Genomic DNA, 228,543 nt, shown 5'->3' with positions numbered 1-228,543 from the left:
GGGCAGCTCACGGCCGAAGTGGCCGTACGCGGCGGTCTGGGCGTAGATCGGACGCAGCAGGTCGAGGTCGCGGATGATCGCGGCCGGGCGGAGGTCGAAGACCTCGTCGATGGCCTTCTCGATCTTCTCGGCGTCGACCTTGGCGGTGCCGAAGGTCTCCACGAAGAGACCGACCGGCTCGGCCTTGCCGATCGCGTAGGCGACCTGGACCTCGCAGCGCGCGGCGAGACCCGCGGCCACCACGTTCTTCGCGACCCAGCGCATCGCGTACGCCGCGGAGCGGTCGACCTTCGACGGGTCCTTGCCCGAGAAGGCGCCGCCACCGTGCCGGGCGAAGCCGCCGTAGGTGTCGATGATGATCTTGCGACCGGTGAGGCCGGCGTCGCCCATCGGGCCGCCGATCTCGAAGCGGCCGGTCGGGTTGACCAGCAGGCGGTAGTTGTCGGTGTCGAGCTTGATGCCCTCGTCCAGAAGCGCCTTCAGCTCCGGCTCCACCACGAACTCGCGGATGTCCGGGGCCAGCAGGGAGTCCAGGTCGATGTCGCTGGCGTGCTGCGAGGAGACGACGACCGTGTCGAGACGGAGGGCCTTGTCGCCGTCGTACTCGATGGTGACCTGGGTCTTGCCGTCGGGACGCAGGTAGGGGATGGTCCCGTTCTTGCGGACGTCCGACAGGCGCTTCGACAGCCGGTGCGCCAGGAAGATCGGCAGCGGCATCAGGGTCGGCGTCTCGTCCGACGCGTAGCCGAACATCAGGCCCTGGTCGCCGGCACCCTGGCGGTCCAGCTCGTCCTCGTCGCCCTCGACGCGGTTCTCGTACGCCGTGTCGACACCCTGGGCGATGTCCGGGGACTGCGCGCCGATGGACACCGAGACACCGCAGGAGGCGCCGTCGAAGCCCTTCTTCGAGGAGTCGTAGCCGATCTCGAGGATCTTGTCACGCACGAGCTGGGGGATCGGCGCGTAGGCCTTGGTCGTGACCTCGCCGGCCACATGCACCAGACCGGTCGTGATCAGGGTCTCCACGGCGACCCGGGAGGCCGGGTCCTCGCGCAGCAGGGCATCGAGAATGGTGTCGCTGATCTGGTCAGCGATCTTGTCGGGGTGACCCTCGGTCACAGACTCCGAGGTGAACAGGCGACGGGACACAACGCTCCCTGGGGTTGCAGCGGCTGCTGGCTGATCATTGGCGGACGCGACAGGAGCTGCGCCCGGCGTCGTCCGAGAACAGTTTATCGGTCGTGCCCCTCCGCCGGGCCACCCGTCTCGCCTCTCGGGAAGCGCTGTGACCTGCGGCACGGGCATTCTGCCGAATGCCGAGCACCGTTGGCCAGGGGCGCCACACCCGAATCGACCGAGCGGGAGGACGACGGGGAAGCGCATCAAACAGTCAGGCCAGGCGCCGCGTCACCAGGTCCCACACGGTTTCGGCCAGGGCCTCCTTGGGCCCGTGCGGCACGGGAGTTTCACTGCCGTCGGCGCCCAGCACGACCGCTTCGTTCTCCTCGGAGCCGAAGGTCTTGCGCTCCCCCACCTCGTTCACCACCAGCAGATCGCAGCCCTTGCGCCGGAGCTTCGACCGGCCGTTGGCCAGGACGTCGTCGGTCTCGGCCGCGAAGCCCACAACCACCTGGTTGGAGCGCGCCCGGTCGGCGGAGACCTCCGCGAGGATGTCCGGATTCCGTACGAGAACGATGGGGTCCGGTTCCCGGCCGTCCTGCTTCTTGATCTTTCCGGCCGCGTACGTCTCCGGCCGGAAATCGGCCACGGCGGCCGCCATGACGACCGCGTCGGCGTCCGCGGCCGCCTTCAGGACCGCCTCGCGCAGCTGCACGGCCGTGCCGACCTGGACGACGTCGACCCCGGCCGGGTCGGGCAGGCCGGTGTTCGCCGCGATCAGCGTGACGCGGGCGCCACGGGCGGCGGCGGTGCGGGCGAGGGCGTAGCCCTGCTTGCCGGAGGAGCGGTTGCCGAGGAAGCGGACCGGGTCGAGGGGCTCGCGGGTGCCGCCTGCGCTGACCACGACATGCCGGCCGGCGAGGTCGGGTTCGCGCACTCCCCTGGCCAGGACCCGGCGGCAGACCTCGAAGATCTCGGCCGGGTCGGGCAGCCGCCCCTTGCCGGTGTCGACGCCGGTGAGTCGGCCGACGGCCGGCTCGATGACGACGGCGCCCCGGCGGCGCAGTGTCGCCACGTTCTCCTGGGTGGCCGGGTGCTCCCACATCTCGGTGTGCATCGCGGGGGCGAAGACGACCGGACAGCGGGCCGTCAGGAGGGTGTTGGTGAGGAGGTCGTCGGCGAGGCCGTGGGCGGCCTTGGCGAGCATGTCCGCGGTGGCCGGGGCGACGACCACCAGGTCGGCGTGCTGGCCGATGCGGACGTGCGGGACCTCGTGGACGTCGTCCCAGACCTCCGTGGAGACGGGGTGGCCGGAGAGGGCGGACCAGGTGGCGGCGCCGACGAAGTGCAGCGCGGAGGCGGTGGGCACCACCCGGACGTCATGGCCCGACTCGGTCAGTCTGCGCAGCAGCTCACAGGCCTTGTAGGCGGCGATGCCCCCACTGACCCCCAGAACGACCTTCGGCTTGTCCACCGTCTCTCCCCGGACCTCGGAAAACGTACGCCGCGGCTCCCGGCGTACGAGTCCATCAGACACCACAGGCCCGGCAGCCGTGCTGCCGGGCCTGTGGAAAAACCCACTGTGAGCCGAAAATACTACTGAGCGGGGCCCTCTACGGCCTCGGACGTCAGCAGACCGGCGTTGATCTCGCGGAGGGCGATCGAGAGCGGCTTCTCGTGGACGTGGGTGTCCACGAGCGGACCGACGTACTCGAGGAGGCCCTCGCCGAGCTGCGAGTAGTACGCGTTGATCTGGCGGGCCCGCTTGGCCGCGTAGATCACGAGGCTGTACTTCGAGTCGGTGGCCTCGAGGAGCTCGTCGATCGGCGGGTTGATGATGCCCTCGGGCGCGGAGATGGAAGAGGACACGCTCTACCTTCCGATGGATGGGAAAAGACCGGTCGTGATCACAGGCTCGTAATCACACAACATCGACCAAGGCTAGCAGCTCACGCGCGACGTCCTCGACGGAGGTGTTGACCAGGGTCACGTCGAACTCCGGCTCGGCCGCCAGTTCGATCTTCGCCGCCGCCAGGCGGCGCTCGATCACCTCGGGCGGTTCGGTGCCCCGCCCGGTGAGCCTGCGCACCAGTTCCTCCCAGGAGGGAGGGGCCAGGAACACCAGTTGGGCCTCGGGCATGGACTCGCGGACCTGCCGGGCACCCTGGAGGTCGATCTCCAGGAGGACCGGCTCACCCGACTCCAGGCGCTCCAGCACCGCGGCGCGCGGAGTGCCGTAGCGGTTGCCCGCGAACTCGGCCCACTCCAGCAGCTCGCCGTTGGCGATCAGCTTGTCCATCTCCTCGTCGGTGACGAAGAAATAGTGGACTCCGTGCTTCTCGCCGGGTCGCGGCCTGCGGGTCGTCGCCGACACCGAGAGCCAGGCCTCGGGGTGTTCTTTGCGCATATGAGCGACGACCGTGCTCTTGCCGACCCCGGAGGGGCCGGAGAGCACGGTCAGCCGCGGACGTGCGTCCGGGGTTTCGGGGGTCGTCCCCCGGAGTTTTACTGCCATGCAGCGATTATTCCAGCAATCTCGGAGTGCCCGGGACTCCCTCCCCGCGGCACCCGGGAATCAGGAGCCGGTGCTGCCGAACTCACGCTCCAGGGACGCGATCTGGTTGGAACCGAGGCCGCGCACGCGGCGGCTCTCGGAGATGCCGAGTCGCTCCATGATCTGCTTGGCGCGGACCTTGCCCACGCCCGGGAGCGACTCCAGGAGGGCAGAGACCTTCATCTTGCCGATGACGTCGTTTTCCTGACCCTGCTTGATGACCTCGTGAAGCGAGGCGCCGGAGTGCTTGAGTCGATTCTTGACCTCGGCCCGCTCCCGGCGAGCCGCGGCGGCCTTTTCGAGCGCGGCTGCGCGCTGTTCGGGGGTAAGGGGCGGAAGAGCCACGCCTACGTCACCTCGGATGTCGAACTGTCGGATACGGACCGGTGAGGAACCTAGTCGCCCCACACCTGGTGAGTTACGAGCAACACGCGCTGCCCGTTCACTCTCCGTCGGAGACTAGCGGCCAACTCCGCCAGAGTCAGCGAGAACCAAGGAAAAGTCCTGGTCAGCCTCCGTCAGGCCGGACATTTAGGACATAGTGCCCCGGATTTGAGGATGTATCCAGACTCAAGTCGCCCCCGAGCCGCCCGACCGAGCCCCCGGTCGGACGGCCGAGGCCCGTCAGGCGGCGTCCACGGCCGCCCTGACCTCTCGCGCGAATCGATCCACCGCGTCACGCAGAGCGACGAGGTCGGGACCGTGACGCAACACACCCCGACTCACGTTCGGTACGACATTGCGCACCGCGGACCCGAAGACCCGCGGAAGGTCGGCCGGGGTCGCGCCCTGAGCGCCGACGCCGGGCGCGAGGAGCGGACCGTTGATGTCGAGGTCGTACGTCGAGAGGTCGCCCAGGGTGGCACCGACGACCGCCCCGAAGGAGCCCAGCGGCTCCTCCCCCGCGTTCTCCGCGGCCAGGTGCGCCAGCATCGTCGCGCCCACGTCCCGTCCGTCGGCCCGCACCGCGTGCTGGACCTCGCCGCCCTCCGGGTTCGAGGTCAGCGCCAGCACGAACAGCCCGGCGCCGCTCTCGCGCGCCGACGCCACCGCCGGGGAGAGGGATCCGTAACCGAGATACGGCGACACGGTGAGGGCGTCGGAGAACAGCGGGGCGTCCTTGTGCAGGAAGGACTCGGCGTACGCGGCCATGGTCGAGCCGATGTCACCGCGCTTGGCGTCCATCACGACCAGGGCGCCGGCCGCCCGGGCCTCCTGCACCGTCTTCTCCAGGACGGCGACGCCGCGCGAGCCGAACCGCTCGAAGAAGGCGCTCTGCGGCTTCAGCAGGGCGACCCGGTCGGCCGTCGCCTCGACGACCGTGCGGCTGAACCGCTCCAGGCCGGCGACATCGTCGTTCAGGCCCCACTCGGCGAGCAGGGAGGCGTGCGGGTCGATGCCGACGCAGAGCGGGCCACGCTCGTCCATGGCCCGGCGCAGCCGCGCGCCGAAGGGCTCCAGGGTCATGCCGTCTTCCTCACGTCGGCGCCGACCGCGTCGGCGATAGTGGCGTAGGGGCTCGTCCGCAGGCGGGCGGCCAGGCCCTTGTGGATCGCACGGCCCCAGAAGGGCCCCTCGTAGATGAAGGCGCTGTACCCCTGGACCAGCGTGGCACCGGCCAGGATGCGCTGCCAGGCGTCCTCGGCGTCCTCCACGCCACCGACGCCCACGAGGGTGACGCGGTCGCCCACGCGCGCGTAGAGGCGGCGCAGCACCTCCAGGGAGCGTGCCTTGAGGGGCGCCCCGGACAGTCCGCCGGTCTCCTTCACCAGCGAGGGGTCGGAGGTCAGCCCGAGGCCCTCGCGCGCGATGGTGGTGTTGGTGGCGATGATCCCGTCCAGGCCGAGTTCCACGGCCAGGTCGGCGACCGCGTCGACGTCCTCGTCGGCCAGGTCCGGGGCGATCTTGACCAGCAGCGGGACCCGCCGCGAGGTCACCACCCGGTCGGCGGCCTCGCGGACGGCGCTCAGCAGCGGCCGCAGCGCCTCGGTGGCCTGGAGGTTGCGCAGCCCCGGGGTGTTCGGCGAGGACACGTTGACGACCAGGTAGTCGGCGTACGGCGCGAGCCGCTCGGTCGACTTCACGTAGTCGCCGACGGCCTCCTCCTCCGGTACGACCTTGGTCTTGCCGATGTTGACGCCGACCACGGGCTTGAAGACGGGCGTGCGGGAGGCCAGGCGCGCGGCGACGGCCAGCGAGCCCTCGTTGTTGAAGCCCATGCGGTTGATGAGCCCCCGGTCCTTCACGAGCCGGAACAGCCGCTGGGCGGGGTTGCCGGGCTGCGGCTCACCGGTGACCGTGCCGATCTCGACGTGGTCGAAGCCCAGCATCGACATCCCGTCGATCGCGACGGCGTTCTTGTCGAAGCCCGCGGCGAGTCCGAAGGGGCCGTGCATGCGCAGCCCGAAGGCCTCGGTGCGCAGTTCCTTGTAGCGCGGGGCCAGCGCGGCCGCGACGAACGTGCGCAGCACCGGGATCCGCGCGGCGAGCCGGATCCAGCGGAAGGCCAGGTGGTGGGCGCGCTCGGGGTCCATCCGCTGGAAGACCAGCCGGAAGAATAGTTTGTACATGATCATGTCCTCCAAGGAGCCTCGCGAAGAGGTGTCATGAAGAGGGGGACACCGTTTCCGGTGTCCCCCTGAGTTGCTAGTCGCGGGCCGCGGTCAGGTGTTCCGCGTGTTCCTGGAGTGAGCGCACGCCCACGTCCCCGTGGTTGAGGGCGTCGATGCCCTGGACGGCCGCGGCGAGCGCCTGGACCGTCGTCAGGCACGGCACGGACCGCGCCACGGCCGCCGTACGGATCTCGTAGCCGTCGAGGCGGCCACCGGTGCCGTACGGGGTGTTGACGATGAGGTCGACCTCGCCGTCGTGGATGAGCTGGACGATGGTCTTCTCGCCGTTCGGGCCGGTGCCCTCGGACTGCTTGCGCACGACCTTCGCGTTGAGGCCGTTGCGCCGGAGCACCTCGGCCGTGCCGGAGGTGGCGAGCAGCTCGAAGCCGTGGGCGACCAGCTCACGGGCCGGGAAGATCATCGAGCGCTTGTCGCGGTTGGCGACCGAGATGAACGCGCGGCCCTTGGTGGGCAGCGGGCCGTAGGCGCCCGCCTGCGACTTGGCGTACGCCGTGCCGAAGACGGAGTCGATGCCCATGACCTCGCCGGTGGAGCGCATCTCCGGGCCGAGCACGGTGTCGACACCGCGGCCGGAGGTGTCCCGGAAGCGGGTCCACGGCATCACGGCCTCCTTGACGGAGATCGGCGCGTCCAGCGGCAGCTCACCGCCGTCGCCGGTCGCCGGGAGCAGCCCCTCGGCGCGCAGCTCGGCGACGGTCGCGCCCAGCGAGATCCGGGCGGCGGCCTTCGCGAGCGGCACCGCGGTCGCCTTCGAGGTGAAGGGGACCGTGCGGGACGCGCGCGGGTTGGCCTCCAGGACGTAGAGGATGTCGCCGGCCATCGCGAACTGGATGTTGATCAGACCGCGCACACCGACGCCCTTGGCGATCGCCTCGGTGGAGGCCCGCAGGCGCTTGATGTCGAACCCGCCGAGGGTGATCGGGGGCAGGGCGCACGCCGAGTCGCCGGAGTGGATGCCGGCCTCCTCGATGTGCTCCATGACGCCGCCGAGGTACAGCTCCTCGCCGTCGTAGAGCGCGTCGACGTCGATCTCGATGGCGTCGTCGAGGAAGCGGTCGACGAGTACCGGCCGGGTGGGGCTGATCTCGGTCGACTCGGCGATGTAGGAGGACAGCCGGGTCTCGTCGTAGACGATCTCCATGCCGCGGCCGCCGAGCACGTACGACGGCCGCACCAGGACCGGGTAGCCGATCTCGTCCGCGATGGCCTTGGCCTCGGCGAAGGTGGTGGCCGTGCCGTGCTTCGGGGCCGGCAGACCGGCCTCGGCGAGCACCCTGCCGAAGGCACCCCGGTCCTCGGCCGCGTGGATGGCCTCGGGCGACGTGCCGACGATCGGCACGCCGTTGTCCTTCAGCGCCTGCGCCAGGCCCAGCGGGGTCTGACCGCCGAGCTGGACGATCACACCGGCGATCGGTCCTGCCAGCGACTCCGCGTGGACGATCTCCAGCACGTCTTCCAGCGTCAGCGGCTCGAAGTACAGGCGGTCGGAGGTGTCGTAGTCCGTGGAGACGGTCTCCGGGTTGCAGTTGACCATCACGGTCTCGTAGCCCGCGTCGCTGAGCGCGAAGGAGGCGTGGACACAGGAGTAGTCGAACTCGATGCCCTGGCCGATGCGGTTAGGGCCGGAGCCCAGGATGATCACCGCGGGCTTCTCGCGGGGCGCGACCTCGCTCTCCTCGTCGTAGGAGGAGTAGAAGTACGGCGTCTTCGCGGCGAACTCGGCGGCGCAGGTGTCGACCGTCTTGTAGACCGGGCGGATGCCCAGGGCGTGCCGGACCTCACGGACGACGTCCTCGCGCAGCCCGCGGATCTCGGCGATCTGCTGGTCCGAGAAGCCGTGCCGCTTGGCCTCGGCGAGCAGCTCGACGTCCAGGCGCTCGGCGGCGGCCAGCTCGTCGGCGGTCTCCTTGATGAGGAAGAGCTGGTCGACGAACCACGGGTCGATCTTCGTGAACTCGAAGACCTCCTCGGGGGTGGCGCCCGCGCGGATGGCCTGCATGACGGTGTTGATACGGCCGTCGGTGGGCCGCACGGCCTCGCGCAGCAGCTCGTCCTTGTCTCCGGGCTCGCCGACGAACGTGAACTGGCTGCCCTTCTTCTCCAGCGAGCGCAGCGCCTTCTGGAAGGCCTCGGTGAAGTTGCGGCCGATGGCCATGGCCTCGCCGACCGACTTCATGGTCGTGGTCAGCGTGGAGTCGGCGCTCGGGAACTTCTCGAAGGCGAAGCGCGGGGCCTTCACGACCACGTAGTCGAGCGTCGGCTCGAAGGAGGCCGGGGTCTCCAGCGTGATGTCGTTCGGGATCTCGTCGAGGGTGTAGCCGACGGCGAGCTTGGCCGCGATCTTGGCGATCGGGAAGCCGGTGGCCTTGGAGGCGAGGGCCGAGGACCGCGACACGCGCGGGTTCATCTCGATGACGATGATCCGGCCGTCCTCGGGGTTCACCGCGAACTGGATGTTGCAGCCGCCGGTGTCGACGCCGACCTCGCGGATGATCGCGATGCCGATGTCGCGCAGCCGCTGGTACTCGCGGTCGGTCAGCGTCATCGCCGGGGCGACGGTGATCGAGTCACCGGTGTGCACGCCCATGGGGTCGAAGTTCTCGATGGAGCAGACGACCACGACGTTGTCGTTCTTGTCGCGCATCAGCTCCAGCTCGTACTCCTTCCAGCCGAGAATTGACTCCTCCAGGAGCACCTCGGTGGTCGGCGAGAGCGTCAGGCCCTGGCCGGCGATGCGGCGCAGCTCCTCCTCGTCGTGGGCGAAGCCGGAGCCGGCGCCGCCCATGGTGAAGGAGGGACGGACGACGACGGGGTAGCCGCCGAGCGTCTCGACGCCCGCGATCACGTCGTCCATGGAGTGGCAGATCACGGACCGGGCGGACTCGCCGTGCCCGATCTTCTCGCGGACGGCCTCGACGACACCCTTGAAGAGGTCGCGGTCCTCGCCCTTGTTGATCGCCTCGACGTTGGCGCCGATCAGCTCGACGCCGTACTTCTCCAGCACACCCTGCTCGTGCATGGAGATCGCGGTGTTGAGGGCCGTCTGACCGCCCAGGGTGGGCAGCAGGACGTCGGGGCGCTCCTTGGCGATGATCTTCTCGACGAACTCCGGGGTGATCGGCTCGACGTAGGTGGCGTCGGCGATCTCCGGGTCGGTCATGATCGTCGCCGGGTTGGAGTTGACCAGGATGACCCGCAGGCCCTCGGCGCGCAGGATGCGGCACGCCTGGGTGCCGGAGTAGTCGAACTCGGCGGCCTGGCCGATGACGATCGGGCCGGAGCCGATGACCAGGACGGACTGGATATCGGTGCGCTTAGGCACGCTGGCCCTCCATCAGGGATACGAAGCGGTCGAACAGGTAGGCGGCGTCGTGGGGGCCCGCTGCCGCTTCGGGGTGGTACTGGACGGAGAAGGCCGGCTGGTCGAGCAGCTGGAGCCCCTCCACGACGTCGTCGTTGAGGCAGACGTGCGAGACCTCGGCGCGGCCGAACTTGGTCTCGCTGACCCGGTCGAGCGGCGCGTCCACGGCGAACCCGTGGTTGTGCGCGGTGACCTCGACCTTGCCGGTCGTACGGTCCTGGACCGGCTGGTTGATGCCGCGGTGGCCGTACTTCAGCTTGTAGGTGCCGAAGCCGAGGGCGCGGCCGAGGATCTGGTTGCCGAAGCAGATGCCGAAGAGCGGCGTCCTGCGCTGCAGCACCTCGGTCATCAGCGCGACCGGACCGTCGGCGGTGGCCGGGTCGCCCGGGCCGTTGGAGAAGAACACGCCGTCGGGGTCGACGGCGTACACCTCCGCCGCCGAGGCCGTCGCCGGGAGCACGTGCACCTCGATGCCGCGCTCGGCCATGCGGTGCGGGGTCATGCCCTTGATGCCGAGGTCGATGGCGGCGACGGTGAACCGCTTCTCGCCGACCGCCGGGACGACGTAGGCCTCCTTGGTGGTGACCGCCTCGTAGAGGCTCGCGCCCTTCATCTGCGGCTGGGCCTGCACGCGCGCGAGGAGCTCGGTCTGAGGGCCGACCGCCTCGCCGGAGAAGATGCCGGCGCGCATCGAGCCGCTCTCGCGGAGGTGGCGGGTGAGCGCGCGGGTGTCGATGCCGGAGATGCCGACGACGTTCTGCGCGACGAGCTCGTCGTCCAGCGAGCGCTTGGCGCGCCAGTTGGAGGGCACGCGCGCGGGGTCGCGCACGACGTAGCCGGAGACCCAGATGCGGTCCGACTCGTCGTCCTCGTCGTTCCAGCCGGTGTTGCCGATCTGCGGGGCGGTCGCGACGACGATCTGGCGGTCGTACGACGGGTCGGTCAGGGTCTCCTGGTAGCCGGTCATGCCGGTGGAGAACACCGCTTCGCCGAAGGTCTCCCCCACGGCCCCGTAGGCACGGCCGCGGAAGATCCGGCCGTCCTCCAGGACGAGTACGGCGGGAACCTTGGTGGTTCCCCTGGTGGAGGTCGTCATCGTGCGCCTTCCGTTTCCGTCGGGTTTTCCGTCTTGTCGATCATGGAGTTGATGGCGTCGACCCAGTCGCCGTGCTCGGCCGCGTGGTCCGAGCGGAAGCCGGAGTCGAGCAGTTTGTCGCCGTGTGCCCAGGTCACCACCAGCAGTCCGCCCTCGGTGAGGACCTTGCCGGCGATGCCCTTGTCGAGCCGGGCCTCACGCAGTGCCGCGACCGGGACGAAGAAGTCGGTCGCGCCGGGGCGTACGACGTCCAGTCCCGCGGCCGTCAGGGTGAGCTCGACCCGGCTGCGGGTGCCCAGGCCGTGCGCCACGATGCGGTCGAGCCACTGCCCGGCGGTGGTGGAGCCGTGGTAGCGGCCGCTCATGCCCAGTCTCACCGGGCCGGGGTCGTCCGGCGCGGTGGGCAGCTCGGGCAGGTCGCCCTGGAGCGTGCCGCGCCACTTCCAGCCCTCGCGCATCAGCCAGTAGACGAGCGCGACGAAGAGGCCGAGGCCGACCACCCAGCCGATCCGCGCGGCCCAGTCGGTCACTTCGGCCGATTCCTTCTCGGCCGCGAGCAGTAGTGCAGCAGATGTCACGTGAGCTTCCCGTCGACGAGCGTGGCCTTGCCCCGGAGCCACGTGTGCGTGACACGGCCCGGCAGCTCACGCCCCTCGTACGGGGTGTTCCGGCTGCGCGAGGCGAAGCCCGCGGGGTCCACCGACCCACGGTATTCCGTGTCGACGAGCGTGAGGTTGGCGGGCTCACCTGCCGAGACGGGACGCCCGTGGCCCTTGGCCTGCCCGATCAGGGCGGGCTTGAACGACATCCGGCTCGCGACCCCGGCCCAGTCCAGCAGGCCCGTCTCCACCATCGTCTCCTGGACCACCGACAGCGCGGTCTCCAGGCCGACCATGCCCATGGCGGCCGCGGCCCACTCGCAGTCCTTGTCCTCGTGCGGGTGCGGGGCGTGGTCGGTGGCGACGATGTCGATGGTGCCGTCGGCGAGCGCCTCGCGCAGGGCGAGCACGTCCCGCTCGGTGCGCAGCGGCGGGTTCACCTTGTAGACCGGGTTGTAGCTGCGCACCAGCTCGTCGGTGAGCAGCAGGTGGTGCGGGGTGACCTCGGCGGTCACGTCGATGCCGCGGGACTTGGCCCAGCGGACGATCTCGACCGACCCGGCGGTGGACAGGTGGCAGATGTGGACCCGGGAGCCGACGTGCTCGGCGAGCAGGACGTCCCGGGCGATGATCGACTCCTCGGCCACCGCCGGCCAGCCCCCGAGCCCCAGCTCGGCGGAGACGACGCCCTCGTTCATCTGGGCGCCCTCGGTCAACCGCGGCTCCTGCGCGTGCTGGGCGACGACCCCGCCGAAGGCCTTCACGTATTCCAGGGCCCGGCGCATGATCACCGCGTCGTCGACGCACTTGCCGTCGTCGGAGAAGACGGTGACGCCGGCCGCCGACTCGTGCATGGCACCCAGCTCGGCGAGCTTGCGGCCCTCCAGGCCGACCGTGACCGCGCCGATCGGCTGTACGTCGCAGTAGCCGTGCTCCTGGCCGAGCCGGTAGACCTGCTCGACCACGCCGGCGGTGTCGGCCACGGGGAAGGTGTTGGCCATGGCGAACACGGCGGTGTACCCGCCGGAGGCGGCGGCACGGGTGCCGGTCAGCACCGTCTCGGAGTCCTCGCGGCCCGGCTCGCGCAGATGGGTGTGCAGGTCGACCAGGCCCGGCAGCAGCACCTTGCCTGCGGCCTCGACGACCTCGGCGCCCTCGGCGGACAGCCCCGCGCCGACGGCCTCGATGACCGCGCCGTCGACCAGGACGTCCTGCGGCTCACCGCCGAGCACCTTCGCACCACGGATCAGGATCTTGCTCATGGTTCTTACTTCTCCTCGGTGGTGCGGGCGTGGCTGACGGCGGGCTCGTTGCCGCCCAGGAGCAGGTAGAGGACGGCCATCCGGATGGACACGCCGTTGGCGACCTGTTCGACGACGGTGCAGCGCTCGGAGTCGGCGACCTCGGCGGTGATCTCCATACCGCGGACCATCGGGCCGGGGTGCATGACGATGGAGTGCTCGGGCATCCGCGCCATGCGGTCGCCGTCGAGCCCGTAGCGCCGCGAGTACTCGCGCTCGGTGGGGAAGAACGCGGCGTTCATCCGCTCGCGCTGCACCCGCAGCATCATCACCGCGTCGGACTTGGGCAGCGTGCGGTCGAGGTCGTACGACACCTCGCACGGCCAGGTCTCGATGCCGACCGGCACCAGGGTGGGCGGGGCGACCAGGGTCACCTCGGCGCCGAGCGTGTGCAGCAGGTCGACGTTGGAGCGGGCGACCCGGCTGTGCAGCACGTCGCCGACGATCGTGATGCGCTTGCCGGCCAGGTCCTGGCCGATCCCGGCGTCCCGGCCGACCAGTCGGCGGCGCATGGTGAAGGCGTCCAGGAGGGCCTGGGTGGGGTGCTGGTGGGTGCCGTCGCCCGCGTTGACGACGACCGCGTCGATCCAGCCGGAGGTGGCCAGGCGGTAGGGCGCCCCGGAGGCGCCGTGCCGGATGACGACGGCGTCGACGCCCATGGCCTCCAGCGTCTGCGCGGTGTCCTTGAGGGACTCGCCCTTCGACACCGACGACCCCTTGGCGGAGAAGTTGATGACGTCCGCGGAGAGGCGCTTCTCGGCGGCCTCGAAGGAGATACGCGTGCGCGTGGAGTCCTCGAAGAAGAGGTTGACGATCGTGCGGCCGCGCAGGGTCGGCAGTTTCTTGATGGGCCGGTCCGCGACCCGGGCCATCTCCTCGGCGGTGTCGAGGATCAGGACGGCGTCGTCGCGGGTGAGATCGGCGGCCGAGATGAGATGACGCTGCATCTGTCAGGCTCCGTAAGGCAGTTCAGACAAGGGAGATCACGGACGTGCAGGGCACGGCTGTGAGGCGCACGGCACCGAGGGCCGCACGCGCGCGTGCTACTGCTGGGCGGCCGGCTTCACACCGAGCAGCACGGTGTCGCGACCGTCCTCCTCGGCGAGCTGGACCTTGACCGTCTCCCGCAACGACGTGGGGAGGTTCTTGCCGACGTAGTCGGCGCGGATGGGCAGTTCCCGGTGGCCGCGGTCGACGAGGACCGCGAGCTGGACCGCGCGCGGGCGCCCGAGGTCGTTCAGGGCGTCGAGGGCGGCACGGATGGTGCGTCCGGAGAAGAGCACGTCGTCGACCAGGACGACCAGCTTCCCGTCCAGGCCGTCACCGGGGATCTCGGTGCGGGCCAGCGCACGCGGCGGGTGCATGCGCAGGTCGTCGCGGTACATGGTGATGTCGAGGGAGCCGACCGGAATCCTGCGGTCGGTGATCTGCTCGAGCTTGGCGGCGAGCCGCTGGGCGAGGAAGACGCCGCGGGTCGGGATGCCCAGCAGCACCACGTCGTCGGCGCCCTTGGCGCGTTCGACGATCTCGTGGGCGATACGGGTCAGCACCCGCGCGATGTCGGGGCCTTCGAGAACGGGCCGCGCATCGGCTTGCCGGGAGTCCTGCTGAATGTCCTGCTTGTCCATATGAAACGGACCTCCTTCTCCGCCTCACGGGACGGACCTTAAAGGACGTCGGATTTGCGCCATCCACGGTAGCAGGCCGGGACACCGGCCCGATCACCCCCTTGGAGTAATCGGCCACCGATACCACGGAAGCGTCGGTGTGGACCATTCGGCTTGACTCAGAAGAATCACGCTGCGTAACCTCACAGTGAGTTACCAGCACGCGGCTCGTGCCGCGTCGACCCAGTGCCGGGGAGCTATATGTCCAGCGAATACGCCAAACAGCTCGGGGCCAAGCTCCGGGCGATCCGCACCCAGCAGGGCCTTTCCCTCCACGGTGTCGAGGAGAAGTCCCAGGGACGGTGGAAGGCGGTCGTGGTCGGTTCGTACGAGCGCGGCGACCGCGCCGTGACCGTGCAGCGCCTTGCCGAGCTGGCGGACTTCTACGGCGTTCCCGTGCAGGAACTGCTGCCGGGCACCACTCCGGGCGGCGCCGCCGAGCCGCCGCCGAAGCTGGTCCTGGACCTGGAGCGACTGGCCCACGTGCCGGTCGAGAAGGCGGGTCCCCTTCAGCGGTACGCGGCCACGATCCAGTCGCAGCGCGGTGACTACAACGGCAAGGTGCTGTCGATCCGCCAGGACGACCTGCGCACGCTCGCCGTCATCTACGACCAGTCCCCCTCGGTCCTGACCGAGCAGCTGATCAGCTGGGGCGTCCTGGACGCGGACGCCCGTCGCGCCGTCTCCCACGAGGAGGGCTGAGGCCCCAGCGGCCCGGCAGAGCTCAGCAGAAACGTGCCGCCGGGGTGGCCGGAACCTGATGGTTCCGGCCACCCCGGCTTTTTGTCGGTACATGCCGGAGGGCCCACAGCGTGTGCTGTGGGCCCTCCGGCGTGTTCGCGCCCCGAGGGGCGCGGGGAACCGCACGAGGAGCCACAGGGGGCTCGCAGGCCTCCTACGGCCCTCGTTCCCCGGCTCTCCCTGCGGAACTGTTCGCTATTCGCGACGCAGAGACGGCTTGAGCTCCTTGAACCGGCCGAGCAGGCCGTTGACGAACGACGGCGACTCGTCCGTCGAGAACTCCTTCGCCAGCTGCACCATCTCGTCGAGGACGACCGCGTCCGGGGTCTCGTCGGCCCAGATCAGCTCGTAGGCGCCGAGACGCAGGATGTTGCGGTCGACGACCGGCATCCGGTCCAGCGTCCAGCCGACCGAGTACTGCGAGATCAGCTCGTCGATGCGACGCGCGTACCCGGCGTAGCCCTCGACCAGCTGCATCGTGTACTCGCTCACCGGCGGCTGCCGGGTGTCGGCCCGGGAGAGCCGGATCCAGTCCGCGAGGACTGTCAGGACGTCGACTCCGCGCTGGTCGCCCTCGAAAAGGATCTGGAAGGCGCGCTTGCGGGCCGTGTTGCGGGCAGCCACGGTTAGCTGTTCACCCGGCCGAGGTAGTCGCTGGTGCGGGTGTCGACCTTGATCTTCTCACCGGTGGTGATGAAGAGCGGGACGTTGATCTGGTGACCGGTCTCCAGGGTGGCGGGCTTGGTGCCACCGGTGGAGCGGTCGCCCTGGAGGCCCGGCTCGGTCTCCTGCACGACGAGCTCGACGGCGGCCGGCAGCTCGACGAAGAGCACCTCGCCCTCGTGCTGCGCCACGGTGGCCGTGAAGCCCTCGATCAGGAAGTTGGCGGCGTCGCCGACGGCCTTGCGGTCGACCATCAGCTGGTCATAGGTCTCCATGTCCATGAAGACGAAGTACTCGCCGTCCATGTACGAGAACTGCATGTCGCGCTTGTCGACAGTGGCCGTCTCGACCTTGACGCCGGCGTTGAACGTCTTGTCGACGACCTTGCCGGAAAGCACGTTCTTCAGCTTGGTGCGCACGAAGGCCGGGCCCTTGCCGGGCTTGACGTGCTGGAACTCGACGACGGACCAGAGCTGGCCGCCTTCGAGCTTGAGCACCAGGCCGTTCTTGAGGTCGTTCGTGGAAGCCACGGTTGCGGAATCTCCTGGACTGACGTGGACGACCCCGGTGCACGCACCTGCCTAGAGGGCGAGCAGCTCCTTGGTCGTGATGGTGAGTAGCTCGGGTCCGCCGTCCGCCTCGGGGCGCACGACGAGCGTGTCATCGATCCGGACACCGCCCCGGCCCGGGATGTGGACCCCCGGTTCGACGGTGACCGGCACGCAAGCGTCCAGTTTACCCATGGCCGCGGGAGACAACTGCGGGTCCTCTTCGATTTCGAGTCCGACACCGTGCCCGGTGAGTGCCGCGAGGCCCTCGGAGTGCCCTGCGGAGTCCAGGATCTGGCGGGCCGCGCGGTCCACGTCCCGGAAGGCGGCGCCGGGTGCCAGAGCCTCCCGTCCGGCCCGCTGGGCAGCGAAGACGAGGTCGTACAGCTCGATCTGCCAGTCGGCGGGGGACGTGCCGATCACGAAGGTACGGCCGATCTCGCAGCGGTATCCGCGGTAACTCGCCCCCAGGCAGACGGAAAGGAAGTCACCCTCCTCGACCCGCCGGTCGGTGGGCCGGTGGCCGCGCCGGCCGGAGTTCGGGCCGGTGGCGACCGAGGTGGCGAAGGCGGGGCCGTCGGCACCGTGATCGACCAGGCGCCGTTCCAGTTCGAGGGCGAGATGCCGTTCCGTACGGCCCACCAGGATGGACTCCAGCAGCTCCCCCAGGGCCTGGTCGGCGATCTCGGCGCCGATCCGCAGACAGGAGATCTCCTCCTCGTCCTTCACCACCCGCAGCTGTTCGACCGCGGCGCCCAGATCGGCGAGGCGCAGCCCGGGCGCGACGGAACGCAGTTCGCGGTGGCGGGCCACCGTGAGGTGGTGCTCCTCCACCGCGAGGGAGTCGCCGCCCTCGCCGACGAGGAGATCGGCGGCGGCGACCGCCGGATCGCCTCCGGGGAGGCGGAGGGAGTGGACACGCAGGGCCTCGTCCGGCCGGCCCTCGCTCGGGCGGTCGTCGGGCGGGTCCAGGCAGACGAGAAGATCCTCACGTCTGCCCAGCAGCAGCACGGCGCCGCGCGGGGCCGCACCCGCGAGGTATCTCACGTTGGCGGGGCGGGAGATCAGCGCGGTGGCGCTGCCGCTGGCGTTGCAGCGTTCTCTCAGCCGATTGCGGCGGGACGCGTAGACCTCTGACATGACACGAGCGTAGGAGGAGTGGCCGGATTGTGCCGGTTGGGAGGGCGTTCGGGGGAACGGTCCGGGTCGGACCGGAGCGCTCGGGAGCGCTCTACCACTTCGGGGGACTCGCGATCGCCCTCGCCAGCACGTCGTCCAGGACCCTCGCCGTCGTCGGGACGTCCAGTTGGGAGTTGTCGATGATGGGGAGGCCGGAGCCGTACCAGCCGGCCATGCGGCCGTGGATACGGGCCACCTCCTCGTCGGTGAGGCGGCGGTTGCCCGCACGTTCCGCGTTGCGCTCCAGGACGACCTCCAGGCCGGGCAGGAGGACGACAGGCAGCAGGCCCGGGCCCACATGCCGTTTCCAGCCACCGAGGCCCACGGCCGGCCGGTCGGGGAAGATCGCGTCGTCCAGGATGCACGAGATGCCGTTGGCCAGGAAGTTGCGCGCGGCGAAGCCGCAGGTGCGGCGGGCCAGACGGTACTGGGCCTCGGAATGGTCGTTCCACCCCGACTGCGGGTCGGCGAAGCCCGAGCGGACCCATTCCCGTACGTCGTCGAGGCTGACGTGAGCCGTGGGCACCCGGCGGTGGTCGGCCCAGAACTTGGCGACGCTCGTCTTCCCGGCGCCCGCCGGGCCGATCAGCAGCACCGCCAGTGTCGTGGCCGTCGGGTCGGGGACGACGGGGGCGGGCGGCGCGCTGGGCATGGGGACCGGGCCGCCCGGTGGCAGCGGGACGTGCCCGGTGGTGTCGGTGCCCTGCGGGACCGGGGCGTGCTGCGGGGCGGGCGGAGGCGGCACGGGCGGCACCGGCGGCTGGGGCGCGGGCGGGACCGGGCCCGAGGGGGCGCCGAGGTACCCCGGCTGCTGCTGGGGGGCGCCGCCCGGCTGGTGGGGCGGCGGCAGCGGAGAACCCACTGCGTGCTGCATCCGGTGCCACTCCGTCTCGTACAGGCAATGGGCGCTGGTTGTGAGGGGTGCGGACCCCCTGTTCGCTACTGAACGGTACCGCCCCCGGCCGTCCTTTGGTGAACGGCCGGGGGCGGTCCGAAGTGCCCGGTGTGGAAAGCGAATCGGGCGGAAGGGAAGCGGGCGGACCACTCGGCCGTCCCGCGCTCCTACTCGCCCACCTCCCCGTACGCGGCCAGCAGGACCGCCGGGTCGGGACCCTCGAGGACGTTCGGCTTGGCGAGGCCGTCCAGGACGATGAACCGCAGCAGGTCGCCGCGGGACTTCTTGTCGACCTTCATGTTCTCCAGCAGCTTGGGCCACTGGTCGTAGCGGTAGTGCAGCGGCAGCCCCACCGCTTCCAGGACCGTACGGTGGCGGTCGGCCGTCGCGTCGTCCAGCCGGCCCGCCAGGCGGCCCAGTTCGGCGGCGAAGTGCATGCCCACGGACACGGCCGCGCCGTGCCGCCACTGGTAGCGCTCGTTCTTCTCGATGGCGTGCGCCAGGGTGTGACCGTAGTTGAGGATCTCCCGCAGGCCCGACTCCTTCAGGTCGGACGACACCACGTCCGCCTTGACCCGGATGGAGCGCTCGATGAGCTCGGCGGTGTGCGGGCCCGCCGGGGTGCGGGCGGCCTCGGGGTCGGACTCGACCAGGTCGAGGATCGCCGGGTCGGCGATGAAGCCGGCCTTGATGATCTCGGCGAGCCCGGAGACGTAGTCGTTGACCGGCAGGGAGTCCAGCGCGGCCAGGTCGCACAGCACACCGGCCGGCGGATGGAAGGCGCCGACGAGGTTCTTGCCCTCGGCGGTGTTGATGCCGGTCTTGCCGCCGACGGCCGCGTCGACCATGGCCAGCACGGTCGTCGGGACGGCGATCCAGCGCACCCCGCGCAGCCAGGTCGCGGCGACGAACCCGGCCAGGTCGGTGGTGGAGCCCCCGCCGACGCCCACGACGACGTCGGTGCGGGTGAACCCGGACTGGCCGAGCGCCTTCCAGCAGTAGGCGGCGACCTCGGCGGTCTTGGCCTCCTCCGCGTTGGGCACCTGGATGGCGACGGCCTCGTAGCCCTGTCCGGCCAGGTCTGCGCGGAGGGCGTCGCCGGTGTCGGCGAGCGCCTCGGGGTGGATCACGGCGACCCGCTTGACCCGGTCGCCGATCAGCCCGCCGAGCTCGCCCAGCAGCTGACGGCCGACCAGGACCTCGTACGGCTCCGAGCCCGCGCTGCCGCCGACCCGGATCCGCGTTACGGACTCGCTGCTCATGCTTCCTTCAACTCCAAAGCGTCCAAGGCCACTTGGCTGACCTCTTCGGGCGTACGGCCGTCCGTGGTCACGACCGCGGTGGCGACACCCTCGTAGAGAGGGCGACGGGCCTCCATCAGCTCGCGCCACTGCTTGCGCGGATTGACGGCGAGCAGCGGGCGCGCCGTGTTCAGGCCGGTGCGCTTGACGGCTTCCTCGACGTCCATGGCCAGGTAGACCACGCGCTGCCCGGCCAGCAGCGCGCGGGTGTCCGGGTCCAGGACCGAGCCGCCGCCGAGCGCCAGTACGCCGTCGTGCTCGGCGAGCGCGCGCCGTACGGCCCGCTTCTCGATCGCGCGGAAGGTCTCCTCGCCCTCGTCGACGAAGATCTCCGCGATGCTGCGGCCCGCCTCGGCGACGATGTCGTCGTCGGTGTCCCGGTAGCCGACGCCGAGCCGCTCGGCCAGCAACTGCCCGACGGTGGACTTGCCCACGCCCATCGGGCCGACGAGGACGACCAGTGGCCCGCTCATCGGATGTGCAGGCTGTCGAGGTACGACCGCACGTTGCGGCGGGTCTCGGTGACGCTGTCGCCGCCGAACTTCTCCGCCACCGCGTCCGCGAGCACCAGGGCGACCATCGCCTCGGCGACGATGCCCGCGGCCGGGACCGCGCACACGTCGGAGCGTTGGTGGTGCGCCTGGGTGGCCTCGCCGGTGGCGACGTCCACCGTCTTCAGAGCCCGCGGCACGGTCGCGATCGGCTTCATCGCGGCGCGCACGCGCAGCAGCTCGCCGGTGGTGAGTCCGCCCTCGGTGCCGCCGGAACGGCCGCTCGCGCGCCTGATGCCCTCGGGCGTGGTGATGATCTCGTCGTGCGCCTTCGAGCCCGGCACGCGCGCGAGGTCGAAGCCGTCGCCGACCTCGACACCCTTGATCGCCTGGATGCCCATCAGGGCCGCCGCGAGGCGGGCGTCGAGCCGGCGGTCCCAGTGCACGTGCGAGCCCAGGCCGACCGGTACGTCGTACGCCAGCACCTCGACGACGCCGCCGAGGGTGTCGCCGTCCTTGTGGGCCTGGTCGATCTCCGCGACCATCGCCTTCGAGGCGTCCGCGTCGAGGCAGCGGACCGGATCCGCGTCCAGCTTCTCGACGTCCGCGGGGGTCGGCAGTACGCCGTAGGGCGCCTTGGCGGCGGCCAGCTCGACGACGTGGCTGACGATCTCGATGCCGGCCGTCTCCTTCAGGTACGACCGGGCCACCGCGCCCAGCGCGACGCGGGCGGCCGTCTCACGCGCGGAGGCGCGCTCCAGGATCGGCCGGGCCTCGTCGAAGCCGTACTTCTGCATCCCGGCGAGGTCGGCGTGGCCGGGGCGCGGGCGGGTGAGCGGGGCGTTGCGGGCGAGGCCCGCGAGGATCTCCGGGTCGACCGGGTCGGCCGACATGACCTGCTCCCACTTCGGCCACTCCGTGTTGCCCACCATGACGGCGACCGGGGAGCCCATCGTCAGGCCGTGCCGGACACCGCCGAGGAAGGTGACCTCGTCGCGCTCGAACTTCATGCGCGCACCACGCCCATAGCCGAGCCGTCGCCGCGCGAGGTGGTCGGCGACCATCTCCGTGGTGATCGGCACGCCGGCGGGAAGGCCCTCCAGCGTCGCGACAAGTGCGGGTCCGTGGGACTCCCCCGCGGTCAGCCAACGCAGCCTGCTCAACGATGCTCCTCAGTGCTCGCGCTCTGCTAGCGCTCTGCGCACGCGCGTCCTTCGCGTACGTCGGTGGCGTGACCGGGTGCGCGGCCCTGGCCCGCCACCTCCGATCCTCCCACGTCCCGGCTCCGGAACCGGTCGAGGGTCCAGCCTGCGGACGGGGGAACATCCGGGGACGGGGTCACGGGTGGTGCGAGTCCCGGCGGGAGGCGAGGGCGTGCTCGCCCGCCCTGCGCATGGCCTCCACCGGCGCCGGGACACGGCCGGTCATCTGCTCCACCTGGAGGACCGCCTGGTGCACCAGCAGGTCGAGGCCGCTGACGACGGCGCCGCCGAACATGGACCAGCGGGCGGCCAGCTCGGTCGGCCACGGGTCGTAGAGCACGTCGAACAGGGTTGCGGGGCGCTCCGGCACCGAGGCGGCGAGGGCGTCCGTGGCCCCGGCCGGGGTGGTCGCGACGACCAGCGGGAAGCGCAGCGCCTCGGCGGCGTCCGCCCAGTCGGCGATCCGGACCTCGACGTCGAGCCGCTCGCCCCACTGCCGCATCTCGGCGGCGCGGGCCGCGCTGCGGGCGTAGGCGACGATCTCGCCGGTGCAGACCCTGGTCAGGGCGGCCAGGGCGGAGGACGCGGTGGCGCCGGCGCCGAGGATCGCGGCCGAGCCGACCTGTTCGACACCACGCTCACGCAGGGCGGCGACCATGCCGGGGATGTCCGTGTTGTCGCCGAGCCGACGGCCGTCCTCGGTGAACACGAGGGTGTTGACCGCCTCGACGGAGGCGGCCGTCTCGCTGATCTCGTCGAGCAGTGGGATGACCGCGCGCTTCAGCGGCATGGTCAGCGAGAGACCGGCCCATTCGGCGCCGAGCCCGGCGACGAACGACGGCAGGGCCTCCTCGTCGACGTCGAAACGGTCGTAGGTCCAGCCGGTGAGTTCCAGTGCCTCGTACGCGGCGCGGTGCAGCACCGGGGAGAGGGAGTGGACGATCGGGCTGCCGAGTACCGCGGCCCGGCGGGCGTCAGTTGCCCGTGCTGGCATCGAACTTGTCCTTGAGTTTCTGGAAATCCGCGTAGGTCTTGGCGAATTCGGTGTTGCTCTCACCGTCGGTCGCCACGAAGTAGATCCAGCCGTCGGTGGTCGGATTCATCGTGGCCTTCAGCGCGTCCTCACCGGGGTTGCCGATCGGTCCCGGCGTCAGGCCCTTGTTGGTGTAGGTGTTGTACGGGTCCTTGTTGCTGTTGATCTCGGACTCGCTGATGTTGATCTTGCTCTCGCCCTTCAGGTAGTTGAAGGTCGAGTCGAACTGGAGCAACTGGTTGGTCTGGTCGTTCGTCGGCTTGAGCCGGTTGTAGACGACCTCCGCCATCTTGCGGTAGTCGTCGTGCGTCTTGCCCTCGGCCTGGACGAGGCTGGCGACCGTGATGACCTGCAACGGGCTTTCCAGCTTGAGCGTCTTGGCCTTGGCCTCGAGGTCGTACTCGCCGTACACCTCGTTGGCGTGCGCGACCATCGACTTCAGGATCGCCTCGGGCTTCATGCCCTTGGCGGCGCCGTACGTCCCCGGGAAGAGGAAACCCTCCAGCGGGTCCTTGATGTCCTCGTTGTCGTTCGCCCAGGCGGGCAGACCGAGTGTCTTGTACTTGGTCTCCGCCAATTTCCTGGTGGTACCGGAGGCAAGCCCGAGTTTCGTGTCGATGTTCTTGTAGACGGAAACGTTCCGCTGGCCCGGCGTGACCATCACATTGGCCTGGCTGGCCGGGTCCAGCATCATCTCCACGGCGCTCTTCGCGGACATCTCCTTCTTCAGGATGTACGCGCCCGCCTGGATGCCGCCCGCTTCGGGGTTGTTCGTGACCGCGGAGACGAACGCGTCCACGCTCTTGACGACGCCGGCGTCCTTGAGCAGTCTGCCGATGGCGGCGCCGCCGGAGCCCTTGGGCACCTCGATGCTCACGGTCTGCTTCGTGCCGTCACCCGTGTAGTCCGGAGCCGCGGCGTAACGATTCTTGTAGTAGTCGTAGCCGAAATATCCGACACCTGCGACACCGCCGCCGAACACCAGCACGACGACCAGACAGGCGCAGCCGCTGCGGCTCTTCTTGCTCTTCGCGCCCTTGCCGCCCCGGCCCCGCCGGTCGCCGCGGCCCTCCGGCTCGTCGTCGTCCTCGTCGTCCTCGGCCCCGCCCCCCGCGAAGAAGGCGTGCTCACCCTGATCGGGCCCGGGGTCCCAGTCGGTCTTCCGCTCGGCTTCGGATTCCGGCACCGGCTCCGGTTCGGGCTCGGCACGGCGCCGGGCGGGCGGCTCCGGCGGCGGGTACGCCTCAGGAGTGCCGTAGAAGTCGGGCTGTTCGGCGCCGTAGGCCGCGGCCTGCTGACCGTAGGGGTCGCCGGGATCGGCGGCGAAGGGGACCTGGGCATGGGTGCCCGTGCCGTCCCAGCCGCCCTCCTGGTACCCCTCGTGGTAGGCCTGCTGGTTCTGGTGGGCGTACTGCTGGTCCTGACCGCCGTATTGCTGCTGGTCGTAGCCCTGGTGCTGCGGGTCGTACTGCGGTTGGCCGTACTGCTGCTGGCCGTACTGCTGCTGGTCGTACTGCTGCGCCTGTCCCTGGCCCCAGTCGCCGTACTCCTGCTGCTGCGGCTGCTGCGGGTAGTGGTGGTGCTGTGGCTGGCCGCCGTAGGCAGGCTGATGACCCGTGGGGGCCTCCTGCCCTTCCCATCCGCCGTCCCCGTACAACGGGTCCTCCGGATGCCACGGTTCGGAGCCAGGGCCCCGGCCATACTCAGTCATCGATCCCCTAGAGCCGCGAGGCGGCGATCACGCGGCTTTTTCCGGCCCGTCACCGTTCCGTCTCTCTCTGTGCGGCAGCTGTTCGAACACCGCCACATCGCGCGGAACGTTACCGTATCGCGATCAGATGACCACTTCGACGCCCTCGCCCGGTGCTTTGCCTGACACCCGTTCGGATTCCAGGGCCTGCTGAAGGATGATCACAGCGGCTGCCTGGTCGATCACCGAGCGGCCCTTCTTCGCCTTCACGCCCGAGGCACGCAGTCCCTGACTGGCCGTCACGGTCGTCATCCTCTCGTCCACCAGACGTACGGATACGGGCGCGATTTTGTTCGCCAGCTGCTGTGCGAAGCCGCGGACCTTCACCGCGGCCGGGCCCTCGCCCCCCTTGAGGGAGCGAGGCAGACCCACGACGACCTCGATCGGCTCGTACTCCTCGACCAGTTGTCCGAGTCGGCGGTAGGCCGCGGGGACATCCCGGCCGGGAACCGTCTCCACCGGAGTGGCGAGGATCCCGTCGGGGTCGCACGAGGCGACCCCGATCCGGGCGTCCCCGACGTCGATCGCGAGTCGACGGCCCTTCCTCATCGGCTCGCTCACTTGGCCGTTTCCGCCACGAGCCGCTCGACGGCGTCGACGGCGTCGCCTACGGCGGCCGGGTTCTGGCCGCCGCCCTGGGCGACGTCCGGCTTGCCGCCGCCGCCACCACCGAGGGTCTTGGCAGCCGTGCGGACCAGGTCGCCCGCCTTGAGACCGCGCTCGCGGGCGGCCTCGTTGGTGGCGATGACCGTCAGCGGCTTGCCGTTGTTGACCGTGAACAGGGCGACCACGGCGGCCCGGCCGCCCTGGATGCGACCGCGCACGTCGAGGACGAGCCTGCGCAGGTCGTCGGGGCTCGTGCCGTCCGGGACCTGACCGGTGACGAGGGCGACACCGCGGACGTCCTTGGCGGACTCCGCGAGACCGGCGGCGGCCTGCAGCACCTTCTCCGCGCGGAACTTCTCGATCTCCTTCTCGGCGTCCTTCAGCTTGCCGAGCATGGCGGAGACCTTCTCCGGGAGCTCCTCCGGACGGCCCTTGATCAGCTCCTGGAGCTGGGCGACGACCGTGTGCTCACGGGCCAGGAAGTTGTAGGCGTCGACGCCGACGAGGGCCTCGATGCGGCGGACACCCGAGCCGATCGACGACTCGCCGAGCAGCTTCACCAGGCCCAGCTGGGAGGTGTTGTGCACATGAGTGCCACCGCACAGCTCCTTGGAGAAGTCGCCGATGGTCACGACCCGGACCCGCTCGCCGTACTTCTCGCCGAACTCGGCGATGGCGCCCTGCCTCTTGGCCTCGTCGATGCCCATGACCTCGGCCTGGACGTCCAGGTCGCGGGCGAGGATCTCGTTGATCTTCTGCTCGACGTCGGTCATCACGGCCGTCGGAACGGCGGACGGGGAACCGAAGTCGAAGCGGAAGCGGCCGGGCTGGTTCTCGGAACCGGCCTGGGCGGCCGTCGGGCCGAGGGCGTCACGCAGCGCCTGGTGCGTGAGGTGGGTGGCCGAGTGGGCGCGGGCGATGGCCGTGCGGCGGCGCTGGTCGATCGAGGCGTGGGCCTTGGCGCCGAGCGTGACCTCGCCTACCTGGACGACACCCTTGTGCACGTACACGCCGGGAACCGGCTTCTGGGTGTCGCGGATCTCGATGACGGCGCCGGTGTCCACCCTGATACGGCCGGTGTCGCCGATCTGGCCGCCGCCCTCGGCGTAGAACGGGGTGCGGTCGAGGACGATCTCGACCTCGTCGCCCTCGGTGGCGGCCGGCGAGGAGGCGCCGTCGACGAGGATGCCGACGATCGTCGACTCGCCCTCGGTGTCGGAGTAGCCGATGAAGTCGGTCGCACCGGCCCGGTCGGCGATCTCGCGGTAGGCGCCCACGCCGGCGTGCCCGGTCTTCTTGGCCTGGGCGTCGGCCTTGGCGCGTTCCCGCTGCTCCTTCATCAGGCGGCGGAAGCCGTCCTCGTCCACGGACAGCCCCTGCTCGGCGGCCATCTCGAGGGTGAGGTCGATCGGGAAGCCCCAGGTGTCGTGGAGCAGGAAGGCCTTGTCGCCGGCCAGCACCGAACCACCGGACTGCTTGGTCTCGGTGACGGCGGTGTCGAGGATGTTGGTGCCGGCCTTGAGCGTCTTGAGGAAGGCGTTCTCCTCGGCGAGGGCGACCTTCTCGATGCGCTCGCGGTCGGTGACCAGCTCCGGGTACTGCTGTCCCATCATCTCGATGACGGTGTCGATGAGGTCCTTGACGACCGGGCCGCCGGCACCGAGGAGACGCATGTTGCGGATGGCGCGGCGCATGATGCGGCGCAGCACATAACCGCGGCCCTCGTTGCCGGGGGTGACGCCGTCACCGATGAGCATCACGGAGGTGCGCATGTGGTCGGTGACCACGCGCAGCGAGACGTCCGACTCGTGGGCCTCGCCGTACTCGACGCCGGTCAGTTCGGTGGCCTTCTTGATGACGGCCATCGAGGTGTCGATCTCGTACATGTTCTGCACGCCCTGCAGAATCATGGCGAGGCGTTCCAGGCCGAGGCCCGTGTCGATGTTCTTGCTCGGCAGGTCGCCCAGGATCTCGAAGTTGTCCTTGCCGATGCCCTCGCCACGCTCGTACTGCATGAAGACGAGGTTCCAGATCTCCACGTACCGCTCGTCGTTGACGGCGGGGCCGCCCTCGACGCCGAACTCGGGGCCGCGGTCGTAGTTGATCTCGGAACAGGGGCCGCAGGGTCCGGGGACGCCCATGGACCAGTAGTTGTCCTTCATGCCGAGGCGCTGGATGCGCTCCTTGGGCACGCCGACGACGTCGTGCCAGATGCGCTCCGCCTCGTCGTCGTCCTTGTAGACCGTGATCCAGAGCTTCTCCGGCTCCAGGCCGTAACCGCCCTTGTCCTGGGGCGTGGTGAGCAGCTCCCAGGCGTACTTGATGGCGCCTTCCTTGAAGTAGTCGCCGAAGGAGAAGTTGCCGCACATCTGGAAGAAGGTGCCGTGGCGGGTGGTCTTGCCGACCTCTTCGATGTCGGGCGTGCGCACGCACTTCTGCACGCTGGTGGCGCGTGACCACGGCGGCTTGACGTCGCCGAGGAAGTACGGCTTGAAGGGGACCATGCCGGCGGGGACCAGGAGCAGAGTCGGGTCGTCCGCGATGAGCGACGCCGAAGGGACGACGGTGTGCCCGCGCTCCTCGTAGAAGCTCAGCCAGCGGCGGCGGATCTCGGCCGACTCCATCAGTGGTCCTCATTCCGGTTGTGCGAGTACGTCGTGTTCTCGATGTGCTCGGGGTACTTGGGGGTGCTGCGGTTGCTCTCGATGGCGTTGTACCGCCGGGGCGCGGGGAGTTCGGGGTCGTCGTGGATCCCCAGCGCCTCCCCCAGCTCGGCCTCCCGCTGGGCCATGTTGTCGCGGACGTCGAGCGCGAAGCCCACCGCGCGGTCCTTGAGGCGCGCTCCCGTCTCGAGCGCCTTGTTGGCCGCGGTCGCGGCGAGGCTCTCGGGGGTCAGCTGCTTCAGCTTGCGATTGACCTTGGTGGTGGCCCAGACACCGGCGGCGACGCCCGTGGTGAACCAGAAGGTACGGCGGAACATCGCTGGTCTCAGTCCCTCTTTCCACGGGGCTTGCGCTTCTCCCGCCGGGAGACCGTTCGGCCCACGATCACGGTCCGCCGGGGCTCCCCGGCGGGCACGTCGTCCTTACGGCCGCCGAGGGCCCGGCGGACGCCGTAGCCGAAGGCGGCGACCTTCACCAGGGGGCCGCCGAAGGTGGAGGCGACCGTGGTGGACAGCGCCGAGGCGTTCGACGTGACTTCCTGGACGTCGGTGGCGATCGCGTCGACCCGGTCGATCTGGGTCTGCGCGGAACGCACCGCCGCGGAGGCGTCGGCCAGCAGCGGCACGGCCTGCTCGGTCACGTCGGCGACGAGTCTGGTGGTCGCCCTGAGCGTCTGGGCCAGCCTCGCCAGCGCGACGGCGAGGAAGGAGACCAGGATCGCCCAGAACACGGCCACCAGGATGCCGGCCACCTCTCCACCGGACACTGCGCACCCGCTCCCTGTCTGACGAACACCTATCTCTGGAGGCGAGCCTATCGCGCCGACGCCGGCGTTCCGTACCGGATTAGGCGTGCGAAAGCCCGCCGTCCCACCTGCCCCGAAGGGCAGGGAGACGACGGGCCTTGGCGCAGAAGTCCTACGACCGCCGCAGACCGATCCGGAAGGGGATCAGCGGGCGTAGTACTCGACGACGAGCTGCTCGTCGCAGATCACCGGGATCTCCTTGCGGTTCGGCTCACGGTCCAGGCGGAAGGCCAGGGCGCGGAGGTTCACCTGGAGGTAGCGCGGGGTCTCGCCGTCGGGGGCGAAGCCACCCTCGCGGGAGATCGAGAACAGCGTCTTCTCACGGCTGCGCTCGCGCACCATGACGACGTCGTCCGGCTTGACGCGGAAGGACGGCTTGTCGACCTTCTGGCCGTTGACCTCGATGTGGCCGTGGACGACCATCTGGCGGGCCTGGTAGATCGTGCGGGCGATGCCCGAACGCAGGACCAGCGCGTCGAGACGGCGCTCGAGCTCGATGATCAGGGCCTCACCGGTCTTGCCCTGGACCTTGGAGGCACGCTCGTAGGCGCGGACGAGCTGGCGCTCGGACACGTCGTACTGCGCGCGCAGACGCTGCTTCTCGAGCAGACGGACCTTGTAGTCCGAGTTCTGCTTGCGGCCACGGCCGTGCTCACCCGGCGGGTAGGGGCGGGCCTCGAAGTACTTGACGGCCTTCGGGGTCAGCGCGATGCCGAGGGCACGCGACTTCTTGACCTTGGGACGGGGCTGGTTCGCCACGATCTCTCTCTTTCCAGAATTTCCGGCTTGTCAGGGTTAAGGGAGGTCGCATCCGCAGCCGGGGAAACCCGTCGGGTCCGCGTGGAACCTGTCGGGCAGCCGCTCCCCTGGTCTGGGCACATACATGCAGCACGCGAGTTGCCCACCGACCGGTCCCGGGATTCCGGGTGGTGATGGGCTGCCCGCGACACCGTTCGACGGTGCGCGACGCTCCTGGAGCGAGGTCCGAGGACCGGTGCTCCGGCCGACTGTCCTGTTCTGACTGCACGGGACGCGGCACTTCGGGCGAGTCTACAGGGTGCTCAGGACCCGTTGCGACCGAGGTGCTGCCGGGTCCACTCGACCGCGTCCGCGTAGCGGGCCTCGGCGCCGTGCCGGGTGGGCTCGTAGTACTCACGGTCCTTGATGGCGTCCGGCGCGTACTGCTGGGCGGCGATGCCCTCGGGCAGGTCGTGCGGATACACGTACCCCTGCGCGTGCCCCAGCTTGGCGGCGCCCTTGTAGTGCCCGTCGCGCAGATGCGGCGGCACCGGGCCGGCCAGCCCCTTGCGTACGTCCTCCAGGGCGGCGCCGATCGCGGTCGTCGCGGCGTTGGACTTGGGTGCCAGGGCGAGGGCGATGGTGGTGTGGCTGAGCGTGAGGGCGGCCTCGGGGAAGCCGATCATGGCGACGGCCTGGGCGGCGGCGACCGCGAGGGGCAGCGCGCCAGGATCGGCGAGACCGATGTCCTCGCTGGCGGAGATCATCAGACGGCGGGCGATGAAGCGGGGGTCCTCGCCCGCCTCGATCATGCGGGCCAGGTAGTGCAGGGCCGCGTCGACGTCCGAACCGCGGATGGACTTGATGAGGGCGCTGGCGACGTCGTAGTGCTGGTCGCCGTCACGGTCGTACTTCACGGCCGCGCGGTCGACGGTCTGCTCCAGGGTCTGGAGGCTGATCCCGGTCTCGTCCTGGTCCAGGGCGGCCCCGGCGGCGGCCTCCAGGGCGGTGAGGGCGCGGCGGGCGTCGCCGCCGGCGATGCGCAGCAGATGGGCCTCGGTGTCCTCGGGGAGGGTGAGCGAGCCCTTGAGGCCGCGGTCGTCGGTCAGGGCGCGCCGGACGAGGTCGCGGAGGTCGTCGTCCGTGAGGGGCTCGAGGGTCAGCAGGAGGGAGCGGGAGAGCAGGGGCGAGATGATCGAGAAGTACGGGTTCTCGGTGGTCGCCGCGATCAGCGTCACCCAGCGGTTCTCGACGGCCGGCAGGAGGGAGTCCTGCTGGGCCTTGCTGAAGCGGTGGATCTCGTCGAGGAAGAGGACGGTCTCCTTGCCGTAGCCGCCGATGGCGCGGCGGGCGCCGTCGATGACGGCGCGGACCTCCTTGACGCCCGCGGTGATGGCCGACAACTCGACGAACCGCTTGTTGGTGGCCTTGGAGACGACGTACGCCAGGGTCGTCTTCCCGGTGCCGGGCGGCCCCCAGAGGATCACCGAGGAGGGCCCGGCCGGGCCCGTGGCGCCCTCGCCGACCAGTCGGCGCAGGGGTGAGCCCGGCTTCAGCAGATGCTGCTGGCCCACCACCTCGTCGAGGGTGCGCGGGCGCATCCGGACCGCCAGGGGGCTCCCTGCGGGGTCCTTCTCCTGGCGGTCTTCCGCTGCTGCGGTGAACAGGTCGGGCTCCACACGTCGGAGCCTACGTCAGAGGTCTGACAGTCCTGTCCCGCGCCTGGTGAGCGACCTGCTCCGACGCCTGTCCGGTGCCGGGCTCAGGCCCAGAGGTCCGCGCCCCAGCGGGTCAGGATCAGCATCGCGATGATGCCGACGTGGGTGACCGGCAGGACCCAGGTGAACTCGCCGAGGAAGCGCTTCAGCCAGCCCGGGGCGGGCAGCAGGTCGTTGCGCACGTTGAACGAGGTGACGTACCAGAACATGGTGATCGTCGCGACCCAGGCCAGCGAGCACCACAGACACAGGGCGTTGATCTCGTACAGGGACTGGTACTGGAGCCAGGTGCAGAACCCCACGCCGAAGAGCGTGCCGAAGTTGAAGGTCAGCCAGTACCAGCGCGGGAACGCGACCCGGGTCAGCAGGCTCATGCCGACACAGATCACGATGCCGTAGGCGACGAGACCGAGCATCGGGTTGGGGAAGCCGAAGGCGGCGGCCTGCTTGCTCTCCATGACGCTGCCGCAGCTGATGATCGGGCTGATGCTGCAACTGGGCGTGAAGGTCTCGCCGGCGACCTTGGCCTCGAGGATCTTGAACTTGTCGAGCGTGATGACCCAGGCGGCCAGCAGACCGGCGGCACCGGTGATCAGCAGCAGGATCGCGAACGCACGGCTGCCGCCCACGGTCCGGCTTCCGGTCGCGGTGACACGCCCGGGCTCGGACTCCGTGGAGACGTCTTTGACTGTCGTCTTGCTCATCACGCCGATCCGTCACTTGAGAGTTGGACCATCTTCGGGCAGGGGCCATTGTGCCGCACCGGGCCGGGTGCGCACCGTTCGCTGCGCATAAGGAAGTACGTACGGCCGTCCCGTGGCGTTCGGTTCCGGCCAAGGCCAGGCGCACACCGGCACGCGTGCGTGGCGCTCGGACAAGGCACCCTCCGAAGGAGGAACGGGCGGCCGCCAGGTTGACGTTGCGGCGCACGACGAAGGCGCCGGGTCACCCGCCCCGGCGCCTTCCTCGGGCTCGTGAGCCCGTCAGCCCAGCTTCGACTCCAGTTCCGCCACGATCTCGTTGACGCCGATGGCCGTCTGCTCACCGGACTCCATGTCCTTGAGCTGGACGACACCCTCGGCGAGATCGCGTTCGCCGGCGACGATCGTGTAGCGGGCCCCGCTGCGGTTGGCGCTCTTCATGGCGCCCTTGAGCCCCCTGGAGCCGTAGGAGAAGTCCGCCGCGACACCGAGCTTGCGCAGTTCGGTGACCTTCGCGAACAGGACCCTGCGGGCCTCCTCGCCGAGCGGGACGGCGAACACCGAGGTCGCGGCGGGCAGCTCCAGCTCCACGCCCTCCGCCTCCAGCGCCAGCACCGTACGGTCGACGCCCAGCGCCCAGCCCACCGACGGCAGCGCGGGGCCGCCGATCATCTCGGAGAGACCGTCGTAGCGACCGCCACCGCCCACCGCGGACTGGGAGCCCAGTCCGTCGTGGACGAACTCGAAGGTCGTGCGGGTGTAGTAGTCGAGGCCGCGGACCAGCTTCGGGTCGTCCTCGAAGACCACGCCCGCCGCCGTGATCAGCTCACGGACCTCCTCGTGGTACGCCTTGCACGCGTCGCAGAGGTAGTCCCGCAGGAGCGGCGCTCCCCCGAGCTGCTTCTGGACCGCCTCGCGCTTGTCGTCCAGGACCCGCAGCGGGTTGATCTCCGCGCGGCGCAGCGTGTCCTCGTCGAGGTCCAGGCCCCGCAGGAAGGTCTGGAGTGCCTCCCGGTACACCGGGCGGCACTCCTTGTCGCCGAGGCTGTTCAGGAGGATGCGGAAGTCGCGCAGCCCCAGCGACCGGTACGCCTGGTCGGCCAGGATGATCAGCTCGGCGTCCAGCGCCGGGTCCTCCGCGCCGATCGCCTCGGCACCGACCTGGGAGAAGTGCCGGTACCTGCCCGCCTGCGGCTTCTCGTACCGGTAGTACGAGCCCGAGTACCAGAGCTTGACCGGCAGGTTGCCCTGCTTGTGCAGATTCGCCTCCAGGGCGGCGCGCAGCACGGACGCCGTGCCCTCCGGGCGCAGGGCCAGCCGGTCGCCTCCCTTGGTCTCGAAGGCGTACATCTCCTTGCTGACGATGTCGGTGGACTCACCCACACCGCGCGCGAACAGGTTGACGTCCTCGAAGCCGGGCGTCTCGACGTAGCCGTAGCCGGAGTTGCGCAGCGGGGCGGCGATCGCCTCGCGCACCGCGAGGAACTTCGCGGAACGCGGCGGAATCAGGTCGTACGTGCCCTTGGGGGCCTGAAAGGTGCTCACGGAAGGTCTCTCGTCACATTCCTCGTCGGGGAGGGGCGTGCGTACCCGCTCCCTGGCCGCCGGCCGCCACCTGCCGCAGATACGGGTTGGTGGCGCGCTCCTGGCCGATGGTCGTCTGGGGACCGTGGCCGGACAGCACCACGGTCGAGTCCTCGAGCGGCAGGCACACGCGGGCCAGCGAGTCGAGCATCTCGGCCATGTCGCCGCCGGGCAGGTCGGTGCGTCCGATGGAGCCGGCGAACAGCAGATCCCCGGAGAAGAAGACCGACGGGACGTCGGCCGCCTCGGGCATCCGGAAGGTCACCGACCCCTTGGTATGGCCCGGCGCATGGGCGACGGAGAACTCCAGACCGGCCAGGTCCAGTCCCGCGCCGTCGGTCAGCTCACGGACGTCGTCCGGCTCCCCCACGGTCAGCTCTCCCATCAGCGGCATCCCGATGGACCGGCCGAGCGCCTTCTCGGGGTCGCTCATCATGTAGCGGTCCTCGGGGTGGATCCAGGCCGGTACGTCGTGCGCTCCGCACACCGGGACGACCGAGGCCACGTGGTCGATGTGGCCGTGGGTGAGGACGACGGCGACGGGCTTGAGCCGATGCTTCCTGATCGCTTCCTCGACTCCTGGGGCCGCCTGGTGGCCCGGGTCGATGATCACGCACTCCTCACCGGCGGCGGGGGCGACGAGATAACAGTTCGTCCCCCAGGCCCCGGCGGGGAACCCGGCAATGAGCACGATCGTCCTTCGTTTGTGTCGATACGCGTGGGCTTCTGGGCGGCTGCGCCAGTGGTCAGAGCCTACCGGCGCTGCCGATTCCTCAGCGAACCCATATACGGTACGGGGCACACGCAGGCGGTCGGCTCACAAGACGCACGCGTCCCAGTCGACGTACGAGACTCACGAGGAGAGAACTCGGTGGTCACCCAGGAACAGCGGAAGCGTCAGCTCGCCCGGGAGAAGTTCTTGCGGCAGCAGCAGCGGCGCACCTCCGCGCGACGCAAGGCGCGTGCGCGCAACTCGGTGATCGCGTCGGTGCTCGGCGTGATCATCATCGGCAGCGTCGCGCTGTACGCGACCGGCGTCATGAAGGACGACGACAAGGCGAACGCGAGCTCGGAGACGACGCCGTCCGCGACGCCCAGCGCCGTCAAGGACCCGTGCGAGAAGGCGGCCGCGGGCTCGGTCAAGACGCAGACCTGGAAGAAGGAGCCGGCGGTCACGATCGACAAGTCGGCGAAGTACACGATGACCCTCGCGACGACGTGCGGGGACATCGGCATAGCGCTCAAGGCGAAGGCCGCGCCGCACACGGTGAACTCGTTCAGCTTCCTCGCCGGCAAGGGCTACTTCGACCACACCAAGTGCCACCGTCTCACCACCAACGGCATCTACGTGCTGCAGTGCGGTGACCCGACGGGCAGTGGCAGCGGCGGTCCCGGCTACACCATTCCGGACGAGAACCTGAAGGACACCAGCCTCAAGAACAACATCTACCCGGCGGGCACGATCGCGATGGCCAACACGGGTCAGGCGCACACCGGCGGCAGCCAGTTCTTCCTCGTCTACCAGGACAGTCAGCTCCCGCCGAGCTACACGCCGTTCGGTACCGTGTCGGCCGACGGCATGAAGGTGCTGACGAAGATCGCCGCCGCCGGTGAGAACACGGGCGCGGGTGACGGAGCCCCGAACGCGACGGTCGTGATCAACAAGGCGACGGTCACGAAATCCTGACGGCGATCTGACGACTAAGGGGCGGTCAACTGCGCAATTTCGGTCGCGCTGGATGCGGACAGGCGGCCCGCCGGTCGCCTATGTTGGCCGTGACGAAACTGTGGACGATGCCCAGGGGCGCTGAAGCCCCTCGGAGGCATCATGTGGAGGAGGCGCTGTGAGCAGCGACCCGTGGGGCCGCGTCGACGAGACGGGGACCGTGTACGTGCGTACGGCCGACGGCGAGCAGGTGGTCGGTTCCTGGCAGGCAGGCTCCCCCGAGGAGGCGCTGGCCTATTTCGAGCGCAAGTACGAGGGCCTGGTTGTCGAGATCGGCCTCCTCGAGAAGCGAGTGAAGACCACCGATCTGTCGACGAAGGACGCCCAGGTCGCGATCGACCACATCCGCGACCAGGTCGACGCGCACCACGCGGTCGGTGACCTCCAGGCACTGCGGGACCGGCTGGACAAGCTGGTGGCGACCGTCGAGTCGCGGCGCGAGGAGCGCAAGCAGCAGCGGGCCAAGCAGTCCGACGAGGCCCGCAAGGCCAAGGAGGACCTGGTCACCGAGGCGGAGCAGCTGGCGCAGTCCGACCAGTGGCGGGCCGCCGGCGAGCGGCTGCGGTCGCTGGTGGACACCTGGAAGGGCCTGCCGCGTCTCGACCGCAAGTCGGACGACGAGCTGTGGCACCGGTTCTCGCACGCGCGCTCGGCGTTCTCCAAGCGCCGCAAGGCGCACTTCGCGCAGCTGGACGCGCAGCGCGAGGAGGCCCGCCGGACCAAGGAGCGGCTGGTCTCCGAGGCCGAGGCACTGTCCGGTTCGTCGGACTGGGGTCCGACGGCTGCCCGCTACCGCGAGCTGATGGCGGAGTGGAAGGCGGCGGGCCGCGCCCAGCGCGAGCACGAGGACGACCTCTGGAACCGCTTCCGCGGCGCCCAGGACGTCTTCTTCGCCGCCCGCAGCTCGGTGTTCGCCGAGCGGGACGCGGAGCAGACGGAGAACCTCAAGCTCAAGGAGGAGCTGGCCGAGGAGGCCGAGAAGCTCCTTCCGATCGGCGACCTGAAGGCGGCGCGTGCCGCGTTCCGCTCGATCAACGAGCGCTGGGAGGCCATCGGCCATGTGCCGCGCGACGCCCGGCCGAAGGTCGAGGGCCGCATGCACGCCGTGGAGCGGGCGATGCAGGAGTCCGAGGAGGCCGAGTGGCGCCGGACGAACCCGGAGGCACGCGCGCGTGCCGCGGGTCTGACCGGTCAGCTCCAGGCCGCCGTGGACAAGCTGCGGACGCAGATCGACCAGGCTCGTGCCCAGGGCAACTCCGCGAGGGCCGACAAGCTGGAGCGCGAGCTGGAAGGCCGTCAGGCGCTGCTGGACCAGGCCCTGAAGGGCCTGCAGGAGTTCGGCGGCTGATCCCCGGCTCCCGACCCGTCCGGTCGACAAGCGACGGAGAGGCCCCCGTACATCGCGTACGGGGGCCTCTCGTGTGCTCGGCTACGGCCTGCGCGCCGATGTCACCCGGTAGACGTCGTAGACGCCCTCCACGCCGCGTACGGCCTTCAGGACGTGCCCCAGGTGCTTGGGGTCGCCCATCTCGAAGGTGAAGCGGGAGGTGGCCACCCGGTCACGGGAGGTCTGGACGGCCGCGGACAGGATGTTGACGTGCTGGTCGGACAGCACCCGCGTGACGTCCGAGAGGAGGCGGGACCGGTCCAGGGCCTCGACCTGGATGGCGACCAGGAAGACCGAGGACTGGGTGGGTGCCCACTCGACCTCGAGGATCCGCTCCGGCTCCCGGGAGAGTGACTCCACGTTGACGCAGTCGCTGCGGTGAACCGATACACCACTACCGCGCGTGACGAAGCCGATGATCGGGTCGCCGGGTACGGGCGTACAGCAGCGGGCCAGCTTGACCCAGACGTCGTCGACGCCCTTGACGACCACACCGGGGTCCTGGTTGCTGCGCCGCTTGCGGCCACGGCTGCGGGACGGAACCGTCTCGTCGATCTCCTCGGTGGCCGCCTCCTCGCCGCCGAGGGCCTGCACCAGCTTCTGCACGACGTTCTGCGCGGCCACATGGCCTTCGCCGATCGCCGCGTACAGCGAGGAGATGTCCGGGTAGCGCATCTCGTGCGCCAGCGTGACCAGCGAGTCACCGGTGAGGATCCGCTGGATCGGCAGGTTCTGCTTGCGCATCGCGCGCGCGATGGCGTCCTTGCCCTGCTCGATGGCCTCGTCGCGGCGCTCCTTGGAGAACCAGGCCCGGATCTTGTTGCGGGCACGCGGCGACTTCACGAAGTTCAGCCAGTCCCGGGACGGCCCGGCCCCGGCCGCCTTGGAGGTGAAGACCTCCACCAGGTCGCCGTTGTCCAGGGTCGATTCCAGCGGGACCAGGCGTCCGTTGACACGGGCTCCTATGGTGCGGTGGCCCACCTCGGTATGCACCGCGTACGAGAAGTCCACGGGCGTGGCGCCGGCCGGCAGCGCTATCACGTCGCCCTTCGGCGTGAAGACGAAGACCTCGTTGCGCGACAGGTCGAAGCGCAGGGACTCCAGGAACTCGCCGGGGTCCTCGGTCTCCTTCTGCCAGTCGAGGAGCTGGCGCAGCCACGCCATGTCGTTGAGGTGGTCGTCCTTGCCGGTGGTCCTCGGCTGGTCCGAGCGCACCTTGGAGGCGCCGGCGACGGCCTCCTGCTTGTACTTCCAGTGCGCGGCGATGCCGTACTCGGCGCGGCGGTGCATGTCGAACGTGCGGATCTGGAGTTCGACCGGCTTGCCGTTGGGGCCGATGACCGTCGTGTGCAGCGACTGGTACATGTTGAACTTGGGCATCGCGATGTAGTCCTTGAACCGGCCGGGGACCGGGTTCCATCGCGCGTGCACCGTGCCGAGCGCCGCGTAGCAGTCCCTGACCGTGTCCACGAGGACGCGGATGCCCACCAGGTCGTAGATCTCCGCGAAGTCGCGGCCGCGGACGATCATCTTCTGGTAGACGCTGTAGTAGTGCTTGGGGCGGCCGGTCACGGTCGCCTTGATCCGGGCGGCGCGCAGATCGGCCTGGACCTCGTCGGTCACTATGGCCAGATACTCGTCACGCTTCGGTGCCCGCTCGGCCACCAGCCGTACGATCTCGTCGTACATCTTGGGGTAGAGGATCGCGAAGGCGAGGTCCTCCAGCTCCCACTTGATGGTGTTCATGCCCAGGCGATGGGCGAGCGGCGCGTAGATCTCGAGGGTCTCGCGCGCCTTCTTCTCCTGCTTCTCGCGCTTGAGGTAACGCATGGTGCGCATGTTGTGCAGCCGGTCGGCGAGCTTGATGACCAGGACACGCGGGTCCTTGGCCATCGCGACGACCATCTTGCGCACGGTCTCGGCCTGCGCGGCCTCGCCGAACTTGACCTTGTCCAGCTTGGTGACGCCGTCGACGAGCAGGGCGACCTGGTCGCCGAAATCGCGGCGCAGGTCCTCCAGGCCGTACTCGGTGTCCTCGACGGTGTCGTGCAGCAGGCCCGCCATGAGCGTGGCCGGATCCATGCCCAGCTCGGCGAGGATCGTGGTCACCGCGAGCGGGTGCGTGATGTACGGGTCGCCGCTCTTGCGCTTCTGACCTCGGTGCCAGCGCTCGGCGACCTGGTAGGACTTCTCGATCTGGCGCAGCGTCGCCGTCTCGATCTTGGGGTCGTTGCTGCGCACTATCCGCAGCAGCGGTTCCAGGACCGGGTTGTAGGGGTTCTGGCGCTGGACGCCGAGCCGGGCGAGGCGGGCGCGGACGCGGTTGGAGGAGCCGGAACGGGCCGAAGGCTGCGCGGCGGCCGGCCGGCCCGCGGGCACCACCGAGGAGCCGTCGGGCAGGTCCGGCTTGGGCCGGGGCTGCTCGGCCGGCTTGTCGACCGGCGCGGACCGGTCGTGCTCGACCGCCCCACGGCCGTCGTCCTTCGCCTGCGACGCGGGCGTGGCCGCGGGACCCGAGGCGGACTCGGGCTTGGCGGCGGTCAGGTGCTGGGCCTCGTCTGGCAAGAGGACTCCTCGTGCGCGATCCGGGTCCCCGGTCAGGCTCCGGAGCACCCATCGTAGCGATCCTGAGCTCCAGGATCGCCTTCAGGCCGATGTGAGGGCCGTCTACCGGAGAAACACAAGGGGCGGGCTCCGGATTCCTCCGGGCCCGCCCACTTGGCGTACGACGGTTCTGGCGCCGCGCTCAGATCGTGAGCAGCGCCTCCAGGGGCGCTCCGCCGAGGGCCGCCTCCAGGCGGGGACGGCCGTCGAGGAAGCCCAGCTCCATCAGGACGGCGACGCCCGCGACCTGGGCGCCCGCCCGGTGGATGAGCTGGATCGACGCCTCGGCGGTGCCGCCGGTGGCGAGGACGTCGTCGACGATCAGCACTCGGTCGTCGGCGGACAGGTCCTCGGCGTGCACCTCGATCTCGGCCGAGCCGTACTCCAGGTCGTAGGCCTGGCCGAGGGTGGCTCCGGGAAGCTTGCCCGCCTTGCGTACGGGGATGAAGCCGAGACCGGCCCGGACGGCGACCGGGGCGCCCAGGATGAAGCCCCGGGCCTCCAGGCCGACGACCTTGGTGGCGCCGGTGCGCTCCGCGATCCCGGCGAACGCGTCGGTGAGCGCGGTGAACGCCACCGGGTCCGCCAGGAGCGGGGTGATGTCCTTGAACATCACGCCCGGCTCCGGGTAGTCGGCCACGTCACGGATGCGGCTGTGGAGCAGCGCCGTGATGTCGGTGAGCTCCGTCATCGGCGCTTCCCCGACGGACGGCCCCGGCCCCGGCCCCGGGACGCGGGCTGGTTGCGCGGCCCGACGACCGCGGCTTCGGCGTCCTCCGGCTCGTCGCCGTAGGTGTCGTCGCCACGGTGCTGTGCGGGCGCGTCCTCGGCCGACGCCTGGGCGCGCTTGGCCAGGACACGCTTCTTCAGCGCCTTGATCTGCGGCTCCTGCTCCTTGAGGTCGGCGACGAGCGGCGTGGCGATGAAGATCGAGGAGTACGCGCCGGCCGCGAGGCCGACGAACAGCGACAGCGAGATGTCGTTGAGCGTGCCCGCCCCGAGGAAGCCGCCGCCGATGAACAGCAGTCCGGCCACCGGCAGCAGGGCGACGACCGTGGTGTTGATGGAACGGACCAGGGTGCCGTTGATCGACCGGTTGGCGATCTCGCTGTAGGTGAAGCGGGTCTGCTTGGTGAGGTCCTTCGTCTGTTCCTTGAGGGAGTCGAAGACGACGACCGTGTCGTACAGCGAGTAACCGAGGATCGTCAGCAGACCGATCACCGTGCCGGGCGTCACCTCGAAGCCGACGAGGGCGTAGATGCCGACCGTGATGGTGATGTCGTGGATCAGGGCGACGAGGGCCGCGATGGCCATGCGCCACTCGAAGGCGATCGCCAGGTAGATCACGACCAGGACCATGAAGATCGCCAGGCCCTGCCAGGCCTTGCTGGCGATCTGATCGCCCCAGCTGGGACCGACCAGTTCGGCGGTGATCGACTCCGGGTCGGCCTTGAAGTCCTTGGCCAGGTCGGTCTTGATCTCGTTGGACTGCTTGATGTCCATGCCGGCGATCTGGATGCGCAGTGTGCCGTTGCCCAGCTTCTGCACGACCGCGTCATGGCCCGATGCCGACTTCGCGTACTCCTCGGCCTGGGAGACGGAGACGCTGGTCTTCTCGGTGGTGAAGACGGCGCCGCCCTGGAAGTCGATGCCCATGTTGAGGCCGCGCACCGCCAGGCCGACGATGGCCGTGATGGTGATCAGGATCGAGATGCTGTACCAGAGCTTGCGGTGGCCGATGAAGTCGTAGCTGATCTCGCCACGATGCAGCCGGGCGCCGAGGTTACCGAGTTTCGACATCGCTCAGGCCTCCTTCGTCTCGACGGGGCCGGCGGCAGGACCGCCGGGACGGCGGGTGCGGCGCAGCGGCGGCTGGGCACCCAGGCTCTTCGGGTCGAGGCCGGACCACTTGTGGCCGCTCGCGAAGAACTTCCGCCGAGCGATGAGCGTCATCAGCGGCTTGGTGAAGAAGAAGACCACGACCACGTCCAGGACGGTGGTCAGGCCCAGTGTGAACGCGAAGCCCTGGACCTTGCCGACCGTGACGATGAAGAGCACCGCGGCGGCGAGGAACGACACGAAGTCGGAGACCAGGATGGTGCGCCGGGCACGCGGCCAGGCCCGCTCGACGGCGGGGCGCAGGGTACGGCCCTCGCGGATCTCGTCCCGGACGCGTTCGAAGTACACGATGAACGAGTCCGCCGTGATGCCGATGGCGACGATGGCGCCACAGACGGCGGGCAGGTTCAGCGCGAAGCCGATGGCCGGGCCCAGCAGCGCCATGAGCACGTAGGTGAGGGCCGCGGAGACCAGCAGCGACGCGAGCGCGATGAGCGCCAGGCCGCGGTAGTAGGCCACCAGGTAGATCACGACCAGCAGGAGGCCGATGGCGCCGGCCAGCAGACCGGCGTGCAGCTGGTCGCCGCCGAGCGCCGCCGTCACCGTGGTCACGCTCTGCTCCTGGAAGGAGAGCGGGAGCGCACCGTAGGACAGCATGTTGGCGAGGCCCTGGGCCTCCTCCTGCGTGAAGCTGCCCGAGATCTGGGCCTGGCCGCCGGTGATGGAGGAGCTCACGTACGGGCTGGAGACGACGTTGCCGTCGAGCACGATGCCGAACTCGTTCTGCGGCTGGGTGTTCTGCGCGAGCTGGCCGGTGATCGTGGCGAACTTCTTGGCGCCGGACTTGTTGAAGTCCATGGTGACCTGCCAGCCGGCGGCGGTCTGCGTGTCGTAGACGGCCTGGGCCTTGTCGACCTCGGTGCCGTCGACGGCGGCCGGGCCGAGCAGGTACTTGTACCAGACCTTGTCGATCTCACCGCAGGCCACGGTCGTGTCCTCGGGCTTGACGCCTTCGCCGGTCTTGGCCCGGACCGACTCCTTGGAGCAGTCCAGTGCGGCGTACTTGGCCTGGAGCGCGGCGTCGTCCGCGGTGACGGCGGCGCCGCTGCTCGCGGAGGCCGACGGGCTGGCGGAGGAGCTCGCCTTGGCGCCGGCGGAGGCCGACGGGGTCGAGTCGGCCTTCAGCGCGTCGGTGACGGCGCGGCCCTGCGAGGTGGCGGAGGCCGACGGGGAGGACGAGGAGGTCGCCTTCTCACCGGTGCCGGAGGCGCTCGCCGAGGGGCTCGGAGAGGCGCTGGAGGAGCCGCTCGGGGACGCGCTCGGCGAGGCGGCGGCGGAGCCGGTGGCCTCCTGGGCCAGGACCGGACGGAAGTACAGCTTGGCGGTGGTGCCGACCTGCTCCCGGGCCTTCTCCGAGTTGGTGCCCTTGGGGATGTTCACGATGATGTTGCGACTGCCCTGGGTCTGCACCTCCGCCTCGGAGACGCCCAGCCCGTTGACACGGCGGTTCATGATCTCGACCGCGGTGTCCATGTTGGCCTTGTTGATCGCTGATCCCTGGTCCGACTTCGCCTCCAGCGTGATGCTGGTACCGCCGGCAAGGTCGATGCCGAGACGCGGAGTGGTGTGACCGGAGGCGAACATGCCTGCGGTGAGCCCCACGATGGCGATCAGGATCAGGGCCAGCGAGCGCCCTGGCTTGCTCTGGGCACTCGCGCTCCGGCCCTTCTTAGGTGCTGCCACCTTCTCGTACTCCCTCTCGGGCCACCTCGCGCCGGGTCAGCGCGGCGGCGGCCATGACATGGTGTCGGGATCCCCTGGCGAGATGCGCGCGCCCCGGCGCGGACGGGTGGAACCCGTGCACGCCGGGGACGGGGCTACTTCTTCGCGTCGGAGTCGCCGTCGGTCTTCTTCGGCTCTTCGGCGGCCTCGGCCGGCTCGGCGTCGGCGGCCTTCTCCTGCACCTCGTCGGTCGCGTCCTTCTTGCCGAGGTCGACGGCCTTGTCGTCGGAGGCGGCGGCAGCGTCGTCGACGGAGTCGTCGGTCTCGGTGAGGGAGGAGGCGTCGTCCGGGACGACGTCGGAGTCGGACTTCAGGTCGTGCTCGATGCCGTGGACGATGCGGTTGTACTCGTCGTCGGTCAGGACGGCACCGATGGAGTTCTTCGCGAAGAGCAGGTCGACGCCCGGACCGGCGTCGAGGAGGACCGTGTCCTCGTTGACCTCCTTCACCGTCGCGTACATGCCCCCGATGGTGCGGACACCACTGCCGGGCTGCATGTCGTTACGCATGGCGGCGGCCTGCTGCTGCTTCTTCTTGGCCGACCGGGTCATCAGGAACATGGCCCCGATGAGCACGATGAACGGGAGGAGGGTCACAGGACTCACGGGACGGACTTCCTTCGGACGACCGCGATGGTGGAGCGGCCTGTTGGATGGGGGTTGTGTGCTGCCGACAACGGCGGCATCGGCGGAGTCTAAGCGAGTCCGCGCGCATGGAACAACGCTCAGCATGGCACCTGGGTTCCTGACCCGGCCAACACCTCCGCCGCAGTCCTCCGCCTCACGCCCCGAAGAGGTCCTGTTGTCCACTTCCCTGAGCCGGGGCGAGGCCGAGATGCGCCCACGCGGCCGGGGTCGCCACCCGCCCCCGCGGGGTGCGGGCGAGCAGTCCCTCCCTCACCAGGAAGGGCTCGGCCACCTCCTCCACGGTCTCACGCTCCTCCCCCACCGCCACGGCGAGCGTGGACAGACCGACCGGGCCGCCGCCGAACAGCTTCAGCAGGGCCTCCAGGACCCCGCGGTCGAGACGGTCCAGGCCGCGGCCGTCCACCTCGTAGACCTTCAGCGCGGCCTCCGCGATCGCGCGGGTGATCCTCCCGTCGGCCTTGACCTGCGCGTAGTCGCGTACGCGGCGCAGCAGGCGGTTGGCGATCCGGGGGGTTCCGCGGGAGCGGCCGGCGATCTCGGCGGCGCCGTCGGTGTCGATCTCCACGTCGAGGAGGTCGGCGGAGCGGTGGATGACGCGCTGCAGTTCGGCGGGCTCGTAGAACTCCATGTGCGCCGTGAAACCGAAGCGGTCGCGCAGCGGGGGCGGCAGCAGGCCCGCGCGCGTGGTGGCGCCGACCAGCGTGAACGGGGGCAGCTCGAGCGGGATGGCGGTGGCGCCGGGGCCCTTGCCGACGATGACGTCGACGCGGAAGTCCTCCATCGCCATGTAGAGCATCTCCTCGGCGGGCCGCGACATGCGGTGGATCTCGTCGAGGAAGAGGACCTCGCCCTCCTGGAGGGAGGAGAGGATCGCCGCGAGGTCGCCCGCGTGCTGGATGGCCGGGCCGCTGGTGATGCGGATCGGGGCGCCCATCTCGGCGGCGATGATCATCGAGAGGGTGGTCTTGCCGAGGCCCGGGGCGCCGGAGAGCAGCACATGGTCGGCGGTGGCGCCACGCGCGCGTGCGGCGCGCAGTACGAGGTCGAGCTGCTCGCGGACCTTCTCCTGGCCGATGAACTCGCCCAGGTCCTTGGGGCGCAGCGCGGCCTCGACGGCCTGGTCCTCACGGTCGGCGACCGAGCCGACCAACCGCTCCGGGGCGGTGTCTTCGGTCGTGTCGTCCCAGTTCACTGACGTCTCCTAGCGGGCGCGGTTCAGGGTCTGAAGGGCGGCCTTCAGGAGGTGGCCCACCTGGGGTGCGCCGTCCGCGGCCTCGGCCTGCGGGGTCACGGCGGCGACCGCCTCGTCGGCCTCGCGGGTCGCGTAGCCGAGGCCGATCAGGGCGGCGTGCAGCTGGTCGCGCCAGCCGCTGGTGACCGGGGCGCCGACCACGGGGGCGCCGAGCGGCTCGCCCAGGCGGTCCTTCAGTTCCAGCAGCAGCTTCTGGGCACCCTTCTTGCCGATGCCCGGCACCGCGATGAGGGCCTTCTCGTCGCCCGTGGCCACCGCGCGGCGCAGGGCGTCCGGGGCGTGCACCGCCAGCATGGCCTGGGCCAGCCGGGGGCCGACCCCGCTCGCCGTCTGGAGCAGCTCGAAGACCTGGCGCTCGTCGTCGTCCACGAAGCCGTACAGGGTCAGCGAGTCCTCCCGTACGACGAGGGAGGTGGCGAGCTTGGCCGGCCGGCCGAGCCGGAGCGTGGACAGCGTGTTCGGCGAGCACTGGATGGCCATGCCCACGCCACCCACCTCGACCACGGCGGTGTCGGGAGCGAGGGCGGCGACGGTGCCGCTGACGAAGGCGATCATGCCGTACGGCCTTTCGGAGTCGTCTGTGCTGTGGCCGTGTGCAGGGCGACGGCCCGCTGGAGCCGGTTCTGCGCGGGGCCGCGCCAGATGTGGCAGATGGCGAGCGCGAGGGCGTCGGCGGCGTCGGCGGGCTTGGGCGGCGCGTCGAGCCGCAGCAGGCGCGTGACCATCGCGCCGATCTGGGCCTTGTCCGCGCGTCCGCTGCCGGTGACGGCGGCCTTGACCTCGCTCGGGGTGTGCAGGGCGACGGGGATGCCGCGGCGGGCGGCGCAGAGCATCGCGACGGCGCTGGCCTGGGCGGTGCCCATGACCGTGCTGACGTTGTGCTGGCTGAACACCCGCTCCACGGCGACGAATTCGGGCCGGTACTCGTCGAGCCAGCGCTCTATGCCCTGTTCGATGCCGACGAGGCGCTGCCCCAACTCGGCGTCCGCCGGCGTGCGTACGACACCCACGCCGAGCATGGTGAGCGGCCGGCCCGCGACCCCCTCGACGACACCGACGCCGCATCGCGTCAGTCCGGGGTCCACCCCCAATACCCGCACGGACCTTCCCCTCTTCGCGGCCGAACCGCCGCTGCGGTCCGTGGACGGTGATCTCTGACGCCCGCCAGGCTATCCGCTGCCACCGACAACGACGTCGGGCCGGTAGGACGTGTCCCACCGGCCCGACGGATCCGCTCAGCTCGCGGCGACGCTACGCGTCGACCTTCTCCATGACCTCGTCGCTGACGTCGAAGTTGGCGAAGACGTTCTGCACGTCGTCGCTGTCCTCGAGCGCGTCGATCAGCTTGAAGATCTTCCGCGCGCCGTCCTCGTCGAGCTCGACCTGCATGGTCGGGACGAAGTTGGCCTCGGCGGAGTCGTAGTCGATGCCGGCCTCCTGGAGCGCGGTGCGCACCGCGACCAGGTCGGTGGCCTCGGACAGGACCTCGAAGGTCTCACCGAGGTCGTTGACCTCTTCGGCGCCCGCGTCGAGCACGGCACCGAGGACGTCGTCCTCGGCCAGCTCACCCTTGGGGACGATGACGACGCCCTTGCGGTTGAAGAGGTACGACACCGAGCCCGGGTCGGCCATGGAACCGCCGTTGCGGGTCATGGCGACGCGGACGTCGGAGGCGGCGCGGTTGCGGTTGTCGGTGAGGCACTCGATGAGCACCGCGACGCCGTTCGGGCCGTAGCCCTCGTACATGATCGTCTCGTAGTCGGCGCCGCCGGCCTCGAGACCGGCGCCGCGCTTCACCGCGGAGTCGATGTTCTTGTTCGGGACCGAGCTCTTCTTGGCCTTCTGGATGGCGTCGAACAGCGTCGGGTTGCCGGACACGTCCGCGCCACCGGTACGGGCCGCGACCTCGATGTTCTTGATCATCTTCGCGAAGAGCTTGCCGCGCTTGGCGTCGATCACGGCCTTCTTGTGCTTCGTCGTAGCCCATTTAGAGTGGCCGGACATCTGCCTGTCTCCTTCGCGTAACCCAACCTGGACGAGCTCCCCGGGCCTGCGGAGCCTGAGGGGACCCCCAGATCCTACAAGGACGCCGCCGCCCGGTTCGCGCGCACCATGTCGACGAACAGGGCGTGCACACGGTGGTCGCCGGTCAGTTCCGGGTGGAACGAGGTGGCGAGCGCGTTGCCCTGGCGGACGGCGACGATGTGGCCCTCGTGCTCGGCCAGCACCTCGGCCTCGGCACCGACGGACTCGACCCAGGGGGCGCGGATGAACACGCCCTCCACCGGATCGCCCGCGATGCCGTTCACGTCGAGGGCGGCCTCGAAGGACTCGTTCTGCCGCCCGAACGCGTTACGGCGCACGATCATGCCGATGCCGCCGACGGTCTCCTGGCCCGAGCGCGGGTCGAGGATCTTGTCGGCGAGCAGGATCATGCCCGCGCAGGTTCCGTAGACGGGCATTCCGGCCCGCACGCGCGCGCGGAGGGGCTCCATCACGCCGAAGAGGACGGCCAGCTTGGAGATGGTGGTCGACTCACCGCCGGGGATGACGAGACCGTCGACCTCGGCGAGTTCCTCGGGACGCCGCACCGGCCTGGCCACGGCGTCGGCCGCGGCCAGGGCGATGAGGTGCTCCCGGACGTCGCCCTGGAGTGCCAGGACACCTATGACGGGGGCTTCGTGGCTCATGGGAGTGATTACCAGCCGCGGTTGGCGTAGCGCTCGGCCTCGGGCAGGGTGTCGCAGTTGATGCCGACCATGGCCTCGCCCAGGTTGCGGGAGGCATCCGCGATGATCTTCGGGTCGTCGTAGAAGGTGGTGGCCTTCACGATGGCGGCGGCGCGCTTGGCCGGGTCGCCGGACTTGAAGATGCCGGAGCCGACGAAGACGCCCTCGGCGCCGAGCTGGCGCATCAGCGCGGCGTCGGCCGGGGTCGCGACACCACCGGCGGAGAACAGCACGACGGGGAGCTTGCCGAGCTCGGCGACCTCCTTGACCAGCTCGTAGGGGGCGCGCAGGTCCTTGGCGGCGGCGTACAGCTCGTTGTTGTCGAAGCCGCGCAGCCGGGCGATCTCGTTCTTGATCTGGCGCAGGTGACGGACGGCCTCGACGACGTTGCCGGTGCCGGCCTCGCCCTTGGAGCGGATCATCGCGGCGCCCTCGGCGATGCGGCGCAGGGCCTCGCCCAGGTTGGTGGCGCCACAGACGAAGGGGGTGGTGAACGCCCACTTGTCCGAGTGGTTGACCTCGTCGGCCGGAGTGAGGACCTCGGACTCGTCGATGTAGTCGACGCCGAGCGACTGGAGGACCTGGGCCTCGACGAAGTGGCCGATACGGGACTTGGCCATCACCGGGATGGAGACCGCCTCGATGATCTCCTCGATCATGTTGGGGTCCGACATCCGGGCCACACCGCCGTCCTTGCGGATGTCGGCGGGCACCCGCTCCAGCGCCATGACGGCCACGGCGCCGGCGTCCTCGGCGATCTTCGCCTGCTCGGCGTCGACCACGTCCATGATCACGCCGCCCTTGAGCTGCTCGGCCATACCGCGCTTCACGCGCGCGGTGCCGGTCTCGGGGGTCTGGTTTTCGGAGATCGTGCTGGACACGGGGTGACCTCACTCGTCGGAAAAGGGGGCTTCGGCAGCAACGAGGAAACGCGAGTGGACCAGTCCACAGCAAGGGCCAATGGAAAGCCCGTGGATCCTTTTGGTTGATCATGTGGCCCGCACCGGCCCCACGCACCGACCTCGCCGACCGCCAATCCGGGTCGCGCGGCTCTCCCTGGCCGGAGTTCTCCCAGACCAGCACCCCGGGCCCGTCGGGCGTCAGCACCGGCACCCCTGCCTCGTCCACCTCGGTGAGGCGGGACTCGTCGAGGACCAGCGGGCCGGGGAACACGTCGTCGCGGTTCGCGGAGCCGTAGAGGTGGAACGCGACGGCGCTCCGCAGGCGGTCGAGGAGCTCCGGTGGCCAGTCCGGTCCTCTGGAGCCCCAGCCCCTCAGCTCACCGACGAAGATCCCCTTCACCTCGTAGACCACGCCGGTCGGCGCGGCCACGATCACGAGGACCCAGCCCGTGCCCGACTCCTCCAGGTCGAGGAAGGCGCGGCGCCCGCCGTCCGTCTTCGGCTCAGGCCGCGCGGTCCGCGAGGGCGGGCGGCGGTTCGTCGTCCATCTCGAACGCCATCGGGAACGGGGCGTGGCCGGCCAGCCGGAACCAGCGGACCTTGCGGTGCTGGCGCAGTCTGCGGACCGCGCCCACGGCGTCGTTGTGGAAGCGGCGGGCCATGGGGACCCGGCGGACGGCCTCGGTGAGCTCTCGGGCCGCCGTGTCTCCCCCGGGCGCCTCGCGCACGACGTCCAACTGCCGCGCGTCCGCGAAGACGGCCCGCAGGGCCTGACTGAGGTCGCTCTCGGCGACCTCACGCTGCTCCTCCTCGGCCTGCCGCGCCGCGTGCGCGGCCTCGTACAGGACGATCGAGGCGGCGGGGTCCAGCACCTTGGAGGTGGCCAGCTCCTGCGCCACGGACGCCCGGCGCAGCAGCTGTGCGTCCAGCGCCGCGCGGGCGGCGTCGATGCGGGCGTGCAGCCGGTCCAGCCGACCCGCCGTCCAGCTCAGGTACAGGCCGATCGCGACGAGAACGACCAGGGTCCAGATCAGGGTTGCGGTCACGGGCGGCAAGGCTACCCGTGACCTTCACACCGGCGGGGCGGGGTCAGTCCCGCGCCAGTCCGAGCCGGGCCCGCAGACCCGGCGTTCCACGGTCGTCGTCGGCCGCCACCGCCGCCGCGCCGGCCGTCACCGTCTCGTACACCGACAGGATGTCCGCGCCGACGGTCGACCAGTCGAAGCGCCGTACGTGCGCGCTGCCCCGCTCCCGCAGCTCGCCTCTGCGCTCCGGGTCGCCCAGGAGCCGTACCGCCGCCTCGGCCAGAGCGTCCGCGTCCTCGTTGGCGAACAGCTCGCCGGCCGCTCCCTGATCGAGGACCTGGGCGAAGGCGTCCAGGTCGGAGGCGAGCACCGGGGCCCCGGCCGACATGGCCTCGACGAGGATGATGCCGAAGCTCTCACCGCCGGTGTTGGGGGCGACGTACAAATCGACGCTGCGCAGGAAGCGCGCCTTGTCCTCGTCGCTGATCATGCCGAGGAACTCCACGCGCGCGTGCAGCTCCTCGGGCAGGCTCTCCACCGCCTCCTTCTCGTCGCCGCGGCCGGCGACCAGCAGCCGGGCGTCCGGGCGCTCGGCGAAGATCTTCGGCAGCGCGCGCATCAGCACGGGCAGGCCCTTGCGGGGCTCGTCGATGCGCCCGACGAAGCCGATCGTGTCGCCCTGCCACTCGGGGTTGGGCTCGGCCCTCGCGAAGAAGTCGACGTCGACGCCGTTGGGGATGACGACCGCGTCCCCGCCGAGGTGCTCCACCAGCGTGCGCCGGGCGTACTCGCTCACCGCGATCCGCGCGCTGATCTTCTCCAGGGCGGCCTGGAGGATGGAGTACGCGGCGATCATGGCGCGCGAGCGCGGGTTGGACGTGTGGAAGGTGGCCACGATCGGGCCCGAGGCCGCCCAGCAGGTCAGCAGGCCGAGCGACGGCGAGGTCGGCTCGTGGATGTGGACGACGTCGAACGCGCCGTCGTGCAGCCAGCGCCGCACGCGCGCGGCGGACAGGAAACCGAAGTTGAGGCGCGCCACCGAGCCGTTGTACGGCACCGGGACCGCTCGGCCTGCCGAGACGACGTACGGCGGCAGGGGGGTGTCGTCGTCGGCCGGGGCCAGGACGGACACCTCGTGACCGAGCCGGATGAAGTACTCGGCGAGGTCGCGGATGTGGAACTGGACGCCGCCCGGCACATCCCAGGAGTACGGACAGACGATGCCGATTCTCACGCGGGGTCCCCGTCCGACGGGCGGGGTTCCAGATCCGCGAGCCACAACCGCTGCAACATGTGCCAGTCCTCCGGGTGGTCGGCGATGCCGGTGGCGAAGGCGTCTGCCAGCGACTGTGTCATGACAGACGTCTTCTCGGCCCGCGTACCTGACTCGGGTACCTCGACCGGGGGATACACCCGGCCCCGCATGACGGGCGTGTCGTCGTACCAGAGGGTGACGGGGAGCAGCAGCGCGCCGGTCTGCTGGGCGAGCAGGGCGGGTCCGGCGGGCATCGTGGCGGTGTCCCCGAAGAAGTCCACCTCGACCCCGGAGGCGGACAGGTCCCGCTCGGCGACCAGGCAGACCAGCCCGCCGTCGCGCAGGCGCCTCGCCAGGGTGCCGAAGGCGCTGCCGCCGCTGTGCGGCAGCACCTCCATGCCGAGGCCTTCCCGGTAGGCGACGAACCGGTCGTACAGCGTCTCCGGCTTGAGACGCTCGGCCACCGTGGTGAAGGGCGTCCGCAGCTCGGTGGTGACCCAGGCGCCGGCCAGGTCCCAGTTGGCCATGTGCGGCAGGGCCAGGATGACGCCCCGGCCGGAGGCGATCGCGTCGGTCAGATGGTGCACGTCCTTGGGGACGAAGCCGTTGCGGACCCGCTCGGCGCTCCAGGCGGGCAGCCGGAAGGACTCCATCCAGTACCGCAGATAGGAGCGCATCCCCGCGCGTGAGAGCTCGGCCAGGCGCTCGGGGCTCGCGTCGGGCACCACGCGCGCGTAGTTGCTCTCCAGCCGTCGCACCCCCTTGCCGCGCCGCTTCCAGGCCAGATCGGCGACGGCGCGGCCGAGGCGTACGGCGACGGGCTCGGGGAGCTTCTTGACGGTGCTCCAGCCGAGGCCGTACAGCGCGTCGGCCAGGCGCTCCTGGGCGCTCACTTCGCGGCCTCGCTCCCCTGCGCCTCGTGTCCCTGGGACCTGGGTGTCTCCTGGGCCTCCCGGGCCGCGGCGGCCTCCGCCTCGGCCGACTCGCGCCGGACCGTGACGACCCGCTGGATCAGGGTGACGAGGCTGCCGACGGCGACGATCCACAGCGCGATCGGCAGCAGCACCTGGATACCGGGCACGCCGAACGTGTGCAGACCCGCCAGGCCGGCCGCGACCAGGGAGATCACCAGGCGCTCGGCGCGCTCCACGAGCCCGTTGACGGCGACCGGAAGGCCGATCGACTCGCCGCGGGCCTTCGTGTACGACACCACCTGGCCGCTGGTCAGGCAGAAGATCGAGACGGCGCACAGGACGTTGTCGTCGCCGTTGCCCGCGTACCAGAGCGCGAAGCCGCCGAAGATCGCGCCGTCGGCGACCCGGTCGAGCGTGGAGTCCAGGAAGGCGCCCCAGCGGCTGGTCCGGCCGAGCTGGCGCGCCATGTTGCCGTCGACCAGGTCGGAGAAGACGAAGAGCGTGATCACGATCGTGCCCCAGAAGAACTCTCCCCTGGGGTAGAAGACCAGCGCGCCCGCGATCACGCCGGCCGTGCCGAGGAGCGTGACCGTGTCGGGGCTCACACCCCGGCGGATGAGAAACGCGGCGAACGGTGTGAGGACACGCGTGAAGAATGCACGCGCGTACTTGTTCAGCATGGCCTTCCCGAGGGTCGGTGTCGCCGCGCGGCCCCTGCTGGCCGCCGGCTGGCCCATCGTAGCCACGCGCGCGTGTGTGCGACGGTCGGGCACCCGGACCCCCGTGTCCCGGCCCGACGGCATCCGGGTCACGGCCGCGTCGCGTCCGCCGTATGGACGCGCCGTGACGGGAGTGGAAAGCTCGAAGGACCGCGGGCGTCGCCGGAGCCGCCATCGCACGCGGGGCCGCCGTGCCCGCGCCCCCAGTGACCTCACCGTGTTCGGGAGGCAAGGAAAATGGGCGACAAGGCGAATGCACATCCCGGAGCCGCCGGCAGGGCTACAGCGGCCGACCACCCCGCGTCCGTACGGAATGTGGTGCTGGTCGGCCACTGCGGATCGGGCAAGACGACATTGGTGGAGGCTCTCGCGCTGACGGCGGGAGCGGTGAACCGGGCGGGCCGCGTGGAGGACGGCGGCACCGTCTCCGACTACGACGAGATCGAGCACCGGCAGCAGCGCTCGGTACAGCTCTCCCTGGTGCCCGTGGAATGGGACGGCATCAAGGTCAACGTCCTCGACACCCCCGGATACGCCGACTTCGTCGGAGAACTCAGGGCCGGTCTGCGCGCCGCGGACGCGGCCCTCTTCGTCGTCTCGGCGTCGGACGGCGTGGACGGCTCGACCCGGATGGTGTGGGAGGAGTGCGCTGCCGTCGGCATGCCCCGCGCGATCGTCGTCACCCACCTGGAGGCCGCCCGCGCGGACTTCGAGGAGATGACGCGGATCTGCGCGGAGGCCTTCGGCGGCGACGACCCGGACGCGGTCCTCCCGCTCTACCTGCCGCTGCGCGGGCCCGAGGGGCCCGACGGGCACGCGCCCGTGACCGGACTGACCGGGCTGTTGTCCCGGAAGCTGTTCGACTACTCCACCGGCGAACGCAAGGAGTCCGAGCCGGGCGAGGACCAGCTGCCGGACATCGAGACGGCCCGCAACCGGCTGATCGAGGGGATCATCGCCGAGAGCGAGGACGAGACCCTCATGGACCGCTATCTCGGCGGCGAGCAGATCGACGTCAAGACGCTGATCGAGGACCTGGAGCGGGCCGTCGCACGCGGCACGTTCTTCCCCGTCCTCGCGGCCGCCCCCGCCGCCGAGGGCGCCCGGCAGGGCCTCGGCACTGTGGAGCTGCTGGAACTGGTCACCAGGGGCTTCCCGACGCCCCTGGAACGCCCGGCGCCCCGCGTGACGACGATCGACGGCGAGCCGCGCGAGCTGACCGCGTGCGATCCGGACGGACCTCTGGTCGCGGAGGTCGTGAAGACCTCGTCCGACCCCTACGTGGGCCGTGTCTCGCTGGTCCGGGTGTTCTCCGGCACGCTGCACCCAGACGAGACCGTCCATGTCTCGGGGCACGGACTCGCCGACCGCGGCCACGAGGACCACGACGTCGACGAACGCATCGGCGCCCTGTCCGCGCCGTTCGGCAAACAGCAGCGGAACCTGACGCACTGCATCGCGGGCGACCTCGCGTGTGTGGCGAAGCTCGGCCGCGCGGAGACCGGCGACACCCTGTCCGCCAAGGGCGACCCGCTCCTCATGGAGCCCTGGCAGATGCCCGACCCGCTGCTGCCCCTCGCCATCCAGGCGCACAGCAAGGCCGACGAGGACAAGCTCTCGCAGGGTCTCGGCCGGCTGGTCGCCGAGGACCCGACGATGCGCCTGGAACAGAACCAGCACACCCACCAGGTGGTCCTGTGGTGCCTGGGCGAGGCTCACTCGGACGTGGCCCTGGAGCGGCTGCGCTCCCGCTACGGCGTCCAGGTCGACGTCGTCCCGCACAAGGTCCCCCTCCGGGAGACGTTCGCGGCGAAGTCCGGCGGGCGCGGACGGCACGTCAAGCAGTCCGGCGGGCACGGCCAGTACGCCATCTGCGAGATCGAGGTGGAACCGCTGCCGGGCGGCACGGGCATCGAGTTCGTGGACAAGGTCGTCGGCGGCGCGGTGCCCCGGCAGTTCATCCCGTCCGTCGAGAAGGGCGTACGGGCACAGGCGGCCAAGGGGGTGGAGGCCGGGCATCCACTGGTCGACATCCGGATCACCCTGCTCGACGGCAGGGCACACTCGGTGGACTCCTCCGACGCCGCGTTCCAGACGGCCGGCGCGCTGGCGCTGCGGGAGGCGGCGGCCGAGGCCCGGATCCACCTGTTGGAACCGGTGGCCGAGGTGACCGTCCTGGTCGGCGACGCGTACGTGGGCGCCGTGATGAGCGATCTGTCGGGGCGGCGCGGTCGGGTGCTGGGCACCGAGCAGACCGGCGGCGGCCGCACCCTCGTCAGGGCCGAGGTGCCCGAGATCGAGATCGGCCGGTACGCGGTCGACCTGCGCTCCCTCTCGCACGGCACGGCGCGTTTCCAGCGGGCGTACGCCCGGCACGAGCCGATGCCTGCGCAGGTCGCCGAGAAGGTCCGCCAACAGGCGCAGAACGGCTGACGGTTGATGCCCGCCGGCCCTCAAGTGGCCGGTGGGGCACCGTAGTGGAACATTTCCCTCCGATTCGGCGGGCGGCTTCGGCCGTCCGCCGACGGATGTCGCCGCCTGCGGATACGCTGATGACCTGATCAACAGGTGTGCGAAGTACGGAAGTCGGGAAAGCCGCAGAAGCGGGAGAGCGGCGGCGATCGGGGGCGGGAATGACCGTTGACAGCGGTTACGCGGACATCTTCGGACCACAGGTGCCGCAGACGGGGGACGGCGGGCAGACACCGACCTTCGCCCTGGCCTCGGCGGCCTACCGGGACAACCCGGTCGAGGACATCAAGAAGGCCGACAACGAGTGGCACCAGACGGCGGTCAATCCCGGTCGCAGCTGGGCCAAGATCTTCCGGCCCAATCTCGGCGAGGCGTTCTCCCAGGCGGTGATCGACCGCATGCTGGGGGTCGGCCGCAAGCCGCTCATCCAGTCCTTCGGCAGTGAGCCGCAGGCCGTCGTCGAGCACTGCCTCGCGGCCAACCGCATCCGGCGCGAGCGCGACCAGAAGCTGACCGGCGTGATGCTGCTGTGCGGTGTGCTCTTCCTGCCCGGGCTGCTGGTGTGGCTGCTGGTCTTCCAACTGCGGGCGACCATGGGGAAGCTGGACAACAAGCGGGTCTCCGGCGTCGGCACCGGTCTGCTCGTCGCGGTGGGCGCCCTCGCCGTGCTCTTCCTGGTCAAGATGCCGTTCGGCGGTCTCGTGGGCTGGTACGCGCGCGGGTGTGTCGTGGCACCCGTGGCCGGCTGGTTCCTGGCCAAGCGGATCTGCGAGAGCACCGCGACGGACCTGCGCCAGCGCTGGGACAGCCTGCTGGCCGGCAGCAGCGTCGGCGCCAAGGTCCCCGAGGCCGTGCCGACCAGCCCGAACCAGACCGCGGCCGAGCAGCTGCGCCAGTCCCTGGCCCGGCTCAGCGCCGAACAGCAGTCCAACTCGGTCTTCTACGCCGGCCCCAAGGGCATACTCGGCATGGGCACGCGCTGGGGCGCCTGGCACCTCGCCGAGGAACTGACACCGCTGGACCCCGTGAAGGGCGTCCACGAGTTCCGCAGCTGGACGGTCGTGCGGGCCATCCACGACCAGCTGAAGCTGCTGCCCCGCCAGAGCCTGAAGACCGGCGGCTTCCCGCCGCCCTCGGTCCGGCACTGGATCGTCACCCCGGTCGGTGAGAACGCCAAGGCGGTCGCCCGGCCGGAGGGCACCGACGTCGAGGCGTACCAGGTCAAACCGAGGGCCATAGAGGACATCTGCAACAACCAGCAGTTCGGCGGCGGCGACCGGCACTACCTGGGCGTGCAGTGGCCCCTCTGGGACGGCCAGTTGATCATCACCATGCTGATCACGGTGACCGTGCTGCACGAGACGCTGCGCATCGAGGTCACCGGCCACGCCCTGGGCCCCGTGAACGGCCTGTTCACCACGAAGTCCGAGGCCCCCACCAAGGAGGTCGCCAAGAGCGTCCGGTTCTGGGAGACGCGCACGGTCAAGCTTCCGCTGGTCACCGCGGACGAGGTGGTCCGGCTGGCCGCGCGGGCGACGATCAGCTGGTACCCGCCGCTGCTGAAGTGGCTCGGCGGTTCCATCGGCCTGCCCGAGCCCTTCGGCCTGCGGCACGCCTGGGCCGATCAGCCCTGGCGGCACCGCTTCATGGCCGACGACGCGCTGCGTGCGGCCACGCCGGTGCTGCGCGTGGTGCACACCGCCGCGATCAGGGTGCTCAAGGAACACGACGTGGACATCGACAAGTTCAGCTCGCGCTCGTCGGCACTCAGCGGTGCGGTCCAGGACGTGTCACCACGTAAGGCCGACAGCTACGACGCGTAGGCCTCCGGCGGTCGGCCGGAATCGTGCGGGTGTCATGGGGTGCCGGTCCCCGGGGGATGCGCCCCCAGACCCCCGCTTTCGGCCTGGACGGCCTCGTCCTCAAACGCCGGACGGCCGGAACGACCTGGCCGGGCCGAACAGCCGCCGCACGAGCCGAGACTCCCCGGCCCGGCCGAACAGTCCCCTGGCGGCCCGGAAGCCCCCGCCGGGGATCTAGGCCGGTGTCGGCCAGGCCTCTGCCAGCATTTTTCTCGTGTCTGCCAGGAGTTGCGGGAGTACGCGTGTGTGGCCCACGACCGGCATGAAGTTCGTGTCCCCGCCCCAGCGGGGCACGATGTGCTGGTGCAGGTGGGCGGCGATGCCGGCGCCCGCGACGGTTCCCTGGTTCATGCCGATGTTGAAGCCGTGCGCGCCGGACGCGAGGCGCAGAGCCGTCATCGCCTGCTTCGTCAGCTCCGCGAGCTCGGCGGTCTCCGGCACCGTCAGATCGGTGTAGTCGGCGACATGCCGGTAGGGGACGGTCATCAGGTGGCCGCCGTTGTAGGGGTACAGGTTCAGCACCGCGTACACGTGCTCACCGCGTCGGACGACCAGCCCGTCCTCGTCGGATTTGGCCGGGATCGAGCAGAAGGGACAGCCGTCGTCGGCACCCGGACCGGTCGGCTTGTTCTCACCCTGGATGTACGCCATCCGGTGGGGCGTCCACAGACGCTGGAACGCGTCCTGCGTGCCCACTCCGATCTGCTGTTCCGGCTCACTCGTCATGCAAGGCAGCATATTGCTTCGCCCGTTCGCGGCGTGTCGCCGGGGCCGCGGGAGAGGGGGCCTCGGCCAAGCTTGGCCGATGGACGACGACGACCGGACGGCACGCTGGGAGCGGCGGGCTGGAATTCCGCTCGCGGTGGCCTCGCTGCTCTTTCTCGCCTCGTACGGGGTGCGGGTTCTGGATGAGGGGCTGCCCGGACCGGTGCTCGATCTGTGCCTGGCGGTCCTGTACGGGTCCTGGGCGCTGTTCATCGTGGACTACGTGGTGCGCTGGCGGCTGAGCGGCGAGGGGCCGGGCTTCATCCGGCGGCACTGGCTGGACTCACTGGTCGTCCTGCTGCCTCTGCTCCGGCCGGTGCGCATCGTGCGGGTCTACGACGCCATGCAGGACCGCCGCGTGGCGGAACCCCGGATGACCCTGCAGGGACGGGTGATGCTGTACGCGGGCATGTCGTCCACACTGCTCGGTCTGTCCGCCTCCCTTGCCGTGTACCACTACGAGCACAACGCCCCGGACGCCTCGATCCGTACGTTCGGCGACGCGCTGTGGTGGGCGGTCTCCACGCTGGCGACCGTGGGCTACGGCGATGTCGTCCCCGTGACCCCGATGGGGCGGCTGGTCGCGGTGGTCCTGATGGGCTGCGGCCTCGCCCTGCTGGGTGCGGTGACCGGGTCGTTCTCGTCGTATCTGATGCAGCGGTTCGCGCGGGCCGGGGACGACGTGGGGCCCCCGAGGAGATGAACTCCCCGGGGGCCCGCGCACGACAGGGTCAGATCTGCGCCCGCTCCTCGACGACCTTCGCGATCTTCGCGATGGCCTCGTCGAACGGGATGCCGTTCTCCTGCGAGCCGTCGCGGTAGCGGAAGGAGACCGAGCCGCCGGACATGTCCTCGTCGCCCGCGATGACCATGAAGGGCACCTTCTGCTTCTGGGCGTTGCGGATCTTCTTCTGCATCCGGTCGGAGGAGGAGTCCACCTCCACCCGCAGGCCCCGCTTCTTCGCGGCCGCGGCGAACTTCTCCAGGTACTCCACGTGCCCGTCGCCGATCGGGATGCCGATCGCCTGGACGGGGGCCAGCCACGCCGGGAAGGCGCCCGCGTAGTGCTCCAGGAGCACCGCGAAGAACCGCTCGATCGAGCCGAAGAGGGCACGGTGGATCATCACCGGGCGCTGTTTCGAGCCGTCGGGGCCGGTGTACTCGAGGTCGAAGCGCTCCGGCAGGTTGAAGTCGAGCTGGATGGTCGACATCTGCCAGGTGCGGCCGATGGCGTCCTTGGTCTGCACGGAGATCTTCGGGCCGTAGAAGGCGGCGCCACCCGGGTCGGGCACGAGCGGCAGGCCCTGCTTCTCGGCGACCTGGCGGAGGGTCTCCGTGGCCTCCTCCCAGGCCTCGTCGGAGCCGACGAACTTCTCCGGGTCCTTGGTGGACAGCTCCAGGTAGAAGTCCTCCAGGCCGTAGTCGCGCAGCAGGCCGAGGACGAAGGTGAGCGTCTTGTCGAGCTCCTCCGCCATCTGCTCGCGGGTGCAGTAGATGTGCGCGTCGTCCTGGGTGAAGCCGCGCGCGCGGGTCAGGCCGTGCACCACGCCCGACTTCTCGTACCGGTACACGGTCCCGAACTCGAAGAGGCGCAGCGGCAGCTCACGGTAGGAGCGGCCGCGCGCGTCGAAGATCAGGTTGTGCATCGGGCAGTTCATGGGCTTGAGGTAGTAGTCCACGCCCTCGTCGAGCTGCATGGGCGGGTACATGCCGTCGGCGTACCAGTCCAGGTGGCCCGAGGTCTCGAAGAGCTTCCCCTTCGTCGCGTGCGGGGTGTAGACGAACTCGTAGCCCTCCTCCTCGTGGCGGCGGCGCGAGTAGTCCTCCATGACCCGGCGGATGATGCCGCCCCTGGGGTGGAAGACGGCGAGGCCGGAACCGATCTGCTCCGGGATGGAGAAGAGGTCCAGCTCGCTGCCCAGCTTGCGGTGGTCGCGCTTCTCGGCCTCGGCGAGGAAGTCGAGGTGGGCCTTGAGCTCCTCCTTCGAGGGCCAGGCGGTGCCGTAGATGCGCTGGAGCATGGGGTTCTTCTCGCTGCCGCGCCAGTAGGCGGCCGCGTTGCGCATCAGCTTGAACGCCGGGATGTTGCGGGTGGTGGGCAGGTGGGGACCGCGGCAGAGGTCCTTCCAGCACAGGTCACCGGTCTTGGCGTCCAGGTTGTCGTAGATCGTCAGCTCGCCGGCGCCGACCTCGACGTCCGCGCCGTCGTCGGTGGAGGCCGAGCCCTTGATGCCGATGAGCTCCAGCTTGTAGGGCTCGTCGGCGAGCTCCTCGCGGGCGGCCTCGTCGGTGACCACGCGGCGGGCGAACCTCTGCCCCCGCTTCTGGATCTCCTGCATCTTCTTCTCGATGGCCTTGAGATCCTCGGGCGTGAACGGCTTCTCGACGTCGAAGTCGTAGTAGAAACCGTCCTTGACCGGCGGACCGATGCCCAGCTTGGCCTCGGGGAAGAGCTCCTGCACGGCCTGGGCCATGACGTGCGCGGTGGAGTGGCGCAGGATGTTCAGACCGTCGGCCGAGGAGATCTCGACGGCCTCGACCTCCTCGCCGTCGGCGAGCACGTACGACAGGTCCCTGAGCTCGCCGGCCACGCGCGCGGCGACGATCGAGCGCTCGCCGGCGAAGAGGTCGGCGGCCGTGGTGCCCGTCGTCACCGTGCGCTCTTCCCGCTCGGAATCGCGTTGGATGATCACACGGACGTCCGACACCGGTATCTCCTGACTGAAGGTGGGTGCGGCGCCATACCCTGGGCGCGCGCAAGAGGCGATCGTACCGACCCGCACCCGCCGACCGCGAAATCAGTCCCCCGGCTGTTCCTCTTCGCAGGCTTCCTCGAAGTAGTCCGCACCCCCTGAGTTCCCCTGCATCGATTTCATCAGCCGGTCCCGCTCGGCCTCGTCGACCTGCACGGGCACCACCCCGCAGGCGCCGGTGACCCTGCGGAAGCCGCCCCTGCTCTCCAGCCGGCCCTGCACCCGTACCGGCAGTCCGACCAGGTGGGCCTGCCCGGCGATGCGGTAGTCCTCCTCGTCGAGGGTGAGCCGGACGTGCGGGATGTCGGCGCCGGCCAGCACCCGCAGCCGTACGCTGCCGTCGCCGCGCGGCCCCGACCTGCGCATCCGGACGACCGCGCCGGTGATCCGCACGGGCACGGAGGGCTCCGCGCGGAGATAGCGGGCGCCCGCCTCGCGCAGTACGGACAGGTCGCCGGGCGAGAACTCGACCGGTTCACCGCCCGCGGCGCACGCCTCGGGGACCCCGGCGGTCGGCGCCCACTCGACGGCGATCCGGGCGCCCTCGGTGCCCCGGACGAGGGTGATCAGCGCCTCGGTGAGCTCGCGGCTGGCGCCGGCCTCCACGGCGCCGTCGAAGGCGTCCATGCCTCCGGCGGCCCGCTGGTAGTCGATGGCCTCACGGACCGCGTACAGGGCCTGGTGGAGGCGGACGGCCAGGGGGCGGGCGCCCATGACGGGCACGAAGGCCGTCAGAAGGCGGCCGCCGGCCGCGGAGCCGACGAGGACGCTCTCCAGCGTCGCGAAGGCCGCGCGACGGTGCCGGGCACCGTGGTATCCGGCACGCGCGCGTGTGGCGAGCGCGCCGGCCAGCAGCATCTGGCGGGCGGCGGCGCGCAGCTGTTCCTCGACGGGCCAGGACGCGGCCCCGGCGGGCCCGGCCGGTGTGTCCCGCCACCAGCGGATCTCGTCGCTCGGGACGGCGAGCCCGACGAGCACCTCGCGCGCGGAGGGCGTGCCGCTGCGGGCCAGCGCGAGCAGCGCCTCGCCGAGCAGGTCGTCGCTGTCGGGGAAGGCCCGGCTCTCCGGCACGAGCAGGCTGGTCCCACCGCCGCCCGGTCCGGGCGGGGTCCAGCGGCCGTAGCGGCCCGCGGCACCGCCGCGCCGCTGCCAGCCGTGCCGGCGCAGCAGGGCGCCGAGGACGGCCGGGTCGACCTCGCCGGGCTCGGGCGCCTGGTCCCAGTGGGCCTCGGGGTGCGGCCGTACGGCCCGCAGTGGCTCGTCGAGGGGGCGGTGGGTCATGGTCTGCCTCCCGTCCCGGCCCGCGTCATGATCTCGCACAGCGCCCGGTCGTCGAAGATGCGTGTGGTCGGTATCCGCACGGTGGTCCGGGTCCGGCCGGTGATCGGATGGCCGGCGAGATTGACCCAGTAGCAGCAGTGCCGCAGTTCGAGGCAGTCGTGGCCGGCGCGCAGCCACTGGTCCTGGGACCGCGGGACGAGCATCACGACGAGGATCTTGTGCACCGACACCGGGGTGCGGGCGAGTTTGCGCAAGTGGTCGTTGTCGAGCGTGAAGGAGAAGAAGCGGCCGGGCGGGTCGGGCCGGATCTGGTAGGTCGCCTTGAGCTGCACCTTGATGGTGACCTCGTCGTCGACGGTGTGCCCCGGTGCGCTGTGGCTTACGTGCCAGTCGATGCCGTTGTCCGGGAACGGCTGGGACAGCGAGCATCCCGCTGCCGCCGCGACGGCGTGCAGATACCCCACCTGGAGTGTCTCCATGCAGGCGGTGGTGGCGAGCGTGCCGCGATGAAGCACTTCGCGTTCGGGCAGCAGCCCGCCCCGCTCGGGCTGCGCTATCGCCATGGCCAACAGCCTTCCAAGCAAAGCCGGTCCCCGTGACGGGTCGCTGAACTGCGAGGACCCGTACTCGTGTTGTGTCCTTCCGGCGTACGTCGCAAACAGCCCGGGTATCACCAAACAGGCAGAAGACGGGGCGTCAGCTGCCATGGGTGAACGAGGGGTTGTGTGCGTATGACGTACTGGTACGAGGGGCCTCTGGCCGCCTTTGACACGGAGACGACGGGCGTCGACGTGGAGACCGACCGGATCGTGTCGGCCGCCCTCGTCGTCCAGGATGCGCCGGGGGCCCGGCCGAGGGTGAGCCGCTGGCTGGTGAATCCGGGTGTGCCGGTGCCGGCCGGGGCGACGGAAGTGCACGGACTGACGGACGACCACCTCCAGCGCAACGGCCGCTGGCCGTCGCCGGTGATGTTCGAGATAGCCGGGCTGCTCGCCGAACAGGCCGCCGCGGGACGTCCGTTGGTGGTGATGAACGCGCCGTTCGACCTGACGCTGCTCGACCGTGAGCTGCGCCGGCACCGCGCCTCCGCGCTGGGCCACTGGGTGGACGCGACGCCGCTGCGGGTGCTGGATCCACGGGTCCTCGACAAGCACCTGGACCGCTACCGCAAGGGTCGGCGCACACTCACCGACCTGTGCGCGCACTACGGCGTCACGCTGGCCGACGCGCACGACGCGGCGGCGGACGCGCTGGCCGCCCTGGAGGTCGTCCGGGCGCTGGGCCGACGGTTCGCGGCCCGGCTGGAACGCCTGTCCCCCGCCGAGCTGCACGCGCTCCAGACGACCTGGCACGCGGCGCAGGCGCGCGGGCTCCAGGCGTGGTTCGCGCGCAGCGGTACACCGGAGACGGTGGACACCTCCTGGCCGCTGCGCCCGGAGCTGCCGGCGGCGGCCTAAGCAGGGGCGCCGACACAAGAAAGCCGGTCCGCGTGATGCGGACCGGCCTTTCCCGGTGGGCGATACTGGGTTCGAACCAGTGACCTCTTCGGTGTGAACGAAGCGCTCTCCCACTGAGCTAATCGCCCGGGAACGCACCGAACAATACAGGTCTTCGCGGGCTTCCTTCAAACCGCTTCGAGGTACGCGGCCAGGCCGCGCCGTCCGGCCCGCATCATCAGCCGGTGGTTGAGGCGGAACACCGGCCGGCCGGGGACGGCGATCCGCCGCAGCAGCGGCTTGTTGACCTGGACCACCTGCTCGTAGCGGGCGAGGGTGCCGGAGCCGGCGGCGGTGACCGTCCAGCGCGCCCAGCCGTCGATGTCGCCGGTCATCGCGATCTCCAGCACCCCGGCCGCCGCGTCGCGCCGCACCTCGCGCGCGGTGAAGGTCAGGTCGTACGGGAGGAGGGAGCGGACGCGGATCACGCCGGTCGCGGCGTCGACCTGGTTCACCTCGCGCACCTGGCGCCACCAGCGCGGGTAGTCCTCGGCCCGCTCCAGCGCGTCGTACACACGGGCGGGCGGCGCGGGCAGCGCCCACAGGCTGCGGAAGCGGTAACGGGTCCAGTCCATGGGCCGAGTGTGCCCGCGCGGGGGCCGGGCCGACGGCAATTGAGTACGTTCTGAGTACGGGCGCTCATGCCGTCGGGCGTGACGCGAACCACACTGCGGCACATGACGTATTTTCCGCCCCCGGCCGAGGAGCTGCGCTTCCTCGACAGCGAACTCCGGCAACTGGACGCCCGCCGGGCCCAGTTGCTCGCCCGTCGCGCCTGGCTGATCACGATGCTTCAGCAGGCGGTACAGCCGGCCCCGCCGGTGTGGCCGAGCCGGCCGGCGCAGCCCGGCCCTTCCGCCCGCCCCGAGGCCACCGCCCCGGGTGTGCAGAACGTCCTCCTCCTGCTCGGCGGGATCCTGCTCACCATCGCGGCGATGGTGTTCACGCTGGTCAGCTGGGGGCATCTGGGGATCGCCGGCCGCTCCCTGGTGCTGGGCGCGGTCACGCTGGCGGTGCTCGGCGCGCCCGTGGCGCTGCTGCGGCGGGGGCTGCGTTCGACCGCCGAGTCGGTGGCGGGCCTCGGCCTCGCGCTGACCGTGCTGGACGCCTACGCCCTGCACGAGGTCGTGTTCACGGCGGCGGACGCTGCGACGTACACGGCGGCGGCTTCGACGGCGCTGGCGGCGCTGTGGGCGGCGTACGGCACGGCGCTCGCCGCGCTGCCGGGCTCGGCCGGGCTGCGGCTGCCGCACCCCGCCGCCCTGGCGGTCGCCCAACTCCCCCTGGTCCTCTGGACCGTCGCACTCGGCGGCGGCCCGCTCACGGTCACGGCCGCGGTGCTGCTGACGACGGCGTTCGACGCGGTGGTCGCGCTGCGGGTGGCCGAGCGGCCGGTGCGTGTCGTCGCCCTGGTGTGCGCGTTCGGCACGGGCGGCTGGGGTGTCCTGGCGGCCGGTCTGCTCTCCCTGGGAGCGGCCGGTCCGAGCGCCGCCGCCCGTGCGGCGGCGCTCCTCCTCCTGGCGGCGGTGATCGCCCTGGGGGTGGCCCGGTTCGCGCCGCGGCCGGGGCTCGCGACGGGGATGGCGACGACCGCCGCCCTGTGTGCGGTGGCCGGCCCGGTCGGTGTCCTGCGGGTGTCGGTGCCTGGTGACTGGGTGGTGCCGGCCTGTCTGGCCTGCGGAATCGCACTGTTGGCCGCCGCGCGGGGCCCGGCGGCGATGCGCCGGGGTGTCGTCCTGGCGTCCGGTGTCGTGCAGGCGGGTGCGGTGCTGTGGGCGGTGCCCGCCGTGGGCGTCACGCTGCTGGGACCGGTGGCGTGGCTGCGGCACAGCTGGGCCGGGGCCCCGGCCGACGCCCGTGCCGCGGTGACGGTCGACGCCTTCTGGCCGCCGTACGCCGTCACGGTGCCGCTGGTCCTCCTCGCGGTCGCCGCGGTCCTGGCCACGGCGGTCCGCGGCGAGGAGCTGCGCCCGCAGGCGCTGACCGCCGCGCTGACGCTGACCTGGGCCGCGGTGCTCGTCACGCCCACGGCGCTGGAGCTTCCCTACCTCGTCGGCCTGTTGATCCAGGGGCTCAGCGTGCCGGTGCTCCTGGCGGTGGCGCTTCACGGGTCGGCGCTGCGGGGGGCGGCTGCGCGGACGGCCACCGGACTCGCCCTGCTCACCTCGCTCGGTCTCGCCTTCCTGTCGCTGGCGACCGAGTCGGCGACCCTCGGGGTTCTCGCGTCGCTGACCGTGGTGTTCGCGGTGGCCGCGTGGCGCGGTCGGCAGACGCCGATGTGCGCGGCGGCCGCCCTGGGCTGGGCCACTGCCCTGGCCTGCGCCGTGGGCGCGTCCGCCGGCTGGCGGCCGGAGATCGTCGCGCTGCTGGTGCTCGTCGTCCCGGTGGCGGCGGCCCTGCTCGCGGCACGGCTGGACGACTCCGCGACGACGGTGACGGTCGAGGTGACGGGGGCCGTCGCCGGGTTCGTCGCCATCGCCCTCGCGGTGGCCGACCCGCCGCTGCTGGCCCTGGTGCTGTCCCTGTGCGGGGTGATCGCGGCCGGGACGGCCGTACGTCCGGACCGCCGTGACGTCGGCTACGCGGCCGTCGCCCTCTTCGTGCTGGCCTCGTGGGTCCGGCTGGCGGCCTGGCAGGTGGGGCTCCCGGAGGCGTACACGCTGCCGGTCACGGTCCCGGCGCTGCTCGTCGGAGCCCTGCGCCGGCGCCGCGACCCGGCCGCGTCGTCCTGGACGGCGTACGGTCCCGGTCTCACCGTGACGCTCCTGCCGAGCCTCGCCACGGCCTGGAGCGACGCCGAGTGGACGCGTCCGCTGCTGCTGGGCGCGGCCGGGCTGCTGCTCACCCTGCTGGGCGCCCGGCACCGGCTGCGGGCCCCGCTCGTGCTGGGCGGCTCGGTGCTCGCTCTGGTCGCCCTGCACGAACTCGCCCCGTACCTGGTCCAGGTGACCGACGCGCTCCCCCGCTGGGTGCCTCCCGCCCTCGCCGGGCTGCTGCTGCTCGCACTCGGTGCGACGTACGAGCAGCGGCTGCGCGATGTCCGGCGGGTGCGGGAGGTCCTGGGGCGGATGAACTAACCGCCCGTCACGGCATCCTGTCGCCGAGCAGCGCCAGGTTCTCGATGGCGGCGAGGCCGTAGAGGGCGGTGTCGTTGGTGGACACCCAGGCGGCCTCGCCACCCGCGACCAGGGTGGCGGGGCCGCTCAGCGGCTCCGTCTTCCACGGCGAGGACTCCATGTAGCCGTCGGAGTTGTAGAACTTCGTCCACGCCCGCTTGGCCAGCGTCTCGTCCCCGGTCTGGACGGCGGCGTACGCGTCGAGGCGCGAGTGGCCCTGGAAGAGCAGCAGGGTGCCGAAGTTGCTGCCGTAGCGCGCCGCCTGTTCCGCCTTGGTGGCGTTGAAGTAGCGGCAGTAGTCGAGGTACGCCTCCTTGAACTTCGGGATGTCGACCAGGTGGATGAGCTCGGCGCACAGTTCGTTGAGGCCGAAGACGGCGGACAGGTGCGAGACGCCGACGACCGGGGTCGTGGCCACCGCGAACTTCCCGGTGTCGAGGTCGTACAGGCCGCTGCCCTGCACGAAGCCGTTGGGCTGGGCGCCGATGGTCTCCATCGTGGACAGGACGCGGGCCTTCGCCTTCTCCCACTTCGGCCCCTTGCGCTCCCACTCGGTCAGCCACGCCGACACCAGACCGCTCCAGTCGGTGCCGAAGCCGATCGACAGGGCGTGCCGGTCGGGCGTGTACGGCTCGGTGCGGATCTTGCGCAGCGGGTCCAGGGCGAGGAACGTCTCGTCGGAGTCGACGTTGGCGTGCATGAGGTCGCCGACGCGTTCGTCCGCGGTGAGGAAGTAGTAGTAGCGGCGGTAGGTGGTGTTGGCGATGCGCTGCTGCTTGGCGCTGTCGGCGTAGTGCTGCACGCCGTGCCGGGTGCCCAGGCCCGCCCACTGGCCGAGGTGGTAGACGTCGACCTCGCCGGTGTGCCGGGTCATCGCCTCGGCGAAGCGGAAGATGTCCGCGCGGCCGCTGCGCAGATAGGCGAACCAGAGCCAGAGGTCCGGTGAGAGCTCGGAGTTGTCCCAGGCGTAGCCGCCGATGTCGTACCGCCACTGGTGCCTGACGGTGTCGTAGGTGTGCATGATGTCGCCGTAGTCCCAGAAGCCGTACCAACGGCGCTGCTCCACCTGGTCCTTGTAGTAGGTGAAGAGGAAGTCGAGGTGGTCCTCGATCTTCGCCTTGGCGGGAGTGGAGCGGTCCGGCTCGGCGTACAGGCCCGGGCCGAACACCTTGGCCTTGATGAGCTGCTTGGGCGGGGCGGCGAGCTGGGGCAACACCCGTACGGCCTCGACCTGTTCGGCCAGTTTCTCCGGGGAGGGCGTCGACTCGTTGGCCCAGAAGAGGAGTTCGGAGGTGCGGGCGATGCCGTAGGGGGTGCCGAAGCCGGGCTCGTAGTCCTCGTAGGTGATGTTGAGGCCTTCGAGCTGCTCGGGGAAGGTGTCCTGGCCCATGCCGTCGTGGTAGAAGCGCAGGTCCATGGGCTGCGCCTCGGGCGACCAGAGCCAGAGGGTGACCTCGGCCTCGTCGGTGTGCGCGTCGCGGATGTCGAGCTGGGCGGGGTGCTTCTCCCAGAAGTCCCGGAGGCCGAACGAGAAGCCGCCGCTCGCCCCGCCGACGTATCCGAAGCCGGAGGCCCGCTTGCCGCCGCCGGCGCCGATCCAGCCGTACCCCTTCTTGGTGCGCTTGCGCAGCGCGAAGCCGTCCGCCGACAGCTGGGAGAGGGTGTAGTCGCCCCACTCGGGGATGTACTGGAGACGGGTGGTGACCCGCTGGTCCCAGGTGGCGGGGTCGGGGAGCTTCTGGCCGGCGTACTGGGCCGCCTGCACCGCCGCGCCGGGGTCACGGCGCAGACCCGTGATGCCCTTGACCGCCTCGCGCAGCAGACCGGTGCCCTCGCCGCCGATACGGATGTGGCGGTCGTAGGACTCGTCGCGCATCGGGACGGTGAAGCGGACGCCCAGCCCCCGGATGAAGTCGCCGCTCGCCTTGCCGGGCTCCTGCTTGCCGTCGTAGGTGATGGTGTGCACCATGCGGAAGGAGTCGGCGCCCGCGTAGAAGTACAGGCGGATGGAGAAGGGGAGCCAACTGCGGCTGCCCTTGCGGTGCTTGCCGTCGATGCGGACGACCGCGCGGACCGGGCCGCTCTGCTCGACGGTGACGCCGTCGATGGCGCCCTCGAAGCGCTCGGTCTTGACGGTGCCCTGGTCCTCGTCCTCGATCTCGGGCTGCCGGATCAGGACCAGCCGGCCGTTCTTGGCGATCTCGGTGGAGCCACGGGTGACGGACTTGATGAGGGTGGCGCCCGACTTGCCGATCTTCGCGGTGATGACGCCCGTCGACACCTCGATGGTGCCGCCGCTCTTGTCGACGGTGACCTTCTTGGCGGGCGCGGCCGGGGCGCCGGCGGCGAGGGTGAGCTTGCCGGAGCCCGAACCGACCGCGTGTGCGGTCCACTTCAGCGACCCGTCCGGCCAGTAGGCGAGCGGCCAGGACTGTACGGGGACGTCCTTGCCGTCGGCGTCCGTCAGCGCGAAGGTCTGGTCCTCCTGGTACGTGCCCATGGGCCAGGGCACGCCGAGCGTGGAACCGGGGGCGGCGCCGAGGCCGCCGTCCTCCAGCCAGTCCAGGGTCACGGGATCGGCGTCGGCCGCGGCGGCTCTCGGCTCGGCCTGCGCGTCCTTGGCGCCCAGGGCCCAGCTGAACTGGGCGGCGGCTCCGGCGACGGCAGCCGCCTTGAGGAGGGACCTACGGGGGATGGGAGACATGAGATGCAGCCTTTCCTTTCCGTGCGGGTGCAGGGGTGGTCAGGGGCATGACAGAGAGAGGCACGGCGCCCGGGGCGCCGGCCTGGTGCGAGGGCACGGCCGTCAGCGGTGCCGGTACCGCTCCTCGACGGCGAGGGCCGCCGCCACGACGGCCCCGAGGACGGGGACCGCCAACGGCGCCACGATCCAGGCGGACAGGACGACGACGGCCAGCCCGCAGACGATCAGGAAGGAACCGGCGGGATCGAGCACGGTCCGCCGCCCGGCCTCCGTGAGCAGCGCCCGCCAGGTGCGGGCCGGAGTCCAGACGGCCGCCGCCCGCAGCAGGGCCACGGCGAGCCCGATCAGCGCGAGGATGCCGACGGCCCCGACGAGGGGCCCGCCGGGAATCCCGGCCCGCGCGGCCAGGACGTCCACCCAGACCGCGGCGGCCACCGCCCACCCGGCGAGCCCGACGAGCCAGCCGCCGCGCACGGCCGCCCGGAAGTCCGCGACGAACTCCCGCCCGCCACCGACCTCATGGGACGTACGACGCCGCAGATGCCGGGCGCCGGCGGCGAAGGCCGCGGGGTAGGTGACGACCCCGAGGCAGGCCACGGCGATCCACACTCCGGTGAGCAGACACTCGGCGAACACCGCGAAGCGCTCGCCGAACACGGACTCCCTGCGCCGGGAGCGGGCCTTCACGCGAGCTTGCGCCATGGTGACCGCCTCAGCCCTTCAGTCCGGAGGTCGCCATGCCGTCGATGAGATAGCGCTGGAAGGCCATGAAGAAGGCGATGACGGGCACCAGCGCCACCAGCGACATCGCGATCATGCTGCCGTAGTTGGAGATGCCCTCCTGGTCGCGGAACATCATCAGGCCGAGCGAGACGGTGTACTTGGAAGGGGTGTTGAGATAGATCAACGGCCCCATGAAGTCGTTCCACGCGTTGATGAAGGTGAAGATGGCACTGGTGATGATGGCCGGGCGGCTCAGCGGCAGCACGATGGACCAGTAGGTCCTCAGGTGCCCGCAGCCGTCGAGCTTGGCGGCCTCGTCCAGCTCGCGCGGCAGCCCGCGCATGAACTGCACCATCAGGAAGACGAAGAACGCCTCCGTGGCCAGGAACTTGCCCGCGACCAGCGGCACGAGCGTGTCGATGTAGCCGAGGTTGCGGAACAGCACGTACTGCGGGATGAGCAGCACGTGGTACGGCAGCAGCAGGGTGCCGATCATCAGGGTGAACAGCAGGTTCCGCCCGGCGAACCGGATCTTGGCGAAGGCGTACGCCGTCAGCGAGCTGGAGAGCACCACACCGACAACGGCCAGGCCCGCGTACATCAGCGAGTTGGTGAAGAAGCTGGTGACGGAGATGCCGGAGATGCCGTCGGCGAGCCCGGAGAAGTTCGCCCAGACCGGTTCGGTGGGCAGCAGGTCGATGCTGGCGATGATGTCCTTGCTCGGCTTGAACGAGGCGCCGAGCACCCAGACGACCGGGTAGAGGACGACCGCGAGCACGAGGATCGCTCCCACGTGCCAGACGAGGGATCCGATGCGCCGCCTCTCGTGCGCCGGGCGCACGGCGGGGCTGGTGGCACTGGTCACTTGGCGGCCTCCTCGTAGTGCACCCACTTCTTCTGCGACCAGAACAGGACCGCCGTGACGAGCGCCACCGCGATCACCAGCGTCCAGGCCATCGCGGAGGCGAAGCCCATCTGCGCCTCCTTGAAGCCCTTCTGATACAGGTAACAGGTGTAGACGAGGGTGGCGTCGGCCGGTCCGCACCGGGTGTCCGAGACGACGTACGCCGAACCGAACACCTGGAACGCGTGGATGGACTCCAGCAGCACGTTGAAGAAGAGCACCGGGGAGATCATCGGCAGCGTGATGTTCCAGAACCGCCGCAGGGGGCCGGCCCCGTCCATCTCGGCGGCCTCGTACAGCTCCTGCGGCACCTGCTTGAGCCCCGCCAGGAAGATGACCATCGGCGCACCGAACTGCCAGATGCTCAGAGCCACCAGGGAGTACAGGACATAGTCCGGGTTGCCGATCCAGCCGCCGACGTCGAGTCCGAAGATCTTCTGCGTGCGGTCCACGACGGCGTCGTCGGAGAACAGCGCCCGCCACACGAAGCCCACGGAGACGCTGGCGCCGATCAGCGACGGCATGTAGAACGCGGCCCGGTACAGGGCCTGTCCGCGCCGCTTCTGCGCGAGCAGCAGCGCCACTCCGAGCGCGAGGAGCAGCTTCAGCGGTGTGGCCACGACGACGTACTTCAGCGTGACCTCGACCGACTTCTGCCAGCGCGGGTCCTGGAACATCGTCGTGAAGTTGTCGAGCCCCACCCACCGGGGCGGCGTGAACAGGTTGTAGCTGGTGAACGCGTAGTACAGCGACGCGATCATCGGCCCCGCCGTGAGCAGCAGGAAACCCGCGATCCACGGCGACATGAAGAGATAGCCGGCGAGGTTCTCGCGGCGCCGCCCGCGCCGCCCGGCGACAGGAGCGGCGGACCGCTTCCTCGCCGGGCGCGCGGGCGCTTCCTTGACGAGCGTCATGGTGGTACGTCCCCTCAGCCCGCGAACGCGGCCTTGGCCTCGCTGAACAGCGCCTTCGCGGCGTCGGCCGGCTTGGTCTTGCCCTGGGCGACCTCACCGCCGATCCGCAGGAAGGCCGCCTCGATGACGTCCGCGCCGGACGGGTGCGGGGTGATCTTCCCGAGGACGCCGGCCTTGGCGACCTCGTCCTCGTAGGCAGAGACGCCCTTGTTGTTGGGGTCGGTCGGCTTGAAGGCGTCGTACTGCTCGGTGGTGGAGAGGATGCCGCGGTCGTAGCCCATGATCTTGCCGACCTCGGGGTCGTGGACCATGAAGTCGATGAACTGGGCCACTTCCTTCGGGTGCTTCGTCCCGGAGAAGGCGCTCAGCATCAGCGAACCGAGGTACTGGCCGGTGTCCTTGCCGTCCGTGGTGGGGATCGGCGCGAGCCCGTAGTCCGACTCGCCCTCGCCCTGGTAGCGGATGGAGAAGTTGTCCCAGGTGAACTCGGACGCGGCGAGGCCGGCCGAGAGACCGGACTTCGGCTTGACCTGCTCGATCTTCTTCGGGTCGGCGACCAGCCCGGACTTCACGCGCTTGTAGCCGTCCGTCCACCACTGCGTCACATCGTCCTCGGTGAAGCCGAGATCGCTTTCGGTGAAGAAGGCCTTGCCGTTCTGACGCAGGTACAGGTCGTAGAGGTACATGATGGTGAAGTAGCCGGTGTCACCGGCGATCTTCAGCTTGTCCTGGATCTTCTGCAGCGCGGCGAAGTACTCGTCCCAGGTCCACCCGAACTTCGCCTCGACGCCCGCGTTCTTGAAGGCCTTGAGGTCGATGACGAGCGACATGGTGTTGGCGCCGACCGGAATGCCGATCTGCTTGCCGTCGACCTGACCGTTCGCCAGTACGCCGTTGCGGAAGTTCTCCAGGCTCAGGTTCCCCGCGTCCGCCTGCGTCTTGAGATCCATCAGAACACCGCGCTTGTCGTACTTGCGCAGAAAGCCGACCGCATTCTGGAAAACGTCCGGCGGATTCCCGCCGGAGGCCTGGGTCTGGAACTTCTCCCAGAACGCCTCGTAGTCGGTGAATTCGGGCTTGATCTTGATCTTCGGGTACTTCTTCTCGAAGAGCGCGATCGTCTTCTTGATGGCGATGGTGCGCGGCTCGCCGCCCCACCAGGCGTAACGGATCGTGACCGTCCCGTCCGCCGACGCTCCGTCGCCTCCCCCGCACCCCGTGGTCGCGGCCAGGCCCAGTGTGGCCGCCGTCGCCCCCGCGGCCTTCAGGATCGTTCGCCTCTCAACATTCCTGCTGGTTCCCACAGTCGGGCCCTCCCCGCAGCGTCGTTGCCGCTTGCATGAATCGTTTCAAGAAAGCGCTTGCTGGCACAAGGTACGAGGGGGTTGAGAGAGCGTCAATGATTCGGACAGGAATTTCTTACGCTCGGCTTCTTGGGCGAACCGCGCCCGCGCGAGTGGTGCGGCCTCACCGACCGGACGAACTCGCAGGTGAGAGACGTCTGTTCGCATCACCGAACCGCTGACCGGTCGTCGGAAGATCACATCGAGGGGCTGAAATCCGCCTACGGGAAAGGGAGTCGTCCGAGGTGCGGGAGCCTGGCGGGACGAGGGAGCGGGGCGCTGACGAACAGGTTGCCCCTCGCTGGTTGACCTCCGTGCGCCGTCCGCCTCGACCGGATGGGGATCGACCTGGCCGTCGACGAGCGTCCGGCGCGTTCGCGGGCGGGCGGGGCTGCGACGGCGCGGGATGGCGCGGGAGCGGGGGCGGGGCGGGTGAGCCGAGGGATGGCACAGGGGGCGGGGGCGGGGGTCGGGGGCTCGTCGCCAGCGGACGACCGAGGCGGCGGCCCGGCCTGCCCAGCGGTGTGACCAGGCCGGCGGCGCGGCCGGGCTCGACGGGACGGAGAAGGGGCACTGCCGGGCTCGAAGGAGCGGGGAGGCGGCGTGACCGGGCCGGAAGGGACGGAGAGGGGGGCGCCACCGGGCTCGGCGCGGTGGAGATGCCGCGACCCCGCTCGGGGCCGAGGAGGCGGTGTGGCCCGGCTCGGGGCCGAGGAGGCGGGCCGAGCCCGAAGGGCGGAGAGGGGGCGCTGCCGGGATTGACGCCCTGAGCGGGCTCCACGGGCGCGGGCGGGGCGCCGGTCGACGCTGCTGACGACGTCGGCCCGCCTGCGTTCTCGCAGGCGGGCCGACGTTCCGGGTGGGCGATACTGGGTTCGAACCAGTGACCTCTTCGGTGTGAACGAAGCGCTCTCCCACTGAGCTAATCGCCCGGACGCAGAAAGAACATTACCCCATGTCAGGGGGTGGCTGTGACCAGGGCCGACCCTCCCCCGCGGCTCCGCGGCGGATCACTGGTCCTTGATCTTCCAAGGCATCTCGAAGCCGAACTTCCACAGGTAGACACCCATCAGGACGGCGATGATCACGAGGCCGATCGCGGTCAGGGTGATGTTGCGGCGGCGGACCTTCGGGTCGAGCGCGCGCTGGGCCGCCTCGGTGACTTTGCGCTTGGTCCAGCGGAGCACCAGCTGCGCCCAGACGAACTCGGTCGCCCAGATCGCCATGCCGCCGAAGATCACCACCCAGCCGGGACCGGGCAGCGGCAGCATGACGATGCCGGCGCCCACCACGGCGAGGCCGATCACGAAGACCCCGACCTGCCAGCTCAGGTGCAGCATGCGTCGTGCCTTGACGAATTCGGGCGCCCTGGAGCCGAGCGCCTGGCCCTGCTGCTCCTCCGCCGCATCGTCCGGCTTCGACCTGTCCACCGCCACGACCGCCTCGCCCGACTCGTCACTCCCCGTGTTCATACAACCTGACCTTACCCGAGAGAATCCGGTCACCGGAATGGTGGTACTGGGCGAACGCACTGTCGGCCGGAAGAGTTACGTAAAGGCACGCAAAACACTCAGAGGGGTTTACAACGGCACCGTAGGTGGCATGTCGATTTCGCCGACGTGCGAATCCCCGAGCGCACACTGAGCGAAAGGCCCTGGCGCTTATGAACACCACGGTCAGCTGCGAGCTGCACCTGCGCCTCGTTGTGTCGAGCGAGTCCTCCCTGCCTGTCCCCGCAGGCCTGCGGTACGACACGGCCGACCCCTACGCCGTGCACGCCACCTTCCACACCGGTGCCGAGGAGACCGTCGAGTGGGTGTTCGCCCGCGACCTGCTCGCCGAGGGCCTGCACCGGCCCACGGGCACCGGCGACGTCCGTGTCTGGCCGTCGCGCAGTCACGGTCAGGGCGTCGTGTGCATCGCCCTGAGCTCTCCCGAGGGCGAAGCCCTGCTCGAGGCCCCTGCGCGGGCCCTGGAGTCCTTCCTGAAGCGGACGGACGCCGCCGTGCCTCCCGGCACGGAACACCGGCACTTCGATCTCGATCAGGAGCTCTCGCACATCCTGGCGGAGAGCTAGGGCGAGGCTCACACCGAGCTGCCCGGCGCCGTCCACTCGGGGAGACGGCTCGGGCCAGGACAACCGAATAGGGCATGCGCCGGCGCCGTGCCACGGGTCCTCCCGTGGGACGGCGTCGGCGTGCGCGCGGCACGTCCGGGCGGGACTCCCCCGGCCTCCCGGCCCCGGACGTCACGGATCCGGTCCCCGAGTGACCGTTGCTCGACGGCCCGGTGCGGCTACCATCGGCCAGCATCGGCGGGCGCTCGCCCGACCCCCAGGCCAGGGAGCGAAATGTGCTGATCACCCACGACACCCGGTGTGCGCTCGATGCCGTGGTGGAACTGGTGAACACCGCACCGGAGGAGGACACGACTCCGGACGCGCTGCCGGATGTCGCCGCTCTCGCGGATTTCGTACGAAAGCACGAGATCAGTGACGTCGGCGTGCTGTCCGAGTTCGACCTGTCCGCGGTGCGCAAGATCCGTGCGCGGTTCGCCGGGATCTTCGCGGCTTCGGACCCGCGGACCGCCGCCGGGCTGATCAACGAGCTGGTCGCCGCCGCGGGCACCACGCCACGCCTCACGGATCACGACGGCTACGACTGGCATGTGCACTACTTCGCGCCCGGTGCCTCCGTCGCCGACCATCTGGCGGCCGACTGCGGGATGGCCCTGGCGTTCTTCGTGGTGGCCGGGGAGCAGGAGCGGCTTCGGCGCTGTGAGGCCCCGGACTGCCGACGCGCCTTCGTCGACCTCTCCCGCAATCGCTCCCGCCGGTACTGCGACAGCCGCACCTGTGGCAACCGTCTGCACGTGGCCGCCTACCGGGCGCGCCGCAAGGAGGCCGCGGGCTGAGGGCCGCGGCCTCGCCGCGCGCGGGCCGGCTCGCGGTTCCTCGACGCCCGTCGACGCCCCTCGGACGTCCCCCCAGCCGTTCCTTGGACGTCCCTCGAAGTCGTTCGATGCCGACGCGGCCCCGGCGGGTGACGCCGGGGACCGCGGGTACGGCTCAGAGCAGCAGCAGATCATGCAGCGAAGCCATGAGCAGAAGACACCCGATCACCGCCAGAAAGATCATCAGCGGTGGCTGGGAAAGGGCGAAGAGGCACCCGCGCGGCTCGTCCTGCGGCGGCGCGGCGTCGCTCTGTGTCGTGTCCAGCATCTCGCGGGCGATGATGACGCAGGTGACGCCCCTCGCGCGATCACGCGCCCGGAATGAGCGGGAGTGCGCCGGATTCCGTGACGTCGCTGTCGTGCCGTGATCACTTCCGCGCACAGGCAGGCCGACTGTGTCGTTTCAAACGCCCGGGCCACCCTGTGGCCAGGGGTTCATCCGCCCCGGCTCATATGCCGTGCTTCTTCAGGATGGCCTCGATGTCGCTGAAGTCGTCGGCGCCGCCGGTCGCGCGGGGCGCGGCCGCAGGACGGGACGCCGGGCGGGAGGCCTGGCCCAGGGAGGGCGCGGAGGCGGCGGGGGCCACCGCCTCGGCCTGCGTGGAGCGGGCCGCCGCTCTGCGCTCCTTGCGGGTGCCGCCGCGACGGCGCTCGACGGTGCGGGTGGTGGCGAACAGGGCCCAGGCCCCGCCGAGCACGGCGAAGCCCGCCCAGGCCGTCGGGCTGAAGGCGGTGTCGGCGGCCCATTCGACGACGCCGGTCATCACGAGGCCCAGCGGCACCAGGGCGTAGGCGGCAATGCGGGCGGCCGCCAGGAAGCGCTTGCGGTAGGCGGTGACCGCCGCGATGCCGAGGCCGGCCACGGCGGCGGCGGAACAGACGGTCTCGGCAATCATCCGGTCCTCCAGGCGTGGGCTCACTCGGGCAGAGGTTCACATCGACTCGGCACCGCGGCCGGCGGCCCCGCGCCTCGTCCCTTCCATCCTGCACCTGCGCACCGGTCGCGGGCCATGCTCCGGCCGGACATCAGGGACATCTCCGGGTCGGGTCCTCCGCAGGTGTCGTACCGGCGCGTCCCTCCGGTCCGGCCGGGAGCGCCGTGCGCGGGCGACCGGAGGTCCGGATTGGGGCGGCCGGGCAGCGACTGGAAGACTGGCGTCATGAACGACTCGTCCCCGACCTCCGCCGCCGCCCCCGGCCCGGCGGCCGCCCGTCCCGCCGTCGTCCTCGACGTGTGGTGCGAGCTCCAGTGCCCGGACTGCCGCGGCGCCCTCGACGACCTGCGCGCTCTGCGCGAGCGGTACGGCAACCGGCTGGAGCTGCGGCTTCGGCACTTCCCGCTGGAGAAGCACAAGCACGCCTTCGCCGCCGCGCAGGCCGCCGAGGAGGCCCTGGAGCAGGGGCAGGGATGGCCGTACGTCGAGGCCGTGCTGACCCGGGTCGAGGAGCTGGACCGTCAGGGAGAACCCTTCCTGGTCGAGGTGGCAGGTGAACTCGGGCTCGACGCCGAGGAGTTCGACACCGCCCTGATCGACGGACGGCACATCCTGATCGTGGACGCCGACCAGGCCGAGGGCAAGGCGATCGGCATCACCGGCACCCCGACGTACGTCATCGGCGGCGAACGTCTCGACGGCGGCAAGAGCCAGGACGGGCTGCGCGAGCGCATCGAGGAGATCGCCGACCGACTGCTGGCCGAGCAGGCCTGAGCGGACTCCGCGCGGGCCGGTTCAGAGCAGGTTCTTGTACATCGAGTAGCCCACGGGCAGGTATCCGAGGGACTCGTAGAGCCGCTCGGCCGGGGTGTTGCCGGCGAAGACGTTGAGGCCGAGAACGCGCTGGTCCGCCGCGATCGCCTGGGCCTCGGCCAGCAGCATCAGGGAACGTCCGTGGCCTTGGCCGCGAAAGGCCTCCTCGGTCTCGACGTCGTACACGAACGCCTTGTCGCCGACGAACGCCACCCAGAGCGCGCCGACCCGGGTGCCCTCCTGCTCCAGGACGCTGAACAGCATCTTCTCCGTCGCCCGGCCCTGCGGCAGCAACCGTTCGCGGTCCCGCCGCGACCTGGCCCACGCCTCGTCCCGGGGGACCCCGCGATTGGCCCAGTCCTGGGCGTAGGACGCGACACCGTGCTCGAACCAGGGCAGGTACTCGGCCTCCGTCATGGGCCTGCCCCGGCTGCCCTCGGGCAGCCGGGGAGCGGTGGCACCCAGGACCTTCTCCATGCCGCGGTTGCGGTGGACGTAGCCGAGCGCCACCGCCATCCGCAGCGCGGTCCCCGCGTCGGCGGGCACCCTGAGCTCGATTCGCTTGCAACCCCAGCCCCTGGCCACCTCTTCGGCGGCCAGCGCGGCCACCGTGCCGCGCCCGCGCCCGCGGTCCGGTTCCTCGATGCGCAGGTCGGTGATCTGAGCGACGCGGGGGCCGAACACGGGGGACGTCGAGAGGTGGACCGCTCCGACGGGACGGCTGTTCACGCACACCTGGTAGTGGCGTGACAGTGCCCCGTCGGCGGCGTGCTGAAGCGGCTCGGTCGGCCGCAGGGTCGTGGTCATCAGGGGCTTTCTACCCACCCCGGCGAGCAACGTCAGCCTGTTTTCCCGGTCCTTGCGGTTCCGGTCCGGGACCTCACGGGTTCGGTGCGCGACCCTACGGGTCGAGATCGTCGGCGGCACGCTCGGCGAAGATCCGCATCGCCTTGGCGGTCACCGGCCCCGGCGCGCCCGGCAGTTCACGGTCGTCGACGCGGTGCACGGCCTGGACGTCCCGCAGCGTGGAGGTGAGGAAGACTTCCTCGGCCCGCTCCAGCACGTCCAGCGGCAGGTCGGTCTCCTTGGCGCCGGTCCACTCGGCGGTCAGCTCGCGCGTGATGCCCGCCAGGCAGCCGGAGGCGAGCGGCGGTGTGTGGATCTCGCCGTCCAGGACGACGAAGACGTTGGACCCGGTGCCCTCGCAGAGCTGCCCGACCGTGTTGGCGAACAGCGCCTCGGTGGCTCCGTGTTGGTGGGCGCGGGCCAGGGCGACGACGTTCTCGGCGTACGAGGTCGTCTTCAGGCCGGTGAGCGCGCCGCGTTCGTTGCGGGTCCAGGGGACCGTGACGACGGCCGTGGAATCGGCGCGCCGGGTGGTCTCGCCCAGGGCGACGACGAGGGTGGGGCCGTGTTCGCCGCGGTCGGAGCCGAGCGGGCCGTGGCCGCCGGTGTAGGTGATGCGCAGCCGGCCGAGCGGCATCGGGTTGGCCTCGAGGACGGCGGCGCAGGCGCGGCGGACCTCGTCGTGGTCGGGGTCCGGCAGGCCGAGCCCGCGCGCGGAGCGGGTCAGCCGGTCGAGATGACGGGTCAGCGCGAACGTCACGCCGTCCACCGCCTTCACCGTCTCGAAGATGCCGTCGCCCACGGTCAGTCCGTGGTCGAAGACGGAGACGCGGGCGGACTCGGTGTCCTGCAGCCCGCCGTCGAGCCAGATCTTCACGTCAGTCCCTCTCCTTCGGCCTCGTACGTCCCCGACGCTACCGCGAGCAGTCGGGAGGCCTTCAGCTCGGTCTCCTCCCACTCGGCCCCGGGGTCCGAGCCCCAGGTGATGCCCGCGCCGGTGCCGAAACGCAGCACGGCCGCGCCCCCGGGGGCGCGGTCGATCCAGAAGGTGCGGATGCCGACCGCCAGCTCGCCGGTCCCCCGGTCGGCGTCGACCCAGCCGATGCCGCCGCAGTACGGGCCGCGCGGTGCCGTCTCCAGCGCTTCAATGATCCGCAGGGCGCTGGACTTGGGGGCGCCGGTGACCGAGCCGGGCGGAAAGGCGGAGTCGAGCAGTTCCGGCCAGCCGGCGCCGTCGCGCAGCTCGCCGCGGACCGTGGACACCAGGTGGACCAGACCCGGGTGCTTCTCCACGGCGCACAGGTCGGGGACGGTCACGCTGCCGGTGGCGCAGACCTGACCGAGGTCGTTGCGGACGAGGTCCACGATCATCACGTTCTCGGCGTAGTCCTTCTCCAGGAGGTCCGCCTCGGTGCGTCCGGTGCCCTTGATGGGCCCGGACTCGACGACCCGGCCGTCACGGCGCAGGAAGAGCTCGGGCGACGCGGTGGCCGTCTCTATGCCGTGCGCCGGGAGACGAATCGTTCCTGCGTACGGCGCCGGGTTACCCCGGGCCAGCAGGGCGGTCAGCGCGTCCACGTCGGCGTCGGAGGCGACCGGCGCGGTCAGGACCCGGCAGAGGTTGGCCTGGTACACCTGGCCGGCCGCGATGTGCTCCCGGATACGACGCACGCCCGCCGTGTACGCGGCGCGGTCGAGGGACGACGTCCAGTCACCGGCCGAGGGCCCTCGCCACGCCCCGGGCACGGGAGCGGGCACCGGTTCCTCGCGCACGTCGGCGAAGCGCGCGCAGACCGGACGGCCCTCGAAGTCGGCGCAGACGGCCCAGAAACCGGCGGTTTCGAGGGCGGCCGGATCGCTGGTCACATCGAGGAGGCCGGTGGCGACTCGGGTGCCGAAACGGGCGAGAGGAGGGAGGTCGAGCACGTGGTCGAGTGTATGGCGGGTCGCTCGAGAGGTGGTCCGGGCATGTCCCGCAGGTCCCGGCCGGGGGCCCTGACCAGGTCGGCGAGCAGACACAGCGCAGCACGCTGCACAAACGCGTTTTTGTACTGGCCCGGGAATCCGCTAGAGTTCAACACGTCGCCGGGACGCGAGAGCCGACCGAAACGACATGCGGACGTAGCTCAGTTGGTAGAGCGCAACCTTGCCAAGGTTGAGGTCGCCAGTTCGAACCTGGTCGTCCGCTCGCAGGAAGCAGGAAGAGGGGGATCATCCCGAACCCCCGCACTCCTGGTGGAGTGGCCGAGAGGCGAGGCAACGGCCTGCAAAGCCGTCTACACGGGTTCAAATCCCGTCTCCACCTCCAAGGACGATTAGCTCAGCGGGAGAGCGCTTCCCTGACACGGAAGAGGTCACTGGTTCAATCCCAGTATCGTCCACTGGATCTGTTCGAAGATCCGAACCCGCGCGATTAGCTCAGCGGGAGAGCGCTTCCCTGACACGGAAGAGGTCACTGGTTCAATCCCAGTATCGCGCACGCACCTCACACGCCCCTCGGGTCGTGACCCCGAGGACGATTAGCTCAGCGGGAGAGCGCTTCCCTGACACGGAAGAGGTCACTGGTTCAATCCCAGTATCGTCCACACACATCGAGAAGCCCCCGGCCGCCTTCGCGGTCGGGGGCTTCTTGCGGTTCCGGTTCAGCTGGAGAACAGCATCCGGCCGAAGCCCTTCTGGCGGTGGTGCCCGCCGTGGTGGCCGCCGTAGTGGGCGCCGCCCTGCGGGGCACCCCAGGCGGGCGCGGCCGGGGCGGCCTGGGGGTACGCCTGCGGGGCGGCCGGCGGCGGCGGACCCGGCTGGGACCACTGGGACTCCAGGCGGGTCAGCGCCTCCAGCTCGCCGTAGTCGAGGAAGATCCCGCGGCAGTTGCTGCACTGTTCGATCTGGACGCCGTTGCGGTTGTACGTGTGCATCTGAGCGTGACACTTCGGGCACTGCATGGTTCGGCTCAACTCCTCGCCGGTCGGTGCTGTTTCGCGTACCGCCAGGACAGACACTGTCCGGCTGCGGTCGGTTGCACCCTACTTCGCCCGGCCGGCCGTCAACTGCGGGGGGACGGAACCCATTCGGGCACAGGCATCGACCAGGCACTGCTCGACCTCGTCCAGCGCCCGCCCCTCCGCGAGCGACTTCGTGACAGAACGTGCCGCGGTCTGCACGGTGAGTGCGCGCGCCGGGACGTCGAGGGCGGCCCAGGGGTCGCCGTCCACCGGGACTGCGGGTCCGCCCTGGGCGCGGTAGGCGGCGAGGAAGCGGGTCCACTCCTGGGGCGGGAGGAGACCGCAGGCATACCAGGCGGCGGGGCGGGCGAGATCCCAGGCCGGAACACCGACGCCGAGATCGTCGACGTCGATCAGACGCCAGGGCCCGTCGGGTGCCGGATGGCGGACGAGCTGGCCGAGGTGGAGGTCGCCGTGGCAGAGGGTGGTGGTGTCGGGCATGGGGGCTTCGGCGCGGGCCCAGGCGGGCAGCGCGTGCCAGGCGCCCAGGACGGGGGCGACGGCGGGGTGCGGTCCGGCCGCACGGAGGCGGGCCACCGCGTGGGCCGCCTTGGCGGGACCGCGCATCTCCGGGAGCGCGGTCGGAGCGGGGGTGCGGTGCAGCCGGGCGAGCAGGGTGCCCGCGGCTTCCCAGGGGGCCAGGTCGGGATCGTCCGGGTCCACCGGGGTGCCGTACGGCCAGAAGGTCACCAGACGGCCGTGGAGCGCGGCCGGAGCCGGTGTGAGCGGCGCGAGGAGGATGTCGGGGAGCCGGGCGGCGAGGGCGAGGCGCGGGGTGAGTCCGGCCGGGTCGGTGCCGGGGGCGTGCGCCTTCGCGACGGTGTCGGCATGCCGGACGACGGTGGCGTCGGGACGGTCGGCGAGGGTGGCCGCGCCGCAGGGACAGGCCGGTGTGGCCTCGTGCGCCTTGGCTCCGGCTCGGCGGGAGAGCTCGGTGAGCAGGGGGTGCGCGGTCACGGGGCTCCCTGGGCGGCGGCGTGCGGGTCTTTCCGCGAGGGTACGCAGCCGGGGTGAGCGAGGTCGCGGGGGCATCACGGTCGCGGGCGGCCGGGAGAGGCGACGCGGGACGCCGGGAAAAGCAATGCAGGCGCAGCTCCCCAGCTGCGCCTGCATTTTTTGCCGTCCGCCGCACCCCCGTCCCCACGGGGTTTCATGGGTGGATGTCCCCGCCCGGACCGCTCTTCCGGGCCTGGGGTCGCCGCTCAGCGCCCCAGCATCACTCCCACGGACGACGCCTGTGTGGCCACTGTCTCCCAGCCGTCGAAGACGACGAGGAGCAGGACCGCCAGGGGAAGGGCCATCAGCGTCGCCACCAGGGGGTGGCGGCGGCCCGTGCGACGAGGGCGCGTACCGCGTCCCTGTGCGCGGATCGTCGTCCGCGGTGCCGTAAGAGCCATGGTCCCTCTCCTGACCTGATCAGTTGTCGTTGGCAGCGGCGGGTGTCTGACCTCGGGGGACGAGTGCTGCACCCGCCGCTTGACCTCAAATCTAGGCGCGGGGCCGCCGTCGGGCGTCATGCCCTCGTACCGATTGCCGGGCCTCCCGGAGGATGAGCCATGACCTGCGGAGTACTCCCCTGGGTGGAGAGATGGTCCTAGGTCTCAGGGTCTTCCCGGAGGGGCTCTCCGGTCCGGTCGGGGCACCCGCAGCGCCACACGGCCTGAGGCAGGGCCCCAGGTCGTGACTTCGCTCACTCCGCCGCCTTCTGCCGTACCGCCGCCGCCCCTCCCCGGCCCACCCGGCGGGCCGTCACCCCTCGGGTCCGGCGCCGGTCGCCGGCATCGGCACCCGTCCGCGCACGGTCACCTGCCACGGGATCAATCCACCGTCCGGAAAAGGTGGTTGGGGTCGCGTGACCGCCAAGGCGTGCCTGCTCGAAGGGTCTCTGATCACCCTTCACATTCCCCACCGGGCACTGACAATCGATCGGTACGAGAGGGCGCGGCCTCTGCGCGCGAACGGCCGCGGAAACGTAAGCTGTGCCACGTCACACGGACCGGGCAGCGGGGATGAACATGGCGATGATGCGCCTGAGGCGCGAGGACCCGCGCGTCGTCGGCTCGTTCAGGCTTCACCGACGGCTCGGCGCGGGTGGGATGGGCGTCGTCTACCTGGGTTCCGACAAGAAGGGGCAGCGGGTCGCGCTGAAGGTGATCCGGCCCGATCTGGCGGAGGACCAGGAGTTCCGGTCGCGGTTCGCGCGCGAGGTCTCGGCCGCCCGCCGGATCCGGGGCGGGTGTACGGCACGGCTGGTCGCGGCGGATCTGGACGCCGAGCGGCCGTGGTTCGCCACCCAGTACGTGCCCGGGCCCTCCCTCCACGACAAGGTCAACGACGAGGGGCCGCTCGGGGCCGCCGAGCTGGCCTCGATCGGAGCCGCGCTGTCGGAGGGGCTCGTCGCCGTCCACGAGGCCGGGGTCGTGCACCGGGACCTCAAGCCCTCCAACATCCTGCTCTCCCCCAAGGGCCCGCGGATCATCGACTTCGGCATCGCCTGGGCGACGGGCGCCTCCACACTGACGCATGTCGGTACGGCGGTCGGCTCCCCCGGGTTCCTCGCGCCCGAGCAGGTGCGCGGGGCGCTGGTCACCCCGGCCACCGACGTGTTCTCGCTCGGCGCCACGCTCGCCTACGCCTCGACGGCCGATTCGCCCTTCGGGCACGGCAGTTCCGAGGTGATGCTGTACCGCGTGGTGCACGAGGAGCCGCACCTGCACGGGGTGCCGGACGCGCTGGCCCCGCTGGTGCGCGCCTGTCTGGCGAAGGACCCGGAGGAGCGGCCCAGCACCCTCGATCTCTCCCTGCGTCTGAAGGAGATCGCGACCCGGGAGGCCCAGGGGCTGGCGGACGCGCGTCCTCCGGCGCCGCGGTCGGCCGAGGCGGATCGTCCGACGGGGCGGCTCTCCGACACCGGTCACCCGGAGCGCACGCTGCGCCAGCAGGCCGGACCCGGTACTCCGCCGCCGCGGAACGGGGCGCCGCCCGCGCGCGGTTCGGTTCCCTCGCGGGGCGGAGCGCCCGCTCGCGGGGGCAATGCCGCGCGGGGCGGCGGGGCCTCGTCGTCGCGGTCGGGGGCCCGGCCGGCTCCCTCGCGCAACACCCGCCCCGGCAGCGGCAACCGGCCGGCGTCCCGTGGCGGGGCCCGGCGCCCCGGGCAGAGGACCACGGGAACCGGGCGGCGGCCCGCCAATCCGCGGCTGCTGCGCCAGCGGCTGTTCGTGTTCGTCGTGGTGACCCTGCTGGTCGCGCTCGGTATCGCCGTCGTCCAGGGCTGCCAGGGTCCGGCGCGCGGGCTGGGCGGGGACGGCGGCGTCGTACGGCAGGAACAGCAGCACCTCCGTCCGCAGCCGGGCGACCCGCTCGGGGACTGAGCCGGAGCTGGACCTTCGGGCTGCCGGGGAGGCGGCCGGAACCGCGTCAGGCGGTGATGGGGATGATGCCCAGGGGCTCGGTGGTGGGCTGCGGTGAGCCGCCGGCCGGTTCGACGGTGATCCCCACGGCGACGGCGTCGGCGGGCGATCCCTTCAGGACGTGGGAGCCGTTCGGCGCGCTGCCCGTCACCAGGCCCGCCGGGCGGACGTCGCCCGCCTCGGCCGCGTACCAGAGCTCGTAGACCTTGCCCCCGGTCAGGGCGGGAAGACCGTAGGCGGCGAAGACCGCCCGCGCCTCGTCGAGGGAGACCACGACGGCGGCGGCGGTCCCGCCGGTCAGGCTTCCGGAGTGGACGGTGGCGTCGGGTGCGGTGAGGACCTCCGTGATCGCGGCGCCCTCGGTGCGGGCCTGCTGCTCGGCCAGGGCCGCCCGGTCACGCACGTCGTCCGCCTCGACGTGCTGCCGGACGGCGATGCCGCCGAGCACGGCGGCCGCCGCGATGCTCGCGGCGAGCGCGAAGCGCAGCACCCGGTGGGAGGGGGCCCGCGAGCGGTGCGGGACCCGGTCCTGACGGGTGTGGGCGACGACCTGAAGGGTGCGGGCACGTGCCTGCGGAGTCACCGGGACGTTCTGCACCGAGGCGCCGAGCCGGGCGGTGGCCCGCAGGAGATCGGCGGCCTCCCGCCGGCACTGGTCGCAACCGGCGAGATGGTTCTCGAACGCGGACTCCTCGGCGGGCGGCAGGGCGTAGAGAACATACGCGCCGACGGCCAGGTGACGATCCTCCTCAGGTGTCATGCGTCGGCCTCCAGACAGGCGCGCAGTCGCCGGAGCCCCGCGCGCATTCGGGACTTCACCGTTCCTTCGGGGGTGGAGAGTGCGTCGGCGACCTCGAGGTAGGTCAGGCCCTGGTAGTAGGCGAGCATCAGCGGCACGCGCTCCTGGCGGGCCAGCGCGGTGAGACAGCGGTGGAGCCGCCGCTGCTCGTCGTGGTCCTGCACGATCTCGGCCACTTCGTCGAAGGGCCGCTGCGGCTCGAGGGTGACCGTGCGGTGTTCGCGGGCCGAGCCCGCCTGCGCGGAACGCACCCGGTCCACCGCCCGGCGGTGGGCCACGGTGAGGACCCAGGCCTTCGCCGTTCCCCGCTCGGGGCTGTAGCGGGCCGCGGTGCGCCAGACCTCGATCATGACCTCCTGGGTCACCTCCTCGGCCTGCGCCACGTCCCGCAGGATCCGGCAGGCCAGTCCCATGACACTGCCGGACAGCGCGTCGTAGACGCCGGTGAACGCGTCATGGTCGCCACCCGCCACCCGGGCCAGCAGGTCCTCCACTCGGGCGTCCGGATCGAAGCTGTGCGGCAAAACCCTGCTCCCCTCGTGCCTCGTGCTGGGTTCGGACGGCCCGCCCGCGGCGAGTGCGGAGGGAAGAGACCTGCACCGGGAGGCTCCTCACCGCTCCGGGGACGGGCCGCGCGCGGATCTCAGGTCGAGCAGGACGTGTACGGTCTTGCCCCCGATGGCGGGGACCAGCCTGATCTGTCCGCCCAGCCCGCGGATGACCCCCATGCCGAAGCCGCCGCGCTCGTCGCCGGCCGAGCGGCGGTGGAGTTCGGGAAGCTCCTCGCTGTGGTCGGCGACGGCGATGTCCAGTCGGCCGTCGCGCATCGTCAGCGTCAGCATGCAGGGACCGCAGGTATGGCGGACCGCGTTGGTCACGAGTTCGGAGACGACGAGGACCGCGTCCGGCACGCGATCGACCGGGTCGGTCGCCGTCAGCCAGCTCTCACTGACCTGACGGGCGAGGGACGGGGCCCGCCGGGAGTGCGGCAGGGCGACGGCACAACGCGCCGTCGTCGGCGGTGCCGCCGGCAGTGACGTGGTGGTGGACATGAGGGCTCCCCTGGAACGACTCGTCGGGGACGGCTTTTGTTCGCAGGGGATTCGTAGCCGCACAGCACGCGGATGCCGCCGTGTTGTACACGAAAGCCTCAGGTTCTCACCCGGCCGGACGAGCGGGGGTCCGCGCGTTCCTCGGGGATGTCCTCGGCCCTTACCCCGCAGCGGCCTTTATGCCGTTCTGACATTTTTCGGCTTTGTCATCATCCGTCCTGCTTTCGGGTCCGAATCCCCCGCGTCCGGCACAGCGAGACGGGGAACGGCCTTCCTCCCGGATCCACACCACGCCATCGGCGCCACCGGTGGACGGGAGTGGCGTGACCGCGTCGCCTGTGCTCTTCGCTCGACGTTCAAGGGAGATGTGTCCGATGACCGCTTTCCTTCGAGCCCGCCGCCTGGTGGCCGGAGCCGCCGCGACGGGCCTACTGGCCGGAGGGGCCGTGCTCGGCATGTCCGGTGCGGCAACCGCGGCTCCCGCTCCCGCTTCCGCCCCGACCGTGGTGACCACCGACCACGACGGTAAGTGCCACTGGGTGAAGGGCCACTGGGAGAAGAAGTGGGTGAAGGGCCACTGGGAGAAGAAGCGGGTCAACCACAAGACCTGGCACCACGGCCACTGGGACAACCACTACACCTACAAGTGGGTCTACGTTCCCGGCCACTGGGACCACCAGTGGGTCAAGGGGCACTGGGAGTGCCACCACCGCTGACCGCGGCCGTGCGCGGGCGAGGGCCGCAGGCGTCACGCCGTCCGGCCCTCGTTCCACGATCGGGTCCGGCCCTCAGGCAAGCCTCGGCCGGGTCGCGTAGAACGCGACGGCTGAGGCGGCCGCCACGTTGAGGGAGTCGATCCCGGCGGACATGGGGATGCGCACCCACTCGTCCGCCGCCCGCAGAGCGTACGTGGAGAGTCCGTGCCCCTCCGAGCCCAGCATGATGGCGCTCTTCTCGAAACGTGCAGGGTTCAGCTCGTCGAGGGGGGTGGCCTTCTCGTCCGGGGTCATGGCGAGGATGTCGTACCCGGCGTCGCGCACGACGTCGAGCCCGGCCGGCCAGGCGTCGAAGCGGGCGTAGGGAACCGAGAAGACGGCACCCATCGACACCTTGATCGCCCGCCGGTAGAGGGGGTCGGCGCAGTCCGGTGAGAGCAGGATCGCCTTGATGCCCAGCGCGGCGGCACTGCGGAAGGCGGCCCCGAGGTTCGCGTGATCGACGAAGCCCTCGAAGACGGCGACGCGCTGACCCGCGTCGTCCGGTGGTTCCACGGGGTGGTCGCCGGCCGGCCCCGGGACGACGGTCCGGCGGGCGGCCTGCAGGAGTTCGGCGGCGGCCGGCAGCGGCTTGCGCTGCATGGAGGCCAGCGCGCCGCGGTGGACGTGATAGCCGGTGACCCGTTCGGCCAGCTCCGGGCTGACGGCGTAGACCGGCGCCGGGAGCTCGTCGATGACATCGCGCATGACGTCGACCCACTTGGCGGAGAGCAGCATGGAGCGCATCTCGTACCCGGCGTCCCTGGCCCGGCGGATGACCTTCTCGCCCTCGGCGATGAACAGGCCCTCGGCGGGCTCGCGCTTGCGGCGCAGCTCGACGTCGGTCAGGCCGGTGTAGTCGCGCAGGCGCGGGTCGTCGGGGTCCTCAACGGTGATGAGATCGGCCACAGAGGTGATACTGCCTTGTCCTGGGTGTGGTGCCAACGGCTCGGAACGGTTGTGTTACCCGCGGTTACTCGGCGCTCCGTGAGCCGACGGCGACGACCGCGCCGACGACGATCACCGCCGGAGGCCTGACCTCCTGCGTACGGACCGCCTCGGCGACCGTCGCGAGCGTCGCGTCCACCCGGCGCTGGGCGGCCGTCGTGCCCTCCTGGACGAGGGCGACCGGGGTGTCGGGCGACTTGCCGTGCGCGACGAGCGTCTCGGCGATCTTCCCGATCTTGTCGACGCCCATGAGGATCACCAGGGTGCCGGTGAGCTTCGCGAGGGAGGGCCAGTCGACCAGCGACCGCTCGTCGTCGGGAGCGACATGCCCGCTGACCACCGTGAACTCATGGGCGACACCCCGGTGGGTGACCGGGATGCCGGCCGCGCCGGGCACCGAGATCGAGCTGGAGATGCCCGGCACGACCGTGCAGGCGATACCGGCCTCCGCGAGTGCCTGGAGCTCTTCCATGCCACGGCCGAAGACGTACGGGTCGCCGCCCTTGAGGCGGACGACCGACTTGCCCTGCTTGGCGTGCTCGATCAGCGCGTTGTTGATGGCCTCCTGGGCCATGAACCGGCCGTAGGGGATCTTCGCCGCGTCGATCACCTCGACATGCGGCGGGAGTTCGGCGAGCAGGTCGCGCGGGCCGAGCCGGTCCGCGATGACGACGTCCGCCTCTGCGAGGAGGCGACGCCCGCGGACCGTGATCAGATCCGGGTCACCGGGACCGCCGCCGACCAGCGCGACACCGGGGGTCCGGGTGCGGTGGTGGGGGGCGACGAGGGTGCCGTCGCGCAGCCCCTCGACGACCGCGTCACGGATGGCGGCGGTGTGACGGGGGTCGCGGCCGCGGGCGTCGGTGGTGAGCACGGCGACCGTGACCCCCTCGCTGTGGCCGGTCGCCGGGGTCCAGGCGGTCGCGGCGTCGGCGTCGTCGGAGCGGACGCACCAGACGCGGTGCGCCTCGGCTTCGGCGGAGGCCCGGCCGTTGGCCTCGGGGTCGCTCGTGGCGATGAGGGCGTACCAGGCGTCGGCGAGGTCGCCGTCGGCGTAGGGACGCTTCGACCAGGTGATCTCGCCCGTGTCCGCCATCGCTTCCACCGAGGGCGTCGCTCCGGGGGACACGAGGTGGATGTCGGCGCCTGCCGCGATCAGCGCGGGGAGCCGGCGCTGGGCGACCTGGCCGCCGCCGAGGACGACGACCCTGCGGCCGGTGAGACGGAGGCCTACGGGGTAGGCGGGGTGTTCGGCCATGAGGGTGCGGCTCCTCGTACGGGCAGAGAGCAGAGGGTGGGCGCTGCGGCTCTGGAGCGGCCCTGACGTGCGCATTTTAGAGGTGACTTCAGCATGCGGCGGGGCCGGGGGCAGCACAAGCGCGTGCCCGCCGGCCCCTGAGCGGGCCCTACTTCTCGGTGACGCCCGCCGAATCGAACGTCGCCACCTCGTGCATCGCCCTGGCGGTGCTCTGCACCAGCGGCAGGGCGAGCAGGGCGCCCGTTCCCTCGCCGAGGCGGAGGTCGAGGTCGACCAGGGGACGCAGACCCAGCTTGTTCAGGGCGGCCACATGACCGGGTTCGGCGCTGCGATGGCCCGCGATGCAGGCCGCGAGGACCTCGGGGGCGATGGCGCGGGCGACCAGGGCGGCGGCGCCGGCGCTGACGCCGTCCAGGATCACGGGTGTGCGGAGGGAGGCGCCGCCGAGGAGGAGGCCGACCATCGCCGCGTGCTCGAAGCCGCCGATCGCGGCGAGGACGCCGATGGGGTCCGCCGGGTCCGGCTGGTGCACCTCCAGTGCGCGGCGCACCACCTCGGTCTTGCGGGCGAGGGTCTCGTCGTTGATGCCGGTGCCGCGGCCGGTGACCTCGGCCGGGTCGGCGCCCGTGAAGACCGAGATGAGGGCCGCGGACGCCGTGGTGTTCGCGATGCCCATCTCGCCCGTGAGCAGCGCCTTGTTGCCGGCCGCGACCAGGTCGCGGGCGGTCTCGATGCCGACCTCGATGGCCTGCTTGGCCTCCTCGCGGGTCATCGCGGGGCCGGTGGTCATGTCGGACGTGCCCGCGCGGATCTTGCGGGGCAGCAGACCGGGGGTCGCGGGCAGCTCGGCGGCGACGCCCACGTCCACCACGCAGACCTCGGCGCCCACCTGGGTCGCGAAGGCGTTGCAGACCGCTCCCCCGCCGAGGAAGTTGGCGACCATCTGCGCCGTCACCTCCTGCGGCCAGGGGGTGACCCCCTGAGCGTGCACCCCGTGGTCGCCGGCGAAGATCGCGACGGCCGCGGGCTCCGGGATCGGCGGCGGGCACTGCCGGGACAGGCCGGACAGCTGCGCGGAGATGATCTCCAGCATGCCGAGCGAGCCCGGCGGCTTCGTCATGCGCTTCTGCCGCTCCCAGGCCTCGCCGAGCGCCTTGGCGTCCAGCGGGCGGACACTGGCGACGGTCTCGGCGAGCAGGTCGTGCGGGTCCTCGCCGGGCAGCGCGCGACGGCCGTACGTCTCCTCGTGGACGACCCACGACAGCGGACGGCGCTTGGCCCAGCCGGCCTGCATCAGCTCGGGCTCGTCCGGGAACTCGTCGACGTAGCCGACGCACAGGTAGGCGACCACTTCGAGATGCTCGGGCAGGCCCAGCGCGCGGACCATCTCGCGCTCGTCGAAGAAGCTGACCCAGCCGACCCCGAGGCCCTCGGCGCGGGCGGCGAGCCAGAGGTTCTCGACCGCGAGCGCGGAGGAGTACGGCGCCATCTGCGGTTGGGTGTGCCGGCCGAGGGTGTGGCGGCCGCCGCGGGTCGGGTCGGCGGTGACGACGATGTTCACCGGGGTGTCGAGGATGGCCTCGATCTTCAGTTCCTTGAACTGCTTCGCCCGGCCCTTCGGCAGCGACTTCGCGTACGCGTCACGCTGCCGGGTCGCCAGTTCGTGCATCGCCTGCCGGGTGTCGGCGGAGCGGATGACGACGAAGTCCCAGGGCTGCGAGTGACCGACGGAGGGCGCGGTGTGGGCGGCCTCCAGGACACGCAGCAGCACCTCGTGCGGGATCGGGTCGGCGCGGAATCCGTTGCGGATGTCCCGGCGCTCACGCATGACCTTCAGGACGGCCTCGCGCTCGGCGTCGTCGTACGCGGGCGCGGCGGGGCCGGTGGACTCTCGAACTTCTTCCACTGGGGCCGGGCTCTCTTCCTGGTCAGCGGCCCTGGTTTCCAGGTCCTCCGGGCTCTGTGCGACATCGGGGTCGATGCCGGTCTCGGGCTCCGTGTCCGGGGTCGCCGGGGCGGAAGCGGGGTCGGCGCCGCGGGGGGCGGGGACCGTGACGGTGGTCGGGGCGGCGTCCGCTCCGGCGGTCTGTCCCGGTTCGGCCACCGCGTGGGCGGGCTGCTCCTCCGTGGGGAGCACCAGGGGGTGCGGCGGGGTCGGGGCGAGGTGCGGGGTACTGGGCACCGTGCCCTCGACCGGCACGAACCGGCCCAGGGGCTGGTCCGGCGCCGCCGACCCGACCGGCCGGTCGGGCCGCTCCTGCTGGGCGGCCAGGGGGGCGGCGGGCGACGCGAGGGCGGTCACCGGCTCCTGGACGAGCTGCGCGTGCGCGAGCGCATGCTCCTGCTGCGCCGGCTGCTGGACGGCCGTGGCGTCCACGGCCACGGGGACCGCGACCGCCACGGGCTCGGGGACGACCTGCGCGGGGGGCGCCTCGACGGGCGACTCCGCCGTCGGCGGTTCCGGCTGCGGTTCCGGCGCCTGCTCGGGCTCCGGCTCCGGCTCCGGTTCGAGCTCCTCCGCGAGGGCTGCCGCGGGGGCGGGCTCCGACGGGCCGACCGGGGCCTGGGCCTCGGGCGCGGGTTCGACTGCGGCCTCGGCTTCGGGGGCGGCCTCGGGCTCGGCGGCCGTCCCGGGGACGGTTGCTTCCGGAATGTGAGACACGGGGGCCGTGACGTGAGCGGCCTGGGCGAGGGTCTCGTGCGGAGTCTCCACCTCCGGCTGCTGCTCCGGCTCCGGCAGCGGTGCCGACCGGACGTCCTGGAGCGGCTCGACGGACTGTTCCTGAGCGGGCTCGGCCTGCGGGGCGGGCGGCACGGCGAGGGCCGCTGCGGCGGCGACCTCGGCCGACGCCACGAAGGCGTCGACGAGCAGCCCGGACTCGGAAGCGGCGGCGGGCGCGGGGACCTCCGGCACGAAGGTTGCCTCGGGCGCGGGGACCTCGGCCACCGGTCCGGGCAACTCCTCGGCGGGTGCCGCCGGTTCGGGCACGTCAGGGATGACCGTCGCCACGGGCTCGGGAGCATGGGCGACCGCGGGCGCGGGGGTGGGCTCAGCGGGGGTGGGCTCAGGGACCACGACGGCATCCGGCACGGGGACTTCGGCAGTGGTGCCGGGCGCGGGAACGAACCCGGCGACCGGGACCGCCTCCGCCGCGGGCGCCTCGTGGGCCTGGGGCTGAGCCGGTGTGTCGCCGAGGTCCGCGTGAGGCTCCACGGGCTCTACGGACTCCACTGACTCCACGGGCTGCTGGGGTTCCGGCTGCTGCTGCGCCTCGGCGGGGCTCGGCTGCCCGGCGTCGGCCGCCTGAGCGACGGTGTCCGCTGCGGAGTTCGCGTCGGAAGCCTCCGCGGGCGCTGCCGTCTCGGCGGGCTCCGTGACCTCGGCCGGGACCGCCTCCTCGGCTGCCTGGGCCACGGCCGGCTCGGCCGGCGGGGTGCCCTCGGCAGCGGCGACCGGCTGGTCCCCGTGCGCGGACTCGGGGACCGGGGGAACGTGGGCGGCTTCCGGCGCCTGCGGCGCGTCAACCGGCGCGTCGGCGGCCGGACCGGGTGTGCCGTGCGCGGTCCCGTCGTCTCCGGAGAGGGGGACGTCGGCCGCGTGCTGCCCGGCCTCCGCGACCGCGACCGCGGGTGCCTGCTCCGCCTCCGCCATCATCGCGGCTCCGAGCAGCTCGCCGGGGTCGACGACCCCGTAGCCCGCGGCAGCCCGCGCCGACACGGGCGCCTCGCCGCCGACGACTTCGGTCTCCTGTGCCTGCTGGGCCTCCTGGGCCTCTTGCGGGGCGGTCGCGGCGATCGCCTCGGTCGCCACCCGGGCGACCACGGCCTGGGCCACGCCGACCGGCTCGCGCTGCTGCGCCGCCGCGACGGCTGCCGGAGCAACCGTTTCCGCAGCCGTGGCCCCGTGCTCGACCGGCGGCTGCGCGCTGCCCCAGGGCGACGCTCCCTGCGGCGGCATCTCGCGCAGGTGCGGGGCGTCGAGGTACTCGGGGCCGGACGCGGACTGCCCGATCTGTCGTACCGGCGCGCCCGCGGGGCCGCGGTCGGCGAGGGAGCGGACCGGGCTCGCGGAGGCGTCGGGGATCGGCGGGCCGAGATGCAGAGGGCGGCGCGGGGCCGCCTGGGGCGCCGACGGGCCGGGGAGGCGGACTGCGCTGAGGTCGACCGAACCGCTGTCGCGGCCCGCCGTCTCGTGCGGGCCGGGCTCGTGCACCGTCTCCACGACCGGCTCCGGCGCGGGCGGCGCCACCTCGTTGCCCCACGCGCTCTGGGCACCCGGCAGCAGCAACAGGTCTTCGTCCTCGGCGGTGGTCTCGGAGAGGTAGGCGTACGCACCGTGCGCGGGGGCGCCCGGCTGTTCCACCATGCCTGCGCTCTCCGGCAGTCCCTCGCCCGGGACCTGGCCGGTGTCGGTCATGCGTACCCCTCGCCCATCGGTTAGTGCTTCTACGACCAGCTCACCCGGAGCGGCGCACCGACCGCCCCGTAGTGAAGAACGAGCGTCCGTGCCCAGCGGCACGAACGACCCGCCCGAAAAAGCGACAAAGCCATTCAGTGGCATTGTCCCGGCCGTAGTCGCGTCGCGACAGCGTGATCCGCGACGCCCCGCTGTGGACTGCGCCACGTTGCGCGTCCTCCGGTTCTGCCGTACCACACCCACCCCAAAAGGGATGTGTTTTCCGGACATTGACCGACGAAGCGCCGGGCGACCGGAAGCGGTACGACGATCGGCCAGCCTACCGCGCGCGGTACGACAACAGGATCACGGGGAGGGCGCGCCGGGTCACGATCGGCGGTCGGGAAGGCCCTGACCGGCGCCCGCCCGACACGGGCCCCGCACGTGTCCCTCACGTGTCCCTCACGCGTGCCCCGCCTGTCCGCAGGCCTCAGCGGGGCGACCCGCGCCTGACGATTTCTCCGGTGAGGAGGAACGCGACGCTCCGCTCCCGTTCCGTCCAGGCCCGCGTGTCGAGTTCGACGGACTGGACGAGCGAGCACTCGACGCGGTAGCCGTGCTCGGTCAGGTCGCGGCCCACGAGTTCGGCGGCGTCGCGGGTCCCGGCGTGGGTGACGATGCGCTGCGGACGGCGGTCGGCGACGGCGGAGACCACGGCCGCTCCCCCGCCGCCGACCCGTACGACGTCGGGTTCGGGCAGGTTCTCCAGGACGTGCGGAGCGGTGCCGTGGACGATCTGGAGCTGGACGCCGTGGCGGCGCGCGGAGCTGTCGGTGCGGGCGCACGCGTCGAGGTCCCGGTCGACGGCGAGGACGGCCGCGCCCGCCCGCGCCGCCTCGGTCGCGAAGGCGCCGCTGCCGCAGCCGATGTCCCAGACGAGATCGCCGACGCGCGGTCCGAGCCGGGCGAGTTGGGCGGCGCGCAGCAGCTCCGTCTCGCCCTCGCCGAGTTCGCCGCCGTACGCCTCGGCGGGCAGCGCCCAGCCGCGCGGGCCGGTGCCCGGGTCGCGGCCGGCGATCCAGCCGCTGTCCCCGGAGACGACCGGCCCGGTGGGACCGCCGATGACGATGACGACGTTGGGGTCGCGCCAGGTGTGGTCGGCGGCCTTGTCGGAGGTGACGACGCTGACCTGTTCGCGGGTGGTGCCGAGTTCCTCGCAGACGACGAACGTGCGGTGCACGCCGTCCATGAGCAGGCCGAGCTCGGCGGGGCCCGCGCCCGGGGAGGTGAGGACGGCGACCTTGGTGTGGGCGCGGCAGACGTTCACGGCGCGGCGCAGGGTGCGCCGGTGGGCGACGACCACATGGGCGTCGTCCCAGGGCATGCCGGCGCGGGCGAAGGCGGCGGCGACGGCGGAGACGGCCGGGACGACCTCGACCTCCAGGCCGAACTCGGGTGCGCGCAGGGTCCGTACGACGCCGAAGAAGCCCGGGTCGCCGTCGGCGAGGACGACCGCGGTACCGCGGTGGCCCGCGATGCGGCGGGCGGCGAGGGAGACGCTGCCGAGCCGGACGCGCTCCGCCGCGGGCGGCACCTCGGGCAGCGTCAGGTGGTGGGGGGCGCCGGCCACCAGCGTGGCGGCACCGAGGGCGGAGCGGGCCGCGGCGGTCAGCGGCGAACCGTCCCATCCGATCACCGTGACGCGGTCGGCCATCGTCGTCAGTCTCCCCCGGGGTTCACGCAGGTAGCGGGCTCCGTGAGGGTACCTGGTCGGTGGGTCACGGCAATGGTGGTGGCACCGGCGCGGGGGTCAGTTCCAGTCGGTGTACGACGTGAAACCGCCGCTCTCCGCGAAGTGCTCCCCGGGGCCCTCCAGGTCCTCCGGGAGGAGGCTCCACACGATGTAGTCGGTGCGCACCTCGTTCCACCTGCCGTCCTCGGCCCGGGCGCGTGCTATGCAGGCGCCGCGCAGCACGCCCTCGCTGATACAGCCGATCTTCTGCGCGACCTGCTGGGAGGCGGTGTTGTCGGCGGCCGTGCGCAGCTCGATGCGCTCGAACCTCTGGTCGCGGACCAGCCATTGGGCGGTGGCCAGCGCCGCCTCGGAGGCGTAGCCCTCGCCGCGCGCCCAGGGCGCGATGATGTACGACAGTTCGGTGGAGCGGACGTGCCAGTTGGTCTTGGCGAGCTGGACGACGCCGACCAGGCGCTGGGTGAGGAACTCGGTGACGGCGAGGTCGAGGCCGCGGCCCTCGGTGCGTTCGGTGGGCGCGTACTCGGTGATCCAGCGGCGGGCGGCCGCCTCGTCGTAGGGCTGGGGCACCGCGGTCCAGGCCGCGACCTGCTCGTCGTTCATCATGTCGGCCAGGGCCGGCACGTCGTCCTCGTCGAGGGGACGCAGCACCAACCGCTCCGTGCTGATGGAGATGGTGGGGAAGGTGCTCGTCATGCGCCGCTCCGTAACCTTCGATACTTCGGGGTGTGACCTGCCGACCCGTCAGGGTCCGCTGAACTGCCCAGCATGCAGCATGTGGGCCCGGAACCACACCACGGGGTCCACACCAGGTGATGGTGCGGACCCCGGGCGCAAGTGCCGGTACCCCGGCCGGTCGAGGTGTTCAGAACGAGGCGATGACGGAGCCGTCGTACTTGTCCTCGATGAACTTCTTGACCTCGGCGGAGGTGAGGAGCTTGGCGAGCTTCTTCACCCGCGGGTCGTCCTCGTCGCCGTCCTTGACGGCGAGGAAGTTGCCGTACGGGTTGTCCGTGGCGGACTCCAGGACGAGGGCGTCCGACGCGGGCTTCAGGTCGGCCTCGATGGCGTAGTTGCCGTTGATGACGGCGGCGTCCACGTCGTCCAGGGAGCGCGGGGTCTGGGCCGCCTCCAGCTCCTTGAACTTGAGCTTCTTCGGGTTCTCGGTGATGTCCGCGGGGGTCGCGTCGTTGCCCACACCGGCCTTGAGGGTGATGAGCTTGTTCGCGGCGAGCAGCTTCAGGGCGCGGGCCTCGTTGACGCTGTCGTTGGGAACCGCGATCGTCGCGCCGCTCTTCAGGGCGTCGGCGCTCTTGACCTTGTGGGAGTAGAGGCCGAGCGGCTCCAGGTGGACCGTGACGACGGGCACGATGTGGGTGCCGTTCTTCTTGTTGAAGTCGTCGAGGTACGGCTGGTTCTGGAAGTAGTTGGCGTCGACCGAGCCGTCCTCCGTCGCCGTGTTCGGCGTGACGTAGTCGGTGAACTCCTTGACCTCCAGGTCGAGTCCCGCCTTCTTCGCCAGGTTGTCCTTGACGAAGTCGAGGATCTCGGCGTGCGGGGTGGGGCTCGCGGCGACGGTCAGCGGGCCGCTGGTGTCGGAGGCGGCGTCCTTGTCCGAGCCGCAGGCGGTCAGCCCCAGGGTGAGGGCGCCGACGGCGAGGACTGCGGTGGTGAACTTGGCGGTGTTACGCACGAAAAGTGCCTTTCCTGAGGGTGTAGCGACCCGCGTGGGGTGTGCGGGGGATCATGGGGAGCGGCCCTGGGTGGGCTCAGGCGACCTTGCCGATGTCCGCGGCGGCCGGCTCCTTGGCCTTCAGGAGCCGGAGCCTGGGCGCGGCGCCCGAGCTGCCGCCGCGGCGGTGCAGGGAGCGGGCGGCGTAGTCGCCGGCGAACTGGATGAGCGAGATGACGACGGCGAGGATCGCCACCGTGATCCACATCAGCTCGGTCTCGAAACGCTGGTAGCCGTAGCGGATGGCGATGTCGCCGAGGCCGCCCGCGCCGACCGTGCCGGCCATGGCGGAGTAGCCGATCAGGGCGACGATCGTGGTCGTGGTGCTCGCGATGAGCGAGGGCAGGGACTCCGGCACGAGGACCTTGCGCACGATCGTCCAGGTGTTGCCGCCCATCGCCTGCACGGCCTCGACGAGTCCGCCGTCCACTTCGCGGACGGCCGTCTCGACCAGGCGCGCGAAGAACGGGATGGCCCCGATGGCGAGCGGCACGATCGCGGCCTCGCGGCCGATGGTCGTCCCGGTGATCGTGCGGGTGAAGTTCATCAGCGCGACCATCAGGATGATGAACGGCAGCGAGCGGGCGATGTTCACGACCTGCCCGATCACCTTGTTGGCGGCCAGGTTCTGCAACAGGCCGCCCCGGTCGGTGAGGACCAGCAGGACACCGAGCGGGAGACCGCCGACGACGGCGATGAGCGTGGACCAGCCGACCATGTAGAGGGTGTCCCAACACGCCTGGGACAGCAGGGGCTGCATCTCGGACCAGGTCACTTGGCACCTTCCTTCAGCAGCGCGGGCTCCTGGGCCGCGTCGGCGGTGTCCGCCGTGTGGTCGACGATGTCGATCTGGAGGCCCTGTTCGCGCAGGAAGCCGATCGGCACCACGTTGTCCTCGTAGCGGCCGGGCAGTTCGATGCGCATGCGGCCGACCTGGAGCCCGCCGACGGTGTCGATGGCGGCGCCGAGGATCGAGATGTCGATGTTGTAGGTACGCGACAGCCGGGAGATGACGGGCCGGGTGGCGGCCTCGCCGTGGAAGGTGACGTCGACGACCGTGCGGTCCTCGCCGGTGGCGTCGCCGCCGACCGGGAAGAGCGCGCCGGCCAGCTCGGAGCCCGGGGTCGCGAGCAGCTCGCCGACCGTGCCGGACTCGACGACGCGGCCGTTCTCCATCAGCGCGGCGGAGTCGCAGATCGACTTCACCACGTCCATCTCGTGCGTGATGAGCAGGACGGTCAGGCCCAGCTGCCGGTTCAGGTCGCGCAGCAGCTGGAGGATGGAGCGGGTGGTCTCCGGGTCGAGGGCACTGGTGGCCTCGTCGGAGAGCAGCACCTTGGGGTCGCCGGCGAGGGCGCGGGCGATGCCGACGCGCTGCTTCTGACCGCCGGAGAGCTGGGCCGGGAAGGACTTCGCCTTGTCTGCGAGACCGACCAGGTCGAGCAGCTCCAGCGCCTTGCGGGAACGTTCCTGTCCCGATATGCCGAGGATCTCCAGGGGCAGTTCGACGTTGTCCTGCACGGTTCGTGAGGACAGCAGGTTGAAGTGCTGGAAGACCATGCCGATCCGGCTGCGCGCCTGCCGCAGCTCCTTGCCGGCCCGGGGTCCGCGCCCGGCGAGCGCGGTGAGGTCCTGTCCGGCGACGGTGACCGTGCCGGCGGTGGGGCGCTCCAGGAGGTTGATGCAGCGGATGAGCGAGGACTTGCCGGCGCCGGACTGGCCGATGACGCCGTACACCTCGCCTTCGCGGACGTGGAGGTCGACGCCGTCGAGGGCGGTGACCTCACGGCCGCGCGAGCGGTAGACCTTCGTGAGGCCCGTGGTGGTGATCACGTGGAATTCCGTCACTGTCGAGTGCGCGGGCGTGGGTGTGCCCGGGCGCACGGGTGCAGGCTGTCAGGGACGCGACACGGCTCTCGCTGTGGCGGGGAACCGGGGAGAAACATGTGCGCGGGGCGCGGCTACGTCATGTACGGCGGACTTGCGGCGCACGGACATGCCACGGCGTCTCGCTTCGGGGCGCGAGCTCGGGGGTGGTGCGGGGGCCCTCTAGAAGGCGCACATTCGACACATACAACGAGCACCGGGCGTCATGGTCGCCTCGGTCGCAAGGGTGCGGCTGCTCGTAGTGGTCATGAGCATCAGTAAAGCAGACGTACGGTCCTGACCGAGACCCCGCTGTCCGCATGCCGGACAGCCGTGGACGGTGTACGGATCCGCTCCGGCCACGCCCGAAGGTCTCCACTCCCCTGACCGTGACCAGCTCCGCCAAGGCGGACCGGCCCTTCGTCCGATGGTCGCGTCGAGCCCGCGGCCCCGGTGCGCTGTGGCCAACGCCACGGTCTCCGGACGGCGGGCAGACGGCGTTCGGGCACGTCCTCCCGGACTCGGCACCGGGCCACGGGGCCGAGTCCGGGACGCCGGATACGCCGTAATAGGGTCACAGCATGCTTGATGCCCTGACGCTGGTGACCGGCGTCGCCGCGTTGCTGCTCGCCGCCTGGTGCGGCTGGGCCGCCTACCGTGACCAGCCGACTAAGGACTGGCATCTCATCGGGATGGCCGTGGTCTCCTTGCTGGCCGTGATCCAGCTGGCGGTCGGGATCGTCCAGCTGACGCGGGGCGAGAAGCCGGAGCAGGGTACGACGATCTTCGTGGCGTATCTGCTGGGGGCGCTCGCGTGCGTTCCGGCGGCGGGGCTCATGTCACTGTCCGAGCGCACCCGCTGGGGTTCGGTGACCGCCGCCGCGGGCGCGGTGGTGCTCGCCGTGCTCGAAGTGCGGCTCTACGACATCTGGGGAGGCTGAGATGGCGGCGGTGGACGACGAGCCGGAGCGGCTCATCAGCGGGCCCGGGATCCTCCTGGTGTGGTTCTACGGCGTGATGGTGGTCGGGGCGGTGTCGCGGTCGGCGTACCAGATCGCGACCGAGTTCGACCGGGCACCGCTTGCCTACGCACTCTCGGCCCTGGCGGGCGTGGTGTACGGATTCATCACGTACTCGCTGGTGCGGGGCGGCGAGACCGCCCGCAGGGCGGCGCAGGTGTGCTGCGCCGCCGAGCTGGCGGGGGTGCTGATCGTCGGCACCTGGACGCTGGTCGAGCCGTCGGCCTTCCCGGACTCGACCGTGTGGTCGAAGTACGGGATGGGGTACGTGTTCATCCCCGTGTTGCTGCCGCTGTCCGCCCTGTACTGGCTGCGGAAGTCCCGCACCGCTCCGCGCCCTACGCCGTAGCCGCGTACTCCCCGGCCTGCTTCTCCAGGACGATCATCATGACGCCGTCCGCGCCCTGCGAGGTGCCGACCGTCTCGTAGCCGACCCGGCGGTAGAGGCGGAGGTTGCCCTCGCTGCGATGGCCGGTGAAGAGGCGGAACTTCTTGGCGCCGCGCTCCTCGGCCAGCGCTCCCTCGGCCGCGCGGAGCAGCCGCGCGCCGATGCCGTGGCCCTGGAGGCGCGGGTGGACGCAGAGCTTGCCGATGGCGGCGGCGCCGTCCTCGGTGAGACCGCCTCGTACGGAGCCGACCACCTCGTCGCCCAGGCGGGCCACGAAGACGCAGTCGGCGGCGAGTTCCTGCCGGACCGAGTCGAGGCTCTGGACCAGCGGGGCGATGCGGTAGTTGGCATACAGCGCGGCTTCACTCTGGAAGCACAGGTACTGCAATCTGAAGATCTGCTCGGCGTCCTGCTCGGTCGCCTCCGAGATGGTCACGCTCATGCCCATGTGCGCACGCCTCCCGCTCACCTGATCGCCTGTGGTCCTTCACTCCTATCCCCGCACTTCGCGGGCCGCAACCTCCGGCGCCAGCAAACGCCGAAGACATCCCAGACATCTGGAACGTTCCGGTCCGAGACTGCCCTGTGAGATACCCAACTCCCCCGCGATCTCCCGGTAGGTGAGGTCCCGGGGCGACAGAAGTGCCTGGAGGAGGCGGGAGCAGCGGCCGGGCAACCGGTGCACGGCCTCGCGCAGGGCGCGGTGCCGGGCGGCGGCGAGGGCGAGCTGCTCGGGCCCGCGGTCGAGGTCGTCGGCGGGGTCGCTGTCGTACGGCTGCTCGCGGCGGGTCGTACGACGGGTGCGGCGGACCTCGGCGCGGACGGCCCTGCGCAGCCAGCCGTGAGGGTCGGGGGGCGGGCCGTCGGTGGCGAGGTGCTCCAGCAGGCGGAGCCAGACCGCCTGTTCCAGGTCGCCGGGTTCGGTCCCGGTGGCATGGGCCTCGGCGGAGGCCTCCGCGGTGAGCAGCGGGCGCAGGGTGGTGAGCAGGTCGTGCGTCATATGCCACACGATGCGGCCGCCCGGGCGGCTGGTTGCCCGGGCGGCCGACTGTCACTCCAACGGGGACTCAGCCGTTGACGAAGTCCGCGCGGGCCAGCAGTCCGGTGTCCGGGTTGTCCGTGAAGACACCGTCGATGCCGGTCGCGAAGTAGGTGCGGAACGCGCCGAAGGAATCACCGTAGGCGTCCGCGTCCGTGCCCTTGCGGAAGCTGGTGGGCAGGAAGGGGTTCTCGTTGCGCATGGTGTACGGGTGCAGCACCAGGCCGACCGCGTGGGCGTCCTTCACCAGCGTGGTCGGGGTGGTGAGGTTGCCGGCGGCGTCCTTCGGGATCACCAGGTCGAGGGTCGGTCCGATGCCCTGGGCGTAGCCCGCGATCTCCCGGAGGCCCGCCCGGGTGACCAGGTCGGCGACCGTGCGCGGGTCACCCGCCTCGACGAAGTCCCAGGGGCGCGAGCTCGCGCCGGACAGCAGCACCACGAGGGGGTTGTCGACCAGCTTGTTCAGGCGCTGGATGCTGCTCGGCTCGAAGGACTGCACGATGACCGGCGAGTTCTTGCGGTCCTTGCCGTACTTGTGCAGCAGCTTGGCGACCCGCTCCTCCAGACCCAGGCCCAGCTTGCGGAAGTAGGTGGGGTGCTTGGTCTCGGGGTAGATCCAGACCTGCCTGCCGCGCTTGCGGGTCTGCTCGTCCTGCCACTTCAGGACTTCCTCGAAGGTGGGGATCTCCCAGCGGCCGTCGTAGAGCGTGTTGTGCGGGCGGTTCGCCGGGATGCGCTCGACGGCGCGCAGGGTCTTCAGCTCGGCGAGGGTGAAGTCCTCGGTGAACCAGCCGGTCGTGGAGACGCCGTCGAGGACCTTCGTGGTCTTGCGGCCGGCGAACTCCGGATGGTCGGCGACGTCCGTGGTCCCGCCGATCTCCGGCTCGTGACGGCACACCAGGTGGCCGTCCCTGGTGGGGACGAGGTCCCCCGCCTCCACGATGTCGGCACCCAGGTCGAGGGCGAGCTGGTACGAGCCGAAGGTGTGCTCGGGCCGGTATCCGCTGGCGCCGCGATGACCGATGATCGTCGGCACGGGCAGGCTCTTCAGGCCCTTGCCGGCGCGGGACGAGTCGGCGGCTCTCGCCGTGCCCGACAGGCCGAGGACCGTTCCGGTGGCACCGAGCACGGCGGCGCCGAGAAGCGCCCGCCGTCCGGTTCCGCCCGCGCCCGCCTGTTGGTTCGACTCCTGCGTGCCCTGCGTTCCCATGAGGGGCCTCCTGCCGTCGGCTCGTCCGTGCGGCCCGATCGTAGGGGCGTGGACATGACCGTCGGGAGACCTCGGTCCCAACACGCGGGTGACGGGGGATGGCATGTGCCGTACGGCCGTCCGGCCGGTTCCCGCGGTAGTTCACCGCGTTCCGGGCAGATGACAGGGAGGCGACGATGCCGCCGTCCAGGTAAACGTACGTCAACAGTGCGTAAGACCTGGGTGACCCGATGTGCGTCACCCCCGGCGCCGCGAGTATCGTCCTCACCTGCACAGACTCATACCGTTTTCCCTTGACATCGGAGGGCTCGTTGTCCCGCTTCGTGCTCATCAAGGCAGTACTCGGACCGGTCATGCGCCTGATGTTCCGCCCCCGGGTCGAGGGCGCGGAGCACATCCCTGGCGACGGCCCCGTCATCCTGGCAGGCAACCACCTCACGTTCATCGACTCGATGATCCTTCCGCTCGTGTGCGACCGGCAGGTCTTCTTCATCGGCAAGGACGAGTACGTCACCGGCAAGAGCCTCAAGGGCCGGTTCATGGCCTGGTTCTTCACCGGGGTCGGCATGATCCCGGTGGACCGCGACGGCGGCCGCGGCGGCGTGGCGGCGCTGATGACCGGGCGGCGGGTGCTGGAGGAGGGGAAGGTCTTCGGCATCTACCCCGAAGGCACCCGGTCGCCCGACGGCCGGCTGTACCGGGGGCGGACCGGTATCGCCCGCCTGACGCTGATGACCGGGGCGCCGGTCGTTCCCTTCGCGATGATCGGCACGGACAAATTGCAGCCGGGCGGAGCGGGGATGCCCCGGCCGGGGCGGGTCACCGTCCGGTTCGGCGAGGCGATGGAGTTCTCCCGGTACGACGGGATGGACCGGGACCGGTACGTGCTGCGGGCCGTGACGGACTCGGTGATGACCGAGGTCATGCGGTTGTCGGGGCAGGAGTACGTGGACATGTACGCCACCAAGGCGAAAGCCGCGTAACGCCTCCGGCGGAGCGGGGGCCGGGGGCCGTTTTCCGGTGCGGGTGCGCCGTGGCTCGTCGCGCAGTTCCCCGCGCCCCCGAGGTTGGGGGACTTGCCCGGTGACGCGTGGGATCCACTCCCCGCGTCGCCGAGGTTGCGGGGCTTGCCCGGTGACGCGTGGGGTGTTCCCCGCGCCCCTGGCTGTAGACCTCTACCCGGCGTTTTCCAGGTGCTGTCCCCTGAGCAGGAACCACGCCGCCACCGCTGTCGCCAGCAGGACCGCCGCGCCCGCTCCGGACGCCACGGTCAGGCCGTCGACGAACGCCTCGCGGGCCGACGACAGCATCTCCTCGGCCGCGGCCGGCGACATGTGCCCCGCCGCCTCCACCGCGCCGCCCAGTGATTCGTGCGCCCCTTCCGGCGTGCCCGCCGGGGCCGCGAAGCCCCTGTACACGCCGGTCACGATCGAGCCGAGTACCGCGATACCGAGGGCCGCGCCGAGTTCGTACGCCGTCTCGGACACCGCGGACGCCGCTCCGGCCTGGTCCTTGGGCACGGAGCCCAGGATGACGTCGGCGGTCACCGTGAAGGAGAAACCCGCTCCCACGCCGACCAGCAGCAGAGCGGCGCCCAGCACGGGGTAGGCCGTGGACTGGCCGATCGTCGTCAGAGCGGCCAGCGCGAGGCCGATCGCCGCGAGACCGCCGGAGACCACGGCCCGTACCGAGAGGCGGCGGGCCGCCCGGCCCGCGATCAGGCCGGCCACCACCGCGCCGACGGCGGCGGGCAGTTCGGCCAGACCCGCCTCCAACGGGCGCCTGCCCTGGACCAGCTGGAGGTACTGGGAGAGGAAGAACACCAGGCCGGACAGGCCCAGGATGGTCAGCAGGTCGGCCAGGACCGCGCCGCTGAAGCCGCGGTTGCGGAACAGGCGCATGTCCAGCAGGGGAGCCGGCAGGGTCAGCTGGCGGCGGACGAAGCCGTAGAGCGCGGCCGCGCCCAACAGACCCGTGCCGAGCGAGATCCCGGTGAAGCCGTGCGTGGCGGCCTCCTTGACGGCGTAGACGATGCCGATCATGCCGACCAGGGACAGCAGCACGCTGGGCAGGTCCCACGGGCCCGGGTTCGGGGTGCGGGACTCGGGAAGCGTCCTGATGCCGACGACGACCAGGACGACCATCACGGGCAGGTTGATGAGGAAGACCGAGCCCCACCAGAAGTGTTCGAGGAGGAAGCCGCCCACGATGGGACCGACCGCGGTACCCGCGGAGGCGGTCGCGCCCCAGATGCCGACCGCGAGGCTGCGCTCGCGCGGGTCGTGGAACAGGTTGCGGATCAGGGCGAGGGTGGCGGGCATCAGGGTCGCGCCGGCCACGCCGAGCAGGGCCCGGGCCGCGATCATCGTCTCCGGGGTCGTCGCGTAGGCGTTGAGGACCGATATCAGCCCGAACGCGGTGGCGCCCATGAGCAGGATCCGCTTGCGGCCGATGCGGTCGCCGAGGCTGCCCATCGAGACGAGCAGACCGGCGATGACGAAGGAGTAGACGTCGCCGATCCAGAGGAGCTGGGTGCCGGAGGGCTCGAGGTCCTCGCTGATGTACGGGGTCGCGAGACCGAGGACGGTCGCGTCGACGGCCACCAGCAGCACGGCGAGCACGAGGACGGAGAGCGCGAGCCAACGGTCCGGACGCTTCACCGCCCCGTTCGTGGTCGCCGGCCGCAGGGTGCTGGTCATGATTCCTCTATCCGTGATGCCGAACTCCGGGGTGCGGGGTTCCGTGATGCGGGGTTCTGTGTCGCTGGGCCGCGGGGTGCCTGAGTGCGGGTTTCCGGGCCGGGGGTGTCCGGGCCCGAGGTGTCCGGGCCGCGGGTGTCCGGGCCCGAGGTGTCCGGGCCGCGGGTGTCCGGGGTCTGTGCCGGGGGTGGTCTCAGCGCGCCGCCGAGCAGCAGCTCGGCGATCATGTGCTGGAAGTCCTTGGGGGCGCCCTTGCCGCTCTGCACCATCCAGGCGCCGGAGGCCAGCAGGCCGAACAGCGCCTCGGTGAGCCAGGCGGGCGTGAGGTCGATGCGGAACTCGCCGCTCAGTTGTCCGCGCCGGAAGAGGTCCGAGATCCGGTCGTCTATCCGGGTCCAGCCGTGGTTCAGTTCCTCGCCCTCGAACAGCTGGTTCTCGGTGTAGAGGAAGGCGAGCAGGCCGGCTGCCGGTTCGATCTCCCGGATGAGCCGGCGTACGGCGTCGGGCCCGGGGCCCTCGTCCAGCCGCGCCGCGTCCAGAGCGGTCTCGCACTCCGCGATGCCGAGGGCCTCCAGGGCCCGCACCAGCGCGTCGCGGCCGGCGAAGTGACGGTGCAGTGTGGCCCGGCTGATCCCGGCCGCCTTGGCCACCTCGTCCATCGTCGCCGTGGATTTGCGGGTCAGCAGGGCCGCGGCTCCGCGCAGCACTTGATCACGATCGACAGCCATGAGACAAGACTAACCCAGATGAGACACTGATGTCTCATCCTGGGCGTGCGTGAGCCACTCGGGCGTGCTCACTGCCGGGGCCGGACGGTCCGGCGGGTGCCTCAGTGCCAGGGCAGGCTGCCGCGCCGCTCCCAGTAGGCTCCCGGCTCCTCCGCCAGCCCGGCCAGCCGGTCCACCTGATCGTCGTCGAGGTCCACGACCGCCGCGTGCAGGTTGGAGGCGAGCTGGGTGGCGGTCGCCGCGCCGGAGAGGACGACGCCGGCCCAGGGCTGCCGCAGGATCAGCGCGAGGGCGACCGCGTCGCAGCCGAGCGACGTCTGTGCCGCCACGGCCTTCAGGGCGTCCGGCGCATGCGGCTGGGCGAGGCGACCGTTGGCCATGCCCTCCTTCACGATCACCGTGAGTCCGGCGTCATGGGCCTCGGCGAGGGCGGGACCGGCCGAGGTCTCCAGCGCGTTGTACGTCGACTGGACGGTACGGAAGAGGGGCTCGCCGTCGACCGTCACGGCGAGGGCGGCGCGGATGGCGTCGGCCTGCGCGGGGCCGCTGGTGGAGAAGCCGACGGTGAGACCCTGCGCGGCGGACTCGGCCAGCTTCGCGTGGAGTTCCTTGTCGGTGAGGGCGGGACTGTCCGGGGTCACCGAGTGGATCTGGTAGAGGTCGAGCCGGTCGCCGAGCAGTTCCGCCGTCTCGGCGCGCTGCCGTTCGTACGTCGGGAGCCCGTGGTCCTTGACCTCGTGCCGCTCCGCGTCCGTGGTCCAGTCGGCGGTGTAGGTGTAGCCCCACTTGCTGCCCACCACGATGTCGTCCGCGTCGGGCCTGGCCTTGAGCCAGTCGGCGAGGAACTCCTCGGAACGGCCGTAGGAGCGGGCCACGTCGAAGTAGCGGACGCCCTGGGCATAGGCGGCGTCGAGGAGTTCGTGGGTGCGGGCGCGCAGCGATTCGACGCTGCGGTCCGCTCCGAGGTCGGTTTCCCGGCCGAGGTTGATGTAGCCGGGGCGGCCGACTGCGGCGAGGCCCAGTCCGAGGTGGCAGGTGGGGGTCGTCGCTGTGGCCAGTCGGGCGAAGGGCATCGCGGGCTCCGTTGGTCGGCTGCGGTACGGCTTGCGACCAACGTAGCCCGTCGTGACCTTCGGTGAGTGCGGGGCGCCTCGGAGCTCGGGAGGTACGGCTCGTCGGCGGGTGCGGGTGGTGCGTGGCCTGTCACGCAGTCCCCGCACCCCTCAGAGCGCCGCCCTCAGCGCTTGTCCTTGGCCGTTGCCCACGCGTGCTGGGCCGCCACGTCCGCCTTCACCTCCGCGAGCTGGATCGCCACCGCGCTGGGCGCCGTACCGCCACGGCCGTCGCGGGAGGCGAGGGCGCCGGGGACGTTGAGGACGGAGCGCACCTCGGGGGTGAGGTGGGCGGAGATCTTCGCGAACTGCTCGTCGGTGAGGCCGTCGAGCTCCTTGCCGTCGGCCTCGGCGACCTTGACGCACTCGCCGGCGACCTCGTGCGCGACCCGGAACGGCACGCCCTGCTTGACCAGCCACTCGGCGATGTCGGTGGCGAGCGAGAACCCGGCCGGGGCCAGCTCCTCCATGCGCTCGCGATGGACGGTGAGGGTGGCGACCATGCCGGTGAAGGCGGGGAGCAGGACCTCGAGCTGGTCGCAGGAGTCGAAGACCGGCTCCTTGTCCTCCTGGAGGTCACGGTTGTAGGCGAGCGGGAGGGCCTTGAGGGTCGCCATGAGACCGGTCAGGTTGCCGATCAGGCGGCCCGACTTGCCGCGCGCCAGCTCCGCGATGTCGGGGTTCTTCTTCTGCGGCATGATCGACGAGCCCGTGGAGAACGCGTCGTGCAGCGTCACGAAGGAGAACTCCTTCGTGTTCCAGATGATGATCTCCTCGGAGATCCGGGAGAGGTTCACGCCGATCATCGCGGTGATGAAGGCGAACTCGGCGACGAAGTCGCGGGACGCCGTGCCGTCGATGGAGTTGCCGACGCTGCCGCGCTCGAAGCCGAGGTCCTCGGCCACCGCCTCCGGGTCCAGGCCGAGGGAGGAACCCGCCAGGGCGCCGGAGCCGTACGGCGACACGGCGGTGCGGTCGTCCCACTGACGCAGGCGTTCCGCGTCCCGGGACAGCGACTGCACATGGGCGAGGACATGGTGGGCGAAGAGCACCGGCTGGGCGTGCTGGAGGTGGGTGCGGCCGGGCATCGCCACGTCCGGGTGGGCCTCCGCCAGGCCGATCAGGGCGTCCTGGAGCTCGGCGATCAGGCCGCCGAGGATCCGGGCGTGGTCGCGCAGGTACATCCGGAAGAGGGTGGCGACCTGGTCGTTGCGGGAGCGGCCCGCGCGCAGCTTGCCGCCCAGGTCGGCGCCGAGGCGTTCCAGGAGGCCGCGCTCCAGGGCGGTGTGGACGTCCTCGTCGGCGATGGTGCCCACGAAGGAACCGTCGGCGACGTCCGCCTCGAGCCGGTCGAGGCCGTCGATCATCCGGGTCAGCTCGTCCTCGGTGAGCAGGCCCGCCTTGTGCAGCACGCGCGCGTGGGCACGCGAACCGGCGATGTCGTAGGGCGCGAGGCGCCAGTCGAAGTGGACGGAGGCGGACAGCTTCGCCAGTGCCTCGGCGGGACCGTCGGCGAAACGGCCGCCCCAGAGCCTTACGTCACCGCTGTTGCTGCTCACTTGCGTTGCTCCTCACCACTGCGCTCCACGTCATGCATGAGTATGCAGTGCTCTGCATGATTCGTCAATTCCACTCGAGGCGGCCACCCGGTTCCCGATCCCGAGAACTTTTTGAAGGGAGTTTGAACAACAGCAACCGCTTACCCGTACTCACGACTGAACGCCGGCGCCGCGTTTGTACACCCACTCCTGACCCAAGTGAGGCATCCGCATGTCCAGGGCTCTTCCGAAGTACAACAAGCGTCGCGTGGTCGTCATCGGCGCGGCCGCCGCTCTGGCACTGTCCGGCGCGGTCGTCGTCAACTCCGCCCTCGCCGGGGAGTCGTCCAAGAGCAGCGGCTCGACCAACGCCAAGACGCTCGCCAGCCCCGGCACCATCTCGTGCCCGGACGTGGCCTCCCAGCTTCCCGCGATCCCGGCCTCCGCGCAGGCCGAGGTCGACCGCAACCTGGCCCTGCTGCAGACGCAGATCGCAGAGGCCAACAAGCGGCTGGTCGACACCGTGGGCCAGGGCGGGGCGAACTTCGTACAGAACGCGATCCTCGGCCCACTGGAGGGCAAGCGGGTCTCCACGATCGACCGCATCGCCATCTCGATCGGCCGCCAGGGCACGAAGCCGCAGGGCCTCGACGCGCTCGCACCGTGCGCCCTCGACGCGGGCGGCGTCGCGGACACCGGTGCGGACGCCGGCGGCGACGCCGCGGGCGACGAGGCCGAGGCCACGCCCGGCGCGGAGGAGACCGCCGCCGAAGGAGCGGACGGCGGCGCGGCGGAGACGGGCGACGACACCGGCGCCGACGCGGCCGGCGTGGGCACCATCAGCTGCCCGGACGTCGCCTCGCAGCTCCCGGAGATCCCCGCCACCGCGCAGGCCGAGGTGGACCGGAACCTGGCGCTGCTCCAGACGCAGATCGACGAGGCCAACACCCGCCTCCAGAACACGGTCGGCCAGGGTGGCGCCAACTTCGTGCAGAACGCGATCCTCGGCCCGCTGGCGGACAAGCGGGTCTCCACGATCGACCGCATCGCCATCTCGATCGGCCGCAAGGGCACCAAGCCGCAGGGCCTCGACGCCCTGGCCGCCTGCACGTTGAACAAGTGACGTGACAGGCACGGTGGCCGCCCCGAGAAGCGCCGGCCGGGGCGGCCGCTGTGACATGTTCACACCCCACCTGTCTTCCTATTTCCTTAGACACGCGAAAGGCTTTCCCGGATAATCGTTAGACATGGGAAAGACCTACGAGCGCATCGACGGCAGACTCCGCACGTTCATCGAGGAGCAGCCCCTTTTCTTCACCGCGACCGCCCCGCTGTCCGGCGACGGCACGGTGAACCTCTCCCCCAAGGGCCTCAAGGGCTCGTTCGCCGTTCTCGACGAACTCACCGTGGCCTACCTCGACTTCGCCGGCTCCAACGCGGAGACCATCGCACACCTGCGGGAGAACGGCCGGATCACCCTGATGTGGTGCGCCTTCCAGGGACCGCCGAACATCGTGCGGGTGCACGGCCGCGGGGAACCCGTCTTCCGCGACGACCCGCGATTCCCGGAGCTCCTCGCCCGCTTCCCGGACCTGGACCCGACTCCGCACGGGTTGCGCGCGATCATCGTCGTGCACGCCGAACTCGTACGGGACACCTGCGGGTACGCGGTGCCCTTCATGACGTACGACGAGGAGCGCGAGCTGCACGCCAAGCGGTTCGCGCGGGAGGACGACGAGTCGCTCAGCGCCTACTTCGCGAAGAAGGAGCACATCGCCACGAGCATGGACGGACTGCCCGGACTGCCGTTGCCCCTGAGTCCGATTTGACGCGCATATTCTTTCTGTACAGACAGTCAACACTTGTGCCTCTTGGGGTATTTGACGGAATTCCCCCTTCCGCCGCACTCGTCCCCTAGCGTGGCTCACGCCCGCGCGCTCTCGCGCCGGCGCGACCACATGGGGGAAACATGTTCCGACCCGCACGCGAACCACAGAGCAAACGCCATGTCCGCTCCTCGTTCTACGTCATCGGCGAGGGCATCCTCGCCGAGTCCCGGGACGGCGGTCCGGTGGAGCCGCTGGCCGCCTCCACCGTGGCGGACCTGCGCAAGTTCCGCTTCTCCCGGCTGGGCCCCCGCTCCCGGCCGGCCCAGCAGCTCGACCGGAACGCCCGCACCGAGCTGGCCAGGGCGATGACGGACCCCGAGCGGGACCACCCCGACCAGCCGGGGGTCCCGTCGGGGTTCACCTATCTCGGCCAGTTCGTGGACCACGACCTCACCCTGGACGCCACCGCGGTGCGTCTGGAGGACGAGATCACGGTGCGCCAGCTCCTCCAGGGCCGCTCCCCGGCCCTCGACCTCGACTCCCTCTACGGCCTCGGGCCCGCCCACCGCTTCGACCGCCGGTTCTACGAGGACGACGGCCTCCGGCTGAAGTCCGGCACGACCCAGGGCATACCGAACGACCCCTCCGTCGTGGGCCGGCCCCTCACCGGGTTCGACCTGCCCCGGCAGGGCACGGGCTCGCTGATGTCCGAACGGCGCCGGGCGCTGATCCCGGACCCGCGCAACGACGAGAACCTGGTCGTCGCCCAGGTCCACGCCGCCTTCATCCGGTTCCACAACCGGGTGGTGGCCGACCTGGTCGGCAAGGGCGTGTCGAGCGCGGTCCTCTTCGAGTCGGCACGCGAGACGGTCGTCAAGCACTACCAGTGGATGCTGCGACACGACTTCCTGCGCAGGATCGTCGACCCCGAGATCGTCGAGGACGTGTTCGACAACGGCCGCCGGGTGTTCGAGCCCTCGCCGGGCGAACACGACCTGCCGACCATGCCGATCGAGTTCTCCGTGGCCGCCTACCGGCTGGGACACAGCATGGTCCGGGGCCGCTACAACTGGAACCGCGTCTTCGACCAGGGCCGGGGCACGCTGGAGCTGCTGTTCCGGTTCAGCGGCACCAGTGGCACCCTGTCGCCGCCTCCCGCCGACCCGGCGGACCCGGAGTCGGGAGACTTCGAGCGTCTGCCCACCAACTGGATCGCCGACTTCCGCCGGCTGTTCGCCTTCCAGGAGGCGGTGCCGGACCGGACCGACCTCCTCGTGCCCGAGGCGCAGTTCAACCTCGCCAAGCGGATCGACACCCTGCTGGTCGACCCGCTCGCCGACCTGCCGCTCGGCTCCTTCGGCGGACGCGGCCGGCCGGAGCCCCCGCGGGAGGAGCTGAACCTCGCCTTCCGCAACCTCACCCGGGCCTCGATGCTGCGGCTCGCCACGGGACAGCAGCTGGTCGAGCACTTCATCGACCGCAAGGTCGACGTGGAACCGCTGACCGCGGCCGACTTCGCGCAGGGCGGCGGCGCGCAGCTCTCCGGCGAGCTCGCGGAAACGGTCGCCAGGCACACCCCGCTGTGGTTCTACGTCCTGCGGGAGGCCGAGGTGCGGGGCGACGGCAGGCTGACCGGCGTCGGCGGCCGCCTCGTCGCCGAGGTGTTCCACCGGGCCATCGAGGGCAGCCGGCACTCCATCGTGCGCGACCCGTTCTGGCGTCCGTTCCTCAGCCCGGTCGAGGAGCGCAACTCCCAGGACGTCTTCGAGATGACCGACCTGCTGCTCTACGCCTTCGAAGGACGGGCCGACCAGCTCAACCCGCTGGGTCCGGTGACCTGAGCGGCCGGTGCGGGTGGGCCGGCACCCCGCACGGTCGGCCCACCCGGCCTGCCGGTGCCGCCACCCGCGCTTAGCGTCTGATCATGCGCCCTCGTGTCGTCGCCACCGCCCTCGTCTGCGCGTCCCTCGGCCTGCTCGGTGCCGCTCCGGGCACCGGGGCCGCTCCGCCGCTGCCCGCGCGGATGGCGGACACGGGCGGCGGCACCCAGCTGATCACCGCCGTGGCCCCACGGGCCGGTGCCACCTCGGGCACGCTCACCTGGTGGGACCTCAGGAACGGCCGGTGGGTACCCGCCGGTTCCACGCCGGCCCGGTTCGGCGCGAGGGGCCTGGTCGAGGGCGCCTCGCGCCGACAGGGCACGAACACGACACCGACGGGCCTGTACGGCCTCCCCTACGCCTTCGGCATCCGGCCGGCGCCGCCCGGGACGTCGTACGCCTACCGCCCGGTGCGCCAGGACTCCTGGTGGTGCCAGGACAACAAGTCCCGTGCCTACAACCGGTGGACCGAGCCGCGCCCCGCGGACTGCCGCGCGGCCGAGTCCGAGCACCTGGTCACCTACCGCACCCAGTACGCGCACGCGCTGGTCATCGGCTTCAACTACGGCAGTCCGGTGCGGGGCCGCGGGGCGGGGATCTTCCTGCACGTCAACGGGCGCGGGGCGACCGCCGGTTGTGTGTCGGTCCCGACGGGGGCGATGCGGCGGCTGCTGACCTGGGCCCGACCCGGGAAGCGACCGCACATCGCGATCGGCACGACGGACGGGCGGACGGCGATCACCCGGTATTGAGCCTGCGGGCCCCCTCCGTCGGTGTGTGGTGCCATCATGTTCTCCTGCTCGGGGGAGGAGAACGGGGACATGGAACCGGCACGCAGGGCCCTGCTGATCGGCATCGGCGACACACCCGCGGTCACCGCCCTGGAGCCGCTGACCGAACCGGTCGAGGCCGACCTGCGGCTGCTGAGTACCGCGCTCAAGGCCTCGGGCTACCAGGTGGACACCCTCCACGACGCCGGCCGCAGCCAGATCAGGTCGACGATCTACGAGGTGGCGCGGGACTGCCCGCCGGGCGGGACCCTCCTTCTCTACTTCACCGGGCACGGCCTGCGGGTCAACCGCACCGACTACCTCGTACCCGCGGACGTCGTGCCCCCTGCCGACGGGAACTGGCGGGAGCCCTACCTGGATTCGCTGCTGCCCGTCAACATCAACCCGCTGCTCGGCGACTGCGCCGCGGGGACCGTGCTGTGGTTCATCGACGCCTGCCGTACGGACACCGCGAGCGACGGGGAGGCGTTCGCCAACCGCGTCGACACGGGCCCGCCGAACGGCGGCTTCGCCGTCATGGCCGGCTGTTCGGCCGGTGAGCGCAGCGGCTACACGAGCGAGGGAAGCTTCTTCGCCCGCGGTCTGGCCGACGCCCTGGGGCCGCTCACACCCGCCCGCACCGTCGAGGAGGTGCTCGCCGCCGCATGCGCGAGAACCACCGAGACGGCCTGGCGCCACCGGCTGACCCAGGCCCCCTGGTTCCACTACGGCGGCCACGCCGAGGACGAGACGAGGAAGACGGAGATCTGCGAGGGCCGTCCGCTCCTCGAAGCCTGGCTGGACGCGGCTCGCACCACCCCGTTGTGGCAGCACGTGGCTCCCGGGACGACGGCGGACGTGGACGAACTGCGGGACGCGCTGAGCGGGTTCGTGGAGCGGTGCGCGCGCACGGTCCATCTGGCCCAGCGCCGCATGCCGTACCCGGACCCGTGGACCGACGACGCCTTCCCCGTCAGACTGCTGTGCGACCGGCTGCCCCTGCTGCTCCCCGACGGCGCGACGCTCTCCCCCGTCGAGGTGGTCACCCTGGTCGCCGCTCCGTTCCTGCACGAGGTGGCCTGGGCCGAGCGGCTCAGCCAGGCGGCGGAGATCGATCCGGACAGGCTCGAACGGCGTACGCCCGCGGACGCCCATCGGCGGCACTACGAGCAGATCCTCGAACAGTACGGGCGCGTGGCGCGCAAACTGGCCGACTGCCAGGCCCGCGGACGCACGCAGGACACCGCGGCCGTCGCGATGTGGCTGGTGCACCGCTGGATCGCGGACCGCTTCCAGACCGACGACGAGGTCGTGCCCGCGCAGCCGGCCGAGGAACTTGCCGCCCGCCTGGGTGTCGCCGACGGCCGCGTGCAGGATCTCGCGGAGCTGCTGCGGGCGGCGGCATCCGCCGTGGGTCCGGACGAACCCTTCGACGAACTGTCCGCCTGGGCACCGCGCAAGGTGCTCCTTCCCGGCGGACACCAGCAGCTGCGCATCCGCCCGCTGGCGGCGCTCCTCCGCCTCGCCGCGGCCATGGCGCTGGACGTCCGTGACCTTCCGGACATCGTGGCCGAGCACCTGGCCGTCTCCGACCCGGTGCTGCCGCAGCAGATGGCGGCCATCGCCCGAGAGCTGAGCTGGCACCGCGACGGCACCGCCCTGCATCTGGACGCGCCCTGCCCTCATCAGGCGGTACACGCCGCGCTCCTGGAGACCGTCGAGACCGCCGATCAACTGGCCGCCCGGGTCGGGGACATGGCCGAGGGCATGCGGGAGTCCGAGGCCGGACTGCTGGCCGCCGTGCCCGGCCGCGTCACCGACCGCGATCTGCGGCCGCAACGAAGCGGAGGGCAACCGGCGTACGAAGTCCCCCTCCTGCGCTTCCATCTCGCCCAGACCGAGGTGCGGGACCTGCTGATGGGCGAGCAACTCTACGGCGGGGAACCGCAGTTGGCGCTGCGGGAGCTGTACCAGAACGCCATGGACGCCTGCCGCTACCGTGCGATGCGCTGGAAGTACCTGGAGAGCACCGGCCGTCGGCCGGCCGGCTGGACCGGACGGATCGTCTTCACCCAGGGCCGGGACGAGCGCGGCCGGTACGTGGAGTGCCGGGACAACGGTGTGGGCATGAGCGCCGAGCTGCTCAAACAGACCTTCACACGGGCCGGCAGCCGCTTCGAGCGGTCCGCGTCGTTCCGCAAGGAGCAGTCGCGGTGGCTGCGCCACGACCCGTCCCTGCGGCTGTACCCCAACAGCCGTTTCGGCATCGGCGTGTTCAGCTACTTCATGCTGGCCGACGAGATGACCATCGTGACCCGGCAGGTCAGTGCGGACGGCATCCCGGCGGAGCACGCGTTCCGCGTCGAGATCCCCAGCAGCGGCAGTCTCTTCCGCATCCAGCAGCACGACGGCTCCGACGACGGCGTCGCCGAGGGCGGCACCCGCGTGCGGCTGTACCTGCGGGACGACACGAGGAACCGGCGGCTGTCCTGCGTGACGGTGCTCCGGGAGCTGGTCCGGGTCAGCGAGTTCCCGCTGGAGGCGCGGGAGGGCACGGGACACGAACACGTCTGGGAGCCGGGAGTGCTCCAGCCCGCTCTCGGTACCGGCCCCACCGACGCCCTGGAGGCGGTTCCGGGGGCGTTGTGGTGGGTGAACGGGCCGGGCGCGATCCTGTGCGACGGCATCGTGACGGATCAGGCGCCGTTCGGCCATGTGGTCAACCTGAAGGGGCCGCACGCGGGGAAACTCAGCGTGAGCCGGAAGGAGTTGCAGGACTTCGACGCGCAGTGGGTCGAGACGCTGTGGCGGCAGGGAGCGGCGGAGCTCACGTCATGGCCCGTGCTGTCCCTGGCCTGGCTGGGGCAGCTCGACGAGCACAGCATGGCCGCCGCGCGGGTGCTCGACGCGCAGTGGCGGGGAAAGGGCGTTCACGTCCAGGACTGGGACGGCGAACGCGTGGACCTCGACCGGGTGGGCTGGTTCCATCTGGACCAGCACATTCCCACCGGCGACATTCGCCTGGGGGGCCGCCAGGACCTGTGCGTGCCCTGGCGGGGCGTGGTCCTCGGGCTGCCCCGCAACAACCGTCACGCACCGGGGCCCTTGGATGTCGCCGGGTACCCGGTCGCCGCCGCCGGTGACGCCGACCTGGTGCGTACCTCACTGGATTCCTGGCGCGACGTGGTGGCCCACGCGGCGACCTACGCGATGACCATCGAGGAGGTGCAGCGTCGGCGCAGGGCGTTGCGGGTCGTGCACCGCCGCTACGCGCCGCGGCCCCGCGGAGCCGAGCCGATGGAGTGGGTGCCCGATGACGGCGACCGTGCCCTGGTGACGGCCCTGACGACCGACGACACAGCGGGAGTGACGGACGGCGACGGTTCCCGCCACTGGGGTGGCCTGATGCTGGCGTCGGTACAGCTCTCGGCATCGTTGGGCGAGCTCGGCGAGCGGCTCGCCCGCTTCGCTCCCTTGCTGCCGTCCCCCCCTCCGGAGGTGCCACCGGCCTTCCAGGACCATGTCTGCACCCAGGACGACCTGCTGAGCGTCTTCCACCGCTCGCCCCGGTCCCATGCCAGGACCCCCTGGGCGCTGGCCGACGAGCCCCTGCTCGTCTGCGACGTCGCCGAGCGGTCCGGACGACCGGTGGCGGAGGTGCTGCAGCGGCTGGACGACTTCTCCTGGCTGGGCTGGACCGCTCCGACGGGCGAGGCGGTGGCCCCGTGGGCTCTCCTCGCCGACGACGAGACCCTCGACGAAGTGGTCCGTCTCTTCACCAGGAGGCTTCCCGAGGGTGATCGCGAGCTGCTCTGGGCGGCGACCGTGGACTACGCCGAGAGCCGGGAGACATCTCTCGCGGAAGCCGAGCGACGACTCGCACGGGAAGCCGAGAAGCTCGGCCTGCGGTACGAGCGCCGATACGCGCGGGACGCCCGGGCGGGCCGGGTCGAGCCGTCCCTGGACGCGGCGATGCTGGTCCGGCGCCTGCAGTCCCTGGACCGCACCCTGGAGGAGGGGCTGGATCTGGAATCACTGTCCATAGCCGCCGCCACCTCGGACCGCGAGTGGAGCCCGTCCGCCGCGGTCGCGGACCTGCGCGCGGCCGGGGTCCGGGTCCCGCAGAACATCAGACTCGTCGCCGACTGGAGCCGTCTTCCGCTGCGCGACCGCTACATCCTTTCGGGCAAGGAGCCCTCCCTGGACGAAGAGGACCACCCCGCTGCGGAGATCACCTTCGGCGCCCTCTTCTACTCGGCGGACCGCCTCAACGAGACACTGCGCGAGGTGTGGACGACGGCGCACACCTACGCGGAGCGGTACGGACTGACCATGCCGCCGTTGCCCGAGGCCCTCGTCGACCAGCGCGCCGACGGCATGATCAACGCGCTCGTCGACTACCCCATGGACGAGCGCACCGGCTCCACCGGTACCGCCCGGTGGACCCGGCTCACCCCCGTGGGCCTGGCCGCCTACGCTCGCCGGCTCGCGTCCGACCCGGCCGCCGCCTACGAGCGCCTGCTCCCGCTGCGCTCGATCGGGGCTCTCGTTCCCGAACTCCCGGCGGACGCGCTGGCGGCGCTGCGGAGCCTCGTGCCCGACGAGCACGACATCGTCGCACTGGGGCACGACCACCGGGTGACGGGCGAGGACGCCCCCTACTGCGCTCTCGACCTGCTGAGCATCGCCGGTCGGCTGGGCGAGCCGCTCACCCGCACCGCCGAGCGCATCGCCCCGTACCTGCCGCTGTGCGCGGAGCCGCGGCCGCTTCCTCCCGTGCCCGAGGTCCTCCCGCTCTGGCAGGACCTGGCCCTGCTCACCGAGAACCTGGACGGCATGCTGCCCGCGCTGGAAGGGCGGGTGAGCCGGAGTCACATCGGCCGTGCCGCCGCGGCCACGGGCGAGAGCGAGGAGTGGATCGTGGAACGACTTCGTCTGTACGCGACGATGTTCGGCCTGGTCGTCGACGAGAACGGGGACGAGGGTGAGTGAGGCGCCCCGGATCGACCACGATCACGGCACGCCGTACCGGGAGACCTACATGGGAGTCGTCGGCGACGTCTTCGTCCGCCGGGCCGCCGAGGGCGGGCCGGGACTGCGGATCGAGGGGACCTGTCCGCGCTGCCGAGGGGGCACCGTCTCGGAGTACCCGTACGGGCTGGCCGGCACCGGCACCGGCACCAAGGAGCTCTTCCCCCGGTGGCGGCGCACGGAACCGGCGCCCGCGCAGAGCGAGGAGGCCGCGCTGCTGCACGAGGTGCACTACTGCGAGTGCGGCCACCCCCATCCCGAACTGCCCGCCGATGTGCCGTTCGTGGGCTGCGGGGCGAGCTGGCGGGTGGCGGCGCTGAGCACGGCGGACGGCCGGTGAGCGCCCAGTCGGACCGGCGCTGGGCGCAGCTCGCCCGGGAGCTGGAGTTCAGCCAGCTCCCGGAGCTGAGGCGGCAGGCCGAGGGGTGGCGGGCGGGGCTCACCGGGCTCGCGGCGCTGGTCGCCGTCCTCGTGACGCTCAAGGGGCGGGACGACCTCGACCAGGTTCCCGACGCGGCGCGGGAGACCGCCGGTGCCCTGGTGGGGCTGGCCTTCCTGCTGCTGGTGGCCGGCTCGGTCCTGGCGGTGCGTGCCGCCCACGGCAGTCCCGGTGAGCAGGTGCTGCTGGCCGGGCAGGCACTGCGCGACTGGACCCGGCGGGAGATCGTGCGGGTGACGCGTGCGCTGCGGTGGGCCGCCGTGTGCTGTGTGTCCGGGGTGGCGCTGGTGACCGCCGCCGTGGTCGTCGTCTGGACCACGACGGGTGCGCCGGACGACCATCTGGTCCGGGTCGTGACGACGGGTGGGGAACGCTGCGGGGAGCTGCTGGGCTCGGGGCCGGACGGTGTGGTGCTGCGTACGGAGGGCGAGAAGAGGACCGTACTGCCCGCCCGTACGGTGACGTCGTTGGTTCCGGTGTCCGCGTGCACGTCCTCCGGGTGACCTGCCGGCGGCGCCGAGCGCAGGACACCGGTGGTCGCGTCCGGTGACGGTCTGCGTGGTTCGCTGAACACTCCGCCTCCTCGGCCCGTATCTGAGGGCCAAGGGTCCGTATCCACGGAGGAACAGTGACCACGACGATCGCCGGCGGCCGTGCCGCCCGCCGCCAGACGATGCGCCGCATCCGCCCGCGCCGCTCCCCGGCCGTCCCGTTGCTGCTCGCCGTATGGGCGGGCGCGGCGGGTGTGCTGTGGCTGTGGTGGGCCAACACGCCGAACATCGCGGACGACAACAGCAAGATCCTCAACGCGGGACGGATCACCGGGCTGCTCGCCGGGTACCTGATGGCGCTCGTGGTGCTGCAGATGGCACGGGTGCCCGCGCTCGAGCGGCGGGTGGGCTCGGACCGGGTCGCTCGCTGGCACGCGATGAGCGGCCGGTACACGCTCTGCCTGGTCTTCGCGCATGTGTTCCTGATCATGTGGGGATACGCGCTCCAGGCCGGCAAGACGCTGGGGGACATCGTCCAGCAGACGATCGACTCCATCAACCAGCTGCCGGACATGGGCAAGGCGGCGATCGGCACCGGTCTGTTCCTGCTCATCGGGCTGGTGTCGATCGGACCGGTGCGCCGCCGGATGCCGTACGACACCTGGTACCACATCCATCTGATGACGTACGCGGCCGTGTTCCTGACGTTCTGGCACCAGATCACCACCGGGAACGACTTCGCGATCGAGCCGACCGCGAAGACCGTCTGGTACGCGCTGTACGGCTCGGTCACCGCGCTGGTCGTCTGGTACCGCGTCATCGTCCCGGTCCGGCTGAACCTGCGGCACCGGCTGCGCGTCGAGGCGGTCATCGAGGAGACGCCGGGCATCGTGTCGGTGCTGATCGGCGGACGCAAGCTGCACCGGATGGGCGCGGAGGCCGGGCAGTTCTTCCGGTGGCGGTTCATGGCGCCGGGGATGCGGTTCAGCTCCCACCCGTACTCGCTGTCGGCGGCCCCCCGCCCGGACCTCCTGCGGATCACCGTCAAGGCGATCGGCGACCACAGTGCGGCGCTGCGTGAGCTGCAGCCCGGCACCAAGGTGTGGGCCGAGGGTCCGTACGGTGCGATGACGGCGTCCCGGCGCAGCCGCGGCAAGGTGCTGCTGGTGGCCGGCGGGGTCGGCATCACGCCGATGCGGGCCCTGTTCGAGACGCTGCCGGGCGCGGCCGGTGACATCACCCTTCTCTACCGGGCCAACAGCACTCAGGACCTGGCGTTGTGGGACGAGCTGGCGAAGATCGCCGACGAGCGCGGGGCGCGGCTGATGTACGCCGTCAACAGCCCCGACGGGGAACGTCCCGACATCTCGGCGGAGTCCCTCCAGCGCAAGATCCCCGACATCGACAGCCACGACGTCTTCATGTGCGGACCCAACGGCTTCGCCCAAGGGGTGTACGAGGCGCTACGCGGCGCCGGGGTTCCCGCCCGCCGCATCCACCACGAGTCGTTCGAGATGTGAGCGACCCGTACGCACGGGAACCTCGCCACCAACGGGAATCAGGAGCTCAGGAAGCGATGAGGAAGAGCCACCCTCTTCGGCGCGTCGTACTCGCCACCGCCGCCACCGTGTCCGGGATCGTGCTGCTGCTGTCGCTGAAGCCGTCGTCCGACCCGGGCGCCGCCCAGGCGGCGGGCGCGGGCGCGGCGGCGCAGGGAGCGGCGCAGGGCGGGTCCGGGGCGGTCGTGTCGGGGACGATGACCGGTGACGCGGCGCAGACGCAGTACGGGGCCGTGCAGGTCCGGATCACCGTCGTCAACAACAAGATCACCAAGGCCGAGGCGGTCCAGGCGCCCAAGGGCGGCACCAGCGACCAGAAGACCGCGCTGGCCGTCCCCAAGCTCAACGCCGACGTGGTCGCCAAGCAGAGCCCGGACATCGACACGGTCTCGGGCGCCACGTACACCAGCGAGGGCTACAAGAAGTCCCTGCAGTCGGCGATCGACAAGGCGAACGCGAGCGCCGGCTCCGGGGCTTCCCAGGGCTCCGGCAGCGCGCAGGCGTCCGGCACCTTCACCGGGGACGCGGTCCAGACGCAGTACGGCGCCGTCCAGGTCCGGATCACGGTCGCCGGCGGGAAGATCACCAAGGCGGAGGCCGTCCAGGCCCCCAAGGGCGGCACCAGCGACCAGAAGACCGAGCTCGCCGTCCCGAAGCTCAACGCGGCCGCGGTCGCGGCGGGCAGCGCCGACATCGACACCGTCTCCAGCGCGACGTACACCAGCGAGGGCTACAAGAAGTCCCTCCAGTCGGCCCTGGACAAGGCGAAGGCGACGGCGGGTTCGTCGTCCGGGTCCGGCGAGGCGGGGGCCTCTTCGGGGGCCGCGCAGGCCAAGACCGTCACCGGCAGCGTCGCGCAGACGCAGTACGGCGCCGTCCAGGTCCGGATCACGGTCGCCGGCGGGAAGATCACCAAGGCGGAGGCCGTCCAGGCCCCCAAGGGCGGCACCAGCGACCAGAAGACCGAGCTGGCCATCCCGAAGCTCAACGCGGCCGCGGTCGCGGCCGGCAGCGCCGACATCGACACCGTCTCCAGCGCGACCTTCACCAGCGAGGGCTACAAGAAGTCCCTGCAGTCCGCGCTGGACCAGGCCGGTGGCTGACACCGTGGCCGAGTCGGCGCCGGCCCCCGCCGTGCTGCGTCACGCCGAAGAGGTGATGGGGACCGTTTTCTCCTTCGACGTCCGCGGCGGGGAACCCGAGGCGGTGCGGGCGGCGCTGGAGGAGGCGATCGCCTCACTGCACCGGGTGAACGAGGTGTTCAGCACCTACCGCGAGGACAGCCAGGTCTCCCGGCTGGTACGCGGTGAGCTGACCGTCGAGCAGTGCGATCCGGAAGTGGCCGAGGTGCTGGAGCTGGGCGCCGAGGCGGAGCGGGTGAGCGACGGCTGGTTCAGCATGCGTTACCAGGGCCGGCTCGACCCGACCGGCATCGTGAAGGGCTGGGCCGCCGAGCGCGCCGCCCGGCTGGTCGCGGCGGCGGGCGTGAGCGGGGTGAGTGTCAACGGCGGCGGGGACGTGCAGTTGCTCGGTGTCCCCGGGCCCGAGCGGCCGTGGCGGGTCGGGGTGTCCGACCCGCTGCGCCCGGGTGGTCTCGCCGCGGTGGTCTCGGCGGCGGGAGCGGACGAACTGGCCGTCGCGACCTCCGGTACGGCGGAGCGGGGCGCCCACATCGTGGATCCGCGAACGGGCCGCTCCGCGGTGACCGACCTGGTCGCCGTGACGGTGGTGACACCGCAGCTGACCTGGGCGGACTGCTGGGCCACGGCCGCGTTCGCGATGGGCTCGCGGGAGGCGCTGGGCTGGCTGGAGTCCCTGCCCGACGTGGAGGCACTGCTGATCACGGCGGGCGACGAGGTGCGCTGCACGGGAGGCCTGGCCGGTCGACTCGGCTGAGCCGTGCTCCGCCGGCTGGGCCGAGCCATGGCCGGCCTGGGCGGGTGGCGCAGCCCCGCGCTGACCGACGGCCGCCGCGCCCCGCGGACGGCACACGGGTGGCCACAGGCGGCCCGGGTGACGACAGGCGACACGAGCCACGCAGGCGACACGGATCGGCGCGGTGACGAGGGCGACCGAGCTGAGACGGCGCCGGTACTTCCCCAAGGGCCCGGGACCGTGTCGATTTGCGGCTCCGCCGCGTGGCGCGACCGGTCCCCGCTCGCCGCCGACAGTCGGTGGACAACCCGAGGAACCCCTCATCGGGCCGTTCAGCGGCCGCCCGACGACCGTCCAGTGGCCGGCCGGCGGCCGTTCAGTGGCCGTTCTGGGCGAGCCGCAACAGATGGTCCGCCAGCGCCTGTCCGCCCGTCGGCTCCCTGCTGATCAGCAGCAACGTGTCGTCGCCCGCGATCGTCCCGAGGATGTCCTGCAGCTCGGCCTGGTCGATCGCCGAGGCGAGGAACTGGGCCGCGCCCGGCGGGGTGCGCAGCACCACGAGGTTGGCGGACGCCTCCGCGGAGATCAGCAGCTCCTGCGACAGCCGCCGCATCCGCTCTTCCTTCGCCGACTCCCCCAGCGGTGCCCGGGGGGTCCGGAAGCCTCCCTCGCTGGGCACCGCGTAGATCAGGTCGCCGTCGTTGTTGCGGATCTTCACCGCGTTGAGCTCGTCCAGGTCCCGCGACAGCGTCGCCTGGGTGACGCTCAGCCCGTCGTCGGCCAGCAGCTTCGCCAACTGGCTCTGCGACCGCACCGGTTGCCGGTTGAGGATGTCCACGATCCGGCGGTGACGCGCGGTGCGGGTCTGCGGCACGGCGGGCCCGCCCGCGCCCGGCTGCTCATGTTCCTGCGCCTGACTCATCGTCGTCTCAATCTCCGGTTCTCCGGATCGTCACTCTCCGCTCGCCGCGGCTGCGTCGAGGATTCCGGGCAGCGCCCCGAGGAACGCCTCCACCTCGTCGTCGCCGAGGTTCAGCGGCGGCATCAGCCGGACGACGTCGGGGGCGGGCACGTTCACCAGGAATCCGGCCTCCTGAGCCACCGCCCGCACCTGGGGCGCGCGGGGCTCGGTGAGCACGATACCCAGGAGCAGGCCCGCTCCCCGGACATAATCGATCAACGAGTGGCCCGCACCCTCGATTCCGGTCCGCAACTTCTCGCTCTGCCGCTTGACGTTCTCCAGCAACCCTTCGTTCTCGATGGTGTCGAGAACGGCGAGTCCGGCGGCGCAGGCGACCGGGTTGCCGCCGAAGGTGGTGCCGTGGTGGCCGGGCTGCAGCAGCTCGGCGGCCCGACCGAAGGCGATCGTCGCGCCCAGCGGCAGTCCGCCGCCGAGGCCCTTGGCCAGCGTCACGACGTCCGGCAGGACGCCCTCGTGGGCCTGGTACTCGAACCAGTGCCCGGTCCGGCCGATGCCGGTCTGCACCTCGTCGAGGACCAGCAGCGCGCCGGTCGCGGCGGTGATCGCGCGGGCGGCCTTGAGGTAACCGGCGGGCGGCACCACGACACCCAGTTCGCCCTGGATCGGCTCCAGGACGACGAGCGCCGTCTCCTCCGTGACCGCGGCGGCCAGCGCCTGCGCGTCGCCGAACGGGACATGGGTGACCTCGCCGGGCAGCGGCAGGAACGGGTCCCGCTTGCCGGGCTGGCCGGTGAGCGCGAGCGCGCCCATGGTCCGGCCGTGGAAGGCGCCCTCGGTGGCGACGACGTGGGTCCGTCCGGTCAGCCGGCCGATCTTGAAGGCGGCCTCGTTGGCCTCGGCGCCCGAATTGCAGAAGAAGACCCTGCCGTCCCGGCCGAAGTGCTGGAGCAGCCGTTCGGCGAGCGTGACGGTCGGCTCGGACATGAAGAAGTTGGAGATGTGGCCGAGGGAGCCGATCTGCCGGCTCACGGCCTCGACGACGGCCGGGTGGGCGTGACCGAGCGCGTTGACGGCGATGCCGCCGACGAAGTCGAGGTACTCCTTGCCGTCGGCGTCCCAGACCCGGCTGCCCGCGCCGCGTACGAGGGGCAGCAGCGGGGTGCCGTAGTTGTTCATGAGCGCGCTCTGCCACCGCGCGGTCAGTTCCTCGTTGCTCATGACGGCTCCCCCTGTGCGTCCGGCTGTGCGGCCGGCTCTGCGTGCGGCTCTGCGTGCGGCTTCTCGTCGGGCACGACCATGGTGCCGATGCCCTCGTCGGTGAAGATCTCCAGCAGGATCGAGTGCTGGACCCGCCCGTCGATGACGCGGGCGGTGTTCACGCCGCCCCGCACGGCGTGCAGACAGCCCTCCATCTTCGGGACCATCCCGGAGCTCAGCTCCGGCAGCAGCTTCTCCAGTTGGGAAGCGGTGAGGCGGCTGATCACCTCGTCGCTGTTCGGCCAGTCCTCGTAGAGGCCCTCGACGTCCGTGAGGACCATGAGGGTTTCGGCGCCAAGTGCCGCAGCGAGTGCCGCAGCCGCCGTATCAGCATTGACGTTGTAGACATGTCCGTCGTCCTGGGAGCGGGCGATCGACGAGACGACCGGGATGCGGCCGTCGGCGAGCAGCGCCTCGATGGCGCCCGTGTCGATCGCGGTGATCTCGCCGACCCGCCCGATGTCGACCAACTCGCCGTCGATCTCGGGCTGGTGCTTGGTGGCGGTGATGGTGTGCGCGTCCTCGCCGGTCAACCCGACGGCGAGCGGCCCGTGTTGGTTCAGCAGCCCGACCAGCTCGCGCTGGACCTGTCCGGCGAGCACCATCCGTACGACGTCCATGGCGTCCTCGGTGGTGACCCGCAGGCCGGCCTTGAACTCGCTGACGATGCCGTGCTTGTCGAGGGCGGCGCTGATCTGCGGGCCGCCGCCGTGCACGACGACGACATGCAGGCCGGCGTGGCGCAGGAAGACGACGTCCTGGGCGAAGGCGGCCTTCAGGTCCTCGTCGATCATGGCGTTGCCGCCGAACTTGATGACGACGGTCCTGCCGTTGTGCCGGGTCAGCCAGGGCAGCGCCTCGATGAGGATCTGGGCCTTGGGCAGGGCGGTGTGCTTACGCGTAGTGCTCATGACGAGTACGCGCTGTTCTCGTGGACGTAGTCGGCGGTGAGGTCGTTGGTCCAGATGGTGGCCGTCTCGGAGCCGGCGGCGAGGTCGGCGACGATGTGCACCTCGCGGTAGCGCATGTCCACCTTCTCGCGGTCCTCTCCGACGCCGCCGTTCTTGCAGACCCAGACGCCGTTGATGGCGACGTTGAGCCGGTCGGCCTCGAAGACGGCCCCGGTCGTGCCGATCGCGGAGAGCACCCGGCCCCAGTTGGGGTCCTCGCCGTGGATCGCGCACTTGAGGAGGTTGTTGCGGGCGATGGAGCGGCCCACCTCGACGGCGTCGTCCTCGCTCGCCGCGTTGACGACCTCGACCTTGATGTCCTTGCTGGCGCCCTCGGCGTCCCGGATCAGCTGCTGGCCCAGGTCGTCGCAGACGGTCCGTACGGCGGCGGCGAACTCCTCGTATCCCGGGGTGACTTCGGACGCGCCGGAGGCGAGCAGCAGCACGGTGTCGTTGGTCGACATACAGCCGTCGGAGTCGACGCGGTCGAAGGTGACCTTGGTGGCGGCGCGCAGCGCCTTGTCCAGGGTCTCGCTGTCGAGGTCGGCGTCGGTGGTGAGGACGACCAGCATGGTGGCGAGGCCGGGGGCGAGCATGCCCGCGCCCTTGGCCATGCCGCCGACGGTCCAGCCGTCCCGCGCGACGACGGACGTCTTGTGGACGGTGTCGGTGGTCTTGATGGCGATGGCGGCCTTCTCGCCGCCGTGTTCGGACAGTTGACCGACGGCGGTGTCCACCCCGGGCAGCAGCTTGTCCATCGGGAGCAGGACGCCGATGAGTCCGGTGGAGGCGACGGCGACCTCACCCGCGCCCAGACCCAGCGCCTCGGCGACCTTCTCGGCGGTCGCGTGCGTGTCCTGGAAGCCCTTCGGCCCCGTGCAGGCGTTGGCGCCGCCGGAGTTGAGGATCACGGCGGACACCTGGCCGCTCTTGAGGACCTGCTCGGACCACAGCACCGGCGCGGCCTTCACACGGTTCGAGGTGAAGACGCCGGCGGCCGCGCGGCGGGGCCCGTCGTTGACCACGAGGGCCAGGTCCGGGTTGCCGTTCTGCTTGATCCCGGCGGCGATGCCCGCCGCCGTGAATCCCTTGGCTGCCGTGACGCTCACGGTGCGACTCCGATCGTGGAAAGCCCGGTGGTCTCGTCGAGCCCGAGGGCGATGTTCATGCTCTGGAGGGCGCCGCCCGCGGTGCCCTTGGTCAGGTTGTCGATGGCGCTGATGGCGATGATCCGGCCCACGGCCGCGTCGTACGCGACCTGCACCTGAACGGCGTTGGAACCGTGGATGGACGCCGTGGCGGGCCACTGCCCCTCGGGGAGCAGGTGCACGAACGGCTCGTCGGCGAAGGCCTTCTCGTAGGCGGCGCGGACGGAGTCGGCGGTGACGCCGGGCTTCGCCTTGGCGCTGCACGTGGCGAGGATGCCGCGGGACATCGGCACGAGGGTGGGCGTGAAGGAGACGGAGACCCGCTCCCCGGCCGCCGCGCTCAGGTTCTGGATCATCTCGGGTGTGTGCCGGTGGACGCCGCCGACGCCGTACGGGGAGACGGAGCCCATGACCTCGGATCCCAACAGGTGCGTCTTGGGTGACTTGCCGGCGCCCGAGGTGCCGGAGGCGGCGACGATCACGGCCTCCTGCTCGGCGAGGCCCGCCGCGTACGCCGGGAAGAGCGCGAGCGAGACGGCCGTGGGATAGCAGCCCGGGACCGCGACGCGCCTGGACCCCGTGAGCGCCGCGCGGCCGCCGGGCAGTTCGGGCAGGCCGTAGGGCCAGGTCCCGGCGTGCGCGGAACCGTAGAACCGCTCCCAGTCGGCCGCGTCCGTCAGCCGGAAGTCTGCGCCCATGTCGACGACGAGCACCTCCGGGCCGAGCTGCTCGGCGACGGCGGCGGACTGGCCGTGCGGCAGGGCGAGGAAGACGACGTCGTGTCCGGCGAGCACCTCGGGGGTGGTCTCCTGGAGGACGCGGTCGGCCAGCGGCAGCAGGTGCGGCTGGAGCGCGCCCAGCCGCTGGCCCGCGTTGGAATTGCCGGTGAGGGCGCCGATCTCGACCTCGGGGTGCGTGAGGAGCAGACGCAGCAGCTCTCCGCCCGCGTACCCGCTCGCTCCGGCCACCGCCGCACGTACCACCATGACTCCTCCTCCTGGATGGCATGACTATACGTTTCCATGCACGTTTATGCAATCCATGCAGGGGCAGGGCCCGCAGCGATCTTTGCCCGGGCCGCGGGGCTGCGTAACCTCGACCCGGTGATCGCCATGACACCGATAACCAGCCTGGACCTGACCGGCTTCACCGAGCGTGAGCCGGGGGTGTGGACCGACGAGGCGGGGCTCGTCCTGTCGGTCCACTTCTTCCCGCTGATCCCGGACCTGCCCGCCCCGCTGCACGAGCCGCAACGGCTCGGGGCAGGGCTCACGCAGCTCGTGGCGGGGGCCGGTGGCGGGCTGATCGAGGCGGTGCCCGGCTCCGTGGACGGCGTCCCGGCGGTGCGCCAGCTGGTCAAGATGCCGCTGGGCAGCCGGCCCGGGCAGGCGTTCCTCGGCTCCTGGACCGTGCCGAGGGCCGGGTCCAGCACGGTCGTGAAGGTGCAGGCCGCGGAGGGCGCCACGACCGGGATGCGGGAGGCCGTGATCATGGCGCAGGTGGGTCCGGCCGAGTACTTCCGGCCCCACCCCTACGCGGACGGACAGCCGGGCGGTCTGCCGTACCACGTCGGCGACCACGAGCAGTGGGACCCCCGGTTTCCCGACCATCCGCTCACCCTCGTACGCGCCGCCCTGCACCGGATCACGCCCACGATCACCTTCGACGACCGTTTCAAGGCCCTGCCGCCGTTCGGCGGGCCGGGCACCCCGCAGTCGCTGCCCCACCTGCCGCCGCCCAGGCGCGGCTGGTTCCGGCGCCGCAAGGACGCCTGAGCGGCACGGGAGGTCCGGCGGGTGCGGGCCTGCGTCGCCCGCGCCCGCCGGGCTCCGCTACCGCTGCCTGATCCGCAGGAAGGTGATCGAGTTCGCCGGGAAGGTGTAGCTGAACTCGCCCGCCACCCCGGTGAAGGTGGAGGTCACCGGTGCGACCGCGGTCGCGGCCTCCGTGTTGACCGCGTCCGGCGCGGCGGCCAGCGTGGTCACCTTCGCCTTGGCCCCGACCTTGACCCCACCGAGGTCGATCGCCGTACGGGCGTCCGTGGACTGGGCGTTGACGACCTTGACGATCAGATCGCCGGTCTTCTTGTCCAGGGTGACGACCTGCCGGAACGGCTCGGCCGGCTTGTCGTCGGTGAAGCTGCCCCACTCCTGGCCGTCGAGGTAGAGGGTGACCTGGCGGCCCCGCACCTTGACGTCGATGTCATAGGCGCGGCCCGTCTCGACGGAGCCGGCCTTGGAGACCAGCGTCGACTTGCCGCCGTCCACGGCCTGCTCGACAGCGGACTGGGTGTTGTTCCAGCCGCCGAGGTTCCACCAGTAGTAGTTGCCGGTGTCCTTGACGCCGAAGGCGACCAGGAAGCCCTCCTTGCCGGACGTCTTGGTGGCCTTCACGTGCAGGTCGTAGTCGTGCCAGCCGGCGTCACCGGCCGAGACCATGGTGTTCTCGGCGGCGGTGTCGGTCTGTACGTACTGCCCGTCCTGGAGCGACCAGCTGCCGCCGCCCGTGTGCGTCCACTTCGAGGCGTCGCCGGAGAAGTCGTCGCTCAGCAGCGCGTCGCCGTCCGCGTCGGTCACCCGCACGTCGTCGTACGCCGCGCCGGTCGCCCAGGTCGACAGACCGACGGCGCCGGTGATGGGGCCCTGGAGGGACGGGGTCCCGGTGGCCGTCGACGGCACCACCCGGTCGCCGACATTCGTCATGAACAGCTTCTGGACCTCGTAGTTGGCCGAGTTCCAGGAGGCGTGGTTGTTGAACCACACCATGTCCGGACTCCACTGCACATAGTCCTCGTTCGCGAACAGCGGCGCGTAGGAGGCGAGCTCGACGACGTCCGCGTTGCGCTCGAGGCCGGTCATGAAGGCCGCCTCGGCCAGCCCGTTCTTGAAGGCGTTGCCCCAGGAGGCGTACTCGCCGAGGAACACCTTGGGGCCGCTGCGGTCGTAGGTGTCGTAGCGGTCGTTGTTCTGCAGGAACCACTGCGGGCTGTTGTAGTAGTGCTCGTCGACCATCGCGACGTCCGCGTCCCGGTTCAGCTGCCAGGCCGTGTCGAAGGTCGAACCGGCGTCGTCGGGACCGGAGTTGGAGATGACGGTGATGTCGGGGTACTTCGCCTCGATCGCGGTACGGAACTGCTCGAAGCGGGCGAAGAACTCGGCGGGCAGGTTCTCCTCGTTGCCGACCTCGAGGTGGGTGAGACGGAAGGGCTTGGGGTGGCCCATCCGGGCGCGCTTCCTGCCCCAGGTGGAGGTGACCGGGCCGTTGGCGAACTCGATGAGGTCCAGGGTGTCCTGGATGTGGCGCTTCAGCAGCGCGTCGTCGACGACGGCCTTGTTCTGGCCGCAGCCGGTCACCAGGGCCGGCACGACGGGCAGCGGCATCGCGCCGATGTCCTCGGCGAAGCGGAAGTACTCGTAGTAGCCGAGGCCGTAACTCTGGTTGTAACCCCAGAAGTTGGAGTTGGTGGCGCGTTCCTCGACGGGACCGACGGTGTCCTTCCACTGGTAGGAACGGGCGCGCTGCCAGCCGGAGGCCTCGCTGTAGTCCTGCATGGAGCCGGTGTTGACCAGGCAGCCGCCGGGGAAGCGCACGAAGCCCGGGTCGAGGGCGGCGATCTTCTCGGCGAGGTCCTTGCGCAGGCCGTTGGGCTCGTTCCGGTACGTGTCACGGGGGAACAGGGACACCATGTCGAGAGCGGCCGCGGCCGAGGAGGCGACCGACAGGCGGCCGTCACTGCTGGTCCGGGTGGCGGTGAAGGCCGCCCGGTACCGGACCCAGCCGCCGCGCACGGCGACCTTGCGTGCCGTGGCCAGCGCGCCGTCGGCGTCCTGGAGGCTCACGGTGAGCGTGCTGCCGCTCTCGGCGCGGGCCCACACCGAGAAGTCGTACCTCTTGCCCTGCTCGACCCGGACGCCGGTGTTGTAGCCGGCGTTGGTCACGGAGGAACCGGCGCCCAGGGAGAGGTAGTTGCGGTTGCGGTCGTTGAGTCGGCCGGCGTCGTCCAGGACCTGCGCGGTGCCGTCGACCGTCCAGGAGGTCAGCGGGGTGTACGACCGGTTGTCGACGGTGGAGTACTCGAAGGACCGGTTCTGCACGAGTTCGGCGTACAGGCCGCCGTCGGCCGCCCGGTTGATGTCCTCGAAGAAGACGCCGTACATCGTGTCGTCGATCTTCGCGCCCTTGGCGGTGGGGTCGACGGTGATGGCGTAGTCGGTCACGGCCTCGGCGTGCGCCGGCACGGGGACGAGGGCCGTGGCCGTCAGGAGGGCGGTGGCGGTGGCGGTGAGGCCCAGTCTCCAGCGGGTGCGGGTGGTGCTGCGTGGCATGAATACTCCGCGGCTCGGTAAGGCGAGTTGTTCGAAATATCAGACGATGATCAGCACTTCGAACGGCAAGATAGGGAGGGGACCTGGACGCGTCAATGGGGCGTGCGGCAGCGAAAGTGTCGGAAGCGAGGAACGCATGGACGAGTTCCGGCCAGTGCCGGACGCCCTGGCCTACCTCCGGGGAAGCTGGCGGGTCACCCGGTCGGTACGGGACCGGGCGAGCGGCGCCGAGGGCCGCTTCGACGGGGTCACGGTGTTCGCAGCACTGGACGAGGGCGGGGGCGAGGGCGGGCTGCTGCACCGGGAGTCCGGCACGTTCGTCTGGCTCGGGGTCCCCCGGCCCGCCAAGCGCACCCTGCGTTTTCTGCCGGGGCCGACGCCCGGCACGGCGGACGTGCGGTTCGCCGACGGCCGCCCCTTCCACGACCTGGACCTGACGACCGGACGGCACATCGCCGACCACCCCTGCTCCGCCGACCTCTACCGGGGCGAGTTCACCGTCCGCGACGCGGACCACTGGCGGACGGTCTGGCGCGTGGCGGGCCCCGCCAAGGACCTGTCGCTCACCACCGACTACGCGCGCGTGGGCTGAGCCGAGGCCCCTTCGAGGCGGAGGTTCCAGCGGCCGGCCCGGCCGGTGACGGTGGTCGTCGACAACGGACGCACATCGATGTTCCAGTACGTCGCGGGGGGCGCCTTGAGCGCGTACACCAGGGCCGCGCGGATCACGCTCGGCTCGGCCACGGCGACGATCCGGCCGCCGTCGCCCACCGGCCGGGTGTCGAGCCAGCCGGCGACGCGGGTGATGAACGCGAACAGCGACTCACCGCCGTGCGGGGTGGCGAGCGGATCGGCGAGCCATGCGTCCACGGCCTCCGGCTCGCGGGCCATCGCCTCGCCCAGCGTGAAGCCGCGCCAGCGGCCCATGTCGCAGTCCCGCAGGGCGAGCTGCACCAGCGGGGCGTAGCCGAGCGCGTCCCCGGTGGCGCGGCTGCGCGGGGTCGGTGAGCAGTAGCGCAGCTCGGCGGCCGCCAGCGGCAGCAGAGCGTCGGCCACCTGCAACACCTCAGCCCAGCCGTCCTGGTCCAGCGGCCGGTCGTCCTCGAAGCGTTCCGCGAGCAGCGAGGAGCTGCGAGCGGCGGCGACGAACGTGACCCGAAGTGGCATGCGGTGATGGTGAGCCGCGTAAGTGCGCAGGTCAAGAGCTGTCGGCCGACGATCGGAAGAAAACTTACCGATGGGTCAGGACCTGCCGGACAAGTCCCCAGAAAACAGTGCCCCCTACACGATGTCCCGATCGCGACGTCCCCGTCCCGCCGACCCGGACCCGCCGATCGGCTCCTGCCGGCCCGCCCACGCCGACCCCGTCACGCCGGCCCGGGCTTTGCGAAGATCAGCGCCATCCACTGGTCCGGCTTCTCCAGGGCCTCGAAGCCGACCTGCCGGTAGACCCCGTGCGCGTCGTGCGTGGCGAGCAGGATGCGACGCAGCCCGTGCCCCCGCAGGTGGTCGCGGACGGCGGCGACGAGAGCCGTCCCGAGACCCTTGCCGCGCGCCGCCGGGTCCACGTACACGTCGCACAGCCACGCGAACTCCGCGAGGTCGGTCACGACCCGCACGTAGGCGACCTGCTCCCCCGACACGGTGTCGTAGACGCCGAAGTTCAGCGAACCGGCGATCGCCCGCTCCTGCCTCTCCCGCTCGCGTCCGAGCGCCCAGTACGCGTCCGTGGACAGCCAGTGGTGCACACGCGCGACATCGATGCGGGCGGAGTCGGCGGAGATCTCGTAGCCCTCGGCGAGGGGCGGAACGGCGTTCATGGCATTCATTGCGGGATCCTCACAGGACGGCGTTCATCATGTCGAACGCTTTCCGGGGAACACCTCGTCGCACGCCAGCCGCAGCCGTCGCACCCCCTCCGCGATCTCCTCCGTCCCGGCGACGGCGGCGAAGCTCAACCGCACATGGGCGGCCGGGGGTTCGGCGCTGAAGTAGGGGCGGCCGGGAGTGAGGGCGACCCCCGCGCGCAGGGCGGCGGCCGTGAACGCGCTCTCTCCCCGGGTGCCCTCGGGCAACCGCAGCCACAGGTGGTAGCCGCCGGACGGGATGTGCGGGAGGGCCAGTTCGGGCAGCCGCAGCCGCAGCGCGGCGGTCATCGCGTCCCGCCTGACCCGCAACTCGGTGGCGACAGTGCGCAGATGACGTGGCCAGGCGGGCGAGCCGACGAGTTCGAGGGCCGCTTCCTGGAGCGGGCGGGGCACGAAGAAGGTGTCGACGACCTGAATGGCGCGCAGGCGTTCCAGTACCGGGCCGCGGGCGGCCAGCGCGCTGACCCGGAAGCTCGGCGAGGTCGCCTTGGTGAGCGAGCCGACGTGCACGACGACGCCGTCGGGGTCGTCGGCGGCGAGCGGGCGCGGAAGCTGCCCGGCGTCCTCGTGCGCGAGCCGCCGCACGAAGTCGTCCTCGACGACGAAGGCGCCGGCCTCCCGCGCGATGCGCAGCACCTGCGCGCGCCGGTCGGGGGCGAGGACGGCGCCGGTCGGGTTCTGGAACAGCGGCTGGCAGACGAACACCCGGGCGCCGGTCGCCCGGAACGCGTCGGCGAGCAGCTCGGGCCTGACCCCGTCCGGGTCGACCGGGACCGGTACGGGGCGCAGACCCGCCGCCCTGGCGATCGCGAGCATGCCCGGGTAGGTGGGCGACTCGACGAGCACCGGGGCCCCGGGCGGGGCGAGGGCACGCAGGGCGGTGGTGAGCGATGTCTGGCCACCGGCGCTGACCAGCACCTCGGCCGCGGTGAGGGAGCCGCCGATGGTCCGCGCGAACCACTCGCGCAGTTCGGGCAGCCCCTCCATGGGCGGCCTGCCCCATGCGCCCGGCCGCCGCCCGGCCCGGGCCAGGGCCGCGGCCATCGCCCGCTCCGGCTGGAGCGAGGGATGCAGATAGCCGCCGTTGAACTCGATCACGCCGGGCGGCGGGGCGGCGAGCGAGACGGTGACGCCGGAGGCGTCCACCGAGCGCGGGACGAGGTCGGCGGCGCCGTCCGCGCTCAGCGCGACCTCCTGCCAGGAGGTGTCGCCCGCGGGGGCGGCGCTCGCCCGCGCCGGCCGGGCCCGGAAGGCGCCCGCACCGGGCCGGGTGACCACCAGCCCCTCGGAGGCCAGCTGCGCCAGCGCCCGCGAGACGGTCACCGGGCTCACCCTGAACCGTTCGACCAGGGCCCGGCTCGACGGGAGCTTTCCACCGGGAGAGTAGCGGTCGAACTCCCGACGCAGCTGATCCGCCAGCTCACCCACACTGCTACGCTCTTGCATGACGACACAGAGTAGCGCTACTGACGGGCCGGCGATAGCGGTCAGCACCCGGGCCGACACCACGTCCGGCACCCGGGCCGACGCCCCGGTCGACCCGCCCGCGGGACCGCCCGCCGGCGCTCCGCAGGCGAGCGGCCTCGGTACTCTGCTGGCCGCCCTCGGTGTCGTCGCCTTCTCCCTGACCTTCCCCGCGACCGCCTGGGGCCTGGAGGGGTTCGGCCCCTGGTCCCTGGTCGCCGTGCGGAGCGTCCTGGCCGCGCTGATCGCGGGCGGTTGCCTGCTGGCCCTGCGCGTGCCGCTGCCCGCCCGGCGGCACTGGGCGGGACTCGCCGTCGTGGCCGCCGGGGTCGTCGTCGGCTTCCCGCTGCTCACCACGCTCGCGCTGCGGACGTCGACCACCGCGCACGCCGCCGTCGTGGTCGGCCTGCTGCCGCTCACGACCGCGCTGCTGTCCGCCCTGCGCATGGGGACCCGCCCCTCCCGCACCTTCTGGGCGGCCGCGCTGGCGGGGGCCGCCGCGGTGGTGGCGTTCACCGTGCAGCAGAGCGGCGGGGCCCTGACCACCGCCGATCTGTATCTGTTCGGGGCACTGCTGGTGTGCGCGGCCGGCTACACCGAGGGCGGCCGACTGGCCCGGGTCATGCCGGGCTGGCAGGTCATCGGCTGGGCGCTGGTGTTCTGCCTGCCGCTCACGGTGTTCGGCGCCGCGCTCGCCCTGTCCCATGAGGCCGTCCACCTGACCGCGCACAGCGTGGCCGGGCTGCTCTGGGTCGCTGCGGGCTCGCAGTTCGTCGGCCTGCTCGTCTGGTACCGGGGCATGGCGCTCATCGGCGTTCCGAAGGCCAGCCAGTTGCAGTTGGCGCAGCCCCTGCTCACACTGGTGTGGTCGGTACTGCTGCTGGGCGAGCACCTCACGCCCGCCGCTCCGCTGACGGCCGCCGCCGTGCTCGTGTGCATCGCCGTCACGCAGCGGGCGCGCGGTTAGCCACGGCAGACGTACCGTCGCACCCGGTGAGGAGGCTCCGCAGATGCGCGCAACCAAGGGCGACCAGTTCGTCCAGCACGGCAGGGTGGTCGGCCAGCACGACAAGGTCGGCGAGATCGTCGAAGTCATGGGCCAGGGAGGAAATCCCCCGTACCGCGTCCGCTTCACGGACGGGCATGAGGGCGTGTGCTCGCCCGGCCCCGACACCGAGATCCGTCACAGGACGGCCGAGGAACAGCGGTAGATCAGCGCGGGGGCTCCGCCGGCTGCCGGTAGTGGTCGGCGACCACCCGCGCCATCGCCCCGATCCGGTCGGTCCGCACGTCCTTGGCGGCGAAGAAGACATGCCCGCGCACCTGTGGGTGGGCGGCGGCCAGGTCGAGGTGGTCCGACAGCTCGGCCGGGTCCTGCCAGGCCGCGGGCTGGGCCGGATCGCCCGCCCGGTACAGGGCCTCGCCGAGATAGAGCCGGGTACGGCTGCCCTTCGCCACCTGCGCCCACCAGGGCACGAGCTTGGCGTAGTCGGCGACCGAGAGCCCGATGTTCCAGTACAGCTGCGGGACGATGTAGTCGATCCAGCCCTCCCGCACCCACTTGCGGGTGTCCGCGTGGATGTCGTCGTACGACTGGAGCGCCCGGGTGTCCGAGCCGCGTGAGTCGGTGGAGGCGTTGCGCCACACCCCGAAGGGGCTGATCCCGAACTGGGTGGCGGGGCGTACCGCCTTGATCCGGGTGGCCGTCTCCAGCACCAGCTGGTCGACGTTGTCGCGCCGCCAGGCCGCCCGGCTGGGGAAGGCGCCGCCGTAGGTGTCGTACGCGGCCCCGTCGTCGAAGGTCTGGCCGGCCACCGGGTACGGGTAGAAGTAGTCGTCGAAGTGCACGGCGTCCAGGGGGTATTTCTTCACGGCGTCGAGGATCGCGTCCTGGACGAAGGCCCGGACCTCGGGCAGGCCCGGGTTGTAGTAGAGCTTCCCGCCGAAGGAGACCACCCACTGCGGGTGCCGGCGGGCGGGGTGGTAGGCGACGAGCCTCGAGGGGTCGTCATGGGTCGCGACCCGGTAGGGGTTGAACCAGGCGTGCAGCTGCAGGCCCCGCGCATGCGCCTCCGTGACGGCCGTGCCCAGCGGGTCCCAGCCCGGCGACCTGCCCTGGGTGCCGGTGAGCACCTGGGACCACGGTTCGTACGGGGAGGGCCACAGCGCGTCCGCCGTGGGCCGCACCTGGAAGATCACCGTGTTGAGCCGTCGGCTCACCGCCAGGTCGAGCATGGCGATCAGTTCGGCACGCTGGGCGGCGGCGGTCAGGCCGGGGCGGGACGGCCAGTCCCGGTTGCTGACGGTCGCCAGCCACATCCCCCGCATCTCGGTCGCCGCCCGCCGTTCCCTCGCGGGAGCGGCCGCCGCGCCCGTCGTGGTGAACGCCGACAGCGCTGCCAGCGCGAACGCCCGCCGGGTCAGTCGACCCATCGCACACATCCCCACACACTCTGCGGATCCGCTCGGTCACGGATCGTTTCGCGCTCCAGCATGCCTCCACCCCGGCGATCGATCATCGATACTTGCTAGTAACGTGCACGATCGGAGCAGGGCGGCCGAGACCCGGCAGACCTGCCCCGGCCATCTGAGTCAGCGCGGCGAAAGGGACTGATGTGACGGGCACCCCAGCGGGAGATCTCTCACGGGTCGGAGTGGTGGGCTGCGGCCAGATGGGAGCGGGCATCGCAGAGGTCTGCGCCCGCGCCGGTCTCGACGTCAAGGTCGCCGAGACGACCGGCGAAGCCCTGGAGATCGGCCGAACCCGGCTGTTGAACTCCCTGGCCAAGGCCGCCGAGCGCGGCAAGATCTCCGAGGAGGAGCGGGACGCCACCCTCGCCCGCCTCAGCTTCACCACCGATCTCGGCGAGTTCGCCGACCGTGACCTGGTCATCGAGGCCGTGGTCGAGAACGAGCAGGTCAAGACCGAGATCTTCCAGGTCCTCGACCAGGTCGTGACCCGTCCGGACGCGATCCTCGCCTCCAACACCTCCTCCATCCCGCTGGTGAAGCTGGCGGTCGCCACCTCGCGGCCCGACCACGTCGTCGGCATCCACTTCTTCAACCCGGCCCCTGTGCAGCAGCTCGTCGAGCTGATCCCGGCGCTGACCACCTCGGAGGGCACGCTCAGCCGGGCCCAGCTGTTCGCCGAGAAGATGCTGGGCAAGCACGCCATCCGCGCCCAGGACCGCTCCGGCTTCGTCGTCAACGCGCTGCTGATCCCCTACCTGCTCTCCGCCATCCGGATGTTCGAGACGGGCATCGCCAGCCGCGAGGACATCGACAACGGCATGGAGATGGGCTGCGCCCACCCGATGGGCCCGCTGAAGCTGTCCGACCTGATCGGCCTGGACACCGTCGCCTCGGTGGCGCAGAGCATGTACGACGAGTACAAGGAGCCGCTGTACGCCGCTCCCCCGCTGCTCCAGCGCATGGTCGACGCGGGCCGGCTGGGCCGCAAGACCGGCTCGGGCTTCTACGCCTACTGATCACCCACCGTGATTCCCGTGGGCCCGGCTCTCCTCGGAGCGCCGGGCCCACGGCATTCACACGCCGTGTGCGCCACGGGTCCGCATATGCCCGGCGCACACTCTCCCCGTCGGCCCACCAGGCGAGTTCACTCATCATGCGCATGCAAGGGATGTGAGACGACTACGGAAAGGAGCGGCCACGTGACCGCCGACCCCGAACATCCCGTGGTTCATGGAGAACTCGCAGAGTTACGTCGCCGGCTCGATGTGGCGTACGCCCGCGTCGAGGGCGGGCTGGCCCTGCTGTCCCACCGCACGGAGCAGACCGCCAAGGAACTGGACGAGCTGCACACCCGCATGATCTCGCTGGAACACGCACGCTGGCCGCTGCCCTCGCTCGCGGCGCTCACGGCCCTGGGGGCACTGGTCGCGACGGTCTGGCAGGCGCTGGCCCACTGAACCTCGGCGGGTCCACGGCCGGTCCACGGCGGGTCCACGGCCCGTCCCGCGGCTAGCCCTCGGCGAGCCTGAGGTGGTGCAGCAGCATCAACGCGGCCACCATGTTGGCGGCCGGGACCTCCCCCCGGGCGACCAGATCGGGAACGACCTTGAGGGGGACCCATTCCCGGCGGTCCGACTCGAAGTCGTCCACCGGGTGTCCCACGTACTCGCCGTGCTCCGACCAGTAGATGTGATGGACGGCGTCGGTGAGCCCGTTGGACGGCTCCACGCTCATCAGGTGGCGCAGCGGCCCCGGCCGCCAGCCGGTCTCCTCCTCGAGTTCCCTGGCGGCCGCGCGGACGATGTCCTCGCCGTCCTCGACGACTCCCGCCGCGAGTTCCCAGCCCCAGCTGTCGGTGATGAAGCGGTGGCGCCACAACAGGAGAACCTCGTTGGCCCGGTTCACGACCGTCGCGACCGCGACCGGCCTCAGCCGTATGAGGAAGTGGTCGAGGTGCCGGCCGTCGGGCAGCTCCACATCTGCCAGGTTGACGCTGAACCAGCGGTTTTCATACACAGTTTGTTCGTTCTGTTTCGTCCACTGCACGGTTCTGCCACCTTCCGTCGAGTGAGTGGCAATATCGCAGCAGGAACTGTCCAGCGTCGGCGTAGCCGCCGGTGCGGATGACTGTGTAGGTGTCGTGTCGGTGTCGCTGTCGGTGTCGTGGGTCGGATACCCCGCTGCGCCCCGCCTACAGCGGTACGCGCAGTGCCCCGTCGATGAGTTCGGCGGCCTCGGCCGTGCCCGCGCAGTCGCTGCGCACCAGATGTTCGCGCACCGCCCGGAGTCTGTCGCGCAGGCGCTGGGACTCCATGCCCCTGGCCTGTTCGGCCATCTGCACCGCGGTGACCACCGCCTTGTCGGCGTTGCCCTGGCGCAGTTCGATCGTGCTGAGCATGGCGAGCCGGTGCACCCGTCCCCGGTCGTGCGCCGGGGTGTCGACGGCGGCCGCGGCGTGCTCGGCGGCGGCGGCCAGGTCGCCGAGGCTGAGCAGCGCCTCCGCCACCTGGACGTTGACCAGGCCCGGTTGGACATAGCCGGTCTCGTCGGGCTCGTGTCCGCGCCGGATGCGATCGGCGGCGGTTTCGGCACGCCGGATGCACGACAGGGCGCTCGTACCGTCGCCGAGGTGGGCGTACGCCTTGGCCTGCATCGCGTACAGGTCGGAGGCGAGGGCGGGCGTGATGTGCCGGCCCGCCGCCCGCAGCGCCGCCTCCGCGAAGGCGACGGCCTGCCGGTACTCCCGCATGAACAGCGACTGGTTGACGAGGAGGGCGATGACGTACGCCCCGAGTCCCCGGTCCCCGCTGGCCTTTGCCAGCCGCAGCGCCTGGTGGAAGTAGCGCTGCGCCAGGCCGTGCGCGTCCGAGTCGTACGCGCAGATCCCCGCGACCGCGACCAACCCGCCTGTGGCCCGGTGCAGTTGACGGCCCGTCTCGTCGGTGTAGCTGCCACGCAGCAGGGGCGCCGTCTCCGCGTTGAGGAAGCCGACGACACGGCTGCGGGTCGCGATGCCGCCCGCCTTGCGGTACATCTGCTCGTAGTGGGCGCGGGCGGCCCGCAGCATCTCGATGTCGGCCGAGGTGACACGATGCCGGCCGCCCCGGGAGACGTCGACGTCCTCCGGCGGGTTCTCCCACTCCCACACCGGCATCACGGCCGGCGTGCCGGTCACCGCGGGCGCCCCCAGAAGGTGCGAGCGTTGCTGCTCGTCGGAGCGCCACAGCGCGGTGGCCCGCTCGACGAAGCCGGAGAGCGAGGTGCCGTGCGGGCCGGCCGGTTCGCCCGGCACGCCGAGGCCGATGTCGTCGAGGGTGACCGGCCGGTGCAGCCGCCCCGCGAGCACCTCACAGATCAGGTCGGGCACCTGGCCCCGCGGCCGCTGGCCCTTCAGCCAGCGGGCCACCGCCGTGTGCTCGTACCGCAGGGCGAGTCCGCGGGCCCGTCCGGCCTGGTTGACGTGGGCGGCGAGGCCCGCGTGCGAGACGCCCGCCTCGTCCAGGATCGCGTCGAGCAGAGTGTTGGGCTGCATGGGTGCCCCCCGGGTGCCTCGGTGCCGTCAGAGTAGTGGCTCCGTCCTCACACGGGGTGTGAACGGAGTACGCGCATCCGCAGGGTGCGCGCGCTGTCGCGGAGCGTTTACGGTCGGTTGACTGAAATGCCTCGCAAGAGGTTCGCCGGGCCGTCGGCTCCCCCCTCATAAAGCGACGGCCCGGCGATTCGCTCCGCGGGTCGGGCGGGGGACTATCGGTGCGTGGTCGGCTGCGGGTGTGTCGTGGCGGGTCGCGCGGTTCCCCGCGCCCCTGAGGTGGGTGCGGGAAGCCGCCCGTTCCGAAGCACCAGTACGGCGATGTCGTCGGTCGGTCCGGCCGCCGTGTGACGGAGAAGTGCCGTCAGTACCGCGCGCAGGATCTGCTGGGCCGTGACGGGGTGGTCCCGCACCGCCTTCTCCAGCGTTCCCGACAAGGAGAAGAACCTGCCCCGGGTGTCCCTGGCGTCCTCGGCGCCGTCCGTGAACAGGACCACGGACTCACCCCGGAGCAACCGACCGCAGGGCATGGGCGAGAGGTCGACCGGCAGCGGGAACGGGCCCAGGGGCGGCAGCGGATCCGCCCGCGACAACACCCGCACGCTCGTGCCGCTCAGCAGATACGGCCAGGGATGCCCGCAGTTGAGAACGTGCAGCTCGCCGTCCTCCCGGATCTCGAGCACCAGCACGGTGACGAACTCCTCGGCGACCGTGGCGTCGGGAGTGTCCCGGGCCCGTTCGCGCAGGTGCCGCTCCAGGGCACGTTCCAGGCGGCGCAGGACGCGGCCGAGGTCGTGTTCGTCGTGGGCCGCCTCGCGGAAGCTGCCGAGGAGGGCGGCGACGGTACCGAGCGCGGGAAGCCCGTGCCCGCGGACGTCGCCCATCACGACCCGCACACCGTGCTCGGTGGCGATCACCTCGTACAGGTCACCGCCCACGCTCGCGCCCCGGTCCGCGGAGAGCTGTGCGGCCGCCACGTTCAGCCCGTCGACGCGCGGCGGCGGCGGGCGCAGCACCACGCTCTGCGCGGCCCCGGCGACCCGCCGCGCCTGCTCGAGCTCACGCACCAGGGCCTGCCGCATGTGGAGTATCAGCCCGGTACCGACGGCGAAGAAGACGGCACTGGTGACGATCCTGGCCAGCAGTCCGTCCTGTCGGGCCGACGGACAGGACAGCTTGTAGGTGATCGCCAGGGCGCCCCAGGCCGTGGGCAGCCCCAGCGGGAGGGCCCGGCGCAACGGCCGCCTGATGCCGAACATGTCGTTGGTCCCCCGTCCAGGCCCCGACAACGCAGATCGGACCGGCCCCGAGAGGCCGGTCCGATTCTGTCGAGGTCACGGCCCGGAAAACCAGACCACCCGGAGATCTCACCCGAAGGAGTGAGGTAACCGAGGAAGCGCCCCCAGGGGTGCGGGGAACTGCGCGGCCGGCCACGACGCCGTCGCGGTCGGCCGGGAACCGCAGCTCCCCCACGCCTAACCGCGCAGCACCGCTCCCGTACGCTCGCCCGCCAGGGCAACCGCCGCGTCCCTCGCGGCCGACGCCTCGTCGACGGTCAGCGTCCGGTCGCCCGCACGGAAGCGCAACGCGTACGCGAGCGACTTCCGCCCGTCACCGAGCTGCTCCGCGTTCTCGTACACGTCGAACAGCCGGATCCCCTCCAGCAGTTCACCCGCGCCTTCGCGCAGCGCGGCCTCGACCTCGGCGTGCGGGACGAACCTGTCGACGACGAGGGCGACGTCCTGCGTGGCCACCGGGAACGCCGAGATCCTCGGCGCCTGGGGCGTGTCGTCGCCGACCTGCTCCAGCACGTCGAGGTCCAGCTCCATCGCGGAGGTGCGCGAGGGCAGCCCCAGGGCCTTCAGCACCCGCGGGTGCAGTTCACCGGCATGGCCCACGACGCGCTCGGCACCGTCCACGACGACCAGCAGCCGGGCGCACCGGCCCGGGTGCCACGGCCCGTACTGGCCACTGCGGACGACCAGTTCGGCCCCCGCCTCACGGGCGACGGCACGCGCCGCCTCCACGGCGTCGGCCCACTCCGCCGGGCGGCCCTTGCCCCACCAGCCGGCCTGCTCGCGGGCGCCCGCGAGCACGACGGCCACATGGCGCGGCTGTGCGGGCAGCACGGCGTCCAGGGACGCGATCTCCTCTTCGGTGGGGCGGCGGTCGACGGGCAGGTGCCCGGCGACGCGCTGCTCCTCCTGCGGGAGGAACACCAGCCCGGTCTCGAAGAGCGCCAGGTCGTGCGAGCCCCGGCCGTCGTTGCGGCGCAGGGCGGCCAACAGGCCCGGCAGCAGCGACGTGCGGAGCGCGGGCTCCTCGTCGTTGAGCGGGTTCGTCAGCCGGACGACACGGCGGGCCGGGTCGTCGGCGTCCAGGCCGAGCTGGTCGAAGACCTGCTCGCCGATGAACGGGTAGTTCGGCGCCTCGACATAGCCGGAGCCGGCCAGGGCGCGGCCGACGCGGCGGTGCAGGCGCTGGCGGTGGGTGAGACCACGGCCGGAGGGCGGCTTGGGCAGCGTGGAGGGCAGGTTCTCGTAGCCCTCCAGCCGGATGACCTCCTCCGCCAGGTCGTTGACCTCGGCGAGGTCGGGCCGCCAGGACGGGACGGTGACGATCAGCTCGTCCTGCCCGTACACGTCGCAGCCGATCTCCTGGAGACGGCGGACGACCGTCTCCCGGCCGTACTCCACACCCGCGACCTTGTCCGGGTGGTTCGCCGGGACGCTGATCGTGTGCGGGCCGGAGGGGGCGATGATCTCCGTGACGCCCGCGTCGGCCGTACCGCCCGCGAGCAGGACCAGCAGGTCGACCGTGCGCTGTGCGGCGGCCGCCGCGGCCTGCGGGTCGACACCGCGCTCGAAGCGCCGGGACGCCTCGGAGGACAGCTTGTGCCGGCGGGCCGTACGCGCGATGGACACCGCGTCGAAGTGGGCGGCCTCGATGACCACGTCGGTCGTCGAGGCGCCCCCGTTCTCGGCGACCTCGTGGTCGGCGATCTCGGTGTTGGCGCCGCCCATGACACCGGCGAGGCCGATGGGGCCGCGGTCGTCGGTGATCACCAGGTCCTCGGCGTGCAGCTCGCGTGTCGCCCCGTCGAGGGTGACGATCCGCTCGCCCTCGACGGCCCGGCGCACGCCGATGGTGCCCTGGACCAGCGAACGGTCGTAGGCGTGCAGCGGCTGGCCGATCTCCATCATCACGTAGTTGGTGATGTCGACGGCGAGCGAGATCGGGCGCATGCCGACCTTCTGGAGCCGGCGCGTCAGCCAGATCGGGGAGCGCGCCTCGGGGCTCAGACCGGTGACGGTGCGCGCGGTGAAGCGGTCGCACCCCATCGGATCGGAGACCTGCACCGGGTAGCCGAAGGCGTTCGGCGCCGGTACGTCGATCAGCGCCGGGTCGCGCAGCGGCAGACCGTAGGCGATGGCGACCTCGCGGGCGACACCCCGGATGGACAGGCAGTCGCCGCGGTTGGCGGTGACGGCGATGTCCAGGACCTCGTCGACCAGTTCGAGCAGCTCGATGGCGTCCTTGCCGACCTCGGTCTCCGGCGGCAGCACGATGATGCCGTGGCTGCCGTCGTCGCCCATGCCCAGCTCGTCGCCGGAGCAGATCATGCCGTGGGAGGTCTTGCCGTACGTCTTGCGCGCGGCGATCGCGAAGTTGCCGGGCAGGACGGCGCCCGGGAGGACCACGACGACCTTGTCGCCGACGGCGAAGTTGCGGGCGCCGCAGACGATCTCCTGGGGCTCACCGGTGCCGTTGGCGGTGCCGACGTCGACGGTGCAGAAGCGGATCGGCTTCTTGAAGCCCTCGAGCTCCTCGATGGTGAGCACCTGGCCCACGACGAGGGGGCCCTTGAGGTCGGCGCCGAGCGGCTCGACGGTCTCCACCTCGAGGCCCGCCGACACGAGCTTGGCCTGCACGTCACGGCCGGTCTCGGTGGCCGGCAGGTCGACGTACTCCCGCAGCCAGGAAAGCGGGACCCGCATCAGATCTCCATCCCGAACGGCCGGGTGAACCGGACGTCACCCTCGACCATGTCTCGCATGTCTTCGACGTTGTGGCGGAACATCAGCATCCGCTCGATGCCGAACCCGAAGGCGAACCCGCTGTACTTCTCCGGGTCGACGCCGCAGGCGGCCAGCACCTTGGGGTTGACCATGCCGCAGCCGCCGAGCTCGATCCAGCCCTCGCTGGAACAGGTGCGGCAGGGGCGGTCGGGGTTGCCGACGGACTCGCCGCGGCAGACGTAGCACACCATGTCCATCTCGGCGGACGGCTCGGTGAAGGGGAAGAAGTTCGGCCGCAGCCGGGTCTTCATGCCCTCGCCGAACAGCGACTGGACCATGTGGTCCAGGGTGCCCTTGAGGTCGGCCATGGTCAGGCCCTCGTCCACGGCCAGCAGCTCGACCTGGTGGAAGACCGGGGTGTGCGTCGCGTCCAGCTCGTCGGTGCGGTACACGCGGCCGGGGCAGATCACGTACACCGGCAGCTCACGGCCGAGCAGCGAGCGGATCTGGACCGGCGAGGTGTGGGTGCGCAGCACGACACCGGACTCGGTGCCGCCCTGCGGGCCCTGCACGAAGAACGTGTCGGCCTCGCCGCGGGCCGGGTGGTCCGGGCCGATGTTGAGCGCGTCGAAGTTGAACCACTCGGCCTCGACCTGCGGGCCCTCGGCGACCTCGTAGCCCATGGCCACGAAGACGTCCTCGATGCGCTCCGACAGCGTGGTGAGCGGGTGGCGGGCGCCGGCCGGCTCGCGGTCGTACGGCAGTGTGACGTCCACCGCCTCCTCGACGAGCACGCGCTGGTCACGCTCGGCCTCGAGCTCCTCCTGGCGGGCGGCGAGGGCCTTGTTCACGGCGCCCCGGGCCTGGCCGACCAGCTTGCCGGCGGCCGCCTTGGCGTGCGGCGGCAGGGCGCCGATCTCTCGGTTGGCCAGGGCCAGCGGGGAGGTGCCGCCGGTGTGCGCGACCTTGGCCTCCTGGAGCGCGTCGAGGGAGTCCGCGGCTGCGAAGGCGGCGAGCGCCTCGTCCCGCATGCGCTCGATCTCTTCCGGTTTCAAGGCCTCGACCTCTACTGGGTCGTACGACTTATTCGGTGCCGACATCTCTTCCCGTGCTTCCGGTTGGCTGGCTGAAGGTCCCCGTCACCGACTCACGCAGAGGTCAGAGGGCCGTCCATGGGACACAAAGGTGCCAAAGGCCGAGTCTAACGGGGTGGAGGTATACGGATGCGCCCGCGGGCTGCCCGGCCGGCTCTCAGGTGAGATATGCCGGGGTGCTCACGGGCAACGTAAATCGGAACTCGGCGCCGCCACCCGGAGCGCGGCCGACCGTGATGATGCCGCCGTGGGCTTCGACGATGCCCTTGACGATGTACAGCCCGAGGCCCGTGCCGCCGCGCTTGCTGCCCCGCCAGAAGCGGGTGAAGACGCGGTTCATGGACTCCTCCGGGATGCCTGCGCCCTCGTCGCTCACGGTGACCGACGTGCCGGTGTCCTCTCCCTCACGGGGGGACGCGGCGGGCGTGACATCGATCGTGACGGTTCCCTCGCCGTGGCGCACCGCATTTTCGATGAGGTTGCTGAGCACCTGGTCGACCTTGTCGGGGTCGGCCCACAGGGCGGGCAACGGCTGCTCGATGCGCAGCAGGAACCGGTCGGCGGGCTGACCGGCGGCGACGTAGGCCTGGATGTGCCGGCCCACGGCCGCGCCCATGTCGACGGGCTGACGGCGCACCTCCAGCCGTCCCGAGTCGATGCGCGAGATGTCGAGCAGCTCGGCGATGAGGCGGGTGACCCGGTCCGCGTCGGCGTCGACGGTCTCCAGCATCAGCCGTTTCTGGTCGTCGGTGAACCTGGACCACTTGGCGAGCAGGGTGGCGGTGAAGCCCTTGACCGAGGTCAGGGGCGAGCGCAGCTCGTGGGCGACGGTGGCGATCAGCTCGGCGTGGCTGCGTTCGGTGCGGCGGCGGGCCTCGGTGTCGCGGATCGAGACGACGACCCGGCGGACCGGTCCGGTGGGTTCGCCGCGGACGTACCGCACGGTGACGAGCACCTCGCGGCCCCCCGGCAGCAGCAGGTTGCGCTCCGGCTGCCCGACCCGGATGGCGAGACCGCCGTAGGGGTCGGTCAGCTGCCACCAGCGGCGGCCTTCGAGGTCCTCCAGCGGCAGCGCGGTCTCGAGCCGCCGACCGAGGGCGTCCTCGGCGGGGACGGCGGTGATGCGCTGGGCGGCGGCGTTGAAACAGACGACGTGCCCGTGTTCGTCGGCGACCACGAGCCCGTCGGGCAGGTCGTCGGGGTCGATGCCGAGACCGGCGAGGTCACCGGCCGGCCGGGGTGCGCAGGCGTCGGGAACGGCCTGCGCATCCCGTGTACCGCTCATGCCGACGCTCATTCCCCGTACCCCACCTCTCAGACGACTGAGGGGCCCCCGAGCTGGTCACCCTACTAGCTCTCGGTGACGGAGCGGCACCCTCCGGAGGCACGCTGTGCACGGGCCGATGCATAGAGACATACGGCGGCGGCGGTCGCGAGGTTCAGGCTCTCGGCCTTCCCGTGGATCGGAACCCGCACGACGGCGTCCGCGAGGTCCCGGGTCTCCTCCGGGAGCCCCCAGGCCTCGTTCCCGAACACCCACGCCGTGGGCCCGCCCATCGTCCGCTTGTCCAGCTCGTCGTCGAGGTCGTCGTCCCCGGCGCCGTCGGCGGCGAGGATCCGCACCCTGGCGTCCTTCAGCCCGGCCACGGCCTGTTCGACGGGGACCCCGACCGCCACGGGGAGGTGGAAGAGGGAGCCCACGGAGGCGCGGACGGCCTTGGGGTTGTAGAGGTCCACGGAGGCGTCGGTCAGTACGACGGCGTCGGCACCCGCGGCGTCCGCGCACCGCAGGACGGTGCCGGCGTTGCCGGGGTCGCGCACATGGGCCAGTACGGCGACCAGCTTCGGCCGGGCGGCGAGGATCTCCTCGAAGGGCGTGTCCAGGAACCGGCAGATCCCGACCAGCCCCTGCGGGGTGACGGTGGTGGAGATGTCCTCGATGACCTGTTCGTCGGCGCGGTGCACGCGGGCGCCGACGGCGCGGGCCTCGCCGATGATGTCGGCGTACCGCTCCGCGGCCTCGACGGTGGCGAACAGCTCCACGAGGGTCGCGTCGCCGCCGGCCCGGTGCGCGGCCGCCTCCCGCACGGCCTGCGGTCCCTCCGCGAGAAACAGCCGTTCCTTGCCCCGGAAGTTCCGCTTGGCGAGCCGCCGGGCGGCGGAGACCCGGGGGGAGCGGGGGGAGATCGGCTCGGGGGTGGCGGAGAGCATGGGCGGTTCGCTTTCACCAGTCACTCGGGTACGGACACAGCAGGACCCGCAGGCCGCTGAAGCCTGCGGGTCCTCAAGTCACGTCGGCTCAACGCCGGCGCGGCGTCACGCGGCCTTGGGCGCGTTCACGTCCGCGGGGAGGGCCTTCTGCGCGACCTCGACCAGCGCGGCGAACGCGGTGGCGTCGTTCACGGCCAGCTCGGCGAGGATCTTGCGGTCGACCTCGATGTTCGCGGCGTTCAGACCCTGGATGAAGCGGTTGTACGTGATGCCGTTGGCGCGGGCAGCCGCGTTGATGCGCTGGATCCACAGCCGACGGAAGTCGCCCTTGCGCTTCTTGCGGTCGTTGTAGTTGTAGACCAGCGAGTGGGTGACCTGCTCCTTGGCCTTGCGGTACAGGCGCGAACGCTGACCGCGGTAGCCGGAGGCCGCCTCGAGGATCGCCCGGCGCTTCTTGTGGGCGTTGACTGCCCGCTTGACGCGTGCCACTTGTTTAACTCCTTGTAGCGGGGTCGTGGTTGGACTCACACGACCCGGAATCGATTGGGTCCCGGTCTGAGATCAGGCGCGCGTCACGCGCGCCCGACGTCACTTGCCGAGAAGCTTCTTGATCTTCGCGGCGTCGCCCGGGGCCATCTCGGCGTTGCCGGTGAGGCGACGCGTCACGCGGGACGACTTGTGCTCGAGCAGGTGGCGCTTGCCGGCGCGCTCACGGAGCACCTTGCCGGAGCCGGTGATCTTGAAGCGCTTGCTGGCACCGCTGTGCGTCTTGTTCTTCGGCATAGCGCCGTTATCTCCTCGTCGGTGGCGTTCCGGTGCCCGGTCGTGAAACCGGGCACGGCGGAACGTCGCTTGTATCGGTTACGTCCTTGGGACTCGCGTCCCGCGGATCACGCCTCGGCGGAAGCCTCGGCAGGGGCCTCGGCGTCAGCCTCGGCGCTCACGACGTCGGATTCGACGTCGCCCTCGGCGTTGACGGCGTCGGCATCCGCGGCGTTCTGCGAACGGCCCGGGTTGGCCTTCGCCTCGGCCTTGCGGGCCTCCTGCGCCTGACGGGCCTCGGCCATCGCCTCGGTCTTCTTCTTGTGCGGACCGAGAACCATGATCATGTTTCGGCCGTCCTGCTTCGGGTTCGACTCGATGAACCCGAGGTCCTGGACGTCCTCCGCGAGACGCTGGAGCAGTCGGTAGCCCAGCTCGGGCCGGGACTGCTCACGACCGCGGAACATGATCGTGATCTTGACCTTGTCGCCCTGCTTGAGGAACCGAACGACGTGACCCTTCTTGGTGTCATAGTCGTGCGGGTCGATCTTCGGCCGGAGCTTCATCTCCTTGATGACCGTGTGCGCCTGGTTCTTGCGCGCCTCACGGGCCTTCATGGCCGACTCGTACTTGAACTTCCCGTAGTCCATGAGCTTGCAGACCGGCGGACGGGCGTTCGCCGCGACCTCGACCAGGTCCAGGTCGTACTCCTGGGCAAGCTCCAGTGCCTTGGCCAGGGGGACGATGCCCACCTGCTCGCCACTGGGACCGACAAGTCGCACCTCTGGAACGCGAATCCGGTCGTTGATGCGGGGCTCGGCGCTGATGGATCCTCCTAGATAGCACCACACGGCAGTCTGGCGAACGGCCGCGTAACGTCTTGGTTGTTAGTCCTTTAACCACGCCGAAGCACAAAAAATGCCCCGAACGATCACATGCGGGGCTCCAAGCACTACCGGAGCACCGCCGCGTGAACGCGGGGCGCACTACCGGGCGACTCCATCGTCCGTACGGAACGATGGTGGCCGCCTGACCGGGGTGACCCGCCGTCCGTGAGGACAGTCGGGTGGGAGTTCGGAGCCTCCACTTGTGGGCCGGGCCCGCCTGCTGAGGGGCACGCGTGTCCGACCGGTCGTTACACGAGATTAGCAGTCTGCGCCAGGAACGGCCAATCGAGCCTCGGTACGGGGACCGGGCCGGCCTGCGCCTATCGTGTGGGGCATGAGTGACTCCTCCCCCGCCGGCTCCGCCGAGACCCCCGGCGCCCCCGACTTCGACGAGATGACCCGCGACATCGCCGAGGTCCCCGCCGTCGAGGTGATCGTGACGGTCGCCGTCAACCTCATGAGCGCCGCCGCCGTGAAGCTGGGGCTCACCGAGGAGGGCGACAAGTACAAGGACCTCGACGAGGCCCGCAAGCTGATCCACGCCCTCGCCGGCCTGCTGGACGGAAGCGCGACCGAGATCAGCTCCTTCCACGCGGCGCCGCTGCGCGACGGTCTGAAGTCGCTCCAGTTGGCGTTCCGCGAGGCGTCGATCGTCCCGGACGAGCCGGGCCAGGGTCCGGGCGAGAAGTACACGGGCCCGATCTACGGCTGAGCCCGCTTCTCCGCTTCTCCGCTTCTTCCGCTGGGCAGGCGCAGCCGCCGGTTCAGCTCTTCACGTACAGGGGCTCGCCCGGAGGCGTCGTCCCGGCCGGCAGCAGTGCCAGGTCGAGGCCGCGCACCAGGCGGGCCCTCAGTGTCTCGTCGGCGGCGAGCCGCCCGGCCACCGACCGGGCCGCCTCGGCGGGGACGGCGGCCGGGTCGAGGACGAGGGCGAGGGTGCCGTCCGCCTGCCCCGGCCCGAGATGGGCGCTGAGGACCTCGGGTTCGGCGGCGACCGCGGCCCGTACCGCCGCCCGCACCGCCGGATCGGCGAGCGGGTCGGTCGACGTACGGCCCTCGGCGAGCGCCAGCAGCGCCGGCCCCGTCAGTTCGAAGGCCACCGGTCCCGCCAGGTCGAGGACGACCGTGTCCGCCTTCTCGTGGGCGGCCGCCTGGAGCGCCTGGTGAAGCGGTACGGCGACCGGACGGGCCTCGGGGTCCCAGCGGGCGAGCGAGTCCGTGGACGTGAACGCGGGCAGCGCGGTGCGACCGCCCGCCTTCAGCGTGGGCACGGCCATGTCGCTGGTCTTCTCGCGGCGCAGTCCGTTCTCGTCCTCCTCCACCTCGCCCAGTACGGCCACCACGGGCACCAGGAGCCGAGCGCCCTTGAGGGCCGCGAGGACCGGGCCCACGGCGGTGCGGTCCTCGGCCCAGGCGGCGAGCGCCGCGCTCAGCCGGGGGTCGGCGGAGCCGTCGTCGTCGGAGAAGCCGGAGTCGGGAATGTTCTTGTTCGCCACGGTCGTCGACCCTATCGGGGGGATGATGCTGTGCTTGTGCGGGGCCCGAAACACGGCGGTGACGCCTTTCACCGGATTCTCAGACATCCCTGACGTGCCTCTAACCTCCGTCTAACGGTGCGCACAGTCGCCGCCCCGAGCATCGACGGTCATGGAGTCCTCCAGAGCACGTCGCAACCGCCGCGCTCGATCCTCCCGGCGCCGTCCGCTCCTGTGCACCGCGCTCGCCGCGGTCGCCGTCCTCGGGGCGACGGCGGGCGGGACCGTTTACGTGAAGGCACAGGCGCATTCGGGAACCCCGGTCGTATCGTCGTCCTCCGCGACGCCGTCGGCGTCCGGTCCGGGGAGCGGAAAGGTGTCGGTGGAGACGGTGGCGGCGCCCGAGGTGGATCACGACGCGCTGCTGGCGTCCGCGATGAAGTCGGTGACCGTGCCGGGCGACGCGGCCGTGTCCGTGGCCGTGCTCGACCTCGACTCCGGTGACGACGCCACGTACGGCGGGAGCGCCTTCGACACGGCGAGCATCGTCAAGGTGGACATCCTGGCGACGCTGCTGCTCCAGGCACAGGACGCGGACCGCCGTCTCACCGCGGCCGAGAAGACGTACGCCACCGCGATGATCGAGAACAGCGACAACGACTCGGCGTCGGCGCTGTGGCGGATCATCGGCAAGGCGCAGGGGCTCGACGCCGCGAACGAGCGGTTCGGGCTGACGGACACCGCGGGCGGCGACGACATGCTGTGGGGGCTGACGCAGACCACGGCCGCCGATCAGCTCACCCTGCTCCAGCAGGTCTTCGGGGACGACTCGGAGCTGAGCGAGGCGTCGCGGACGTATCTCCGGGGCCTGATGGGGCAGATAGCCGTCGACCAGCGCTGGGGAGTCTCGGCGGCGGCCGACGGGTCCTCGTGGGCGCTGAAGAACGGCTGGCTGGCGCGCAGCACGACCGGACTGTGGGACATCAACAGCATCGGCCGGGTGACCGTCGACGGCCACGACTGTCTGGTGGCCGTGCTGTCGAACGGCAACGCGACGCAGACGGCCGGGATCTCACTGGTCGAGCAGGTGGCGCGGACGGCGGTGTCGGCGCTGCGGGACGGTGACGCTTCGACGTCGGCCTCCGCGTCGGCCTCGCCGTCCGCGGACGACTAGCCGACGAGCCTCGTCACGGCTGGAGCGTCTCGTGGGCCCCGGGCCGGTCGCGCTCGCGGCGGCCGCGCCACAGGAAGACCGCCGCCACCACCAGCACTCCCCCGGCACCGCCCGCGAGCAGGCCCGCCCAGTCCGCCGTGTCGTCGTCCGCCTTCGGCTTGTCCGGGCCGGAGCCGAAGTACTGCTCGCCGTAGGCCGCCGATTGCAGGCCCTCCGGCTTGAGGTCGGCGGCGGCCGTGATCGCGGCGGCCGGGTCGATGAACCCGAAGCCGCGGGAGTCGTCGCGCCCGCCGGTGGGGGCGTTGCGGGCGGTGTCCTCCAGGAGCTTCTTGATCTGGGCCGGCGTGAGCCCTGGCCGGGCACCCTTGATGAGCGCCACGGCACCCGAGACGAAGGCGGATGCGGCGCTGGTCCCCCAGCCCTCGTAGTACTTGTGGTCCGGGTCGGCGATGACGACGTCGACGCCGGGCGCGCTGACCGTGGCGTACCAGCGGCGGGTGGAGAAGGAGGCACGGGTGCCGTAGCGGTCGACGGCCGTCGCGGCGATGACGCCCGGGTAGGCGGCCGGATAGGAGATGTGGTCGCCCTTCTCGCCGCCGTTGCCGGCCGAGGCGACGACGACCGAGCCCTTCTTCAGCGCGTACTGGACGGCCTCGTCCTCGGCGGGCTCGGGGTGGGCGGAGGCGGAGTCGTCGCCGAGGGAGAGGTTGATGACGTCGGCACCCTGGTCGGCGGCCCAGCGGATGCCCTCGGCAAGGGCGTTGCCCCGGGTGTTGCGGGCCTTGGTGCGCTGCGGGTCGCCGTCCTCCAGGATCACGCGGACGGGCAGGATCTTCGCCTCCGGAGCGACGCCCAGCACGCCGTCGGTGTTGCCGCTGCCATGGCCGTGACCGGCGATGATGCCGGCCATCGCGGTGCCGTGGCGGGCCCACGCGCGGTCACCGGGGCCGGCTCCGAAGCCGACCATGTCCTTGCCGGTGAGCACGTTGCCGGTGAGGTCGGGGTGGTCGGCCTCGACGCCGGTGTCCAGGACGGCGACGGTGATGCCCGCCCCCTTGGTGGTCTGCCAGGCCTCCTGGGTGTGCAGGGCCTCCAGTGCCCACTGCTTGGCACGGATGCCGTCGGCGTAGGCGGTGGAGGGCGGCACGAGGGCCACGGTGGCGGCGAGGAGACAGCACAGGAGCCCGGCCCTGCGGGTCGTACGGCTCGTACGGATGCTCATGAGGGCTGCTCCGAGGGCGTGACGGCGGTCTTGCGCAGGCCGCGCTCGATGCGGTCGGCGAGGCCCTGGGCCTCGTTGCCGAGGCCCGCCTGGGCGGGGGCCGTGGTGGCGCCCGCCGCGGTGGCCGCCGGGGCGGACTGCGGGGTGTCGACCACGCGGCCGTCGGCCCAGCCGGAGACGGCGTAGACGACGACGGGAGCGTCGGTGAGGACGGAGACCGTCCACGCCGCGCGCTGCTTGTCGCCGAAGGCGGCGGCGACGGTGCCCTTCACGGCGTACGGCCGGGGCATCAGATCGGCCCGATCCGCCAGCTTCTCCTTGGTGAAGCGGGTGTCGAGCGCACGCATGGCGGCCGCGTCGGCCGTCGTGAACAGCAGCCCGACGGTGGTCACGTAGCTCTGGGTGGCGTCGGTGTAGGTGGCCCGCAGGAGCCGCTGACAGCCGACCGGGGCGAGGGTCTTGAGCAGCAGCGGGTCGAAGGCGTCGGCGCAGCCGCCGTCCGGGGCGACGGCGATCCGCGTCCAGGTGCGGTCGGCGCCGCCGGGACCGGCGCCCTGACCGTCGACCGTGGGCGGGAACAGCTGATCGACCGGCACGTTGTGCCACAGACCGCCGGCGGTGGTGTAGCTACTGCGCTCGGCGGCGTCCGCCGAGTCCCCGACCAGCCAACTGCCGGTGACCGCACCGCCGATGAGCCCCATGCCGAGGACGACACAGACGGCGGCCGCGACGACGCGTCCCCGCCGGCCGAGAATCCCCGACATGTCCCTGTACCCCTCGGGGCGCGCGAAGGTCACCACGGGCCTGGTGGCACCGAGGGCGCCGCCCGGGGCCATGGGAGCGCTCCACGACAGGGAGGGATCGGGGCCGCTCGCCGCCCCCGGGCCGCCGTCGGTCCGCTGCGGAGCCTTTGGCGCGGGGGTCGCGGCAGGGACGGGCGGCACGGCGAACCCGGGCTGCCGCACGGCCGCCCCGGGGCTCCAGGCCGGCCCGTCGTCCGTCACCGCCTGGCCCGCCTGGGAGTCACCGCGCAGACCGCCCCCCGCGCCCTCCGCCTCCGTCTCCCGCCGACTCCGCCCGGGCGCGGGCACCCAACTCCGGGGCAACGGCGACCAGGCGCTGTCGGACGCGGACCCGGCCGCGGACGAGGGGTCACCCGTCGAGCCCGCGGGACGGGAGGACGGCGGCGGGCCGGCGGGCCGGGAGGGCGGCGGCGGAACGACGGGGCGGGTGCCCGCGCCGGAGGAGGGGAAGTCGGCCGCGGCGGCAGGCCGGGAGCTGCCCGAGCCACTGGGGTACGCACCCGAACCCGCGGAGAAGAGGTCGCCCGAGTCGGCGGAACGCGAACCGTTCGAGCCGGCGGAACGCGAGGTACTCGGACCGGCGGGACGTGAGCCGTTCTGGCCTGCGGGGCGTGAGCTGCCCGGACCTGCGGGAGGGGAGCCGCCCGGGTCGGCGGAACGGGAGCCGTTCCAGCCGGCGGGACGGGAGCTGTCCGAGTCGGTGCGACGAGTGCCCGCGGGACTGGCAGTTCCGCCGGGAAGGGAGCCCTCGGGGCCGGCGGGACGCGGGAGACCGTCACCGGAGGGACGGGCGCCGGCGGTGCCGGTGGGAGGGGAGCCGTCGGGGCCGGCCGGGCGGGTGGCCTCCCCGTCGGCGGGACGGGGAGCAGCCGTACCGGGGCGCGGGGCGGCGCCGCCCGGGCCTGCGGGACGCGAGTCCTCCGAGGAGGCGGGGCGGGTGGCCGGCCTGGTGGGCCGGGGGGCGCGGCGGAAGTCGTGGGGCGGGGCCGGACGGGCGGCGTGGGGGGCGGCCGGGCGTTCTTCGGCTCGCGGTGGCGTCCCGGCGTCGTCGCGTCGTGGGGCCGGGGCGGGCCGGGCCGGCTGCGGCGGGATGTCCGGGAAACGGGCCGACGCGGGCGGCGGGGGCGGGGGCGGGGTCATGGCGTCCGTGTGCTGGGCCCGCAGGTCGGTGAAGCGGGGGGCGGTGCGGGAAGGGGAGGAATCCGTGCCCGCCGAAGGGAAGCGGCCCCCGGCAGAGGGGAGGCCGTCCCCGGGGGAAGGGAAGCCGTCCCCCGAGGCGGGGAAGTCGTCCCCGGATGTGGGCTCGCCCTGGGCGGTCGCCTTCGCTTCGGCCGAGCCGGGATGCGCACCGTGCGTGGGCTCCCGTTCAGCCCGCTGCCGCGGTCGGCCGGTCGGCGTCCGGGGCGGCGCGGCGGGCTCCCGCGGCTCGGCGGCGGGGGTCGCCCGGCGCGCGGGGTCGCGTCGCGGCGGCTCGGCGGCTGCCTGGCCGCCGCTCTCCCGGTCCGTCGGGGCCGTCGGGGGCTGGGCCGGGCGGGGCGGGGTGGCGGGCCGGGGCGGGACACCGGGGTGGGGCGGCACGTCCGGACGCGGGGGGACCGAGGCGCGGCGTGCTTCCGTACTCATGCACCCCCCGTTTCCTCGTCCCCGGGCCGTCGTTCTGGTACGCGGGCGGTCGGTCTCGTGCCCGGGCGGCCCGGCGCGGACACGACAGTCCGCCCTGGGCACGCATACCCGCACGGACGGACCGGCATCCCGACACGGTTGCCCGGTCGGAGCCGTCCTCCATGCGTGCGCGTCACTCTACGGCTTGTCGCCGGGCGAACGGGAACCAGTCCGCGACGCCCGGGGCTTCTGCCCGGAACGTCCCCCTACCCTGCGGTAATCCTGTCTGGCAGGCTTCGTTCATGACTGCGCGCGCCGCCGACCGGGCCCGTTACGACCGGGCCACCGCCCATCTCGACGCACCTCTCGCCCTCGTGGACCTGGACGCCTTCGACGCCAACGCCGAGGATCTGGTCCGCCGGGCCGGCGGCAAGCCGATCCGTGTCGCCAGCAAGTCCGTACGCTGCCGGACGCTGCTGGAACGCGTCCTGGCGAAGGACGGCTTCGCCGGCATCATGTCGTTCACCCTCGCCGAGTCCCTGTGGCTGGCCCGGTCCGGGTTCGACGACATCCTCCTCGCCTACCCGTCGGCCGACCGCACCGCCTTCGCCGAACTGGCCGCCGACCCCAAGCTCGCCGCCGCCGTCACCGTCATGGTCGACGACGTCTCCCAGCTCGACCTCATCGACGGCGCGCGCGGCGAAGGGCGCGAAGTCATCCGGGTCTGCCTGGAGTTGGACACCGCGCTGAAGTTCCTCGGCGGCCGGGTCCGGGTCGGCGCCCTGCGCTCGCCGCTGCACTCCCCCGCCCAGGTCGCCGACGTGGCGCGGGCGGTCGCCCGGCGGCCCGGTTTCAAGGTCGTGGGGATCATGGCCTACGAGGGGCACATCGCCGGGGTCGGCGACGCCGTCGCCGGGCGGCCCTTCCGGTCCCGGGCCATCCGGCTGATGCAGGCCACCGCCCGGCGCGAGCTCGCCGAGCGCCGCGCCGCGGTCGTGCGCGCGGTGCGGGCCGTCGTACCGGATCTGGAGTACGTCAACGGCGGCGGCACCGGCAGTGTGCAGCACACCGCCGCCGAGGACGCGGTCACCGAGATCGCGGCCGGGTCGGGGCTGTACGTGCCGCGTCTGTTCGACAACTACACGTCCTTCAGCGGCCGTCCGGCGGCCCTGTTCGCCCAGCCCGTCGTCCGGCGGCCGGGGGTGGGGATCGTCACCGTGCTCGGCGGCGGGTATCCCGCGTCCGGTGCCGCGGGGCCCGACCGGCTGCCCGTGCCGTACCTGCCGGAAGGGCTGCGCTACGACCCCCAGGAGGGTCCGGGCGAGGTGCAGACGCCGCTGCTCGGCTCGCCCGCCGACGATCTGCTGATCGGCGACAAGGTGTGGTTCCGGCACGCGAAGGCCGGTGAGCTGTGCGAGCGGTTCGACGTGCTGCACCTCGTCCAGGGGGACGCGGTGACGGCGACCGTGCCGACCTACCGGGGTGAGGGGCGGACCTTCCTGTAGGCGGCCGGCCGTGGGGCGTCCTAGAGCGGGGTCACGTAGGCCCCGGAGATCCCGCCGTCCACCAGGAAGTCGGAGGCGTTGACGAAGGAGGAGTCGTCGCTGGCCAGGAAGGCGACGGCGGCGGCGATCTCCTCGGCCTCGGCGAACCGGCCGACGGGGATGTGGACCAGCCTGCGGGCGGCCCGCTCCGGGTCCGTGGCGAACAGCTCCTGGAGCAGCGGGGTGTTGACCGGCCCCGGGCAGAGGGCGTTCACGCGGATGCCCTCACGGGCGAACTGCACGCCCAGCTCACGGGACATGGCGAGGACGCCGCCCTTGGACGCCGTGTACGAGATCTGCGAGGTGGCGGCGCCCATCCGGGCCACGAAGGACGCCGTGTTGATGATGGAGCCCCTGCCCTGGCGCCGCATGTAGGGAAGCGCGGCCTTGCAGCACAGGTAGACGGAGGTCAGGTTGACCTCCTGGACGCGCTTCCAGGCCTCGAGGCCGGTCTCCAGGATGGAGTCGTCGTCGGGCGGGGAGATGCCGGCGTTGTTGAAGGCGATGTCGACGCTGCCGTAGGTGTCGTAGGCGGCCTTGAACAGCGCCTCGACCTGCTCGGGGTCGGTGACGTCAACCTTCACGAAGGTCCCGCCGACCTCCTCGGCGGCCGCCTTGCCGCGGGTCTCGTCGACATCGCCGCAGACGACGTGCGCGCCCTCCGAGGCGAGCCGGCGCGCGGTGGCGAGGCCGATGCCGCTGCCGGCTCCGGTGATGACTGCGGTGCGGCCGACCAGACGGCGGCAGATGATCTCGTCAGGCGATGCGGTCACTGTGCGGGGCCCTCCGTGCTGATGAAGACGTTCTTGGTTTCGGTGAAGGCGGTCAGGGCGTCCGGACCCAGTTCACGGCCGACGCCGGACTGCTTGTAGCCGCCGAACGGGGTCCAGTAGCGGACGCTGGAGTGGGAGTTGACGGACAGGTTGCCGGCCCGGACCGCCTGGGAGACGCGCAGCGCCCGGCCGACGTCCCGGGTCCAGATGGAGCCGGAGAGGCCGTAGGGGGTGTCGTCGGCGAGCCGAATCGCGTCCGCCTCGTCGGTGAAGGGGAGCAGTACGGCGACGGGGCCGAAGATCTCCTCGCGGGCGGCGGGCGAGTCGGGTGCGGCGCCGGTGAGGACGGTCGGCGGGAACCAGAAGCCGGGGCCGTCGGGGGCGGTGCCGCGCAGTGCCTCGGCGTCGTCCGGGACGAACGACCGTACGCGGTCGACCTGTTGCCGGGAGATCAGCGGGCCCATCCGGGTCTTCTCGTCGGCCGGGTCGCCGACCGTCACGGCGGCCAGTTCCCGCGCCAGGTGGTCGGCCACCTCGTCGTAGACCGATTCCTGGACGAGGACACGGGTGCGGGCGCAGCAGTCCTGGCCGGAGTTGTCGAGGAAGGAGAAGGGATCGACCGCGGCCTTCAGGTCGGCGTCCGCGAAGACGATGTTGGGGCTCTTGCCGCCGAGTTCCAGGGTGACCGGCTTGACCTGCCGGGCGCAGCGTTCCATGACCTCGCGACCGGTGCGGGTGGAGCCCGTGAACACGATCTTCGCCACGCCCGGGTGGTCGACGAGCGCGCGGCCTGCGACGGCTCCGTGTCCGGGCAGGACCTGGAAGAGGTGCTCCGGCAGGCCCGCCTCCAGGGCCAGTTCGGCCAGGCGCAGGGCGGTGAGCGGGGTGGTCTCGGCGGGCTTGAGGACGACGGCGTTGCCTGCCGCGAGGGCCGGGAAGGAGCCCCAGGCGGCGATGGGCATCGGGAAGTTCCAGGGGGCGATCACCCCGACCACGCCGAGCGGCTCCTGGAAGGTGATGTTCCAGCCGCCGGGTACGGGGATCTGGCGGCCCAGGAGCCGCTCGACGCCGCCGGCCGCGTACAGGAGCAGGTCGCGGGCGTTGCCGGCCTCCCAGCGGGCGTTCCCGAGGAGGTGGCCGGCCTCGCGGACCTCGAGGAGCGCCAGTTCCTCGACGTGTGCGTCGACGACGTCGGCGAAGCGGCGCAGCAGCCGGGCCCGGTCGGCCGGGGCGGCTGCAGCCCAGGCCTTCCGGGCGGCGCCGGCGCGGGCGACCGCGCGGTCCACGTCGGCCGCGTCCGCGGCCGGGACGGTGGCGACGATCTCCTCGGTGGCCGGATTGAGAACGATCAGCTCGTGCGGAAGCGACTGCGCGTCGGACAAGGAGGGACCGGGCAGGGAGGGACCGGACAAGGAAGGGCCTTTCGCGGGCGGGTGCACGGGCGGGTGCGTCAGAGACGTTCGAAGGAGCGGCGCAGCTCCCAGTCGGTGACCGCCGCGTCGAAGGCCTCCAGCTCGACGCGTGCCATGTTGCGGTAGTGCGCGACGACCTCCTCGCCGAACGCGGCCAGCGCGATCGGGCTGTCCGCCCAGATCTCGGCGGCTTCGCGCAGGGTGGTCGGGACGTGTGCGTACTCGGCGGTGTAGGCGTTGCCGGGACAGGCCTCGGGCAGCTCCAGCTTCTGTTCGATGCCGTACAGGCCCGCCGCGACCAGGCCCGCGACCGCGAGATGCGGGTTGACGTCGCCGCCGGGCAACCGGTTCTCGAAGCGCATCGAGCGGCCGTGGCCGACGACGCGGAGGGAGCAGGTGCGGTTGTCGTATCCCCAGGCGACGGCGGTCGGGGCGAAGGAGCCCGGCTGGAACCGCTTGTAGGAGTTGATGTTCGGGGCGTAGAGGAGGGAGAAGTCGCGCAGGGCGGCGAGCTGTCCGGCGAGGAAGTGCCGCATGACGTCGGACATCCCCCCTTCCCCGTCGCCGGCCATGACGTTGGTGCCGTCGGCGTCGGTGAGCGAGAGGTGGATGTGGCAGGAGTTGCCCTCGCGCTCGTTGAACTTGGCCATGAAGGTCAGCGAGACGCCCTCCTGGGCGGCGATCTCCTTGGCGCCGGTCTTGTAGATCGCGTGCTGGTCGCAGGTGACCAGGGCCTCGTCGTAGCGGAAGGCGATCTCGTGCTGGCCGGGGTTGCACTCGCCCTTGGCGGACTCGACGGTGAGTCCGGCGCCGGCCATCTCGTTGCGGATGCGGCGCAGCAGTGGCTCGACCCGGCCGGTGCCGAGCACCGAGTAGTCGACGTTGTACTGGTTGACCGGGGTGAGTCCGCGGTAGTTCGCGTCCCAGGCGGCCTCGTAGCTGTCCTTGAAGACGATGAACTCCAGCTCGGTGCCGACCTGGGCCGTGAAACCGTGCCCGGCGAGGCGCTCCAGCTGGCGGCGCAGGATCTGGCGCGGCGCGGCGACCACGGGCGATCCGTCGTTCCAGGCCAGGTCGGCGATGAGCAGCGCGGTACCGGCGTTCCACGGGACGCGGCGCAGGGTCGACAGGTCGGGGCGCATGGCGAAGTCGCCGTAGCCGCTCTCCCAGGAGGACATGGCGTACCCGTCGACGGTGTTCATGTCCGTGTCGACGGCGAGGAGGTAGTTGCAGCCCTCGGTGCCGTGCTGGAGGACCTCGTCGAGGAAGAACCGGGCGGCGAACCGCTTGCCCTGGAGACGCCCTTGCATGTCGGGGAAGGCCAGGACGACAGTGTCGATCTCACCGCTCGCGACGTGAGCGTGCAGCTCCTCGACGCCGAGCGGGGGTGTGCGGTCTGCCACGGGAAGGGCCTCCTTCGGCTTCCCCGGCTCCCCCGTCTTCTTCGGGCGGGCCGGGAGCCATAAGGTATTGCGGAGAACCATTGCTTGGGAAGGGGGCACGGCCAGATGTCGGTGGACGCTGACGGCGGACCGGACGACCGGTTGACGCCGGTATTGCGGCCGGTGCGGGCCGGGAACGGCTTCGAGGAGGCGCTGGAGCAGATTCTCCAGGTGGTACGGCTGGGCCTGGTGCCGGGCGGCGAACGGCTGCCGGCCGAGCGGGACCTGGCGGAGCGGCTCGGGATCAGCCGGGTGACGCTGCGCGAGGTACTGAAGGTCCTCCAGGACCAGGGCCTGGTCGAGTCCCGACGGGGCCGCTACGGCGGAACGTTCGTGCTGCCGCGTACGGACGCCGGTGGCGAGGACGAGCTGCGGCGGCGGATCGCGGAGGTCGACATCGAGGACGTGCTGCGCTTCCGTGAGGTGCTCGAGGTGGGCGCGGCGGGCCTGTGCGCGACGCACGGGCTGACGGACGAACAGGCGGAGCGCCTGCGCGACGCGCTGGCCCGCACGGCGGACGCGCCGCTGGCCGACTACCGCCGCCTGGACACGATGCTCCACCTCACCCTGGCCGAGCTGTGCGGCTCGCCCTCGCTGACCGCGCGGTACGCGGCGGTCCGGGCCACGGTGAACGACCTGCTCGACTGCATCCCGCTCCTGGTGCGCAACCTGGAGCACTCGCAGCGGCAGCATCTCGCGCTGGTGGAGGCGGTGCTGGACGGGGACGCGGACGGGGCGCGGGAGATGATGCGGGAGCACTGCGCGGGGACGGCCGCCCTGCTCAGGGGCTTCCTGACGTGAAAAGGTATGCCTACGATCCATTGCGGCGATCCCTTGCGGGAGCGGGAGGGCACATGACGGACGGTTCACGGCCGCTGATCGGCGTCAGCACGTATCTGGAGTCCGCGGCGCGCTGGGGCGTGTGGGCGCTGGACGCCGCGCTGCTGCCCGTCGGGTACCCGCGGCTGGTGCAGCGGGCCGGCGGACTGGCCGCGATGCTCCCGCCGGACGCTCCCGAGCACGCGGCGTCGACGGTGGCCCGCCTCGACGGCCTGGTGATCGCGGGCGGCCCCGATGTCGAACCGGTCCGCTACGGCGCCGAGCCGGACCCCCGCACCGGGCCGCCTGCGCGGGAGCGGGACGCCTGGGAGCTGGCCCTGATCGAGGCGGCGCTGGCGGCGGACCTCCCGCTGCTCGGCATCTGCCGGGGCATGCAGCTGCTGAACGTCGCGCTCGGCGGCACCCTGACCCAGCACATCGAAGGACACGCCGAGGTCGTCGGCGCCTTCGGCCGCCACCCGGTCAAGCCGGTCCCCGGCACGCGGTACGCCGCGGCCGTCGAGGAGGAGACCTCCGTACCGGCCTACCACCACCAGGCCGTGGACCGTCTCGGCACGGACCTGATCCCGTCGGCGTACGCGACGGACGGCACCGTGGAGGCCATCGAACTACCGTCCGCGACCTGGGTACTGGGCGTCCAGTGGCACCCGGAGATGGCCGAGGACGTACGGGTCATGCACGCCTTGGTGACGGCGGCGCAACCCAGCCCGTCCGGCGTTTGAGGACGAGGCCCCTTCGGGGCCGAAGGGGGGTCTGGGGGCACCGCCCCCAGGGTCGGGAAGGGGCGGCGGGGGCGGGGGCGGGAGAACCTATCCCCGCGTCAACGACAGCAGCTCCCGCGCCGGCCCCGCGGGCCGATGCCCCGTGGGCCACACCGCCCGCAGGTCGCGCGCCAGCGCAACCCCCTCCACCGGCACCTTCACCAGCCGCCGCAGCCCCAGCTCCTCCCCGACCGCCAGTTCGCTCAGCACCGCCGGCCCCGCCCCACTGACCGCCGCCGCCTTGACCGCGGTCGTCGAGGAGAGCTCGATCAAGGGCCGGGCCAGGCCACCCAGCGCCGTGTCGAGCACCTGCCGGGTCCCCGAGCCCTTCTCGCGCAGGATCAGCGGCGTCGAGGCCAGCTCGGCCGCGGGCAGCGGCCGCCGCCTGCGGGCCCACGGGTGGGCGGGCGCGACCACGACGATCAGATGGTCGTGGGCGATCACGGCCGAGTCCAGGCCGGGCGGCACCGTGAGTCCCTCCACGAAACCGAGGTCCGCCTCCCCGGAGAGCAGCCGCTCGGCGACGGCCGCCGAGTTGCCCGCGAGCAGCGACACCGCCGTGTCCGGCCGCCCGGCGCGCAGCGCGAGCAGCCAGCCGGGCAACAGGTACTCGGCGATCGTCATGCTCGCCGCCACCCGCAGCCGCGAGTCCCGGCGGACCCGCAGCGCCTGCGCCCCCGCGTCGAACGCCCGCGCCGCCTCGACGACCCGCCCCGCCCAGTCCGTCACCAGCGCGCCGGTGTCCGTGAGCCGGGAGCCGCGCGGCGAGCGGTCCACGAGGGCCACGCCCAGCTGGCGTTCCATGGACCGGATCCGGCTGCTCGCGGCCGGCTGTGTGATGCCCAGCTCCCGCGCGGCCGCGCCCAGGCTGCCAAGCCGTGCCACCGCCAGCAGCAACTCCAGCGCGCCCAGGTCCGGGACACGGTGCGCGATCGAACCCGTTCCGCCGTCCGCGGGCTGTTCCTCGACACTCCCCATAAGCCCAGCTTATGTCCCCATAGAGTCGTACTCCCTGGTCGCGGGAGGGCGGCCGGGCGACCGTGGAGGCATGGTCACCGCCGCCCAGCCTCTGTACGCCCTCCCCCGTGTGCCCGCCGGCGCCGTCCGTCACCTCGGACCGAACTGGTACGCCACGGTCATGGGGACCGCGATCCTCGCCACGGCGGGAGCCGCGCTCCCCGTCCGCCCGCCGGGGCTGCGGCCGCTCCTCACCACCTGCTGGGCCCTCGCCCTCGTCCTGCTGCTGGCCCTGCTCGGCGCCCGCGCCCTGCACTGGCGCCATCACCGCGACCAGGCCCGCGCCCATCTGCTGGATCCGGCGACGGCGCCGTTCTACGGCTGCCTGGCGATGGCGCTGCTGGCCGTCGGGGGCGGCGCCCTCACCGTCGGCCGGGACTGGATCGGCGTCCGGGCCGCGGTCGCCCTCGACGCCGTGCTGTTCACCGTCGGGACGGCCGTCGCGCTCACGGCCGCCGTCGCCGTCCCGTACCTGATGGCCGTACGCCATCGGGTGCGGGCGTGCCAGGCCACGCCCGTGTGGCTGCTGCCGCTCGTCGCGCCCATGGTGTCCGCCGCGCTCGGGCCGCTGCTGGTGCCGTACCTGCCGGCCGGGCAGCCGCGGCAGACACTGCTCCTGGCGTGCTTCGCGCTGTTCGGACTCAGTCTGCTCGCCACGCTCGTCATGCTGCCGGTGGTGTTCGCACGGCTGGTGACCGGCGGGCCGCTGCCTCTCGTCCTCACCCCGACCCTGTTCCTCGTCCTGGGCCCGCTCGGGCAGTCCACCACCGCCGTCGGAAAGTTCGCGGAGGCCGCTCCGGGGGTCCTGCCCGGCCCGGACAGCCGTGGTCTCGCCGTGCTCGCCGTGCTGTACGGGGTGCCCGTCATGGGGTTCGCGCTGCTCTGGCTGTGTCTGGCCACCGCGCACGTGGTGCGGGCCCGCCGACACGGGATGGGTTTCGCGATGACCTGGTGGGCCTTCACCTTCCCGGTCGGCACCTGTGTGACCGGAGCGGCGGCGCTGGCCCGGCACACCGGGCTGGTCGCCTACGACGTGCTCGCCTGCGCGCTGTACGTCGTCCTCGTCGCCGCGTGGGCCGTCGCCGCCACGCACACCGTCCGCGGGCTGCTCAGCGGTGAGCTGCTCGCAGCGCCTCGCCCAGCACCTTCGGCGCCTCGGCGAGCGACGGGCCGTACCACGTCAGGTGCCGTCCGCTGAGCAGCGCGCAGGGCAGACCGGGGAAGGCCTCCGGGCCGTCGTCCGCGGTGAAGCGGTACGGCTCGTCGGGCAGCACGACCAGGTCCGGTGCGGCGGCGAGCAGCTCCTCGACCGGGATCCGCGGATAGCGTTCGGCGTGCCCGGCGTAGAGCTGGTCGACGCCCAGGCGGGCCAGCACGTCCCCGGCGAAGGTGTCGCGGCCCAGCACCATCCACGGGCGGCGCCAGATCGGCACGACGGCCGTCCTGCGGCCGGTGGGCGGCAGCGGCGCCGCCCATGCCTCCTCCGCCTCGTCGAGCCACCCCGGCCGCGAGGGCGCCCCGCACGCCCGGAGCACCCGCGCCAGCTCACCGAAGGCCTGCGGGAGGTCGCGGATCCCGGTCACCAGGACTTCGAGACCGGCCGCGCGCAGCTCGGCCAGGTCCGGTTCCCGGTTCTCCTCCTCGTTGGCGATCACCAGGTCGGGGGCGAGGGCGACGATCCGGTCGACCCGGGGGTTCTTGGTTCCGCCGATCCGGACGACGTCCAGGTCCGCCGGGTGAGTGCACCAGTCGGTGGCGCCGACCAGGGCGCCGGGCACGGAGGAAGCCACCGCCTCCGTGAGCGACGGCACCAGCGAGACGATCCGCACTACGGCTTCCGGCCCCGGTCCCGGTCCCGTACCGCCTCGATGTGCTCCGCCACGGCGACGACGACCACCCGGGTGTCCGGCACGGTCGCCCGCCAGCGGTGACGGACCCCGCCGGTGAGGTACAGGGTGTCGCCGCGGCCGAGGCGGTAGGCGCGGCCCTCCGCCTCGATCTCCACGGCGCCGTCGGCCACGTACATCAGCTGGTCGTTGCGGTACTGGAACTCGCGGCCCGCGTCATGGTCGCCGGTGAACTCCGAGGCGTGCATCTGGTGGTGACCGCGCACCAGGGAACGGGAGCGCGGCTCCGGCTCGGGCCCCGGACCCGGCTCGGTCACCTCGGCGCGCACGACGTCCACGCTGCACGCGGGGTCGGCGGCGGCGAGGAGCTCGACGGCCGTGGTGCGCAGGGCGTCGGCGACCTTCTCCAGGGAGCTGGTGCTGGGCCGCGCGCGCTCGTTCTCGATCTGGCTGAGGAACGGGACCGACAGGCCGCTGCGCTCGGCCACGACGGCGAGGGTGAGCTCCAGGGACCGGCGTCGGCGCCGCACGGCCGCGCCCACCCGCAGTGGCTGTTCTTTGTGGTCGCCCATCGCTCCGGCTCCCTCCTTAGCTCGTCGCTGCCATGACGTCCTCTACGCCCTCTGAGGAGTTGTCTGCACCCTACGCATGTTCGGCAAACCGTTTCATGCGCCCGTCACATCGAGGACACCCGGCGTAACACCGGACCTCACAGTTCGCGCCAGCCGATCGGACCCCGGACACGCCGGGCACGGACCCGCTCACCGCTTGTCCGGTTCAATGCGCGAACGGCCGCGCATGTTCCCGCTCGTCCCCGGCGTCGCGGAGGCCTCGGCTCGGGGATGGGCGTAGCTCTCCGTACTTGGCCGGATTCTTGCTGTGGCGGGGCGACGGGCGGACGGGGCCGGACCAGCGCCGCGGCGGGGCGGGAGCGAGAGCCGGAGCGGCGGGGAACGTGCGGGAACGACACGAGGGGCGGGCCCCGACGCGGGCCCGGAGGCCGTACGTCGGTGCCCGCCCCTCGTCAGGCGGTCGCGGTGCTGTCAGGTCACCGGGCCGCCCGGCTTTCCTGCCCCGAATCGGCGACCGGTACCCACTTCTCGACCAGGCCTGGATTCTCCTTCAGCCAGGTCCGGACCGCGTCCTGCTCCTTGCCCTTGCCGGCCTTCTGGATCCGCGCCTCCAGACCGGTGAGCTGGGCCTCGGTCATGCGGAAGTTCTTCAGCCACTTGCCGACCTCGGGGTTGTCGGCGGCGAAGCCCTTGCGGGCGACCGTGTGCACGCCGTCTCCATTGCCCCAGGCGCCCCGGGGGTCGTCGAGCTTCTTCAGGTCGTAGTCGCTGTACGCCCAGTGCGGCGACCACAGGGTGACGACGATCGGCTTCCTGGCGGCGTAGGCGCGCTTGAGTTCGGCGAGCATCGCCGGGGTGGAGCCGTCGACGACGGTGTAGGCGCCGTCGAGGCCGTACTGCCCCAGGACCTTGTCCTTGAGCAGGCCCATCATCCCGGCGCTGGGCTCGATGCCGGTGATCTTGCCGTCGAACTCGGCGGCATGGCTCTTCAGGTCCGCCAGGGAACCGACGTCCTTCACGTACGAGGGGACGGCGAGCTCCAGGGAGGTGGGGCCGTACCAGGAGCCCAGATCGTCGAGCTGTCCGCCGTACTTCTTCCAGTACTCGTTGTGGGTGGTGGGCAGCCAGGCGTCGGTCTGGAAGTCGATCTGCCCGGTGGCGACGCCGGTGTACAGGGGGCCCGCGGCGTACTGGGTGGTGGTGACGTCGAAGCCGCGTTCCTCCAGGAGTTCCTTCCAGAGGTACGTGGAGGCGATGCCCTCGTCCCACGGGATGTAGCCGATCTTGACCTCCTTGCCCTTGCCGATGTCCGAGGCGGAGGCCTCGGCGGTACCGGAGGAGGGGCCGAAGACGTTCATGCCGCCGGCGACCAGGGCGAGCACGACCACGCCGACCACGGCCACGGCCGGGCGCGGACGGTACGTCCACACCGTGCCCCGGGCCTTGGCGGCTGCGCGGCGGCCGAGCGGGGAGATCCGGGTGCCGAGGGCGCCGGTCATCCGGTCCAGGTAGATGGCGAGGACCACGATGCCGAGGCCCGCCTCGAAGCCGAGGCCGATGTCGAGCCGGCCGATGGCCTCGTTGACGGCGCCACCGAGGCCGCCGGTGCCGACCATGCCGGCGATGACGACCATCGACAGGCCCAGCATGATGACCTGGTTGATGCCCGCCATGATCGTCGGCAGGGCGAGCGGCAGCTGTACGCGCAGCAGGGTGTCGCGGGGAGTCGTGCCGAACGCCTCGGCGGCCTCGACGAGTTCGGAGTCGACCTGGCGGATGCCGAGCTCGGTCATCCGGACGCCCGGGGCGAGCGCGAAGATCAGGGTGGCGATGACGCCCGCGGGGACGCCCATGCCGAAGAACAGGATGGCCGGGATCAGCAGCACCATCGACGGCATCGTCTGGAGCAGGTCCAGAACGGGGCGGAGGGTGGCGCTGACGGCCTTGGAGCGGGCGGCCCAGATGCCCAGCGGGAGGGAGATCACCAGGGCGATCACCGTGGCCACGAGCACCAGGGAGAGCGTCGACATCGCCTCGTCCCACAGGGCGAGGGAGTCGATGAGGGCGAACCCGGCGAAGGCCAGGACACCGGCGACGAGGCCGCGCAGCCACCAGGCGAGCACCGCGAGGATGCCGGCGAGGAGGAGCGGTTCGGGGGCGGTGAGGACGGTGTCGAGACCGTCGTACATGCCCTCGACGACCGTTTTGATCGTGTCGAAGAGCCAGGACATGTGGGTGACGAGCCAGTCGACGCCGGAGTCGACCCAGTCGCCGAGGTGCAGCCTAGGCATGGGCCGTCACCTTCTTCCCGCCGTCGCGCGGACTGTCGCAGGCCGTCGCCCGGCCCTGTTCGTCGCCGAGGAAGCGGACGAGGCGCCGGCCCGACACGGCGCCGACGAGTTTGCGCTTGCCGTCGAGGACGGCGACCGGATGGTCCAGGCGGGCGCTGAGCGCGCACAGCGCGGTGAACGGGGTGTCGGGGGTGGCGGTCTCGCAGCCGCAGTCCGCCTCGTCGCCGCGCACGGCGGTGTCCATGACGGCGGAGGCGGTCAGCACGCGGGAGCGGTCGACGTCCTGGATGAAGGAGGCGACGTAATCGTTCCCGGGGCGGAGCAGGATGTCCTCCGCCGTGCCCGTCTGCACGATCCGGCCGTCGCGCATGACGGCGATCCGGTCGCCCAGACGCATGGCCTCGTTGAGGTCGTGGGTGATGAAGACGATGGTCTTCTTCAGCGTCTGCTGGAGCGTGAGGAGCTGATCCTGCATGTCGCGGCGGATCAGCGGGTCCAGCGCGCTGAAGGACTCGTCCATCAGGAGCAGGTCGGCGTCGGTGGCCAGGGCGCGGGCCAGGCCGACGCGCTGCTGCATGCCGCCGGACAGCTCGTCCGGCCAGGACCTCTCCCAGCCGGCCAGACCGCAGAGCCGCAGCGCCTCGGCGGCGCGCTCCTCGCGTTCGCGGCGGGGGACGCCCTGGACGGCGAGGCCGTAGGCGGCGTTGTCGAGGACGCTGCGGTGCGGGAAGAGCGCGAAGTGCTGGAAGACCATGCTGATCTTCTTCGCCCGGACCTCGCGCAGTTCGCGGTCGGCGAGGGCGGTGAGGTCCTGGCCGTCGAAGAGGACGCGTCCGGCGGTCGGCTCCAGCAGCCCGTTGAGCATCCGCAGCAGGGTGGACTTGCCCGAGCCGGACAGGCCCATCACGACGAAGATCTCGCCCGGTGCCACCGTGAAGGAGGCGTCGATGACGGCGGCCGTGGTGCCGTCGGCGCGCAGTTCCTCCCGGTCGGCTCCCTCCCGGAGCCGCTCGACTGCCTGCTGCGGTCGTCTGCCGAACACCTTGTGCAGATGCTCGGCCTCAAGCCTGGAGGACACGCGTACCTCTCGTCGGGGACAGGAATCGGAGCAGTCGGCAACAGCAAACAGTTGAAAGCGCAACCGGGCACTGCTCCGAGGCCGTCCCTGCCCTGGTCCGATGGGGGCAAACGTACGAGTGGTTCAGTTCACAGCAGGTTTCACAGGAGGTTCACTCCTGCCACGGGAGTGAATACGCACCGGATACCGGGGCGCGCTTGCGGCATGATGCGAGGCGTGACCGGACGACTGATGCTCCTCGACACCGCCTCGCTCTACTTCCGCGCCTACTTCGGCGTCCCGGACTCCGTGAAGGCGCCGGACGGCACTCCGGTGAACGCCGTGCGCGGACTGCTGGACTTCATCGACCGGCTGGTGAAGGACCACCGGCCGGACGAGCTGGTCGCCTGCATGGACGCCGACTGGCGCCCCCAGTGGCGGGTCGACCTCATCCCCTCCTACAAGGCGCACCGCGTCGCCGAGGAGCGCGAGACGGGGCCGGACGAGGAGGAGGTGCCGGACACGCTCTCGCCGCAGGTGCCGATCATCGAGGCGGTCCTGGACGCGCTCGGCATCGCTCGGGTGGGCGTCGCCGGCTACGAGGCGGACGACGTGATCGGCACGTTCACCGGGCGGGCGAAGGGCCCGGTCGACATCGTCACCGGCGACCGCGACCTCTACCAGCTGGTGGACGACGCCCGCGGGGTACGCGTGCTGTATCCGCTGAAGGGCGTCGGCACGCTCCAGCTCACGGACGAGGCGTGGCTGCGCGAGAAGTACGGCGTCGACGGGAGCGGCTACGCGGATCTGGCGCTGCTGCGCGGCGACCCGAGCGACGGCCTGCCCGGCGTGCCGGGCATCGGGGAGAAGACCGCGGCCAAGCTGCTGGCCGAGTTCGGCGATCTGGCCGGGATCGTGGCGGCGATCGACGACCGCACGGCGAAGCTGACGCCGTCGCAGCGGCTGCGACTGGACGAGGCCCGGCCGTATCTCGCCGTCGCGCCGACGGTGGTCAAGGTCGCCGGCGACGTGCCCCTGCCGGACGTGGACACCGCGTTGCCGCGCGCACCGCGGGACGGAGCGACACTGGAGGCACTGGCGCAGCGCTGGGGACTCGGCGGGTCGCTCCAGCGGCTGCTGACGACCCTGGGTACACCGCCCGCGTAACCATTGCTCTCGCCTCGGGGAATGACAACGGCGCAGGCGGGGAGTCATCCTCGGCATGAGATCCGGGAGAGAGGTGAGCCGACCTCTCGAACGGGGAGGGCATCACCGGGGGGAGAGATGCTAACTTAGGTAAACCTAACCATATCCACATGGGAGGCCGTCATGGCAGAACGTCCGGCACGGAAGCCGCGGACGCCCCGATCCGCGCAGGTCGTCCGCACCGAACGGCTCACCCCCCATATGCAGCGCGTCGTCCTCGGCGGCGAGGGCCTGGCCGGCTTCACCGCCGACACCTGCACCGACCACTACGTCAAACTGCTCTTCGGCCCCGAGGGCGTGACCTACCCCGAGCCCTTCGACCTGGATCGCATCCGCGCCGAGTTCCCCCGTGAGCACTGGCCGGTGACCCGCACCTACACCGTGCGCAACTGGGACGCCGAACTCCGCGAGCTGACCCTGGACTTCGTGGTCCACGGCGACGAGGGCCTGGCCGGGCCGTGGGCGGCGCGCGTCCAGCCGGGCGAGACCGTCCGCTTCATGGGCCCCGGTGGCGCGTACGCGCCCGACACCACCGCCGACTGGCATCTGCTGGCGGGCGACGAGAGCGCCCTGCCGGCCATCGCGGCCGCCCTGGAGTCGCTGCCCGCCGGCAGCGTCGCCCACGCCTTCATCGAGGTGTCGGGCCCCGCGGAGGAGCAGAAGGTCGACTCCGACGTGGAGATCGTCTGGCTGCACCGCGGCGACCGGCCGGTCGGCGAGCGGCTCGTCGAGGCCGTACGGGCTCTGGAGTTCCCCGAGGGCCGCCTGCACGCGTTCGTGCACGGCGAGGCCGCCTGCGTGAAGGAGCTGCGCAAACTCCTGCGCGTCGAGCTCCAGATCCCGCGCGAGGACCTGTCGATCTCCGGCTACTGGCGGCTCGGCCACAACGAGGACGGCTGGCAGGCCTCGAAGCGGGACTGGAACGCGCGTGTGGAGGCGGAGCAGGAGGGCGCGGCACCGGCCGCCTGACCTGACGGAAGCGGCCCGCAATCGTGACGCGGGCCGCCTGCGACCCCTCGGGGGCCGCACCCGCCCGCGCCTACACCGACCGCTGGTACGACCGGAACGTCCCGATCGAGAGCCACACGGCCGCCGTCGCGAGCGCGAGGAGCGCCCCGCCGCGCAGGAGCACCGCGCCCCAGTCGGGGTCGGCGGACAGGGCCGACCGGCCGGCGACCATCGCCCAGTCCAACGGGTTGAAACGGGCCACCTGCCGTATCCAGCCGGGCATCCGGTCCGGTGCCATGAACGCGCTGGAGAGGAAGGTCAGCGGCAGCAGCAGGAACGTGTTGACGCCGATGATCGACTCCCGCTCCCGCACCAGCATGCCCAGGGCGTTGGACAGCGCCCCGAAGACCGTGCCCAGCAACACCGAGGCGAGGACCAGGACGACGACGCCCACGAACCCGCCCGGGTACTGCGCACCGCCCGCCAGTCCCAGCAGCACGATGACGGCCGACTGCAGGGCGGTGACGATGCCGTTGTGGACGACATTGCCGTTCATCAGCGCGGCCCGGCTGGCGGGGGTGGTCAGAAAACGGTTGAGGGTGCCGCGCTGGATCTCCTCCAACGTGCCCATGCCCGCCCACAGGTTGGAGGCGAGCGCGCTCATCACGACCACGCCGGGCACCAGGTAGTCGAGGTAGGAGGCCGTACCGAAGCCGCCCAGCACCACGACGTTCTCGAAGAGGCTGCCGAAGAGGAACAGCCAGATCACCGGCTGGATCAGGGTGATCACGGCGTACGCGGGCTGGCGGGCGAACACCATCAGCTGGCGTTGCGTCATGTACCAGGTCTGGACGATCGCGGTGCTCATCGCGCACCCCCGGCGAGGACGAGGGCGTCGGCGCCGGTCCCGCTCTCGGCCTCGGCCTCGGCGTAACGACGCCCCGCATACCGCAGGTAGACGTCGTCGAGGGAGGGGCGGGCGACGGTCGCGGTGGCGACGGCCGCCCCGGCCCGCTCCAGGGCGCCGAGCAGCGCGGGCACCGCCGCCGCTCCGTCCTCGGCGCGGACACTGATCCGTGGCCCGTCGAACACCACCTCGTGGACGCCGGGCAGCCCGCCCAGGACGCCTTCCAGCAGCACACGGCCGCTCTCGCCCAGCGCGGTGCGCAGCTCCACATGCACCGCGTCGCCGCGGAGTTCGCCCTTGAGGGAGTCGGGAGTGCCGGTGACGACGATCCGCCCGCGGTCGACGATGGCGACGCGCTCGGCGAGCCGGTCGGCCTCCTCCAGGTAGTGCGTGGTGAGCAGGATGGTCAGCCCCTCCTCGCCGGCCAGCCGGCCGATCTCGTCCCACATCGCGGTGCGGGCCTCCGGGTCCAGGCCGGTGGTGGGCTCGTCGAGGAAGAGCACCTCGGGCCGGTGCACCAGACCGAGGGCGACGTCGAGTCGGCGCCGCATGCCGCCGGAGTAGCCCTTGACCGGGCGCCGGGCGGCCTCGGAGAGCGCGAAACGCTCGAGCAGCTCGTCGACGCGCCGGTCGAGGGCGGCGCCCCGCAGGCCGTAGAGCCTGCCCTGGAGGCGGAGGTTGTCGCGGCCGGTGGCGACCGGGTCGGCGCCGGAGTTCTGCGCGACCACGCCGATCGCGCGGCGCACCCGGTCCGGGTGGCGCAGCACGTCGTGACCGGCGACGGTGGCCGACCCGGAGTCGGGGCGGGCGAGGGTGGTGAGGATCTTGACGGCGGTGGACTTGCCGGCGCCGTTGGGGCCGAGCAGCCCGAAGACGGTACCGGGCTCGACGGTGATCTCGAGGCCGTTCAGGGCGGTGACGCCACCGGGGTAGGTCTTGACGAGTCGACGCGCCTCGACCGCGGGCGCGCGGGTGTTGCTCATGACGGTGCTCCTTCGTGAGCGGACAGGACTACTGATCCGCGTGAAGAGCGCCGGGCTATCCTGGGTGTGCCGCACCTCGATGGCCCGGAGCCGCTTCACGGCGGATTCCGTTCGGGGTTGGGGACCCCGGCGGAGCTGCTCCAACAGCCCTGCCGGGGTCGTTTCTCAAGAGGTGAATTCCGTCGGCAGCTCCCCCGTCTCGTGGAAACGCCGCCAGTCCTCGACGCCGGGCAGTGAGCCCTTCCTGATCTCCTCGAGGAATCCGCCGACCCACTCGGCCTGCGCCTCGACCATGTGCAGCTGGTACTCGACCTCGACGAGGAAGAGCCTCGGCAGCGTCTCGTAGAGCTTCTCCAGGACGCCCCGGCCGCCGGCCACCTGGACCTCCAGCGAACTCAGCCGGGTCTCCAGCAGGCGGACCACCTCGTCGGGAGGCAGTGCCGCCATCAGCGAGAGCGCCGTCTCGAAGATCGGGTACTCCTTGGCGGGGATGGCGATCAGATCGGACAGCCACTCGGCCATCTCCTCACGCCCGGCCTCGGTGAGCCCGTAGACCGTGCGCTCGGGGCGGTTGCCCTGGCGTTCCACACCGGTCACCTCGACGAAGCCGTACTTCTCGAGGTTCTGCACGACGGTGTAGAGCGAGCCGTAGTTCGTCTTCGTACTGGTGTCCTTGCCCTGGCTGCGCAGGGTCTGGGCGATCTCGTACGGATGCATCGGCTTCTGCCAGAGCGTCGTCATCACGGCGAGCGCCAACGGATTGCTGAGCTTGCGGCGCTTCCTCGTCACGACGACCACCTCGCTTCTCGACGAAAAGTTCGCCACCGAATATCCGTAGCCGAACATATCGCGAGTATCCGCACGTTCGCAAGAGACGCGATGTAACGCGATCGAGTGAGGTGTGCGAGGACGTGAGGACTTGGGCCCGCCCCGGACACGGCGGCGTGACGCGCACGAAACAGCGCGTCCCTAATTTCTGTCGCCCGACAGGAATTACGTTCCCTCTGGGCCCAAGGCAGGTTCCGCCGTGACGACAACAGCCCCTTCCGACGTACGCCCCGACCCGCCGCACTCCCCCGACGCGGGCGACGGCTCCCTCGCCGAGTTCGGCTACCGCCAGGAGCTGCACCGCAGCCTGGGCCGGTATGCCTCGTTCGCCGCCGGGTTCTCCTTCATCTCCGTGCTGACGACCGTCTTCCAGTTCTTCGCCTTCGGGTACGCCTTCGGCGGCCCGGTCTTCTTCTGGGCCTGGCCGGTCGTGCTGGTCGGCCAGTTGCTGGTCGCCGCGTGCTTCGCGGAACTGGCGGCGCGCTACCCGATCTCGGGCGCGATCTACCAGTGGTCCTCGCGGCTGTCGACTCCGTCGTTCGGCTGGTTCGCCGGCTGGATCATGGTGATCGGGCAGATCGTCGTGGTCGCCGCGGCCGCGCTGGCGCTCCAGATGGTGCTGCCGGCGATCTGGTCGGGCTTCCAGCTGATCGGCACCGACCCGGCGCCCACCTCGCCCGACGGCGCGGCCAACGCGGCGCTGCTCGGCGTGCTCCTGCTGGCGCTCACCACCTTCGTGAACGTCGTCGACAACCGCGTGATGTCCGTGATCAACCGGGTCGGCGTGACCGCCGAGATCATCGGCGCGGTACTCATCGTCGTGCTGCTGCTCACCCACTCCGAGCGCACTCCGAGCATCACCTTCCACACCGAAGGGGCCGCGCAGAACGGCCTGTTCGGGGCGCTGCTCGTCGGCTCGTTCACGGCCGCGTACGTGATGATCGGATTCGACAGCGCGGGCGAGATGAGCGAGGAGACACACCACCCGCGGCGCACCGCGCCCCGCACGATCCTCACCGCGCTCGGCGCGGCCGGCCTGCTCGGCGGGCTGATCGTGCTGGGTGGACTGCTCGCCGCCCCCAGCCTCACCGACGGACGGCTCGGGGTCGACGGCCTCAGCTACGTCCTCACCAGCAGCCTCGGCGACGGGGTCGGCAAGGTGCTGCTGGCGGACGTGGTGGTCTCGATCGCGGTGGCGACGCTCGCCATTCAGACGGCGGCCTGCCGGATGCTGTTCTCCATGGCCCGCGACGGACAGCTCCCGTTCTCCGGCCGCCTCGCGCGCGTGAACCCCCGTACCGGCATGCCGAGCGCCCCGGCGCTGGTGGTCGGCGTCCTCGCGGCGGCCCTGCTGCTGCTCAACTTCGCCTCACCGGACGCCTTCCTGGCCATCGGCACGACCTGCATCGTGATGCTCTACCTGGCGTACGCGATGGTCACCGGCCCGCTGCTGGTGCGCCGGCTGCGCGGACAGTTCTCCTCGGCCGGCACGGACGAGACGGGCGGCCACCTGTTCTCCCTAGGCCGCTGGGGCGTCCCGGTGAACGCCCTCGCGCTCCTCTACGGCCTGCTGATGACGGTCAACCTGGCCTGGCCGCGCGCGGCGGTGTACGACCCGGCGGGCGGCCACTGGTACTTCCAGTGGTTCACCGTGCTGTTCCTCGGCGCGACACTCGCGGCCGGTGTGGCGTTCCGGACCTACCGCGGCCGATCACCGGCACCGGCCGCCGCGGCACCGGAGACGGCGGCCGCGTAGCCCCGACGGCCACGGTCCGGCAGGCGAACACGTCAGGCCGACGCGCGCATGGGCAGTCATGCGCGCGTCGGCGCGCCTCGCTCAGTCGCCCTGCACGCGTGCGTGGAGATGCATGTCGTGCCAGCCGTCCTGGTGGAGGGCGGCGCTGCGCCGGGTGCCCTCCAGGAGGTAGCCGGCCTTGCCGGCCACCCGGCAGGACGCCTCGTTGGCGGTGGCGTGCATCAGCTCCAGGCGGTGGAAGCCGATCTCGTCGAAGGCCCAGCGGGTGAGCACGGTCGTCGCCCGGGGTGCCACGCCCCGGCCGCGGGCCGCCCTGGTCGTCCAGTACGCGACCTCGGCCACGCCCTCGGCGAGCAGGATGCCGCGCAGCGCCACCCGCCCGAGCAGTTCGCCGGTGTCCGTGTCGACGACGGCCCACTGGGCGTTCCGCTCCTCCGCCCAGCTCTCGCGCCACTCCTCGATCCAGCCGGCGACCTCCTCCTCGGAGTCGGCGGCCCTGACGTGCCACTGGTGCATGGCCGGATCCTGGAAGGCGGCGTACACGGCGGGGGCGTCCTCGGCCCGCCACGGGCGCAGGAGCAGTCCGTCGCCGCTGCGGAGCACGGGCTGCGGGGCCCCCGAGAGGGTTCCGGCGGGCAGGACGGCGTCGGCAGTGAAGGGCATGAGCCGCATCCTGCCAACGGACCAGGGCCCGACCAACGGGTTTTCCGGCCCGTAGGCTTGACCCCGATGAGACGCCGTACGCCGCCCCCGCCCTCCCCGTTGCCGCAGCGCGACGGGATCGACCCGGTGCGGGTGCGGTTGCCCGGCGAGGGCACCTGGGCCACCGTGCGGGAGCACCTGGTGGAGCGGCTGGGCGCGGCGCGCGCCGGGGTCGTGGACGCCATGCTGGAGGCGGGGCTCGTCGTCGGCGCCGACGGGCGACCGGTGGCGCCGGGCGCGGCCTACGTACCGGGGATGTTCGTCTGGTACCACCGCGAGCTGCCGCCCGAGGTGCCCGTGCCGTTCCCGCTGGAGATCGTGCACCGCGACGAGCACATCGTCGTCGTCGACAAGCCGCACTTCCTGGCCACCACCCCGCGCGGCAGCCATGTCACCGAGAGCGCGCTGGCCCGGCTGCGGCGGGAGCTGGACATCCCCGCACTCGGCGCCGCGCACCGGCTCGACCGGCTCACCGCCGGACTCGTGCTGTTCACCGTGCGCCCCGAGGAGCGCGGCGCCTACCAGTCACTGTTCCGCGACCGCCTGGTGCGCAAGGCGTACGAGGCCGTCGCGCCGTACGACCCGGCGCTCACCCTGCCCCGGACCGTGCGCAGCCGGATCGTCAAGGAGCGCGGGGTCCTGGCCGCCTACGAGGTGGCGGGCGAGCCGAACGCCGTGAGTCGCGTCGAGCTCGTGGAGCACGGTGCGCGGGGACTCGGCCGGTACCGGCTGCTGCCCGCCACCGGGCAGACCCATCAGCTGCGCGTCCACATGAGCACGCTCGGCGTGCCCATCCTCGGCGATCCGCTCTATCCCGAGGTGGCCGCCCCCGTGCCGGCCGGTGACTTCCGGCGCCCGCTTCAGCTGCTGGCGCGGGAGCTGGAGTTCACCGATCCGGTCACGGGGACGGAGCACCGGCTACGCAGCGGCCGGGTGCTCGAGGCCTGGACGTCGTACGACGGCTGGGCCGCCGCCCCGTCGTCGGGCGCCGCTCAGTAGCCGCGCCACCAGGACAGGAAGCGCTGCCAGGCGTTGGGCCTGGGGACCGGCCCCGTCGACTGCGGGACGGGCGGCACGGACTGCGGCGCGGACTGCGACACCGAACGCGGCGCGGGCTCCGGTGCGGCCACCGGTTCGGGGGCGGGCGCCGGCGCGGGCCGCGGCGCCGTGCTCACCGGCCGCGTGAGGCGCTGCGGCGGGATCGGGGCGTGGCTCGGCTTGTGCTTGACGTCCTGCTGGTCCTTCGGCTCGAACCGGACCGGCAGCTCCACCAGGTGCCGTGAGGCGATCGACATCGTCCACCGCAACTCGTCCTCGTCGCAGTCGAGTTGCACGTCCGGCAGTCGCATCAGCAGGGCGTCGACGCCGACGTCGGCGATGGCGCGGCCGATGTCCTGGCCGGGGCACTCGTGCGGACCGCTGCCGAAGGCGAGGTGGGAGCGGTTGCCCTGCATGTGGGCGGACAGGTCGGGTCGCACCCGGGGGTCCACGTTGCCGGGCGCGGGCGCGAAGAAGAGACCGTCGCCCCGGCGGATCCGCTGACCGCCCAACTCCGTGTCCTGCTTGGCGAAGTAGCCGAAGATGGTGCTGAACGGGGGCTCGTCCCACAGGGACTGCTCGACCGCCTCCGCCACCGTCATCTGGCCGCCGTTGAGCTGGGCGAGGAAGCGCGGGTCGGTCAGGACCATGCGCAGCGCGTTGGAGAGCAGGTTGACGGTGGCCTCGTAGGCGGCGAAGAGCACCAGGCGCAGATGCTCCCGGACCTCGTCGTCGGTGAGTCCGGCCGGGTGGGTGATGAGGTGGCTGGTGAAGTCGTCCTCGGGCTCGGCCCGGCGGCGGGTGGTGAGCCGGGCGAGCGCCTGCACGACGTACTCGTGGCTGGCGACCGCGGTCTCGCTGCCCTTGAGCGCGTCGCGGGCGGCGTGCACCATCTTGTCGTTGTACTCGTCGGGCATGCCGAGGACATGGCACATCACGGCCATCGGCAGGTGCTCGGCGAAGTCGCCGACCAGGTCGGCCCGGCCCTCCTCGCAGAAGCGGTTGACCAGGCGCTGGCTGGAGCGGTTGATGTAGCGGCGCACGCTGCGGTCGTCGATGGTCGCCATGGCCGCGGTGACCGCGCCGCGCAGCCGCTTGTGCTCGTCGCCCTCGGCGTGGGCGCAGATGGGCTGCCAGGCCATGTGCGGCATGAGCGGGTGGTCGGGCCTGACCTTGCCGTCCAGCATCTGCGACCAGATGCGGCTGTCCTTGGTGAACTGCGAGGGGGTGCGCACCATGCGCAGGTTCTCGGCGTGCCCGAGGACCATCCACATCGGCAGGTCGTCGTGGAGCAGGACCGGCGCCACGGGGCCGTGTTCCTCGCGCAGCCGCTCGTACAGCTCGTTGAGGTCCTCCGCGCCGGGGCCGTAGAGGCGGGCCAGTCCGCCGGGTCCGCGGACGTGCGCGGGGCAGCCGGGCGGCGGGTCCAGGGCGAGGTCGTGCGGACCGTTCGGGGTGGGGTGTTCGGGAGTCACAGGGGGTCGCTCCGAAACTGTGCTGAATCCGGTGGTGGGGGAAGTGGTGCCGTGCGGGTCAGGTGAGGCTGCGGGTCAGAGCCAGGGAGTGCAGGAAGCGCATGAGGGTCATCAGGACGTCACGGCTGGAGGCGCGGCGGCGGACGTCGCACTCCACGATCGGGATCTCGGGCGGCAGGTCGAGGGCCGCGCGCAGGTCGTCGATGGGGTAACGGGGCCCGTCGGGGAAGGTGTTGACGGCGACGACGAAGGGCACTCCGCCTTCCTCGAGCCGGCCCATGACCTCGAAGCTGACCTCGAGGCGGCGGGTGTCGACCAGGACGACCGCGCCGAGCGCGCCCTCGAACAGTCCGTTCCACAGGAACCAGAAGCGTTCCTGGCCGGGCGTGCCGAAGAGGTAGAGCACGACCTGCTCGGTGATGCGGATCCGGCCGAAGTCCATGGCCACGGTGGTGGCGTTCTTGGTCTCGGAGCCGTAGTTGTCGTCGACCCCGATGCCCGCCTGGGTCATGGTCTCCTCGGTGGTCAGCGGCCTGATCTCGCTGACGGAGCCGACCATGGTGGTCTTGCCGACGCCGAAGCCGCCCACGATGACGATCTTCGCCGCGGCCGTGGTGGTGTGCGGCAGATGGTCCTCGGCCCGTGGGCCGGGGATCGTGTCAGAGCCGTTGAAGTCCATGCATCACCGCTTCGAGAAGGGAACGGTCGGGGAGCTGCTGCCGGACGATGGGGGCGCGTGCCTGTACGAGTTCGGCCGCCAGCATCTCGGTGAGCAGCACCGTCACCACGCTGAACGGCAGGCCGAGGTAGGCCGAGATCTCGGCCACGGACAGCGGGGCGGCGCACATCCGCAGGACCGCCGTCTGCTCCGGGGTGGCCGACGAGGGCGGTTCGGCACGCGCCACGACTAACGTGACGAGGTCGACGGGTGCGCGCTCGCCGTCCGCGCCCGTGATGATGTAGAGCCGCTCGGGGTTCTTGCCCTCCCCCTCCGCCCCCTCCTTCGGGTCGTTCGGGAGCGGTGGGGGCGGCGGGGGCGGTTGCGGCAGGGGTTGTCGCCGGCGGCGTTGCGGAGGAGTCATACGCTGTGCCCGTTGCGCCGGGGCGGACTGGTCAGATGGGCGCCGATGCGGACCACGAGGTCGCGCATCATGCCGCTCATCCGACTGGCCTCGCAGCGCACGTCGGCGAGGACGGCGAGGTAGGCGTTGGCGCCGGCCGACATCATGTAGAAGTAGCCGCCGCTCAGGTCGATGACGACCATGTCCATCTCGCCGGTGCTCGAGTGGATCTCCTGGCCGACCGCGGCGGCCAGGCTCTGGAGGCCCGCGCAGGCGGCGGCGACCCGGTCGGCGGCGTCGGGGTCACCGGCGTAGCGGGCGATGCGCAGCCCGTCGGCCGAGAGGACCACGATCATCTCGATGCCCGGAACCCCGTCGTAGAGCTCCTTGAGCAGCCAGTCGAAGTTTTGGCGCTGCTGGATCACGTGAGGTCCCCTTCATCGTCGGCCTCGGGCTTGGCCTTGTCTTCGAGCAGATGCACGTATGCGGTGGGATTGCGGGTGAAGTCGGTGGGGTGCACGCCGGGCGGGGCCGCTTTGACCAGGCCCTCCCAGAAGGCCTCGAACGCCAGGCCGGGCTCCCGCTTCTTCTGGGGCTCCGGCTCGGGCTCGGGCCGGCGCTGTGCGAACGGGTCGGGCTTGCCGAGGCGCTCGGCCTCCTGGGCGGCGTACGCCTCGGCGTAGCGCTGGGTGATCGGGATCGTGGTCTTGCTGCGGCGCTGCGGCAGACCCTGATCGGTCCACTCGGTGACCTCGGGCACCTCGTCGTCGGTCAGGGAGACTCCGGCCGGGATACGCGCGTTGGTGGGGCGGCGCTTCTTGGGCGGACGCTTGGGGCCCTCGCCGATCTGGCTCAGGTCGATCTGCGGTACGGCGGTGGCTCCGATGCCGTGCGCGAAGCCGGGGGCGGGGTCGGAGGTCTGCATCTCGCTCGGCACGATGAGGACGGCCCGGACGCCGCCGTAGGCCGAGGTGCGCAGCGAGACCTGGAGGTTGAACGACGTGCACAGACGGCCGACGACCGCGAGGCCCAGGCGCGGGGTGCCGCCCACGTCCTGGATGTCGACGCCCGCCTTGGCCTGCTCCAGCATGCGTTCGGCCTTGGCGCGGGCCTCTTCGCTGAGGCTGACGCCGGCGTCCTCGATCTCGATGGCGATGCCGGTCTGCACCTCGACGGCGTTGACGTGCACCTTGCTCTGCGGGGGCGAGTAGCGGGTGGCGTTGTCGAGGAGTTCCGCGAGCGCGTGGATGAGCGGCTCCACGGAGAGGCCGCGGATGTTCACCTTGGCGATGGAGTCCAGCTGGATGCGGCGGTACTCCAGGATCCGGGACATGGCGCCGCGCAGCACGCTGTACAGCGGGACCGGCTGGGGCCAGTTGCGGCCGGGCCGGCCGCCGCCGAGCACGCCGATGGAGTCGGCGAGGCGGCCGATCAGCGAGGTGCCGTGGTCGATGCGCAGCAGGTCGTCGAAGACCTCGGGGTTACGGCCGTGGTCCTCCTCCATCTCTCGCAGTTCCGCGGACTGCTGGTGGACGATGGCCTGCACCCGGCGGGCGATGCTGACGAAGGAGCGCTGGGCCGAGTCGCGCAGGGACTCCTCGTGGTCGACGATGTCGAGGATCTTCCTGATCACGGCGCGCTGCGCGTCGTCGAGGTCACGGAAGTCGGGATCACCCTCGCTGAAGTCGCGCATCACCTCCCTGGGGGAATTTCCGGCCCGCAGCCACTCCACCGCGTTGGGCACGAACTGCTCGGCGAGGCGGCGGTTCTCCTCCGCGTGGCCGGCCACCCGCCGTTCCAGGTACGCGACGCGCTGGTCCCGCTCCGCGCGCAGCTCCCGCAGGCGCCGCCCACGGCGCACCGACTCGGCTCCCGCCGCGATGACCAGGACGGTGGCGACGGCTCCGCAGACGCCGACGGCGAGCCGGGCCTGCGTCGCCACCAGGGCGACGGCGGCTCCGGTCGCCGCGGCCATCAGTATCGCCGGCAGCAACAGCACGCGCGCGTAGGGAAGTTCTCGGCGACCGGGTGGGGACTGAACACTCACCATGTGGGCACCCTCTGTAGGGATCTGTCGGCATCTTCGGGAAGTTTGGGAACAAGCGCACGAATACGCCTCAACTCGGTGCGCCGCGGGCGAGCTTAGTCCGACCGGATCATCGCCGTGTCATATTCCGCAACAGCCTGAAACCACTTCCGTACGTGGAGTAACCTCAGTCCATTTACACGCACGGCATTCGTTCGAACACCGTGCGTGATGCAGTACAGGCGTACGGAACAGTTCACCGGGACGGATGAGACGAGCACCCGCGAGCGGCTCGGGCGGTGTTCAGTTCCCCGCGATGCGCAGCGCCGCGTCGGCGGTGGCGCGGGCGAACTCCGAGACCGAGCGGTCGGGATCCGAGCGGTGCACGAGGATGACTCCCTCGATGAGACCGAAGACCAGGTCGGTGCGGAGATCCAGCGCGCTTTTCGCGAGCGCGCCGCCCGTCGCCGTGGCGGCGATCAACTGGCGGTAGGCGTCCTTGAGTTCGGCGCGCACGGCATGGAAGCCGGCGAACCGCTCGGTGCGCACCTCGGGCAGCAGGTAGAGGCCGCCGAGGTTGTGCGAGCCGCCGCACAGCAGCTCGACGTCGGTTCGGCACAGCTCCCACAGCCGGTCCTCGGCCGTCCGGCCGTCGTCCGCGAGCAGCTCACGGGCGTAGGCCAGCGAGGGCGTGACCGTCGACTCCAGCAGCGCGGCGAGCAGTTCCTCCTTGCCCGAGACGTAGTGGTACATGGAGGCCTGGCGCATTCCCGCGCGTTCGGCGACGGCCCGGGTGGTGGTGGCGGCGTAGCCGCGGGTGGTGAACAACTCCGCGGCGGCCACGAGCAGTTCGGCGCGCGGCGTGAGCCCGCTGTCCGGGCGCTGCGCGGCCCGCGGGCGGCCCACTCGACGTCCGCTGCTCGTCCCCATGCCTTCGATCCTCGCACACGGTGCCGGACGGCGATCTTCGGACGGCCCGGTGAGGAGTCGGTAACCGCCCCGCAACCGGAGGGCAACGGCGGCGACCCGCCCCGGACCTAATTTCTGTCGGGCGACAGAAATACCGCGACAGCGACGGAACCGAGCTGCGGAGGTCCGCAATGGCGGCGACAGCGACCACATACGGGGCACGCGCCCACGCCCGGGCGCAGGAGGGCGCCCGCGCCGAGGCCATGCCGGTCGTCCCGGCCCGGGACTGGCAGGACCCGCCCTGCGAGGCGGGCCACCTGGTGTGGGCCGAGACGCTCGCGGGCGGCAACTACACCCACCGGGTGCTCGCGCGCGGCACCGAGCTGCGCCTGACCGACCTGCACGGCGACGCCTGCGCCCATCTGCTCCTGCACGTGGACGGCAGGCCCTGGGAGCGGCTGAACGTCGCCGACACGGTCAAGGTGCAGTGGAACGCCTACCTCGGCGAGGGCGTGCTGCTCCTGTCCGACCAGGGACGCGTCCTCGCCTCGGTCGTCGCCGACACCGCCGGCCGGCACGACGCCCTGTGCGGCACCTCCACCCTCGTACGCAACACCGAGCGCTACGGCGACGGCAGCCCGCAGTCCGCCTCCCCGGCCGGCCGGGAGCTGTTCAAGCTGGCGGCCGCGAAGAACGGCCTGGAACCCCGTGACCTGCCGCCCTCGCTCTCCTTCTTCCAGGGGGTGCGGGTCCGCGACGACGGCACGCTCGACTTCACCGGCTCGGCGGGCCCGGGCGGCAGCGTCACCCTGCGCGCCGAGCAGGACGTGACGGTCCTGATCGCCAACGTGCCGCACCCGGCCGATCCCCGGCCGCAGTACGTCAGCACCCCGCTGGAGGTCCTCGCCTGGCGGGCGGCGGCCACCCACCCCGGCGACCCGCTGTGGGACGCCACCCCCGAAGGCCGCCGCGCCTTCCTCAACACCGCCGAATTCCTGACCGCGAGGGGGCTCGCATGAGCACGAAGACAGTGGTGGCGGCCCGCGCCTCCTGGTCCTCGGTCGTCCGTGAGGGCGAGACGCTGACCATCACCGACCTGCACGGCAACCAGGCCGTCGACTTCCTCGTGTACGACGCCCACGACACGTCCGTGCGCTACAGCGCGCCCGACACGATCCACGCCCAGGGCGGCATCTTCCTCACCACGGGCAGTGTGCTGATGTCCAACGAGCACACTCCGCTGATGACGGTGACCGCCGACGGCGTGGGCCGCCACGACACCGTCGGCGGCGCCTGCTCCAAGGAGTCCAACACCCTGCGCTACGGCCACCACACCTACGCGCAGCACGCGTGTGTGGACAACTTCCTCGCCGAGGGCGCCCGGCACGGGCTCGGCAAGCGGGACCTGGTCTCCAACATCAACTGGTACATGAACGTGCCCGTCGAGAAGGACGGCACCCTCGGCATCGTCGACGGTCTCTCCGCGCCGGGTCTCTCGCTCACGCTGCGCGCCGAACGGGACGTCCTCGTACTGGTCTCCAACTGCCCCCAGATCAACAACCCCTGCAACGGCTTCGAGCCGACGGCGGTGCGGATGACCATCGACGAGGCGGACGCCGCATGACCTTCGACACGCTGCTGGTCGCCAACCGGGGCGAGATCGCCGTCCGCGTCATCCGTACGGCCCGCGAACTCGGCCTGCGGACGGTGGCGGTGTACTCCGACGCCGACCGCTCGGCCGCCCACGTCCGGCTCGCCGACCAGGCCGTACGGCTCGGCCCGGCACCCGCGAAGGAGTCGTACCTCGACGCCGACCTGGTCCTGGCCGCGGCCAAGGACACCGGCGCGGGAGCGATCCACCCGGGCTACGGCTTCCTCTCCGAGGACGCGGCCTTCGCACGCCGCTGCGCCGACGCCGGGATCGTCTTCGTGGGCCCGACGCCGGAGCAGCTGGAGCTGTTCGGCGCCAAGCACACCGCGCGGGCGGCGGCTCAGGCGGCAGGAGTGCCGCTCGCCCCCGGCACCGGGCTGCTGGCGGACCTGCCCGAGGCGCTGGAACAGGCCCGGCTCGTCGGCTACCCGGTCATGCTCAAGGCCACCGGCGGTGGCGGCGGGATCGGCATGTCGACCTGTGGCTCGGCCGCCGAACTGACCGACGCCTGGGAGCGCGTCCAGCGTGTCGCCGCCGCGTCCTTCTCCTCGGCCGGCGTCTTCCTGGAACGGCTCGTGGAGCACGCCCGTCATGTCGAGGTGCAGGTCTTCGGCGACGGCGCGGGAAAGGTCGTCGTCCTCGGCGACCGGGACTGCTCCCTCCAGCGCCGCAACCAGAAGGTCGTGGAAGAAGCCCCGGCCCCCGGCCTTCCCCCGCGCGTTCGCGAGCAACTCGCTTCGAACGCACGCGACTTGTGTGCTTCGGTCGGCTATCGGTCCGCCGGCACCGTCGAGTTCGTCTACGACGCGGCCCGCGAAGAGGCCTACTTCCTGGAGGTCAACACCCGCCTTCAGGTGGAACATCCCGTCACCGAGGAGATCCACGGCGTCGACCTGGTCGCCTGGATGCTGCGCCTGGCGCGCGGCGAGCGGGACGTCGTACGCGACCCGGGCCCGCCCCGCGGCCACGCCGTCGAGGCACGCCTCTACGCGGAGGACCCCAGCCGCGACCACCGGCCCAGCGCCGGCCTGTTGACCCGGGTCGAGTTCCCGCAGGGCGTACGCGTCGACGGATGGGTGGAGACGGGCACCGAGGTGACGACGTCGTACGACCCGATGCTCGCGAAGGTGATCGCGTACGGCTCGGACCGGGATCACGCGCTGCGCCGCCTGGACGAGGCGCTGGCCAGGACCCGCGTGGACGGCATCGAGACGAACCTCGGGCTGGTCCGCGCGGCGCTGGCGGACTCCCGGTTCGTGACGGCGACCCACTCGACGGCGACCCTCGCCACCGTCACCGACCCGACCCCCCGCGTCGAGGTCGTCTCCGGCGGCACCCTCACCACCGTGCAGGACTGGCCCGGCCGCACCGGCCACTGGCAGGTCGGCGTCCCGCCCTCCGGCCCGATGGACGACCGCTCGTTCCGCCTCGGCAACCGGGCGCTCGGCAACCCCGAGGGCGCCCCGGGCCTGGAGTGCACCCTCCAGGGCCCGGCCCTGCGCTTCACCCACGCCACCACGGTGTGTGTGACGGGCGCGCCGGCCCCGGTCACCGTGGACGGCACGGCGGTGGCGCGGTGGGAGCCGGTGACCGTACCGGCCGGGTCCCTCCTGGAGATCGGCGCGCCCGGTGAGCACGGACTGCGGACGTACGTCCTGTTCGCGGGCGGCCTGGACGTGCCCGCCTTCCTGGGCAGCGCGAGCACGTTCACGCTGGGCCGCTTCGGCGGCCACGGCGGACGGGCGCTGCGCACGGGTGACGTCCTGCACGGCGGGACGGTCGTCGAGGGCAGCGCCGTACCTGTCCCGGACCGCCCGGAGTTCACCCCGGTCTGGCACCTGGGCGCGGTCGAAGGCCCGCACGCGGCACCGGAGTTCTTCACCGAGGACGACATCCGCGACTTCTACGCCGCCGACTGGAAGGTCCACTTCAACTCGGCCCGCACCGGTGTGCGCCTGGTCGGGCCCAAACCGCGCTGGGCCCGCACCGACGGCGGCGAGGCGGGCCTGCACCCGTCCAACATCCACGACACCCCCTATTCCGTGGGCGCCGTCGACTACACCGGCGACATGCCGGTGCTGCTCGGCCCGGACGGCCCGTCCCTCGGCGGGTTCGTGTGCCCGGCCACGGTGCTCAGCTCCGAGCGCTGGAAGCTGGGCCAGCTGCGCCCGGGCGACACGGTCCGCTTCGCGCCGGTGACCGGGGACGGCACGCCGCGCCCCGCGATCGTCGACGGGGGTGTGCTGGCCCGGGACGGCGACGTGACCTACCGGCGCAGCGGCGACGACAACCTGCTGGTCGAGTTCGGACCGCTCCAGCTGGACCTGGCGCTGCGCATGCGGGTCCACGCGCTGATGGAGGCGGTGGCCGCGGCGGACCTGGCCGGCGTCACCGATCTCACCCCGGGCATCCGCTCCCTGCAGATCCGCACGGACCCCGGCCGCCTCCCCCAGCGTGAACTCCTCGCGGTGGTACGGAAGATGACGGCCGCCCTGCCGCCCTCGGACGAACTGGTCGTCCCCTCCCGCACCGTGCACCTGCCGCTGTCCTGGGACGACCCCGCGACCCGCGAGGCCATCGCCCGCTACATGGCGGGCGTCCGCGACGACGCCCCCTGGTGCCCCTGGAACATCGAGTTCATCCGCCGGGTCAACGGCCTGGACGCGGTGGCGGACGTCTACGACACGGTGTTCGCCGCGGAGTACCTGGTCCTGGGCCTCGGAGACGTCTACCTGGGCGCCCCGGTCGCCACCCCGCTCGACCCGCGCCACCGCCTGGTGACGACGAAGTACAACCCCGCGCGCACCTGGACGGCCGAGAACTCGGTGGGCATCGGCGGCGCGTACCTCTGCGTCTACGGCATGGAGGGGCCCGGCGGCTACCAGTTCGTGGGCCGGACGACCCAGGTGTGGTCGCCCTGGCAGCAGCGCGGCGCGTTCGAACCGGGGTCGCCCTGGCTGCTGCGCTTCTTCGACCGGATCCGCTGGTATCCGGTCGACGCGGACGAACTCCTCGAACTGCGGGCCGACATCATCTCGGGGCGCTTCGTGCCGCGCGTCGAGGAGGGCACCTTCTCGCTCGCCGGGTACCAGGCCTTCCTCGCCGAGAACGCCGGCCCCATAGCGGAGTTCAGGTCCCGCCAGCAGACCGCGTTCACGGCCGAGCGGGCCGCCTGGGAGGCGGCCGGCGAGTTCGCGCGGGCCGCGGCCGCCGAGGCGCCGGCCGCTCCCCCGGCCGAGGTGGCGGTACCACCGGGCGGCCGCCTGGTCGAGGCCGAGTTCGCCGCCTCCGTCTGGCAGCTGAACGTGTCGCCGGGCGACGAGGTGACGGCGGGGCAGCCGCTGCTCGCCCTGGAGGCGATGAAGATGGAGTCCAGGGTGCACGCGCCGGTCGACGGCGTGGTGGCACAGATCCTGGCCCGCCCCGGCGACCAGGTCGAGGCGGGGACGGCACTGCTCGTCCTGGCCCCGGCCGCGAGCTGACCCGGCCGATCCGCCCGACACCACGCAAGGAGCACGCATGTCCACGACTGTGTCCCGCGTCCGCGCCGCCTACGCCCGCATCGAGGCCACGGACCGCCCGGAGATCTGGATCGACCTTCGGCCGCGGGCGGACGTCGAGGCGGAGGCCCGCACGCTCGACGAACGGCTGGCGCGCGGTGAGCGTCTCCCGCTCGCCGGCCGGCTGCTCGCCGTCAAGGGCAACATCGACGTGGCGGGACTGCCCACCACCGCGGGCTGCCCGGCGTACGCCTACCGGCCCGCCGCCGACGCCCCGGTCGTCGCCCGGCTCCGCGCGGCCGGCGCGCTGGTGCTGGGCACCACCAACCTGGACCAGTTCGCGACCGGCCTGGTCGGCACCCGCTCCCCGCACGGCGCGGTGCGGGGCGCCGTCGACCCGTCACGGGTGAGCGGCGGTTCCAGCTCCGGTTCGGCCGTCGCGGTGGCCCTCGGCATCGCCGACCTCGCCCTGGGCACGGACACGGCGGGTTCCGGGCGGGTCCCGGCCGCCTTCAACGGCATCGTCGGTCTCAAGCCCACCCGTGGGCTGGTCCCCACCGAGGGCGTCGTCCCGGCCTGCGCCTCGATCGACTGTGTGACGGTCTTCGCCCGCACGCTCCCCGAGGCGGAACGGGCCCTGGCCCACATGGCGTCGCCGGCCGGCCGCGCCCTCCCCTCGCTCCCCGCCCGCGCTCCCGGACCCTGGCGGATCGCGGTCCCGCCCCTCGACCAGTTGGGTGAGCTGGACCAGGGCTGGGCGGCGGCCTACGAGGCGGCGGTACGGCGGCTCGGGGCGGCCGGGGCCGAGATCCGCGGCATCGACCTCGCCCCGTTCACCGAGGCCGCCGCGATGCTCTACGAGGGCGCGTTCGTCGCCGAGCGCTACACCGCCGTGGGTGCGTTCGTCGACAAGTCGACCGCGGAGGGCGGCGAGGGTCTGGATCCGACGGTGGCGGGCATCATCACCCGGGCCCGGGACATCCCGGCCCATCGGCTCTACACGGACACCGAACGCCTGACGGCCCTGCGCACCCGCGCCCTGGCCGAACTGGCCGACTCGGACGCCCTGTTGCTGCCCACCACGCCCGGCCACCCCACCCTCGCCGAGGTCGCCGCCGACCCGCTGGGCGCCAACGCCCGCCTGGGCCGGTTCACCAACTCCACCAACCTCTTCGACCTGGCGGCGGCGGCCGTCCCGGCGGGCGAGGTGAACGGCCTGCCCTTCGGCGTGATGCTGGTCGGCCCGGCCTTCACGGACGACCGGCTGGCCCGGATCGCGGACCTGCTGCGCCCCGAGGTGTACCTGGCGGTGGCGGGCGCCCATCTGACCGGCCAGCCCCTCAACCCCCAACTGCTGTCCCTGGGCGCGGTGCTGGACCGTACGACCACCACGTCCCCCGTCTACCGCCTGCACGCCCTGCGCACGGACCCGCCCAAGCCGGGTCTCGTGCACGTGGGCGAGAGCGAGGGCGGCGCCGCGATCGAGGTGGAGATCTGGCGCCTCCCGGCGGAGGGTCTCGGCAACCTGCTCGCCGCGCTGCCCCGCCCGATGACCCTGGGCGGCGTCGAACTCGCCGACGGCACCCGGGTCCCCGGCTTCCTGTGCGAACCGGGCGCCCTCGGCGACGCGACGGACATCACGACGTACGGGGGCTGGCGGGCGTATCTCGACCAGCGCTGAGGCGGGCTGCCGAGAAGCGCGGGGCCGCATCGACATGCGGCCCCGCCGCGCGGGCGCGACCCGCACAGCCCGCGCCCGCCGGACGACATCACCCCACCGACGAGTAGGCGACAACCCCCCGCAACAGCTCGTCGACCGCCTTTCGGGCGTTCTTCGCCACCGTCGAGCCCCCGGCCGAGGCGGGCGCCGCCGCCGCGATCTGCCCCAGTACGTCGATGACCTGCTTGCACCAGCGCACGAAGTCACCGGCGGGCATCTCCGCCTCGCGCAGCACCTCGTCGAGGCCCTTGCCGGAGGCCCACATATAGGCCGACCAGGCGAAGCCGAGATCGGGCTCGCGCTGGCCCACGCCTTCGGTCTGGCTGATCCGGAAGTCCTCCTCCAGGGCGTCCAGCCGGCCCCAGATGCGCACCATCTCGCCGAGCGCGGCCTTCGCCTTGCCCGAGGGCAGCTTCGGCGCCATGGCGTCGTCCCCGGCCCGCGACTCGTAGACCAACGCCGAGACGCAGGCGGCCAGTTCGGCGGGGGCCAGCCCCTCCCAGACGCCCGCGCGCAGGCATTCGCTCGCGAGCAGATCGAGTTCGCCGTAGAGCCGGGCGAGCCGCTTGCCGTGCTCGGTGACCTCGTTGCCCCGCAGATAGTCGAGCTCGGTCAGGAGCGCCACGATCCGGTCGAACGTCCGGGCGATCGTGTTGGTGCGTCCTTCGATACGACGCTCCAGCTGCGAGGTGTCCCGCAGCAGCCGGTGGTAGCGCTCGGCCCAGCGGGCGTGGTCCTCGCGGTCGGAGCAGCCGTGGCAGGGGTGCGCCCGGATCTCGGTGCGCAGCCGGGCGATCTCCCGGTCGTCGGCGGCCTGCGAGCGCTGCTTGCGGGCCCGCTCCGGCGGGATGTGCCCGGCCTTGGTGCGCAGCGCGGAGGCGAGATCGCGGCGGGACTGCGGCGAGCGCGGATTGAACGACTTCGGGATCCGCATCCGGTCCAGCGCCTCGACCGGCACCGGGAAGTCCATCGAGGCCAGCCGCTTGACCTGGCGCTCGGAGGTGAGGACCAGTGGACGCGGCCCGTCGTGCTGCTCGAAGCCGCGATGGCCGTTGGCCCGGCCGGCGGGCAGGCCCGGGTCGAGCACCAGCGCAAGTCCGGCGTACTTGCCGGTGGGCACGTGGATGACGTCCCCCGGCTTGAGCTTCTCCAGCGCCACGGCGGCCTCGACGCGCCGCTGGCTCGCGCCCTGCTTGGCCAGTTCGGTCTCGCGGTCCTTGAGGTCGCGGCGCAGCCGCGCGTACTCGTCGAAGTCGCCGAGGTGGCAGGTCATGGAGGCCTTGTAGCCCTCCAGCCCCTCTTCGTTGCGCTGCACCTGCCGGGAGATCCCGACCACCGACCGGTCCGCCTGGAACTGCGCGAACGAGGTCTCCAGCAGCTCGCGCGAGCGGTGCCGCCCGAACTGCTCCACCAGGTTGACCGCCATGTTGTACGACGGCTTGAAGCTGGAACGCAGCGGGTACGTGCGGGTGCCCGCGAGCCCGGCGAGGTGCTCGGGGCTCATCGCGCGCTGCCAGAGCACGACGGCGTGCCCCTCGACGTCGATGCCCCGTCGGCCCGCGCGGCCGGTGAGCTGGGTGTACTCGCCGGGGGTGATGTCGGCGTGCTGCTCGCCGTTCCACTTGACGAGCTTCTCCAGCACCACCGAGCGGGCGGGCATGTTGATCCCGAGGGCGAGCGTCTCGGTGGCGAAGACGGCCTTGACCAGGCCGCGCACGAACAGCTCCTCGACGACCTCCTTGAAGGTCGGCAGCATGCCCGCGTGGTGGGCGGCGATGCCGCGCTCCAGGCCCTCCAGCCACTCGTAGTAGCCGAGGACGTGCAGGTCCTCGTGGGGGATGGCGGCGGTGCGCTCCTCGACCAGGGCGCGGACCTCGGCGCGCGCCTCCTCGTCGTTCAGCCGCAGCCCGGCATGCAGGCACTGCTGGACGGCGGCCTCGCAGGCGGCACGGCTGAAGATGAAGGTGATGGCGGGCAGCAGCCCGGCGGCGTCGAGCCGCTCGATGACCTCCGGCCGTGCCGGTGTCCACACCCGCGACCGCTGCCTGCGCTCCCGCTCTCTGTCGGCCTCGCGCATGTTGCGGCCACGCCTGCGGTCCTGGTACGAGGGCCGGCTCGCCTCCATGCGGGCCAGCCGCGTGAGGTCGGGGTTGACGGCTCTGCGCTGGCCCTCGCCCTCCTCGAACAGGTCGTACATCCGCCGCCCGGCGAGCACGTGCTGGAACAGCGGCACGGGCCGGTGCTCGGAGACGATCACCTCGGTGTCGCCGCGCACGGTGTCCAGCCAGTCGCCGAACTCCTCGGCGTTGGACACGGTCGCCGACAGCGAGACCAGGGTGACCGACTCGGGGAGGTGGATGATCACCTCTTCCCACACGGCGCCCCGGAAGCGGTCGGAGAGGTAGTGCACCTCGTCCATCACCACGTACCCGAGGCCGAGGAGGGTCTGCGAGCCGGCGTACAGCATGTTCCGCAGCACCTCGGTGGTCATCACGACCACCGGGGCGTCGGAGTTGACGCTGTTGTCGCCGGTGAGCAGGCCGACCTTCTCGCTGCCGTAGCGCCGGCACAGGTCGGAGTACTTCTGGTTCGACAGCGCCTTGATGGGCGTCGTGTAGAAGCACTTCTTGCCCTGTTGGAGGGCGAGGTGGACGGCGAACTCGCCCACGATCGTCTTGCCCGAGCCGGTGGGGGCGGCCACCAGGACGCCCTTGCCCGCCTCGAGTGCCCGGCAGGCCTCGATCTGGAAGGGGTCGAGACCGAAGTCGTACATCTCGCGGAAGGACGCGAGCGAAGTGGCCTGCTCGACAGCGCGCTTGCGTGCTGCCGCGTACCGCTCGGCCGGTGAGAGATCCTCTGTCATCGTGCTTTCGAGCGTACCGGGCCGCACTGACAACAGGACGATCATTATCCGGATCCGGTCTTGCCAAACCTCGGTACGCCCAGCTCACGGGCGCACGGGCGGCCCGTTTCAGGGGCCGATGAGCCGCACCGCGCCCGGCACGCACCGCGCGGTGAGCGGCAGCTCCCCGAGCCGCTCCCCGTCCGCGTAGCCCGAGACGCCCGCCGCGCCGATCCCGACCATCGCCGCCCGGAGCACGGTGACCTTCGGATGGTCGATGTGCGTCCCCCGGTACACCTTCGGGAACACCCGCAGCAGCGTCCTGCGGCGGCAGTCCCCGACGATCGTGACGTCGAACAGTCCGTCGGTGAGGTCGGCGCCGGGGCAGATCCGCATGCCGCCGCCGTAGGAGGATCCGTTGCCGACGGCGACGAGGGTGGCCTCGACCTCCCGGACGGCTCCGTCGTCGAGCGTGATCCGGTACGGGAACGGGCGGAAGGCGGCCAGTTCCGCGAGCATCGCGAGGTCGTACCTGGCGCGTCCGACGGGCCATCGCATGCGGTTGCCCCGGTCGTTGACGCGGGAGTCGAAGCCGGAGGCGAGGACGGTGCCGAACCAGCGGTCGCCGACCCTGCCGAGGTCGATGTCGCGGATCCGGGCGCCCTTGAGGGCGTCGGCGACCAGCCGGGCCGCGGCCGCCGGATCGCGGACGGGCAGGCCGAGGGCGCGGGCGAAGTCGTTGCCGGTGCCGGCGGCGACCAGGCCGAGCGGGGTACGGGTGCCGGCGACGGCCTGGAGCGCGAGGTGGGCCAGCCCGTCGCCGCCGACGGCGATCAGGGCGCCGGTGCCGTCGGCGACCGCGGCACGCGCGCGTACGAGGGCGTCCTCGGCGTCCACGCCGAGGACCGTGCGCACCGTGTAGCCGGCCGCCCGCAACGCGGAAGCGGCCGGCCGCGCTGCGTGAGCGCCCCGGCCGCGGCCCGCCGCGGGATTGACGAAGAGGGTGATCTCGCTGGTCACGGGGATGACCTTAGGAGCTCTCCGGCACTCGTCAGGTCACGTCGTCATAACCGTTCACCCGCTCCGTGGTCGACTGCTCCGGCAGCGCGCGGCTCGCGGTCACCGACTCGACCTCGCCGATGGCCTCGGGACGGAGGTCCAGCTCGGAGGCCTCGTCGTCGGCGGGCCCGAGGGCATCGCGGCGGCGCCTGCGCCGGTCGTTCAGCAGGGAGAAGGCGGTCGCGCCGAAGTACAGGATCCAGATCGGTCCGGCGAGCGCCAGCATCGAGATGGGGTCGGTGCTGGGCGTGGCGACGGCGGCGAACACCGTGATGCCGATGATCATTGCCCGCCACCAGCCGAGCATGCGCTTGCCGGTGACCATGCCGGTGAGGTTGAGGAAGACCAGCAGCAGCGGCAGCTCGAAGGACAGGCCGAAGACGACGACCATGCGCGTGACGAGCTGGAGCAGGTCGTCGAGCGGCAGGAGGTTGCTGACGCCGCCCGGGGTGAAGTCGATCAGCACCTTCGCGGTGGTCGGCAGCACCATGTAGGCGAAGTAGCCGCCGCCGATGAAGAGCGGGGCGCCCATGCCGACGAACGCGTAGGCGTACTTGCGCTCGTGGTTGTGCAGGCCGGGGGCGATGAAGGCCCACAGCTGGTAGAGCCAGACCGGCGAGGCGAAGACGATCCCGGCCATCAGGGAGACCTGAAGGGCGAGCGTGAAGGGCGCGAGCAGACCGTTGATCGTGATGCTCGCGCACTTGTTGGTGGCATCGCCCGACTTGAGCTGGCCCGCGATCTCTTCGAAAGTCTTCCCGCAGCCGACCGAGTCGAGGATCGGCTTGGTGAGGAAGTTGATGATGTCGTTGTAGAAGAAGGCGGCTACGACCGTCACGACGACGATGGCCAGCATCGCCTTCGCGAGCCGGTTGCGGAGCTCACGAAGATGATCCGCGAGGGGCATCCGCCCCTCGGGGTCCTTCTCCTGTTTGCGGGCAGGCTTCAGCAACCCACGTTCCCATCTCGTGCGGCGGGCCGGAGGTCACCGGCCCTGCGTCAGCGCTTGGTCGTGTCCGTCGGCTCGGTGACCGGACGGGAGCTGGTCACGTCGCCGGGGGAGGCCTGGATGGTGCGCTGAGCCGGGGGCTGCTCGCCGTCGTTGGGCGGGCCGGCCGGAGTGGTCGTGCTGCCGCCGTCTTCCTTCATCGCCTTCGCCTCGCTCTTGAGGATGCGAGCGGACTTGCCGAGCGAGCGCGCCATGTCGGGAAGCTTCTTGGCGCCGAACAGCAGGATGACGACGACGAGGATGAGAATGATCTCGGGGGCGCCGAGCCTTCCGAACATAAGTCTTTACCTTCTCACCGAGGCTGCGGGGGTGGGTTGCCGTCCGACCGGTCGGACACCTGTCCGAACGATCGTGTTGACAGCGATCGTAACGCTCAGGGGTAAACGTGAGGCAATCCCTGTGCGTACTCCCGGTCCGCGGTCCGGGCCTCGTTCTCCGAGCCGCGACCAGCAGCGTACCTGCCCTCCCCACCGGGGCGGGAGGGCGAAGTGGCCCAAAACGCATTGGCCGCAGGACTCACAGGACGCCCACAGCGCCGCCCGAGGGTCGCCACAGCGGCCGTCACAGGGTGTCCACAGCGCGGGCCGCGCTCGCGGCCGCCCGTTCCAGATCCTGGGCCGCCCGGTCGATCCGGCGCGCGGACTCCGCGACCTGCCGCCCCAGAAGCCGCGCCTCCGAGAAGACCCGTACGGCGAACACCGCGAGGACGGCGAGACCGGCGAAACCCATGGCAACCGCGAACATCGGCCAGAACATGGGGCCGAGCCTAGACCGTCCTAGGGGGTGTGCAGCCGCAGGGTCCTGACCCCGCCGCCGGTGAGCAGCTCGACGATCCGCTCGCCGGCCGGCTTGCGCACGGCGGCACCGCAGTCGGGGCAGGTGAACGAGTAGAAAGTGGTCCGGCTGGACGCGCCGATCGCCAGGCGCAGAGCGCTCGCCGCCAGCTCGAAGGCACCCCGGCAGTCGGGGCACCCGGCCCGGAAGCGCACCGGACCCGCGCTCCGCATGCCGGCGAACGCGGAGGCCACCGAGATGCCCCGCACACCGGACGCCGTCGACTCGCTCAAAGCCCCTGCTCCCGCCCCTCGAACCGACTTCCCACCCGCTGTCCCGGCTGCTCGCCGTGCACCGCGTGCGGCCCCTCGGCCGCGCCCGGCGCCTCGATCCCGTCGTACGCCGCCAGCGCCTCACGGGCGGCCCGGCGGGCGCTGTCGGCCAGCTCCGGCGGCGACACGATCCGGCCGTCCCGGCCGAGCCGCAGCGCCAGCCGCCTGAGCGAGGCGGGTTCGGGCGTGCGCAGGGTAATACGCAGTCCGCCGTCGGGAAGCTCATCGGCGCTGTCGTGCGGGTAGTACTCGGCGACCCAGCGACCGCCCGGGCCGACCTCGACGACGACCTCCGGGTCCTCGGCGGCCGGCTGCACGAGCCCCTCCGACAGGTCCCGGAGCTCGATCTCGGGCGGTGCGGACGGCTCGTCGAGGATCTTGATCTCGGCGACCCGGTCCAGCCGGAAGGTGCGGCGCGCCTCGGAACGGCGGCACCAGGCCTCCACGTAGGTGTGCCCGACGCTGACCAGCCGGATGGGGTCGATCTCGCGCTCGGTGACCTGGTCGCGCGCGGGCGAGTAGTAGCGGATCCACAGCCGGCGCCGCTCGGAGATCGCCCGGTCGACGTCCGCGAAGACCCCGCCCTCGGACTCGAACGTCACCGACAGCCGCGCGCTCGCGCCCGCCGCCTCACCGGCCGCCGCCTCCACCTTGGCGGTCGCCCGCAGCAGCGCCTGCCGGTCGCCCTCGCGCAGGCCGGGCAGCGTGGACACCGCCCGGGCCGCCACCAGCAGCGCGGTCGCCTCGTCGGCGGCCAGCCGCAGCGGTTCGGCGGCCTCCGCGCCGAGCGCGGCCGGGTTGTGCCACCAGATGCGCTCACCGTCGGTGTCGATGTCCAGGAGATCGCCGCCGCGGAAGCTGGTGCCGCACATCGGCAGCACGTCGAGGTCCGAGACCAGTTCGTCCTCGGTGATCCCGAACGCGCGCGCCACGTCCTCGATCCGCGCGCCGGGGCGCTCCCTGAGATACGTCACCAGGGAGAGCATCCGCCGCGTCTGGTCGATGGCGTTCGTCGGCCTGACCGGTTTGCCTGCCACTGTGTTGCTCGCTCCCCCTCAGCCCTTGGCCACGGCGCGTAGCCGGTCCACGACGTCCGCGCGCAGCTCGGCGGGTTCGAGGACCACCACGTCCGGCCCGAACTCCACCAGCCAGGCGTCCAGCCCGTGCCCGTACGGAATCTCCAACTCGTCCCAGCCGTCGCCGAGTTCCCGCACCGCGGTGGCCTTCGCCCGCAAGGGGTATCCGGCGTCCGTGCGCAGCCGGATCAGGGCGCTGCGGTCGGCGGTCTCGCCCGCCCAGCTCGCGACGGTCTCACGAACGGTGACGACATCGGGGACCGGCACGGTGAAGCTCGCCCCGCGCGAGCGCACCTTGCCGGTGATCCGCGACAGCCGGAAGACCCGCTCGGCGCCCCGGTCGCGGTCGAAGCCGGCCAGGTACCAGTGGCCGCGCCAGCACTCCAGCGCCCACGGCTCGACGTGCCGGGGCTCCGGGTGCGCGGCGGTGGCCTTGCGGTAGTCGAACGTGACGGGCCGACGGTCGCGGCAGGCCAGCATCAGCGGCTCGAACGCGGCCTCGTGCACGGGGATCCGTGGCTCCAGAGCGCCGTGTGCCTCGTACGGGTCGACGTCCTCGGGGAGCCCCGCCGCGCGCAGCTTCTGCAGGGCGCCGCTCGCGGCACCGGCCAGCCGCGCCTGCTGCCACACCTTGGCGGCCAGGCCCAGCGCCGCGGCCTCCTCGGCGTCCAGGGTGATGGCCGGCAGCCGGTTGCTGTCGCGCCGGGCGAGATAGCCGATCTCGCCGTCCAGGCTCTCCACGGTCTCGATGACCAGGCCGAGCTCGCGAAGATCGTCCTTGTCCCGCTCGAACATCCGGTTGAAGGAGTCGTCCGACCCCGCCCCGCCGTTGCCCGGCCGGAAGGTCTCGACATACGCCTCGATGGAATCGCGCAGCTCACGCTTGCTGAGCGGCCGGCGCGTCCCGAGCAGGCACAGCGCCAGGTTCATCAGCCGCTCGGCCTTGGCAATGGCCATCGACGCCCTTCGCCTCCCCTATGGTGCTTACGATCGACGACCGTACCGCCCCGCGGCGCCCGGACAAAAGCCGAGGGTCCATGCCCGGGCGGGCATGGACCCCAGGTGATCAACACTGGTCGTACGACGGTCAGACCCCGAGCAGGTCCACGACGAAGATCAGCGTCTCGCCGGGCTTGATCGCCGGGGTGGGGCTCTGGTTGCCGTAGGCGAGGTGGGCCGGGATGGTCAGCTGGCGACGGCCGCCGACCTTCATGCCCTGCACGCCCTGGTCCCAGCCCTTGATGACGCGTCCGCCACCGAGCGGGAAGCGGAACGGCGTCCCGCGGTTCCAGCTGGCGTCGAACTCCTCACCGGTGCTGAAGGCGACACCGACGTAGTGGACGCTGACGTTGTGGCCGGCCTGCGCGACCTCGCCGTCACCCTCCCAGATGTCCTTGATCTCGAGGTCCGCCGGGGGCTCGCCGCCGGGGAAGTCGATCTCGGGCTTGTCAATGCTCACGTCACTGGCTCCTGCATGTCTCACGGAAAGGCAACACGGACAGTCTTACACCTTCGCCCGCCTCACACCTTGGCGATGATGTCCACCGAGAAGACCATCGTGGAGTCCTTCTCGATGCCGCTGCCGCTCGGCGGGCTGTCGCCGTAACCCAGCGAGGGCGGAACGACGATGACGACCCGGCTGCCCACCTTCTTGCCGGTCAGTCCCTGCGCCCAGCCCTTGACCACCTGCTGGAGCGAGAACGAGGTCAGCGAACTGCGGCTGTACGAGGAGTCGAACTCCTTGCCCGTCTCCCAGACGACGCCCTTGTACTGCACCAGCACGGTGTCGTCCGCCGCGAGCTTCGGCCCGTCTCCCTCGATCACGTAGTTCGACACCAGCTTGGTCGGCGGGTCCGACTTGGGGATCTCGATCGAGGGCGCCTTGCCGTCGGTGTTCGTCCCCACCTTCGGCACGGCGGCGTCGTCCTGCGGCACGTCCTTGCCCTTGGCCGAGCTCTTCGCGTTGAACGTGTCCTGGATGTCGAAGACGAACACCAGCGTGTCGGTGCCCTTGATGCCCGTGTCCGCGTCGCCGTCCTTGCCGAAGGCCCAGGTCGGCGGCACCGAGAAGAGCACCCGGCTGCCGGTCTTCTTGCCCGTCAGCGCATAGCGCCAGCCGTCGATCGTGCCGCCCTGCGCGAGCTGGGTGAACAGCGGCTTCTTGGTGTCGTAGGTGTTGAGGAGGACCTTCGCGCTGTCCCAGATCTGGCCGAGACAGTTGGCCTGGATGTAGTCGTTCTCCGCGACGGTCTTGCCGCTGCCCGCGATCACCGTCTTCACCGCCAGCTGGTCCGAGGGCTCACCGGTGCCCTTGGCGACCGTCGGCTTCTCATCGAACTTCACGCCCGCCGTGATGGCCGGCAGCGGGCCGTCGACGATCTTCGGTGGAGGGGTGGCCCCGGCGGAGGACGACGCGCTGTCGCTCGCCTTGCTCGAGTCGGACTTTTCGTCGCCGCACGCGGCGAGAGTGACCAGTCCCGCGGGTACGGCGGCAAGGATGAGTGAGCGTCGGCGCACGATGAAAGCCTCGTAATCGGTCGATCTTCTGATGGCGTGCGCGCTACCTTAGCGACGTTTGTGGACATGCGAAGGGCGCCGTACGGGAACGTACGGCGCCCGTGTCGCGTTCCGCACGGCGTGCGGAACACGTCCCTCACATTCCGGCGATCAGCTTCTCCACCCGGTCGTCCACCGACCGGAACGGGTCCTTGCACAACACGGTGCGCTGTGCCTGGTCGTTGAGCTTCAGGTGCACCCAGTCCACCGTGAAGTCCCGGCGCTGTTCCTGTGCGCGACGGATGAAGTCGCCGCGCAACCGGGCCCTGGTGGTCTGCGGCGGCACCGACTTGCCCTCGAAGATCTTCAAGTCGTTGCAGATCCGCGCGGCTTGGCCCTTTCGCTCCAACAGGTAGTACAGACCACGACGACGGTGAATGTCGTGATAAGCGAGGTCTATCTGCGCCACCCGCGGATTCGACATGGTCATGTTGTGCTTGGCCCGGTACCGCTCGATGAGCTTGTACTTCATCACCCAGTCGATCTCGGTGCCGATCCGGTCGAGGTCCTCCGCCTCGATCGCGTCCAGCGTGCGGCCCCACAGCTCCAGGACCTGGTCGACGGTGCCGGTACGCACACCCCGGCGCTCGACGAAGTCCACGGCCTTCTCGTAGTACTCCCGCTGCACCTCCAGCGCGGAGGCCTCCCGGCCGCTGGCCAGCCGCACCTTGCGCCGGCCGGTGATGTCGTGGCTGACCTCGCGGATCGCCCGGATCGGGTTCTCCAGCGTCAGATCCCGCATCACCGTGCCCGCCTCGATCATGCGCAGCACCAGGTCGGTCGCGCCGACCTTGAGCAGCATGGTCGTCTCGGACATGTTGGAGTCGCCGACGATGACATGCAGACGGCGGTAGCGCTCGGCGTCCGCGTGCGGCTCGTCGCGCGTGTTGATGATGGGCCGCGAGCGGGTCGTCGCGGAGGAGACGCCCTCCCAGATGTGCTCGGCCCGCTGACTGACGCAGTAGACCGCCCCACGGGGCGTCTGAAGCACCTTGCCCGCGCCGCACAGCAGCTGGCGGGTCACCAGGAACGGGATCAGGATGTCCGCGAGCCGGGAGAACTCCCCGTGCCGGGCCACCAGGTAGTTCTCGTGGCAACCATAAGAGTTGCCCGCCGAGTCCGTGTTGTTCTTGAAGAGGTAGACGTCGCCCGCGATTCCTTCCTCGTGCAGGCGTCGTTCCGCGTCCACCAGGAGTCCTTCGAGAATGCGCTCGCCGGCCTTGTCGTGGGTGACCAACTCGGTCACGTTGTCACATTCCGGTGTCGCGTATTCCGGATGCGATCCCACGTCGAGATAGAGGCGGGCGCCGTTTCGCAGAAAGACATTGCTGCTTCGGCCCCATGACACGACACGGCGGAAGAGGTACCGCGCCACCTCGTCGGGAGACAGCCGGCGCTGTCCCCTGAACGTACATGTGACGCCGTACTCGTTCTCCAGCCCGAAAATGCGGCGGTCCATGAGTGAACATTACGCCCGATCCCCTGAACTGAAACGGGGTTCGGCAGCACGGTTTGGATCATTTTCCGATGAAGCCGCAACCACCCCACTCACGGCGGGAACTGCAAGTACCCGCCCTGTGGCCAGCAAAACCACCAGCGATACGGCGCCCGCGACAGCCGGCACCGTGAATCCCCACAGCGCGCCGCCGGCCTCTACGACCGGACCCGCCAGGCCCGTTCCCACCGACGCGCCGACCGTGAACGTCGTCACCAGCCAGGAGAACGCCTCCGTCACCGTCCCGCGCGGCGCGTGCCGGTCCACGATGACGAACGCGCACGCGATGGCGGGCGCCAGGAACACGCCCGCGAGTGCCGTCAGCGCCACCATGGCCACCGCGCCCGGCATCAGCGTCAGGGGCAGGTAACACACCGCCAGAAGCGCCACCAGCCACCGCAGTCGCCGCTCCGGAGGCCCCGCCCACCGACGTGCCCCGTACACCACACCACCGAGCAGCGCGCCGAGCCCCAGCGCCGCCATCAGCCAGCCGTACACCGCGTCACCACCGTGGTCGTCCGCGTAGGGCACGGACGCCACCGTGATGGAACCCAGCGCGACACCGATGAACAGGAACGCGCCGAGGAGCGCCAGCAGACCGGGCGACCGCAGGGCACCCAGCCAGTGCGCCTCGCGCGGGGCCGACCGCCACGCGCGCGAGGGCTGCGACACGACCACCGACAGCGCGCCCAGCACCCCGACCGCGTTCAGCACCAGCAGGGCACCCTGCGCCGACCACACCGACACGCACAGGGTCACCAGCAGCGGCCCGACGGTGAACATCACCTCCTGCGCCACCGCGTCCATCGCGTACGCCGTGTGCACCTGGTCCTCGCGGCGCAGCACCGCCGGCCAGAGCGCCCGCAGACCGCCCTCCAGGGGCGGTGTGAAGAGTCCGGCGGCCGCGACCGACAGATACGCGAGCGGCAGCGGGTCCGCGCCCACGAAGGCGAAGACCGCCATGGCGAGGGCGGAGGCGAGCGCCGCGGGCAACTGGACCCGCGGCTGCCCGTGTCTGTCGACCAGCCTTCCCAGCAGCGGCTGCCCGACGGCGTTGGCGACGCCGTACACGGCCGCGAGGGCGCCGGCGAGGCTGTAGGTGCCGCCCTCCGCGCGCACGAACAGCACGATCGCGATGGCGGCCGTGGCGTTGGGCAGCCGGCCGACGAGCGTGCCGGTCAGCAGCCGGGCGGCGTGCTTCGCCCTGAGGATCTCGAGGTATCCCGCGGCCAATGTCCCGCCTCCGTCGGCTCGCCCGAGGCGGTGGATCACCTCGAAGTTTTACGTATAACGTCTCTTGTCATACGTACCATGTGCGCTGTTCGCCAGTCCAGACGAAGGAGCAGGCCCACGGTGACACGAGGTAGCACGCGGCCGACGAGCCGTGACGTCGCCCAGGCCGCAGGGGTCTCCCAGGCCGCCGTCTCCCTCGTACTCGGCGACAAGTGGCGCGGCCGCGTCTCCGAGGTCACCGCGGAACGGGTACGGGAGGCTGCCCGCGAGCTCGGCTACCGGCCCAACCTCGCCGCCCGCAACCTGCGCCTCGGCCGCACCCGCACGGTCCTGCTCGTCGTCCCCGCGCTCACGACGGAGTTCTTCGCCGGCGTCTACACCGGGGCGGCGCGGGTCGCGGCCGAGCACGGCTTCGGAGTGGTCCTCTACCCCTCCCCCGAGGGCGTCGGCCCCGCCCGCGACCCCTTCGCCTCCGCCCAGGCCGCCCTCGACGGCGTCCTCGCCTCCTCGATGGCCGCCGACGCGCTGACCGCCATCCGGGGCGACCAGCTGCCCCTGGTGATGCTGGACAGCGACCCCTCGGGAAGCCTGGGCGCCGCCACGGTCAACCTCGACATCGCCGACGGCGTCCGCCAGGTCGCCGACCATCTGCTGGGTCTCGGCCACCGCCATTTCCTGCACCTCGCTGCCGACATCCCGTCCTGGACCTTCGAGGTGCGCGCGCGTGAACTCGCCGCCCGGGTCGGCGCGGCGGCGGGGACCTCGCTGCGCACCGCCCCCGCCCCGATCTCCATCGACGGCGCCCTGGCGGCCGCGGAGGCGGCGCTGAGCGCTCCGGGGCCCCGCCCCACGGCCGTCGTCTGCGACGACGACAAACTCGCGGCCGGCGCCTACAAGGCCCTACGGCGCCTCGGCCTGCGGGTCCCCGACGACGTGTCCGTCACCGGCCTGGACGATCTCGCCCTCGCCACCGCCCTCGACCCCGAGCTGACGACCGTACGACTGGACGCCGAGCTGTTCGGCGAACGAGGCATGCGGGCCCTCCTTGCCGTCCTGGAGGGCCGCACACCGGACGGCGGGGACATCCCCGTCGAACTGGTCGTACGGGCCTCCACGGCGCCGCCGAACGCCTCCTGAGACGCCCTGCGCCCCGGCCGAATCATCGACCGGGGCGCACAAGGGGTGAATCGCGGGCGGCGGTGTCACTCCTCCTCGGAGCTCTCCGCCTCCGTGGTCGCGCCGTCCGTCTCCAGCAACCGGCCCAGCTGACGGCCCACGATCCGCTTGAACTTGCGCGACTGCGGCCGCGTGCGGTCCAGCACGGCCACCTCCAGGCGCTCGGCGGGAATCTCCCGCTCCGTGCCGTTGGTGTCGCGCGACAGGGCCTGCACGGCCAGCTTCAGCGCCTCGGACAGATTCATGCCGTCCCGGTGACGCTGATCCAGGTAGCTGCTGATCTGCTCGGCGTTGCCTCCGACCGCCACCGAACCGTGCTCGTCCACGATCGAGCCGTCGTGCGGCAGGCGGTAGATCTGGTCCCCGTCCGGCGTGGCGCCGACCTCGGCCACCACCAGCTCCACCTCGTAGGGCTTCTCGCCCGCCGAGGAGAAGATCGTGCCCAGCGTCTGGGCGTACACGTTGGCCAGACCGCGGGCGGTGACGTCGTCACGGTCATAGGTGTAGCCACGGAGATCGGCGTACCGGACGCCGCCGATCCGCAGGTTCTCGTACTCGTTGTACTTGCCGGCCGCCGCGAAGCCGATCCGGTCGTAGATCTCGCTGAACTTGTGCAGCGCGCGGGACGGATTCTCACCGACGAACACGATGCCGTCGGCGTACTGGATCACAACGAGGCTGCGGCCGCGCGCGATGCCCTTGCGGGCGTACTCGGCGCGGTCGGCCATCGCCTGCTGGGGTGAGACATAGAACGGCGTCGACACCGGTTATCCGTCCCTTTCTGTCGAAGTCACTGGATCACCTGGGATGAGAACGGGGCCGCCGCTACAGCAGGGCGGCGCGCGGGCCGTCCGGCTGCTCCAGGCGACGAGCCAGGATCGAGCGGGCGATCTCCGACGACTCCTCGTCGGTGAGCCGGCGGAAGCCGTCCTCGGTGATCACGGTGACGATGGGGTAGATCCGGCGCGCGACATCGGGACCACCGGTCGCCGAGTCGTCGTCCGCCGCGTCGTAGAGGGCCTGGACCACGAGGGTCGTGGCCTCTTCCTCGGTCAGGCTGTTGTGGAAGAGCTTCTTCATCGCCCCGCGCGCGAAGATCGAGCCGGAGCCGGTGGCGGCGTAGTTGTGCTCCTCGGAGCGGCCGCCCGTGACGTCGTACGAGAAGATCCGGCCGCGGTCCCGGTCCACGTCGAACCCGGCGAAGAGGGGCACGACCGCCAGACCCTGCATGGCCATGCCCAGATTGGAACGGATCATGGTCGACAGGCGGTTCGCCTTGCCCTCGAGCGAGAGCTGCGCTCCTTCGACCTTCTCGAAGTGCTCCAGCTCCAGCTGGAACAGCTTCACCATCTCGACGGCCAGACCGGCGGTACCGGCGATTCCGACGGCCGAGTACTCATCAGCCGGGAAGACCTTCTCGATGTCCCGCTGCGCGATGACATTGCCCATCGTGGCGCGACGGTCACCGGCGAGCACGACACCACCGGGGAACGTCACGGCGACGATCGTCGTGCCGTGCGGCGCCTCGATCACACCCTGCGTCGGGGGCAGCTGCCGCTTGCCGGGCAGCAGCTCCGGCTGGTGATCGGAGAGAAAGTCCATGAAGGACGAGGACCCGGGCGTCAGGAAGGCAGCCGGTAGACGCCCGGTGCTACGAGTGTTGGCTTCCATGGAGTTCCTTCCAGGTAAGCGGCTGCCCGACGAACAGCGTCGGGATCGTCTCCCAACTTGCCGATGGCCGAATTGCAGTTGAAGCACAGTACGCCACGGACCCTACCCGTCTCGTGGCAGTGATCCACATGCGCGGCAGGAGCTTTCAGGCAGATCACGCAGAGGCCCCTCTGGGCGGCCACCATGGCGTCACGTTCGGCTTCCGTCATGCCGTACTGGCGCTTCAGGTGTCCACGGCGCCCCTTGACTGCTTTGCATGCCTTGCAGCAGGTCGCAAGGCCGTCGGACGCTGTCGCGTTGCGGTGCCACTCGCTGTGCGGCTTGATCTCCTCACAGCTGCGGCAGAACTTGTGCCCCTCGGGCGTCTCCACCCGCGGCCGCACGTTCCGGCCCTTCGCGAGTTGGCGAGCCTGGTGATATGCCGCCCAACACTCCCGGCAGTAGGCCTGCAACCCGTCCTTCGCCGCCCTGTTACTGGCGAAGGCCGCCCGTGGCTTCGACTCCCTGCACCGCGAGCAGCTCTTCACCATCTCTTCGCTTGCCAAGTTCAGATCCCCCGTAGCCTTCAATTCAAAGGCTACTCGCCACCCTTCTGAACGAAACTTCGAACGAAGTCCTCGGCGTTTTCCTCGAGGACATCGTCAATCTCGTCAAGAACCGAGTCCACGTCGTCGCTCAGCTTCTCCTGGCGCTCCTTGAGGTCCTCCGAAGCCTGCGCCTCGGGCGCCTGCTCCTCGACCTCCTCCGTGGAGCGCGTCGCCTTCTGCTGGCCGCCGCCGGTGTCCTTGGTCGCCATAACCCTCACCCCGCTCTTTCGCCCGACATGGTCGACAGGTCGGCATTCCTGCCGATCGGTGATGATCAGACCCTACAAGCCGGGTCCGACATCGGCCCCGCAGTTGCCACAACGTACGGGGGCCACCTCGATGATTCCCTGACGGGAGGGTTTCCACCCCGTCGGAGAGGTTGCGTCCGGGTGGTCGTTCAGCCGCCCGAGAGGACCTTGACCAGGTCTTCTGCCGTGCGGCAGCGGTCCAGGAGCGCCTTGACGTGATTTCGCGTTCCGCGAAGAGGTTCGAGGGTTGGGACGCGCTGGAGCGAATCCCGACCCGGCAGATCGAAGATCACCGAGTCCCAGGAGGCGGCGGCGACGTCGTCGGCGTACTGCTCCAGGCAGCGGCCGCGGAAGTACGCGCGGGTGTCCTCCGGGGGCTTCGTGATCGCCCGCTCGACCTCGCTCTCGTCCAGCAGTCGCTTCATGCGGCCGCGGGCCGCGAGACGGTTGTAGAGGCCCTTGTCGGCCCGTACGTCGGCGTACTGGAGGTCGACGAGGTGGAGACGGGCGGCGTCCCAGTCGAGGCTGTCACGGCGCCGGTAGCCCTCCATGAGCTCCCGCTTGGCGACCCAGTCCAGTTCGCCGGCGAGGCTCATCGGGTCGTTCTCCAGGCGGTTCAGGGTGTCCTCCCAGCGTGCGAGGACGTCCTTCGTCTGGTCGTCGGCATCCGAGCCGTACCGCTCCTCCACATACTTGCGCGACAGCTCGAAGTACTCCATCTGCAACTGGACCGCGGTGAGCGTGCGGCCACTGCGCAGGGTGACCAGTCGCTTCAGGGTCGGGTCGTGGGAGACCTGGTGGAGGGTCCGGACCGGCTGGTCGACCGCCAGGTCCACCGCGATGAAGCCGTCCTCGATCATCGACAGGACCAGGGCCGTCGTGCCCAGCTTCAGATAGGTCGAGATCTCGGAGAGGTTCGCGTCGCCGATGATCACATGAAGGCGGCGGTACTTCTCCGCGTCGGCGTGCGGCTCGTCGCGCGTGTTGATGATCGGGCGCTTCAGCGTCGTCTCCAGGCCGACCTCGACCTCGAAGTAGTCGGCGCGCTGACTGAGCTGGAAGCCGTGCTCGTGGCCGTCCTGGCCGATTCCCACGCGGCCCGCGCCGGTGACCACCTGGCGCGAGACGAAGAAGGGCGTCAGGTGGCGCACGATGTCCGAGAAGGCGGTCTCCCGCTTCATCAGGTAGTTCTCGTGCGTGCCGTAGGAGGCGCCCTTGTTGTCGGTGTTGTTCTTGTAGAGGTGGATGGGCTGCGCCCCGGGCAGCGCGGCGGCACGCTCGGCCGCCTCGGCCATGATCCGCTCGCCGGCCTTGTCCCAGAGGACGGCGTCGCGGGGATTGGTGACCTCGGGCGCGCTGTACTCGGGGTGCGCGTGGTCGACGTAGAGGCGTGCTCCATTGGTGAGGATGACGTTGGCGAGGCCGATGTCCTCGTCGGTGAGCTGGCTGGAGTCGGCGACCTCGCGGGCGAGGTCGAAACCACGCGCGTCCCGCAGCGGGTTCTCCTCCTCGAAGTCCCAGCGAGCCCGGCGGGCCCTGTGCATCGCCGCCGCGTAGGCGTTGACGATCTGGGACGAGGTGAGCATGGCATTGGCGTTGGGGTGGCCGGGGACGGAGATGCCGTACTCCGTCTCGATGCCCATTACTCGCCGTACGGTCATGCGGCCCTCCTTGCCCGGCGGCACCCTCGGTCGTGGGCGCCGCTCAGATACCGGTGGTGCTCCGGCGCGTGTGCGGTGCCCGTCCCCGCACTGCGCGACCCGGCGGTACGGAAGAGCCTAGAACGCCTCCGCGCTGGTGGGGAGATCATTTGCGTCATTGCCTTGCTCCAGCCGTGGCCCGGAAAGCAGTCGGCTGCGGGTACCCGTGGTGGGCACCCGCAGCCGCCCTGTGCTTACAGGTACTGTCCGGTGTTCGCCACCGTGTCGATGGAGCGCCCGGTGTCCGCGCCCTGCTTTCCGGTGATCAGGGTACGGATGTAAACGATCCGTTCGCCCTTCTTTCCGGAGATCCGGGCCCAGTCGTCGGGGTTGGTGGTGTTCGGCAGGTCCTCGTTCTCCTTGAACTCGTCCACGCACGCCTGGAGGAGGTGGGAGACCCGAAGGCCCTTCTGGTTGTGGTCGAGGAAGTCCTTGATGGCCATTTTCTTGGCACGGCCGACGATGTTCTCGATCATCGCGCCGGAGTTGAAGTCCTTGAAGTAGAGGACTTCCTTGTCGCCATTGGCGTAGGTGACTTCCAGGAAGCGGTTTTCCTCGGATTCGGCGTACATGTGTTCCACGGCCGTCTGGATCATGCTCTGGACGGTGGTGGTCCTGTCGCCGCCGTGTTCGCCCACGTCCTCGGCGTGCAGGGGCAGGCGTTCGGTGAGGTACTTCTGGAAGATGTCCTTGGCCGCTTCGGCGTCCGGACGCTCGATCTTGATCTTCACGTCGAGGCGGCCGGGACGCAGGATCGCGGGGTCGATCATGTCCTCACGGTTGGAGGCACCGATGACGACCACGTTCTGCAGGCCCTCGACACCGTCGATCTCCGCGAGGAGCTGCGGAACGATGGTGTTCTCCACGTCCGAGCTGACGCCGGAGCCTCGAGTGCGGAAGAGGGACTCCATCTCGTCGAAGAAGACGATGACGGGGGTGCCCTCGGAGGCCTTCTCCCTCGCACGCTGGAAGACGAGGCGGATCTGCCGCTCGGTCTCACCGACGTACTTGTTGAGGAGCTCGGGACCCTTGATGTTGAGGAAGAAGCTCTTGCCGGTGGCCTGACCGGTGACCTCGGCGACCTTCTTGGCCAGCGAGTTGGCGACGGCCTTGGCGATGAGCGTCTTACCGCATCCGGGAGGTCCGTAGAGCAGGACGCCCTTGGGCGGCCGCAGCTCGTGCTCCTTGAAGAGGTCGGGGTAGAGGTACGGGAGCTCGACGGCGTCACGGATCATCTCGATCTGTCCGCCGAGGCCACCGATCTGCTCGTAGCCGATGTCGGGAACCTCTTCGAGGACGAGTTCCTCGACCTCGCTCTTGGGTACGACCTCGTAGACGTAGCCGGAGCGGGGTTCGAGCAGGAGCGCGTCGCCGGGGCGGATGACGACGTCGAGGAGCGGCTCGGCGAGCCGGACCACCCGTTCCTCGTCGGTGTGCCCCTGCACGAGGGCGCGTACGCCGTCCTCGAGGATCTCCTTGAGGGTGACGATGTCGCCGACGCTCTCGTACTCCATGGCCTCGACCACGTTGAGCGCTTCGTTGAGCATCACTTCCTGGCCGCGCCGTAGCTCTTCGAGCTCGACGCTGGGGCTGACGTTCACCCGGAGTTTGCGGCCCCCGGTGAAGATGTCCGCCGTGCCGTCCTCGTTCGCCGTGAGGAAGACGCCGAAGCCGGCCGGCGGCTGGGCAAGCCGGTCGACTTCCTCCTTGAGGGCCACGATCTGGTCGCGGGCCTCACGGAGTGTGTTCGCGAGTCGCTCGTTCTGGGCGGACACGCCGGCCAGGTTTGTCTGTAGCTCGACGATCCGCTCTTCGAGAATCCTCGTGTGCCGCGGAGAGTCGGCGAGCTTGCGTCGCAGGACGGCGATCTCCTGCTCAAGGTAGGCAATCTGCCCGGACGGGTCGTCGGACCCTCTTCCCGGGCGGATGCCGCGGTTCATGTCGTCGTCGTGGGCTGCCACGGTCCTCACCTCCTCCAAGGGGAGCTGGACGCTTCCAGACCCTACCTGGGTGGGTGTCGATTGAAACCCCTAGATCACAAAGACTGTCGGGGTGTGTCCGATCTTCACCCTTGCGCTCTCCCTCACGCCAGGGGAATACCCACCGAACACGGTCCGGAAGCCGCCGAGGGTAGGGTCGAAGTGTTCAACACCCGTCAGAGCCTGCATGGTTCCCTTGCGGCTCGACAGTAAACGGCAGGAGATATGGGCGTGCAGCAGGAGGCCGGTGTCGGCAGCGAAGACCTGGAGGTCTGGATCGACCAGGATCTCTGTACCGGCGACGGGATCTGCGCCCAGTACGCGCCCGAGGTGTTCGAGCTGGACATCGACGGCCTGGCCTATGTCAAGGGCGCCGACGACGAGCTGCTCCAGGCCAAGGGGGCCACGACCCCGGTGCCGCTGCCGCTGTTGACGGACGTGGTGGACTCGGCGCGGGAGTGTCCGGGCGACTGCATTCATGTGCGGCGCGTTTCGGACAGTGTCGAGATCTACGGTCCGGACGCGGAGTGACGCGACGGCCGCTCATGGTGACGCCTGTCTGATTTCTCACAGGCCGATGCCCGGATCAGACGCTGTGGGCGCCCGCGGGTGTCGAGCGGATGAACCTGTCGTCCTTCCACTGCCACTTGGCGCTGTCCTTCACGTCGGGGCAGCAACTGGGCACGTCGGCCGTGGAGTAGCCGAGAAGCGTGGCGAGGACGGCTCCGTCGGTGACGGAGAGGCTCGTGACGGTGTTGCGGGCCTTCGGGTCGACGAGGGTCGCGACCACGCGCGCGTGCGTGCTGTCCGCACCCTGGGTGAGGACGTAGACGCCGTCGGGCGGGGTTCCCATGGGGGCGTCGCAGTGCACCACGGCAACGGTCTCCGGGGCGCCGTCGCCGTCGAGGTCGCCGCTGGCCCTCTTGACCACGAGGGCCTGCACCGGGCCGCATTCGACGGGGAAGTCGACACCGGTGGTGGCGGGGGCCGCGGTGGTGACCGGGGCGGGCCTGGCTTCCGGGCCCGCGGCCTGGGCGGCTGTCGCGGGTTTGGGCTGCAGAAGTGAGGAGAGGGCGACGACGCCGGCGAGCGCGGCGGCGGTCGCGACCCAGTGGATCGGCCGGGTGTGGGTGTGTGCCAGTTCCGGGAGGGCGGATTGCTGCACTGGCAGTGTCTCCTGTGGTGGCTGTGCCGGTGGTGCTGGGGGATTGGCCAGCATCGTGCCACACGTCACAGGGTGGGGGAACGGCGGGGTACGGGATATCGGACGTGGATATCGACCGCGTCGCCCCTCGGTGCCGAGCCGTGTCGACGGGCGCCGGGCCGGGGTCCGGTCGACGCCAACGACAGGGCGCCGTGGCCGAGTTCCCGGACCATCGGGAACTCGGCCACGGCGCCCTGTCGTTGAACGCTGTGCTGGGGCGGCGTCAGCGGCCGCTGCCTCCGTCGGCATTGGGACCGGTGTAGTCCTCGCCGTAGGCACCCTTGGCGGGGCGGCGGCGGCGCATCGGCGGCTCGACGCCGTCGGCGAGGCGACGGGCGGTGAGCAGGAAGCCGGTGTGGCCGATCATCCGGTGGTCCGGGCGGACCGCCAGGCCCTCGACGTGCCAGTTGCGGATCATCGACTCCCAGGAGGTCGGCTCGTTGAAGGAGCCGATCTCGCGGATGGACTCGACGGTGCGGGCGAGCTGGGTGGTGGTGGCCACGTAGCAGCACAGGATGCCGCCGGGCACGAGCGCCTTGGAGACGGCCTCCAGGCACTCCCAGGGGGCCAGCATGTCGAGGATGACGCGGTCGACGTCGGTGTCGGACAGGTTGTCCTGGAGGTCGCCGACGGTGAGCTGCCAGGCGGGGTGCGGACCGCCGAAGTAGCGCTCCACGTTCTGCTGGGCGATCTCGGCGAAGTCCTCGCGGCGCTCGTAGCTGTGCAGCATGCCCTGGTCACCGATGGCGCGCAGCAGGAAGCTGCTGAGCGAGCCGGAGCCGACGCCGGCCTCGACGACGCGGGCGCCGGGGAAGATGTCGGCGAAGGCGAGGATCTGCCCCGCGTCCTTCGGGTAGACGACAGCTGCCCCGCGGGGCATGGACAGGACGTAGTCGGGGAGCAGGGGGCGCAGCGCGAGGTAGGCGACGTTCCCGGTGGTGCGGACAACGCTGCCCTCGGGAGCACCGATCAGCTCGTCGTGCGGGAAGGAACCCTTGTGGGTGTGGAAGTTCTTCCCGGCCTCGAGCGTGAACGTGTAGTGGCGGCCCTTGGGGTCGGTCAGCTGAACCTGGTCCCCGACCTTGAAGGGCCCGCGCCTGCGGGCGGCACCGGTCGGTTCGGACATGTGAACAGCCTACCGGGGTTTGCCGGGGCCGCCGACCACGGGGACGGGCCCGGCTAGGACGGCCTGGCCATGGCCTTGACGAAGGCGCGCTCGACGTCGGCGGCGGACAGGACGCCGAAGATCTCGCCGGTCTCCTCGACCACGAGGTACTCGGTGGCGGGGGTCGCGCGCAGGACGTCGAGGAGGTCCTCGCCGGCCAGCTCGGCGGACACCCGCATGCCGTCGGTGAGGTCCTGGGCGAGGCCGCTGACGGCGACCCAGGGCCGGCGGTGCTCGGGCACCCCGACGATGGCGGCCTCACGGACGAGGGAGAGAGGTTCGCCGTGGGCGTCGACGACGACGAGCGCGCGGGCGCCCGCGTCGTTGGCGCGGCGCAGGGCCTCGGAAAGGGGGGTGTGGGTCTCGACGGGGACGGCCCGCCGGGTGAGGGTGCGGGCGCGCAGCTCGGGGAGGTGTTCGCGCAGGCGGGCCATGCGCAGGCTGTTGCCGGCGCCGGTCCAGATGATCGCGGCGAGGATGGCCGCGAGGAGGGCGTCCGTGACGGTGTCCATGCCGACGCTGTCCTCGGCGCTGGAGCCGAGGGCGCCGGACTGGGTGAGCAGGGGAAGGCCGATGAGGACGGAGACGGCGAGGGCGCGGCCGACCCAGGCGGCGGCGATGGTGCCGTTCATGGGCTTGCCGGTGAGCTTCCAGACGACGGCGCGGAGCATGCGGCCGCCGTCGAGCGGGAGACCGGGCAGCAGGTTGAAGATCGCCACGATGAGGTTGGAGATCATCAGCCCGGCCAGCAGGACGCCCGGGACGGTGCCGGGCTCCACGGGCTGCATGGCGAGGTAGAAGACGCCGGCGAGGACCAGGGAGAGCAGCGGGCCGACGAAGGCGAGCCAGAACTCCCGGCCGGGGGTCTCGGCCTCCTTCTCGATCTCGGAGACGCCGCCGAAGAACTGGAGCTGGATGCGGCGGACCGGGAGCTTGAAGCGGAGGGCCGCGATCGTGTGGGCGAGTTCGTGGATGAGCACGGAGGCGTAGAAGGCGACCGCGAAGAAGAGGGAGACGAGGTAGCGGAGGGCGCCGAGTTCGGGGAGTACGCGGTCGAGCTGGTTGCCGAACACCCACGTGATGAGGGCGGCGACGAGGAACCAGCTGGGCGCGACGTAGACGGGGACGCCGAAGGGGCGGCCCATGAGGAGGCCGCCGCGCGGCTGCTCCGGGGGGCGCTGGGGCGGAGGGCCCTTGGGGAGGGTCGGAACGGGGGTGGGGGCGAGAGGCGCCGTTTGCCCCGCCCCGGTGCGGGTCCTGCTCTCCGCCCCGGCCTCGGTCTCGGTCCCGGCCCCAGCCTCGGCCCCTGTATCGGTTTCGGTGCCGGCCCCTGTATCGGTTCCTGTTCCGGTCCCGGCCCCTGTATCGGTCCCGGCTTCGGTTTCGGTCTCGCTGTCCCCGTTCGCACCGGCCGTGTGGTGGTCGTCGCCGGGTGTCCGGGGCTCCTGTGGAGCGTCCCCCGGGTCGGCCGCGGCTTCGGCGGGCGCGGCCTCGCTCGGCTCCGGTGCCTCGGACGTGGTCGGCGCGGGTTCCGCGTCTGGGGTGCCGGGGTCAGGGGTCTGCGCGAGGTCGGTGGCCGGGGACGCAGGTGTCGCGGGGTGCTCGGCCGACTGTTCGTTGTCCGGCCGCGGTCGCCCGGTCCCGCCGCTTTCCACCACGGTGTCCCCTCGTCGAAGCGTCTCCCGCTCGTACAGGGCGGGAGGGTCTCGGACCGATGGTATGCGGCGGTCGTGACGTGTTCCGCCCCGGCACCCCCGCGTTTCCCCGGTCGTCGCCGGTGTTCGGGACGAGCCGGGTGCGCGGGCTGGGTGACTGTCAGTGGTGGGCCGTAAGGTCTGGAGCATGGAGAGCAGCAGCGAGGGCGTCGCCCGGGTGGGCGACGGCGGTGTCGTGCAGGATCCGGCGCACACGGAGGCGAGCGCACCGGAGACGGTCGTGCCGGAGGCGGTGGCGACGGAGGCGGTGGCGACGGAGGCGGTGGCGACGGCCGTCGCCGCCATAGCGCCCGCCTCGCTCTCGCCCTCGCGGGCCGGTGACTTCATGCAGTGCCCTCTGCTGTACCGGTTCCGGGTGATCGACCGGCTGCCGGAGAAGCCCAGCCCGGCCGCCACGAAGGGCACGCTGGTGCACGCCGTCCTGGAGCGGCTGTTCGACGCGCCGGCGGCCGAGCGGACCGCGCCGCGGGCCAAGTCGCTGATCCCGGGCCAGTGGGACCGACTGCGGGAGACCCGGCCGGAGGTCGTGGAGCTGTTCGCCGACGATCCGGAGGGCGAGCGGCTGGCCGGCTGGCTGGTGGAGGCGGAGCGGCTGGTCGAGCGCTGGTTCACGCTGGAGGATCCGACACGGCTGGAGCCCGCCGAGCGGGAGCTGTTCGTCGAGGCGGAGCTGGACTCGGGGCTGCGGTTGCGCGGGATCATCGACCGGGTCGATGTCGCGCCCACCGGCGAGGTGCGGATCGTCGACTACAAGACCGGCAAGGCACCGCGGCCGGAGTACGCCGAGGGCGCGCTGTTCCAGATGAAGTTCTACGCCCTGGTCGTGTGGCGGCTGAAGAACGTCGTGCCGCGGCGGCTTCAACTCGTGTACCTGGGCAGTGGTGACGTGCTGACCTACGACCCGGTCCTGGCCGATCTGGAGCGGGTGGAACGCAAGTTGCTCGCCCTGTGGGACGCCATCCGGCTGGCGACACGGACGGGTGAGTGGCGGCCGCGGCCGACCAAGCTGTGCGGCTGGTGCGACCACCAGGCGCACTGTCCTGAGTTCGGCGGCACTCCCCCGCCGTATCCGCTTCCCGTGACGCTGCCGGTGAGGGCGGCGGAGTCCGAGGGCGGGGCGCAGGGCAGAATGGGGCCGGGCTAAAGAAGGAGACATACGTGGCCATCCGCGTCCTACTGGTCGATGACCAGCCGCTGCTGCGTACCGGCTTCCGGATGATCCTGGAGGCCGAGCAGGATCTCGCGGTCGTCGGCGAGGCCGGAGACGGCCTCCAGGCTCTCGACCAGGTGCGGGCGTTGCAGCCCGATGTGGTGCTGATGGACATCCGCATGCCGCGGATGGACGGGGTGGAGGCGACCCGGCAGATCACCGGGCCGGGGCGGGACGGGCCGGCGAAGGTGCTGGTGCTGACCACCTTCGACCTCGACGAGTACGTGGTGGAGGCGCTGCGGGCCGGGGCGAGCGGGTTCCTGCTGAAGGACGCGCCCGCCAATGAACTGGTCCAGGCGATCCGGGTGGTGGCCTCGGGTGAGGCCATGCTGGCGCCGAGCATCACGCGTCGGCTGCTCGACAAGTACGCCACGCATCTGCCCTCCGGCGACGAGCCGGTGCCGGACACGCTGCACACGCTCACCGACCGTGAGGTGGAGGTGCTGAAGCTGGTGGCGCGCGGGCTGTCGAACGCCGAGATCGCGGCCGACCTCTTCGTCAGCGAGACCACCGTGAAGACGCACGTGGGTCACGTGCTCAACAAACTGGGGCTGCGCGACCGGGTGCAGGCCGCGGTGTACGCGTACGAGAGCGGTCTGGTGCGTCCCGGCGCGCAGTAGCAGCTGTTGCACCGGACGAACAGCCACACGCAGGAAGGCGCCCCCGGCCGGGGGGCGCCTTCCTGCGTGTGGCTGTCGGGTCGTCAGCTCTTGCTGAGTTCCCAGAAGCGGAACACCGTGGAGGCGTCCAGGCAGTTCTCCAGGCCGTAGACGTTCTCGCCGACGACCGCGTACTGCTTGGCCTGCCACAGGGGCAGTACGGGCACTTGCTCGGCGACGATGTCCTGGAGCTCGGCGTAGTCCGTGTCGGTCGCGGTGCGGTCGCTCTGCGCGGCGGTGCGCGGGATGAGCGTGCGGGTGATGGCGGTGTTGGCGTAGTTGTTGCTCAGCACGTTGCCCTTGCCGAAGAAGGGCGAGGTGAAGTTGTCGGCGTCCGGGTAGTCGGGCACCCAGCCCTTGACGTAGACGCCGTACTTGCCGGCGGCGACGTCCTTCTCGTACTGGCCGTAGGAGACGGAGCGGACGTCGGCGTCGAACAGGCCGCTGGCGTTCAGCTGGGCCGCGATCGTCTTCAGTTCCTGGTCGGTGGCCGGGCCGTAGCGGGTCGGGGTCGACCAGAGGGTGAGCTTCACCTTGTCGGTGATGTCCTCGTCCGCGAGCGCGGCGGCGGCCGCGGCCCGGGAGGGGCGGGCACCGTAGCGGTCGAAGAAGGCGGTGTTGTGGCCCGCGATACCGGCCGGGATGATCGAGTAGAGGGGGTCGGCGGTGCCTTCGTAGACGTCCTTGATCAGGGATTCGCGGTCGATCAGGTGGGCGATGGCCCGGCGGACGCCGAGCTTTCCGGCGACCGGGTCGTCCATGTTGAAGACCAGGTGCTGAACCTCGGCGCTGCTGCCCTCGACGACCTCGGCACCCCCGTCGGCGGTGCTCTGCTGGATGTCGGAGACGTCGGCGGCGGTGAGGCCCCGGTAGGCGATGTCGATCTCGTTCCCGAGCAGCGCCTGCTTCAGGGCCTTCTGGTCGCCGCCGAAGAACTTCAGGGTGACGCCGGTGTTGTCGGCCTCGCCCGCGCTGCCCCGGTAGTTGTCGTTGACCGAGAAGACGGCCTCGTCGTCGTCGAAGGAGTCCAGCTTGTAGGGGCCGGAGCCGACGGCGGCGCCGTCCTCGCGCAGGCTGTCGGCCTCGTACTCCTCGTGGTCGACGATGGAGCCGGCACCCGAGGCGATCTTGCTGGGGAAGGTGGCGTCGGGGACCTTGAGCCGGAAGACGACCGTCTTGGCGTCGGGTGTCTCGACCTTGTCGAGCATGGGGAACATGATGGCCGGGCCGGCGGCGTCGTCGATCTTCAGCATGCGGTCGAAGGAGAACTTGACGTCCTCTGAGGTCAGCGCGTCGCCGTTGCTGAACTTCAGGCCGTCCTTCAGCGTGCACGTGTAGACCTGGGTCCGTGTGTCCGTGAAGGAGCATTCCCGGGCCGCGTCCGGTTCGGGTTCGGTGCCACCCTTGGGGAAGCTGAGCAGTGACTGGAAGACGTTGTTGAACAACAGCCAGGAGCCCGGGTCATAACCGGAGGCGGGGTCGGTGGCCAGAACGTCGTCGGACATTCCCAGGACCACGGAGGAGGCGTCGCCCCCTGAGCCGCCGCTCTGGGTGCCACAACCGGTCAACAGGCCGGAGGCCAGTCCCGCCACGATCGGCAGGACTGGCCACTGGTTACGCATGTTCACAAAAAGCCTTGTCGTCGTTTCTCTGCACACCGGGGCCGCCGTCCCGGGCCCCGGAGGGGGTGCGTCAGTTGCTCACGCCGTGGCCGAGCTCCCACAGCTGAAGGGTCGCGGAGGAGTTCAGCACGTAGGCCGTGCCGGTGACGTCGTTGTTCGCGGCCACGTACTGCTTGCCCTGCCACAGCGGCAGGACCGGGACGTCCCTGGCGACGATGTCCTGGATCTCGGTCAGGTTCTTGGCGGCGCTGAGGCGGTCGGCCTCGCGGCGGGAGGCCGGGATCAGGTTGTCGATGATGTCCGCGTTGGAGTACGGGGACTTGAGGAAGTTGTCCTTGTCGAGGAACGGGGCGACGAAGTTGTCGGCGTCGGGGAAGTCGGGGAACCAGCCCATGCCGTAGACCGCGTACTCGCCCTTGCGCTCGGCCGGGACGAACGCGTCCCAGGCGGTGCCCTTGATGCTGACGTCGAACAGGCCGCTGTCGTTGAGCTGCTTCTGCAGCACCTCGAACTCCTGCTTGGTGGCCGGGCCGTAGTGGTCGGTCGTGTAGTTCAGCGTCAGCTTCACCGGGGTGGTGATGTCCGAGTCTTCCAACAGGGCCTTGGCCTTGGCGACGCTCGGGTCGCCGTAGGTGTTGAAGAACGAGTTGGAGTGGGCGGTGAGCGTGGCCGGGACCAGCGAGTAGAGGGGCTCGGCCTGGGAGCCGTACACCTCGGAGACGAGCGCGCTGCGGTTGATGACCTGGGCCATCGCCTGGCGCACGGCCTTGGACTTGACCGCCGGGTCGGTGGTGTCGAAGGCCAGGTAGCGGATCTCGAGGCCGTTCAGTTCGACGAGGCTGATGTCCCCGGTCGCGGAGGCCTCGGAGAGCTTCTGGATCTGCTCCGGCGACATGGTGCGGGTCATCAGGTCGATGTCGCCCTTTTCGAGGGCGGTGCCCATGTCGTCGGCGTTCTCGTACGAGACCATGTCGACCTGGTCGTTGTTCACACTCAGCGTCCCCTTGTAGTTGGGGTTCTTGGTGAACACGGCCTTCTTCATCTCGTCGCCGTCGGTCTCGGCCTTGAGGGTGTAGGGGCCGGACCCGTCGATCGAGAAGCCGTCGCGCAGCTTGTCCTTCTCGTAGTCGTCGGGGTTGACGATGCCGGCGACCGGAGTCGACAACTTGAAGGGGAAAGTGGCGTCGGCGGTCTTGAGGTGGAAGATGACTTCGTTGTCACCCTGCGTCTCGATGGTGTCGATCGTGGACAGCAGGGCGAACACGCCGGAGTCGGCCTTGATGGTGCGGGCACGCTCGATGGAGAACTTGACGTCCTCGGCGGTGACCGCGTCTCCGTTCGCGAACTTGAGGCCGCTGCGCAGCTTGCAGGCGTAGCGCTCGTTGCCGGTGTCGGTGAAGCCGCAGCTCTGGGCCGCCTCCGGAACGGGCTCGCCCTCGCCCTTGGGCTGGATCATCAGGGTCTGCACGGTCTGGCGCAGGATGTTCCAGGTGCCGACGTCGTAGGAGTACGCCGGGTCGAGCGGCGCCGGGGCGTCCTTGGTGACGGTGAACCGGTCGGTGGTGCCCATGACGATGGCGTCCCCACTGCCGCTTCCGCTGTCGGACCCGCCGCAGGCGGCGAGTACGGGCGCGAGCAGACTTACCACGGCCGGCAGCACCAAAGTCTTGCGGTTCATGCTCGAGTTTCTCCAGAGCTGTCGAGTCCGTGTACCCGGCATGCAGGGGTGTCGCGGCGGATCACGGGGTTAGGGCGAGGTTCTCGCGATGAGATTAGTCCGCACCAGCACGAGGGTTCGCGGCCACCGGAGTTGAAACTCCATCACGCTGTGAAACCGGACGCGGACGCACTGAACAATGATCAGTGGAATGATTCGTACAGCCGCCCATCAATCAGGACACAAAGACGCGTCCGATCCCTCCCCGACAGGGCCCAATACACACGGAGAGTCAACTGTCGACCCTCGGACGGGTGGGGAACGTCACACGCCGTACGGGGTTCGGACAGGGTGGAATTCGGCCGCCGCCGGGGCCCCGCCGGAGATCGGAATTCCACCGCGCGTACACCCGCCGAATTCCTTGTTATCGGCGGTGCACGCTGGGTGAACGCCTATCGCATTTCCGTCATCGGCCGATCACCAATGATCGCGATGCCGATCATCGGAGCGGCATCAGGTCCCGCAGAAATGCCAGGTCGACCTGTTCCAGCGAGGGGACGACGGTGCGTCCGCGGGACGGCGCGATCGGTGCCACGGAGGGCACCGCGACCACGTGACAGCCCGCCGCCTCGGCCGAGGTGACCCCGGTCGCGGTGTCCTCGATGACGGCGCATCTGGCGGGGTCCACGCCGAGTCCGGCGGCCGCGAACAGATAGGGGTCGGGGTACGGCTTGGTCCGGGGGACCTCGTCGCCGGCCACGCTCAGGCGGAAGTTGTCGGCGCCGAGCGAGGTCAGGACGCGGTCGATGATGCGCCGGTGGGAGGCGGAGACGAGGGCCGTGGGCACCTCGTGCTCGGCCAGCTCGGCAAGGAGCCGGGCGGCACCCGGCATCAGGGGCAGGGCGCGGGTGATGCGGTCCTCGAACCCCTCGTTGAGCAGGACGGTGAGCGCGGCGAGGTCGATCTCGGCCCCGGTCGCCTCGATCAGGAACCCGGCGCTGCGGCTCATCGGGCCGCCGACCACGACATGGCGCCAGGAGTCGTCGAGGGTGTGGCCCAGGCCGGCGAAGATCTCGACCTCGACGTCCCACCAGAAACCCTCGGTGTCCACCAGGGTGCCGTCCATGTCGAGCAACACGGCCTGCAGGGCGGAGCCCTCGGCCGTACGGGTTACTGGCGCGGGAACCGTACTGGTCATCCACATACCTCCTTGAGGGACGAGCAGGCCGGTTCCCGCTGTGGGGAACCGGCCTTCGGTGGACCGACCAGTGTACGACTTATCCGATCAGTGTGCTCGGTGGCACGCCCGCGTCACCGTGCGTTGAAGTACTTCGCCTCGGGGTGGTGGATCACGATGGCGTCCGTGGACTGCTCGGGGTGGAGCTGGAACTCCTCCGACAGGTGGACGCCGATCCGCTCCGGCTGGAGCAGCTCGGCGATCTTGGCACGGTCCTCCAGCTCGGGGCAGGCGCCGTAGCCGAGGGAGAAGCGGGCGCCGCGGTACTTCAGGGCGAACATGTCCTCGACGTCGGCCGGGTCCTCGCCGGCGAAGCCGAGTTCGGAACGCACGCGCGCGTGCCAGTACTCGGCGAGGGCCTCGGCCAGCTGCACGGACAGGCCGTGCAGTTCGAGGTAGTCGCGGTAGGAGTTCGACTCGAACAGCCTCGCGGTCTCCTCGCCGATGCGGGAGCCGACGGTGACGACCTGGAAGCCGACGACGTCCGTCTCCCCCGACTCCTCCGGGCGGAAGAAGTCGGCCAGGCACAGACGGCGACCGCGGCGCTGGCGGGGGAACGTGAAGCGGGTGCGTTCGTTGCCCTGTTCGTCCAGGACGATCAGGTCGTCGTCCTTGGACACACAGGGGAAGTAGCCGTAGACGACGGCCGCCTCGAGGAGGTTGTCGGTCTGGAGCTTGTCCAGCAGGCCGCGCAGCCGGGGCCGGCCCTCGGTCTCGACGAGCTCCTCGTAGCTCGGTCCGTCGCCGGTGCGGGCCTGCTTCAGGCCCCACTGGCCCTTGAAGAGGGCGCCTTCGTCGAGCCAGGAGGCGTACTCCTTGAGCTGGATGCCCTTGATGACGCGGGTGCCCTCGAACGGCGGCTTCGGGACGGGGTTGTCGGTGGAGACGTCGGAGCGGACGTGACCCTCCTCCGGGCGTTCCTCGGTCTCGACGGCGGCGGCGCTCGGGCGGACCCGGCGCTGCTTCAGCTCCGGCAGCTGCACTCCTGGCACGCCCCGCTTGACGCCGATGAGGGCGTCCATCAGACGCAGACCCTCGAAGGCGTCACGGGCGTAGCGGACCTCGCCCTGGTAGATCTCGTGCAGGTCCTGTTCGACGTAGGCCCTGGTCAGGGCGGCGCCGCCGAGGATGACCGGGTAGTCGGCGGCCATCTTGCGCTGGTTCAGCTCCTCCAGGTTCTCCTTCATGATCACCGTGGACTTGACCAGCAGACCCGACATGCCGATGACATCGGCCCGGTGCTCCTCGGCGGCCTCCAGGATCGCGGAGACCGGCTGCTTGATGCCGAGGTTGACGACGTTGTAGCCGTTGTTGGACAGGATGATGTCGACGAGGTTCTTGCCGATGTCGTGGACGTCTCCGCGCACGGTGGCCAGCACGATGGTGCCCTTGCCCTCGGCGTCCGACTTCTCCATGTGCGGTTCGAGGTAGGCGACGGCGGTCTTCATGACCTCGGCGGACTGGAGCACGAACGGCAGCTGCATCTGGCCGGAACCGAACAGTTCGCCGACCACCTTCATGCCGTCCAGGAGCGTCTCGTTGACGATGTCGAGGGCGGGGCGGGTCCGGAGGGCCTCGGCGAGGTCGGTGTCCAGGCCGTTCTTCTCGCCGTCGATGATCCGCCGCTTGAGGCGCTCGTCCAGCGGCAACGCGGCCAGTTCCTCGGCCTTGCCCGCCTTGAGGGACTTGGTGGTGGCGCCCTCGAACAGCGCCATCAGCTTCTGCAGCGGGTCGTAGTCCTCGGCGCGGCGGTCGTGGATCAGGTCGAGGGCGGTGTTGACCTCTTCCTCGCTGAAGCGGGCGATGGGCAGGATCTTCGACGCGTGGACGATCGCCGAGTCCAGGCCCGCCTTCACACACTCGTCGAGGAAGACCGAGTTGAGCAGGATGCGCGCGGCCGGGTTCAGGCCGAAGGAGATGTTCGACAGGCCCAGGGTGGTCTGTACGTCTGGACGGCGGCGCTTGAGTTCGCGGATCGCCCCGATGGTGGCGATGCCGTCCTTGCGGGACTCCTCCTGACCGGTGCAGATGGTGAAGGTCAGGGTGTCGATGAGGATGTCCGACTCCTGGATGCCCCAGTTCGTCGTCAGGTCCTCGATGAGCCGCTCGGCGATGGCGACCTTCGTCTCGACGGTACGGGCCTGGCCCTCCTCGTCGATGGTCAGCGCGATCAGCGCGGCGCCGTGCTCCCGGGCCAGCTCGGTCACCTTGGCGAAGCGGGACTCGGGGCCGTCGCCGTCCTCGTAGTTGACGGAGTTGATGACCGCGCGGCCGCCGAGCCGCTCCAGGCCCGCGCGGATGACGGGGACCTCGGTGGAGTCCAGGACGATCGGCAGCGTGGAGGCGGTGGCGAAGCGGCCGGCCAGCTCGTCCATGTCGGCGACGCCGTCGCGGCCCACGTAGTCGACGCACAGGTCGAGCATGTGCGCGCCCTCGCGGATCTGGTCCCGGGCCATCTCCACGCAGTCGTCCCAGCGGCCCTCCAGCATGGCCTCGCGGAACTTCTTCGAGCCGTTGGCGTTCGTACGCTCGCCGATCGCCATGTAGGCGGTGTCCTGGCGGAACGGGACGGTCTGGTAGAGCGAGGCGGCGCCGGGCTCGGGCTGCGGCTGCCGCTCGGCGGGCGAGGCCCCCCGGACCCGCTCCACGAGCCGGCGCAGGTGCTCGGGCGTCGTACCGCAGCAGCCGCCGACCAGGTTCAGCCCGTAGTCGCGTACGAAGGTGTCCTGGGCGTCGGCCAGGCCCTCGGCGTCGAGCGGGAAGTGGGCGCCGTCCTTGGTGAGGATCGGCAGACCGGCGTTGGGCATGCACAGCAGCGGGGTGCGGGAGTGGCGGGCGAGGTAGCGCAGGTGCTCGCTCATCTCGGCCGGGCCCGTCGAGCAGTTCAGGCCGATCATGTCGATGCCGAGGGGCTCGAGGGCGGTCAGGGCCGCGCCGATCTCCGAGCCGAGCAGCATGGTGCCGGTCGTCTCGAACGCCATCGAGACCAGCAGGGGCACCTCGACGCCGGTGGCCTCCATGGCGCGCCGGGCGCCGAGGATGGAGGACTTGGTCTGGAGCAGGTCCTGCGTGGTCTCCACGATCAGGGCGTCCGCGCCGCCGGCCAGCAGGCCCTCCGCGTTGGCCTGGAAGCCGTCGCGCAGGGTGCCGTAGGGGATGTGGCCGAGAGTGGGCAGCTTGGTGCCGGGGCCGATCGAGCCCAGTACCCAGCGCGTGCGTCCGTCGCGTCCGGCGAAGGCGTCGGCGGTCTCCCGGGCGATACGGGCGCCCGCCTCGGACAGCTCGAACACCCGCTCGGAGATGTCGTACTCGGCCATGGCCGAGTGGTTTGCGCCGAACGTGTTGGTCTCGACGCAGTCCACGCCCGCGTCGAAGTACTCCTCGTGCACGGAGCGGACGATGTCCGGCCGGGTGACGTTGAGGATCTCGTTGCAGCCCTCGAGCTGCTCGAAGTCCGAGAGGGTGGGCTCCTGGGCCTGGAGCATGGTGCCCATGGCTCCGTCGGCCACCACCACACGGGTGGCCAGCGCCTCTCGGAGCGCGGACACACGGGTCCGGCTGTCGGCGGAAGGGGTCGGCGGCACAGAGGCCATGAAAGGGCTCCCTCAGATGCGACGGCTGTCGGCTTTGCGTCACCTCAGGATGCGGGCAGAAAGGCTTCCCGAGACGACCGCACGCCGTCAGGGTAGCCGGGACGGAGGCCTTATGGTCAGGGGCGTCCACGGGACGGACGGGTGTGGCGGCCTTTCACAGGGCGGCCACGAGCCGGGCACGACCGGAACACGAGCGGGGCACGAGCGTGCGACGGCCGCGTCACTCCGTGGAGACGAATGGCGTAACACGTATCGACCGAACATTAGCGAGAGGTCGGCATCGACCGGTAGTGTTCGACATTGCCGAACGGCGGCAGTTGATGCCGTGCGTGGACGGTCCAGGGGACGGAGGCAGGACGGCGATGGCACGGAACATCCAGTCGGTCGAACGTGCGGCCGCGATGCTGCGGCTGCTCGCCGGTGGCGAGCGGCGACTGGGCCTGTCGGACATCGCCTCGTCCACCGGCCTGGCCAAGGCCACCGCCCACGGCATCCTGCGCACCCTCCAGCAGGAGGGCTTCGTCGAGCAGGACGACGCCTCCGGGCGGTATCAGCTGGGCGCGGAGCTGCTGCGTCTGGGCACCACCTACCTGGACGTGCACGAGCTACGCGCGCGTGCCCTCGTATGGACGGACGACCTGGCCCGGTCCAGCGGTGAGAGCGTCCACCTGGGGGTGCTGCACCAGCAGGGCGTGCTGATCGTGCACCACGTCTTCCGGCCCGACGACAGCCGGCAGGTGCTGGAGATCGGGGCGATGCAGCCACTGCACTCCACGGCCCTGGGCAAGGTGCTGTCGGCCTACGACCCGGTCGCGCACAGCGAGGTCCTGGAGGCCGAGCGCAAGCCGTTCACGGACCGCACGGTGTGCGAGCCGGAGGCCTTCGAGCGGGTCCTCGACCTGACCCGCGCGCGGGGCTACGCGGCCGATGTCGAGGAGACCTGGGAGGGTGTCGCCTCCATCGCCGCACCCATCCACGACCGGCGGCGCATGCCCGTGGGCGCGGTCGGCATCACCGGTGCGGTGGAGCGGCTGGGCCGGGACGGCGAGGTGCGCCCCGAGCTGATCGCCGCGGTACGGGACTGCGCCCGCGCGGTCTCGCGCGACCTGGGCGCCGGACGCTTCTGAGCGGCCGACCGCGCCCGACCCTCCATTCGACCTTGTGTTTCTGAGAAGTACGTATGAGCAGGCCGGGACGTCCCACGACGTCACCGGCCTTTGCCATACGCGCAGATAGCAGTTCGAAACGGTCAAAAAGGGCGAGTGCGTGCGCACCGGCGCGAAGATCGATAACTCACGGCGATCAATAACGATCGCACTTTCGATAACAACACTCTTGACGCACACGTAACACCGCGGCAAGACTCCCGTCCATCGGTCGACATTGTCGAACACCTAACGGCAATACGCGCTAGAGTGTGACAACGCCAAAGGCCGGCATCGCTCTCACCCCCGAGGGCGCTCGAACCCCCGGCGGGACCCGGGGTTCGGCTTCCCTGGACGAAGGACAAAGGAGTCGCGGGTGTCCAGCTCCGACATCTTCATCGGCGAGACCATCGGTACCGCCATACTCATCCTGCTCGGCGGTGGCGTCTGCGCCGCCGTCACGCTGAAGGCCTCCAAGGCCCGTAACGCCGGCTGGCTCGCCATCACCTTCGGGTGGGGTTTCGCCGTTCTGACGGCTGTCTACACCTCGGCGCCCCTCTCGGGCGCCCACCTCAACCCGGCGGTCACCCTCGCACTCGCGATCAAGGACGACGACTGGAGCAACGTTCCGGTCTACTGGGCCGGGCAGCTGCTCGGTGCCGCCATCGGCGCCACCCTGGTCTGGGTCGCCTACTACGGCCAGTTCCACGCGCACCTCACCGACAAGGAGATCGTCGGCGAGTCCGCGGCGGAGACCACGAAGGCCAAGTCGGTCGAGGCGCGGGAACAGGCCGCAGGACCGGTCCTGGGCGTCTTCTCCACCGGCCCGGAGGTCCGGGTCGTCTGGCAGAACCTCGCCACGGAGATCATCGGCACCATCGTGCTCGTCCTCGCCGTGCTCACGCAGGGCCTGAACGACAAGGGCAACGGCCTCGGCAACCTGGGCGCACTGATCACCGCGCTGGTGGTCGTCTCGATCGGTCTGTCCCTCGGTGGCCCGACCGGTTACGCGATCAACCCGGCACGTGACCTCGGTCCGCGCATCGTGCACGCCCTCCTGCCCCTGCCCAACAAGGGCGGCTCCGACTGGAGCTACGCCTGGATCCCGGTGGTCGGTCCGCTGATCGGCGGCGCGATCGCTGCGGGTATCTACAACGTCGCTTTTGCTTAAGAGCACCAGCCACACCGCGTAGTCAGCAGCGCCGTACAGACAGCCCCCTCACCACGGAAACCCAGGAGCACACCGTGACCGACGCGCACACCGCCGGCCCCTTCATCGCCGCCATCGACCAGGGCACCACCTCCTCGCGCTGCATCGTCTTCGACCGGGACGGCCGTATCGTCTCCGTCGACCAGAAGGAGCACGAGCAGATCTTCCCGAAGCCGGGCTGGGTCGAGCACAACGCGACCGAGATCTGGACCAACGTCGAGGAGGTCGTCGCCTCCGCCATCGCGAAGGCCGGCATCACCCGCGACGACATCAAGGCCATCGGCATCACCAACCAGCGTGAGACCACGCTGCTGTGGGACAAGAACACCGGTGAGCCCGTCCACAACGCCATCGTCTGGCAGGACACCCGCACCGACGCGCTCTGCAAGGAGCTGGGCCGCAACGTCGGCCAGGACCGCTTCCGCCGCGAGACCGGCCTGCCGCTGGCCTCGTACTTCGCCGGCCCCAAGGCCCGCTGGCTGCTCGACAACGTCGAGGGTCTGCGGGAGCGCGCCGAGGCGGGCGACATCCTCTTCGGCACCATGGACAGCTGGGTCATCTGGAACCTGACGGGCGGTGTGAACGGCGGCCGGCACGTCACCGACGTCACCAACGCCTCCCGCACCATGCTGATGAACCTGCACACCATGGAGTGGGACGAGAAGATCGCCGAGTCCATCGGCGTCCCGCTCGCGATGCTCCCGGAGATCCGCTCCTCCGCCGAGGTGTACGGCGAGATCACCGGCGGCAAGCTGGGCGACCTGCTCGGCGGCATCCCCGTCGCCTCCGCGCTCGGCGACCAGCAGGCGGCCCTGTTCGGCCAGACCTGTTTCGCGGAGGGCGAGGCCAAGTCCACCTACGGCACCGGCACCTTCCTGCTGATGAACACCGGTGAGAAGCCGGTCAACTCCTACAACGGCCTGCTGACCACGGTCGGTTACCGCATCGGCGACCAGAAGGCGGTCTACGCCCTCGAAGGATCGATCGCCGTCACCGGTTCGCTGGTGCAGTGGATGCGCGACCAGATGGGCCTGATCTCCACCGCCGCCGAGATCGAGACCCTCGCGCTCTCGGTCGAGGACAACGGCGGCGCCTACTTCGTGCCGGCCTTCTCCGGTCTGTTCGCCCCGTACTGGCGCTCCGACGCCCGCGGTGTGATCGCCGGCCTCACCCGGTACGTCACCAAGGCGCACCTCGCGCGCGCCGTCCTGGAGGCCACGGCCTGGCAGACCCGTGAGATCACCGACGCCATGACGAAGGACTCCGGCGTCGAGCTCGCGGCGATCAAGGTCGACGGCGGCATGACCTCCAACAACCTGCTGATGCAGACGCTCTCGGACTTCGTGGACGCCCCCGTGGTGCGCCCGATGGTGGCCGAGACCACCTGCCTCGGCGCCGCCTACGCCGCCGGCCTCGCCGTCGGCTTCTGGACCAGCACCGACGATCTGCGCGCCAACTGGCGCCGGGCCGCCGAGTGGACCCCCCGCATGGACGCGGAGACCCGCGACCGTGAGTACAAGAGCTGGCTCAAGGCCGTCGAGCGGACCATGGGCTGGCTCGAGGACGAGGAGTAAGAACCCCACATGACCAGTCAGACCACCCTGAAGTCCGTGCCTGCCCTGGGGACGCACCCGGCGTCCGGCTCGAACCCGAGCCGCGCCGAGACCCGGGAACAGCTCTCCAAGGCGTCGTTCGACCTTCTCGTCATCGGCGGCGGCATCCTGGGCATCTCCACCGCCTGGCACGCCGCGCAGTCCGGGCTCAGGGTGGCTCTGGTCGACGCCGGCGACTTCGCCGGCGCCACCTCCTCCGCCTCCTCCAAGCTCCTCCACGGCGGTCTGCGCTACCTGCAGACCGGCGCGGTGAAGCTGGTGGCGGAGAACCACTTCGAGCGCCGTGCGGTCTCCCGCCAGGTGGCCCCCCACCTGGCGAACCCGCTCACGTTCTACCTCCCCGTGTACAAGGGCGGGCCGCACGGCGCGGCGAAGCTCGGGGCGGGCGTCTTCGCCTACTCCGCGCTGTCGGCGTTCGGCGACGGCGTCGGTCACCTCCTGTCCCCGGCCAAGGCCGCGCAGGACGTGCCCGAGCTGCGCACCGACAACCTCAAGGCCGTGGCCGTGTACGGCGACGACCAGATGAACGACGCGCGCATGGCGCTGATGACGGTCCGCGCGGCCGTCGAGGCGGGTGCCGTCGTCCTGAACCACGCCGAGGTCTCCGGGCTGCGCTTCACCAGGGGCCGGGTCACCGGCGCCGAGCTGCGCGACCGGCTCTCCGGTGACGAGTTCGGCGTGAGCGCCCGGCTGGTGCTCAACGCGACCGGTCCGTGGGTCGACCACCTGCGCAGGATGGAGGACCCGAACGCGGCTCCGTCCATCCGCCTGTCCAAGGGCGCCCACCTGGTCCTGAAGCGCACCGCCCCCTGGAAGGCCGCGCTCGCGACCCCCATCGACAAGTACCGCATCACCTTCGCCCTCCCCTGGGAGGACATGCTGCTGCTCGGCACCACCGACGAGGAGTTCGAGGGCGACCCGGCGGACGTCTCGGTCACCGAGAAGGACACCGCCCAGATACTCGACGAGGCCGCGTTCTCCATCCGCGACCAGCAGCTCGACCGTGACCTGATCACCTACGCCTTCGCGGGTCTGCGCGTGCTTCCGGGCGGTCCCGGCAGCACGGCGAAGGCCAAGCGCGAGACCGTCGTGACCGAGGGCAGGGGCGGCATGCTGTCCGTCGCCGGCGGCAAGTGGACG

202 protein-coding genes, 7 tRNA genes and 2 pseudogenes (2 of these 211 cut by a window edge) are annotated in these 228,543 nt (G+C 71.2%); 59 read left to right on the top strand and 152 right to left on the bottom strand.

All coding sequences use genetic code 11. The features are described from left to right. The 13 genes from metK to pyrR form a co-directional block, all read right to left on the bottom strand. Nucleotides 1–1,149, bottom strand: the 5' portion of a protein-coding gene (gene metK / locus OHU34_RS34715; RefSeq protein WP_142269353.1) for a methionine adenosyltransferase. Its footprint begins 60 nt before the window's first position; 1,149 of the gene's 1,209 nt are visible here — the first part of the coding sequence; the start codon lies at nt 1,147–1,149; its stop codon lies off the left edge, out of view. 241 nt (nt 1,150–1,390) lie between these two features. After that, nucleotides 1,391–2,593, bottom strand: coding sequence for a bifunctional phosphopantothenoylcysteine decarboxylase/phosphopantothenate--cysteine ligase CoaBC (gene coaBC, locus OHU34_RS34710; RefSeq protein ID WP_230196455.1), 1,203 nt, complete (start codon nt 2,591–2,593; stop codon nt 1,391–1,393). 122 nt (nt 2,594–2,715) lie between these two features. After that, nucleotides 2,716–2,988: a DNA-directed RNA polymerase subunit omega gene (rpoZ, locus tag OHU34_RS34705; protein ID WP_003988945.1), complete on the bottom strand. Its 273-nt coding sequence runs from the start codon at nt 2,986–2,988 to the stop codon at nt 2,716–2,718. 52 nt (nt 2,989–3,040) lie between these two features. After that, a complete protein-coding gene (gene gmk, locus OHU34_RS34700; protein ID WP_028806690.1) occupies nt 3,041–3,634 on the bottom strand; it encodes a guanylate kinase in 594 nt (197 codons plus the stop codon). A gap of 60 nt (nt 3,635–3,694) precedes the next feature. After that, nucleotides 3,695–4,018, bottom strand: a complete 324-nt coding sequence (locus OHU34_RS34695; RefSeq protein WP_003977346.1) for an integration host factor — start codon at nt 4,016–4,018, stop codon at nt 3,695–3,697. Nucleotides 4,019–4,297: 279 nt separating this feature from the next. After that, a complete protein-coding gene (gene pyrF, locus OHU34_RS34690) occupies nt 4,298–5,140 on the bottom strand; it encodes an orotidine-5'-phosphate decarboxylase (protein ID WP_200840045.1) in 843 nt (280 codons plus the stop codon). Further along, nucleotides 5,137–6,243 carry a quinone-dependent dihydroorotate dehydrogenase gene (locus OHU34_RS34685; protein WP_405770036.1) on the bottom strand — a complete coding sequence of 369 codons (1,107 nt, stop codon included), beginning with the start codon at nt 6,241–6,243 and terminating at the stop codon, nt 5,137–5,139. The genes pyrF and OHU34_RS34685 overlap by 4 nt, the downstream gene beginning before the upstream one ends. A gap of 76 nt (nt 6,244–6,319) precedes the next feature. Continuing rightward, on the bottom strand, nt 6,320–9,628 hold the full coding sequence (gene carB / locus OHU34_RS34680) for a carbamoyl-phosphate synthase large subunit (RefSeq protein WP_142269356.1): 3,309 nt from the start codon (nt 9,626–9,628) through the stop codon (nt 6,320–6,322). Further along, a complete protein-coding gene (gene carA / locus OHU34_RS34675) occupies nt 9,621–10,763 on the bottom strand; it encodes a glutamine-hydrolyzing carbamoyl-phosphate synthase small subunit (RefSeq protein ID WP_142269357.1) in 1,143 nt (380 codons plus the stop codon). The genes carB and carA overlap by 8 nt, the downstream gene beginning before the upstream one ends. Further along, a complete protein-coding gene (locus OHU34_RS34670; RefSeq protein WP_142269358.1) occupies nt 10,760–11,341 on the bottom strand; it encodes a hypothetical protein in 582 nt (193 codons plus the stop codon). Before OHU34_RS34670 ends, carA begins: the two co-directional genes overlap by 4 nt. Next, entirely contained in the window at nt 11,338–12,624 is a 1,287-nt protein-coding gene (locus OHU34_RS34665) for a dihydroorotase (protein ID WP_142269359.1), read from the bottom strand. Before OHU34_RS34665 ends, OHU34_RS34670 begins: the two co-directional genes overlap by 4 nt. Nucleotides 12,625–12,629: 5 nt before the next feature. After that, the gene (locus tag OHU34_RS34660) at nt 12,630–13,610 is read right to left on the bottom strand and encodes an aspartate carbamoyltransferase catalytic subunit (protein WP_142269360.1); all 981 of its coding nucleotides are present in this window, start codon (nt 13,608–13,610) and stop codon (nt 12,630–12,632) included. 96 nt (nt 13,611–13,706) lie between these two features. Continuing rightward, a complete protein-coding gene (gene pyrR / locus OHU34_RS34655; RefSeq protein ID WP_020128859.1) occupies nt 13,707–14,291 on the bottom strand; it encodes a bifunctional pyr operon transcriptional regulator/uracil phosphoribosyltransferase PyrR in 585 nt (194 codons plus the stop codon). Nucleotides 14,292–14,531: 240 nt separating this feature from the next. On the opposite strand from pyrR, the gene bldD reads away from it, so the two are divergent. Next, nucleotides 14,532–15,032 carry a transcriptional regulator BldD gene (gene bldD, locus OHU34_RS34650; RefSeq protein WP_020128858.1) on the top strand — a complete coding sequence of 167 codons (501 nt, stop codon included), beginning with the start codon at nt 14,532–14,534 and terminating at the stop codon, nt 15,030–15,032. A 234-nt stretch (nt 15,033–15,266) separates the two neighbouring features. On the opposite strand, the gene nusB is transcribed toward bldD, so the two are convergent. From nusB to OHU34_RS34560, 18 genes are all read right to left on the bottom strand, one after another. After that, on the bottom strand, nt 15,267–15,695 hold the full coding sequence (gene nusB / locus OHU34_RS34645) for a transcription antitermination factor NusB (RefSeq protein WP_020128857.1): 429 nt from the start codon (nt 15,693–15,695) through the stop codon (nt 15,267–15,269). A gap of 2 nt (nt 15,696–15,697) precedes the next feature. Continuing rightward, nucleotides 15,698–16,264, bottom strand: coding sequence for an elongation factor P (gene efp, locus OHU34_RS34640; RefSeq protein WP_020128856.1), 567 nt, complete (start codon nt 16,262–16,264; stop codon nt 15,698–15,700). Between the two features lie 51 nt (nt 16,265–16,315). Further along, nucleotides 16,316–17,422 (bottom strand): aminopeptidase P family protein, encoded by a 1,107-nt coding sequence (locus tag OHU34_RS34635; RefSeq protein ID WP_230196453.1) that lies wholly within the window; start codon nt 17,420–17,422, stop codon nt 16,316–16,318. A 91-nt stretch (nt 17,423–17,513) separates the two neighbouring features. Next, a complete protein-coding gene (locus tag OHU34_RS34630) occupies nt 17,514–18,335 on the bottom strand; it encodes a Pro-rich N-terminal domain-containing protein (RefSeq protein ID WP_142269362.1) in 822 nt (273 codons plus the stop codon). A gap of 188 nt (nt 18,336–18,523) precedes the next feature. Further along, complete coding sequence (gene aroB, locus OHU34_RS34625; protein WP_142269363.1) at nt 18,524–19,618, bottom strand: 3-dehydroquinate synthase; 1,095 nt, start codon at nt 19,616–19,618, stop codon at nt 18,524–18,526. Beyond that, the gene (locus tag OHU34_RS34620) at nt 19,615–20,130 is read right to left on the bottom strand and encodes a shikimate kinase (RefSeq protein ID WP_200840046.1); all 516 of its coding nucleotides are present in this window, start codon (nt 20,128–20,130) and stop codon (nt 19,615–19,617) included. The genes aroB and OHU34_RS34620 overlap by 4 nt, the downstream gene beginning before the upstream one ends. After that, nucleotides 20,127–21,311 (bottom strand): chorismate synthase, encoded by a 1,185-nt coding sequence (aroC, locus tag OHU34_RS34615; RefSeq protein ID WP_020128851.1) that lies wholly within the window; start codon nt 21,309–21,311, stop codon nt 20,127–20,129. The genes OHU34_RS34620 and aroC overlap by 4 nt, the downstream gene beginning before the upstream one ends. Nucleotides 21,312–21,486: 175 nt before the next feature. Further along, a complete protein-coding gene (locus OHU34_RS34610) occupies nt 21,487–22,344 on the bottom strand; it encodes a shikimate dehydrogenase (RefSeq protein ID WP_405770029.1) in 858 nt (285 codons plus the stop codon). Further along, the gene (gene mltG / locus OHU34_RS34605; protein ID WP_142269365.1) at nt 22,325–24,094 is read right to left on the bottom strand and encodes an endolytic transglycosylase MltG; all 1,770 of its coding nucleotides are present in this window, start codon (nt 24,092–24,094) and stop codon (nt 22,325–22,327) included. Before mltG ends, OHU34_RS34610 begins: the two co-directional genes overlap by 20 nt. 123 nt (nt 24,095–24,217) lie before the next feature. Further along, nucleotides 24,218–24,682, bottom strand: a complete 465-nt coding sequence (gene ruvX / locus OHU34_RS34600; RefSeq protein ID WP_020128848.1) for a Holliday junction resolvase RuvX — start codon at nt 24,680–24,682, stop codon at nt 24,218–24,220. Nucleotides 24,683–24,690: 8 nt separating this feature from the next. After that, the gene (gene alaS / locus OHU34_RS34595) at nt 24,691–27,363 is read right to left on the bottom strand and encodes an alanine--tRNA ligase (protein ID WP_142269366.1); all 2,673 of its coding nucleotides are present in this window, start codon (nt 27,361–27,363) and stop codon (nt 24,691–24,693) included. Continuing rightward, on the bottom strand, nt 27,363–27,719 hold the full coding sequence (locus OHU34_RS34590) for a hypothetical protein (RefSeq protein WP_020128846.1): 357 nt from the start codon (nt 27,717–27,719) through the stop codon (nt 27,363–27,365). The genes alaS and OHU34_RS34590 overlap by 1 nt, the downstream gene beginning before the upstream one ends. An 8-nt stretch (nt 27,720–27,727) precedes the next feature. Then, the gene (locus OHU34_RS34585; RefSeq protein ID WP_028806686.1) at nt 27,728–28,168 is read right to left on the bottom strand and encodes a DUF948 domain-containing protein; all 441 of its coding nucleotides are present in this window, start codon (nt 28,166–28,168) and stop codon (nt 27,728–27,730) included. A gap of 183 nt (nt 28,169–28,351) precedes the next feature. Beyond that, nucleotides 28,352–28,966 carry a 30S ribosomal protein S4 gene (rpsD, locus tag OHU34_RS34580; RefSeq protein ID WP_020128844.1) on the bottom strand — a complete coding sequence of 205 codons (615 nt, stop codon included), beginning with the start codon at nt 28,964–28,966 and terminating at the stop codon, nt 28,352–28,354. Nucleotides 28,967–29,268: 302 nt separating this feature from the next. Then, nucleotides 29,269–30,624, bottom strand: a complete 1,356-nt coding sequence (locus OHU34_RS34575; protein ID WP_142269367.1) for a replication-associated recombination protein A — start codon at nt 30,622–30,624, stop codon at nt 29,269–29,271. A gap of 83 nt (nt 30,625–30,707) precedes the next feature. Then, nucleotides 30,708–31,367 (bottom strand): vitamin K epoxide reductase family protein, encoded by a 660-nt coding sequence (locus OHU34_RS34570; protein ID WP_142269368.1) that lies wholly within the window; start codon nt 31,365–31,367, stop codon nt 30,708–30,710. A 279-nt stretch (nt 31,368–31,646) separates the two neighbouring features. Next, the gene (gene hisS / locus OHU34_RS34565) at nt 31,647–32,909 is read right to left on the bottom strand and encodes a histidine--tRNA ligase (RefSeq protein WP_142269369.1); all 1,263 of its coding nucleotides are present in this window, start codon (nt 32,907–32,909) and stop codon (nt 31,647–31,649) included. A gap of 13 nt (nt 32,910–32,922) precedes the next feature. Then, nucleotides 32,923–33,639 carry an MBL fold metallo-hydrolase gene (locus OHU34_RS34560; RefSeq protein ID WP_142269370.1) on the bottom strand — a complete coding sequence of 239 codons (717 nt, stop codon included), beginning with the start codon at nt 33,637–33,639 and terminating at the stop codon, nt 32,923–32,925. Nucleotides 33,640–33,819: 180 nt separating this feature from the next. On the opposite strand from OHU34_RS34560, the gene OHU34_RS34555 reads away from it, so the two are divergent. Both OHU34_RS34555 and OHU34_RS34550 read left to right on the top strand, forming a co-directional pair. Beyond that, the gene (locus tag OHU34_RS34555) at nt 33,820–34,635 is read left to right on the top strand and encodes a peptidylprolyl isomerase (protein ID WP_020128839.1); all 816 of its coding nucleotides are present in this window, start codon (nt 33,820–33,822) and stop codon (nt 34,633–34,635) included. Between the two features lie 157 nt (nt 34,636–34,792). Beyond that, on the top strand, nt 34,793–36,022 hold the full coding sequence (locus tag OHU34_RS34550) for a DUF349 domain-containing protein (protein ID WP_142269371.1): 1,230 nt from the start codon (nt 34,793–34,795) through the stop codon (nt 36,020–36,022). A gap of 81 nt (nt 36,023–36,103) precedes the next feature. Here OHU34_RS34550 and OHU34_RS34545 read toward each other — a convergent pair whose 3' ends face one another. The 16 genes and pseudogenes from OHU34_RS34545 to pgsA all read right to left on the bottom strand — a co-directional run bounded on the left by OHU34_RS34545 (nt 36,104) and on the right by pgsA (nt 51,747). Next, the gene (locus OHU34_RS34545) at nt 36,104–38,626 is read right to left on the bottom strand and encodes a bifunctional (p)ppGpp synthetase/guanosine-3',5'-bis(diphosphate) 3'-pyrophosphohydrolase (protein ID WP_142269372.1); all 2,523 of its coding nucleotides are present in this window, start codon (nt 38,624–38,626) and stop codon (nt 36,104–36,106) included. Between the two features lie 181 nt (nt 38,627–38,807). After that, a complete protein-coding gene (locus tag OHU34_RS34540) occupies nt 38,808–39,356 on the bottom strand; it encodes an adenine phosphoribosyltransferase (protein ID WP_054239503.1) in 549 nt (182 codons plus the stop codon). Continuing rightward, entirely contained in the window at nt 39,353–40,465 is a 1,113-nt protein-coding gene (secF, locus tag OHU34_RS34535; RefSeq protein WP_230196446.1) for a protein translocase subunit SecF, read from the bottom strand. Before secF ends, OHU34_RS34540 begins: the two co-directional genes overlap by 4 nt. A 3-nt stretch (nt 40,466–40,468) precedes the next feature. Further along, on the bottom strand, nt 40,469–42,247 hold the full coding sequence (gene secD / locus OHU34_RS34530; RefSeq protein WP_200840047.1) for a protein translocase subunit SecD: 1,779 nt from the start codon (nt 42,245–42,247) through the stop codon (nt 40,469–40,471). A 134-nt stretch (nt 42,248–42,381) separates the two neighbouring features. After that, nucleotides 42,382–42,891 (bottom strand): preprotein translocase subunit YajC, encoded by a 510-nt coding sequence (yajC, locus tag OHU34_RS34525; protein WP_142269374.1) that lies wholly within the window; start codon nt 42,889–42,891, stop codon nt 42,382–42,384. 175 nt (nt 42,892–43,066) lie between these two features. Further along, entirely contained in the window at nt 43,067–44,125 is a 1,059-nt protein-coding gene (gene ruvB / locus OHU34_RS34520; RefSeq protein ID WP_142269375.1) for a Holliday junction branch migration DNA helicase RuvB, read from the bottom strand. A 9-nt stretch (nt 44,126–44,134) separates the two neighbouring features. After that, a complete protein-coding gene (ruvA, locus tag OHU34_RS34515; protein ID WP_020128831.1) occupies nt 44,135–44,740 on the bottom strand; it encodes a Holliday junction branch migration protein RuvA in 606 nt (201 codons plus the stop codon). Next, nucleotides 44,737–45,285 (bottom strand): crossover junction endodeoxyribonuclease RuvC, encoded by a 549-nt coding sequence (ruvC, locus tag OHU34_RS34510; protein ID WP_142269376.1) that lies wholly within the window; start codon nt 45,283–45,285, stop codon nt 44,737–44,739. Before ruvC ends, ruvA begins: the two co-directional genes overlap by 4 nt. A gap of 151 nt (nt 45,286–45,436) precedes the next feature. Continuing rightward, nucleotides 45,437–46,189, bottom strand: coding sequence for a YebC/PmpR family DNA-binding transcriptional regulator (locus tag OHU34_RS34505; protein WP_028806682.1), 753 nt, complete (start codon nt 46,187–46,189; stop codon nt 45,437–45,439). 74 nt (nt 46,190–46,263) lie between these two features. Beyond that, complete coding sequence (gene pdxT, locus OHU34_RS34500) at nt 46,264–46,875, bottom strand: pyridoxal 5'-phosphate synthase glutaminase subunit PdxT (RefSeq protein ID WP_142269377.1); 612 nt, start codon at nt 46,873–46,875, stop codon at nt 46,264–46,266. Between the two features lie 8 nt (nt 46,876–46,883). Further along, nucleotides 46,884–47,795, bottom strand: a complete 912-nt coding sequence (pdxS, locus tag OHU34_RS34495; protein ID WP_020128827.1) for a pyridoxal 5'-phosphate synthase lyase subunit PdxS — start codon at nt 47,793–47,795, stop codon at nt 46,884–46,886. Between the two features lie 193 nt (nt 47,796–47,988). Then, nucleotides 47,989–48,246: pseudogene (locus tag OHU34_RS34490) on the bottom strand (DUF6210 family protein); the annotation flags it as partial. A 73-nt stretch (nt 48,247–48,319) separates the two neighbouring features. After that, entirely contained in the window at nt 48,320–48,871 is a 552-nt protein-coding gene (locus OHU34_RS34485) for a hypothetical protein (RefSeq protein ID WP_200840048.1), read from the bottom strand. A gap of 34 nt (nt 48,872–48,905) precedes the next feature. Beyond that, nucleotides 48,906–50,075, bottom strand: coding sequence for a glycosyltransferase family 4 protein (locus OHU34_RS34480; RefSeq protein ID WP_142269379.1), 1,170 nt, complete (start codon nt 50,073–50,075; stop codon nt 48,906–48,908). Further along, nucleotides 50,072–50,989, bottom strand: coding sequence for a phosphatidylinositol mannoside acyltransferase (locus tag OHU34_RS34475; protein WP_142269380.1), 918 nt, complete (start codon nt 50,987–50,989; stop codon nt 50,072–50,074). The genes OHU34_RS34480 and OHU34_RS34475 overlap by 4 nt, the downstream gene beginning before the upstream one ends. Beyond that, a complete protein-coding gene (gene pgsA, locus OHU34_RS34470; protein WP_405772460.1) occupies nt 50,986–51,747 on the bottom strand; it encodes a phosphatidylinositol phosphate synthase in 762 nt (253 codons plus the stop codon). Before pgsA ends, OHU34_RS34475 begins: the two co-directional genes overlap by 4 nt. 219 nt (nt 51,748–51,966) lie before the next feature. Between pgsA and OHU34_RS34465 the strand changes: the two genes are divergently transcribed. Both OHU34_RS34465 and OHU34_RS34460 read left to right on the top strand, forming a co-directional pair. Further along, entirely contained in the window at nt 51,967–54,162 is a 2,196-nt protein-coding gene (locus OHU34_RS34465; protein ID WP_405770014.1) for an elongation factor G-like protein EF-G2, read from the top strand. A gap of 200 nt (nt 54,163–54,362) precedes the next feature. Next, a complete protein-coding gene (locus tag OHU34_RS34460) occupies nt 54,363–56,024 on the top strand; it encodes a hypothetical protein (RefSeq protein WP_020128821.1) in 1,662 nt (553 codons plus the stop codon). Nucleotides 56,025–56,237: 213 nt separating this feature from the next. Here the strand turns inward: OHU34_RS34460 and OHU34_RS34455 are convergent, their stop codons facing one another. Then, the gene (locus OHU34_RS34455) at nt 56,238–56,801 is read right to left on the bottom strand and encodes an HIT domain-containing protein (RefSeq protein ID WP_078615651.1); all 564 of its coding nucleotides are present in this window, start codon (nt 56,799–56,801) and stop codon (nt 56,238–56,240) included. A 67-nt stretch (nt 56,802–56,868) separates the two neighbouring features. Between OHU34_RS34455 and OHU34_RS34450 the strand changes: the two genes are divergently transcribed. Continuing rightward, nucleotides 56,869–57,531 carry a potassium channel family protein gene (locus OHU34_RS34450; RefSeq protein ID WP_142269382.1) on the top strand — a complete coding sequence of 221 codons (663 nt, stop codon included), beginning with the start codon at nt 56,869–56,871 and terminating at the stop codon, nt 57,529–57,531. Nucleotides 57,532–57,559: 28 nt separating this feature from the next. On the opposite strand, the gene thrS is transcribed toward OHU34_RS34450, so the two are convergent. From thrS to OHU34_RS34435, 3 genes are all read right to left on the bottom strand, one after another. After that, nucleotides 57,560–59,536, bottom strand: a complete 1,977-nt coding sequence (gene thrS / locus OHU34_RS34445) for a threonine--tRNA ligase (protein WP_142269383.1) — start codon at nt 59,534–59,536, stop codon at nt 57,560–57,562. A gap of 90 nt (nt 59,537–59,626) precedes the next feature. Beyond that, entirely contained in the window at nt 59,627–60,862 is a 1,236-nt protein-coding gene (locus OHU34_RS34440) for a hypothetical protein (protein WP_142269384.1), read from the bottom strand. Beyond that, on the bottom strand, nt 60,859–61,425 hold the full coding sequence (locus OHU34_RS34435; RefSeq protein WP_160160050.1) for a DUF4365 domain-containing protein: 567 nt from the start codon (nt 61,423–61,425) through the stop codon (nt 60,859–60,861). Before OHU34_RS34435 ends, OHU34_RS34440 begins: the two co-directional genes overlap by 4 nt. A gap of 168 nt (nt 61,426–61,593) precedes the next feature. Between OHU34_RS34435 and OHU34_RS34430 the strand changes: the two genes are divergently transcribed. After that, nucleotides 61,594–62,319: a 3'-5' exonuclease gene (locus OHU34_RS34430; RefSeq protein ID WP_020128815.1), complete on the top strand. Its 726-nt coding sequence runs from the start codon at nt 61,594–61,596 to the stop codon at nt 62,317–62,319. Between the two features lie 56 nt (nt 62,320–62,375). Here OHU34_RS34430 and OHU34_RS34425 read toward each other — a convergent pair. After that, nucleotides 62,376–62,447 (bottom strand) — tRNA-Val (locus OHU34_RS34425). 39 nt (nt 62,448–62,486) lie between these two features. Then, a complete protein-coding gene (locus OHU34_RS34420; protein WP_405770010.1) occupies nt 62,487–62,933 on the bottom strand; it encodes an SRPBCC family protein in 447 nt (148 codons plus the stop codon). Nucleotides 62,934–62,999: 66 nt separating this feature from the next. Between OHU34_RS34420 and OHU34_RS34415 the strand changes: the two genes are divergently transcribed. Then, nucleotides 63,000–65,435 carry an SCO7613 C-terminal domain-containing membrane protein gene (locus OHU34_RS34415; protein ID WP_405770008.1) on the top strand — a complete coding sequence of 812 codons (2,436 nt, stop codon included), beginning with the start codon at nt 63,000–63,002 and terminating at the stop codon, nt 65,433–65,435. Between the two features lie 7 nt (nt 65,436–65,442). Here the strand turns inward: OHU34_RS34415 and OHU34_RS34410 are convergent, their stop codons facing one another. The 7 genes from OHU34_RS34410 to OHU34_RS34380 form a co-directional block, all read right to left on the bottom strand. Beyond that, nucleotides 65,443–68,178, bottom strand: a complete 2,736-nt coding sequence (locus OHU34_RS34410; protein WP_142269388.1) for a Tat pathway signal sequence domain protein — start codon at nt 68,176–68,178, stop codon at nt 65,443–65,445. A 102-nt stretch (nt 68,179–68,280) separates the two neighbouring features. Further along, nucleotides 68,281–68,880 carry a hypothetical protein gene (locus tag OHU34_RS34405; RefSeq protein WP_142269389.1) on the bottom strand — a complete coding sequence of 200 codons (600 nt, stop codon included), beginning with the start codon at nt 68,878–68,880 and terminating at the stop codon, nt 68,281–68,283. A gap of 10 nt (nt 68,881–68,890) precedes the next feature. Then, nucleotides 68,891–69,766 (bottom strand): carbohydrate ABC transporter permease, encoded by an 876-nt coding sequence (locus OHU34_RS34400; protein ID WP_142269390.1) that lies wholly within the window; start codon nt 69,764–69,766, stop codon nt 68,891–68,893. Further along, nucleotides 69,763–70,719: a carbohydrate ABC transporter permease gene (locus tag OHU34_RS34395; protein ID WP_142269391.1), complete on the bottom strand. Its 957-nt coding sequence runs from the start codon at nt 70,717–70,719 to the stop codon at nt 69,763–69,765. The genes OHU34_RS34400 and OHU34_RS34395 overlap by 4 nt, the downstream gene beginning before the upstream one ends. Before the next feature lie 14 nt (nt 70,720–70,733). Continuing rightward, on the bottom strand, nt 70,734–72,023 hold the full coding sequence (locus tag OHU34_RS34390) for an ABC transporter substrate-binding protein (RefSeq protein WP_142269392.1): 1,290 nt from the start codon (nt 72,021–72,023) through the stop codon (nt 70,734–70,736). A gap of 899 nt (nt 72,024–72,922) precedes the next feature. After that, a tRNA-Val gene (locus tag OHU34_RS34385) sits at nt 72,923–72,994 on the bottom strand. Between the two features lie 78 nt (nt 72,995–73,072). Continuing rightward, on the bottom strand, nt 73,073–73,534 hold the full coding sequence (locus OHU34_RS34380; RefSeq protein WP_142269393.1) for a TIGR02611 family protein: 462 nt from the start codon (nt 73,532–73,534) through the stop codon (nt 73,073–73,075). Between the two features lie 191 nt (nt 73,535–73,725). Here OHU34_RS34380 and OHU34_RS34375 point away from each other — a divergent pair, with 191 nt between their 5' ends. Both OHU34_RS34375 and OHU34_RS34370 read left to right on the top strand, forming a co-directional pair. Then, the gene (locus tag OHU34_RS34375) at nt 73,726–74,139 is read left to right on the top strand and encodes an SsgA family sporulation/cell division regulator (RefSeq protein ID WP_004002642.1); all 414 of its coding nucleotides are present in this window, start codon (nt 73,726–73,728) and stop codon (nt 74,137–74,139) included. Between the two features lie 275 nt (nt 74,140–74,414). Beyond that, complete coding sequence (locus OHU34_RS34370; RefSeq protein ID WP_142269394.1) at nt 74,415–74,975, top strand: CGNR zinc finger domain-containing protein; 561 nt, start codon at nt 74,415–74,417, stop codon at nt 74,973–74,975. 154 nt (nt 74,976–75,129) lie between these two features. Here the strand turns inward: OHU34_RS34370 and OHU34_RS34365 are convergent, their stop codons facing one another. Both OHU34_RS34365 and OHU34_RS34360 read right to left on the bottom strand, forming a co-directional pair. After that, on the bottom strand, nt 75,130–75,282 hold the full coding sequence (locus OHU34_RS34365; protein WP_020128804.1) for a hypothetical protein: 153 nt from the start codon (nt 75,280–75,282) through the stop codon (nt 75,130–75,132). Nucleotides 75,283–75,463: 181 nt separating this feature from the next. After that, nucleotides 75,464–75,910 carry a hypothetical protein gene (locus OHU34_RS34360; protein WP_230196440.1) on the bottom strand — a complete coding sequence of 149 codons (447 nt, stop codon included), beginning with the start codon at nt 75,908–75,910 and terminating at the stop codon, nt 75,464–75,466. A 264-nt stretch (nt 75,911–76,174) separates the two neighbouring features. On the opposite strand from OHU34_RS34360, the gene OHU34_RS34355 reads away from it, so the two are divergent. Next, nucleotides 76,175–76,723 carry a DsbA family protein gene (locus OHU34_RS34355; RefSeq protein WP_200840049.1) on the top strand — a complete coding sequence of 183 codons (549 nt, stop codon included), beginning with the start codon at nt 76,175–76,177 and terminating at the stop codon, nt 76,721–76,723. A gap of 21 nt (nt 76,724–76,744) precedes the next feature. Here OHU34_RS34355 and OHU34_RS34350 read toward each other — a convergent pair whose 3' ends face one another. From OHU34_RS34350 to OHU34_RS34340, 3 genes are all read right to left on the bottom strand, one after another. Then, nucleotides 76,745–77,569, bottom strand: a complete 825-nt coding sequence (locus OHU34_RS34350) for a GNAT family N-acetyltransferase (protein WP_230196439.1) — start codon at nt 77,567–77,569, stop codon at nt 76,745–76,747. Between the two features lie 94 nt (nt 77,570–77,663). Next, complete coding sequence (locus OHU34_RS34345; protein ID WP_020128800.1) at nt 77,664–78,485, bottom strand: aminotransferase class IV; 822 nt, start codon at nt 78,483–78,485, stop codon at nt 77,664–77,666. Then, nucleotides 78,482–79,534, bottom strand: a complete 1,053-nt coding sequence (locus tag OHU34_RS34340; protein ID WP_142269397.1) for a chorismate-binding protein — start codon at nt 79,532–79,534, stop codon at nt 78,482–78,484. The genes OHU34_RS34345 and OHU34_RS34340 overlap by 4 nt, the downstream gene beginning before the upstream one ends. A gap of 189 nt (nt 79,535–79,723) precedes the next feature. Here OHU34_RS34340 and OHU34_RS34335 point away from each other — a divergent pair. The 5 genes from OHU34_RS34335 (at nt 79,724) to OHU34_RS34315 (ending at nt 80,193) form a co-directional block, all read left to right on the top strand. After that, a tRNA-Gly gene (locus OHU34_RS34335) sits at nt 79,724–79,796 on the top strand. 46 nt (nt 79,797–79,842) lie between these two features. After that, nucleotides 79,843–79,916 (top strand) — tRNA-Cys (locus tag OHU34_RS34330). 1 nt (nt 79,917) lies between these two features. Then, a tRNA-Val gene (locus tag OHU34_RS34325) sits at nt 79,918–79,989 on the top strand. Nucleotides 79,990–80,015: 26 nt separating this feature from the next. Next, nucleotides 80,016–80,087 (top strand) — tRNA-Val (locus OHU34_RS34320). Nucleotides 80,088–80,121: 34 nt separating this feature from the next. Next, nucleotides 80,122–80,193 (top strand) — tRNA-Val (locus OHU34_RS34315). A gap of 57 nt (nt 80,194–80,250) precedes the next feature. Here OHU34_RS34315 and OHU34_RS34310 read toward each other — a convergent pair. The 3 genes from OHU34_RS34310 to OHU34_RS34300 form a co-directional block, all read right to left on the bottom strand. Next, nucleotides 80,251–80,550 carry a zf-TFIIB domain-containing protein gene (locus OHU34_RS34310; RefSeq protein WP_037735185.1) on the bottom strand — a complete coding sequence of 100 codons (300 nt, stop codon included), beginning with the start codon at nt 80,548–80,550 and terminating at the stop codon, nt 80,251–80,253. Nucleotides 80,551–80,631: 81 nt separating this feature from the next. Beyond that, nucleotides 80,632–81,567, bottom strand: a complete 936-nt coding sequence (locus OHU34_RS34305) for a phosphotransferase family protein (RefSeq protein ID WP_230196437.1) — start codon at nt 81,565–81,567, stop codon at nt 80,632–80,634. Between the two features lie 245 nt (nt 81,568–81,812). Beyond that, nucleotides 81,813–82,007, bottom strand: coding sequence for a hypothetical protein (locus tag OHU34_RS34300; protein WP_142269399.1), 195 nt, complete (start codon nt 82,005–82,007; stop codon nt 81,813–81,815). A gap of 612 nt (nt 82,008–82,619) precedes the next feature. Here OHU34_RS34300 and OHU34_RS34295 point away from each other — a divergent pair. Next, nucleotides 82,620–83,981: a serine/threonine-protein kinase gene (locus tag OHU34_RS34295; RefSeq protein ID WP_200840089.1), complete on the top strand. Its 1,362-nt coding sequence runs from the start codon at nt 82,620–82,622 to the stop codon at nt 83,979–83,981. Nucleotides 83,982–84,027: 46 nt separating this feature from the next. On the opposite strand, the gene OHU34_RS34290 is transcribed toward OHU34_RS34295, so the two are convergent. From OHU34_RS34290 to OHU34_RS34280, 3 genes are all read right to left on the bottom strand, one after another. Then, the gene (locus OHU34_RS34290) at nt 84,028–84,780 is read right to left on the bottom strand and encodes an anti-sigma factor domain-containing protein (protein WP_142269401.1); all 753 of its coding nucleotides are present in this window, start codon (nt 84,778–84,780) and stop codon (nt 84,028–84,030) included. Next, a complete protein-coding gene (sigK, locus tag OHU34_RS34285) occupies nt 84,777–85,343 on the bottom strand; it encodes an ECF RNA polymerase sigma factor SigK (protein ID WP_020128793.1) in 567 nt (188 codons plus the stop codon). Before sigK ends, OHU34_RS34290 begins: the two co-directional genes overlap by 4 nt. Before the next feature lie 87 nt (nt 85,344–85,430). Beyond that, entirely contained in the window at nt 85,431–85,871 is a 441-nt protein-coding gene (locus OHU34_RS34280) for an ATP-binding protein (RefSeq protein WP_405769996.1), read from the bottom strand. A gap of 374 nt (nt 85,872–86,245) precedes the next feature. Here OHU34_RS34280 and OHU34_RS34275 point away from each other — a divergent pair, with 374 nt between their 5' ends. Continuing rightward, entirely contained in the window at nt 86,246–86,587 is a 342-nt protein-coding gene (locus OHU34_RS34275; protein ID WP_142269403.1) for a hypothetical protein, read from the top strand. A gap of 72 nt (nt 86,588–86,659) precedes the next feature. Here the strand turns inward: OHU34_RS34275 and OHU34_RS34270 are convergent, their stop codons facing one another. The 8 genes from OHU34_RS34270 to OHU34_RS34235 form a co-directional block, all read right to left on the bottom strand. Continuing rightward, a complete protein-coding gene (locus OHU34_RS34270) occupies nt 86,660–87,535 on the bottom strand; it encodes an RNA methyltransferase (RefSeq protein ID WP_230196434.1) in 876 nt (291 codons plus the stop codon). Nucleotides 87,536–87,599: 64 nt separating this feature from the next. Further along, complete coding sequence (gene cobA / locus OHU34_RS34265) at nt 87,600–88,832, bottom strand: uroporphyrinogen-III C-methyltransferase (protein ID WP_142269405.1); 1,233 nt, start codon at nt 88,830–88,832, stop codon at nt 87,600–87,602. A 148-nt stretch (nt 88,833–88,980) separates the two neighbouring features. After that, nucleotides 88,981–93,249, bottom strand: coding sequence for a nicotinate-nucleotide--dimethylbenzimidazole phosphoribosyltransferase (cobT, locus tag OHU34_RS34260; protein WP_405769992.1), 4,269 nt, complete (start codon nt 93,247–93,249; stop codon nt 88,981–88,983). Nucleotides 93,250–93,718: 469 nt separating this feature from the next. Further along, nucleotides 93,719–94,942, bottom strand: a complete 1,224-nt coding sequence (gene cbiE, locus OHU34_RS34255) for a precorrin-6y C5,15-methyltransferase (decarboxylating) subunit CbiE (RefSeq protein WP_142269407.1) — start codon at nt 94,940–94,942, stop codon at nt 93,719–93,721. A gap of 96 nt (nt 94,943–95,038) precedes the next feature. After that, complete coding sequence (locus OHU34_RS34250; protein ID WP_142269408.1) at nt 95,039–95,677, bottom strand: GNAT family N-acetyltransferase; 639 nt, start codon at nt 95,675–95,677, stop codon at nt 95,039–95,041. Between the two features lie 169 nt (nt 95,678–95,846). Next, entirely contained in the window at nt 95,847–96,674 is an 828-nt protein-coding gene (locus OHU34_RS34245) for a MetQ/NlpA family ABC transporter substrate-binding protein (protein WP_230196432.1), read from the bottom strand. Between the two features lie 76 nt (nt 96,675–96,750). Beyond that, on the bottom strand, nt 96,751–97,488 hold the full coding sequence (locus OHU34_RS34240; protein WP_142269410.1) for a methionine ABC transporter permease: 738 nt from the start codon (nt 97,486–97,488) through the stop codon (nt 96,751–96,753). Further along, the gene (locus OHU34_RS34235; protein WP_142269411.1) at nt 97,485–98,546 is read right to left on the bottom strand and encodes a methionine ABC transporter ATP-binding protein; all 1,062 of its coding nucleotides are present in this window, start codon (nt 98,544–98,546) and stop codon (nt 97,485–97,487) included. Before OHU34_RS34235 ends, OHU34_RS34240 begins: the two co-directional genes overlap by 4 nt. Nucleotides 98,547–99,160: 614 nt before the next feature. On the opposite strand from OHU34_RS34235, the gene OHU34_RS34230 reads away from it, so the two are divergent. Further along, the gene (locus tag OHU34_RS34230; RefSeq protein WP_142269412.1) at nt 99,161–99,520 is read left to right on the top strand and encodes a hypothetical protein; all 360 of its coding nucleotides are present in this window, start codon (nt 99,161–99,163) and stop codon (nt 99,518–99,520) included. 1 nt (nt 99,521) lies between these two features. Further along, the gene (locus OHU34_RS34225; protein WP_142269413.1) at nt 99,522–99,947 is read left to right on the top strand and encodes a hypothetical protein; all 426 of its coding nucleotides are present in this window, start codon (nt 99,522–99,524) and stop codon (nt 99,945–99,947) included. Here OHU34_RS34225 and OHU34_RS34220 read toward each other — a convergent pair. The 3 genes from OHU34_RS34220 to OHU34_RS34210 form a co-directional block, all read right to left on the bottom strand. Then, a complete protein-coding gene (locus OHU34_RS34220) occupies nt 99,937–100,434 on the bottom strand; it encodes a GNAT family N-acetyltransferase (RefSeq protein WP_142269414.1) in 498 nt (165 codons plus the stop codon). The genes OHU34_RS34225 and OHU34_RS34220 overlap by 11 nt on opposite strands. 45 nt (nt 100,435–100,479) lie before the next feature. After that, the gene (locus tag OHU34_RS34215; RefSeq protein ID WP_142269415.1) at nt 100,480–100,986 is read right to left on the bottom strand and encodes a sigma-70 family RNA polymerase sigma factor; all 507 of its coding nucleotides are present in this window, start codon (nt 100,984–100,986) and stop codon (nt 100,480–100,482) included. A 67-nt stretch (nt 100,987–101,053) separates the two neighbouring features. Next, nucleotides 101,054–102,235 carry a glycerophosphodiester phosphodiesterase gene (locus tag OHU34_RS34210; protein ID WP_142269416.1) on the bottom strand — a complete coding sequence of 394 codons (1,182 nt, stop codon included), beginning with the start codon at nt 102,233–102,235 and terminating at the stop codon, nt 101,054–101,056. A 311-nt stretch (nt 102,236–102,546) separates the two neighbouring features. Here OHU34_RS34210 and OHU34_RS34205 point away from each other — a divergent pair, with 311 nt between their 5' ends. Next, on the top strand, nt 102,547–103,218 hold the full coding sequence (locus OHU34_RS34205) for a 1-acyl-sn-glycerol-3-phosphate acyltransferase (protein WP_142269965.1): 672 nt from the start codon (nt 102,547–102,549) through the stop codon (nt 103,216–103,218). A gap of 192 nt (nt 103,219–103,410) precedes the next feature. On the opposite strand, the gene OHU34_RS34200 is transcribed toward OHU34_RS34205, so the two are convergent. The 4 genes and pseudogenes from OHU34_RS34200 to argH all read right to left on the bottom strand — a co-directional run bounded on the left by OHU34_RS34200 (nt 103,411) and on the right by argH (nt 108,333). After that, a complete protein-coding gene (locus OHU34_RS34200; RefSeq protein ID WP_230196431.1) occupies nt 103,411–104,934 on the bottom strand; it encodes an MFS transporter in 1,524 nt (507 codons plus the stop codon). Between the two features lie 191 nt (nt 104,935–105,125). Beyond that, nucleotides 105,126–105,662 (bottom strand): annotated as a pseudogene (locus tag OHU34_RS34195) (TetR/AcrR family transcriptional regulator); the annotation flags it as partial. A gap of 101 nt (nt 105,663–105,763) precedes the next feature. After that, on the bottom strand, nt 105,764–106,735 hold the full coding sequence (locus OHU34_RS34190) for an aldo/keto reductase (protein WP_142269418.1): 972 nt from the start codon (nt 106,733–106,735) through the stop codon (nt 105,764–105,766). 164 nt (nt 106,736–106,899) lie between these two features. Beyond that, nucleotides 106,900–108,333 carry an argininosuccinate lyase gene (argH, locus tag OHU34_RS34185; RefSeq protein WP_142269419.1) on the bottom strand — a complete coding sequence of 478 codons (1,434 nt, stop codon included), beginning with the start codon at nt 108,331–108,333 and terminating at the stop codon, nt 106,900–106,902. A 211-nt stretch (nt 108,334–108,544) separates the two neighbouring features. Here argH and OHU34_RS34180 point away from each other — a divergent pair, with 211 nt between their 5' ends. From OHU34_RS34180 to OHU34_RS34135, 10 genes are all read left to right on the top strand, one after another. Then, nucleotides 108,545–109,435, top strand: coding sequence for a hypothetical protein (locus tag OHU34_RS34180; protein ID WP_405769984.1), 891 nt, complete (start codon nt 108,545–108,547; stop codon nt 109,433–109,435). A 124-nt stretch (nt 109,436–109,559) separates the two neighbouring features. Then, nucleotides 109,560–110,141 (top strand): pyridoxamine 5'-phosphate oxidase family protein, encoded by a 582-nt coding sequence (locus OHU34_RS34175; protein WP_142269421.1) that lies wholly within the window; start codon nt 109,560–109,562, stop codon nt 110,139–110,141. A gap of 140 nt (nt 110,142–110,281) precedes the next feature. Beyond that, nucleotides 110,282–111,982, top strand: coding sequence for a peroxidase family protein (locus OHU34_RS34170; RefSeq protein WP_405769980.1), 1,701 nt, complete (start codon nt 110,282–110,284; stop codon nt 111,980–111,982). Nucleotides 111,983–112,065: 83 nt separating this feature from the next. Continuing rightward, nucleotides 112,066–112,773 carry a L,D-transpeptidase gene (locus OHU34_RS34165; protein ID WP_142269423.1) on the top strand — a complete coding sequence of 236 codons (708 nt, stop codon included), beginning with the start codon at nt 112,066–112,068 and terminating at the stop codon, nt 112,771–112,773. A 69-nt stretch (nt 112,774–112,842) separates the two neighbouring features. Beyond that, nucleotides 112,843–117,783 carry a caspase family protein gene (locus OHU34_RS34160; protein WP_405769978.1) on the top strand — a complete coding sequence of 1,647 codons (4,941 nt, stop codon included), beginning with the start codon at nt 112,843–112,845 and terminating at the stop codon, nt 117,781–117,783. Beyond that, on the top strand, nt 117,776–118,162 hold the full coding sequence (locus OHU34_RS34155) for a hypothetical protein (RefSeq protein ID WP_405769976.1): 387 nt from the start codon (nt 117,776–117,778) through the stop codon (nt 118,160–118,162). Before OHU34_RS34160 ends, OHU34_RS34155 begins: the two co-directional genes overlap by 8 nt. Next, on the top strand, nt 118,159–118,764 hold the full coding sequence (locus tag OHU34_RS34150) for a hypothetical protein (RefSeq protein WP_142269426.1): 606 nt from the start codon (nt 118,159–118,161) through the stop codon (nt 118,762–118,764). Before OHU34_RS34155 ends, OHU34_RS34150 begins: the two co-directional genes overlap by 4 nt. Nucleotides 118,765–118,889: 125 nt before the next feature. Beyond that, nucleotides 118,890–120,272 carry a ferric reductase-like transmembrane domain-containing protein gene (locus tag OHU34_RS34145; RefSeq protein ID WP_020128765.1) on the top strand — a complete coding sequence of 461 codons (1,383 nt, stop codon included), beginning with the start codon at nt 118,890–118,892 and terminating at the stop codon, nt 120,270–120,272. A gap of 56 nt (nt 120,273–120,328) precedes the next feature. After that, nucleotides 120,329–121,414 carry an FMN-binding protein gene (locus tag OHU34_RS34140; RefSeq protein ID WP_142269427.1) on the top strand — a complete coding sequence of 362 codons (1,086 nt, stop codon included), beginning with the start codon at nt 120,329–120,331 and terminating at the stop codon, nt 121,412–121,414. After that, the gene (locus OHU34_RS34135) at nt 121,407–122,207 is read left to right on the top strand and encodes an FAD:protein FMN transferase (protein WP_230196428.1); all 801 of its coding nucleotides are present in this window, start codon (nt 121,407–121,409) and stop codon (nt 122,205–122,207) included. The genes OHU34_RS34140 and OHU34_RS34135 overlap by 8 nt, the downstream gene beginning before the upstream one ends. 355 nt (nt 122,208–122,562) lie before the next feature. Here the strand turns inward: OHU34_RS34135 and OHU34_RS34130 are convergent, their stop codons facing one another. Genes OHU34_RS34130 through argC form a run of 5 tightly spaced genes read right to left on the bottom strand, consistent with a single transcriptional unit; the run spans nt 122,563 to nt 127,449 of the window. After that, nucleotides 122,563–123,108, bottom strand: a complete 546-nt coding sequence (locus OHU34_RS34130) for an arginine repressor (protein ID WP_020132361.1) — start codon at nt 123,106–123,108, stop codon at nt 122,563–122,565. Nucleotides 123,109–123,138: 30 nt separating this feature from the next. Beyond that, nucleotides 123,139–124,326: an acetylornithine transaminase gene (locus tag OHU34_RS34125; protein ID WP_230196427.1), complete on the bottom strand. Its 1,188-nt coding sequence runs from the start codon at nt 124,324–124,326 to the stop codon at nt 123,139–123,141. Next, nucleotides 124,323–125,276, bottom strand: coding sequence for an acetylglutamate kinase (argB, locus tag OHU34_RS34120; RefSeq protein ID WP_142269429.1), 954 nt, complete (start codon nt 125,274–125,276; stop codon nt 124,323–124,325). The genes OHU34_RS34125 and argB overlap by 4 nt, the downstream gene beginning before the upstream one ends. After that, nucleotides 125,273–126,424 (bottom strand): bifunctional glutamate N-acetyltransferase/amino-acid acetyltransferase ArgJ, encoded by a 1,152-nt coding sequence (argJ, locus tag OHU34_RS34115; RefSeq protein WP_142269430.1) that lies wholly within the window; start codon nt 126,422–126,424, stop codon nt 125,273–125,275. Before argJ ends, argB begins: the two co-directional genes overlap by 4 nt. Beyond that, the gene (gene argC / locus OHU34_RS34110; RefSeq protein ID WP_405769970.1) at nt 126,421–127,449 is read right to left on the bottom strand and encodes an N-acetyl-gamma-glutamyl-phosphate reductase; all 1,029 of its coding nucleotides are present in this window, start codon (nt 127,447–127,449) and stop codon (nt 126,421–126,423) included. The genes argJ and argC overlap by 4 nt, the downstream gene beginning before the upstream one ends. A gap of 126 nt (nt 127,450–127,575) precedes the next feature. Between argC and OHU34_RS34105 the strand changes: the two genes are divergently transcribed. Continuing rightward, the gene (locus tag OHU34_RS34105) at nt 127,576–128,238 is read left to right on the top strand and encodes a hypothetical protein (protein WP_142269432.1); all 663 of its coding nucleotides are present in this window, start codon (nt 127,576–127,578) and stop codon (nt 128,236–128,238) included. Between the two features lie 57 nt (nt 128,239–128,295). Here the strand turns inward: OHU34_RS34105 and OHU34_RS34100 are convergent, their stop codons facing one another. Next, nucleotides 128,296–130,788, bottom strand: a complete 2,493-nt coding sequence (locus tag OHU34_RS34100) for an alpha-L-arabinofuranosidase C-terminal domain-containing protein (protein ID WP_405769968.1) — start codon at nt 130,786–130,788, stop codon at nt 128,296–128,298. A 136-nt stretch (nt 130,789–130,924) separates the two neighbouring features. Between OHU34_RS34100 and OHU34_RS34095 the strand changes: the two genes are divergently transcribed. Next, nucleotides 130,925–131,380, top strand: a complete 456-nt coding sequence (locus tag OHU34_RS34095) for a DUF6314 family protein (RefSeq protein WP_405769965.1) — start codon at nt 130,925–130,927, stop codon at nt 131,378–131,380. On the opposite strand, the gene OHU34_RS34090 is transcribed toward OHU34_RS34095, so the two are convergent. The 3 genes from OHU34_RS34090 to OHU34_RS34080 form a co-directional block, all read right to left on the bottom strand. Beyond that, nucleotides 131,362–131,955 (bottom strand): histidine phosphatase family protein, encoded by a 594-nt coding sequence (locus OHU34_RS34090; protein WP_142269435.1) that lies wholly within the window; start codon nt 131,953–131,955, stop codon nt 131,362–131,364. The two genes, OHU34_RS34095 and OHU34_RS34090, sit on opposite strands and share 19 nt — an antisense overlap. Before the next feature lie 200 nt (nt 131,956–132,155). After that, nucleotides 132,156–132,608, bottom strand: coding sequence for a GNAT family N-acetyltransferase (locus tag OHU34_RS34085; RefSeq protein WP_405772456.1), 453 nt, complete (start codon nt 132,606–132,608; stop codon nt 132,156–132,158). A 36-nt stretch (nt 132,609–132,644) separates the two neighbouring features. Continuing rightward, nucleotides 132,645–134,102: a PLP-dependent aminotransferase family protein gene (locus OHU34_RS34080; RefSeq protein WP_142269436.1), complete on the bottom strand. Its 1,458-nt coding sequence runs from the start codon at nt 134,100–134,102 to the stop codon at nt 132,645–132,647. Here OHU34_RS34080 and OHU34_RS34075 point away from each other — a divergent pair. Both OHU34_RS34075 and OHU34_RS34070 read left to right on the top strand, forming a co-directional pair. Next, nucleotides 134,101–135,087: a DMT family transporter gene (locus OHU34_RS34075; RefSeq protein WP_142269437.1), complete on the top strand. Its 987-nt coding sequence runs from the start codon at nt 134,101–134,103 to the stop codon at nt 135,085–135,087. The genes OHU34_RS34080 and OHU34_RS34075 overlap by 2 nt on opposite strands. Before the next feature lie 43 nt (nt 135,088–135,130). Beyond that, the gene (locus tag OHU34_RS34070; RefSeq protein WP_142269438.1) at nt 135,131–135,331 is read left to right on the top strand and encodes a DUF1918 domain-containing protein; all 201 of its coding nucleotides are present in this window, start codon (nt 135,131–135,133) and stop codon (nt 135,329–135,331) included. A 1-nt stretch (nt 135,332) separates the two neighbouring features. Here OHU34_RS34070 and OHU34_RS34065 read toward each other — a convergent pair whose 3' ends face one another. Next, nucleotides 135,333–136,553: a glycoside hydrolase family 10 protein gene (locus OHU34_RS34065; protein ID WP_405769960.1), complete on the bottom strand. Its 1,221-nt coding sequence runs from the start codon at nt 136,551–136,553 to the stop codon at nt 135,333–135,335. Nucleotides 136,554–136,735: 182 nt separating this feature from the next. Between OHU34_RS34065 and OHU34_RS34060 the strand changes: the two genes are divergently transcribed. Beyond that, nucleotides 136,736–137,608, top strand: a complete 873-nt coding sequence (locus OHU34_RS34060) for a 3-hydroxybutyryl-CoA dehydrogenase (RefSeq protein ID WP_028807260.1) — start codon at nt 136,736–136,738, stop codon at nt 137,606–137,608. A 183-nt stretch (nt 137,609–137,791) separates the two neighbouring features. Further along, nucleotides 137,792–138,049, top strand: coding sequence for a hypothetical protein (locus OHU34_RS34055; RefSeq protein ID WP_028807259.1), 258 nt, complete (start codon nt 137,792–137,794; stop codon nt 138,047–138,049). Nucleotides 138,050–138,101: 52 nt separating this feature from the next. On the opposite strand, the gene OHU34_RS34050 is transcribed toward OHU34_RS34055, so the two are convergent. The 10 genes from OHU34_RS34050 to infC form a co-directional block, all read right to left on the bottom strand. Continuing rightward, nucleotides 138,102–138,638, bottom strand: a complete 537-nt coding sequence (locus OHU34_RS34050) for an NUDIX hydrolase (protein ID WP_078616030.1) — start codon at nt 138,636–138,638, stop codon at nt 138,102–138,104. Between the two features lie 145 nt (nt 138,639–138,783). Continuing rightward, nucleotides 138,784–140,124: a transcriptional regulator gene (locus tag OHU34_RS34045; protein ID WP_142269440.1), complete on the bottom strand. Its 1,341-nt coding sequence runs from the start codon at nt 140,122–140,124 to the stop codon at nt 138,784–138,786. A gap of 212 nt (nt 140,125–140,336) precedes the next feature. Then, the gene (locus tag OHU34_RS34040) at nt 140,337–141,380 is read right to left on the bottom strand and encodes a PP2C family protein-serine/threonine phosphatase (RefSeq protein WP_405769956.1); all 1,044 of its coding nucleotides are present in this window, start codon (nt 141,378–141,380) and stop codon (nt 140,337–140,339) included. Between the two features lie 216 nt (nt 141,381–141,596). Next, entirely contained in the window at nt 141,597–144,119 is a 2,523-nt protein-coding gene (pheT, locus tag OHU34_RS34035; RefSeq protein WP_142269442.1) for a phenylalanine--tRNA ligase subunit beta, read from the bottom strand. Next, complete coding sequence (pheS, locus tag OHU34_RS34030; protein ID WP_142269443.1) at nt 144,119–145,240, bottom strand: phenylalanine--tRNA ligase subunit alpha; 1,122 nt, start codon at nt 145,238–145,240, stop codon at nt 144,119–144,121. Before pheS ends, pheT begins: the two co-directional genes overlap by 1 nt. A gap of 151 nt (nt 145,241–145,391) precedes the next feature. Beyond that, nucleotides 145,392–146,531, bottom strand: coding sequence for an ATP-binding protein (locus OHU34_RS34025; RefSeq protein ID WP_142269444.1), 1,140 nt, complete (start codon nt 146,529–146,531; stop codon nt 145,392–145,394). 53 nt (nt 146,532–146,584) lie between these two features. Next, nucleotides 146,585–147,445, bottom strand: coding sequence for a TrmH family RNA methyltransferase (locus OHU34_RS34020; protein WP_405769952.1), 861 nt, complete (start codon nt 147,443–147,445; stop codon nt 146,585–146,587). 105 nt (nt 147,446–147,550) lie between these two features. Further along, entirely contained in the window at nt 147,551–147,934 is a 384-nt protein-coding gene (gene rplT / locus OHU34_RS34015) for a 50S ribosomal protein L20 (protein ID WP_020132316.1), read from the bottom strand. A gap of 99 nt (nt 147,935–148,033) precedes the next feature. Next, complete coding sequence (gene rpmI / locus OHU34_RS34010) at nt 148,034–148,228, bottom strand: 50S ribosomal protein L35 (RefSeq protein ID WP_006607578.1); 195 nt, start codon at nt 148,226–148,228, stop codon at nt 148,034–148,036. Nucleotides 148,229–148,335: 107 nt separating this feature from the next. Further along, nucleotides 148,336–149,058 carry a translation initiation factor IF-3 gene (infC, locus tag OHU34_RS34005; RefSeq protein ID WP_078616029.1) on the bottom strand — a complete coding sequence of 241 codons (723 nt, stop codon included), beginning with the start codon at nt 149,056–149,058 and terminating at the stop codon, nt 148,336–148,338. A gap of 370 nt (nt 149,059–149,428) precedes the next feature. On the opposite strand from infC, the gene OHU34_RS34000 reads away from it, so the two are divergent. Continuing rightward, a complete protein-coding gene (locus OHU34_RS34000; protein ID WP_057606998.1) occupies nt 149,429–149,806 on the top strand; it encodes a DUF1844 domain-containing protein in 378 nt (125 codons plus the stop codon). 52 nt (nt 149,807–149,858) lie between these two features. On the opposite strand, the gene OHU34_RS33995 is transcribed toward OHU34_RS34000, so the two are convergent. Then, on the bottom strand, nt 149,859–150,590 hold the full coding sequence (locus tag OHU34_RS33995) for an SseB family protein (protein WP_142269446.1): 732 nt from the start codon (nt 150,588–150,590) through the stop codon (nt 149,859–149,861). A 151-nt stretch (nt 150,591–150,741) separates the two neighbouring features. Between OHU34_RS33995 and OHU34_RS33990 the strand changes: the two genes are divergently transcribed. Next, a complete protein-coding gene (locus tag OHU34_RS33990; RefSeq protein ID WP_142269447.1) occupies nt 150,742–151,743 on the top strand; it encodes a serine hydrolase in 1,002 nt (333 codons plus the stop codon). A gap of 13 nt (nt 151,744–151,756) precedes the next feature. On the opposite strand, the gene mycP is transcribed toward OHU34_RS33990, so the two are convergent. Further along, a complete protein-coding gene (gene mycP, locus OHU34_RS33985) occupies nt 151,757–152,965 on the bottom strand; it encodes a type VII secretion-associated serine protease mycosin (RefSeq protein ID WP_405769947.1) in 1,209 nt (402 codons plus the stop codon). Continuing rightward, nucleotides 152,962–155,391, bottom strand: a complete 2,430-nt coding sequence (locus tag OHU34_RS33980; RefSeq protein ID WP_405769945.1) for a hypothetical protein — start codon at nt 155,389–155,391, stop codon at nt 152,962–152,964. Before OHU34_RS33980 ends, mycP begins: the two co-directional genes overlap by 4 nt. A 281-nt stretch (nt 155,392–155,672) precedes the next feature. Here OHU34_RS33980 and OHU34_RS33975 point away from each other — a divergent pair, with 281 nt between their 5' ends. Beyond that, on the top strand, nt 155,673–156,875 hold the full coding sequence (locus OHU34_RS33975) for an amino acid deaminase/aldolase (RefSeq protein ID WP_142269449.1): 1,203 nt from the start codon (nt 155,673–155,675) through the stop codon (nt 156,873–156,875). 20 nt (nt 156,876–156,895) lie between these two features. Here the strand turns inward: OHU34_RS33975 and OHU34_RS33970 are convergent, their stop codons facing one another. The 3 genes from OHU34_RS33970 to OHU34_RS33960 all read right to left on the bottom strand — a co-directional run bounded on the left by OHU34_RS33970 (nt 156,896) and on the right by OHU34_RS33960 (nt 160,502). Continuing rightward, nucleotides 156,896–157,687 carry a 3-oxoacyl-ACP reductase gene (locus OHU34_RS33970; protein WP_020132308.1) on the bottom strand — a complete coding sequence of 264 codons (792 nt, stop codon included), beginning with the start codon at nt 157,685–157,687 and terminating at the stop codon, nt 156,896–156,898. Then, nucleotides 157,684–159,069 (bottom strand): aldehyde dehydrogenase, encoded by a 1,386-nt coding sequence (locus OHU34_RS33965; protein ID WP_230196408.1) that lies wholly within the window; start codon nt 159,067–159,069, stop codon nt 157,684–157,686. The genes OHU34_RS33970 and OHU34_RS33965 overlap by 4 nt, the downstream gene beginning before the upstream one ends. A gap of 68 nt (nt 159,070–159,137) precedes the next feature. Continuing rightward, nucleotides 159,138–160,502, bottom strand: coding sequence for a glutamine synthetase family protein (locus OHU34_RS33960; RefSeq protein WP_142269451.1), 1,365 nt, complete (start codon nt 160,500–160,502; stop codon nt 159,138–159,140). Between the two features lie 105 nt (nt 160,503–160,607). On the opposite strand from OHU34_RS33960, the gene OHU34_RS33955 reads away from it, so the two are divergent. Then, on the top strand, nt 160,608–161,342 hold the full coding sequence (locus tag OHU34_RS33955) for a FadR/GntR family transcriptional regulator (protein WP_142269452.1): 735 nt from the start codon (nt 160,608–160,610) through the stop codon (nt 161,340–161,342). A gap of 53 nt (nt 161,343–161,395) precedes the next feature. Further along, a complete protein-coding gene (locus OHU34_RS33950) occupies nt 161,396–162,103 on the top strand; it encodes a gamma-glutamyl-gamma-aminobutyrate hydrolase family protein (protein ID WP_142269453.1) in 708 nt (235 codons plus the stop codon). An 87-nt stretch (nt 162,104–162,190) separates the two neighbouring features. Here the strand turns inward: OHU34_RS33950 and OHU34_RS33945 are convergent, their stop codons facing one another. Continuing rightward, nucleotides 162,191–163,120, bottom strand: coding sequence for a LysR family transcriptional regulator (locus tag OHU34_RS33945; protein WP_020132303.1), 930 nt, complete (start codon nt 163,118–163,120; stop codon nt 162,191–162,193). A gap of 70 nt (nt 163,121–163,190) precedes the next feature. Here OHU34_RS33945 and OHU34_RS33940 point away from each other — a divergent pair, with 70 nt between their 5' ends. Beyond that, a complete protein-coding gene (locus OHU34_RS33940) occupies nt 163,191–164,357 on the top strand; it encodes a TDT family transporter (RefSeq protein WP_230196407.1) in 1,167 nt (388 codons plus the stop codon). On the opposite strand, the gene OHU34_RS33935 is transcribed toward OHU34_RS33940, so the two are convergent. The 4 genes from OHU34_RS33935 to OHU34_RS33920 form a co-directional block, all read right to left on the bottom strand. Continuing rightward, nucleotides 164,269–164,988, bottom strand: a complete 720-nt coding sequence (locus OHU34_RS33935) for a helical backbone metal receptor (RefSeq protein WP_142269456.1) — start codon at nt 164,986–164,988, stop codon at nt 164,269–164,271. The genes OHU34_RS33940 and OHU34_RS33935 overlap by 89 nt on opposite strands. Further along, nucleotides 164,988–165,578 carry a helix-turn-helix domain-containing protein gene (locus OHU34_RS33930; RefSeq protein ID WP_142269457.1) on the bottom strand — a complete coding sequence of 197 codons (591 nt, stop codon included), beginning with the start codon at nt 165,576–165,578 and terminating at the stop codon, nt 164,988–164,990. Before OHU34_RS33930 ends, OHU34_RS33935 begins: the two co-directional genes overlap by 1 nt. Nucleotides 165,579–166,054: 476 nt before the next feature. Then, nucleotides 166,055–167,869, bottom strand: a complete 1,815-nt coding sequence (locus tag OHU34_RS33925; RefSeq protein ID WP_405769940.1) for an ABC transporter permease/substrate binding protein — start codon at nt 167,867–167,869, stop codon at nt 166,055–166,057. Continuing rightward, complete coding sequence (locus OHU34_RS33920; protein ID WP_142269459.1) at nt 167,862–168,947, bottom strand: glycine betaine/L-proline ABC transporter ATP-binding protein; 1,086 nt, start codon at nt 168,945–168,947, stop codon at nt 167,862–167,864. The genes OHU34_RS33925 and OHU34_RS33920 overlap by 8 nt, the downstream gene beginning before the upstream one ends. A 207-nt stretch (nt 168,948–169,154) precedes the next feature. On the opposite strand from OHU34_RS33920, the gene OHU34_RS33915 reads away from it, so the two are divergent. Both OHU34_RS33915 and OHU34_RS33910 read left to right on the top strand, forming a co-directional pair. Continuing rightward, the gene (locus tag OHU34_RS33915; protein WP_230196412.1) at nt 169,155–170,093 is read left to right on the top strand and encodes a 5'-3' exonuclease; all 939 of its coding nucleotides are present in this window, start codon (nt 169,155–169,157) and stop codon (nt 170,091–170,093) included. 162 nt (nt 170,094–170,255) lie between these two features. Beyond that, on the top strand, nt 170,256–171,101 hold the full coding sequence (locus tag OHU34_RS33910; RefSeq protein ID WP_142269460.1) for a siderophore-interacting protein: 846 nt from the start codon (nt 170,256–170,258) through the stop codon (nt 171,099–171,101). 70 nt (nt 171,102–171,171) lie between these two features. Here the strand turns inward: OHU34_RS33910 and OHU34_RS33905 are convergent, their stop codons facing one another. From OHU34_RS33905 to OHU34_RS33895, 3 genes are all read right to left on the bottom strand, one after another. Beyond that, nucleotides 171,172–171,948, bottom strand: coding sequence for an ABC transporter permease (locus OHU34_RS33905; protein ID WP_142269461.1), 777 nt, complete (start codon nt 171,946–171,948; stop codon nt 171,172–171,174). Then, nucleotides 171,945–172,970, bottom strand: coding sequence for an ATP-binding cassette domain-containing protein (locus tag OHU34_RS33900; RefSeq protein ID WP_142269462.1), 1,026 nt, complete (start codon nt 172,968–172,970; stop codon nt 171,945–171,947). Before OHU34_RS33900 ends, OHU34_RS33905 begins: the two co-directional genes overlap by 4 nt. A gap of 165 nt (nt 172,971–173,135) precedes the next feature. Further along, on the bottom strand, nt 173,136–173,759 hold the full coding sequence (locus OHU34_RS33895; protein WP_230196402.1) for a PadR family transcriptional regulator: 624 nt from the start codon (nt 173,757–173,759) through the stop codon (nt 173,136–173,138). A gap of 238 nt (nt 173,760–173,997) precedes the next feature. On the opposite strand from OHU34_RS33895, the gene OHU34_RS33890 reads away from it, so the two are divergent. Further along, nucleotides 173,998–175,554, top strand: coding sequence for an amino acid permease (locus tag OHU34_RS33890; protein WP_405769935.1), 1,557 nt, complete (start codon nt 173,998–174,000; stop codon nt 175,552–175,554). Nucleotides 175,555–175,635: 81 nt separating this feature from the next. On the opposite strand, the gene OHU34_RS33885 is transcribed toward OHU34_RS33890, so the two are convergent. Further along, nucleotides 175,636–176,217, bottom strand: a complete 582-nt coding sequence (locus tag OHU34_RS33885) for a GNAT family N-acetyltransferase (protein WP_142269464.1) — start codon at nt 176,215–176,217, stop codon at nt 175,636–175,638. Nucleotides 176,218–176,283: 66 nt separating this feature from the next. Between OHU34_RS33885 and OHU34_RS33880 the strand changes: the two genes are divergently transcribed. After that, entirely contained in the window at nt 176,284–177,255 is a 972-nt protein-coding gene (locus OHU34_RS33880) for an RluA family pseudouridine synthase (protein ID WP_142269465.1), read from the top strand. On the opposite strand, the gene OHU34_RS33875 is transcribed toward OHU34_RS33880, so the two are convergent. The 6 genes from OHU34_RS33875 to OHU34_RS33850 form a co-directional block, all read right to left on the bottom strand. Then, entirely contained in the window at nt 177,249–178,769 is a 1,521-nt protein-coding gene (locus OHU34_RS33875) for a cytochrome P450 (protein ID WP_230196399.1), read from the bottom strand. The genes OHU34_RS33880 and OHU34_RS33875 overlap by 7 nt on opposite strands. A 58-nt stretch (nt 178,770–178,827) precedes the next feature. Further along, entirely contained in the window at nt 178,828–179,448 is a 621-nt protein-coding gene (locus OHU34_RS33870; protein WP_405769931.1) for a GTP-binding protein, read from the bottom strand. Further along, complete coding sequence (locus OHU34_RS33865) at nt 179,429–179,851, bottom strand: DUF742 domain-containing protein (protein WP_142269467.1); 423 nt, start codon at nt 179,849–179,851, stop codon at nt 179,429–179,431. Before OHU34_RS33865 ends, OHU34_RS33870 begins: the two co-directional genes overlap by 20 nt. Then, on the bottom strand, nt 179,848–180,255 hold the full coding sequence (locus OHU34_RS33860; protein WP_020128346.1) for a roadblock/LC7 domain-containing protein: 408 nt from the start codon (nt 180,253–180,255) through the stop codon (nt 179,848–179,850). The genes OHU34_RS33865 and OHU34_RS33860 overlap by 4 nt, the downstream gene beginning before the upstream one ends. Next, a complete protein-coding gene (locus tag OHU34_RS33855; protein WP_230196397.1) occupies nt 180,252–181,880 on the bottom strand; it encodes a sensor histidine kinase KdpD in 1,629 nt (542 codons plus the stop codon). Before OHU34_RS33855 ends, OHU34_RS33860 begins: the two co-directional genes overlap by 4 nt. 279 nt (nt 181,881–182,159) lie before the next feature. Then, nucleotides 182,160–182,786, bottom strand: a complete 627-nt coding sequence (locus OHU34_RS33850) for a TetR/AcrR family transcriptional regulator (RefSeq protein WP_142269468.1) — start codon at nt 182,784–182,786, stop codon at nt 182,160–182,162. A 170-nt stretch (nt 182,787–182,956) separates the two neighbouring features. On the opposite strand from OHU34_RS33850, the gene OHU34_RS33845 reads away from it, so the two are divergent. From OHU34_RS33845 to atzF, 4 genes are read left to right on the top strand one after another with little or no spacing between them, the layout of a single operon-like run. After that, a complete protein-coding gene (locus OHU34_RS33845) occupies nt 182,957–183,784 on the top strand; it encodes an urea amidolyase associated protein UAAP1 (protein ID WP_142269469.1) in 828 nt (275 codons plus the stop codon). Beyond that, the gene (locus OHU34_RS33840; RefSeq protein WP_142269470.1) at nt 183,781–184,389 is read left to right on the top strand and encodes an urea amidolyase associated protein UAAP2; all 609 of its coding nucleotides are present in this window, start codon (nt 183,781–183,783) and stop codon (nt 184,387–184,389) included. The genes OHU34_RS33845 and OHU34_RS33840 overlap by 4 nt, the downstream gene beginning before the upstream one ends. Next, a complete protein-coding gene (locus tag OHU34_RS33835) occupies nt 184,386–187,898 on the top strand; it encodes a 5-oxoprolinase/urea amidolyase family protein (RefSeq protein ID WP_405769926.1) in 3,513 nt (1,170 codons plus the stop codon). Before OHU34_RS33840 ends, OHU34_RS33835 begins: the two co-directional genes overlap by 4 nt. Before the next feature lie 37 nt (nt 187,899–187,935). Beyond that, entirely contained in the window at nt 187,936–189,597 is a 1,662-nt protein-coding gene (atzF, locus tag OHU34_RS33830; RefSeq protein ID WP_142269472.1) for an allophanate hydrolase, read from the top strand. 88 nt (nt 189,598–189,685) lie between these two features. Here the strand turns inward: atzF and OHU34_RS33825 are convergent, their stop codons facing one another. From OHU34_RS33825 to OHU34_RS33770, 12 genes are all read right to left on the bottom strand, one after another. After that, complete coding sequence (locus tag OHU34_RS33825) at nt 189,686–192,544, bottom strand: RNA helicase (RefSeq protein WP_020128339.1); 2,859 nt, start codon at nt 192,542–192,544, stop codon at nt 189,686–189,688. Nucleotides 192,545–192,607: 63 nt separating this feature from the next. Further along, a complete protein-coding gene (locus tag OHU34_RS33820) occupies nt 192,608–193,498 on the bottom strand; it encodes a diacylglycerol kinase (protein WP_230196395.1) in 891 nt (296 codons plus the stop codon). Between the two features lie 31 nt (nt 193,499–193,529). Beyond that, complete coding sequence (gene tatC / locus OHU34_RS33815; protein WP_200840051.1) at nt 193,530–194,489, bottom strand: twin-arginine translocase subunit TatC; 960 nt, start codon at nt 194,487–194,489, stop codon at nt 193,530–193,532. Nucleotides 194,490–194,536: 47 nt separating this feature from the next. Then, complete coding sequence (gene tatA / locus OHU34_RS33810; protein WP_020128336.1) at nt 194,537–194,824, bottom strand: Sec-independent protein translocase subunit TatA; 288 nt, start codon at nt 194,822–194,824, stop codon at nt 194,537–194,539. 283 nt (nt 194,825–195,107) lie between these two features. Continuing rightward, nucleotides 195,108–195,302 (bottom strand): hypothetical protein, encoded by a 195-nt coding sequence (locus OHU34_RS33805; protein ID WP_020128335.1) that lies wholly within the window; start codon nt 195,300–195,302, stop codon nt 195,108–195,110. Nucleotides 195,303–195,322: 20 nt separating this feature from the next. Then, nucleotides 195,323–195,613 (bottom strand): hypothetical protein, encoded by a 291-nt coding sequence (locus OHU34_RS33800; RefSeq protein ID WP_062646924.1) that lies wholly within the window; start codon nt 195,611–195,613, stop codon nt 195,323–195,325. After that, nucleotides 195,610–196,689 (bottom strand): YafY family protein, encoded by a 1,080-nt coding sequence (locus tag OHU34_RS33795; protein ID WP_142269474.1) that lies wholly within the window; start codon nt 196,687–196,689, stop codon nt 195,610–195,612. Before OHU34_RS33795 ends, OHU34_RS33800 begins: the two co-directional genes overlap by 4 nt. Nucleotides 196,690–196,707: 18 nt before the next feature. After that, nucleotides 196,708–197,685 (bottom strand): YafY family protein, encoded by a 978-nt coding sequence (locus OHU34_RS33790; protein WP_142269475.1) that lies wholly within the window; start codon nt 197,683–197,685, stop codon nt 196,708–196,710. Between the two features lie 130 nt (nt 197,686–197,815). Continuing rightward, on the bottom strand, nt 197,816–198,187 hold the full coding sequence (locus OHU34_RS33785; protein ID WP_020128331.1) for an FKBP-type peptidyl-prolyl cis-trans isomerase: 372 nt from the start codon (nt 198,185–198,187) through the stop codon (nt 197,816–197,818). Nucleotides 198,188–198,249: 62 nt separating this feature from the next. After that, nucleotides 198,250–199,245: an FKBP-type peptidyl-prolyl cis-trans isomerase gene (locus OHU34_RS33780; protein ID WP_405769920.1), complete on the bottom strand. Its 996-nt coding sequence runs from the start codon at nt 199,243–199,245 to the stop codon at nt 198,250–198,252. Between the two features lie 136 nt (nt 199,246–199,381). Next, complete coding sequence (gene pafA, locus OHU34_RS33775; protein WP_020128329.1) at nt 199,382–200,743, bottom strand: Pup--protein ligase; 1,362 nt, start codon at nt 200,741–200,743, stop codon at nt 199,382–199,384. A 9-nt stretch (nt 200,744–200,752) separates the two neighbouring features. After that, nucleotides 200,753–202,012: an MFS transporter gene (locus OHU34_RS33770; RefSeq protein WP_142269476.1), complete on the bottom strand. Its 1,260-nt coding sequence runs from the start codon at nt 202,010–202,012 to the stop codon at nt 200,753–200,755. Between the two features lie 120 nt (nt 202,013–202,132). Here OHU34_RS33770 and OHU34_RS33765 point away from each other — a divergent pair, with 120 nt between their 5' ends. Next, the gene (locus OHU34_RS33765) at nt 202,133–203,149 is read left to right on the top strand and encodes a LacI family DNA-binding transcriptional regulator (RefSeq protein WP_405769918.1); all 1,017 of its coding nucleotides are present in this window, start codon (nt 202,133–202,135) and stop codon (nt 203,147–203,149) included. Nucleotides 203,150–203,214: 65 nt separating this feature from the next. Here the strand turns inward: OHU34_RS33765 and prcA are convergent, their stop codons facing one another. The 6 genes from prcA to arc form a co-directional block, all read right to left on the bottom strand. Continuing rightward, nucleotides 203,215–203,952 carry a proteasome subunit alpha gene (gene prcA / locus OHU34_RS33760; protein WP_054239395.1) on the bottom strand — a complete coding sequence of 246 codons (738 nt, stop codon included), beginning with the start codon at nt 203,950–203,952 and terminating at the stop codon, nt 203,215–203,217. A gap of 61 nt (nt 203,953–204,013) precedes the next feature. After that, nucleotides 204,014–204,859, bottom strand: coding sequence for a proteasome subunit beta (gene prcB, locus OHU34_RS33755; RefSeq protein WP_037734963.1), 846 nt, complete (start codon nt 204,857–204,859; stop codon nt 204,014–204,016). After that, the gene (locus tag OHU34_RS33750; RefSeq protein WP_230196411.1) at nt 204,811–205,389 is read right to left on the bottom strand and encodes an endonuclease VII domain-containing protein; all 579 of its coding nucleotides are present in this window, start codon (nt 205,387–205,389) and stop codon (nt 204,811–204,813) included. Before OHU34_RS33750 ends, prcB begins: the two co-directional genes overlap by 49 nt. Before the next feature lie 47 nt (nt 205,390–205,436). Further along, a complete protein-coding gene (locus tag OHU34_RS33745) occupies nt 205,437–205,655 on the bottom strand; it encodes a ubiquitin-like protein Pup (RefSeq protein WP_020128324.1) in 219 nt (72 codons plus the stop codon). A gap of 188 nt (nt 205,656–205,843) precedes the next feature. Then, a complete protein-coding gene (dop, locus tag OHU34_RS33740; RefSeq protein WP_399077667.1) occupies nt 205,844–207,355 on the bottom strand; it encodes a depupylase/deamidase Dop in 1,512 nt (503 codons plus the stop codon). 233 nt (nt 207,356–207,588) lie between these two features. Beyond that, a complete protein-coding gene (arc, locus tag OHU34_RS33735; protein ID WP_020665692.1) occupies nt 207,589–209,355 on the bottom strand; it encodes a proteasome ATPase in 1,767 nt (588 codons plus the stop codon). 243 nt (nt 209,356–209,598) lie between these two features. Here arc and OHU34_RS33730 point away from each other — a divergent pair, with 243 nt between their 5' ends. Then, complete coding sequence (locus OHU34_RS33730; RefSeq protein ID WP_054239392.1) at nt 209,599–209,904, top strand: ferredoxin; 306 nt, start codon at nt 209,599–209,601, stop codon at nt 209,902–209,904. Between the two features lie 55 nt (nt 209,905–209,959). Here OHU34_RS33730 and OHU34_RS33725 read toward each other — a convergent pair whose 3' ends face one another. The 3 genes from OHU34_RS33725 to OHU34_RS33715 form a co-directional block, all read right to left on the bottom strand. Further along, nucleotides 209,960–210,538, bottom strand: a complete 579-nt coding sequence (locus OHU34_RS33725; RefSeq protein ID WP_142269478.1) for a hypothetical protein — start codon at nt 210,536–210,538, stop codon at nt 209,960–209,962. A gap of 262 nt (nt 210,539–210,800) precedes the next feature. Further along, on the bottom strand, nt 210,801–211,703 hold the full coding sequence (locus OHU34_RS33720) for a tRNA (adenine-N1)-methyltransferase (RefSeq protein WP_046261810.1): 903 nt from the start codon (nt 211,701–211,703) through the stop codon (nt 210,801–210,803). A gap of 53 nt (nt 211,704–211,756) precedes the next feature. Beyond that, entirely contained in the window at nt 211,757–213,400 is a 1,644-nt protein-coding gene (locus tag OHU34_RS33715) for a site-2 protease family protein (RefSeq protein WP_405769914.1), read from the bottom strand. 184 nt (nt 213,401–213,584) lie between these two features. Between OHU34_RS33715 and OHU34_RS33710 the strand changes: the two genes are divergently transcribed. After that, nucleotides 213,585–214,601 carry a RecB family exonuclease gene (locus OHU34_RS33710; RefSeq protein WP_405769912.1) on the top strand — a complete coding sequence of 339 codons (1,017 nt, stop codon included), beginning with the start codon at nt 213,585–213,587 and terminating at the stop codon, nt 214,599–214,601. A gap of 14 nt (nt 214,602–214,615) precedes the next feature. After that, entirely contained in the window at nt 214,616–215,287 is a 672-nt protein-coding gene (locus OHU34_RS33705) for a response regulator transcription factor (RefSeq protein ID WP_020128315.1), read from the top strand. A gap of 83 nt (nt 215,288–215,370) precedes the next feature. On the opposite strand, the gene OHU34_RS33700 is transcribed toward OHU34_RS33705, so the two are convergent. The 4 genes from OHU34_RS33700 to metH all read right to left on the bottom strand — a co-directional run bounded on the left by OHU34_RS33700 (nt 215,371) and on the right by metH (nt 223,435). Next, nucleotides 215,371–216,954 carry an ABC transporter substrate-binding protein gene (locus OHU34_RS33700; RefSeq protein ID WP_230196393.1) on the bottom strand — a complete coding sequence of 528 codons (1,584 nt, stop codon included), beginning with the start codon at nt 216,952–216,954 and terminating at the stop codon, nt 215,371–215,373. Nucleotides 216,955–217,018: 64 nt separating this feature from the next. Next, nucleotides 217,019–218,626 (bottom strand): ABC transporter substrate-binding protein, encoded by a 1,608-nt coding sequence (locus tag OHU34_RS33695; RefSeq protein ID WP_142269482.1) that lies wholly within the window; start codon nt 218,624–218,626, stop codon nt 217,019–217,021. A 478-nt stretch (nt 218,627–219,104) separates the two neighbouring features. Beyond that, on the bottom strand, nt 219,105–219,803 hold the full coding sequence (locus OHU34_RS33690; RefSeq protein WP_142269483.1) for an HAD family phosphatase: 699 nt from the start codon (nt 219,801–219,803) through the stop codon (nt 219,105–219,107). Nucleotides 219,804–219,916: 113 nt separating this feature from the next. Next, the gene (gene metH / locus OHU34_RS33685) at nt 219,917–223,435 is read right to left on the bottom strand and encodes a methionine synthase (RefSeq protein WP_405769907.1); all 3,519 of its coding nucleotides are present in this window, start codon (nt 223,433–223,435) and stop codon (nt 219,917–219,919) included. 362 nt (nt 223,436–223,797) lie between these two features. Between metH and OHU34_RS33680 the strand changes: the two genes are divergently transcribed. From OHU34_RS33680 to OHU34_RS33665, 4 genes are all read left to right on the top strand, one after another. Continuing rightward, the gene (locus OHU34_RS33680) at nt 223,798–224,562 is read left to right on the top strand and encodes an IclR family transcriptional regulator (protein ID WP_020128310.1); all 765 of its coding nucleotides are present in this window, start codon (nt 223,798–223,800) and stop codon (nt 224,560–224,562) included. A gap of 394 nt (nt 224,563–224,956) precedes the next feature. After that, nucleotides 224,957–225,751, top strand: a complete 795-nt coding sequence (locus OHU34_RS33675) for an MIP/aquaporin family protein (RefSeq protein WP_142269485.1) — start codon at nt 224,957–224,959, stop codon at nt 225,749–225,751. Nucleotides 225,752–225,825: 74 nt separating this feature from the next. Continuing rightward, nucleotides 225,826–227,364 (top strand): glycerol kinase GlpK, encoded by a 1,539-nt coding sequence (gene glpK / locus OHU34_RS33670; protein WP_020128308.1) that lies wholly within the window; start codon nt 225,826–225,828, stop codon nt 227,362–227,364. Between the two features lie 9 nt (nt 227,365–227,373). Continuing rightward, nucleotides 227,374–228,543 carry the 5' portion of a glycerol-3-phosphate dehydrogenase/oxidase gene (locus OHU34_RS33665; protein WP_142269486.1) on the top strand. The gene runs 447 nt beyond the window's last position, so the window shows 1,170 of its 1,617 coding nt (coding positions 1–1,170); it begins with the start codon at nt 227,374–227,376; its stop codon lies beyond the right edge, outside the window.

Origin of the sequence: Streptomyces sp. NBC_00080 (assembly GCF_045041255.1) — a bacterium.
In the GTDB taxonomy this organism is placed as follows: domain Bacteria; phylum Actinomycetota; class Actinomycetes; order Streptomycetales; family Streptomycetaceae; genus Streptomyces; species Streptomyces coriariae.
This window is presented reverse-complemented; position numbering and strand designations above follow the sequence as displayed.

Bases quoted from the DNA above. Each gene is read 5' to 3' on its own strand.
- OHU34_RS33975 (WP_142269449.1), top strand. From the start codon at position 155,673: ATGACTGCGCGCGCCGCCGACCGGGCCCGTTACGACCGGGCCACCGCC.
- OHU34_RS34130 (WP_020132361.1), bottom strand. From the start codon at position 123,108: ATGAGTCAGGCGCAGGAACATGAGCAGCCGGGCGCGGGCGGGCCCGCC.
- OHU34_RS33885 (WP_142269464.1), bottom strand. From the start codon at position 176,217: ATGCCCTTCACTGCCGACGCCGTCCTGCCCGCCGGAACCCTCTCGGGG.
- OHU34_RS33745 (WP_020128324.1), bottom strand. From the start codon at position 205,655: ATGGCGACCAAGGACACCGGCGGCGGCCAGCAGAAGGCGACGCGCTCC.
- OHU34_RS33945 (WP_020132303.1), bottom strand. From the start codon at position 163,120: ATGGGGAGTGTCGAGGAACAGCCCGCGGACGGCGGAACGGGTTCGATC.
- OHU34_RS34180 (WP_405769984.1), top strand. From the start codon at position 108,545: ATGTCCAGGGCTCTTCCGAAGTACAACAAGCGTCGCGTGGTCGTCATC.
- OHU34_RS34360 (WP_230196440.1), bottom strand. From the start codon at position 75,910: ATGATTGCCGAGACCGTCTGTTCCGCCGCCGCCGTGGCCGGCCTCGGC.
- OHU34_RS33865 (WP_142269467.1), bottom strand. From the start codon at position 179,851: ATGACTCCTCCGCAACGCCGCCGGCGACAACCCCTGCCGCAACCGCCC.
- OHU34_RS34590 (WP_020128846.1), bottom strand. From the start codon at position 27,719: ATGTTCCGCCGTACCTTCTGGTTCACCACGGGCGTCGCCGCCGGTGTC.
- OHU34_RS33925 (WP_405769940.1), bottom strand. From the start codon at position 167,869: ATGCCTAGGCTGCACCTCGGCGACTGGGTCGACTCCGGCGTCGACTGG.
- OHU34_RS34070 (WP_142269438.1), top strand. From the start codon at position 135,131: ATGCGCGCAACCAAGGGCGACCAGTTCGTCCAGCACGGCAGGGTGGTC.
- cobT (WP_405769992.1), bottom strand. From the start codon at position 93,249: ATGACCGACACCGGCCAGGTCCCGGGCGAGGGACTGCCGGAGAGCGCA.
- OHU34_RS33825 (WP_020128339.1), bottom strand. From the start codon at position 192,544: ATGATCGTCCTGTTGTCAGTGCGGCCCGGTACGCTCGAAAGCACGATG.
- OHU34_RS33950 (WP_142269453.1), top strand. From the start codon at position 161,396: ATGACGGACGGTTCACGGCCGCTGATCGGCGTCAGCACGTATCTGGAG.
- OHU34_RS34165 (WP_142269423.1), top strand. From the start codon at position 112,066: ATGCGCCCTCGTGTCGTCGCCACCGCCCTCGTCTGCGCGTCCCTCGGC.
- pafA (WP_020128329.1), bottom strand. From the start codon at position 200,743: ATGGACCGCCGCATTTTCGGGCTGGAGAACGAGTACGGCGTCACATGT.
- OHU34_RS34160 (WP_405769978.1), top strand. From the start codon at position 112,843: ATGGAACCGGCACGCAGGGCCCTGCTGATCGGCATCGGCGACACACCC.
- OHU34_RS34300 (WP_142269399.1), bottom strand. From the start codon at position 82,007: ATGGCTCTTACGGCACCGCGGACGACGATCCGCGCACAGGGACGCGGT.
- alaS (WP_142269366.1), bottom strand. From the start codon at position 27,363: ATGGAGTCGGCCGAGATCCGCCGCCGCTGGCTGAGCTTCTACGAGGAG.
- OHU34_RS33845 (WP_142269469.1), top strand. From the start codon at position 182,957: ATGGCGGCGACAGCGACCACATACGGGGCACGCGCCCACGCCCGGGCG.
- OHU34_RS34100 (WP_405769968.1), bottom strand. From the start codon at position 130,788: ATGCCACGCAGCACCACCCGCACCCGCTGGAGACTGGGCCTCACCGCC.
- OHU34_RS33910 (WP_142269460.1), top strand. From the start codon at position 170,256: ATGGCAGAACGTCCGGCACGGAAGCCGCGGACGCCCCGATCCGCGCAG.
- OHU34_RS34075 (WP_142269437.1), top strand. From the start codon at position 134,101: ATGACGACACAGAGTAGCGCTACTGACGGGCCGGCGATAGCGGTCAGC.
- OHU34_RS33940 (WP_230196407.1), top strand. From the start codon at position 163,191: ATGGTCACCGCCGCCCAGCCTCTGTACGCCCTCCCCCGTGTGCCCGCC.
- OHU34_RS34200 (WP_230196431.1), bottom strand. From the start codon at position 104,934: ATGACCAGCACCCTGCGGCCGGCGACCACGAACGGGGCGGTGAAGCGT.
- cbiE (WP_142269407.1), bottom strand. From the start codon at position 94,942: ATGGCCGACCGCGTCACGGTGATCGGATGGGACGGTTCGCCGCTGACC.
- OHU34_RS34230 (WP_142269412.1), top strand. From the start codon at position 99,161: ATGCTTGATGCCCTGACGCTGGTGACCGGCGTCGCCGCGTTGCTGCTC.
- ruvX (WP_020128848.1), bottom strand. From the start codon at position 24,682: ATGAGGAAGGGCCGTCGACTCGCGATCGACGTCGGGGACGCCCGGATC.
- OHU34_RS34430 (WP_020128815.1), top strand. From the start codon at position 61,594: ATGACGTACTGGTACGAGGGGCCTCTGGCCGCCTTTGACACGGAGACG.
- OHU34_RS34105 (WP_142269432.1), top strand. From the start codon at position 127,576: ATGACACCGATAACCAGCCTGGACCTGACCGGCTTCACCGAGCGTGAG.
- OHU34_RS34380 (WP_142269393.1), bottom strand. From the start codon at position 73,534: ATGAACACGGGGAGTGACGAGTCGGGCGAGGCGGTCGTGGCGGTGGAC.
- OHU34_RS34095 (WP_405769965.1), top strand. From the start codon at position 130,925: ATGGACGAGTTCCGGCCAGTGCCGGACGCCCTGGCCTACCTCCGGGGA.
- OHU34_RS33855 (WP_230196397.1), bottom strand. From the start codon at position 181,880: ATGGTGAGTGTTCAGTCCCCACCCGGTCGCCGAGAACTTCCCTACGCG.
- tatA (WP_020128336.1), bottom strand. From the start codon at position 194,824: ATGTTCGGAAGGCTCGGCGCCCCCGAGATCATTCTCATCCTCGTCGTC.
- OHU34_RS33880 (WP_142269465.1), top strand. From the start codon at position 176,284: ATGAGACGCCGTACGCCGCCCCCGCCCTCCCCGTTGCCGCAGCGCGAC.
- gmk (WP_028806690.1), bottom strand. From the start codon at position 3,634: ATGGCAGTAAAACTCCGGGGGACGACCCCCGAAACCCCGGACGCACGT.
- OHU34_RS33750 (WP_230196411.1), bottom strand. From the start codon at position 205,389: ATGGTGAAGAGCTGCTCGCGGTGCAGGGAGTCGAAGCCACGGGCGGCC.
- OHU34_RS34450 (WP_142269382.1), top strand. From the start codon at position 56,869: ATGGACGACGACGACCGGACGGCACGCTGGGAGCGGCGGGCTGGAATT.
- OHU34_RS34080 (WP_142269436.1), bottom strand. From the start codon at position 134,102: ATGCAAGAGCGTAGCAGTGTGGGTGAGCTGGCGGATCAGCTGCGTCGG.
- ruvA (WP_020128831.1), bottom strand. From the start codon at position 44,740: ATGATCGCCTTCGTCAGCGGCACCGTCGCCGCCCTCGCTCCCGACACC.
- argC (WP_405769970.1), bottom strand. From the start codon at position 127,449: ATGGTGGTACGTGCGGCGGTGGCCGGAGCGAGCGGGTACGCGGGCGGA.
- OHU34_RS33695 (WP_142269482.1), bottom strand. From the start codon at position 218,626: ATGAACCGCAAGACTTTGGTGCTGCCGGCCGTGGTAAGTCTGCTCGCG.
- OHU34_RS34250 (WP_142269408.1), bottom strand. From the start codon at position 95,677: ATGACGAGCACCTTCCCCACCATCTCCATCAGCACGGAGCGGTTGGTG.
- OHU34_RS33980 (WP_405769945.1), bottom strand. From the start codon at position 155,391: ATGAGTACGGAAGCACGCCGCGCCTCGGTCCCCCCGCGTCCGGACGTG.
- OHU34_RS34440 (WP_142269384.1), bottom strand. From the start codon at position 60,862: ATGACCCACCGCCCCCTCGACGAGCCACTGCGGGCCGTACGGCCGCAC.
- OHU34_RS34000 (WP_057606998.1), top strand. From the start codon at position 149,429: ATGAGTGACTCCTCCCCCGCCGGCTCCGCCGAGACCCCCGGCGCCCCC.
- OHU34_RS34460 (WP_020128821.1), top strand. From the start codon at position 54,363: ATGACCGTTGACAGCGGTTACGCGGACATCTTCGGACCACAGGTGCCG.
- OHU34_RS34295 (WP_200840089.1), top strand. From the start codon at position 82,620: ATGAACATGGCGATGATGCGCCTGAGGCGCGAGGACCCGCGCGTCGTC.
- OHU34_RS33805 (WP_020128335.1), bottom strand. From the start codon at position 195,302: ATGTTCTGGCCGATGTTCGCGGTTGCCATGGGTTTCGCCGGTCTCGCC.
- OHU34_RS34280 (WP_405769996.1), bottom strand. From the start codon at position 85,871: ATGTCCACCACCACGTCACTGCCGGCGGCACCGCCGACGACGGCGCGT.
- pyrF (WP_200840045.1), bottom strand. From the start codon at position 5,140: ATGACCCTGGAGCCCTTCGGCGCGCGGCTGCGCCGGGCCATGGACGAG.
- OHU34_RS33850 (WP_142269468.1), bottom strand. From the start codon at position 182,786: ATGGGGACGAGCAGCGGACGTCGAGTGGGCCGCCCGCGGGCCGCGCAG.
- OHU34_RS34290 (WP_142269401.1), bottom strand. From the start codon at position 84,780: ATGACACCTGAGGAGGATCGTCACCTGGCCGTCGGCGCGTATGTTCTC.
- OHU34_RS33900 (WP_142269462.1), bottom strand. From the start codon at position 172,970: ATGAGCAACACCCGCGCGCCCGCGGTCGAGGCGCGTCGACTCGTCAAG.
- atzF (WP_142269472.1), top strand. From the start codon at position 187,936: ATGTCCACGACTGTGTCCCGCGTCCGCGCCGCCTACGCCCGCATCGAG.
- OHU34_RS33870 (WP_405769931.1), bottom strand. From the start codon at position 179,448: ATGGACTTCAACGGCTCTGACACGATCCCCGGCCCACGGGCCGAGGAC.
- OHU34_RS34175 (WP_142269421.1), top strand. From the start codon at position 109,560: ATGGGAAAGACCTACGAGCGCATCGACGGCAGACTCCGCACGTTCATC.
- pdxT (WP_142269377.1), bottom strand. From the start codon at position 46,875: ATGAGCCACGAAGCCCCCGTCATAGGTGTCCTGGCACTCCAGGGCGAC.
- OHU34_RS34630 (WP_142269362.1), bottom strand. From the start codon at position 18,335: ATGCAGCACGCAGTGGGTTCTCCGCTGCCGCCGCCCCACCAGCCGGGC.
- OHU34_RS34215 (WP_142269415.1), bottom strand. From the start codon at position 100,986: ATGACGCACGACCTGCTCACCACCCTGCGCCCGCTGCTCACCGCGGAG.
- pheT (WP_142269442.1), bottom strand. From the start codon at position 144,119: ATGCGGGTCCCGCTTTCCTGGCTGCGGGAGTACGTCGACCTGCCGGCC.
- OHU34_RS34065 (WP_405769960.1), bottom strand. From the start codon at position 136,553: ATGGGTCGACTGACCCGGCGGGCGTTCGCGCTGGCAGCGCTGTCGGCG.
- OHU34_RS34020 (WP_405769952.1), bottom strand. From the start codon at position 147,445: ATGCTCTCCGCCACCCCCGAGCCGATCTCCCCCCGCTCCCCCCGGGTC.
- mltG (WP_142269365.1), bottom strand. From the start codon at position 24,094: ATGACTGAGTATGGCCGGGGCCCTGGCTCCGAACCGTGGCATCCGGAG.
- OHU34_RS34355 (WP_200840049.1), top strand. From the start codon at position 76,175: ATGAACGACTCGTCCCCGACCTCCGCCGCCGCCCCCGGCCCGGCGGCC.
- OHU34_RS34225 (WP_142269413.1), top strand. From the start codon at position 99,522: ATGGCGGCGGTGGACGACGAGCCGGAGCGGCTCATCAGCGGGCCCGGG.
- OHU34_RS33915 (WP_230196412.1), top strand. From the start codon at position 169,155: ATGCGAGGCGTGACCGGACGACTGATGCTCCTCGACACCGCCTCGCTC.
- carA (WP_142269357.1), bottom strand. From the start codon at position 10,763: ATGACGACCTCCACCAGGGGAACCACCAAGGTTCCCGCCGTACTCGTC.
- OHU34_RS34375 (WP_004002642.1), top strand. From the start codon at position 73,726: ATGAACACCACGGTCAGCTGCGAGCTGCACCTGCGCCTCGTTGTGTCG.
- pyrR (WP_020128859.1), bottom strand. From the start codon at position 14,291: ATGGACAAGCAGGACATTCAGCAGGACTCCCGGCAAGCCGATGCGCGG.
- OHU34_RS34045 (WP_142269440.1), bottom strand. From the start codon at position 140,124: ATGCAGCCCAACACTCTGCTCGACGCGATCCTGGACGAGGCGGGCGTC.
- OHU34_RS33840 (WP_142269470.1), top strand. From the start codon at position 183,781: ATGAGCACGAAGACAGTGGTGGCGGCCCGCGCCTCCTGGTCCTCGGTC.
- OHU34_RS34190 (WP_142269418.1), bottom strand. From the start codon at position 106,735: ATGCCCTTCGCCCGACTGGCCACAGCGACGACCCCCACCTGCCACCTC.
- OHU34_RS34310 (WP_037735185.1), bottom strand. From the start codon at position 80,550: ATGCAGTGCCCGAAGTGTCACGCTCAGATGCACACGTACAACCGCAAC.
- OHU34_RS34635 (WP_230196453.1), bottom strand. From the start codon at position 17,422: ATGTCAGAGGTCTACGCGTCCCGCCGCAATCGGCTGAGAGAACGCTGC.
- OHU34_RS34540 (WP_054239503.1), bottom strand. From the start codon at position 39,356: ATGACGGAGCTCACCGACATCACGGCGCTGCTCCACAGCCGCATCCGT.
- OHU34_RS34405 (WP_142269389.1), bottom strand. From the start codon at position 68,880: ATGGCGCAAGCTCGCGTGAAGGCCCGCTCCCGGCGCAGGGAGTCCGTG.
- pheS (WP_142269443.1), bottom strand. From the start codon at position 145,240: ATGTCGGCACCGAATAAGTCGTACGACCCAGTAGAGGTCGAGGCCTTG.
- OHU34_RS34465 (WP_405770014.1), top strand. From the start codon at position 51,967: ATGGGCGACAAGGCGAATGCACATCCCGGAGCCGCCGGCAGGGCTACA.
- OHU34_RS34660 (WP_142269360.1), bottom strand. From the start codon at position 13,610: ATGCAGCGTCATCTCATCTCGGCCGCCGATCTCACCCGCGACGACGCC.
- argB (WP_142269429.1), bottom strand. From the start codon at position 125,276: ATGAGCACTACGCGTAAGCACACCGCCCTGCCCAAGGCCCAGATCCTC.
- OHU34_RS34040 (WP_405769956.1), bottom strand. From the start codon at position 141,380: ATGTTCGGCATCAGGCGGCCGTTGCGCCGGGCCCTCCCGCTGGGGCTG.
- OHU34_RS34505 (WP_028806682.1), bottom strand. From the start codon at position 46,189: ATGTCCGGCCACTCTAAATGGGCTACGACGAAGCACAAGAAGGCCGTG.
- OHU34_RS34455 (WP_078615651.1), bottom strand. From the start codon at position 56,801: ATGCTGCCTTGCATGACGAGTGAGCCGGAACAGCAGATCGGAGTGGGC.
- OHU34_RS34025 (WP_142269444.1), bottom strand. From the start codon at position 146,531: ATGAGCGTCGGCATGAGCGGTACACGGGATGCGCAGGCCGTTCCCGAC.
- OHU34_RS33905 (WP_142269461.1), bottom strand. From the start codon at position 171,948: ATGAGCACCGCGATCGTCCAGACCTGGTACATGACGCAACGCCAGCTG.
- OHU34_RS34395 (WP_142269391.1), bottom strand. From the start codon at position 70,719: ATGACGCTCGTCAAGGAAGCGCCCGCGCGCCCGGCGAGGAAGCGGTCC.
- OHU34_RS34350 (WP_230196439.1), bottom strand. From the start codon at position 77,569: ATGACCACGACCCTGCGGCCGACCGAGCCGCTTCAGCACGCCGCCGAC.
- OHU34_RS34090 (WP_142269435.1), bottom strand. From the start codon at position 131,955: ATGCCACTTCGGGTCACGTTCGTCGCCGCCGCTCGCAGCTCCTCGCTG.
- OHU34_RS33790 (WP_142269475.1), bottom strand. From the start codon at position 197,685: ATGGCCATTGCCAAGGCCGAGCGGCTGATGAACCTGGCGCTGTGCCTG.
- OHU34_RS34210 (WP_142269416.1), bottom strand. From the start codon at position 102,235: ATGGGAACGCAGGGCACGCAGGAGTCGAACCAACAGGCGGGCGCGGGC.
- OHU34_RS34420 (WP_405770010.1), bottom strand. From the start codon at position 62,933: ATGGACTGGACCCGTTACCGCTTCCGCAGCCTGTGGGCGCTGCCCGCG.
- OHU34_RS34170 (WP_405769980.1), top strand. From the start codon at position 110,282: ATGTTCCGACCCGCACGCGAACCACAGAGCAAACGCCATGTCCGCTCC.
- OHU34_RS34685 (WP_405770036.1), bottom strand. From the start codon at position 6,243: ATGTACAAACTATTCTTCCGGCTGGTCTTCCAGCGGATGGACCCCGAG.
- OHU34_RS34275 (WP_142269403.1), top strand. From the start codon at position 86,246: ATGACCGCTTTCCTTCGAGCCCGCCGCCTGGTGGCCGGAGCCGCCGCG.
- OHU34_RS34125 (WP_230196427.1), bottom strand. From the start codon at position 124,326: ATGAGCAACGAGGAACTGACCGCGCGGTGGCAGAGCGCGCTCATGAAC.
- OHU34_RS34620 (WP_200840046.1), bottom strand. From the start codon at position 20,130: ATGAGCGGGCCACTGGTCGTCCTCGTCGGCCCGATGGGCGTGGGCAAG.
- OHU34_RS34140 (WP_142269427.1), top strand. From the start codon at position 120,329: ATGAGGAAGAGCCACCCTCTTCGGCGCGTCGTACTCGCCACCGCCGCC.
- OHU34_RS34570 (WP_142269368.1), bottom strand. From the start codon at position 31,367: ATGAGCAAGACGACAGTCAAAGACGTCTCCACGGAGTCCGAGCCCGGG.
- OHU34_RS34220 (WP_142269414.1), bottom strand. From the start codon at position 100,434: ATGGGCATGAGCGTGACCATCTCGGAGGCGACCGAGCAGGACGCCGAG.
- prcB (WP_037734963.1), bottom strand. From the start codon at position 204,859: ATGGAAGCCAACACTCGTAGCACCGGGCGTCTACCGGCTGCCTTCCTG.
- bldD (WP_020128858.1), top strand. From the start codon at position 14,532: ATGTCCAGCGAATACGCCAAACAGCTCGGGGCCAAGCTCCGGGCGATC.
- rpmI (WP_006607578.1), bottom strand. From the start codon at position 148,228: ATGCCGAAGAACAAGACGCACAGCGGTGCCAGCAAGCGCTTCAAGATC.
- OHU34_RS33690 (WP_142269483.1), bottom strand. From the start codon at position 219,803: ATGACCAGTACGGTTCCCGCGCCAGTAACCCGTACGGCCGAGGGCTCC.
- OHU34_RS34410 (WP_142269388.1), bottom strand. From the start codon at position 68,178: ATGTCTCCCATCCCCCGTAGGTCCCTCCTCAAGGCGGCTGCCGTCGCC.
- OHU34_RS33680 (WP_020128310.1), top strand. From the start codon at position 223,798: ATGGCACGGAACATCCAGTCGGTCGAACGTGCGGCCGCGATGCTGCGG.
- OHU34_RS33710 (WP_405769912.1), top strand. From the start codon at position 213,585: ATGGAGAGCAGCAGCGAGGGCGTCGCCCGGGTGGGCGACGGCGGTGTC.
- OHU34_RS34085 (WP_405772456.1), bottom strand. From the start codon at position 132,608: ATGAACGCCGTTCCGCCCCTCGCCGAGGGCTACGAGATCTCCGCCGAC.
- mycP (WP_405769947.1), bottom strand. From the start codon at position 152,965: ATGAGCATCCGTACGAGCCGTACGACCCGCAGGGCCGGGCTCCTGTGC.
- OHU34_RS34610 (WP_405770029.1), bottom strand. From the start codon at position 22,344: ATGCCAGCACGGGCAACTGACGCCCGCCGGGCCGCGGTACTCGGCAGC.
- OHU34_RS33835 (WP_405769926.1), top strand. From the start codon at position 184,386: ATGACCTTCGACACGCTGCTGGTCGCCAACCGGGGCGAGATCGCCGTC.
- OHU34_RS34435 (WP_160160050.1), bottom strand. From the start codon at position 61,425: ATGGCGATAGCGCAGCCCGAGCGGGGCGGGCTGCTGCCCGAACGCGAA.
- OHU34_RS34415 (WP_405770008.1), top strand. From the start codon at position 63,000: ATGCCGTCGGGCGTGACGCGAACCACACTGCGGCACATGACGTATTTT.
- OHU34_RS34365 (WP_020128804.1), bottom strand. From the start codon at position 75,282: ATGCTGGACACGACACAGAGCGACGCCGCGCCGCCGCAGGACGAGCCG.
- OHU34_RS33990 (WP_142269447.1), top strand. From the start codon at position 150,742: ATGGAGTCCTCCAGAGCACGTCGCAACCGCCGCGCTCGATCCTCCCGG.
- secF (WP_230196446.1), bottom strand. From the start codon at position 40,465: ATGTCGAAACTCGGTAACCTCGGCGCCCGGCTGCATCGTGGCGAGATC.
- pgsA (WP_405772460.1), bottom strand. From the start codon at position 51,747: ATGGGCCAGCCGGCGGCCAGCAGGGGCCGCGCGGCGACACCGACCCTC.
- OHU34_RS33730 (WP_054239392.1), top strand. From the start codon at position 209,599: ATGGGCGTGCAGCAGGAGGCCGGTGTCGGCAGCGAAGACCTGGAGGTC.
- cobA (WP_142269405.1), bottom strand. From the start codon at position 88,832: ATGGCCGAACACCCCGCCTACCCCGTAGGCCTCCGTCTCACCGGCCGC.
- OHU34_RS33955 (WP_142269452.1), top strand. From the start codon at position 160,608: ATGTCGGTGGACGCTGACGGCGGACCGGACGACCGGTTGACGCCGGTA.
- metH (WP_405769907.1), bottom strand. From the start codon at position 223,435: ATGGCCTCTGTGCCGCCGACCCCTTCCGCCGACAGCCGGACCCGTGTG.
- OHU34_RS33720 (WP_046261810.1), bottom strand. From the start codon at position 211,703: ATGTCCGAACCGACCGGTGCCGCCCGCAGGCGCGGGCCCTTCAAGGTC.
- OHU34_RS34665 (WP_142269359.1), bottom strand. From the start codon at position 12,624: ATGAGCAAGATCCTGATCCGTGGTGCGAAGGTGCTCGGCGGTGAGCCG.
- OHU34_RS33930 (WP_142269457.1), bottom strand. From the start codon at position 165,578: ATGGGCGACCACAAAGAACAGCCACTGCGGGTGGGCGCGGCCGTGCGG.
- dop (WP_399077667.1), bottom strand. From the start codon at position 207,355: ATGACCGTACGGCGAGTAATGGGCATCGAGACGGAGTACGGCATCTCC.
- aroB (WP_142269363.1), bottom strand. From the start codon at position 19,618: ATGAGCAGCGAGTCCGTAACGCGGATCCGGGTCGGCGGCAGCGCGGGC.